The following is a 222,052-nucleotide window of genomic DNA, read 5'->3' as shown; positions in this document are numbered from 1 at the left end:
GCTGCGCGACATGGTGGCGCGCGACGACGGCAAGGTGCTGGTCACCGGATCGATCGCCGGGTTCATCCCGGGCAGCTATCAGGCGGTGTACAACGGGACGAAGGCGTTCGTGGACAGCTTCACCGACGCGATCCGGGACGAGTTGAAGGGGTCGAAGGGCGTCACGATCACGACGTTGATGCCGGGCCCGGTGGAGACCGAGTTCTTCGACCGCGCCGACATGATGGATACGTCGGTCGGCACGTCGGAGAGCAAGAGCGAGGCCGGCGACGTGGCGCGCGACGGCTGGGACGCGGTGATGGCGGGCAAGGACAGCGTCGTGTCCGGCTGGAAGAACAAGATCCAGGTCGCAATGGCGCATGTCACACCCGCGCCGATCCTGGCGCACATGCACCGCAACATGGCCGAGCCGGGCAGCGCGGAGTAAACAGGTTCGCTTGGATAGCTGGTGACGACAGGGCCCACGAGAGGAGACCGAACACTCTGCCTGGCCAGCTTTTCCGTGACATTGCAGCAAGTTGGCTTCGCGGTCCGGAGCGCGTTCACCCGTTGTTAGCTTCCGTGCGTTACCTCCATAGAATATGGAAGGACGGAACATGCAGACCGGGTGCGTAGCGTGTCGGACGGAGCGTCGGACATTCGACATCGCCATGGCGTTCCAGCCGATCGTCGATGCCGAGACGGGACTGCCGTTCGCCTACGAAGCGCTGGTGCGTGGGCCGAGTGGCGAAGGTGCGGGTGAGGTGCTGGGTAGTGTAGCACCCGAGGACCGTTATGCGTTCGACCAGCAGTGCCGGGTGGCGGCGATCGAAGATGCAGTCGCGGCCGGGATCCTCGATACGGAGGCGCGGCTGTCGATCAATTTCCTGCCCAATGCCGTCTACTCGCCCGTCGCCTGTATCCAACTGACGCTGAAGACCGCGCATGCAACGGAATTTCCGACCGACCGGCTGATCTTCGAGTTCACCGAGAGCGAGGAGATGGCGGACACCGACCATGTCGCGAACATCGTCGAGAGTTATCGAAAGATGGGGTTCGCCACCGCGATCGACGATTTCGGGGCAGGGCATGCGGGATTGCGGCTGCTCGCGAACTTCCAGACGGATTTCATCAAGCTGGACATGGACCTGATCCGCGGGATCGACGCCAGCCTGCCGCGTCGCCTAATCGTCGAGGGTGTCGTGCGGATCGCCGAGTCTCTGGATATCAGGGTGATCGCAGAGGGGATCGAAACCGTTCCGGAGTATGACGTATTGCGCGAGATCGGCGTGCGATATTTCCAAGGGTATCTGCTGGCGCGACCAGGTTTTCGGTGCCTGCCGACGATCGTGATGCCCGATCCGCCGCTGGCTGCGGTCGCCTGAGGGAGACTGTTCGGAACGAGTGCGCGACCAGACCGGGGTTGTGGGACTGTTCCCGCAACTCCGGTCTTTATGATCAGGCCAACGTCAGACCGACATCGACATTGCCGCGCGTTGCGTTGGAGTAGGGGCAGACCTCGTGCGCGGCCTTCATCAGCTTTTCGCCGTCCGCGCGATCGACGCCGGGGAGCGAGACGGTCAGGTCGGCAGTGATACCGTAGCCCCCTTCCGAGCGTGGGCCGAAGCCGATTTCGGCGGTGACGGTGGCGTCGGACGGGACCTTTACGCCCTCCTTGCCGGAGACGGCCTTCATCGCGCCCAGGAAGCAGGCGGAATAGCCCGCCGCGAACAGCTTCTCCGGATTGGCGCCGACGCCGCCGGGGCCGCCCATTTCCTTGGGCACGACAAGCTTCACGTCGACGGAGCCGTCGTCGGATTTGGCGGAGCCGTCACGGCCGCCGGTTGCGGTGGCGGTGGTCTTGTAGATCGGATCAACGGACATGGCGGTTTCCTTCGCTGGGATAAGTTCGGGACTGGAACGGCCGACCCGGTCTTGCGGCGCACGTCCAAAAGGCTGACGCGGCAGAACGGTATGGCGCGGCGGCCAGTCGAGGCCGCCCGTCAGCGTTCGCAGCGGGCGAGCGCCTCCTCGACTTGGTCGGCCCAGGCGTCGCGCGCCTCGTAGAGACCGAGCTGAGCTGCGGTGCGGGCGACGCGCTCGGCCGGGCTGGTGGGCATGGTCTGCTGGCAGAGCGGCTTGGGGCGGGCGGCGCGGAGGCGGCGGACGTCGGCGGCGGTGGGGCAGCGCGTGACTGCCGTATCCGCTGGCTTGGCGGGCTTGGACCGGGTGGTGGCCTTCGCGACGGGAGGGCCGACGAGCAGGACCGGGATGTTCGCGGCCGCGCGGACGGGCTTTGTGGCGCAACCGGTCAGGAGCCATGCCACGATCGTAGCCGGGACAAGGCGACCGGTCATTTCCAGCCGGTCCAGGCGGCGCGGCTGTCGCGTTCGATGATACGCGCGTCGCCAGCGGCGGTGCCGGTGCTTTGTGTGGCACGGAGGCGCGAGATCTCGGCCTCGGTGTTCGCAGCGGGCGTGGGGCGGGCGGGGTCGGGTCCGGACGCGCCGCTGGCGAGCGCGGTTCGGGCGATCGCGCCGTCGCGTGCGGCAACGATCCGGTCGAACGCTTCGCCGGCTTCGTTCGGGAGTAGGGCGGATGCGCCGGGTTTGGCCTCCGCCTGAGCAATCCGTTGCAGCATCGCGGTCTGCCAGTCGCGCAGGGCGGCGGCTTCGCGGCGGGCGCCCATCCAGAGTCCGGCGAACAGCAGCAGGCCGGCGACCGCAACCGCCAGCCCGATCCGATTCATGAGGCCCGACCTATGCCGGCCGGTGCGCGTCATCATGCCTGCTCCCATTATCGGCCGATCCTAGCGCACGGGGCGGCACGATGCCATGCGGATGATCCGCGGTCCGGTGACGTGGGTGGGGGAAAATCAGATGGCGAGCGGCGCGACATAGCCGGTGAGTTCGAGATAGCCGCGCCCGCCCTGGGTGCGCACCGCGCCCTCCCAATAGACCGGCAGGCCGCCGCTGCGCGCGTCGAGTTCCTGCGCATCGAACAGCGGGGTGAGGCGGTAGCGGCGGATCCCCTCGGGCAAGCGGACGGCGAGCAGTTGTTCGACCGGATAGACAGCGCCGGTGCCGGGCGAGCGCCAGCGGCGGAGCGGGGTGAGCGCCACGTCGCCGGGCGCGAACCGGACGATGCGTCCGTCCGGCCGGCGGAGCGAGCCGCCCGCCCAGAGCGTGCCGCCGGACTTGGCGCGGATGCGGAACGCCATGAGCGCGGAGCCGTCGTCGAGGTTGAGACCGGTCCAGTCCCAGCCGGCGGCGCGCGGATCGAGGTAGCTCGACGACCATTCGCGGTCGAGCCACGCCTCGCCGGTGACGCGAACGGTGCGGCCGCCGCGCAGGACGGTGCCGGCGACCTTCAGATGCGGGACCGAGTAGTAACGGCTGGCGTCGGCGGGGTTCGGACCCTTGCGGCTGTAGCCGGCCTCCCCTTGAGCGAATGGCGGTTGGGTGGGCGTCAGGCTGAGCGCGAGCGTGAAGTCCTTGGCCGGGATGCGCGTTTCGAAGCGGCCGGCGGAGGTGCGGCGGAACGTCCAGTCGCGGATCGCGACCGCGGCGTCGCCGGTCGCGGCCTGCGCCAGACCGAAGCCCGCGCGGGCGGAGCGCTGGTCGTGCAGGAGGCGGCCGGTGGCGGGGTCGGACAGGCCGGCATGGGCGAACACGATCTGGCTGGGGTTGAACGCGCTGGGGTTGCGCGGATCGACGGGCAGGCGGGAGCGGAAGAAGGTGACCTGGAATCCCAGATTTCGCCCGTCTGCGGTGCGCAGCCAGCCGGTCGCATACCACCATTCGGTGCGGTAGGCGGGGTGGGCGCCGTGGTCCGCCGGGAAGGCGAGCGGCACGCCGGGGCGGACAACCGGGAAGTCGGCCACCGGCGCCGCGGCGGCGAGCAGGAGGAGCGCAAGGAGGGTCCAGAGCCGGCGCATCACCAATCCTCTCGCACGGCACGGACCGCATCGACCGCGACCGCGCGGCGGCCGGCGAGCATCGCGGTGGCGGCGGCGGCCACGATGAGCGAGGCGGCGACACCGGCGATGAGCGGGACGGGAACGCGCGTCGTCATGGTCCAGTTGAACGACTGCGGGTTGACGACGTGGATGAGGATCTGGCTCAGCCCGAGGCCGAGCGCGATCCCCGCGACGCCGCCGACGCCCCCGAGCAGCGCGCCCTCTGCCCCGAGCATCGTGACGATCTGGCGCCGGCCCGCGCCGATGTGGCGGAGCATGCCGAATTCGCGGATGCGGGCGATGGTCTGCGCCGATACGGTGGTGGCGACACCGGCAAGGCCGACGAGCACCGCGACCGCCTCGAGCACATAGGTGATCGCGAAGCTGCGATCGAACAGGGTCAGCGCGAAGGCGCGGAGTGTTGCGGGGCTGGCGACCTCAACCTGGCCGGAGAGCGCGGGCGGGGCGGCGGTCATGAGCGCGCGGCGGACGCGGGCGGGGTCTGCGCCGGGCTTCAGAGTGACGGCGCCCTCGTCGCGGGGCGTGTCGCCGGTCAGCCGGCTGTAGGTGGCGGTGTCGATCGCGATCGCGCCCTGCTGCCGCGCATAGTCGCGCCAGATGCCGGCGACGGCGAAGCGCGTGTTGCGGCCGATCGGGAGCGCGAGCGTGTCGCCGCGCGACTTGTGCATGAGGCGGGAGGCGGGTTCGGACAGCCAGACGGGGACGGTGCCGGCCGGGACCGCGGAGGTGGGGCCGATCAGCGGGAGTGTGGCATCGATCGGGCGGGCGATCAGGATGGTGGCGGGCTGGCCGGGGTCGAGCGTGAGCGGGACCTGGCGGGTGAAGGCGATCCGCGCGACACCGGGGACGGCGCTCAGCCGCGTCTGGGCGGCGGGGTCGAAGCCGCCCGTGCTGCCGTCGACGCGGAGATAGAGGTCGGCGGAGAGGATGTCGCCGAGCCAGTCGTCGACCGCACCGCGGAAGCTGGTGACCATCACTGCCATCGCGATCATCAGCGCGGTGCTGGCGACGATGCCGCCGAGTGCGACCGCCGCCTGACCGGGCGCGCCGCGGAGGTGGCGGATCGCGAGATCGAAGGCGGGGCGGCCGGTGGCGTGCGCGTCGAACGGGGCGAGCAGGAGGCGTGCGGCCCATGGCATCGCCGCGACGCCGCCGGCCAGCACGAGCGCCATCGCGGCATAGCCGAACAGCGGCAGGCCGCCGATTGCGGGGAGCAGGGCGGCGACCACGCCTGCGCCGACGAGCGCGAGCGGCACGCGCCAGGCGACGGGGGTGCGCGGATCGACGACGTCGCCGGCATTGCGGAGTGCCACCGCAGGCGCTGCGCGGGCGGCGGCGCGGGCCGGAATGATGCTGCCCGCCAGTGCCGCGGCGAGGCCGAGGCCTGCGAACAGGAGGGCGGCACCGGGGGCGAAGGCGAGCGCGGGGGCGACGCCGCCGAAATAGCCCGCGCCGAGATCGCCGCCGAACCGGGTAAGCGCGACCGAGGCGAGCGCGTAGCCGATCGCGAGGCCGAGCGCGGTGCCGACGAGGCCGACGACGAGCCCCTCGATCGCGACCTGGACGACGATGCCGGCGCGGGGGAGGCCGAGCGTGCGGAGCAGGGCGAAGCTGCGCAATCGGCGGGTGACGGAGAGCGACTGCGCGGAATAGACTAGGAAGCCGCCGGTGAGCAGGGCCACCAGCGCGAGCATGTCGAGGTTGACGCGGTAGGCGCGGCTAAGCGCGGCACCTTGCTGGGCGTCGCTGTCGGCATCGGCGAGAGTCGCGGCGGGGGGGAGTGCGGTGGCGAGCGTGCGGCGGACCGCGGCGGCGTCGGCACCCTCGGCCAGTTTCAGGTCGATGCGGTCGATGCGGCCGATCCGTCCGAAACGCCATTGGGCGGCGGCGATGTCGATGACGCCGATCCGGCGGCCGGCCTCGACCCCCGGCAGGACGCCGGCGATGCGGAGGGGGAAGGTTCGGCCGGCGGCAGTGACCGCGACGGTCGCGCCGACACGCTGGTGGACGGCGTCGAGTGCGGCGCGCGACAGGAAGAGGGCGCCGAGATCGAACGCGCTGCCGGGGCCGCCCATCGGTTGCCCGACAAGCGCGGGGGTGACCTGTCCGGCGCGTAGGATGTCGAGGCCGAGCAGGGTGAGGTCGGCCCCTGCGGCGGTGGCCTTGAGCTGGACCACGGGGCTGGCATCCGCGACGCCGGGGTGGAGGGCGACCTCCGGGTAGAGCGCCTCGTCCATGCCGGCCGGGGTGGCGGCGCGGACCTGCAGGTCGGCCGCGCCGTTCACCGCGCGGACCGCCTGGCCGAATGCGTCGAGCGCGGAGCCGTTGATGAGGTGAACCGCGAAGCCGAGTGCGACGCCGACCGCGATGGCGAGTGCCGCGGTGATGACGCGGGCCGGATGCGCGCGCCATTCGCCGAGGATCATCCAGCGGAGCGCACGCGGCGGCGCTATGCCGCCCGACCGTGGCTCAGCCGTCATGGGGGACGAGGCCGGTGGCGGTGAGCCGCAGCGTGCGATCCGCGACGGCGGCGGCGACCAGGCTGTGCGTGACGATGACGGCGGCGGCGCCGCGGCTGCGCACCGCATCGGCGAACAGCGCGAGGATGCGGTCGGCGGTTTCGGGGTCGAGGTTGCCGGTCGGCTCGTCCGCCAGGATCAGCGCGGGATCGTGGACGAGCGCGCGGGCGATGGCGACGCGCTGCAGCTCGCCGCCCGACAGGTCGCGCGCATAGTCCGCGCCACGGGTGGGCAGGCCGACGAGCTCGAGCATCGCATCGGCGCGGGCGGTGGCGGCGCGCGCGGCGGTGCGGCCGAGCGCAAGCGGCAGCGCTACGTTCTGGCGGAGCGTGAGGTAGGGCAGGATGTGGAAGGCCTGGAACACGAAGCCGATGCGGTCGCGGCGCAGATTGGTCGCGGCGGCCTCGTCCATTTCGGACAGTGCGGCCCCTTCGACCGCGACCGTGCCGGTGTCGGGTTTGTCGAGGCCGGCGATGATGTTGAGCAGGGTGGACTTGCCGACGCCGGATTCGCCCATGATCGCGACTAACTCACCGGGGCCGACGGTGAGGTCGAGGCCCTGGAACAGCGTGCGCCCGCCGGGGACGGACTTGGCAAGGCCGGTGAGGAGGAGGCGGGGAGGCATCAGGGCGTTTAACGCGGGGTGGCGGAAAGGGGTGCTGTCATTTTGTCCTTGGGGGGTGCGCCGGTTGGATCCATGCCCTGAGCATAATGACGTCAGATGGAATCACACTAGACCCGTCCATGCCGAGCGAAGTCGAGGCACGTTTCCCCGAGCGCAGCCGAGGGGTGCTGTTGCTCGTCTCGGCTTTGCTCGACGGGTCCCTCGACTTCGCTCGGGATGGACGGGTTTTGGGTTAGTCTGGGTCAGAACGCGTCCATCGGCACGAGGTGCGCGTAGGGGACGTGCTCCGCCTCCGGCGCTTCGATCGGTTCGCTGCCGCCGGGGCGCCAGCGGCGGTGTTCGGTGTGGCGGGTCGTGGGGCGGTCCTGGCCGTGGGCGACGGGGTAGATGTCGCGTGCGGTGAGTGTGGCGACGAGGTCGGCCATGGCGGCGTCGCGGTCGCGGACGAAGCGGCTGGCGAAGCAGCGCCAGATCGTCCAGCCGGCGCGTTCGAGCATGCGTTGGCGCGCCATGTCGTCGGGCCAGCGATCCGCGCCGTGCCACATGTCGCCATCGCATTCGATCGCGAGGCGGCGGTCGTCCGCGCCCTCCACCACCATGTCGATGCGGCTGTTGCCGACCCGGACCTGCGTATCGACGCGGTAGCCGCGCTGGACGAGCAGATCGAACATTTCGCGCTCGTAGCCCGATTCGCAGCGGTCGCGCGCGGCCTCCGTCACGGCGGGGTCGGTGGCGAAGGGCGCGCGGAAATGGTCGATCAGCGCTCGGCGGAGCTGGTCGGCGGGCTTGAGGTCCTCCGGTTCGACCGAGCGGACCAGGATCATGCGGTCGCGGGCGCGGGAGGCGGCGACGTTGAACCGCTGGTCGTAGGCGGCGCCGGACAGCGCGCTGCTGCCGCGGTCCGCGACCATTGAGACGAACATGATGTCGCGTTCGTCGCCCTGGAAGGCGCTCGGTTCGCCGATGCGGATGTCGTGCGCCAGCATCGTGTCGACGCCGTGGGTGCGTTCGATCGCGGCGAAGAGTGCTGCGGCCTGTTCGTGACCGAGCAAAGTGGTGACGCCGATCGAGCGGCCGGCCATCGCCGGGTCGGCGACGATGCGGCCGATCTCCTCGACGATGCAGTCGACCTCCGCCGGGTTGGTCTTGCCGCGCCGGACGCCGTCTTCGACCAGGATGTCGATCAGCGGCGGATCGAGGCGTTGCGAGGCGGAGGGGAGGCGGAGCGGGACGAGCTGGTGGCTGTAGAATTGCGCCTTCGAGTATTCGATGATCGGCGCGACGCAGCGGAAATGCTCCTTCAGCATGATCGCACCGCCCGCGAAGACGACGGTGCCGAGGTCGTAGAGCGATTTCTCCTCGCGCAGGACGGAGCGGTAGTCCTGGACCTGGCCCGACAAATGGCGCTGGGCGAGTTCGTTCATGCGCGCCTCCGGCCGGAAGCCGGCGTCGGGCGTGACCTGGCGGTCGTCGCCGACGATCAGCACCTGTTTGGCGCGGAGCAGGGCGGGGAGCGCGGCGACGGTCGATTGCGACGCTTCGTCGACGATGACGAGATCGAACAGGCCGAGTTCGGGGGGCAGCGATTCGGACACGCGGTAGTGCGGCATGATCCAGCAGGGGAGTGCTGCCTTCGCGCGGTCGGCGGCGACGCGGGCGTCCTCGCGGTAGCGGCCGGCCTTGATGCCGGTGCCCTTGCCGATGCGGCGCATGGCCTGCGCGTAGGCGGCGAGTGCGGCGCGGACCTGGTCGCTCGCCTGTTCCGCCAGGCGGCCCCAGCTGCGCAGCTCGATCGCCTCCTCATAGGCGCGGCGGAGCTGTTGTTCGAGTTCGCCGCGGCGGTGCCCAGCCTCCGCCAGCGCGCCGTGGCGGTCGATGCGGGTGAGCCAGCTGGCGATCCGCCGCAACCGCCAGCGTTGCCGCCAGTCGCCGGGAGTGAGCGGGTCCTCGATGCCGGTCACGGGGTCGGTGCGAAGCTGTTCGGCCCAGGGGGGGCGCCGCTTTCGGCGATCAGTTCGGTGACGCGCGCGATGGTGGCGAAATGCGGGGCGAGTGCGGCGATGGCGTCGCGTTCGGCGAGCAGCGTGCGCCAGTCGGTGCGGAGGGTGGCGGCGTCCGCGTCCGGGTTGCCGACCCGTTCGGCCACGGCGCGGAGGCCGTCGCCGAGTGGGCCGATCACGGGCTTGAGGGTCACGAGGAGCGACTGGCGTTGGGTTTGGGCGCCGAGCAGGTGGATGCGCTGGCGGTGGTGGTCGAGCGTGTCGGCGATTGCGCGGATCGCGGTGTCGTCGCCGATCGTGCCACCCATGACGGTGCCGCGCCAGCCGGGGACGAGGCGGCGGAGTTTGGCGTCGACTGCGCGTTCCTGTTCGACCAGCGTTCGGAGCAAAGCGATTCGGGCGAGCTGGCGGCGCATCGGTTCGGCGACGCCGGGACCCGTGGCGGCCACCGGATCGAGCGGGCCGTGTGCGGCGGCGTGGTTCCAGGCGGCGCGGAGCCGGAGCGCGGCGTCGGATGCGGTCAGGTGGCGTTCGACCTCGGCCCAGTCCGCGGCGTTGGTTGGGGGGTGGCCGACCAGCCGGATCGCGGCGACGCGCTGGTTCAGCGCGCGGGCGAACAGGCCGGTGAGGAAGCCGGGTTCCTCGCCCTGCGCCAGTGCGGCGATGCGGTCGCGCAAGGGGCGATCGTCGAGCGCGCCGTCGGGCAGGTCGACCGGGCGGGTCAGGAAGTGGCGCGTTTCGGCGACCACGTGGGCGATGTCGTCGGCCAGCCCCTCGAGTGCGACGAGCCCGTCCGCGACCTGGTTGCGGCGCAGGTCGGCGAGGACGGCGGCGGTCCAGCCATGCGGGCCCTCGCCGATTTCGCGGTGGAGATCGGTGAGCCGGGCGAGCACGTGGGCGGCGTTGGCCAGCCGTTCGGGGGTGGCGTCGGGCGCGAGTGCAGCGGCGGCGGACGTTTCGCGGCGGATCGCCTCCGCCTCCGCCAGCGCGTCGTGCAGCGCGATCAGTGCGGTGTCGTCGGGGAGCGCGGACGGGAGGACGAGGCCGAGCGCGTTCAACCGTGGGCCGACCGACTTTCGTGCGGTGCGCAGGTCGGTGATGTCGGCATCGTCGAACGCAGCCTCGTGCGATCGGATCGTGTCGATCGGGTCGGGCAGCCAGAGCGCGAGCGCCGGATCGGCCATCTGTTCGCGCGCGGCGCTGGCGGGGTCGATCATGCTGCCGTCGATTTCGACCGTGGCGGTGGCGGTGCGGCCGATATCCTCGACCTGCCGATCGACCTGCGCGAGGCCGCGGTGGAGAAGGTCGATGCGCGCGTCGGTCTCCGCGATCTGGCGCGTGTTTTCGGCGGGGCGGATGCGTTGCAGCCGTTCGGCGATGATATCGACCGATTCCTGGAACTGGCGCAGGCCGTCGCGGTCGCTGTCGAGCAGGCTGACCGCGAGCGGGCGAACCGAGGCGGGGAGTTGCGCGCGCAGGACCTTCAGCGCGGGCGCCTTTTGCGAGGTGACCAGGACGCGTTTGCCGAGCGCCAGATAATGGCTGACGATGTTGGCGATGGTGTGCGTCTTGCCGGTGCCGGGCGGCCCTTGCACCACGACGCCGGGGCGGTGGGCGAGTTGCTGGATCACCTCCACCTGTTCGCGGTTGAACGGTTTGGGGAAGAACAGGTCCGCGCCCGATCCGTCCGAACTGGTGACGCCGGGCACGGTCGAGACGCCGCGATAGGGGGACTGCGGCGGATCGGCGCGCGTGGTGTCCGGATCGATCAGCAGTGCGCGGACCGCTGGCGGGATCTGCGCCGGATCGACCGGGTCGGCAAGTTGCGAGCGGAAGGCGCGCAAATCGTCCATCAGCATCGTGGCGCGGCGCGTCCGTTCGAACAGCATCCAGCCGCCACCGACCGACAGGACGCCGTCGCCGGGCGGCGAGACACCGTCATGATCGGGCAGATACAGCCCGTCCGCGTCGAACAGCGCGACCGCGTGGCGCAGGATCGGCGCGTAGCCGTCGGGATCGAACGGGGTCAGGCCGTCGCCGTCCTCGTCTGTCGCCAGCCGGTCGAGCGCGATGCGCGTGGCGCGCCGCCATTCGTCGACGGCGGGCAGTTCCAGCGCATCGAGCGGGTCGCTTTCGATCGCGGGCGGCGTCGCGCTGCGCGGGCGGAGGCGGATGACGTGCGTGGCGGGGTCGATGCTCAGGTCCATCGCGACGGTGAGCAGCGGATGGTGGAGCCGCCCCTGCGGCCGGGTCCAGCGCGCGGGGCCGATGCCCCAGACCAGTTCGACGGGTGCGGCCGCGGCGCCGTCGAGCGCCTGGCGCAGCGCGAACAGCGCGTTGTAGAAGGCGATCGCGCGGCGGCGCGGCCGTTCCTCCAGTGCCCAGCCGTTCCAGGTTTCGCGGACATGATCGGTCAGCCGCGCAGTGACGCGGTCGCGGTGCGGATAGTCGGCCAGCGGCGTGAGCGCCTGGCCCGCCCGGTCGTCCGAGCCGATCAGCCCGGCCTTGCGGAGCGCCTCGGTCGGGCGCGCGTCGTGGAGCGTCGGGCGGGTCTCGATCGCGTCGGGCTGATCGAGCCAGAGCGCGAGTTCGGCGTCGGCGGGGACCGGCGGCGCGTGGCGGGCGAGCCGGTCGACGCTGAGCCAGACGGGGTCGTCGTCGGTCCGCGCATCGACCACGACGCCGGGCATCCGCGCGATATCGTCCCCCGCGGCGCGCAGGCCGTGATAGTCCGCGACGTCGCTGACGATGGTGAGCCGGTCGCGCTCCGTTGCGGCGACATAGTCGATCAGCGCGACCAGCCGATCATGTTCGATAGTCATCGCGCGCGTGGACCCCCCGGTGACAAGTCCCTGCGCGGGCCTGTAGCCCCGTTACGATAGATATCCGCAAGCAACGGTCAAGCCGGTACAGAGAGTATATTACACTACATCCGTTATGGACCTTTCTCCTGTGCGAACAGCACTTCCCATCCACCGGCCGACGTGGAATTTGACTGCCGCGGCGACGATGCCGGTGCGGGGGGCGGTATGAACGGATCGGGGGGCGCCCGGCGACGGGCGGTGGCGGCGTGACGGATCTGGTCCGTGGCGGGAACGCCGCCGTGCCGGGCGACCGACTGGTGCTGGCGTTCGGGTGGAACGTGCCGACCGGGCGCGCTGTGGAGGCGGATATCTCCGCTTATCCGCTGACCGCGGCCGGGCGCGTGCGCAGCGATGCCGACATGATATTCTACAACCAGCCGTCGGGGGCGGGCGGCGCGGTGCGGTTCGATGCGGGGATCGGCGCGCGCGGCGGTTTCGCGATCGACCTGGCGCGGGTGCCGGCGGAGATCGAGCGGATCGCGCTGTGTGTGACGGTGCACGACGCCGCGGTGCGCGGGCAGACGCTGGCGATGCTGTCCGCCGCGGTGGTGAGCGCAGCGTCGGCGGCGACGCCGGGCACGCCCGCGCTGACGTTCCGGCCGGAGCTGTCGGGCGCGACCGAGAGCGCGATGACGTTTGCCGAGCTGTACCGCCGGCAGGGCGCGTGGAAGTTCCGCGCGGTGGGGCAGGGCTATAATGGCGGGCTGCCGGCGCTGGCGCGCTCGTTCGGGATCGACGTGGCGGAGGAAAGCGCGCGGCCTGCGCCGACTCCGCCGGCTCCACCACCGCCGCCGCCCGCGCCGCCGGTTTCGTTGAAGAAAGTCTCGCTGGAGAAGGCGGGGCAGAGCGTCAGCCTGGCCAAGAAGGGCGCGGATTTCGGCGAGATCGTCGTCAACCTGAACTGGTCGGCCGGGAGCAAGGGCATCTTCGGCGCGAAGACCGCGATCGACCTGGACCTGGGGTGCCTGTTCGAGCTGACCAACGGGCGGACGCATGTGGTGCAGGCGCTGGGCGATGCGTTCGGCAGCTACGACCGGGAACCGTATATCGAACTGTCGGGCGACGACCGGACGGGTGACGTTTCGGCGGGTGAGACGATCCGGATCAACGGCGCGCACTGGCCCAAGATCAAGCGGATCATGCTGTTCGCCAACATCTACGACGGCGTGCCGAACTGGCAGGCGACCGACGGCGTCGTGACGGTGACGATGCCCGACCAGCCGCCGATCGAGGTGCGCATGACCGAGGGCCGCAACGCCAAGCGGCTGTGCGGTGTGGCGATGATCGAGAACGACCGCGGCGCGCTGAAAGCCACGCGGATCGTCGAGTATTTCGCGGATCAGCAGGCGCTGGACAAGCGGTTCGGCTTCGGCCTGCGCTGGACCGCGGGGCGCAAGGACTGAACGGGCCGGATCCCCGGGGGCGGGGGTCTAGCGACACTGGGGGACTGTAAATGCTGCGTTACTACAAGGGATCGTTGCTGTTCACGGGGGTCAGCCTGGCGCTGGCCGCGTGGCTCGGCTGGGGGATGAGCGGGACGCTGGGCGGGATGCTGTCCGTCGTGTGGATCGTGCTGGTGCTGGGCGTGCTTGAGGTGTCGTTGTCGTTCGACAATGCGGTGGTGAATGCAACGGTGCTGCGCGACATGGACGCGGTGTGGCGACGGCGGTTCCTGACCTGGGGCATCGCGATCGCGGTGTTCGGGATGCGCATCCTGTTCCCGCTGATCATCGTCGGCATCGCGGCACGGCTGGGGCCGGTCGAGGCGCTGCGGCTGGCCGCGACGGAGCCGGAGACGTACGAGCGGATCATCACCGGCGCGCATGTCGGCATCGCCGGGTTCGGCGGCGCTTTCCTGGCGATGGTGGGGCTGAGCTTCTTCCTGGACGACGAGAAGGACGTCCACTGGATCGGCGGGGTCGAAAGCGGGCTGGGGCGGCTGGGCCATGTGCCGGCGATGCGGATCGGGATCGTGCTGCTGGCGCTCTACACCATGTCGCGCGTGGTGGCGCCGGCCGATGCGCTGACGTTCCTGACCGCCGGGCTGCTCGGGCTGGTCGCCTATATCGCGGTCGATGCGTTCGGCGGGCTGATGGAGGGCGCGGAGGACGCGACCGGCATGGTCGTGCGGTCCGGTTTCGCATCGTTCCTGTACCTCGAACTGCTCGACGCGTCCTTTTCGTTCGACGGGGTGATCGGGGCGTTCGCGCTGTCCAACAACCTGTTCGTGATCGCGCTCGGCCTCGGGATCGGGGCGATGTTCGTGCGGTCGATGACGGTCATGCTGGTCGATCAGGGGACGCTGTCGGAATACCGGTTCCTGGAACATGGCGCGTTCTACGCGATCCTGGCGCTGGCGATCATCATGCTGCTGTCCGCGCGGTTCGAGATCCCGGAGACGGTGACCGGCCTGATCGGCGCGGGGCTGATCGGCGTCTCGTTCCTCGCCTCCGTCGCGCACAACCGGCGTGCGCCGGTCCCCGTCGGGCCCACGGGCCATCCGCTTCAAACACTTCCTCAAGGAGAATGAACCATGTCGATCAGTCTGTCCAAGGGCGGTAATGTCAGTTTGTCGAAGGAGGAGCCGGGGCTGACCCGGATCCTGATCGGGCTGGGGTGGGACACGCGGTCCACCGACGGCAGCGCGTTCGACCTGGATGCCAGCGCGTTCCTGCTGAGCGGTACGGACCGGGTGCGGAGCGACGCGGACTTCATCTACTACAACAACCTGAAGTCCGCCGACGGTGCGGTCGAGCATACCGGCGACAACCGCACCGGTGAGGGCGACGGCGACGACGAGGCGCTGAAGGTCGACCTGAGCCGCGTGCCGGCCGACGTGCAGAAGGTGGCGATCACCGTCACGATCCACGAAGGCGAAACCAAGCGCCAGAATTTCGGGATGGTGGCCAACGCGTTCATCCGGATCGTCAACGACGCGACGGGACGCGAGATCACGCGGTTCGACCTGGCCGAGGACGCATCGACCGAGACGGCGATGATCTTCGGCGAGGTGTACCGCCACAACAGCGACTGGAAGTTCCGCGCGGTCGGGCAGGGCTATGCCGGTGGGCTTGCGCCGCTGGCGCGCAACTATGGGGTGAGCGTGGGCTAAGGCGCGGCCCGCCGCCGGGCCGCCGCGCCCATTGCACTTGTGCTGCGAAAGCCCGATTTAGGCCGAAAGCAGAGACGAGGAGCATGGGTGTGGCGGCAGGTGGCATGGGGCAGTTCGACTGGGCGGATCCGTTCCTGTTGGACGATCAGCTGAGCGACGAAGAGCGCGCGGTGCGCGATACCGCCGCGGCCTATGCTCAGGAGAAGCTGGCCCCGCGGATCGTGGCGGCGTTCCGCGACGAGCATACCGACCCGGCGATCTTTCGCGAGATGGGTGCGCTCGGCCTGCTCGGGCCCACGGTGCCGGAACAATATGGCGGGGTGGGCGCGTCCTATGTCGCCTATGGCCTCGTCGCGCGCGAGGTGGAGCGGATCGACAGCGGATACCGCTCGATGATGTCGGTGCAGTCGTCACTGGTGATGTACCCCATCCACGCGTTCGGATCGGAGGAGCAGCGGATGCGCTACCTGCCGAAGCTGGCGACGGGCGAATATATCGGCTGTTTCGGGCTGACCGAGCCGGAGGCCGGGTCCGACCCCGGCGGCATGACGACGCGCGCGGAGAAGGTAGCGGACGGGTACCGCATCACCGGGGCCAAGACCTGGATCAGCAACGCGCCGATCGCCGACGTGTTCGTGGTATGGGCGAAGTCCGATGTGCATGACGGCGCGATCCGCGGGTTCATTCTGGACAAGGGCATGGCCGGACTGTCCGCGCCGAAGATCGACGGCAAGCTGTCGCTGCGCGCGTCGGTGACCGGCGAGATCGTGATGGACGGCGTGGTGGTGGGCGAAGAGCAGCTGCTGCCCAACGTCGCCGGGTTGAAGGGGCCGTTCGGGTGCCTGAACCGCGCGCGCTACGGAATCAGCTGGGGCACGATGGGGGCGGCGGAGTATTGCTGGCACGCGGCGCGGCAATATGGGCTGGACCGCAAGCAGTTCGGCCGGCCGCTGGCGGCGACGCAGCTGTACCAGAAGAAGCTCGCCGACATGCAGACCGAGATCGCGCTGGGGCTGCAGGCCTCGCTGCGGGTCGGACGGTTGATGGACGAGGGGCGGTTCGCGCCGGAGATGGTCTCGATCGTGAAGCGCAACAATTGCGGCAAGGCGCTCGATATCGCGCGGGCGGCGCGGGACATGCACGGCGGGAACGGGATCTCCGGCGAATATGGCGTGATGCGGCATATGATGAACCTGGAGACGGTGAATACGTATGAGGGCGCGCACGATGTGCATGCGTTGATCCTGGGGCGGGCGATTACCGGGATTGCTGCTTTCTGAGTTTGGGTGGGGCTCGGCGTGATTGGAGTCGACACGGTATTAGGCTGTGATCACGTCCGACTTCTTTCCGACTTGCAGCAGAAGCGGGCGCAACAACGTTTGAACCCGACGCTCCGGATCGGACGCGTGATGATGTACAGTGTAACGCGCCCCTCGTCGTGCCCCCATGGTGCGTTTCCAGCACTGCCGTTGAAGGCCGCACCGAATGACGGGAATTGGTGGGAAGCAGTCATTAACTTCTCGTGATCCTCGAACGGAGTTTCCGGAGGGGGAGGCCGTTCAGGCGGGCACGGCGCCTTCGCGCCGGGCGTATGCGCGGATGGCGGGACCCACCGCTCGGCCCTTCCAGCCCTTCGTCAGACCGGCAAGTTCCTCGTCCCAGTCCGACCACGGCTCGCCGGTCCTCTTTTCGGCCTCGCGTGCCTGCTGGGCTTGGTGCTTGCCGGGATTGGCAGGAAAGGGATCGGGAAACATTGCCACCGCCTTTGCGATCACCGCCGCGTGGTCCGGCAAGCCGATTGTGTCGAAGGCCTCGACGGCCTGCGGCGCCAGGGTGCCGGAACTGTTGGTCATGTACTGGTGCACCCCGCCATTGGAGATCTCCGCCTCGGCATAGGCCGCGAGGAGGAGGGCGCGGTAGGGATCGGGCAGGGCCGCGACCTTCTTCGGCGTGCCCCGGCCCGAGACGAAGCGGGTCAGCAAGGTGTCGATTAGCCAGCCGAGCCGGTCCGCAGGCTTCAGAGCCCGGCACGCCTCCTCGAACCACACCGAGAGGCCGGGCGCCTCGACAAGGACAGCGGTGGCACGAACCAGCTCCTCGCGCGGACCGAGAACTTCGCCGAGTTCGGCCAGGGCGGAGGTGGCCTCGGTCGGCGGCCCCCAATACTCCCCCAGAAGCTTGTGGCGGAGGTGCTGCTGCCGGGGGAAGGGCGAACGGAACAGGGCGATGGCCTTCCGCAGCGCTTCTTCCTGCCGGGTAGCGCCGGCGGCGGCCAGGGCGTCCGCCGCTTCCGGCGCCGCATTGCCCCAGTGGCCGTAGAAAAGGTGCCGGAAAGCCTCGCGCGACGGCATGTGCGCGTACCAGCCCTGGAGCAGGAGGGAGAGGGCCAGGACATGCCTCCGCTCGGGCGGAATGGCGGCGAGCGCGGCTGCCACCTGCTTCTGCGTCCCGAAGACGGCGCTCGAGAAGGCCTCCGTCTCCAGCGTCAGAACGAAGGATAGCGGGATGCGGCGCAGGTCGCTGATGCTGATCCCCTTCCCGCCGGAGCCCAGGCCTTCGCGGAGCCAGTCGTCGCGCAGTTCCTCCACCAAGGCGATCCCTTCCAAGCTCCAGCATCCTGTCCCGAAGTCAGGTAACGCATGCCGGTTTGGGAAGAACCCTGCAAGGATTGAGGCCGATGCAACCGTCCGGTTCTGGGCGTTTGCGGACTTTCCGCTTTCGGGGTGTCCACTTTGCGGATCAAGAATGGCTGGGGATGATGGATTGATATGTTGGTGGGCGCGGGTGCGATTGCAGGCTTGTTGCCTACCGGTGACAGATCTTCACCATTACGGGATCGAAAACCGTCATCTTACGCCATTCTTGCGCCGAGGGCGGGCGGCATGACGCATGATTGGACCGACTACGGTGTCGGTGCCGTTGCGGGCGGTTCTCCACCTGCGGCCGGTGCGGATGCTCCGGGCGCGGCCGGGTCCATGCCGTTGGCGGGCTTTCCCCCGGTTTCGGGCAGCGCGCCCAATGCGAGAATACCAAGAAACGCGAGCGCCATGAAGCCAAGAACGATGAAGTTCATGGCGTGAAGAGCGATGTGGGCTTTCTCGACATTGATATGGTCCTCGTTCGTTCGGCATCTGCCGCCGCCTGTCGAGAACTGTCAACGCCGAAGGCCGTTCGTATGGTGCGGGCACGACGGAGCAGGGCCCTCACTTCGAACACAGCGAACATGCTCGAAGCGAACGGGTTGGTTAGTGTCGCCTTGGCCGAGCACTTTACCTGAATTTTCGCTTTTGGGGAGCTGTTGCACCCACCCCCAACCCAGTTGCGCGTCCTGTCAGGTCGGGATTGCCGGTGGCAATCCCGACCTGACAGGACGCGCAACTCTTGAAAGGGAGGGGGCTTTTTGTTGCGCTCTCTACAACCGCTCCGCTTGGGCGACGGCGTCGGCGGCGCGGAGGGCGGCGAGGATGCGCATGACGTGAGGGCGGTCGCGGACTTCGAGGGCGAGGTGGAAGGTGTGGAAGCTGGCGTCGCGGTGGAAGAGCGCCAGGTTGATGATGTTGGCGCCCTGTGATCCCAGGATGCTGGACATCGCGCCGAGCGAGCCGGGTTCGTTCTTGACGATGACCGACAGTCGCGCGGTGCCGCCATCCGAGCCGTCGCCCCAGGCGAGATCGACCCAGTCCGCGTCGATGCCGTCCGCCAGTTCGGGGCAGTCGATCGCGTGGACCTCGACCGCCGCGTTCGGCCGGCGCAGGCCGACGATGCGGTCGCCGGGGACGGGGTGGCAGCAGGTGGCGAGCTTGAACGCCACGCCGGGGGTCAGGCCCTTGATCGAGATCGCCTCGCGCTGCGGACGGACGACGGTGACGTCGCCGCCGCCGGCACCGGGCATCAGCGCCTCCATGACCTGTTCGTCGGTCAGGTGCTTGCGCGCGATCGCCTCCATCAGAGCGTCGCCGTCGGGTAGTTGCAGGCGCTTGACCGCGTTGCCGAGCGCCTCACTGCCGAGCTGGGCGGGGAGGCGTTTGACGATCTCCTCGTAGAATTTGCGACCGAGGGCGACCGTCTCGTCGCGTTCCTTGTGCTTGACGAAGCGGCGGATGGCGGCGCGCGCCTTGCCGGTGGTGACGAAGCTCATCCAGCCCGGCTCGGGCTCCTGCGCCTTGGACCGCAGGATCTGCACCTGGTCGCCGTTCAGGATCGGCGTGCGGAGCGGCACGACGCGGCCGTTGACCTTGGCGCCGACCGTCTGGTCGCCGAGATCGGTGTGGAGCGCGTAGGCGAAATCGACCGGGGTGGCGCCCTTGGGCAGCTGGATCAGCTCGCCGGTCGGGGTGAAGGCGAAGATCCGGTCCTGGTACATCGCCATGCGAGTATGTTCGAGGACCTCCTCCGCCGTGTCGGCATGGTCGAGGATTTCGACGAGGTCGCGGATCCAGCTGACCTGCGTGTCCGCGCTTTCCTTCTGCTTGTAGGCCCAGTGGCTGGCGAGGCCGATTTCGGCCTGGTCGTGCATGTCGGTCGAGCGGATCTGGATCTCGATCCGCGCCTTTTCCGAATGGATCACCGAAGTGTGGAGCGACTTGTAGCCGTTGCGCTTGGGCGTGGAGATATAGTCCTTGAACCGGCCGGGGACCATCGGCCAGCGCTGGTGGATCAGGCCGAGCGTGCGGTAGCATTGCTCGACATCCTTCACGACGATGCGGAACGCCATGATGTCGGACAGCTGTTCGAAGCTGATGTGGCGCTCGGCCATCTTGCGCCAGATCGAATAGGGATGTTTCTCGCGGCCGGTGACCTCGGCGACGATGCCCTGGCGGCCGAGCAGGGTAACGATGCCGGACGAGATGCGCGCGATGCGGTCGCCGCCGCCGGACTTCAGCTGCTCGAGCCGCTTGGTAATCGATTCGTAGGCTTCGGGTTCGAGTTCCCGGAAGGCGAGCGTCTGCATCTCCTTCATGAATTCGTACATGCCGATCCGCTCGGCGAGCGGCGCGTAGATCTCCATCGTCTCGCGCGCGATACGGCGGCGCTTCTCCGGCTTCGGGATGAAGTGGAGCGTGCGCATGTTGTGGAGCCGGTCGGCGAGCTTCACGAGCAGAACGCGGATATCGTCCGACATGGCGAGCAGGAACTTGCGGAGGTTCTCGGCGGCGCGCTCGTTCTCGGTCTGCGCCTCGATCCGAGACAGCTTGGTCACGCCGTCGACCAACCGCGCGACGGAGGTGCCGAAGCCCTTCTCGATCTGGTCGTAGGTGGCGACCGTATCCTCGATCGTGTCGTGCAGGATGGCGGTGACGATCGTCTCGTCGTCGAGCCGCAGGTCGGTCAGGATGCCGGCCACCTCGATCGGGTGACTGAAATACGGGTCGCCATTGGCGCGTTTCTGCGACCCGTGGGCCTGCATCGAAAAGACGTAGGCGCGGTTGAGCATCGCCTCGTCGGCTTGCGGATCGTAGTCCAGGACCCGATCGACCAGTTCATATTGTCTCAGCACCGTCACACCATGTGGCGGGGCGGGGCCGGGATGCAACGGGAAAGCGTGGGGGTGGGGAGAATGTCATACTTTGGTTGGCGACGATTCGGCATCAAGCCGCTCGTCGCCACCACCTTGCCCCCCCTCCAGAGAGAAGGGGCCTAGAAGCGATTACTCGTAGTCGCCGCCGACATTCTGGTTGCGGGGCGGTGCGGCGGCGGTGAGGCGGAGCGCCTCGGCCGACTGCGACAGCGAGCCCATTTCATCGACCGCGTCGTCATCGTCCATCCGGACGCGCTGGAGGCCCTGGATCATGCCTTCTTCCAGATCGTGCGGCACGACGGTTTCCTCGGCGATCTCGCGCAGGGCGACGACCGGGTTCTTGTCGCGATCGCGATCGATCGTCAGTTCGGCGCCGCCCGAAATCTGGCGCGCGCGCTGTGCGGCGGCCAGGACCAGGTCGAAGCGGTTGGGGATCTTGTCGACGCAATCTTCGACAGTGACGCGCGCCATGATGTCGCTCCGCTATAGTTTCGAGCATGAATGCAAGCGCGGGCGGTTAGCAGCATCGGTGCGCAAAGGCAAGGAATGCGCCATCGCCGGTTGCGTAGTCGTACCGACATGATGACGGTGCTAGGCGGTGCGGATGACCGAAGACAGACCCACCTTCACCGTGGACGGTGACCGGCTGACGCTGTTGCCCGACGGGCCGGAGCGGCTGGAGGCGTTGATCGCGCTGATCGACGGGGCGGCGCGGACGCTGCGGCTGCTCTATTATATCTATGCCGATGACCGAGCGGGGCGGGCGGTGCGAGATGCGCTGGTGCGCGCGGCGCAGCGCGGCGTGCAGGTGGACATGATCGTCGACGGGTTCGGCGATGCGGCCGGCGCAGGGTTCTTCGAGGCGCTGGTCGCGGCGGGCGGGGGCGTGTGCCGGTACGAGGCGCGGTTCGGGCGGCGGTACCTGCTGCGCAATCACCAGAAGCTGGCGCTGGCGGACGAGGCGCGCGCGCTGATCGGCGGGTTCAACGTGGAGGATGATTATTTCGGGACGGTCGCGGACGGGGCATGGCGCGACCTGGGGTTGCTGGTCGAGGGCGACGCGGCGGCGCGGCTGGCGGGTTATTACGACGCGCTGCTCGGCTGGACGCGGGCGCCGGCGGGGAAGTTTCGCGACCTGCGCACGATCCTGAAGCGGCATAGCGAGACGCATCCGGGTGGACGGCTGCGCTGGTTGTTCGGCGGCCCGACGCGGCGGCTGAGCCCGTGGGCGCTGGTGGTGAAGTGGGACATGGCGCGGGCACGGCGGCTGGACATGATCGCGGCCTATTTCGCGCCCAACCCGGCGATGCTGCGGCGGATCGAGCGGATCGTGAAGCGCGGCGGCCAGGCGACCGTCATGACCGCGGGCAAGTCCGACAACAATGCGACGATCGCAGCGACGCGGCATTGTTATCAGCGGCTGCTGAAGCGCGGCGTCGGCGTGCTGGAATATGGCGCGACCAAGCTGCACAGCAAATTGTTCGTGATCGACGATGTGGTCCACATCGGATCGGCCAATTTCGACGTGCGCAGCCTGTACCTGAACCTGGAGATGATGCTGCGGATCGAGGACCCGGCCTTCGCCGCGCATATGCGCGCGTATTTCGCGGGGGAGGCGGCGGAGAGCCATGTTGTCACGATGGCGGAGCATGACCAAGTGGGCTGGTTCCGCCGCGTGCAGTGGGGGGTGGCCTATTTCATCGTCGCGGTGATCGACGGGAACGTGACGCGGCGGCTGAACTTCGGCGTGGACGGCCGTTGATCGGCCGTCCGGCAGGTTAGGTCAGTCCTTCCAGCACCAGTATAGCTGCGCCGGTGGGATGTTGATCGGTTCGAACGCGTGGTCGATGCGGCGGAAATGCGGGACGAGGAAATCCTTCACCCGCGGGCTGAACTGATAGACCAGGAACGCGCCGCCGGGGCGGAGCGCGTCGTGCGTTTCGGCGGCGATCCGCGGGCCGATGCCGGCGGGCAGCGTGGAGAAGGGCAGGCCGGACAGGATATAGTCGGCATGGTCATGGCCGTGTTCGGCGATGATCGAGCGGACGTCCGCCGCGGAGCCGAGCACGGGGCGGAACCGCGAATCGGTAAAGCGGCGGCCGAGATAACCGACGAAGTCGCGGTTCGTATCGATCGCGATCAGCTGTGCATCGGGGGCCATGCGTTCCAGGATGGCGGGGCAGAAGGTGCCAACGCCGGGGCCATATTCCACGAACAGCTTCGTGTTCGCCCAGTCGACCGGCTTCAGCATCCGCGCGATCAGCTTGTCCGACGACGGGATGATCGACCCGACCATGACCGGATGTTTCAGGAATTCCCGGAAGAACATGCCCAGTGGACCGGGCTCGCGCCGCTTGGCCGGATCGGCGAGCACCTGGTCTGCGGACGATGAAGGCATGGAAACTCCCGAGAAACGCAGCAGAACAGTCGGCACCGTTCGCAAAAGACGTGGCCAATAGCAAGCCGCAGGCATGGCGGAAACCGTTGTCCTTCGTTACGTAACGGCAATGACAGCGATAAGTGCCGGAATGGTCGCGGTGATCTTCAGCAGCCAGCGGACCGCGGACGATCGGGCGGGCTATGCCGCGGCGGCCGCGGCGATGGACGCGGCCGCCGCGCGGATGCCGGGCTATGTCGGGATCGAGGCGACGCGCGATGCGGACGGTTTCGGCATCACGGTGAGTTACTGGCGCGACACGGCGTCGGCCGCGGCCTGGCGCGACGACCCGGCGCACGGCCTGATCCAGTGGGCGGGGCGGGCGCGGTGGTATGCGCGCTATTCGGTGGCGGTCGCCGTGGTCGACCGGGCCTATCGCTGGCAGCGCGAGTCGTCTGATCCGGAGTGATCCGCGTCGGGCAAAAAAAAGGGCCACCCCGAGGAGCAGCCCGTAAAGTTTTAGGAGAGGATGCCTGAAAGGCCCGATCCTTTTGCTGCACCGCCACATTTGTTGCAAATGCAGGATTGTGAGACACGCATGCAGGGCGTGCAATCGTGAGTTGCAGGGACCGGGAGGGGAAATATGCGTCGTCTGCCACCGCTGACTGCCGTCGAGGCGTTCGTGCAGGTCGCGCGGCTGGGGTCCGTCAAGGCAGCGGCGCAGGAACTGGCGCTGTCGTCGCCTGCGCTGAGCCGGCGGGTGCAGGCGCTGGAGCGATTCGTCGGGCAATCGCTGTTCGACCGGCGGCATCAGGCGATGTTGCCCAATGCGGCGGGCGAGCGGTTGCTCGCGCGGATCGCGCCGGCAATCGACGCGCTGGCCGAAGCGATCGATTCGACGACGGGGCAGCAGGATGCGCTGAAGCTGCGGCTGGGCGTGCTGCCGCTGTTCGCGTCGCAGAAGCTGATGGCGCGGTTGCCTGAGCTGCGCGCGGCGCATCCGGAATTCCATGTCGATATCGATACCGCGCCGCATCCGACCGCGCGGCTGGGCGAGAGCCTGGACGCGGCGATCGTGCTTGGGGCGGAGCCGGACCCGGCGCTGTACGGCCGGCGAATCGACCGGAACCGGGTGAGCGCGATCGCGCTACGCTCGCTCACCCAGGGGCCGGACGCGGTGACCGGGCCGGACGATTTGAAGCGCATGACGATCTTCGTCCACCGCGACATGCCGGAGACGTTCGCGATCTGGCGCGCGGGGATCGGGCGACCGGACCTGAAGCCCGCGGCGATCGACCATTTCGATTCGGGGCACCTGATGCTGGATGCCGCGGCGCAGGGGCTGGGCGTGGCGTTCATGCTCGATGCGCATCTCGACGGCGCGCATGACGATCGGCTGACCAACCTGTTCGGGCGCGAGGTGGAGAGCGACTACAGCTACTGGTTCGTGTGCCGGCGTTCAGCGATGTCGAACCGCGCGGTGCGGGTGTTTCACGATTGGCTGTTCAGCAGCGTCGCGACCGCGGGGGATGAGCCGGTTCGGGTGGCCAAGGCGGGTTAGGGTTCGGTGATGGTGCTCCCCGGCGCGGGCCAGGCCTAGGTGAAGCGGTAGCGTCTAGGCCCCGGCCTTCGCCAGGGAACGGTTCGCGGTGGAGTAGGGCGCGGCACCCTTCTGGTGGATGCCGCGCCGTTCGGGTCAGCCAGAGACGGTCGCCTTGACGATCTTGCCGGGGGTGCGGGGCGGTTCGCCCTTCGGCAGCGCGTCGACGAACTCCATGCCGGACGTGACGTTGCCCCAGGCGGTGTACTGATTGTCGAGAAAGCGCGAATCGTCGAAGCAGATGAAGAACTGGCTGTTGGCCGAGTTCGGGCTCTGCGAACGAGCCATCGAGCAGGTGCCGCGGACATGCGGTTCGCTGTTGAATTCGGCCTTCAGGTCGGGCTTCTTCGATCCGCCCATGCCGGTGCCGGTGGGGTCGCCGCCCTGCGCCATGAAGCCGGGGATGACGCGGTGGAACACGACGCCGTCGTAGAAGCCTTCGCTCGCCAGTTCGGTGATGCGGGCGACGTGGCCCGGCGCGATATCGTCGCGCAGCGCGATCACGACGTCGCCGCCGCTGTCGAGCGTCAGGGTCAGGGTTTTCTGGTCGGCCATCGGCAGTTCCTTCGGATCATGGTTGGTGCGCGCCTATCTAGGGAGCTTGGGCGCGGATAAGAACCCCGCGTCGCAAGGCTGACATCGGCGAAGCGAGCGCGTACGAGGACGGCGGGCGACGTCATCCGGGCGGGTTCGGATGAGACGGGAACGAACATGGCCGAGCAGCAGGATATGGAAAAGACCATCGCCGAGCCGACGCACGACGAAGACAACCGGCTGAATTCCGATTTCGTCAGTGCCGTGGTCGATGCGGTGGCGGACGGCGACGTGGAGGGTGCGCGCGCGCTGGTCGCCCCGCTGCACCCCGCCGACATCGCCGATCTGTTCGAACTGGCGCCCGGCGACAGGCGCAAGGCGATCGCGTCCGCGCTGCACGGCATGATCGACGGCGACGTGCTGGCCGAGATGAACGACTGGGTCCGCGACGAGCTGATGGAGGCGCTGGGCCCCCAGGAGGTCGCCGACATCGCGACCATGCTCGATACCGACGACGCGGTCGCGATCATCGAGGACATGGACGCGGCAGACCAGCGCGAGGTGTTGCGCGCGCTGGCCCCCGACGATCGCGCCGCGATCGAGGAGGCGCTGGGGTATCCGGAGGAGTCCGCCGGCCGCCTGATGCAGCGCGACCTGATCGCGGTGCCCGAGCATCTGAGCGTCGGCGACGTGCTGGATTATCTGCGTCGCAACGAGGACCTGACCACCGATTTCTGGGAAATCTACGTCGTCGATCCGAGCCACCGGCCGATCGGGACGTGCAAGCTGAGCTGGATCCTGCGCACGCCGCGGTCGGTGGCGATCGCCGACGTGATGGCGCGCGAACAGACGCTGATCCCGGTCGACATGGACCAGGAAGAGGTGGCGCTGCGCTTCCAGAAATACGCGCTGATTTCCGCCGCGGTGATCGATGCGGCCGGGCGGCTGGTGGGCATGATCACGGTCGATGACATCGTGCACATCATCCAGGAAGAAGCCGGCGAGGATATCCTGCGGCTGTCGGGCGCGGGCGAGGGCGATATCAACGAGCCGATCCGCTATACCGTGCGGACCCGGCTGACGTGGCTGCTGATCAACCTGCCGACCGCGATGCTGGCGGCGACGGTGGTCGGGCTGTTCGACGAGCGGATCGCGAAATATGCGGTGCTGGCGCAGCTGATGGGCATCGTCAGCGGGATGGGCGGCAATGCGGGGACGCAGACGCTGGCCGTCGTGGTGCGCGCGCTTGCTACGAACCAGCTGACCAGTTCCAATTCGGTGCGGATGATCATGCGTGAGCTGCGGATCGCGGCAGCCAACGGCGTCGCGCTGGGGCTTGTGGTCGGGGCCGGATGCTATCTGTGGTCGGGGGTGCCGGGGCTGGCGATCGTGTTCGCGCTGGCGCTGTTCATCAACAATATCGTCGCCGGACTGGCGGGCGTGCTGGTGCCGATCACGCTGGACAAGATGAACGTCGATCCGGCGGTGTCGTCTTCGGTGTTCGTGACGACCTGTACCGACAGCCTGGGGTTCCTGTCGTTCCTGGGGCTGGCGGCGATGTGGGGGCTGGGCAGTTAGGCGCGGGTTGAAGCGGCCGCGGGCGGACGCCATTTCGGGCTGATGCATGCGCTGAACATCACCAAGGTCGCGGTCGGTTGCGAGGATGTCGAGGCGCTGGCCGAGCGGACGCGCAACCGGACCGCGGACGGCGAGGCACCGATCCAGACGCGCTACCGCCCGACGCGGCATGGCGAGTTGATCGGCGGATCGTTGTTCTGGATCATCAAGCACCAGCTGGTCGTGCGGCAGCGGATCATCGGGTTCGACGAGACGCCCGAGGGGCGCTGCCTGATCCGGCTGGACCCGGTGCTGGTGACCGTGCGGGCGCGGCCGAAGCGCGCGCATCAGGGGTGGCGTTACCTGACGGCGGACGATGCGCCGGACGATCTGGACGGCGGGTCGAACGAGGGTGCTGCGATGCCGGCGGCGTTGATCCGCGAGCTGGCGGAGCTGTCTTTGCTGTAACGGCCTAGCGGGCGTTGGGGCCGTCGCAGGTGACGTCTACTGTGCCTTCGCTGGCGACGGTGCAGGCGGGGGTGCCGAGGATGGTGACCGCGCCGGCACCGGTGGCGTTGACCTTTGCGGTACGTGCGGCGGCGACGGTGATCGTGCCGCTGCCGGCGCTGACGATCGTGGCGTCCTGAGTCGCCAGGTCGGGCGCGTCGATCACGCCCGCGCCCTGCACCACGGCGCGCAGGGCGCGCGTGCGGCCGGCGAATTTCGTGTTGCCCGCGCCGGTGATCGTGACGTTGAGCAGGTCGGTGTCGAGCCCGGTGACCGCGAGCGAGCCCGCGCCCGAGACGCCGGCGTCGAACCGTGCGCCGCGGCTGGTGGCGACGGTCAGGCTGCCCGCGCCGACCACCGTCGCGCCGAGGATCGCCGGCGTGGTGAGCGCGATGCGGATGCCGCGCAAGGTGCCGCCCTGGATGGCGTCGCGGTCGCGGCGGATGACGAGCGTGCGGCCCATCATGTCGAGCCGGACGCCGCTCAGCATGCGCCCGTCGGGACCCTCCGCACGGGCGGACGAGCCGGCGCCGGTGGTGAGCGTGACGGCGAACGGCCCCTCGACCCGGATCCGGTCGAAGCTGGTGATGGTATAGCCGCGCGTCGCCGCCGGGGCCGGGGTGGGCAGCGCGGCGGCCCCGGCGATCCCTGCGAGGAGCCCGATCAGGCCGCGTTGCAACGCACGTCCCCCGATCCGACCTTGCTGACGGTGCAGCGCGCGGGGCCGCGGACGGTGACGCCGCCCGATCCCGCCATCGACACGCTGGCGGTGCCGGCGGCGCGCGCGATCATGTCGCCCGAGCCCGCGGTGGAGGTGGCGAGCGTGCGGACCCCGAGCGCGCCGGCGTCGAGACTGCCCGACCCTGCGATCGACAGTTTCGCGGCGCCCGCCTGACCGGCGGCGACCAGGTCGCCCGACCCGGCGATCGACAGCGCGACCTGGCCCGCCTCGATCCGGGCGAGCCGGAGGTTGCCTGAGCCCTCGACCGCGCCGGAGAAGCGGGGTGCGCGGAACGGGCCGACCGCCATGTTGCCCGATCCGGACAGCGACACGCCGGCCAGCGCGGGCATCGTGACGGTTATCGTGGTGGGCGGGGTCTTGTGCCAGGTCCAGCTGTTGCCGCGATGGTCGAGCCGGAGGGTGTCACCGCGGACCTCGGCCGTCAGCGTCTTCAGCGAAACGGCCGGGCCCGTCGCGACGACCGAAAAGGCCGGGCCGACGCGGATCACGACATTGTCCGACCCGCGCAGCTCGACCTGCGCGAACCCGCTTGCCGGGAAACGCCGCGTGACGAGGGCATCAGCCGCGCTGGATGGCGATGCAACGAGCAGAACGGGGACAAGGAGCAGGGCAGCGAGGCGACGCATGGCAGGAACTCCATGAGGTGTTGTGTTGTGATAATACACCCACAGGGAGGTTGGGCAAGGGATTGTTGTCGCTGCAGGTGGCCCCCGGGGTTTCGATGAATGAGGCCATCACGCTTCGGATGCGGCGTGGAAATAGGTGTTCGACCCTTCGTCGACATAGGTGTCGACGAACCGAAGCCGCGCGTTGGTCAGATATTCGCGGTAGCGCGTCTCACCCAGAGATGACGATGGTCGTCCGGTCAGCGAGTCAGTCCAGCAGCAGACCTGGCGCGGGGCGCTGAAGAGGAAATGGCCGCCGGGTTCCAGTGCGCCACCGACACGGTCGATCAGTGCGCGCTGGGCGTCTTCGGGCAACAGGAAGATCAGGCCGATCGCGACCGCGCCATCGAAGCGGCGATTGAAGAAGCGACTGGCTTCCGCAGGTTCGCACGCGACGGTTGCGTTAAGAAAATTGCGACGAAACGCGGCCAGCAGTGTCGGCGCGGGATCGATCCCGTAAACGTCGAAGCCTTTATCGACGAGTGTTCTGGCGATCGGTTCGCCGGTTCCGCAACCAATGTCCACGATGGTGCCCGCCGGCCGCACATGATCCGACCAAGCAGCGATGACGTCAGTCCCGACATTCGAGCGGATCCTGGCGAACCGGGTGGCGACCGCCTCCCAGCCGGCGGAACTGTCTTCGCTCACGCTACAACCTCCGGCGCGCCGTGCATCCCGGACGTTGGCTCGCACGAAGCGGCGGGCGAACGCAATCGGGCGATAATGAGTGAACCGAACGCGTGCAACGGACGAGGTCGAACGCCATCGCTGGTCTGTCGACGCATGGTAGATGTCAAAACGCCCGCGCAGGGGACTGCGCGGGCGTTTTGTCGCTTTGGGCCGGAGCCTTACTTGTTGTGGATCGCGGCGGCGGCGCGGAGGATGTCGAGGATCTTTTCCGATGCCTTGGGTTCGTCGACCTGTTCCATCGCGGCGAGTTCGCGGGCGAGGCGGCTGGTCGCGGCTTCGAAGATCTGGCGCTCGGAATAGCTCTGTTCCGGCTGATCGTCGGCGCGGAATAGATCGCGGACCACTTCGGCGATCGACACGAGGTCGCCCGAGTTGATCTTGGCTTCATATTCCTGCGCACGGCGCGACCACATGGTGCGCTTGACCTTGGGCTTGCCCTTCAAAGTGGCGAGTGCCTCGTCCATCGTGACGTTGGACGACAGCTTGCGCATGCCGACGCTTTCGGCCTTGTTGGTGGGCACGCGGAGCGTCATGCGCTCTTTTTCGAACCGCAGGACGTAGAGTTCGAGCTTCGTGCCGGCGATCTCCTGGCTTTGCAGTTCGATCACGCGACCGACCCCGTGCTTGGGGTATACGACGTAATCGCCGACGTCGAAGCTCAGCGCCTTTGCAGCCATGTAGAAGCCTTTCCATGCCGACGCCCGAACCGACGCGGCAGCGATTCATCCCGGACGGGACGCGCGGGCGCGGCAGCAGGCACGTCTAACTGTTTCCTCAGTCGGCGGACGAGGAACATCCGCCGGTCGAGCAGGCACATAGCCGAAATTCCGGCGAAAAGCCAGCGACCCTGCCGTTTATCGGCTGGCCGGGCGCACGTGCAGTCCGATCAGTCGCCCTGACCCGGGTTGGCCGAGAACAGCGTGTCGTACTTGTCCGGCACGTCCTTGAACGAATCCGCATCGGCCGGCGCGTCGCGCTTGCGCGTGATGTTGGGCCAGTTCGCCGACATGGTCGTGTTGAGTTCGAGCCATTTTTCGAGGCCGTTCTCGGTATCGGGCAGGATCGCCTCGGCCGGGCATTCGGGTTCGCACACGCCGCAGTCGATGCATTCGGACGGGTTGATGACGAGCATGTTCTCGCCTTCGTAGAAGCAGTCGACGGGACACACCTCGACGCAGTCCATGTACTTGCAGCGGATGCACGCGTCGGTGACGACGTAAGTCATTGGCGATTCCCGGTTGGTCGATCGCGCCCTGCTATGAGGCGCGGACAGGCGCGTCAACCGATGGCGGGCTTTGCGGTGGGCAAGCTGGCATATGGAGACATAATGTCCGGCACAGTTTCCGGTGCATCGACGGGCGCGATTTCGGGGGTGGGGTTGCCCGCGGCGACCACCGGCGGCGGCGACAGATCGGTGTAGCAGGCCCGCGCCTCCGTCGGGGAACCGCGCCGGACGGGGATCGCCTCGACCCGCAGGATGCGGACGCGGCCGTGGAGTGCGAAGCTGAGCACGTTGCCGATCCGCACGGGGGCGTGCGCGCGGGCGACGGTGCGGCCGTCGATGCGGAGATGCCCCTCCGCCGCGAGATCGGCGGCGAGCGAGCGGGTCTTCGCCATGCGGACATAGCAGAGATATTTGTCGAGGCGCAGGCCGCCGTCAGGCATGGGGCTCAGCCATTCGTGGCCTTCAACGCCGCGAGCGCGCCGAACATGTTGCCGGGGCGCGGGGGTGCGGCGGGTGCGGGCGCGGTGTCGGCGCGACGGCCGCGCCAGGCCCAACCTTCGGCCGCGGCGCGGAAGCCCAGGATGTGCATCAGCCGGTCGAACCCGTCGGGCGCGAGGCCGAGCGAGGTGGCGAGCGCGGGATCGGGGACGAACGCGGCGCGGCCACCCTTCGCGTCCGGACGGCCGTCATGCGCGATGCGGGCGAGCCGTTCGATCATGTCGACGCGTAGCATCTGGTGCCCAAGCGGGCGGTAGCCGGCGCGGTGATAGGCGGTGCGGTCGGGCTCCGCCTCCGGCAGCGTCACGGTGACGGAGCCGGCGGGCGGGCAGCCGGGCATCGTCTCCCCGCTGCGGATCGCGGCGAGTGCCAACCGCCAGCGCATCGGTTCGGGTTTGAGCAGGCCGGTGTGGAACACGTCCATCGTGCCGATCCGGACGCCCAGCGCCTGAGCGGCGCGGCGGCCGTCGCGGTCGAGTGCCGCCACGGTGGGCGCGATCGCGGCGCGTTCGATCGTGCCGCCGGCGTCGACCAGCGGCGCGAGCAGCGCGCGGAGCTGCGCGGGGCGGGCGGGATCGGTAGCGGCGGTGGCGATCGCGGACAGCGGGCGCAGGACGCGGTCGACCGTGGTCATCAGCCAGGCGATCAGCCGATCCTCGACCAGGATGCGGTCTGGCGTGCGGAGCAGATCGAGCGCGCGGTGGAGCACGATCCGCGGTGACAGGACGGTGCGCCCGCGTTCGAGCCGCGCGACGACATCGCCGCGCCAGAAGATCGCGACCGGGCGGCCGGGATCGGTGGCGAGCGTGAACTGGTCGTCCGGATCGGCGGCGAGCAGCCGGGCGCGGCCGCCGAGCGTGTCGCCCAGCCGGCGTTCGGCGGCGGCGAGCAGGCGTTTCTTGTCGAGGAGCTTCGCATCGGGATCGACGTGGAAGCGGAACCCTTCCAGCCGGCCGATCGGTTCGTCCGCGACCGACACGATGCCGGCATCGTCGATCGCGACGGGCAGCGCGTCGATCCCGCGTGCGCCAAGATCGCGCATCAGCACGGCGGTGCGGCGGTCGACGAACCGCTGTGTCAGCCGCTGGTGGAGCGCGTCGGACAGCCGTTCCTCAAGCTCGCGCGTGCGTTCCGCCCATTTCGCGGGGTCGGCCAGCCAGTCGGGGCGGTGCGCGATATAGGCCCAGGTGCGGACGCCGGCGATACGGTCCGCGATCGTTTCGACATCGCCCTGGACGTTGTCGAGCCGCGCCAGTTCCTCCGCGAACCACGGCGCGGGGAGATAGCCCTCGCCCTCGGTCAGATGGCGGTAGACGCGGCCGACGAGCCGGCTGTGCGGATCGACGCCGGTCTTGCGGAAATCGGGGAGGCCACAGGCGGACCAGAGCCGCCGGACCATCCGGTCGCCGCGCGTGCGGTCGCGGACCCACGGTTCCTCCGCCAGGCGTTTCAGGACGGCGAGGTCGATCGCCTCGGGTGCGCTGCGCAGCACGCGGTGGTCGGGCTTGCGCTCCAGGTCGGCGATCAGCGTGTCGATCGAGTCCGTGCCGGGTTGCCCGTCGCGCCAGTAGAGCTGTTCGAGCGGGGGAAAGCGATGCTCCTCGATCGCGTGGACCTCCTCCTCCTCGAACGCCGCGCCGCGCGACCCCTCCATGCTGAGCGTGCCGAACGTGCCGTCGCGCTGGTGGCGGCCCGCGCGGCCGGCGATCTGCGCCATTTCGGCGACGGTCAGCCGGCGCTGGCGCTTGCCGTCATATTTGCGGAGCGAGGCGAAGGCGACATGGGTGACGTCCATGTTGAGGCCCATGCCGATCGCGTCGGTGGCGACGAGATAGTCGACCTCGCCCGCCTGGAACATCGCGACCTGCGCATTGCGAGTGCGGGGGCTGAGCGCGCCCATCACGACGGCGGCACCGCCGCGGAACCGGCGCAGCATTTCGGCGACGGCGTAGACCTCCTCCGCCGAGAAGGCGACGATGGCGGAGCGCGGCGGCAGGCGCGAGAGCTTGGTCGAGCCGGCGAACGACAGGGTCGAGAAGCGCGGGCGGGATATGATGTCGGCGTCGGGGGTCAGCGCCTTCAGCATCGGGCGGAGCGCGTCGGAGCCGAGGATCATCGTTTCCTCGCGCCCGCGTGCGCGCAGTAGACGGTCGGTGAAGACATGGCCGCGGTTCGGATCTGCGCCGAGCTGCGCCTCGTCCAGCCCGACGAAGGCGAAATCGCGGTCGAGCGGCATCGATTCGGCGGTGGTCAGGAACCAGCGCGCCTCGGGCGGCAGGATCTTCTCTTCGCCGGTGATGAGCGCCACCGAGCGTTCGCCCTTGATCCGCACGACGCGGTCATAGACCTCGCGCGCCAGCAGGCGGAGCGGGAAGCCGATCATGCCGCTGGAATGGGCACACATCCGTTCGATCGCGAGATGCGTCTTGCCGGTGTTGGTCGGCCCCAGGACGGCGAGAAGCTTACTGTCCGACGACACCATGATCCGAATGTCGGGGCGGGGGCGACGAAACGCAAGCGGTTCTGATCGCGATGTCGGGGCGGGCCGGCGCGCGTCCACATCCTGTGTCGGATTCGCCCCGATCCGTCGCGCACGGGGCGGTGGCGCGGGCCCGTTAAATTGACTTTAACCGTGCGGGTCCAGAGACGGGCGTCGAGCCACGGGAAACCTATTTTTGTATCGGACGAGCGACAGCGAGCAGGGAAGCGGGGGCGGCATGGCGGTGCTTCGTCCGCGCGGTGCTGTGCCGCCACGGGCCGCCGAGTTCGGACGGCGTGTCGAGGAGAAGGTCGCGCGGCTGGAACTGGTCGTCGATCTCGGCGCGCGGATCGGCAGTCGCGAATGGTGGCGCGGGCTGGCGACGTGCACGGCATTGTGCGCGTCGGCGATCGCTTTCTGGCCGGACCTGCCCGTCCTGACGCCGGCCGCGCCCGCGGCGATGAGCGCGGCGCAGTGGCGGGAGGCGCGCGCGCTCGGCGTCGCGCCGCTGGCGCTGGGCGCGGATACCGGGCGGCGGCTGGCGGCGACGGCGGCGGTGCGGCCGTTGCTCGACACGCCGGAGCGGCCGTCGATCGACCTGACCGCGACGCTTGGGCGCGGCGACGGGTTTGTGCGCGTGCTGGAACGATCGGGCGTGGCGGCGGGCGAGGCGGAAGCGGTCGCGGCGATGGTGGCACAGGCGGTGCCGCTGGCCGAGATCGCGCCTGGCACGCGACTGGACGTGACGCTGGGCGAGCGCGCCGACCGTGGACAGGCGCGACCGCTGGAGGCGCTGGCGTTCCGCGCGCGGATCGACTTGAAGCTGGGCGTGACGCGGGTGGACGGGCGGTTGTGGCTGGTGCGGACGCCGATCGCGATCGACGCGACGCCGCTGCGCATCCGCGGGCGGGTCGGGTCCGGGCTGTATCTCGCGGCACGTGCGGCGGGTGCGCCGGCCAAGGCGGTCGAGGCGTATCTGCGTGCGCTGGGATCGCGGCTGTCGATTTCGCGCGACGTGCATCCGAACGACCGGTTCGACATCATCGTGGAGCGGACGCGCGCGGCGACAGGCGAGGTGCAGCTGGGCAAGCTGCTCTACGCGGGTCTCGATCAGGCGCGCGGGCGTGTGCAGTTGCTGGAATGGACGATCGACGGGCGGCGGCAATGGTATGCTGCGTCGGGCGTGGGTGAGCGGCGCGGCATGATGCGGCAGCCGGTGATCGGGCGGATCTCGTCCGGGTTCGGCTGGCGGCGGCACCCGGTGCTGGGTTTCTCCCGCCTGCACAAGGGGATGGATTTCGCGGCACCGTACGGATCGCCGATCGTGGCGGCGGCGGACGGGGTGGTGCGGTTCGCGGGCTGGCACGGCGGGCACGGCAAATATGTGTCGATCCAGCATGGCGGCGGCCTGGGCACCGGATACGGCCATATGTCGCGGATCGTGGTGCCGGCCGGGGCGAGCGTCGCGCAGGGGCAGCTGATCGGCTATGTCGGATCGACCGGCCTGTCGACCGGGCCGCATCTGCATTACGAGGTGTATCGCGGCGGGGCGGCGATCAACCCGGCGACGGTCAGTTTCGTCACGACGTCGCAACTGGCGGGTGCCGAACTCGCGCGGTTCCGGAGCGTGCTGGCCGGGTTGATGGCGGTCGGCGAGGCGGGGCCGGTGCGCACCGCGGCGGGCGATCTGCGGTCGGGTGCTTGACCCCGCTAACATGTAGGACAATAGGGGAACGGAAATGGTGCGGCGCCAAGGCGCCGGGCCGGTCGCGGCGTGGGTAGTTCTGGGGGCGGGCATTGATCGAGACGTTGATCCGCAAGCTGGAACGGCGCGATACGCTGGCCGATTTCGAGCGGCGGGCGCTGGTGGAAGCGGTGGGCGAGGTCCGCGAATATCGCGCGCACGAGATCGTGGTGCGCGAACGGACCGAACAGCATAACAGCCACCTGCTGCTGGAAGGCTATCTGTGCCGGTACAAGGACCTGCGCGACGGGCGGCGGCAGATCGTGGCGCTGCACGTGCCGGGCGATTTCGCCGACCTGCACAGTTTCCTGCTGAAGCATCTCGAGCATAATCTCGCCGCGCTGACGCCGGTGCGGATCGCGGTATTCCCGCACGAGCGGCTGCGCACGATCAGCGAACGCTGGCCGCATCTGACCCGCATGCTGTGGTTTTCGACGTTGCTGGATGCGGCGATCCACCGGCAGTGGATCCTGTCGATCGGGCGGCGGTCCGCGGTCGGGCGGATCGCGCACCTGTTCTGCGAACTGCGCGCGCGGCTGGAGGTCGTCGGGCTGGCGTCGGAGGAGCGCTATGCCCTGCCGCTGACGCAGATCGACATCGCGGATGCGACCGGGCTGACCCCGGTGCATGTCAACCGGATGCTGCGCGAACTGCGCGACCGCGGGCTGCTGGAGTTTCGCGGGGGCGAGGTGATCATCACCGACAATGCGGGGCTGGCGCGGTTGGCCGAGTTCGACCCCGGCTATCTGTACCTGCAGAAGCAGCCGCGCTAGTCTCGCCGTTCAAGCGGACCCGGACACCGGGCCGTGATCGGGAGCGGGTGATGGAGAGTTTCGCGGACTTCTGGCCTTATTATCTGCGCGAGCATGCCCGGCCGCAGACGCGGGCGCTGCATTATGCGGGGACGACCCTGGTCGTGGCGCTGGCGCTGGCGGCTTTGCTGTCCGGTGTGTCGTGGCTGTGGTGGCTGGTGCCGGTCGCGGGATACGGTTTTGCGTGGGGCGCGCATTATCTGGTCGAGCGGAACCGGCCGGCGACGTTCAAGCATCCCTTGTGGTCGTTGGCGGCGGATTTCCGGATGTGGGGGCTGTGGCTGAGCGGGCGGCTGGGCGCGGAACTGGACCGGGCGGGCGTGCCGCGGTAGCGATCGGCCATGCGGCGCGTTGGCGTGCCCGAGGAGATTGAACATGGCCGAAGCAAGCTGGAACGGACAGGTGATCGCGCGATCGGACGATATCGTGACGGTCGAGGGCAACGCCTATTTCCCGCGCGACGCGGTGGTCCCGGGCATCCTGGCGCCGAGCAACACGACGAGCGTCTGTCCTTGGAAGGGGACGGCGCACTATCATTCGGTGGTGGTGAACGGTGCCGCGAACCCGGATGCGGCGTGGTATTATCCGGAGCCCAAGGAGGCGGCGGCGGAGATCCGCGATCGGATCGCGTTCTGGCGCGGGGTGAAGGTCACGTCTTGAGCGCCGAGCTGGAGCGGTTCGTCGACGCGCAGGACGGCGTGTACGACCGCGCGCTGGGCGAGATCCGCGCGGGGGACAAGACGAGCCATTGGATGTGGTTCGTGTTCCCGCAGATCGACGGGCTGGGACACAGTGCGATGGTGCGGATGTACGCGATCGCTTCGCTGGCGGAGGCGCGGGCGTATCTCGCGCATCCGGTGCTGGGCGCGCGGTTGCGGGAGTGTGTCGAGGCGATCCCGGACGGTTCGCCGGACGCGATGTTTGGGTCGGTCGATGCGATGAAGCTGCGGTCGTCGTTGACCTTGTTTGCGGAAGCGGGCGGGGCGGACGAGCCGTTCGCGCCGGCGCTGGCGCAGCTGTTCGGGAGCGCCGATGAAGCGACGCTGCGGCTGATTGGACGGGGTATGCAGGCGTGACGCAGGATGTGGAGTGGGACTGGGAGAATGACCGGCCGATGGCGGAGGCCGCGGTTGGTGAGGGTTCCGATTTTAACGCGGTGGACACCAACGGGACTGCGCTGGCCGACGGGGACAGCGTGGTCCTGATCAAGGACCTGAAGGTGAAGGGCGCGGGGCAGACGCTGAAGCGCGGGACGGTGGTGAAGAACATTCGCCTGACCGGGCCGGACGAGTTCGATTGCCGGACGGACGGGATCAAGGGCCTCGTGCTGCGCTGCGAGTTCGTAAAGAAGCGGTAGGCTTTTCCGGAAGTGTGGCGCGGGGATGCGGTCGGTGTCTTAGCTGCGCTCGACCGGTCCCTCGACTTGGCTCGGGATGGGCGGGTTTTGCAGTCCTACTGTTCCGTTTGGTTCGAGCCTGTCGAGAACCTTGCGCGGGGTTCTCGACAGGCTCGAACCAAACGGGTTGAGGCGTGGTTCAGCTGACCGCGTCGAGGCGGGTGATGAGCGCTTCGGCGGCTTGCGGGTTGCGGACCTTGTCGCCGGCGATGAAGAAGACGTAGGCGTCTTGGCCGGCCTTTGCCGTTTCCGCCGCGCGGGTGGCCCAGCTGTCGAGGTCAGCTTCGGGGTAGCCGGTCGGTTCGGCGGTCGTGGCGCGTTCGAGGCGGGCGTAGCTGAAGTCGGCGGTGATCGCGTCGATCGGGGGTGCGTCGTCGCGATCGACATGGGCGATGGCGATATTGTGGTCGCGCATCAGATCGACGAAGCCGGCGTCTGTAAAGCTCGGGTGGCGGGCTTCGATCACGTGGTGGGCGGGGCGGTCGGCGATCTCACGCGGGAGCATCGCGAGGAAGCGGGCCAAGTCGTCATGGTCGTAGGCCTTGGTCGCGGGGAATTGCCAGAGGATCGGCCCGAGCCGGTCGCCGAGGTGAACGAGCCCCTGGTCGAGGAACATCGCGACTGATTCCGCGCCGTCGGCCAGTTTCTTGCGCGCGGTGCTGTAGCGTGAGGCCTTGACCGCGAAGCGGAACCCGTCGGGGACGGCAGCGGCCCATTTGGCGAAGGTTTCGGGTTTCTGGCGACCATAATAGGTCGCGTTGATCTCCAGCGCGGTCAGCCGGGTGGCGGCATGTTCCAGTTCGCGCGTATGGGGGAGCTTGTCGGGGAAGAAGGTGCCGCGCCACGGCGCGTAGGTCCAGCCGCCGATGCCGACGCGGATGGTGCCTGGTCGGGATTTGGGCATGGGCGGTTCCTGAAGACGGGGGTGGCATGTTGGACGCGGTGGACGGGACGGATGTCGCAAACCGGATCGGCGATGTCGAGCGGGTCCGTGCCGTGCTGGTCGAGGCGGCGCGCGCGGGGACGGCGCTGAGTTATTCCGAGATGCTGGCGGCGCTGGGCCTGCGGTTCACGCGGCCGCGGATGCGCGCGCTGTGCCGGACGATGGACCGGATCGACGAGGACGGACGCGCGGCCGGCGAGCCGGGCCTCGCGGTGCTGGTGGTGCGGGCGAGCGACGGGTTGCCGGGGCAGGGCTGGTGGACCGGCGGGCGCGCGATGATGCTGGGCCATGTCGGCGACTGGACGGGCGCGGAGGCGCGAGCGCTGGTTGCGGCGGAGCAGCGGGCGGCGTTCGACTGGTGGGGCGCGGGGGCGGCATGACGCTGGGCGATGATCCGCTGATGCGGTTCCGTGGGCGGGACGGCCGCGAGATGGTGATGGTGCCGGCCGACATCTACGACCGGTTGCGGGAGTTGGCCGCGCAGGCCCTGCAGGCGTTGCCGCCGGCGGATGTCGCGGCGGCGATCGCGGGGGGTGCGCATCCGCTGGCGGCGTGGCGGCGGCATCGTGGATTGAGCCAGCATGCGCTCGCGGCGCGGGCGGGGGTGAGCCGGGTGTGGATCAGCCGGATCGAGATGGGGGCGGGGCATGGGACGCCCGCGACGCGTTTGAAACTGGCGGCGGCGCTGGAGGTTGCGGTGGGGGCTTTGGAGGTGATTGATCTGTCGCCCCGGACTTGATCCGGGGTCTCGCTGCCTTCCGCTCGCTCGAAGGAGAAGCGGGATCCAGGATCAGGTCCGGAATGACGGTGTGGGATGGCTTGACCGGATGCGCGTCTGCCGTGCAGTCTGGCGTTTTCCGATCCAGTTAGGTCTCTCATCCGCATGATCCGCAACGGACTTTCCGCGTTCGCCCTTCTCCTGTCCGCAACCGCCGTGACGCCCGTCCTGGCGCAGACCGCCGCGCCGGTCGCCGCCGCGCCGGCCGCGACGCCGGCGGGGGCCGATGCGTTCGTCGAACAGGTGCAGAAGGAGGGGCAGGAATATTCGCTCGACGCTTCGCGGATCGCGTGGGTGAATGCGACCTACATCACCGACGATACCGATGCGCTGGCGGCGAAATCGGGTGCTGTCGGCACCGAGATGGCGGTGCGGTTCGCGCTGGGTGCCGCGAAATTCGACGGGGTGAAGGGGATTTCGCCCGACACGCGGCGCAAGCTGGACATATTGAAGAACGGCCTGACCCTGCCCGCGCCGACGACGCCGGGGGCGGCACAGACGCTGTCCGACCTGTCGACCAAGATGTCGTCGAGCTACGGCAAGGGCCGGGGCCTGAAGGACGGCAAGCCGATCAACGGATCGGACATCGAGGCGGCGATGGGGACGAGCCGCGACCCGGCCGAGCTGAAGGAGATGTGGGTCAGCTGGCACGACAATGTCGGCGCCCCGATGCGCGGCGATTATGCCAAGATGGCGGCGATCGCAAATGAGGGGTCGCGTGAACTAGGGTTCAAGGACACCGGCGCGATGTGGCGGTCGGGCTACGACATGCCGGCCGACGATTTCGCGAAGCTGACCGACCAGTTGTGGAAGGAGGTCGAGCCGCTGTACCTGTCGCTGCACACCTATGTGCGCGCCAAGCTGAACGCGAAATATGGCGATGCGGTGCAGGCCAAGACCGGGCCGATCCGCGCGGACCTGCTCGGCAATATGTGGGCGCAGGAGTGGGGCGGCATCTACGACGTTGTGGCGCCGGCCGGGGTGGGCGACCTGGGTTATGACGTCGGCGACCTGCTGAAGGCCAAGCAGTATGACCCGATCAGGATGGTGAAGACGGGCGAGGGTTTCTATTCCTCGCTGGGCTTCGCGCCGTTGCCCAAGACGTTCTGGGAACGGTCGCAGATCGTGAAGCCGGCCGACCGCGAGGTCATCTGCCACGCGTCGGCGTGGGACCTGGACAACAAGGACGACATCCGCATCAAGATGTGCACGAAGGTGAATGCGGACGACTTCACCACGATCCATCACGAGCTGGGGCATAACTATTACCAGCGCGCGTATAACAAGCAGCCTTTGCTGTACCAGAACGGCGCCAACGACGGGTTCCACGAGGCGATCGGCGATTTCGTCGCACTGTCGATCACACCCGACTATCTGGTGAAGATCGGGCTGCTCGATCCGGCGAAGGTGCCGGGGGCGGACAAGGATATCGGCCTGCTGCTGCGCCAGGCGATGGACAAGGTCGCGTTCCTGCCGTTCGGGCTGATGATGGACAAGTGGCGGTGGGGCGTGTTTTCCGGCGCGATCCCGACGAGCGGGTACCAGAAGGGCTGGGATGACCTGCGCCTGCAATATCAGGGGATCAAGCCGCCGGTCGCGCGCGACGAGACGCGGTTCGACCCGGGAGCGAAATACCATATCCCGGCGAGCACGCCCTATGCGCGCTACTTCCTGGCGCGGATCCTGCAGTTCCAGTTCTACAAGGCGGCCTGCGACCAGGCCGGGTGGAAGGGGCCGCTGCATCGCTGTTCCTTCTACGGCAACAAGCAGGTCGGCGCGCGGCTGAACACCATGCTGACGATGGGCGCATCGAAGCCATGGCCGGACGCGTTGCAGGCGTTCACGGGAACGCGGCAGATGTCGGGCAAGGCGCTGGTCGAGTATTTCGCGCCGCTGAAGGCGTGGCTCGATCAGCAGAACAAGGGCAAGCCTAGCGGTTGGTGAGGGCTTGAGGGCGCAGCGTTAGAGGTGCCCCGGCGCAGGCCGGGGCTTGGGTGAAGCGGTTGCGTCTAGGCCCCGGCCTGCGCCGGGGCACTTCGGGGTCTGCGCCGGAGAACGGTTTGCCTCAGTCGTCGAACAGCGTCTTGAAGCGGCGGGGTTGGCAGCGGAGATACTGGTCCGCGGCGTGGACGGTGGCGCCGAGCTGGGCGGCGGCGTGCCAGGGCCAGCGGGGGTCGTAGAGGAGGGTGCGGGCCAGCGCGATCATGTCGGCGTCGCCGATGGCGACGATCGCTTCGGCCTGTTCGGGTTCGGTGATGAGGCCGACCGCGACGACCGGGATGCCGACGGCCTGCTTCACGGCACGGGCGAGCGGGACCTGGTAGCTCGGGCCGGCCGGGATCTCCTGGCGCGGATCGAGGCCGCCGCTGGAGATGTGGACGGCGGCGCAACCGCGCGCTTCGAGGGCTTGCGAGAACTGCACGCTCTGCTCGACGTCCCAGCCGCCTGCGACCCAGTCGGTGCCGGACATCCGCATCGTCACCGGGCGATCCGCCGGGAAGGCGGCGCGGACCGCGTCGAAGACCTCGAGCGGGAAGCACATGCGGTTTTCGAGCGAGCCGCCGTAAGTGTCGTCGCGGTGGTTCGAGAGCGGCGAGAGGAACTGGTGGAGGAGGTAGCCGTGCGCGCCGTGGAGCTGGATCGCGTCGATCCCGAGGCGTGCGGCGCGGACCGCGGCGGCGGCGAACGCGTCGCGGATCGCGGTCAATTCGTCGATCGACAGCGCGTGGGGCGCATTCTCCTTCGCATCGAACGGATGCGCGGAGGGGGCGACGGTCTGCCACCCGTTGGTGGTATCGGGGGCGATCTGCTTGCCACCATGCCAGGGCAGCTCGGTCGATGCCTTCCGCCCGGCATGCGACAGCTGGATCGCGACCGGCATCGGCGACCAGCGGCGGATGGAGTCCAGCGTGCGGGCCATCGCGGCCTCGGTCGCGTCGTCGTAGAGCCCGACGTCGCCGTAAGTGATGCGGCCTTCAGATACGACCGCGGCGGCCTCGATGGTGAGCAGGCCCGCGCCGGACTGCGCGAGCTGGCCGAGATGCTGGGCGTGCCAGTCGGTCATGCAGCCGTCGACCGCGGAATATTGGCACATCGGGGCGATGACGATGCGGTTGGCAAGCGTCAGGCCGCCGACGGTGATCGGCTGGAAGAGAGCGGGGCCGGTCATGATGGAAACTCCAAGCGTTTTTGGGGTGTCAGTCGCTGGTGTAGCGTTGCTGCGTCCAAGGATCGCCGCGGGCGTGGTAGCCGTTCACCTCCCAGAAGCCGGGGCGGTCGTCGGCAAGGAAGTCGATCCGCTTGAGCCATTTCGGACTCTTCCAGAAATAGAGATGCGGCACGACCAGCCGTACGGGGCCGCCATGGTCGCGGGTCAGCGGCTCGCCTTCCCAGCGATCGGCGAGCAGCGCATGTTCCGATGCGAAGTCGGCGATCGGCAGGTTGGTGGTGTAGCCGTCGTAGGATTCGAACGCGACGAAGCGCGCTTCCGGCCGGGGGTCCGAGAAGGCGAGCAGGTCGCGCGAGGCGACGCCGTCCCAGCGATTGTCGTAGCGCGACCAGGTCGTGACGCAGTGGATGTCGGAGACGATCCGCGAGCGCGGCTGGCGCTGGAACACGTCCCAGTCCCAGACGCCGGGGCGATCGACTAGGCCGCCGATCTGAAGCCGCCAGCGGTCGGGCGCGATGTCGGGTTGCTGGCCGAGATCGAGCACGGGCCAGTTCTTGACGAGATGCTGGCCGGGCGGGAGGCGCGTGGCCGGATCGACAGGTGCGTTACCGTCGAGGAAACGCCCCTCCGCCGCCCAGCCGCGCTTGGTGGCGGTGAGTTTGGACGGCGGGGGCGTCTCGGTCATGTCAGGCGGCCAGGTCGCGGCGGTCGGCGGCGGCCTCCGCGATCAGTTCGTAGGAGCGCAGGCGGGCGGCGTGATCGTAGATGTCCGACACGATCATCAGTTCGTCGGCCTGTGTTTCGGCGACGAGGTCGGCGATACCGGCACGGACGGTCTCACGCGATCCGACGATCGAGCGGGACAGCATCGACATGGCCTGCGCTTTCTCCACCGGCGACCAGAAGCTGTCGATATCGTCGATCGGCGGCTGGCTGAGCCCACGGGTGCCGCGGAACATGCCGACGAAGCTCATCTGCTGCGTGGTGGCGAGGCGGCGGGCCTCCGCATCGGTATCGGCCGCGATGATGTTGACGCCGACCGCGGCGTGCGGGCGGGCGAGCTGCTCGGACGGCTTGAACCGGCTGCGGTAGATGCCGAGCGCGGACATCAGCATGCCCGGCGCGAAGTGCGACGCGAACGCGTAGGGGAGCCCCAGTTCGGCGGCGAGCTGCGCACCGTAGGTGCTGGAGCCGAGGATCCAGATTGGCACGTTGGTGCCCGCGGCGGGCACGGCCTGGACCGCCTGGTTGGGGCGGGCGGCGCGGAAATAGGCCTGGAGTTCGAGCACGTCCTGCGGGAAATCGTCGCCACCTTCCAGCGAACGGCGGAGCGCGCGGGCGGTGTGCTGGTCCGTGCCGGGCGCGCGGCCGACGCCGAGGTCGATGCGGCCGGGGAACAGCGTGGCGAGCGTGCCGAACTGTTCGGCGATCACGATCGGCGCGTGGTTGGGCAGCATGACGCCGCCGGACCCGACGCGGATCCGCTTCGTCCCGGCCGCGACATGGGCGAGCACGATGGACGTCGCAGCGCTGGCGATGCCGACCATGTTGTGGTGTTCGGCCGCCCAGAAGCGTTCGTAGCCCCAGCGTTCGGCATGGACCGCGAGGTCGCGCGCATTGTCGATCGCGCCCTTCGCATCGGTGGTTTCGGTGACGCGGACGAGATCGAGGATGGAAAGCGCGGTCATGAGTGGGGACTCCTTGATGCGGCGGCCGGGGTGGATGCGGCGAGGATGTTGGCGACGAGGCCGGGGAAGCGGCGATCGAGTTCGTCGGTCCGCACGCTGTTGAACACCGATACGCCGCGTTTTTCGGAACGGATCAGCCCGCAGTCGCGCAGGATGCGGTGGTGGTGCGAGATGGTCGAGGCGGGCAGATCACCGCAGGATTGCCCGCAGTTGAGGCCGCCCGTCGCGATCAGTTTCGCCACGATCGACCGGCGCGTGCCGTCCGACAGGGCGTGCAGGACGCCGTCGAGCGTCATGTCCGCTTCGGCGGGATGGTGGAACGGCCGGGCCATGGACAGGAGATGGTCGCTTAGTGCGATATTTCAAGATCATTGCACTATGGGGGTGTGCGCATAATCGCGATCTACCGGTGCAGGGGCGCGGCGCATGGTATGGAAAGGCAGCTTGTCGCGTGGGGGGCGCTCCGGTATCGAACTGACGCGCCTGCGCGATCCGATCCTGTCCGTTACGGCACTATCGCGGACGCCCGGGCCCGGACGCGTCGCGGGGGCGTGTCCTTCCTGCTGGGGAAGTATGCGCATGCCGTCGACCAAGATCGTCCCCGTCATCCTGTCCGGCGGGTCGGGCACGCGGTTGTGGCCGCTGTCGCGCACCGGCCGGCCGAAGCAGCTGCTCGCGCTGACCCATGCCGACACGATGTTGCAGCTGACCGCCAGGCGGACGCCGCAGGATGCGCGGTTCGGGGCGCCGATCGTGGTCGCGAACGCCGCGCATGCCGATGTGATCGCCGACCAGCTGGCGACCGCGGGCGTCGAGGGCGCGCTGCTGATCCTGGAGCCGATGGCGCGCAACACCGCGCCGGCGATCGCGCTGGCGGCCGTCGCGGCGGACCCGGACGCAGTGCTGCTGGTGATGCCGTCCGACCATGTGATCGCCGATCCTGACGCGTTCCGTGCCGCGATCGACCGTGCGCTGCCGCTGGTCAGCGACGGCGCGATGGCGACGTTCGGCATCGAACCGGACGCGCCGGACACGGGCTATGGTTATATCCAGGCGGGCGGGGCGCTGGCCGACGGCGTGTTCAGCGTCGCGCGGTTCGTGGAGAAGCCGGACCGCGCGACGGCGCAGGGTTATCTGGATGCGGGCGGGCATTACTGGAACGGCGGCATCTTCCTGTTCCGCGCCGATACCTACATGGCGGCGCTCGACACCCATGCGCCCGAGATGGCGGAGGCGGCGCGGGCCGCGGTGGCGGGTGCCGCGCGCGAAGACGACCGGCTGTTCCCCGATCCGGTGGCGTTCGCCAGTTCGCCGTCCGACTCGGTCGATTATGCGGTGATGGAGAAGGCGGACCGCGTGGTCGTGGTGCCGGTGGCGATGGGCTGGTCCGACGTGGGCAGCTGGGACGCGATCCACCAGCTGGCCGATCGCGACATCGCCGGCAATGCGCAGCACGGCGACGTGGTGGCGATCGATACGCAGCGTTGCCTGATCCGCACGGACGGGCCGCTGGTGGCGATGGTGGGGGTGTCGGACCTGATCGTCGTGGCGACGGGCGACGCGATCCTGATTATGCCGCGCGGGGAGAGCCAGGAAGTGAAGCGCGCGATCGCGGTGCTGAAGGAGCGCGGGCATATCACGCTGGATCGGCCGTTCGGGGAGTGAGTTGGGCGCGGCTTAAGCTCCGTCGCGTCTCACCACAAGATTACCTCACCCGTTTGGTTTGAGCCTGTCGAGAACTCAGCGCGGCGTTCTCGACAGGCTCGAACCGAACGGGATTGGGGGTGAGGCGGGCCTCGCGGCTCAGCCGTAGGCGCGGTTGAAGAAGACCGCCGTGGTCACAATGGTCACGAACAGCGTCCAGATGCGGACGGGCTTCGGCGGCAGGCGCTTGCCGAGGCGGGCGCCGAGCCAGCCGCCGAGGATGCCGCCGGCGAGCATCGGGACGCAGGACTGCCAGTTCACCAGGCCGCTGGCGACGAACACGATCGTCGCGGCGAAGTTCGCGATGGCGAGCATGAGGGTGCGCGGGGCGAACAGCGCGCGTGGGCTGATGTTGGCGAGCAGGCCGTAGATCGCGGTGGTCATCAGGCCGACGCCGCCGCCGAAATAGCCGCCGTAGATGCCGAGCAGCGCCTGCGCGACCATCAGCACGGGCGGGGCGATCGTGACGCGCGACTTCAGCCAGATCGCGGCGCGCGGACCCCAGGCGAGGATGACCGCGGCGAACAGCAGCAGCCAGGGGATGATGAGATCGAACGCGCGCGACGGGGTGACCGCGAGCAGGATCGCGCCGATCAGCCCGCCGACGAAGGTGATCCCGGCCAGCGTACGGATGCGGACGCCGCCGATCGGTTGCAGCTCGTCACGAAACGCCCAGGCAGACATGCCCGCACCCGGCAGTAGCGCGACATTGGAGGTAGCGTTGGCGACGTTGGCGGGCAGGCCGATCGCGATCAGCGCGGGGAGCGTGGCGAAGCTGCCGCCGCCGGCCAGCGCATTCATCGCGCCGCCGAGCACGCCCGCGCCCACCGCCAGCGCGATCGTGCCGGCCAGGTCCATCGTCATAGGGTATTATCCATCGGCCACATCATGGGCGTGGCGCATAGCGGCGCGGACCAGGTCTGGCGACCCGTGCCCGCGCCGGAGTGGGGCATCAACGCGCGGGCTTGAACGAGAAGAGTTCGGTCTTGATCGAGGCGGGCGCGCCCGGCTTGAACCAGTTGGTGTCCTGGATGTGGCTGGCGGTGACGTAGAGCGTGCCGTCCGGCCCCTCCGACATCGTGTCGGGCCAGCGCAGGCGCTTGTCCTGCACGACGGTTTCGAGCGTGGTGCCGGTCCAGCGCTTGACCGAATTGTCGGTGGGGGAGGTGACGTAGAGCACGCCCGCCTTGCTCATCCACAGGCCGTCCGCGACCGTGGTCGTGCCGACCTTGCGGAGGGCGGCGACGGTTTCGGCCTTCGGCGTGTCGCGCTTCAGCTTGGCGGTGTCGATCGCGTAGAGCGTGCGGCCGGTAAGCGCCTGGAAATAGAGCGTGCGGCCGTCGTTGGACAGCGCGATGCCGTCCGCGGAGAAGGCGGGCTGGCGGCCGTCGGGGCGGACGAGCGGCTTGCCGTCGACGGTGACGGTGACGTCCTTCTCGACCTGCGTCGCGGGGTGGCCGTCGAGCGCGCGGAACGAGGTGCCGGCTTCGAGATCGACGACGATGATCGCGCCGCGCGTGCCCGAATCGGTGATGTAACCGGTGCGGCCGTCGGGCGAGAAGCGGATGTCGTTGAGGTAGGTGCCCTGCAACGCGACGTCGCCGGGAAAGCGCACGACCTTCGTCACGCGGTTGGTGGCGAGATCGATCCGGACGAGCTTGGGTCCGCCTTCGAGGATCTTCTCGTTCCCCGGCGCGGCGGGATCGAGCACCCACAGGCCGCCGCGACCGTCCGCCACGACCGACTGGACGCAGACGAAATGTTCGCCGACCGGCATGGTCTGCGCCTTGGCATTGCGCCAGGCGTTCCAAGTCGCGTCCGGGTAGGCGGTGGTGCGGCCGCCGCGGACCTCGGCCACCGACACGGGCGCGTCGTCGGTCCAGCGCGGGAAGTTGACGAAGATGCGACCGTCGGGCGCAACGGTGACGCCGGTGACCTGATGGTCGAACGATGCGACCTGGGTCAGCTTGGGGGCGCCGTCGGCGGCGATGGCGGTGCCGGCGGCGAGCAGGCCCACGGCGGCGGTGCCGATCAGGGCGGCGTGGATCGTCTTCATGAGCGCGGGTTCCGATCTTGGGGATATGCGCGGGGTAACCGCCGGTTCGGGGCACGGGTTCCGGTGCATGGGCTGGACGGGCGGCTGCGAGGGCGGCATCTTGCTCTCGGTTAACGGGGAGCGACATGCGGACGACGGCGGCGGAGATCTCGGTGCGGCTCTATCATCTGGACGACGGCGAGGGCGGGGCGGCGGAGACGCTGATCTATGCGCCGCTGGCCGAAGCGCTGGCGCTGGCGGCGCAGCAGACGCCCGAAGTGCAGGCGGGCTTGTTCATCCAGACGCCCGACGATGTGATCGCGTATCTGGATATCGTCGAGGGTTAACGCGTCAGCGGGCGTGGGGCGCGAACAGGATGATCGCCGCACCGGCGAGGGCGACCGCGGCGCCGATCAGGTCCCAGCGGTCGGGCCGGACGCCTTCGACCAGCCAGAGCCAGCCGACCGAGGTGGCGATGTAGACGCCGCCGTAAGCCGCGAAGGCGCGACCGGCGGCGTCCGCCGGGACCTGCGTCAGGGCGAGCGCGAACAGCAGGAGTGCGGCGGTGCCGGGGATCAGCCAGAGCGGCGACCGGTCGAGCCGCAACCACGCCCAGAAGGCGAAGCAGCCGGCGATCTCGGCCGCCGCGGCAATCGGGTAGAGGAGGAGCGTGGGCATGCTCGTCATAGACGCCGTGCGCGTGGCGCTGTCGAGGGCGGCGGAGCGATCGGGGGCGTGGCGGGTTTTGGAGGGTGAGTGACGCAAGGACCGACGATATGGACGACATGATGATCGATACGCCCGAGGGGCCGATGCGCTGGGCGGACTGGAAGAAACAGAACCCGGTGCAGCTGCCGTCGCGGCGGACGAAGGGGAAGAAGCTGCCCAATGTGGTGAAGCTGCATACCGAGGTGAAGAAGTAAGGGATTTGTGGATTGGGGGTTGGGGCGTGTCGTCGCGGTGTCGCGTTTGTGGACCTGTTGCACCCACCCCCAACCCCCTCCCTTGAAAGGGAGGGGGCTTTGTCTGGGCTTGCGCGCGCACCACCCCGTTTGGTTCGAGCCTGTCGAGAACTTCGCGCAGTTCTCGACAGGCTCGAACCAAACGGGTTTTGGTAACGACGGCGGGTTAATCTAGCCCAGCACGCCCACCCAGACGATGTGGCGGGCGCCGCCGCGGGGGCCGTTGGCGCGGACGATGTGTTCGGTGACGGCAAAGCCGGCGGTGGCCATGCGGCGGACGAAGCCGGCGTCGGGGGCGGTGGACCAAACCGCCAGGACGCCGCCGGGGCGGAGTGCGGTGGCCGCGGCGCGAAGGCCGGTGGCGTCGTAGAGCGCGTCGTTGCCGGCGCGGGACAGGCCGTCGGGGCCGTTGTCGACGTCGAGCAGGATCGCGTCGTAGCCCCCGCGGGCGGCGCGGATCGGGACGAGCACGTCGCCCTCGAACAGGCGGGTGCGCGGATCGGTGAGGCCGTCGCCGTGGAGGGGCGCCAGTGGCCCGCGGGCCCAAGTGATGACGGCGGGGACCAGTTCGGCGACCTCGACCACCGCATCCATCGGCAGGACGGACAACCCGGCGCGGAGCGTGAAGCCCATGCCGAGGCCGCCGATCAGGACTCTCGGCGCGCGACGCCGAATGACGGGGTCGCAGCCGAGCGTGGCGAGTGCGACCTCGGACCCGCTCGTCCGGCTGTTCATCAGTTCGTTGTTGGCGAGCGTGATCGACCATTCGTCGCCGCGCCGGATCAGGCGGAGCGTGCCGCCGCCGGCGATTTCGGTGCTGTCGATCAGGGTGCGCGGGAGCATGGCCCCGCTGTTACCAGAAGCGGCTGCCGGGGATACCCTTGAACGGGCCGGCGACCGCGGAGGTGATCCAGCCGCCGTAGAAGCCGCCGGGTTGCGGCACGACGCGTTCGCCGTCGACATAGCAGGCATCGAAGGGTGCGGCGTAGAAGGCGACATGATCGCGGAGCATGGCGAAGGTCGATGTCGGCGCGGGGTAGGACCAGCCGACACCGACCAGCCGTTCGTCGCCGACCACGATGTCGTGATAGCGGGCGTGCCCCTTCCATTCGCAGAAGCTGGCGCCGGGCGAGGGGCGGAGTGCGCCCGCGGCGATATCGTCGGGCGGGATGTACCAGCTGGGCGGATGGCTGGTTTCCAGCGTGCGGACCGCGCGGCGCGTGTCGGCGACCACGATGCCGTGGTGGACAATGCGGATGTGCGCGGCGCTGCGTTCGGCGATCGCGGGGCGGGGATAGTCCCAGACGCTTTCCTGGTGGGGCAGCGGCGGGTCGGGCACGGGATGCGACATCGATCGGGGTCTCCAGTCCGGAGATCGCGATATGGGGTGGCGGGGTGGGGGGTGCCAGCGGCCGGATATGGCGTTGCGATGCGGCTCGACTCGGGGCCGCGGTCTGGGGCATGTCGCGGTCATGGATATCCCCGCGCTCTATACCAAGATGATCCTCGCGATCGGCGATGGGACGGGCATGGCGGACAGCCTGCTGCACGTCCATGCCGGGATGGCGGTCATGTTCCTGACGCGCGTGGTGACGCGGCGGAGCCTGTCGACGCCGTGGCCGCTGCTGGCGGTGCTGATCGCGGAGGTCGGCAACGAGGTGCTCGACCGGCTGCATTACGGATCGTGGCGCTGGGCCGATACGTCGTCGGACTTCGTCAATACGCTGTTCTGGCCGACGATGTTGTATGTCGGGCTGAAGCTGCGGCGGGCGCGGAGCCTGCGGAGCGTGTCGGGCGCGTAATATTCCTTTGATGATGCAACATCCGTTCATCCACTGACGCTACAGCAGGCCCGAACAGGCGGATGAATTCGATGATGCATGACAAGGTCCTGGGCGTACCGGGCGGGGTATTGGCGTTGCTCCTGCTAGGCGGGGCACAGGGTGCCTATGCAATGCAGGCGGTGAGTGCCGGCGGGCAGGTCGGTGCCGATGCGCCCGTCGCGACCGAGGCCGCGCCGCCGCCGCCGACCGAAACGGCGACCCCGGCACCCGCGCCGGTCGAGGGCGATGTGGCGGCGGAAGGTGAAGGCGACGAGGAAACGATCACCGTCACTGGGCAGCGCCCGCCGGGCAGCGTGGTCGGCAGCATCCCGCCGGAGGTGACGTTGTCGCCCGCCGACATCCGGTCCTACGGCGTCAGCACGGTGACCGACCTGCTGGCCGAGCTGGCCGCGCAGACCGGCAGCGGGCAGGGGCGCGACGGTGGCCAGCCGGTGACGCTGCTGAACGGCAAGCGGATTTCCGGACCGGGCGAGCTGCGCGATATTCCGACCGAGGCGATCCTGCGCGTCGACATCCTGCCGGAAGAGGTCGCCCTCAAATACGGGTACAACGCGGATCAGAAGGTCGTCAATTTCGTGCTGCGGCCGCGGTTCAACGCGGTGACGGGCGAGCTGAGCGGCGGCACGTCGACGCAGGGTGGCGGGGAAAGCGGGCGGATCCAGAGCAGCCTGCTGAAGATCACCACCGCCGGGCGGCTGAACCTGTCGGTCGACTACAGCAAGCAGGGGTCGCTGCTGGAAAGCGACCGGGACATCGTGCCGGCCGCGTCGGGGCAGCTATTCGACCGGGTCGGCAATGTCGGGCCGGCGGCGGGGCTGACCGAGATCGATCCGGCGCTGAGCGCGCTGGTCGGCAGCACGGTGACCGTGGCGGGCGTGCCGGCCGGGGTGACCGGGCGGCCGAGGCTGGGCCAGTTCGCGGGCACGGCGGGGACGGCGAACGTGACGGATGTGGGGCGGTACCGCACGCTGCGCGCGGCGAGCGACACGCTGGCGCTGAACGCGGTGCTCAACCGCACGATCTTCGGCGACGTGTCGGCGACGATTAACGCCAATTACGGTGCGACCGGCAGCGACGGGTTGCGCGGGCTGGCCGGATCGCGGCTGAACCTGCCGGCGGGGAACCCCTATTCGCCGTTCGGGCAGACGGTGTCGGTCTATCGATACCCCGATGGCGACACGGTGCTGGGCCAGAACAACCGCGGCGAGACGGCGCATGCCGGGTTCACGCTGAACAAGACGATCGACAGCTGGAACCTGACCGCGACGGGCAATTACGACCGCGCGGTGTCGCGGACGCGGAGCGACACCGGGCTGGACGGGAGTGCGGCGCAGGCGCTGCTCGATTCGGGCAGCCTGACGCTGAACCCGTTCGGGGCGCTGCCGGGCGATCTCTATACGCTCCGCACGGCGGACCGCGCGCGGTCGGTCAGCAACAGCGGCGACGTGGAGCTGGTGGCGAGCGGATCGCCGCTGCGCCTGCCGGCCGGGCCGATCAGCACGACCTTCAAGGTCGGGGGCGAGCTGAACGCGTTCGACACGCGGTCGGTGCGGTCGGGGCTCGTGCAGTCGGCGAACCTCAATCGCAGCAATGCGAACGCGCAGGGCAATATCGACATTCCGCTGACCAGCCGGCGCGCCGACGTGCTGGGCGCGATCGGCGACGTGTCGGCCAATGTGAACGCGTCGGTCGACCGGCTTTCGGATTTCGGGACGCTGACCAAGCTCGGCTACGGGCTGAACTGGCGGCCGACCGGGCGGCTGAGCCTGATCGCGTCGCAGACCCGCGAGGAGGGTGCGCCGACCGTCCAGCAGCTGGGCAATCCGCAGATTTCGACGTTCGACGTGCGGGTGTTCGATTACCGCACGGGTCAGACGGTGGGCGTGACGCAGATCAGCGGTGGTAACCCGGACCTGCTGTCCGACAACCGCCGCGTGCTGAAGCTCGGCGCGAACTGGAAGCCGTTCGCGAAGCCGGACCTGTCGCTGGTCGCCAACTATGTCAGCACGCGCATCAAGAATGCGAGTTCGGCATTGCCCGCGCCGACCGCCGCGATCGAGGCGGCGTTCCCCGACCGGTTCATCCGCAATGCGGACGGCGTGCTGCTGAGCATCGACAGCCGGCCGGTGAATTTCCAGCGTCAGAACCGCGAGCAGCTGCGCTGGGGGTTCAACCTGTCGGTGCCGCTGAAGGCGAACAACCAGGCGTTGTTCGAGGCGTATCGTGCCGATCGTGATGCGCGGATCGCGCGTGGCGAGGCGGTGCCGGCACGTGGGCCGGGTGGTCGTCCCGAGGGTGCGGTCGGCACGGCGGCGGACCGGCCGGCGGGCGGCGGGCGGCCGGACGGCGCGCGCGGTGAAGGCGGCGGCGGACGCAGGGCCGGCGGGGGTGGCGGCTTCGGCGGCGGCGGACGTGGCGGTGGCAGTGGTCGTGGCGGCGGTGGCGGGCGCGTGCAGTTCGCGGTGTACCACACCTGGCAGTTCCGCAACGATGTGGTGATCCGCGACGGGGTGCCGGTGCTCGACCTGCTGGACGGTGCCGCGAGCGGGACCGGCGGCGGCGCACCGCGTCATCAGGTGGAGGTGCAGGCCGGCGTGTTCCGCAATGGATATGGCGCGCGGCTGTCGGGCGACTGGCAGAGCAAGACCTTCGTCCGGGCGGGTGGCACCGCGGCGGGGGCGGGCGACGGCGACCTGTTCTTCTCCTCCCTCGCCACGGTCGACCTTCGGCTGTTCGCGGATTTCTCGCAGATCCCGGCGTTGGTGCCGTACCGGTTCGCGCGGGGCATGCGGGTGAGCTTCTCGGTCAACAACCTGTTCAACCAGCGGCAGGGCGTGCGCGACGTGGCGGGGGTGACGCCGCTTGGGTACCAGCCGGGCTATCTCGACCCGATCGGGCGCGAGGTGCGGCTGTCGGTGCGCAAGCTGTTCTTCTGATCGGGCTGGCGTCGGCGGGTGTGGCGTAGGATACAGCCCACATGACGTTGCATAGCCTTCCGATCCTGCTCCGGCTGTCCAGCCGCCCCGTCATCCTGCTGGGCGAAGGGGGGGCAGCCGATGCCAAGCGGCGCATCCTGACGCGCGCGGGGGCGGTGCCGGTGGGCGAGGATGCGGCGGCGGCGCTGGCGATCGTGGCGATCGAGGATGCGGACGAGGCAACCGCGGCGGTGGCGCGGTTGCGGGCCCGCGGGATCCTGGTGAACGCGGTCGATCGGCCGGCGCTGTGCGATTTCACGCTGCCGGCGATCGTGGAGCGCGGGGCCGTGCTGGTCGCGATCGGGACGGGCGGCGCGTCGGCGGGGCTGGCCAAGGCGTTGCGGCAGCGGCTGGAGATGCTGTTGCCCGCCGATCTGGGAACGCTGGCGGATGGGTTGTTCGCGGCGCGCGGGGCGGTGAAGGCGCGCTGGCCGGAGAATGACGTGCGGCGGCGTGCGATCGATGCGGCGTTGGCCCCGGGTGGGTTGCTCGATCCGTTGACCGCCGGGGGAGCGGAGCGGATCGCGGGCTGGGTCGCGGCGGGGGATGCGGGTGCGGAGTTGGGCAATGTCGCGATCCGGTTGCGGTCGGGCGATCCGGACGACCTGACGCTGCGCGAGGCGCGCTGGCTGGGCGGGGCGGACGTGGTGCGCCATGCGGCGGATGTGCCGGCGGCGATCCTGGCGCGGATCCGGGCGGATGCGGATGTGGCCGTGGGTTCGGGCGAGGATGTCGCGGCGGACGGGCTGATCGTCGACCTGCGGTTTGCGGAGGCGGCACCGGCGCAGGCCTGCTTCGGGCGGGCGTGCAAGGTCGCGGATCGGTTTGCTGCCCTCAGTGTTGGAGGCGACGAACAGGAGGTGGCTTGATGACCGACACGACAACGACGGCCGGCGACGGCGCGTTTGACGCGACGATGTTCCGGATGCCGGCGATCCGGCTGTCCGGGACGGTGGACTATGCAATGTACGAGCGGTTCCGGTCCGCGCTCGATACCGCGCCGGAGAGCGGGCCGGTGGTGATCGAACTGTCGACGCTGGGCGGCGATCCGGAGGTCGCGCGGATGATGGGCGAGGATGTGCGCTATCACAGCGACATCGCGCCGGATCAGCGTTTCGTGTTCCTGGGCAAGGCCGCGATCTACTCCGCGGGGACGACGTTCATGAGCTTCTTCCTGCCGGAGAACCGCTATCTGACGCGCGGTACGCGGTTGATGATTCACGAGCGGAAGCTGAAGAAGCAGCTGAACGTCGAGGGGCCGCTGACGACCTGCGTCGCGGCGGTGAAGGCGCTGCTGCACGAGATCGAATGTTCGATCGAGATCCAGAACGAGGGGTTCGAGAACCTCGTGCGGGGCACGAAGGTGACGATGGAAGACGTGCTCGAGCGGGCGTCGGCGAACTGGTATATCGAGGCGAACACCGCGCGGGATCTGGGGTTGATTGCTGCTGTGGTTTGATCGTTTTTGTCGTTCCCCGGTGGAGGCCGGGGCCTTGGCGCAAGCGGTTGTGTCTAGGCCCCGGCCTTCGCCGGGGAACGTTTGCGCGGTTTGGGTGGGGGATCGGTGACGTCCAGACCCGCGAACCAGTCTGCATAGGGGCCGGTGCGGGCCATGTGGCGGTTGAGGTCGGGGGTGCCGTCGTCCCACCAGACGGGGCCGCGTTCGCCGAGCGCGCGCTTGGCGATGTCGACGGCGGCGTGGGCGGCGGCCTCCGCGTCCGGGTCCTGGGCGCGGCGGGCGCGGGCGACGGCGCCGCGGGCGGTCATGAGGTCGGAGACGAGGCGGGCACGGTCCGCCTCCTTGAGCGCGGGGTTGGCGCAGCGCCAGAGCCGGCCGCGCACGACGAAGTAGCGGCCGTCGGGCGTCGTGGGGTAGCGCGGTGCGTTGGTCATGCGGAACGGACGCGAGGGAGTGGATGATGCGGCAGGCGACGGACAGGCTGGAGGTGCGGACGCAGCGCCAGGGGCTGGTCGAGATCAGCGACGCGGTGGCGGACTGGGTCGCGCGGCAGGGGATGACCGACGGGCTGCTGACGTTGTTCTGCCGTCATACGTCGGCGTCGCTGCTGATCCAGGAGAATGCGGCGCCCGCGGTGCGCGGCGATATCGAGCGATACTTCGCGCGGATCGCGCCGGAAAGCCGCGACTATGTGCATGACGACGAGGGGCCAGACGACATGCCGGCGCATCTGCGCACCGCGCTGACCGCGGTCAGCCTGTCGATCCCGGTGCTGGGCGGTCGGATGGCGCTGGGGACGTGGCAGGGGATCTACCTGTTCGAACATCGGGTGCGGCCGCACCGGCGGGAGATCGTGCTGCACCTGATCGGTGAATAGGCGACCGGAGCTCGATCGATCTGGGGAGGATACGAAGAAGGCCGCCGCCGCAAATTGCGACGACGGCCTCCTACATGGTCAGCGGCCGGAGTTCGGCCCGGGAGACCTGGGCGCAAGCCTGTTAGGCGCGCGTCCCCCGAACGGACTGAACCGACCTCGCTTCTGAACCATGAGACATCGGATCACCTCCTTTCGCTACGTTGATGGGCAGAACGGAACATGATTCATCGGACGGCATTCGGCAACCCCATCCGACCGAATTTTCTCACTTCCTGCCGAATGCCTTGCGCAACTCGTCCTTGGCCGCCTCGAGGATGCGGCGGCGTTCCGGGGACAGCGCGTCGCCCGCGCGGTTTATGTGGAAGGTGAGCATCGACATGGCCGAACGGAACGGCGAGGTGCGCAGGCCGCCGCGGGTTTCGGCGAACGCCTTGACAGCCGACGCGATGCGTTTCGGGTCGGGGCCGAGGAACAGGTCCTCGCTGGGTGCCGGGCCGGGGAGCGCGGCGGAACGCGACCAGTGACGCAGCACCATGTCAGGCCGCCCGTGCCGGTGATGCCGCGATGGTGCGCAACGATCGTCTCCCAACTTGTCCGTCGAAACCGAACGCGTCGTTCCTGTGACCGTTCCGTGACAGGCTGGGTGGGCTGATTGGTGGTCAGCCGCGGCAGTCCTCGACCGTGCGGCTGAACTCCGCCCAGGCGGGGATGATGAGCGGGGCGGCACCGGCCAGCTGGACGCGGAAGCGGCCGCGGCTGAACGCGATACGGTCGAGGAAGCCGTCGCTTGCCGACAGCGCGACGCCGGCGCGTGGGGGCGTGCCGATCGCGGTCGTCGGGAAGCTGCGCGCGCCCTCCGAAGTCTGGATGGTGAGCGCGGTGCCCGGGGTGGCGGCGGCGCTGAGCGTGACGGTGCGGCGGTCGGTGTCGCAGCGTGCGGTGAAGCTGGGGTCCTGACCGGGGACGCCGAAGGTCGCGACCGAGCCGCGCGCTTCGCGGGTCCAGCGCCAGGTGCCGGCGGTGGCTGGGCCGTCCTGCCATGCGACCGCGGGGGCGGGGGGTGGTGTGGGTGTCGGCCGTGGTGCGGGGGGCGGCGGGGGTGGCGGCGCTGGCGGCGGTGGGGCGACGCACGCGGCGAGCGAAAGGATGAGGGGGGCGAGGAGGAGGATGCGGCGCATGCGTCGCGTTGTGGCGGAGTGGGGGAGGGTTGGGAAGGGTGTGTGGGGTGGGGTGAGGGGGTTTGCGGTCGGGTGTTGTGAGCATCTTTGGCGTTGCTCCCCTCTCCCAACCCTCTCCCCGGAGGGGAGAGGGCTTTTCTGTCTCGTTTGGGGCGGCGGGGCGTCAGGCCTAAGCCCCCCACCGTACCCTCCCCCCGGTGGGGGGAGGGCTTTTTGCTTATCTCATGCCGCGCCGCGGGTGCGCTTTTGGGCTCGGGCTTCCTTGGCCTTGGCGTAGCGAGTGGTGCGGGTGCCGGGTTTGCCGGCCATGGCGTTGCCGCGGACGGGGGCCTTGTGTTCGGAGGGCGGCAAGCCGAGTTCCTCCTGTTCCAGCGCGCGGATTTCGTCGCGCAGGCGGCCGGCGGTTTCGAATTCCAGGTCGGCGGCGGCGCGGCGCATCTTGCCTTCCAGTTCCTCGATATAGCCGCGCAGATTGTGGCCGACCATGTGCCGGCGGTCCTCGATTCCGGTCTCGACCGTCACCTGGTCCTTCGACGACAGATGGCCGACGATATCGGTGATGTTGCGCTTGATCGTGGCGGGGGTGATGCCGTGTTCGGTGTTGTACGCTTCCTGCTTTTCGCGCCGGCGCGCGGTTTCCGCCATGGCGCGTTCCATCGATCCGGTGATCGTGTCGGCATAGAGGATCACGCGCCCCTCGACGTTGCGGGCGGCGCGGCCGATCGTCTGGATCAGCGAGGTTTCGGAACGCAGGAAGCCTTCCTTGTCCGCGTCCAGGATTGCGACCAGCCCGCATTCGGGGATGTCGAGCCCCTCGCGCAGCAGGTTGATGCCGACCAGCACGTCGTACACGCCGAGCCGCAGGTCGCGGATCAGTTCGATACGCTCCAGCGTCTCGACGTCGCTGTGCATGTAACGGACCTTCATCCCCGCCTCGTGGAGATATTCGGTCAGGTCCTCCGCCATCCGCTTCGTCAGTGTGGTGACGAGCGAGCGGTAGCCGAGCTTGGCCGTCGCCTGACATTCGTGGACGAGATCGTCGACCTGGCTCTCGATCGGGCGGACCTCGATCGGCGGGTCGATCAGTCCGGTCGGGCGGATGACCTGTTCGGCGAACACGCCGCCGGTCTGTTCCAGCTCCCACGGGCCGGGCGTGGCCGAGACGTAAACCGTCTGCGGGCGCATCGCGTCCCATTCGTTGAAGCGCAGCGGGCGGTTGTCGATGCAGGACGGCAGGCGGAAGCCATATTCGGCGAGCGTGATCTTGCGACGGTGATCGCCGCGCGACATGCCGTTGATCTGGCCGATCGTCTGGTGGCTCTCATCGACGAACAGCAGCGCGTTTTCCGGCAGATATTCGAACAGCGAGGGCGGCGGTTCGCCGGGCAGCCGGCCGGTGAGGAAACGGCTGTAATTCTCGATCCCGGCGCAGCTGCCGGTGGCGGCGATCATCTCGAGATCGAAATTGGTGCGCTGTTCGAGCCGTTGCGCCTCGAGCAGCTTGCCCTCGATCACCAGTTCCTTCAGCCGCTCGGTCAGTTCGTGGCGGATCGCGGCGGCGGCCTGCTGCATCGTGGGACCAGGGGTGACATAGTGCGAATTCGCATAGACCCGGATCGACGGCAGCTTGGCCGCGGTCTTGCCGGTCAGCGGGTCGAACTCCGCGATATCCTCGATCTCATCGCCGAAGAAGGAGATCCGCCAGGCGCTGTCGTCATAATGCGACGGGAACAGTTCGAGCGTGTCGCCGCGGACCCGGAACGTGCCGCGGGTGAAGCTCTGTTCGTTGCGCTTGTACTGGAGCGCGACGAGCTTGCGGATGATCTCGCGCTGATCGACGGTCTGGCCCTTCTTCAGGTCGAAGATCATCGCGGAATAGGTTTCGACCGATCCGATACCGTAGAGGCAGGAGACCGAGGCGACGATCAGCACGTCGTCGCGTTCGAGCAGCGAGCGGGTGGCGGAGTGGCGCATCCGGTCGATCGTCTCGTTGATCGACGATTCCTTTTCGATGTAGGTATCGGACCGCGCGACATAGGCTTCGGGCTGGTAATAGTCGTAATAGCTGACGAAGAATTCGACCGCGTTGTCGGGGAAGAACTGTTTGAATTCCCCGTAGAGCTGGGCCGCGAGGATCTTGTTGGGGGCAAGGATGAGCGCGGGGCGCTGCAGTTCCTCGACGACCTTGGCCATGGTGAAGGTCTTGCCGGAGCCGGTGACGCCGAGCAGCACCTGGTCGCGCTCGCCCTGCCGCGCCTGGGCCGACAGTTCGGCAATCGCGGTCGGCTGGTCGCCCGAAGGTTGATATTCCGATTCGAGCCGGAAGGCGCGGCCGCCGTCATGCTTGGGCGGGCGGGCGGGCCGGTGGGGGACGAACGTGCCGTCGGTTTCGGGTTCCGCGAGGGAGGTTCGGATCTGAATCGCCATGGGCGGAATATGGGCGGCGGTGCGGGTTTGTTCCAGTCTGGAGATGGGATTCCGGTCGGACCTTCTGGAGCCCCTCGTCTGAAGGAGAGGGGCTTACTGTAGCGCGTGTGTTGGACGACAGTCTGATCCGATACGGACGAGTAAGTCGGCAACCTGCTCCAATACGCACCGAGTTGGATGCAACCTTCGTCAGGTCCGTCTTCACGCTGCCCCGATGAGCGACTCCGCAAGCATCGACGCCTTCATCACCCGCTGGGCCAGTAACGAGGGGGGTGCCGAGCGGGCGAATTTCCCGCCGTTTCTGATCGAACTGTGCGCGCTGCTCGATCTGCCGCGGCCGGACCCGGCGGGGGCGACGCACGATCATAACGACTATGTGTTCGAGCGAGCGGTGCGGTTTCATGACGAGGCGGGGCGGACCGGGCATGGCCGGATCGACCTGTATCGCCGCGGCTGTTTCGTGCTGGAGGCCAAGCAAAGCCGCGAGCCGGGCGGGGCCAAGGCGGTGACGCTGCCCGAACAGACGGACTTGCCGGGGTTCGAGGCGGGGCGGGTGCGCGGGCGGCGGAGTGCGCATCGCGGGTGGGACGTACTGATGCGCAACGCGCGCGAACAGGCGGAACAATATGCCCGCGCGCTGCCGACCGCGCATGGCTGGCCGCCGTTCATCCTGGTGTGCGATGTGGGGCACGCGTTCGAGGTGTTCGCCGACTTTTCAGGGCAGGGGAAGAATTACCGGCAGTTTCCGGACCGTGGCGGATACCGGATCTACCTCGACGACCTGCGCGAGCCCAAGGTCCGCGACCGGTTGCGGGCGATCTGGCGTGATCCGCATAGCCTGGACCCGGCGCGGCATGCGGCGCGGGTGACGCGCGATATCGCCGTGCGGCTGGCTTCGGTCAGCCGCCTCTTGGAGGCGCGCGGGCATGCCGCGGAGCCGGTCGCGCAGTTCCTGATGCGGTGCCTGTTCACGATGTTCGCGGAGCATAGCGGGCTGCTGCACGAAGGGTGTTTCCGTGAGCTGCTGAACGATACGCGCGACGATCCGGGTACGTTCGCGCCGTTGCTGGAGGATCTGTGGCGGACGATGGACAGCGGCGGCTTGTCTCCGGTGCTGCGCCGGACGGTGCGGCGGTTCAACGGCGGGCTGTTCGCCAATAGCCGTGCGATCCCGCTGCTGCGCGAGGAGATCGGCGAGTTGTACGCGGCGTCGTGCCATGACTGGCGGGATGTCGAACCGGCGATCTTCGGGACGTTGCTCGAGCAGGCGCTGGACCCGGCGGAGCGGCGGCGGCTGGGCGCGCATTATACGCCGCGGGCCTATGTCGAGCGGCTGGTGATCGCGACGGTGATCGAACCGTTGCGGCGCGAATGGGAGACCGTCGTGCTGGGCACGGTGGAGCGCGAGCGCGGGGCGGACCGCAAGGCGGCGATCGCGGCGGTGCACGACTTTCACGTCCGGCTGGCGCGGACCCGCGTGCTGGACCCGGCGTGCGGGACGGGCAATTTCCTGTACGTGGCGCTGGAACTGATGAAGCGGCTGGAAGGCGACGTGCTGGAGGTGCTGGCCGACCTCGGCGGGCAGGAGGTGCTGGCGCTGGAGACCGAGACGGTCCACCCGCGCAATTTCCTGGGGATGGAGCTCAATCCGCGCGCGGCGGCGATTGCCGAACTGGTGCTGTGGCTGGGCTATCTGCAATGGCAGATCCGGAACGGCGGCGTGGTGTCCGATCCGGTGCTGGAGACGCTGCGCAATATCGAGGCGCGCGACGCGGTGCTGGCGCATGATCCGGCGCCGCAGGGCGATACGGGCGTGGCGCTGTATAACCCGCGGCGGCCGGTGTGGCCGGAGGCGGACTATATCGTCGGGAACCGGCCGTTCATCGGCGGCAAGGATGTGCGCGGGCGGCTGGGCGAGGCCTATGCGACCGCGTTGTGGAAGGCGCATCCCAAGATGCCGAAGTCCGCGGATTTCGTGATGTACTGGTGGGACCGTGCGGCGGAGCGGCTGACCGAGCGCGGCACGCGGCTGAAGCGGTTCGGGTTCGTCACGACCAATTCGATCACGCAGGAATTCAGCCGCCGCGTGGTCGCCGCAAGGCTGGATGCGCGCGCGCCGGTGCGGATGGTGATGGCGGTGCCGGACCACCCCTGGACCAAGGCGACGCGCGATGCCGCCGCAGTACGCATCGCGATGACGGTGGTGGAGGCCGGGAGCGGGGATGGGGTGCTGCTGGAGGTCGAGCGCGAGGCCGGGCTCGATACGGATGCGCCGGTGATCGCGTTGCGGGAGACGAACGGGCGTATTCATGCCGATCTCGCCACAGGCGTCGACGTCACGGCGATCCACAAACTCCGGTCCAACGATGCGATTTGCCATGACGGCGTGAAGCTGCACGGCAAGGGCTTCATCGTGACGCGTGGTGAAGCCGATCTGCTCGGGCGCGGTGCTACTATGCCAGTCACCCAAATTGTCCGTCCGTACCGCAACGGTCGCGACCTTGCAGCGAAATCGAAGGATCGCTTCGTGATCGATCTGTTCGGCTGGGATGAGCATGAGGCCCGGCGGTCCGTGCCCGCGGTTTACCAGCATCTGCTTCAGACCGTGCGGCCCGAGCGTATGTCGAACAACCGCTCAAGCTATCGGGACAGCTGGTGGATCTTCGGCGAGCCCCGGCGCGAGATGCGACCGGCCTTGTCCGGCTTGGAACGATTCATAGCAACGGTCGATACTGCGGCGCACCGGCTGTTCCAGTTTCTGCAAGCGGACTACATATGCGACGACAAATGCGTTGTGATTGCAGACGACCGTGCTGCAACACTCGGCATTCTGACGTCGCAGACCCATGTCGCATGGGCGACGCGAATGGGCGGATGGCTCGGCGTCGGTAACGACTCCGTTTACGTAAAGACGAAGACATTCGATCCGTTCCCCTTCCCTAATGCCAGTGCTGCGCAGTTGGCTGTGATCGCCGATCTCGCGGAGGAACTCGATGCGATGCGCAAGGAGGTGCTGGCCGCAGAGGGCGATCTGACGCTGACCGGTCTCTACAATTTGCGCGACCGCGTGCGCAGCGGCGCCGACCTCGATCTCGTCGAGCAGGATCAGCGGCGGCGGGGGCGGGTGGATATCCTGATCGAGCTGCATGACCGGATCGATCTGGCGGTGGCGGAGGCTTATGGTTGGGGGGCCGACGCGCGGGCGGGGTTGCTGGACGATGCGACGATCGCGTCGCGGCTGGTGGCGCTGAATGCGGAGCGGCATGCGGAGGAGCGGCGCGGGGTCGTGCGGTGGTTGCGGCCGGACTATCAGCTGGCGCGCGCCGGAGTGACGCAGCTGCCGGTCGCGGCGGAGGAACAGATTGCGGCGGAGCTGCGGGTGGCGCGTACCGTGAAGCCGTCGTTTCCGCGCGATGCGATCGGGCAGACGGCGGCGGTGCTGGGCGCGCTGCGTGGCGGCGCGGCGCTGGATGGGGCGGAGATCGCGCGGATGTATGCGCAGGGCTTGCGCGTGGAACGGCGGATTTCGGCGACGCTGGCCGCGCTGGAACGGCTCGGCCATGTTGCGTCGGGGGGTGGGCGATACCATCTCCGCCGCGTGGCGTGATCCGGCGGACGGAGCGGCCATGCGCGAAATTCGGCGTGCAGCTTCCTTTTTCGGCGGCAACGCGGTACGGCGCGCTTCCATTTCCACCGTTTAGAACAAGAGGCCTGTTTGGCTAAGGAAGAACTGCTCGAGATGCGCGGACAGGTGGTGGAGCTTCTGCCCAACGCCATGTTCCGCGTGAAGCTGGAGAACGACCACGAGATCCTGGGCCACACCGCCGGCAAGATGCGCAAGAACCGCATCCGCGTGCTGGTGGGGGACGAGGTGCTGTGCGAGCTCACCCCCTATGACCTGACCAAGGGCCGGATCACTTACCGGTTCAAGTGACCTTCGGCTGCCGCGGGCAGCAGAAGGTCATCCCCGCGCAGGCGGGGATCCAGGGCGTGTGGTGCTGGGGGTGGTGGTAAGCTCGGCTTAGCGCTTGTGACTTAGCTGGACCCCCGCATCCGCGGGGGAACTGTAGGCGGCCTGACAGCCTGAAATCGAGAGTGCGATGTCCAGACTGATCCTCGCATCCGCTAGCCCGCGTCGGCTGGACCTGCTCGCGCGGATCGGTGTCGTGCCGGATGCGGTGGACCCGGCCGATCTGGACGAGACGCCGCTGAAGGCGGAGCGGCCGCCCGCGCATGCCGCGCGCCTGGCGGCGGCGAAGGCGGCGCTGGTCGCGGCGCGCCACCCCGATTCTTATGTGCTGGGCGCGGACACGGTGGTGGGCGCGGGCATTCGCATCCTGCCCAAGGCGGAGGATGAGGCGACCGCGCGGCGGTGCCTGACCCTGCTCTCGGGCCGCCGTCACCGGGTGCATAGTGCCATCACGCTGGTCGCGCCGGACGGGACCGCGCGGCACCGGATTTCGACGAGCATCGTGGCGTTCAAGGTGCTGACGGCAGCGGAGATCGACGCGTATCTGGCGGGCGGCGAGTGGCACGGCAAGGCGGGCGGCTATGCCATCCAGGGTGCTGCGGAGGCCTATGTCCGCTTCCTGTCGGGCAGCCATTCGGGCGTCGTCGGGTTGCCGCTGTTCGAAACGCGGGCGTTGTTGGGATCGGCGGGCCTGCTTGGCTGAGTGGCTGTACGAGGCCGGGATCGGCGAGGCGCGGGCTGCGCTGGTCGAGGGCGGGACGATCGTCGAGGCGCGGGTCGCGCATGAGGGTGGGTTGCGTGCCGGGAGCGTGCGGCGGGCGCGGCTGGCACGGATCACCGCCCCCGGGCGGCGCGGGCTGGCGACGTTCGACGATGGCGAGGCGGTGCTGGAGCCGCTGCCCCCCGGTGTCGCCGAGGGTGGCCGCCTACTGATCCAGATCGTGCGCGAGGCGATCCCCGAGGCGGGGCGGCCCAAGCCGGCGCGGGCGCGGGCGGCGGCGGAGGGGGCGGAGGTCGGCGATGGGCCGGACCTGGCGGCGCAGCTTGCCGCGGGCGATGTACCCGTGCGCGCAGTGCCGGTGCACGGGCCGGACCTGCTCGAGGCGGCGGGCTGGTCCGAACTGATCGAGGAGGCGACCGACGGGGCGATCGATTTCGCGGGCGGGGCGCTGCGCCTGTCGGTGACGCCGGCGATGACGTTGTTCGATGTCGATGGGGTGCTGCCGCCGGCCGCGCTGGCGCTGGCGGGGGCGCAGGCGGCGGCGCGCGCGATCCGGCGGATGGAGATCGGCGGATCGATCGGCATCGACCTGCCGACCGTGTCCGACAAGGCGGTGCGACAGGCGGTGGCGGCGGTGGTCGATGCGATCCTGCCGCAGCCGTTCGAACGGACCGCGGTGAACGGGTTCGGCTTCCTTCAGATCGTGCGGCGGCGCGTGCGGGCGAGCCTGCCCGAGCTGCTGGCGGCGGACCCGGTCCTGACCGCTGCGCTCGGCCTGTTGCGGCAGGCGGAGCGGGCCGCGGGGATCGGCACGCGAACGCTGGTGGCGGCCCCCGCGGTGATCGCGCGGATCGCGGAGCGGGCTGACTGGACCGAGGCGCTGGCGCGGCGCACCGGGACGGCGGTCGCCTTGCGGGCCGACGCGGCGCGGGCCATATCGCAGTGCTATGTCCAGACCGATTACCCCCCGCCGCGCCCGTAACGGCTGTCCCGTCTGCGGTGCGGCCGTGACGCCCGCGTTCGATCCGTTCTGCAGCCAGGGCTGCCGCGACCGCGACCTGCTGCAATGGCTGGGCGATGGATATCGCGTGCCCGGACCGCCCGTCGAGGATTCCGACCAGCAGGATACATGAAGCGCTGGACAGGCGGGCGATCCGCTGTCTATAGGCCCCGCTCCGACCCTGTCCGCCCGGATAGCTCAGTTGGTAGAGCACGTGACTGAAAATCACGGTGTCGGCGGTTCGAATCCGTCTCCGGGCACCACAGGGTTGGAAAACTCCTGACATCGTTGGAAGATTTCGATCGCCGGGCGCGGTCGTTTTGCTGCGAGCTGTAGTGTTCGCGCTGGTTGACAGAGGCCGGCGCTGAACCCTCTCGAGCCTAGCTTACGCGGTACCCGGCATCATGGACCTTTGTGGGGCCGCCAGGGAGCTCCAGCGCCCGTGACAGCCGTTGTTGGTCCTTCCGGCGCCCAAGTGGGCTCCCGACCGCCAGGAGCCCACGCGACGCAGGGTTACACGGAGAGGAACGGGTCGATGTAGGCGTTCAGGTCACCGACCGAGAGATATTGGCTGTTCTGGAAATGCACCACTTCGGTGCTCGCATCGATGAAGATGTTGCCGCTGCCGTTGTCGGCCACCAGTTCGAACCCGGTAATCCGGCCACCATGACCGTCCGCCACGCCGGTCACCGTGCGAATGTTGAAGTCGTGGACGTTGCCCTGCAGATAGGCCGCGTCGACACCCTCGCCACCGTTCAGATACTGATTGCCGCCGCGTGGGGTGACGAGAATATCGTCGAGGGGCGTCCCGGTGGTGGTCGTCGCGCTGCCCTTCACGAAGGCGGACAGATCGTTGATCGACAGATACTGGCCGTCCGCGAACCGGACGGTTTCGATCGAGGTCGCGATGTCGACCGTTTCGTAGCGATAGGCCGATCCGGCGATCTCGGACGCATCAAGTGCCAGGGAGAATGTCGATCCATCCGGTCGGGACAGCGTATAGTCCGCGACATTGCCATCGAGCAGAAGCCGGTCGGCCTCCTCCGTTCCGTCGATCCGGACCGAACGGCTTTCGTCGCCGTCCACTTTGAAATGCAGGACTTCTTCCGGTGCCGCAGGCGCCGTGGCGAGCAAGCGGGTGACGTCAGTGTAGGCGATCTGCTGTCCGCCGCGGAACTCGATCGTCTCGACGCTGGCATCAACGAGCAGTTCGGCGCGGCCATCTTTCGCGACGAGTGCAAGGCCGCCGAATGAGCCGGTATAGAAGCCCGGTGCCGCGGTGGACGATGGAAGCGGGACCACGGCCGCGAACGACCGCACCGCATAGTCCGCCGCAGAGCCTGCAACGTACAGCGTATCGTTGCCATAATTGCCGTTGAACAGTTGATACCCCGTAGGGCTGGTCTGGTAGAGACGATCATCCTGGGACGCTCCGAGCGCCATCCACGGATCCCCCGCGATGTAGGCGGGCATATGCTGCAACGAGAGATACTGGCCGTTCTGGAACTGGATCGTCTCGATCGATTCGCTGAGCGTGTAGACGCCGGAGCCGTTGTTTGCCGTCAGAACGAAATCGCCAACCCGGGCGGCAGAGCGTTCCAGGCCACCGTCGTAGAGCGCGCGGCTCAGGGTATAGTCGGAAATGTTGCCGTTCAGGACGACCGTGTCGCTGCCCGCCCCACCATCGAAGCGGGCGGCACCGCTGAGCGGTGCGACATAGCGGTCGTTGCCGGTCGTATCGGTCTTCTGAATGAACGCGCCAAGATCCTGGAAGCCCAAATATTGTCCGTTCTGGAACTGGATCTGTTCGACGGACGACCGAACCGTCGCATTGTCGTTGAAGTTGTTGGAAAGGAAGACATCCCCGCCGGCTTCCTGCCGGAACGTATAGTCCGCGGCATTACCGGTCAGGACCAGTCGGTCGGTCCCGGCGCCGCCGTCGTAGACATCGTTTCCGGGGCCGTCGATGAACACGTCGTCGCCCGCGCCACCCGATACGGTATCGCGGCCGGCGCCGCCGGTCAGCAGGTCGTTCCCGTCGCCGCCGTCGAGCACATCGTCACCGTCGCCACCCGCCAGCCGGTCGTCGCCCGCACCACCGACCAGTGAATCGTCGCCACCCAGCCCGTCGAGGCTGTCGTTGCCGCCGAGACCGGAGAAATAGTTTCGGCCAGCATCGCCCGTCATCAGATCGACCGCGTCCGTCCCGATGCGATCATTGTCGACCAAGGTGAACTGGACAGTCGTTGCGTTGGTGCCGTTGCCGAAGACCTGGTTGATCGCGGTGACGTAGACCGAGACGAGCTTGTCGGCTTCCGGCACGAGATCGTCGACGACGGTCACGGCCGGCAGTCGGAAACTGCGGTCCGACGCGCGGATATAGTCGGTATCGTACTCGGGACCGACGAGATCGTCGGTGCGGCCGGAGAAGGTGTCCTGCACGACCGACACGTTCACCGTGCCCTCCTTGCCGCCGGTCAGCGCCATCGCCAGGGCGAGCGGTTGATCCCCTTCGCGGACCGACGATGGCGTGGTGATGGTGGCGGTGACCGGAAGGCTGCGGTTCGTAACGGTGAAGCCGGTCGACGCCCCCAGCTTGGCAAGATCATCCTCGTAGTAGACCGAGATGTTGCCGGCGACATCGACGACGTCGACCCGTGACACGTCATAGCGGCCGGGCGCGGTATTGGTCGCGAATGTGGTCCGTTGAGACGAGATCCCGTCATCGGCGAAATCGTCCGTCCCGGAAAACAGCATGCCGGTGGACTCTAGAGTCGGTCCTCTCAAGGAGACCGTAACCCGGGCGACCCCTGATCCGGTGTCGCTCGCCCCGACGGACTGCGTAACGTAGACGGGCCCATTGCTGAGGTCGATGTCCGGCAGCGTCAGCGACCGCAGGATCGGCGGTGTGGTGTCGACCCCGACCGCCGACGAGACAACGAATTCGGTCCCGATGCCGAGCGTCGTAAGCTGTGCCGGCGAATATTCGCTGGCGTTACCCACCTGGTCCGTCACCGTGACGCTGGTTATGCGATAGGTGCCAACGGCCGAGGCCGCACCGAAAGGCTGGGAGATCGACCCTGACCAGTTGTCGACCGGCCCTGACCCGCCGGAAAGGGTGACGGCCGAAGAGAATCCATTCGAACGCGTATCGGAGTAGAAACGATCGAAGAAGACCGAAACATATTTGATACCGCTGCTGTCGTCTGCGGCGACTGCGGAAAACACGACCGGCGTACTGGCTTGACCAAGGCTGACCCTGGTCGGAAACGACAACGACTTGAGTGTCGGTGCGATAAGATCTTGATCAGCCATGTCGGTCCCCGTTTTCATGACCTTAGGGTCGGGATGGTCGTGACGCAATCTGTGCCCCCTCCATGCGGGGTGCGCATCGCAATGCCTCGGGGGATGCGATCAGCAGAGTGTCTTGTATATGACGGCAAACGGTGGGCAGTCGCGGGGGACGTCCACCCGCCACCCTCAGGCAGCCGCGGCGGATTTCGATTCGGGGCAATAGCGGTCGAGGAAGGTCTGGTGGTGGGGGAGTTGGCTGACCGTGGCGGCGACCTGGGCACTGATGGAGGCTAGGATCTGTTGCAGCTCGCCGGGGGGCATCAGGCGGGCGACGGGGTGGTGCTGGACGGGTTCGAGGCGCTGGCCGAACATGACCTGCGTCCAGGAGGCGACGCGGAAGAGGTCGTGGCTGGCCTGGTACGCGTTGGCGCTTTGGCGGAACAGGTCGATCCGTTCGGCAAGACTGTCGGGGATGCGCATCTCGCGGCGTTCGCGCCAGAAGGGCTCGTCGCGCTCGTTCAGGTGATAGTGCAGGATGATGAAGTCGCGGACGCCTTCGATCTCCGTCCGTGACTGTTCGTTGAAGCGCGCGATGGCGGCTTCGCTTATCTTGCCGCCGGGATAGAGTTGAAGGAAGCGGATCAGCGCGATCATAATCAGGTGAATGCTGGTCGATTCGAGGGGCTCGACGAAGCCGCCGGCGAGGCTGAGCGCGATGCAGTTGCGATGCCACGCTTCCTTGCGCCGGCCGGTGCGGTAGCGGATGAGGCGCGGTTCGATCAGCTTGCGGCCCTCGACCTGCGACAACAGGCGGTCACGGGCGGCATCGTCGTCCAGATAGGCCGAGCAATAGACCAGGCCGTTGCCGACGCGGTGCTGTAGCGGGATCTTCCAGCGCCAGCCGCAATCATGCGCGATGGCGCGGGTATAGGGGACGGCCGGGCCGGTGGAGGCGGTCTGCATCGCCACCGCGCGGTCGGTCGGCAGCCAGTGCGACCAGTCTTCGTAGCCAATGCCAAGCGTTTCATCGATCAGCATCCCGCGGAACCCGGTGCAGTCGAAGAAGAGGTCGCCTTCGATCCGCGTACCGTTCTCCATGACGATCGCGGCGATGTCGCCACCCACGCCGTCGCGTTCGATCCGGCCGATGCGGCCCTCGACGCGGGTCAGGCCGTCCTGCTCGCAACGCTGGCGCAGGAAGCGCGCGTAGCGTCCGGCGTCGAAATGATAGGCGTAGCTGAGTGGCGCGTCGGGGCCGGTGGCGAAACGGTGTGCGGCGGCGGCCTGATGCTCCGGGCAATAGTCGCCGAGCGGGCCGGCGACGCCCTGCGCGCGCGCCTCAAGCCAGAAATGCTGGAACTCGCTCATCCACGTCGATTTGCCGACATCGCCGAATGAGTGGATGTAGCGGTCGCCGTCGCGCGCCCAGTTTTCGAACGAGATGCCGAGTTTGAAGCTGGCCCCGGTCGCGGCCATGAACTCCTGTTCGTCGACGCCGATCAGCGTGTGGAACGCGCGGATCGTGGGGATCGTCGATTCACCGACGCCGATGGTGCCGATCTCCTCCGATTCCACCAGCGTGATGTCGGCGAGCTGGCCAAGTTGTCGCGTCAGGATCGCGGCGGCGAGCCAGCCGGCGGTGCCGCCGCCGGCGATGACGATACGGGTGGGGCGCGGTGTGTCGGTCATCGATTGATCCGTTGCAGGAGCTTGGCACGCAGGCGGCGGGCCGAGAGCGTGTCGAGCGGGGCGAGGTCGCCACGTGCCGCCTCGGGCAGATGCGCGGCGGGGCGATCGGCGGAGCCGAAGACGTAATAGTCGAACATCGCGCGCCACGCGGCCTTCTCTGCCACAGGACGGTCGCGCAGGCTGAGCAGGCCGTGGAGCAGCGTGTTCATCGGCGTGTCCATGAAGGCGGGCGCGTCGTTCCACCAATAGTTGATCATCATGTTGAAGCCGGACAGCGCCTCGACATGATGCCACCAGAGCGCGGGGTAGACGACCGCATCGCCGGGGCCGAGTTCGGCCACCTGCGCGGTCTCGATCGCCTTGGTAAAGTCGGGGAAGCGGTCGAGATCGGGCGCGCGGAAGTCGACGAGCGAGACGACCTGGCCGCCGGGTGTGGGTTCGAGCGGGCCGGGGTAGAGGTTGGACACCTGGTCGGGCGGGAACAGCGTGAAGCGGCGCGTGCCGGCAACGACGCAGGCGATGTTGTTCGACATGTCGTGATGCGCCGACGCGGTGGTGCGGTTGCCGATCCAGATGCTGGTCAGGCCGCGGTCGAACGCCGCGCCGGGCAGCGGGTTCTGCGCGGCGAGGCCGGGGAAATAGAGGTCGAGATCGGTCGAGCCGACGTAGAAGGAGGGAGCGTCCGCGTCGTCCAGATGGGCCAGGATGCGGTGGAGATAGTCGTCGAGCCGGACGCGTTCGGCGTCGAAGTTCAGCCGGGTCAGGTCGTCGGTGTAGCCGTAGCGGCCCCCGATGTCCGGGGCGGCGGTGTAGCCCGCGCCGGGGCGGCCGCTGTAGAACGGGAGGAGATAGTCGACCGCGGCCTGCGGACTTTGGCGGCCGGCGGCGACCAGTGGCCAGTCGGCGGCGAGGCCGCGGATGATGACCGGCTCGTTCGCGGCGATCAGCGCGCGGTAGTCGGGCGGCGTCGTGCCGGCGTCGATCTCCGCCACGCGGCGGTCCGTGATCGGCAGCGAGGCGGCCGGTGCAGTCATGCGGTGGCGGCCTGGCGGTTCTTGAGGTCGATCAGCTGCTGCATCGTGCCGAGCGAGGAGGCCGCCATGATCGCGGCGCGCAGGAGCCCGCGGCGGTGGAGGTCGGTCAGCGTGTCACCCGACAGGGCGGCGAGCGCGTCCTGGTCGATGACCATCAGGTCGGGCAGCTCGTAGCCCTGCTCCTCGCTAACCGCGATCTGCAGGCTGATCGGCTGGAGCAGGCCAGCATCCTCCAACGCGGCGTAGATTTCGGGCGCGCTTTCCATGCCCTCGTAGATGACGCGCAGGACGCCCGCCATGTGATCGAGCAGCGGCGCATTGCCGCCCTGTTCGAGGAACAGCGGCAGGCCGCCGTCGCCGCCGACGCGGGGGTCGTCCATGTCGACATGGATCATCGGTTCGCCGGGCGTGTCGGTGCCCGGGGCGGGGCGCGCGACGCCGATCGAGAACGGGCCGCGGCGCTGGATCGCGGGGACATAGGCGCTGGTCCAGCGATCGCCGGACAGGAACAGGTTTTCATCGCGGTCGAGGCCGAGCAGGACGAACGCCTGCATCCCCGCGTCGCCGCGGCGGAACACGATGGGGAAGGAGCGCTGCGCTTCCTCGAACTCGGACGGGAAGATCGGCATCTGGTTGACGCTGTCGCCATATTCGGCGCCCGCGCGGATCGCGACGTGCAGGTCGGCATGGTCGATATTGTTGACGAGAACCGGGTTCATGGCGTGCGCGCATCCTCTGCCGGCGGCCTTCTTGATAGGGGTGCGCCGGTCGCTTGCAGTCTAGGGCTTCGCGGTGGGGCTGGAAAGAGAAAGGCCGCTGCGAACAGCGGCCTTTCCTTTATTTCCGAGACCGTCGAACCACCGCTTTAGAAGCGATAGCGACCACCGATCAGGATGCGCGGACGCAGTTCCTGAGCGAAGACGAGGTTCTCCTTCGTCCGGGCGTAGGTCCGGACGCTCTCGCTGGTCAGATTGATCCCTTCGAGCGATACGGCGAACTTCTCGTTGATGTCGTAGCTGATGTTCGCATCGAGCGTCCCGAACGCGGCCGTGAAGGTCGGGTTGCGACCATCGCCCACGTTGGTCGCACTCAGATACTTGGCGCGCCAGTTGTAGGAGACACGCGCCGACAGGCCGTTCTTGTCGTAGATTGCCGTGGCGTTGGCACTGTCGCCAAGACCGGTGAGTGCGAAGATGTTGACGGTCGGATCGGCGTAGGGATCAACGTTTACGTTGCCGCTGACCTTCGTGAAGGACAGGGCGTAACCGAAGCCCGAATTCCCGAAGAAGTTCGTCCAGGCCACTTCGAAGCCATGGATCTTGCCTTCACGGTTGTTGAGCGGTTGCGAGACGGCGAAGTTGAACAGTGGATCCTGCGCGTTGGCGGTGACGTCCACGCCGGTGAACAGGGCAGTGGCGAAATCTGGGTTAATCACGCCGTTATTCGAATTGGCGAGCAAGGTCGCGGTTGCTGCCGCCACGTTTCCGCCGTTCTGGGCAAGCAGCGCCGTGTAGGAGAACAGGTTGACGTCGGTTATGCCGAAATTGTTGAGCGCCAGCTGTTCACGAGCCGTACCCGAACGGGACCCGGCTGCACCGGAGCTCGGATCGCGCAGACCAAACAGGTTCTGACTGACGATGCCCGTGCCGATGAAATTCTTCACGCGCTTGTCGAAGAAGCCGACCGAGACGAAGCTGGAGGGCTTGTAATACCACTCCACCGATACGTCGAAGTTGTCGGAGATGAGCGGCTGCAGGTTCGGGTTCTGTGAAGTGCCGGTAGCAACACCACCGATCGTCGTGGGACGAGGCGGCTGTACCACAGTCGCGGACGCAAAGAGGTTGCCGAAATCGGGCCGGGCCAGCGTCTTGCTGAACGAGGCGCGAGCCTTGACGTTGCGCACGACTTCGATGTTGAAATCGACGGCGGGAAGCAGGTTGCTGTACTTGCCGCGACCGCTGACGGGCGTGGTGTCGGTACCAGCGAAATTGACGAAGAAGTCGTTGTCGCTCTGCCAGATGATGGCAGTTGGGACCGCCTGAAGCGAGTTGGCACGAACGCGGGTCTGTTCGTAGCGTGCACCCATCAGCAGGTTTGCACGATGCCCGGCAATTTCGCCGTCCCAGGTCAACTGGCCAAACACGGCCCAAGTCTTTTCACCGACCGTGTCGTTGAAGCTGCCACTGGCATTCACCGGGTTGCCGCGGCTCGCATAATAAGGCGAGAAAAGATTGTTCAGGTCGACGGCGTTGCCACGAAATGCCGTCAGGCTCGCGCCGGACGAGTTCGGGTTGAACTTGTCGAACTTGCAGGTCAGGCAATAGGTCTGAACTAGGTCGGACGCCTGCTGGCTGATAATTCCAGTGTCGCCCACGCCCCAGTCGCCGAGCGCCTGTTGCGTCTGCGAACCACGCGAGTTCATTTTCTGGTCGATGTAGTTCCCGCCGAAGTCGAACCGGCTGCCCTCGCCCAGATCCCAGCCCAACTGCACACGGCCTTCATTGATACGCTGGCGCTGCTGCGCCGTCACCGTGCGCCCGACCTGCGTGCCCAGATCGCCAAGGTCGAGAATGCCGTTTCCGTTGCCCTTGATGCTGTCGTTGATCGTGATCGACTGCTGCGGGAAGCCGCTGGTGAAGTCGACAGATTGCGACTGGCCGACTGGCGCGGCAAGCGAGACCAGCGTGGCGGAGGTGCCGTTCGGATTGTCCGGCGTGGTCTTCGACGTCGAGTGATGCCCGTCGAGCGTCAGTGTCAGGTTATCGGCGAATTCCCACTTGGCATTCGCGCCAAAGGACTTCAGCTGCGTTTCCGTCGCAAATGACTGCTGCTCGAAACCGTTGTCCTTGGTCCCGTCATCGTTCCTTTGCAGGATCAGCGCGCTGGCGAACGGCTTGCCCGTGTCGAACGTGACCTGGTCGAACGGACGGTTGAACCAGTTGGTCTGCTCCGCGCGCTGTTCGCTCAGCTTGTTCTGTGCGAACAGGCCGTCGACGGTGAATTCAAGGCGATCGGACGGCTTGAATTGAAGCACGCCCTGCGCGTTGATGCGCTCACGCCGGTTTTCGGAGAATGCGTAACGGCTGTCGTTCGGGATCAGCACATAGGGCGTGTCCGCGCCCGGACGGTTGGTAATTTGCGTCGTCGGGCTCACATAAGCGTTGTCGGAGCCGAAGAAGGTGCTGGTCGGAACGACGTTCCAGTAGTTCGGGGTCGAGCTGACCGAAGTCGAGTGACGCAGCTGGTAGCTACCGAACAAGGACGCGCCGAAGGTCTGGTCCGTGTTCGTCCAGCTCAGGACGCCGGAAACTTCCGGCGTCGCGCGCCGCTTCTTGCTTTCGGCATCTTCAACAGACGTGTCGTACAGCGCCTTGGCGCCGATCGAGCCGTTGAAGCCGCTTTCCTTGGCATCAAGCGGCTTGCGGGTGATGATGTTGATCGTGGCGCCGATGCCGCCCGACGGGATGCTCGACCGACCGGTCTTGTAGACCTCGAGCGTGCTGACGCCTTCCGAGGCGAGGTTCTGGAAGTCGAACGAACGGCCGGTGCCGCGCGCGAACGCGTTACCGCCGCTGGTGTCGACGTTCGACGCCGGGAGCTGGCGACCGTTGACGGTGACGAGGTTGAAGCCGCCGGAGAAGCCGCGGACCGCAACCTGCGAGCCTTCGCCGTTCACGCGGTTGATCGACACGCCAGTGATTCGCTGCAGCGATTCGGCGAGATTGGTGTCGGGGAACTTGCCGATGTCTTCGGCCGAGATGGCGTCGACGACGCCGGCCGAGTTACGCTTGATGTCGATCGCGCGGTTCAGCGATGCGCGGACGCCGGTGATGACGATCTCGTCACCTGTCGTGCCGGCATCGGCCGGCGTGTTGACCTGTGCGACGGCCGGTGCGTTCTCGGCACCCGGCTGTGCGTTGGTGGCCGGGGCGTTCTGATCGATCCCGCCAGGCTGTGCCAGCGCGGGCATCGCGATGACCATTGCGATCGCGCCGACCGATGTCGAGCGAACAAGCAAACTCAAGAACTTAGGACCCCGCATAACCCCTCCCGTTACGGCTCGTCGCCGTTTTTGTCATACTTAACATTGCCGATTATTTTCAGCGTTACGGCGGACTTGCTACCACTTCGGTAAGCGTTGTCAATTATGTCGTGTCGTCTTTGTGATGATGTGTGCAGTTAGAAACACACACGAGGCGGTAGCGGTAACGTCTTCGCCGGGGCGGACGGACAGTTGCGGCTGTTCAATGAGGCGAAATGTCATACTGGCGGACTAGGGACCTCGGAGGAACAACATGTTCGGGGGACATGAAAAAGCCCCCCGACAACCATCCGGGGAAGGTCGTCGGAGGGCTTTGTTGTTCAATATTAGAACTGTAATTCTGATTTAGTTTGAAATGACGGATGTTGCCGAGCTGATACGCTTAACATCTTCACGTCGGACGGGGGCCGCGGACGCGACCCCTCCCCAATGTGGCTCAACGGTGCAGGTCGAAGCGGTCGGCTTCCATCACCCTGACCCAGGCAGCGATGAAGTGGTTCACGAAACGATCCTCGCCGTCGCTGCTGCCGTAGACTTCCGCCACGGCGCGCAGTTCGGAGTTGGAACCGAACACAAGATCGGCGCGCGTGCCGGTCCACTTGGCCTCACCGTCGACGGTCGCCTGGAACGTCTCCGATTGCCGATCGAGCGGGCGCCAGGTGGTGCCGAGCGAGAGCAGGTTGACGAAGAAGTCGTTGGTAAGCGTACCGACCCGATCGGTCAGGACGCCCTGGCTGGTGCCCTTGTGCGTCACGCCGAGCACGCGGAGTCCGCCGATCAGCGCGGTCATTTCCGGCACGCTGACGTTCAGCAGGTTGGCGCGATCGATCAGCAGATATTCCGCGGGAAGCCGGCTGTCCGGGCTCTTGTAGTTGCGGAACGCATCGGCGCGCTGCTCCATCTGCGAGAAGGACTCGACGTCCGTCTGCTCCTGCGTCGCGTCGACCCGGCCGGGGGTGAAGGGCACGGTGAGGTCACGCCCCGCGGCCTTGGCGGCCTGTTCGATGCCGACGCTGCCGCCGAGCACGATCAGGTCGGCGACCGAGACGGTCTTGCCGCCGTTGGCACTGCCGTTGAAGTCGGCGGCGATCGCTTCGAGCGCGGTGATGACCGGGCCGATCGTGGCCATGTCGTTGCTCGGCCAGCTGCGCTGCGGCTCCAGACGCAGGCGTGCGCCGTTGGCCCCGCCGCGCTTGTCGCTGTGGCGGTAGGAGGAGGCCGACGCCCAGGCGGTGGTGACCAGCTGAGTGATGGTCAGGCCGCTGTCGGCGATCCGCTGTTTGAGAGCGGTCACATCGGCATCGTCGATCGCCGGGCCGGTCGCGACGGGCAACGGATCCTGCCAGAGCAGGACTTCCTCCGGCACTTCCTTGCCGACGTAACGGGTTTTCGGCCCCATGTCGCGGTGGGTCAGCTTGAACCAGGCGCGGGCGAACGCGTCGGCAAAGCCGGCATTGTCGTTCAGGAACCTGCGTGAGATGGCCTCGTATGCCGGGTCCACGCGGAGCGCGAGGTCGGTCGTGAGCATCGTCGGGCGGTGGCTCTTGGACGGATCATGCGCGTCGGGCACGTCGTGTGCGGCGTCCTTCGCCACCCACTGATGCGCGCCGGCCGGGCTTTTGGTCAGTTCCCATTCGTGGTTGAACAGGTTCTCGAAATACAGGTTGGTCCACTTGGTGGGCTCCTGCGTCCAGGTGACCTCGAGGCCGCTGGTGATCGTATCGCCGCCGTTGCCGGTGCCGAAGCTGTTGCGCCAGCCAAGGCCCATCTCCTCGAGCGTGGCGCCTTCCGGCTCCGGGGCGATATATTCGGCCGGATTGGCGGCACCGTGCGTCTTGCCGAAGGTGTGGCCGCCGGCGATCAGCGCGACGGTCTCCTCGTCGTTCATCGCCATGCGGCCGAACGTCTCGCGGATGTCGCGGGCCGACGCGGCCGGATCCGGGTTGGCGTTGGGGCCTTCCGGATTGACGTAGATGAGGCCCATCTGGACCGCGGCGAGCGGGGTTTCGAGCTCACGGTCGCCCGTGTAGCGCTCGTCGCCGAGCCAGGTGTTCTCCGGACCCCAATAGACGTCCTCGTCCGGCTCCCACACGTCGGCGCGGCCGCCCGAGAAGCCGAAGGTCTGGAGACCCATGGACTCGAGCGCGACGTTGCCGGTCAAGACGATGAGATCGGCCCACGACACGGACTGGCCGTACTTCTGCTTGATCGGCCAGAGGAGGCGGCGCGCCTTGTCGAGATTGGCGTTGTCCGGCCAGCTGTTGAGCGGTGCGAAGCGCTGCTGCCCCGCACCGGCGCCACCGCGGCCATCGGCGACACGGTAGGTGCCGGCGCTGTGCCACGCCATGCGGATCATGAACGGGCCGTAGTGACCGAAATCGGCGGGCCACCAGGGCTGCGATGTCGTCAGCATCGTGGCGATATCGGCCTTCAGTGCGTCGAGATCGACCTTCTGGAATTCCGCGACATAGTCGAAGTCGTCCGGCAGCGGGTTCGACATCGGCGGGTTCTTGGCGAGGATCTTGAGGTTGAGCTTCTTCGGCCACCATTCCTGGGTGGGCGAACCCTGCGTCGGATGTGCGACGCGGTCGTGCGCGATGGGGCATTTGATCCCGGCGGCGGCTGCGCCGTCGGTGTTCATTTCGGCTTCGACTGCGTCGTCATGCTTGACGTCGGCCATCAGGCTTCTCCTACTTCGTCGGAAACTGGGGTGGAACTGGCGGCGGCGGCGCATTGCGCACACTGGCCGCGGTAGATGACCTCGGCCTCGTCGATGACGAAGCCAGCCGAGTGACTCGGCTGGAGGCAGGGAGCGGCACCGATCGCGCAATCGACATCGACGACCAGACCGCAGTTGCGGCAGACGAGGTGATGATGATTGTCGCGGGTCCGCGTCTCGTACAGCGCAGGGCCGCCATCCATTGTCACGCGGCGCAGGAGGCCCGCGACGGTGAGGTGGCCGAGGCAGTCATAGACCGCCTGATGCGACACGTCGGGTAGCGCGAGTGTAACCGATTCGAGTACGGCGGCGGCGCTGGCGTGAGGGCGGGTGGTGACCGCGTCGAGGACCGCAACCCGTTGGCGGGTGACGCGCATGCCGGCGGCGCGGATCAGGCTTTCGGAGGGGACTTCGGGTGTTGGCAGCATGTGACGGTTATAAACCCTAATCTTGAATGGCTCAAGATTAGGGTGGCCGGGCTGATTGCCCGGGTCATTCGGGCGAATAAAAAAGGCCCGCTGCTTGCGAGCGGCGGGCCTCGGTAGTGTCAGCGTTCGCCTTCGCCGCGTTCGTTCTCGCCGCCCTCGGCTTCACCTTCGCCGCGCTGGCCGCGCTGCTGCTGGACGGCACGGGCGCGGCGCGGGTGCTTGACGATGTGGCGGGCGCGGGGCGGCGGGGTGGCACGGCGGCGGCCTTCACCTTCGCCCTCACCTTCGCCGCGTTCGTTCTCGCCGCCTTCGCCGGGCTGGTCCGCGGTGGCCGCGAACGGCGTGGCGGCGGCGGCTTCGGTCGCCATGACGGGGCCGGTCTGGGCGATCACGAAGGCACCGACGCCGACCCATAATTTGGTACGCATAAACAATACTCCTTGTTCGATCGAAGGTTGGCGGCGACTCCACCGAACCGTTAGGGCGCGTAGCCCACAGCCCATGCCGGAACCGTGAGACCCCTATGCTGATCATGATCGCCAACGTCCTGGATGCCGACAATCTCCGATGGTTGCGCAATAATCTCGAACAGACGCGGTTCGTAGACGGGCGCCAGACGGCCGGGCGCGAGGCGCGGGTGGTGAAGAACAACGAGCAGGTCGACCGCGGCGACCCGTTGCTGGAGGAGATGCAGGAGCTGGTCATCGACCGGCTGCTAACCAACGCGCTGTTCCGGATGGCGACGCGGCCGCACGTCGTGCGCCCGCCGTTGTTCAGCCGGTACGAGCCCGGGATGGAGTATGGCAGCCATGTCGACGACGCGATCATGGGGGGCATGCGGACCGACGTGTCGGTGACGATCTTTCTGTCCGAACCCGACGAATATGACGGCGGCGAACTGGTGATCGAGTCCGCGGCGGGCGAGCAGGACGTGAAGCTGTCGGCGGGATCGGCGGTCCTTTACCCAACGACGTCTTTGCACCGCGTGGCGCCGGTAAGCCGCGGCGAGCGGCGGGCGGCGGTCACCTGGGTGCGGAGCCTGGTGCGCGATGCGGGCGAGCGCGAGCTGCTGTTCGACCTGGAGACCGCGCGACACGCACTGTTCGAGCGGCTGGGCAAGACGCCGGAGCTGGACCTGCTCGCCAAGACGCAATCGAACCTGCTGCGGCGCTGGGCGGAGGACTGAGGCTTATTTCGCGGGCGCGCGCGGGCTGAGCCAGCCGCTGTCGGCGAGCCAGTCGTTCAGCCGGTCGGGCCAGTGCAGGATCGAGATGCGGTTCGATTCGTCGAGATTGAAGGCGTGATCGCTGTCGGCATACATATGGAGTTCGGCCGAGACGCCGGCCTTGCGGAGCTGTTCGTAGAGCGCAACCGTGGGCGCGGCGCAGCAGGCGTCGCGGCTGCCCGCGACCAGGAAGGCGGGCGGGGCGGTGGCGATCGCCTTTGCGGGGAGGCCGCGCGGGCCGGGGAAGACGAGGATCTGGAAGTCGGGGCGTGCGGGCTGGCGGTCGATCGCGTCCGCGGGGGCGCGCGCGGCGGGTTCGGGATTGTCGGCGATCAGGGTCACGAGTTCGCCGCCGGCCGAGAAGCCCATCGCGCCGACGCGGGTGGGATCGATACCGTAGTCGGCGGCATGGGCGCGGACCCAGCGCATCGCGCGGCGCGCGTCGGCGGCGGCGTCCTTCTCAACCGAATAGGGTGAGCCGGGCTCGTTCGCGAGGCGGTATTTGAGGACGAAGGCGGTGACGCCCATCCGGTTGAGCGCGGTGGCGACCTTCGTCCCTTCGTTGGTCCAGACGAGCAGCTTGTGCCCGCCGCCGGGCATGATGACGACGGCGGCGCCGTTGCGGTGCGCAGGGGCGGCGGGGAAGGCGATCAGCGAGGGATCGTGGATGTTGCGGACCCAATAGTCGCGCGCGACTTCGGGCTCCGCCCGGCGTGCGGCCGATCCGGGCGCACCGTTCGACCAGAGCGCGATCTTGGCGTAGCGCGGTTCGGACTGCGGGGCGGGATCCTGCGCGACGGACGGGGTGGCCGCCAGCAGGCAAGCGAGGAGGAGCAGGCGGCGCATCGGGGTCTCCCGGACTGTTCTTGTTATGTGACCGGTATCATCGCCGGCCGGGTGCGGCGGCGCAAGCCTGTCCTCACTTTGCGTCCGGCCGCACGCCGCTTTCGGCGATGACGCGGCGTGCGGCGGCGGGCCAGGCGTCGCCGGTGACCGCGATGTTGCCGTCCGCCCGGTTGTTTAGATAGTCGGTCCAGGACCCCTGCAACCGGCCACTGTTGTACCAATTGCCGGTCGCCAGATTGTCCATCGCGGTGCGTTTCGGCGCGATATGATCCTGCGAATTCAGGTTCAGCCAGACGCCGCCGACCCGGTCAATCACGTTGTTGCGGACGGTGACGTAGCGCGACCCTTCGTCCAGATAGATCGCGATGCCGCCGGACCCGGCGACGTCGGCGATGTAGTTGCCCGCGATCAGCGCGCCGGGATCGGCGGACAGATGGTAGATCGCGCCACCGTCCGGGAACCATTGTTTCACGCGTGTCACGCGGTTGCCGACGATCGCGGTGTCGCGCAGCGTGGTGGGCGTATCGTAGACGATGTTGCCGGGCGCATCGTAATAACCGCGCTGCCCGCGCCAATATTCCGCGCTGCCGCCCGGATCGTTGGTGCCCCAGCCCCAGCCGACGTCGATCCCGTCATAGGGCGTGTCCGACACGTCGTTGTTCAGGATGATCGTGCCGGACGCATAGGTGACCAGGATCGCCGACTGTTCCTTGTAGTCGTGCGAGACGCCGCTGATCCGGTTGTCACGGATCAGGATGTCGCGCAGCCCCATTTCGGGCCGCGACGGATGGTGCGCGTCGGCCTGAACCCCGCCGACCATGATGGCACCGCCCGCCAGATCGGTGAACAGGCTGCGCGTGACGGAGATCGCGCTGGTGCCGAGACCGATGCCGCTGTCGTTGGCATCGGCGTTGTTGCCGATGCCGAGCGCGACCTGGCCGAGTTGCGAGAAGCGATCGTCGTCGAACGTGATGCGGGTGGCCGCGGCGACCTGCACCGCGGCGGGTTGTTGCGCGAAGCGGTTGCGCATCGCCTCGAACGGGCGGCAGCCCCAGCTGCAGTCGCGGATCGGATCGGACGGATAATCGGTCAGTGCGCCCGCGAGGTAGGACCCGCTCTGCTGGCTGGCATAGCCTTCGGGACCGGAGGGTTGCAGCCAGCTGGTGTGGCGGAAGTCGAGCCGCCGGAATTCGAGATCGCGGACCGGGCGGTCGTAGCTGCCGGCGATCGACACCAGCCGTTCGAGCCGCGGCAGGACGACCGCGATGCGGCGCATGTCCTCACCGACGCGCGGCTTGTAGTAGAGCGCGCCGGCCTTCGGATCGGCGTACCACTGGCCGGGTTCGCGGAGGAAGGCGAGCGCGTTCACCAGAAACAGGCGCGCGACCTCCGCCGAAACGGGCCGGGCGACCGTATCGTAGCCGACCAGATTGTTGCGCCAGCCGGGCTGCTGCATGACGATGTGGTCGCCCTCGATCCGCTCCACCATCGCGTGGCGGTGGGTGAACCAGCTGGTGCCCTCCACCTCGATCCGGTCCTGGTCGGGCAGGTTGGTCAGGACGCGCCACGCCGGGTCGGTGATGGTTAGGCCCCAGGGGTGGAATGCAACCGCGCTGCGCGGGATTTCCACCGTCGCGCGCTGGGCGAGTCGGCCGCCGACGTCGAGCTGGCGCGGGTCGCTGCCCTTGGGGATCGTTGCCGACCAGATGCCGCGGGTGTGATCCGCGATGCGCCAGCCGATGACGGGCACGCCGCCGGACAGGATGGGGTGGGCGCCCTCCGCCCCCTCCCACCGCACGACGAAGCCATTCTGGCCGCCGTCGTCCGCGGTGAAGCGCAGCGGGACGGCGAGCCGGTAGGTGCCGTCCGCGATCCGGACGGTGACGTCATGATCGCGGTTGAGGCGGCGCACCGCGGCCTGCGCACGCGCGAAGCTGGCGAACGGGCGGGCGGCGGACCCGTCGCCGTCGTCCGACCCGGTGGTTGCGACATGGAGGACGACGGGGACGGGGGCGGGGCGGTTGGGGATGACGATGCGGTGCGGGCCGGCGATGGTGGTGTGCGGCGGCATGCGGGGAATGGGGGGCGGCGGCGGAAGCTGCGCGATCGACGGTGCGCCGAGGCCGAGCATGACGGCGAGCAGCCGCTCCCGGAAGTTCCGCATCGTCACCCTCTCGCTCCGCCCCGTCCTTGCCGTCAGCATCGGGCGGTTTGGACGAGCGGTCAAACGGCGCGGGTCAGAAGATCAGCAGCGCGGCGGCGAGCGAGAGCAGGAGCGCCACCAGCGAGGCGGCGACGATGACGAGGATCGGTTTCGCGCCGGTGCCGAGCAGCGCGTTCATCGGTGCGCGGATGCCGGTCGCGGCCACCGCGCAGGCGAGGAGGGCGGTCGCGACGACCTGCGCAGAGCGGCCGACGGCGGCGGGAACGGGCAGGACCGAGTTGAGCGCCGCGACCACGAAGAAGCCGGTGACGAACCACGGCACGGACAGCCGCGCCTTCGTGCCGTCCGCGCCGGGGAAGCAGGCGGCGATGAGCGCCAGGACGGGGGCGAGCAGCGCGACGCGGGTGAGTTTGACGATCGTGGCGACTGCGCCGGCCTCGTCGGAGAAGGAGTAGCCGGCGCCGATCGCCTGCGCGACGTCGTGGATAGACGCGCCAAGCATGAGGCCCGCCTGGCGGTCCGATAGGCCGATCTGGTGCGCGATCAGCGGGTAGAAAAACATCGCGGTGGCGCTGGCGGCGGAGATGCCGACCAGCACGAGCGTCAGCTGCGCCTGATTGACGCGCCGCTCGCCGAGCGTGGTGGCGAGCGCCAGCGCCGCCGACGCGCCGCAGATCGCGACCGATCCGCCCGCCAGCACGCCGAATGCGGACGACATGCCGAACGCGCGCGACGCGAGGATGCCGACGCCGAGCGTGACGAGCAGGATCAGCACGACGGCGAGCAGCGCCATGGGGCCGAGCGCCGCGATCTGCCCGCCGGTCACGCGCGCGCCGACCAGCACGATGCCCCAGCGCAGCAGCGTCCGGGATGCGAACCCGAGCCCGGGGGCCATGCGTGGATCGTTGCCGAGGAAGTTGAGCGCGAGCCCGATCAGCAGCGCCATCAGCGTCAGCGGCGCGCCGTAATGATCCGCGACGAACCCGGCGGCCATGGTGGCCAGCGCGGCGACGATCAGGCCGGGCAGCACCGCCGTCCAGCGGCGTGGCGGTTCGGGATCGAGATCGTTGAACAGGTCCGCCGCCAACGGCCGGCCGAGCGGCGGGGCGATCATGCCATGTCTCCGATCGCGGCGAAGAGGCCAGCATGCGGGCTGCCGGCGCGCCAGAAGACGGGGGGCCGGCCGGGCGGGGCGTCGACCTCGACCGTGCGGCCGCCATCATGCTGCGTGCCGGACCAGAGGTGGACCCAGGTCGCGCCGGCGGGGAGATAGGCGGTCCAGCGGTCGCGGTCGGGTTCGATCACCGGTGCCACGATCATGTCGCGGCCATAGCCATATTGCGTCTCGATGCCCCAGCAGTCGGGATCGTCCTGCCAATCGAGCATCAGCGGGCGCTGGACGGGCAGGCCGGTCTTGGCGGCTTCGTCGCACAGCGTGGCTACATAGGAGGCGAGCGCGGCGTGGACGCGGGTCATCGCGGCGAAATGGGCGAGCACAGTGGGGTCGCCGTCGAGCTGGAGATTGTCGTCGGGGCGGTTGCCTTCGTGACTGCGCATGACGGGGGTGAAGGCGCAGAGCTCGCTCCAGCGCATGAGAAGCTCGGGCGTGCGGACGTTGCCGTAGAGGCTGGTGTAGCCGCCCAGATCGCTGTGGTGATAGGCGTTGCCCATCATGCCGGACGACAAGGCGGCGCGGATGACCGTGCCGATCCCGTCATGGCGCGAGAAATCGACGCACTGGTCGCCCGCCCAGAGCAGCGGGCAGTGCGCGCCGACTCCGGTAAAGCCGGCGCGCATGAAGAACAACGCGTCGCCGGTGCGGTCGCGCGAGGCGATGGCGCGGGCGTTCACCTCCGCCCAGATTGTCGGCCAGGCATTGTGCGCGAGCATGCCGTCGGTGCCGTCGTGCAGCCGGACGTCGGTGGGGAGATACTCGCCGAAATCGGCCATCCAGCCGGACAGGCCATAGTCGAGCATCTCGCGCCCGATGACGCGGTCGGCGAACCAGTCGGCCGCCGCGGGGTTGGTGAAGTCGACGACGCCGCAGTCGAATTCGCCGAAATCGACGATATAGGGCTCGTCCGCGTCCTGGCGGAGCGCGAGGTAGCCGGCCGCGCGGGCTTCGCCGTAGAGCGACCCGTCGATGGCGAGATAGGGGTTCACATAGCCCAGGAAGCGGATGCCGCGGTCCGCCAGTGCGGCGATCCACTCGCGCAGATGGGGGTAGCGCGTTTCGTTCGCTTTCCAGTCCCAGAACAGCCGCTTGCCGAAGCTGGTGACGCGCAGTCCGACCCAGTCCTCGCACCACAGGCCCGACACGACCGCGCCGGCGGCGATCATCGCTTCCATCCGTGCGAAGCTTTCGACGCCCTGTTTCAGACCGAGGATCGCGCCTTCGTAGGACCAGGCGGGCAGGCGCGGCTGGCGGCCGAAGCGGGTCGACAGCTGGCCGACGATGGCGGCGAAGCGATCCGCGGCGAACAGCTCGATCCGCGCGGGGACCTCCCACGCCTCCAGTTCGTGGAAGGCGGGATCGCGGAAATCGAAGCAGCTATAGGCGGTGGTGTCGAGATGGAGCGCGTAGCGGCGTGAGGAGACGTAGGTCGGCTGCGGATAGTTGGTGTTCCAATAGTCGCCGCCGGAGCGGCCGTCGCGGTCGCACTGGAACGTCATCTGCGTCGACTTGTCGCGGCCGACGCCGGGTTCGGACGTCCAGAGCGGGAAACGCCGCCCGGCCATGTCGAAATAGGACAGCTGTTCGCCGCCGCCCCACAAACGCTCGCCCGGTTCGGCGACGCAGCGCAGCCAGAAGCGGTTGAGCGCGGGATCGAGCGCGGTGAGCGCGAGGCCGGCGTCGTCCACCGCGATGCGGAGCAGCGGCGGCGTGCCGGCGGATGCGGCCAGCCAGATGACCGCGCCGGCCGGCGTGGAGTCGATCGTGCTGTGGGTGAGCGGGATGCGTGCGTCGAGCCGGTCGGACAGGACATAGTTGCCGCGATAAGCATCGACATCGGCGGTGCCGGTGCCGACGAACAGCGCGGGGCTCGCCGGGCGGTGGTGGAGCAGTAGCGCATCGCCGGCCATCAGGTCGAACCCGTCGCCTGCCGGGATCAGCCGGACGACGGTCATGCGGCGATCCGCGCGCGATGGTCGCGGATCGCGGCCATCGCGACCTGGCGGCCGACGAGTGCGAGTTGGCCGGCGACGACCGGGTCGCTGCAACCGCCATGGGCATCGAACCGGCATTCCGCGCTGTTGATCGCCGCGGCGTAGGGCGTCGGCCAGCCGCGGAGCGCGTGGACGATCGCGCGGAGCGCCGCGACGGTCGATCCGGCGGCCTGCCACCCGTAGGCCGTGGCGATGACGCCCACGGACAGATCCGCGAGGTAGACCCGTTCGTCGCGGGCGGTTTCCTCGAGCAGGTCGATCGCGTTCTTCACGAGGCCCGACACGCTGCCATGATAGCCGGGACTGGCGATGACGACGCCCGAGGCGCAGCGGATCGCATCGACCAGCGCGACCTCACCCGGCAGCCGTTCGGCGCCTGGGGTGTAGAGCGGCAGGGCGGCTAGGTCGGCGCCGCCGAACAGCAGCGTTTCCGCGCCGTGATCCGCGGCTGACCGCAGCGCGATGGCGAGCGCGCGCTCGGTCGAGGAGCCGGGGACGGTGGTCCCGCCGAGACCGACAACGAGGGGGCGGGCGACGAGAGGGCGGGAGTCCATGGCGATCATCGTCGCTCCGTTCGCGGCTGGCGTGACGTCCGGGGTCGTATCAGTCGAGCGTGAGCGGGCCGTGCTGCATACGGGGCAGGACGTGGCGGGCGAACAGATCGGCCTCGGCGGCGTGCGGGTAGCCCGACAGGATGAACGCCTCGATCCCCATGTCCTGGTACATCGCCAGCTTGGCGAGGACCTGGTCCGGATCGCCGACGATCGCCGCGCCGCAGCCGGAGCGCGCGCGGCCGACGCCGGTCCAGAGATTCTCCTCGGCATAGCCGTCGTTCGCGGCATTTTCGCGCAGCGCGGCCTGTGCCGCGACGCCGGCGCTGTTCGTGTCGAGCGACTTGGCGCGGATCGCCTCGCCCTCCGCTGCGTCGAGTTTGGACAGCAGGCGGTCGGCGGCCTGGCGTGCTTCGCTCTCGGTATCGCGGACCACGACGTGCGCGCGGTAGCCGAACTTGAGCGTACGGCCGTGGCGGGCGGCGCGGGCGATCATGTCGTCCATGATCTCGCGCACGACCTCCTTCTTGTCGGGCCACAGCAGGTAGACGTCGCAGCCCTGCGCCGCGGCCTCGCGCGCGTCCGGGGAGAGCCCGCCGAAATAAAGCGGGGGGCAGGTGCCGGAGACGGTGGTGACCGCCGGCGGATCGAGCTTCAGCTGCCAGAACTCGCCCTGATGATCGAGCGGCTGGCCGTTGAGCATCGTTTTCAGAATCTGCATCGCCTCCAGCGTGCGGGCGTAGCGCGGGGCGGAGGCGAGCTTTTCGCCCGGCAGGTCGGACGAGATGATGTTGACGGTCAGCCGGCCGCCGAGGATGCGGTCGATCGTGGCGATCTGGCGCGCGAGCTGCGGCGGCCAGCTTTCGCCGATCCGGACGGCCATGAGCAGGCGGATCCGCTGGACCATCGTGGCGATCGCGGCGGCAAAGGCGGTGGTGTCGATGCCGAGCGCGTAGCCGGACGGGAGCAGAATGTTGTCGAACCCGCCGCTTTCGGCCTGGAGCACGATATCGCGGCAATGTTCCCAGCTCGACCGCAGCTTCGGATCCGGCACGCCGAGAAACTCATAGTCGTCGTCGCAGAGCGCGGAAAACCAGCTGACTTCGCAAGACCGGGTCATGGCAGTTTTTCTCCGAGGCTCGCTTCGAGGACGGCGTACCATTCGGTCCGCGTCCAGCGCGGTGTGTAGGCGTCCGGGATCGCGGCGATGCGGGCGGGGTTCTGCGTGCCGACGATCGGGATTGGGCGGGCGGGGTGCGCCATGATCCAGCTATAGGCGACGGCGGCGCGGTCGACGCCGGCCTCCGCAGCCTTCGCGTCGAGCAGCGCCACGACGGCGCGGGCGCGCGCGTCCTGCGGATCGGCGAGCCGGCCGCCGCCGAGCGGGGACCAGGCGAGCACGGCCATGCCGCGTTCCATCGCCTGGTCGATGATGCCGTCGAACAGCGGCGTCGTGGTCAGCGCGGAGAATTCCGGCTGGTGGCTGACGAGCGGCACGGGGAGGAAGGCGGCGAGCGCGGCGGTTTGCGCCGGGGTGTGGTTGGACACGCCGATCGCGACGATCTTGCCGGCGGTGCGGGCGTCGTCGAGCGTGCGCGCAACTTCCTGCGGATGAGTCAGCAGGTCCGGGCGGTGGATCTGGTACAGATCGATCCGGTCGCAGCCGAGCCGCGTGAGCGACGCGTCGATCGCGCCGGCGAGATAGGTCGGGCTCGAGTCGTAAGGCACGCCCATGCTGATCCCGCCCTTGCTGGCGAGCACCATGCGGTCGCGGAGCGCAGGCGAGTCGGCCAGCACGCGGCCGAGCAGCGCTTCGGCCGCACCGAACGGTTCGCCATTGTCGGGGCCGTAGATGTCGGCGGTGTCGAGCAGCGTGATGCCGGCGTCGAGCGCCGCCTCCACCCGGGCGCGAGCGGCGGCGACGTCGTCCCCCGCATAACGCCACATGCCCCATGCGAGGGTGCTGACGGTGAGGCCGGTGTCGCCGAGGGCGACGGTGGATTGCGGTGGGATGATGTAGGACACCGTTGTCTTATGCCGCCGGATCGGCATAAAGGAAAGACCCAAAAGGGAAAGCGGCGATCATCGGGGTTGCAGCGGCGATAGCAACGCTGCGCGGCATCCGGGCGCGGCGAACGATAAAAGGCCTTCAGGCCGGCAGTGGAGGAGGATCGATATGACGCCCAGGACGAAACGGATCGTGATGCTGCTATGTGCGGGATCGGCGATGATCGCAGGCAACGCGTCCGCGCAGGATATTGCACCCGCCGCCGGCCCCGTCCCGCCGGCCGACGCCGCCGCGACAAGCGCGCCGGGTACGGCAGCGGAAACGCCGGCCGCGGAACCGGCCCCCGCCGGACCGTCCCAAGCTGGCGATATCGTCGTCACCGCGCAGAAGCGCAGCGAGCGGTTGCAGGACGTGCCGGTTGCGGTGTCGGTCGTCAGCGGGGCTGCGTTGTCCATGATGGGGCGGCCGGGGCTGGAGGGTGCGGTCAACCTGGTGCCGGCGTTGAATTTCCAGAAGTCGGGGACCGCGCTCAACCAGTCGCTGTTCCTGCGCGGGGTCGGGACCACGACATTCTCGATCGCGGGCGAGCCGTCGGTTTCGACGGTCGTCGATGGCGTTGTGTTCGCGCGGTCGGGCGAGGCGTTCGGCGATCTGGTCGATATCGAGCGGCTGGAGGTGCTGCGCGGGCCGCAGGGGACGCTGTTCGGCAAGAACGCGTCGGCCGGCGTCGTCAACATCGTGTCGGTGCAGCCGACGCGCGACTTCGGCGGCTATGTCGACGGCGGGTTCTTCACGGGCGGGAACGAGCGGCGCGTGCGCGGGGCGCTCAACATCCCGGTCAGTGACAACCTGCTCACCCGGTTCACCGGCTTCTACGGCAAATATGACGGCAATATCCGCAACCAGGCGACCGGCGGCGGCCGGGTGAACGGCTACGAGCATTATGGCGGGCGCGCGCAGATCAAGTGGACGCCGAGCGACAGCACCACGATCGCGCTTATCGGTGACTATCACCACAACAACGACAATTGCTGCGCCGAGGTGATCGGCACCGGCGCGCTGAACGCCGCGGGCGAAGCGATCAGCAGCCCGGTCTTCTCCGTCCTGCCGACGCCGCAGGGCGACGAGACGCGGACCGTGAACCAGGATCTGGTCACCCGGACGAAGGAAGAAGGTTACGGCGTGTCGCTGCAGCTCGACACCGAACTCGGCACGCAGACCGTGACGAGCATCACCGCGTACCGCGATTACCGCAACACCGAGATTCGCGACGGCGATTTCCTGCCGCGCGCCTATGCCGGGTTCAACCAGCTGCACGATGTCGGGCCGCAGACCGGCAACACGTTCAGTCAGGAATTGCGGCTGACGTCACCCGCGCGGCAGTTCCTTTCCTATGTCGTGGGCGTCTATTATTCGCGGGCGGAATCCGAGCGGACCTATTCGCGGTCGGACGTCGTGTGCAGCGCGGCGACGCAGGCGACCACGCTGGTACCGTGCGGCGGGGCCGGGGCGAGTGCCACGACCACGCCGTTCGGCGTCGCCAACTTCGGGTCGGTGTTCAAGAACATCTCCGCGTTCGGGCAGGGTACGGCGAACTTCACCGACCGGTTCCGGTTCATCGGCGGGCTGCGCTGGACCGCGGATCAGCTCGACGTTTTCCACAGCCGCACGACGACGTTGGCTGGCCCCGGCATTCAGCCGAGTTTCCCGACGACGGCGACCGGCACGGGCACGCCGGGTAGCGTGTTCCGTGGCAAGACGACCAACACCAACCTGTCGGGCAAGGCGTCGCTGCAATATGACGTGACGCCGAACGTCACGGCCTATGGCGGTTACACGCGCGGCTATAAGGGGCCGGCATTCAACGTGTTCTTCAACCTGACCGCGACGGGCACCAACGCGATCGCGGCGGAAACGTCGGACAGTTACGAGATCGGGCTGAAGAACACGCTGTTCGGCGGCAAGCTGACGCTGAACCTCGACGCGTTCTACGCCAAGTACGACAATTTCCAGGCGAACAACCCGGATCTGGTGGCGGGTGTGGTCGTCACGCGGTTCACCAATGCGGGCAAGGTTTCGACGCGCGGGGCGGAGGCGGACATCGTGTTCCGCCCGGTCGACGACCTGTCGATGTCGGGCGGCATCGCCTACACCGATGCGAAGGTCGACCGGTTCTTCCAGGCGCCAGGTGCGGCGGTGACGGCGGTGATCCCGGCCGGCACCTCACTGCCGTTCGCGCCGAAGTGGAAGGGCTCGCTGGGCGTCGATTATCGCTGGCGGACGGGCGGGTCGTACGACCTGTTCCTGGGTGCGCAGGGCAATTACCAGTCGAAGCAGCTCGCGCTGTTCTCGCCCGATGCGGTGCAGCGGCGGCTGGGGACGATCGACGGCTATGGCCTGATCAACCTGTCCGCCGGGGTGGGCGACAGCGAGGACCGGTACCGGTTGACGTTCCAGGTGAAGAACCTGCTCGACCAGAGCTTTGCCGCGGCGATCCAGAATGGCGGGCCGGCAGGGTCGTACCGCTACCAGATCCCGCGCGATGCCGATCGCTATTTCGGGGTGAACGGGCGCGTCAACTTCTGAGGTTGATGAGCGCATGAGAAGGGCGGTCCCGGAGCGATCCGGGGCCGCCCTTTCTGCGTCAGTGGCCAGTCGGCACGGTGCGGAAGCTGCCCGGTTCGGCGAGCGTGAGGCGCGGCACGAGCAGGTGGACCAGCAGCAACGCGACCAGATAGGAGCCGCCGCACACCATGAGCAGCGGGCCGTAGCCATAGCCGTTGTCGAGCGAGAAGCCCGCCGCTTCGATCATCGCCATACCGCTGAGATTGCCGGCGAACGCGCCGATGCCGATCGCGGTGCCGATCATGCGCGCGGGAAAGATGTCCGCCGTCATGCCGAACACGTTGGTCGAGAAACCCTGATGCGCGAACAGGCCGAGACCGAGCAAGCCGGCGGCGACCCAGGCATCGTCGGTCAGCAGCACGGCGGGGACAGGCAGGATGAGGATCGCGTAGAGCAGCATCGACCCTTTTCGCGCGCGGTTCATCGGGACGCCGCGGCGGAGCAGCCAGGTCGGCAGCAGCCCGCCGCTGAGCGAACCGAGCGCCGCCAGGAAATAGATGAACGCGATCGGCAGGCCCAACTGGCCCTGCGACAGGCCGAACATGCGGTGGAACAGGTCGGGCATGAAGAAGAGGAGGAACCACCAGCACTGATCGCTGAGCGCTTTTGCCGCGACGATCGCCCATTGCCGCCGGTCGCGCAGCATGCGGCCCCACGGGACAGCATCGGCGGGGGCGTCGACAACGGCGCCGTCGGGGGTGCGGGTGGTGCGCGGCGTGACGACCAGCCAGACGACGACCCAGACCAGGCCGAGCCCGCCGGTGATGAGGAAGGCGGCGCGCCAGCCGAGCCAGAGAGCGAGCGGCGGGATGGCGAGCGGGGCGGCGACTGCGCCGAAGTTGGACGCCATGTTGCCGATGCCGAGCATGAGCGAGCGTTGTTCGGGGGGAAAGTAGGTCGCGGCGGTCTTGACCTGCGCCGGCGTGCCGATCGATTCGGCGGCACCGAGCAACGCGCGGACGCCGATGAAGCCGGACACGGTCGAGACGAACGCATGCGCCATGCCGGCGAGGCTCCACGCCGCGACGCCGATCGCGAAACCGCGGCGCAGGCCGATGCGGTCGATGAACCAGCCGGTGCCGAGGAACGAGACGGCAGCGCAGAACTGGAACGCCGAGGCCATGTGGCTGTAGTCACGATCGGACCAGCCATATTCGTCCTGCAGCATCGGTTTGAGCAACGCGATGACCTGGCGATCGACATAGTTCAGCATGATCGCGGTGAAGGCGAGGACCACGATCGCCCAGCGTCGGCCGTTAACAGGCTGCTCCATCCCCACATCTCCTTCTTATTTAGGACAACGGTGTCCTAACCTTGTGATATGGTCAAGCCGCGGGTGGCGGTGCGGTCGATTCGCGGACGATCAGGCTGTGGTCCAGCCGGCGTTCGACGGTGTCGCCGGGGGCGAGCAGCAGATCGGCCGCCGCGATGGCGAGGTTGCGCACCGGTTGTCGGATCGTGGTGAGCGGCGGCCAGACGACCTGCGCGAGCGGCGCATCGTCGAACCCGGCGACCGACAGCATGGCGGGCACCGCGATGCCGCGGCGATGCGCGGCGACGAGGACGCCGGCCGCGATGTCGTCGCTGGCCGCGAAGATCGCGGTCGGCGGATGCGGCAGATCGAGCATCGCGTCGGCGGCGGCCTTGCCCGATGCGAAGTCGAACATCCCCTGGCGGACGAGATCCGGGTCGGGTCCGATGCCGGCCTGCTCAAGCGCGCGGAGGTGACCGGAGAGCCGCTGGTCCGACGAGGCATAGCTGCGGTCGCCGACGACGAAGCCGATGCGCATGTGGCCGAGCGCGAGGAGGTGCGACGTCATGTCGAACGCGGCCTGATCGTTGTCGATCGAGGTGGCGGGGACGCCGTCGATCGGCCCGCCGGGTTGCAGCCGGACGAACGGGATGCGGCGCCGTTCGAGTTCGGCGATCACGCGCGCATCGTCGCAGGCCGGCGGGGCGAGCACGAGGCCGTCGGGATGCGCCTGATCGATCAGCGCCACGATGGCGTCGAGCAAGGCGGGCGTAGCGCGATCATAGGGTTGTGCGATCATGCGGACATTGTCGCGGCCGCAACGTTCGCGGACGCCGGCCTGCACCTCGTACACATACCACGGGTTCGGATTGTCGCAGATCAGCGCAATCTGGTGCGACCGGTGCCCGGCGAGGGCGCGCGCCGCCTGGCTCGGTTGGAACCCGATCTCCGCCATGATGGCCAGCACGCGCTCGCGTTTTTCCGCGCTGACATATTGCTGGTCGTTGATGACGCGCGAGACGGTCTTGAACGACACGCCGGCGAGGCGCGAGACATCGCGGATGGTGGGGCGGCCGGTCGATCGCGTGGGGGACGCCGAAGGCGAAGTGTCTGACATTCCTTTGCCTACGCCATGACGCGCGGGCGGGAAAAGGGGATTGTCGCTGATGACGGCCCCTCGATACTATGCTTTACTCCGGGCAGAGGATGACGGGGAGGGTGCGTGCGATACGCAGGAGGCAGGTTGGCGGCCGTGTTGTGCGCGGCGAGCATGGCGGCGGCGGCGGCGTTCGGCCAGACCGGTTCCGTTGCGTCGCGCGTGGTGCCCGGATCAAACCCCATCATCCGCGACAAGTTTACCGCCGACCCCGCGCCGCTGGTCGTGGGGGACCGACTGTATCTGTATGTCGGACATGACCAGGCGGAGCGTGACGAGATGTTCAACATGCGCGAATGGCTGGTCTATTCGACGACCGACATGCGGCACTGGCAGGATCATGGGCCGATCATGAAGGTGGCCGATTTCCGCTGGGCCAAGGCGGATGCCTGGGCGGCGCAGACGATCGCGAAGAACGGCAAATACTGGTTCTATGCCGCGGTGGAGCATGACGCGACGCATCCGGGGAAAGCGATCGCGGTGGCGGTGGCGGACACGCCGACCGGGCCGTTCGTCGATGCGAAGGGTTCCGCGCTGGTCACCAACCAGATGACGCCGAAGGGCACGCACAGCTGGGAGGATATCGACCCGACCGTCTACACCGACGAGGCGGGCACGACCTGGATCGCGTGGGGGAACCGGCAGGCGTATATCGCCAAGCTGAAGCCCAACATGATCGAGATCGACGGGCCGATCACCGAGATCACCCCGCCACATTTCGAGGAGGGGCCGTGGCTGCACAAGCGTGGCGCGCTCTGGTACCTCACCTATGCCTCGCTCGACCGGTCGAAGCACCGCGACGAGCGCGTGTCCTACGCGACCGCGGCGAGCCCGCGCGGGCCGTGGACGTATCGCGGCGAACTGACCGGATCGGGCAAGTACAGCTTCACCATCCATCCCGGCATCGTGGACTATAAGGGCAAGTCCTATCTGTTCCTACACAATGCGACGCTGGCGATCGGCGACATGAGCGGGGCGATCGGTCGGCGCGCGGTGACGGTGGAGCGGCTGCACTATAATCCGGACGGGACGATGCGGCCGGTGGTGCAGACCGATGCGGGCGTGACGGCGCCGTAAGAGCGGTTCGACCAACGACAACAAAAACGGGAGAGAGACGATGATGACGACGAGCAAGACGAGGGTAGGGCGTGCATGGTTGCGGCCGGCGATGATGGCGCTGGCGGCGACGTGTATTGCGGCGGGGCCCGCGCAGGCGCAGGCGCCCAGCGACAAGATGGTGCCGATCGCGATCCCGGCGCAGCCCGATGCGATCACGCTGAACACGGGTCCGCTGCCCGGCGCGAAGGCGCAGGAATCGTGGCACAGCCAGTACAATAGCGTGTTCGCGCGCAACGTGACGACCGCGACGCTGACGCCGTTCCTGCCCGATCCGGCGAAGGCGACCGGGGCGGCGGTGATCGTGGCGCCGGGCGGCGGGTTCCGCACGCTGTCGATGGAGAATGAGGGCTGGGATGTCGCGCGCGCGCTGGCGGCGCAGGGGGTCGCGGCGTTCGTGCTCAAGTATCGGCTGAACCAGACGCCGGCCGACATGCCGGGGTTCGAGAAGTCGATGAGCGCGATGTTCTCCGCCGTCGCGCGGCCAGCGCGGCCGACACCGGAGGCGCAGATCGCCGGGATCGCGCCGCAGATCGCCGATTCGCGGGCGGCGTTCGCACTGGTGCGGTCGCGCGCCGCGGGGTGGAAGATCGATCCGGACCGGATCGGGATGGTCGGCTTCTCGGCGGGCGCGATGCTGACGCTGGCGACCGAGCTTGCGGGGCAGGATGCGAAGCCGGCATTCATGGGGCTGATCTACGGCCCGCTGGCCGCGGTGAAGGTGCCGGCCGGTGCGCCGCCGCTGTTCGTGGCGCTGGCGGCGGACGATCCGTTCTTCGCCAATGGCGGGTTCGGGCTGATCGAAAGCTGGACCGCGGCGAAGCGGCCGGTGGAGTTCCACCTGTATGAGCAGGGTGGCCACGGGTTCGGGATGTACCAGAAGGCGACGACCAGCACCGGATGGTTCGGCGATTTCTCGCGCTGGCTGGGGATGCACGGCTATCTGAAGCCGAAGGCGGCGTAACGGGCAAAGTGGGGCGGACGCGATTGCATCCGCCCCTTCTGCGTCAGGCCTTCTTGCGGGCCCGCTTCGGTGCGGCGGCGGCCACCGTGTCCTCTTCCTCGTCGGGCTGATCTTCGCCCGCTTCGGTCAGTGCTTCGCCAAGTGCCTTCAGCTTCTCCTGCGAACCATCGGCCTTGTCGGCGATCTTCGTCGTGGCGACGCCGAGACGGTGGATCAGCGCGTGGACACGGTCCGCGTCGGGCTCGTCACGCTCGAGCTGCTTGCGCAGCGAACCGAGGTCGCGAAGGATGCCCTTTGCGCCGACGGTATCGATTTCGGCCAGCGCGGCTTCCCAATCCTCGAGCATCGTCGCGCCCTTGGCGGGCTTCGTGCCGTCGAGGCCGCGGTTGATCGCGTTCATCGTTCCTGCAAACTTCACAGCCATGGTGTTCGTCCTTTCAGGCGCCGGTTAGGTCGGCGATCTGGAACGTCGGACATGGCGGAAAGCGCCGGGTCTTGATCAGGATCAAGACGATTGCTGGGGGCGACAGGTTGCAGACATGACTGTCCCCGGCGTGGGTCGGGGCCAGACGCTGGGTTGCGTCTAGGCCCCGGCCTGCGCCGGGGAACGGTTCTGGTTGAGTCTGTTCTTTGGGGACGCCGTCCTGTTCAGGCGGCGTCCCCCGTCAGGTCAGACGCGGCGGCGGCGGGTGGCGGCGATGGCACCGGCCCCTGCAGCAGCGGCACCGACCAGCAATGCGAACACGACCATGAACGAGGTACCGGCAGCGGCCCCTGCGGCCTTGTCCGCGGTCGACTTGGCGGTGGCGATCGCCTGGTTCTTCGTCTGGACGAACTGCGCCTTGGCGCGGCTCACCTGGGCCTGGGCCTCCGGACGGCTGATCTTGCGCTGGGCGGCGACGATGTCGACGATCCGGCCTTCGGCCTGCGCGCCTTCCTCACCACCGCGGGCGAGTGCCGGCAGTTCCTTGGCGATTTCCTTCTGTGCCTGCTCCGGCGTCATCAGGGCCGGGTCGGACGGAGCGTCGGACAGATACTGCGACGCTTCGGCACGCACGTCGGTGACGTCGATGTCGGCGACGTTGGCGACCTTCGGCGCGGCGGCGCTGATGCCGGTGCCGGCGGCCGATGCGACCGAACCGACGGTGCGGAATGCGCCGCCGATGATGCCGCCGACCGCGGAGGTCAGCAGGTAGAGCGTCAGGATCAACGTGACGCCCCAGACGACGAGGCCGTGGGCGAGGCCGTCGAAGCGGTCACGCACCCCGGCCAGGCCGGCCGCGGCATAGCCGCCGACGCCGAGGGCCAAGATCGTGGTGATGAGCCAGTAGAGCCCGGCACCGATGCCGAAGCCGGCGGCGCCGGGGGTCGTGCCCTCGACCGGATCGACGAGCGTCAGGCCGATGCCGGTGCCGAGGATGCCGAGCACGAGCTGGACCGCGATGGCCAGCACGACGCCGGCAAAGATGGCGCCCCACGAAAAGCGGGTAGGCGATTTGGGCAGACGTGCTTCGTGGACCGGCGCGAAGCCGGGTTCGGTGGTGATGCTCATGATGTTCTCCTGTTGAATAAGATTCGACGGACGGGGCCCGGCAGTGTCAGCCGGCGTCGTCCGGTTCGGTGGGGTGTTTCGATGCGGCCTGCCGCGCGCCCGCCTTGCGTTCGCGGTTGCCATGCTCCTCGACCACGGCATCGCCGATGATCTTGCCGATCGCTTCCTTGACGGAACCCTTGGCCTCGCGGGCGCGACCCTCCTCCTTGTCCGCCGGGGTGGCGGGGGGAGTATCCTTTGCGCGGGTCATGCCGCGGTCTGCCGCTGGGCCGGTGCGGCGGCACGCTGGGCGAGCAGCGAATCGCCGTCGAACCCGCGGGCGCGCGCCCAGGCGGCGGCGGCATTCCGCCGATTCACGCCGATCTTGGAATAGATCCGCGCGACATGGTTGCGGACGGTGTTGCCCGACACGCCGAGCGTGCGCGCGATCGACTTGTCGTCCAGCCCGCGGCAGATGAGCGCCAGCACCTCGCGTTCGCGCGGCGTCAGTTCATCCAGCCCGACGCCGGTCGGTTCGCTCTGCGGCGCGCGGATGCGGGCGAGCTTCTCCATGATCGAGCGGCTGAGCCAGCTCGTATCCTTCATGACCGCGTCGATCGCGCTCACCAGTTCGCGCTCCGACGCCTTGCGCGTGCTGATGTCACGCATCGCCCACAGGACGCAGGCGTCGTTGCCGAGCTGGATCGGTTCGGTCGACACGATGCAGTCGATGATGTCGCCATCTTTGGGCCGCACGCGCACCTCGCGGTCGCGGATCGCGCGGCCGGCGCTGATGTCCGCCTCGATCGCATGGCGGATCGCGGGCGTTTCCCACAGGTCGACATGGCCGAGCGACCCGTCGACGATCTCGGCCGGGGTGTAGCCGGTCAAGCTGGTGAAGGCCTCGTTCACGTCGCAGAGCCGTTGACCGTCGAGCGTGCCGATCGCCAGCGCGACGGGGGCGAGCGAGAAGGTGCGCGTGAAGCGTTCCTCGCTATGGCGCAGCTCGGCCTCCGCCTTGCGGCGCGGTTCGAGGTCCGCGAAGGTGAACAGCATGCAGGGTTCTTCGGCGATCTCGATCGGTTGGCCCGCAACGATGACCAGTCGCGTGGTCCCGTCGGGGCGATCGAGTTCGGCCTCCATCTGCGGCACCGTCCGCCCCTCGGCCAGCGCACGCTTGCCGATGTCGCGCTTGTCGCCGTTCGCCAGGACATCGATGTCGTAAACGGTGGATGACAGCACCGTGTCACGGTCGTGACCGGTCATGTCGACGAACCCCTGGTTGACCCGCACGTAACGCAGATCGCGCAGGCGGCAGATCACCGCGGGGGCGGGATTAGCGTTAAATGACTGGTCGAACCGGTCCTCCGCTTCGTAGCGGGCGGACACGTCCTGGATGATCATCACCAGGCATTCCGGTTCGTCCGCATCGTTGGTCAGCACCAGGCTGCGCACCTGATGGACCCAGCGCGGGTCCTTTTCGCCGGCGACGGCCACCTCGACCACGACTTCCGAGAACGCTTCGCCCGAGACGACCCGTTCGATGGGGTAGTCCGCGCGGTCGAGCCGGTGGTTGTTGCGGTAGCGAAGCTGGAACCGGCGGCGATAATCATCGACGTTCGCGCCGAGATCCTCGACCGCGGTGACGCCGTGCATGCCGAGCGCAGCCTCGTTCGCCCACAGGATCGACTGATCCGGATCGACGAGGATCACGCCTTCGTCGAGCCCGGCGATGATCTGGCGAAGATGACGCAGATCGGCAGAGTCACGAAGCGACTTGAGGACGGGGGCCGTGCTCACCGGATCAGTCGTGCCGACCATGGAGCAGCCAGGCGAGGCCGTAACCGATCGCCGCGGCACCGAGCGCCCAGAGGAACGGTGCGTCTTCGGCCGATGCCTGGGCCGCACGCGCACCGCGGCGGGTGAGGTCACCCGCACGGTCGGCCGCATCGCGTGCCTCGTCGCCGATCCGCGCCGCAAGATCGGGCGCGCCGTCGACGGCATCCTCGATCGCCGACTTGGCACGGCCGTACAGGTTCTGGGCGCCGCCGGCGACCTGGTCGACAAGACCATCGGTCTGGAGGTGGCGGCTGCCGACGGCGTCGCCGACCGCGTTCTCGACCTTGCCGCCGAGGTAGCGGGCGCCGCCCTGGAATTCGTCCTTGTTCATGTCATTCGTCTTTCGTTCGAATTGGTTCTGGCGCGTGTCAGCCGACGACGTTGCAGCCGGCCGCCGCCTTGCCGACCTCCACCACGATCTCGGGATCGCGCAGTTCGGTCGCCACGCGGACGAGGTCCGACGGGGTCAGCACGCCCGGGGTGGTGTCACCCTGCTTGTAGGCAGCCGCCGCCTTGCCGAGCCGCTGGAGCTGACCGAGCGACAGGTTGGATTGCAGCCGCTGCCCGACGCAGTCCGCGCGGGCGGTATCGAGACCGTAGCGCTGGAGCCCCGTGGAGATGCGCGTGGCGGGCGCTGCGCATCCGGCCAGCGCCGCGAGTGCGGCCAGGGGTGCGGCGAGACCGATGATGCGCTTCATGTGGATGCTCCCAAAATGCTTTCGATCACGAAACGAGGATCGATCGGGGAGCATAAAGCCTGTCTCCGCTGCAATGTTCCTGGTATTTATGTGGTCGTTTATAGGTCAAACGTACTAGTTCGGGACTGAATGCGAGCAGCGTACAAACGCGAAAACTTTTCGTGCAATGCTCGCGTACTATCCTCTCGCGCTTCGCTCGCGCGATCTCGGTGCCATGCGGCACGTTGCTCCAGATATGCGGTTTCATCCTGGCCGTCGTCTTCGGTACCGGTGTCGTGACCTTCGTCTGTCAGCATGACAGTCTCTCCTTGATATCATTCAGGATATAGACAGGTCGATCACCGGGCGCATGATCCGCAAGCACCATGACTGCTGGTAGATTTGGCGTGCTTCGCGCGGTGGTCGGCCGGGGAGCGGACTGTCGACGGTGCCTTGCCGATCGGGGATGCGATCCCACATACCGCGTCTGCTGCACCGCAACATCGAAGTGATTCCCATGGCCGAACATACTGCTCCGCACCGCTATCCCGTCGGTCTGGTCCATTTTGCGCTGGCGCTGGGCGGCTTCGCGATCGGCACGACCGAGTTCGCGACGATGAGCCTGCTGCCGATCTTCGCCAAAGGACTGAACATCGATGCGCCGACCGCGGGGCATGTGATCAGTGCCTATGCGCTGGGCGTGGTGGTGGGGGCACCGCTGCTGGCGGTGGCGGCGGCGCGGTTCGACCGGCGGATCGTGCTGGTCGTGTTGATGGCGCTGTTCGCCGCGGGCAACGCGCTCAGCGCGCTGGCGCCGAATTTCCATAGCCTGCTGCTGTTCCGGTTTCTGGCCGGGTTGCCGCACGGCGCCTATTTCGGGATCGCGTCGCTGGTCGCGGCGTCGCTCGTCCCTGCGGACAAGCGGACGCAGGCGGTCGGCCGGATCATGCTGGGGCTGACGGTGGCGACCATCGTCGGCGTGCCGTTCGCGAACTGGCTGGGGCAGGCGCTCGGCTGGCGCTGGGGGTTCGGGGTGGTCGCGGTGCTGGCGCTGGCGACGGTGGCGATGGTGCTGGCGTTCGTGCCGCGTCAGCCGGCCGACCCGGAGGCGAGCCCGATGGGCGAGTTGCAGGCGCTGAAGCGTGGCCGGGTCTGGCTGACGCTGGCGACCGGGGCGATCGGGTTCGGCGGGCTGTTCGCGGTCTACACCTATCTCGCCTCCACGCTGACCGAGGTGACCGGTGCGTCGGCGACGATGATCCCGGTGGTGTTGGCGGTGTTCGGCGTGGGCATGACGGTCGGCAATCTGGTGATCCCGCGCTTTGCGGACCGGGCGCTGATGCCGACTGCGGGACTGTTGCTGCTGTGGAGCGCGGCAGCTTTGGCGCTTTATACAGTGTCGACCGGGCATCTCTGGTCGATCCTCATCGCGGTGTTCGCGGTCGGGCTGGGCGGGGCGCTGGGCACCGTGTTGCAGACCCGGTTGATGGACGTCGCGCAGGAGGCGCAGGGGCTGGCTGCGGCGCTGAACCATAGTGCGTTCAATACCGCCAACGCGCTGGGGCCGTGGCTGGGCGGGATGGCGATCGCGGCCGGCTATGGCTGGACGTCGACCGGCTGGGTCGGTGCGGCGCTGGCGCTGGGCGGGTTCCTGTTCTGGGCGATATCGGTCGTGACGTCGGACGGGCCGGTGTTGCGGCCGGCGGTGGCGCACTGAGCCGAAACCGGCCAGAGGGGCGCGACCCCGAACCAGCAGGTTAGCCCAAGCGATGCCCAGTCTCCCCTCCCGTTTCCGCCGGCTCGACGGGATCCTCGCCGACCTGCCGATGGACGACCCGATGCTGCTGAGCGAGCTGGACGGGTATCTGACCGCGATCGCGCTGTGCCCCGCGCCGCCGCCGCCTGCGCTGTGGATGCCGCCGATCTGGGACGGTGCGGCGGGCGAGGCGGTGCCGTTCGACGATGCTACCGACGCGCGGCTGTTCGGCGAGATGGTGATGGCGCGGTACCGCGAGATCCAGCGCGACCTGGACCGCGCCAAGCTGCAGCCGATCTTCGACATCGACGAGCGTAACGGCGAGGTGATGTGGGAGATCTGGATCGACGGGTTCGCATTCGGGATGGAGCAGCAGCCGGAGCGCTGGGACGGCGCGGCGGGTGACGACGGTGCGGCGGTGGCGGAGCTGCGTACGCTCATCGATGTGGCGCGCGATGCGAGCGACCTGGACGGGGAGGCGATCAACGCGCTGTGCGATGTGGCGCCCGTGCGGATCGTGGAGTTGCTCGGGCGGTTGCACGGGGCGCCGTCCGCCGTTGTTGCGGAGGTGCCGGCGGCGAAGGTCGGGCGCAACGATCCGTGCCCGTGCGGATCGGGGCGGAAGTCCAAGAAATGCTGCGCCGTCGGGTGAGGGTTAGAGCGCGATCCGCCAGAAGCGGGTCGGGGCGCCCTCCACGCCGAAGTCGTTGTCGTTGACGAGCAGGATCGTGCGGTCGTCGAGGAGCGCGATCCCTTCGATGTCCGCGCCGATCTCCGGATGGTCGTCGGTGGAGAACAGCAGCGTCTTGGCCAGGACTGGCAGGTCGAGTGCGTCGTCGGCGCTGAGTTGTTCTAGCGTCGGCGTCGTGGTGGGATCGCTCCAGCTCGGGTCGAGGATCGAGGCCTCGTCCAGGCTCACTGCGTAGAGTTTCGCGGAGGCGGAGACGCGTTCGAGGACGATCAGGCGGCCGTCGTTCGTGAGTGTCAGGTCGCAGAGCTTCACGTCGGCGCGGTCGACGTCGCCCTGCGCGCGGTCGCGGTCGAAGCTGCGCGGGCGGTCGAGCGGGTAGAGCCGTTCGGCGAGCAGCGCGCCGCTGGTGGCGTCGAGCGTCCAGAGCCGAACGTGCCGCGCGTGGCGGCCGGCGTCCTCGTCCGGGTGGGCGAGCGGGCTCTGGAACGCGACGTGGAGCCGCGTGCCGTCGGGCGAAAGCGCGAGCCCCTCGAACCCGCGGTTGAGCCGGCGGCGTGCGGCAAGCGCGGGCAGCGCGCCGACGATCGGGTAGCCCGCGCCGGCGAACAGCGCTTCCGTGCCGGCCGGGACCCAGCGCGTCAGGACGGTGCCGTCCGCGTCGAGGCGGAGGAGCGAGGGGCCATATTCCTCGCCCACCCAGAAGCCGCCGCCGGGGGTGATCGCGATGCTTTCGGTGTCGGCACCGCCGGGGTCGGGCGGCAGGATGCGGCCGTCGGGGTCGATCGCCGGTTCGGCGGCGCGCGCATCGGTGCCGGCGGGTGGCAGGCCGGACAGGGTGCGGCCGTCCGCGGCGCGGAGCGGAAGCGTGCGGCGGACGGTGACCTTGTGATCGCCGACGTGCAGCTCGGTGATCGCCGGGCCGATTTCGGGGCAGGGCATCAGCTTGGCACCGGGCGTGTCGGCGTGCGCGCCGAGGTCCATACCGTAGCGATCGATCGCGAGCGGCATCTTCAGGTTCGGGCCGCGATCGCCGATCGCCCAGACGCGGCCGGGCGGGTCGCCGGCGCGGCGGGTGAGGCCGGAGCCGAGCCCGCGGGTGACGCGCAGCGTGCCGTTCGGCAGGTCGAGCGTGGCGAGCGTTTCGTCGGTGTAAGCGAGTTCGGTGACTTTGGCGTGCGACATGCCGGGTCGGTAGCATGGCCGTCGCGTGGCGCAAACGGCGCCCAGGGTGGACGATTTGCCCCGCGATTGATCGGCATGGCGCGGCGCACCATCTGCTGTCGACAACGACCCTGACAGGATCAGCATGACCGACGACCGCACGAGCAAGGGACGATCCGTACCGAGCGGGAGGCTGGCGCGGCTCGGCATTTTTGGGCGGATGGCCGGCGGCGTCGCGGGCAATGTGGTGGCCGAGGGGGCGCGGCGGCTGGCCAATGGCGAGCGGCCGAAGATAAACGACCTGCTGCTGACGCCGGCCAATGCGATGAAGGTCGCCGACCAGCTGTCGCACCTGCGCGGGGCGGCGATGAAGCTGGGGCAGATGGTGTCGATGGACTCCGGCGACATGCTGCCGCCCGAACTGTCCGCGATCCTGGCGAAGCTGCGCGACGGGGCACATCATATGCCGCCGGAACAGCTCGACCGCGTACTGATCGCCGAATGGGGCAAGGACTGGCGGCGGAAGTTCGCGCATTTCCAGGCGCATCCGATCGCGGCGGCGTCGATCGGGCAGGTCCACAAGGCGCGGATGCGCGACGGCCGGACGCTGGCGATCAAGGTGCAGTATCCGGGCGTGAAGGACAGTATCGACGCGGATGTCGACAATGTCGCGACGCTGCTCCGCGTGTCGGGGATGCTGCCGCGCGAACTGGATATCGCCGGGTTGCTGGGTGAGGCGAAGCGCCAGCTGCACGAGGAGGCGGACTATATCCGCGAGGGGGCGATGCTGGCGCGGTATCGCGATCTGGTCGGCGCTGCGCCGGGGCTGGTGGTGCCGGCGCTGGTGCCGGAGCTGACCACGCCGCGCGTGCTGGCGATGGATTTCGTCGAGGGCGTCGCCGTCGAGACGCTGGAGACTGCATCGCAGGAGGTGCGCGACCAGGCGATGCAGGCGCTGATCGGGCTGGTGCTGCGCGAGCTACTGGAATGGGGGTTGATGCAGACCGACCCCAATTTCGCGAACTATCGCTGGCAGGCGGATGCAGCCACGGGCGGGGGGCGCCTGGTGCTGCTCGATTTCGGGGCGGCGCGGGCGGTGCCGGCGGATGTCGCGGCGGGGTATCGCCGGCTGTTGCAGGCCGGGCTGTCCGGGGACCGCGATGCGGTGCGCGAGGCGGCGCTGTCGGTTGGTTTCCTGGGCGAGGCGATCGTCGCGCGGCACCGGGCGACGATCGATTCGATGATCGACGTGGTGCTGGCGGAGCTGAACCGGCCGGGGCCGTTCGACTTTGGCGACCGGGCGTTCGTGGGCGCGCTGCGCGATCAGGGGATCGAGATGGTCCGTGATCGAGAGAGCTGGCATCTGCCGTCGATCGACACGCTGTTCGTGCAGCGCAAGATCAGCGGGACGGCGTTGCTGGCGGCGCGGCTGAAGGCGCGGGTCGATGTGAGGGCGATGGTGATGGCGCAAGTGGCGGGCGGGGATCAGCCGCCCGGTACGGTTGCCGCGTCGAGATAGCGGACGATCCATTTCGGATAGCCTTCCGGCGCCATCACGATGTCGGGCACCGCGACCGGATCGCTGCCGGTTTCGACCCAGCCATAGCCGTGGCAATGATCGCAGAGTTCGCGGATGCAGCGGAAGGTGACGAGGTCGATCTGCGCGTTCCATTGTCCGTGGCCGCGGCAGATCGGGCAGCGGGCGTCGAGTGCGCCGTTGCGCGGTTGGAGCGGGACATTGTCGAGCGCGTGGGGCGCATCGGGGCCGGCACAAAGGACGATGTTGCTGGCGTGCGCCATTAAGGTCTCCTGCGTTCGGCACCGGGAACGCGGCGCGGTATGCGCTGTTCCTGTCCTGCGCGCTGGAATAGCGCAACCGCATTTCCGGCAGCAGAAGGATGAGCCGCATGTTCGAGATGCCCGCGATCGCGTCGCCGGAATGGCGATCCGCGCTGGGTGCGGTGGCCGAGCCGGCGGCAATGGCGGACCTGCGCGCGTTCCTCTCCGATGAGGTCGCGGCGGGGCTGACGGTGTTTCCGGCGGCGCCCGACCTGTTCCGCGCGCTGGACCTGACCCCGCCGAGCGCGGTGCGCGTCGTGATCCTGGGGCAGGACCCGTATCATGGGGCGGGGCAGGCGCACGGCCTGTCGTTCAGCGTGCGGCCGGGGGTGCGACTGCCGCCGTCGCTGCGCAACGTCTATACCGAATTGCGCGACGACCTGGGGGTCGTGCCGGCGACGCATGGCTATCTGGAGGCCTGGGCGCGGCAGGGGGTGTTGCTGCTGAATACGGTGCTGACCGTAGTCGAGGGGCAGGCGGGCGCGCACCGGCGGCGTGGGTGGGAGGCGTTTACGGACGCGGTGATCGCGGCCGTGGATCGCGGGCCGCCGGCGGTGTTCATGCTGTGGGGGAAGCCGGCGCAGGCGAAGGCGGCGCTGGTCGACGAGGAACGGCATCTGGTGATCCGGTCGGCGCATCCGTCGGGACTATCGGCCTATCGCGGCTTCTTCGGCAGCCGTCCGTTTTCGCAGGCCAATGCGTTTCTGACCGCGCGGGGGCGGGGCGAGATCGACTGGGCCTTGCCGCCCGTGGGCGATGCGGCGGCGGGGGTTTCGGTCCGCGGTGGCGGCGTATAGGGCGGATGGTCATGAAGAAGATGATGCACCGCACGATCCTGGGTCTGGCCGCGATGCTGCTGGCGGCGGTGCAGGCCCCCGCTATGGCCAAGCCGCCGCTGGTGCTGGCCGCGGCCAGTTTGCAGGAGTCGCTGTCCGCCGCGGCCAATGCGTGGGCAGCGCGGCGACACGAGCGGCCGGTGCTGTCGTTCGCGGCCTCGTCGGCGCTGGCGCGGCAGGTGGAGGCGGGGGTGCCGGCCGACCTGTTCGTGTCGGCGGACGAGGCGTGGATGGACGATGTGCAGCGCAAGGGGATGGTCCGGGCCGGCACGCGCGTGTCGTTCCTGCGTAACCAGCTGGTGCTGATCGCACCCGCCGGGCGGGGGGCCAGGATGACCATTGGGCGCGGGTTCCCGCTGGCGCGTGCGCTGGGCAACGGGCGGCTGGCGATGGCGGACCCGGATGCGGTGCCGGCCGGGCGGTACGGGAAGGCGGCGCTGACCGCGCTCGGCGTGTGGCCGGCGGTGGCGGGCCGTGTGGTGCGAGCTGAAAGCGTGCGCGCGGCGCTGGCTCTGGTCGCGCGCGGCGAGGCGCCGTACGGGATCGTCTATGCCACCGATGCGCGGGCCGAGCGCGGCGTGCGCGTGGTCGGGACGTTCCCGGTGGGGAGCCATCCGGCGATCACTTATCCGGTCGCGTTGCTGAAGGGTGGCAGTGCGGAGGCTGAAAGGTTCCGCCGGTTCCTGATCTCGCCCGCGGGCAAGGCGATCTTCCGGCGATACGGGTTCGGCACGCGGTGATCGTGCGATGCTGACGCCTGAGGAATGGGCGATCGTTGCACTGTCGTTGCGCGTCAGTGGCGTGGCGATGGCGGTGACGTTGCCGGTTGCGTTCGGGCTGGCGTATCTGCTGTCACGTGGGCGGTTTCCGGGGCGGTCGCTGGTCGATGCGGTAGTGCACCTGCCGCTGGTCCTGCCGCCGGTCGTCACCGGGTGGCTGCTGCTGCTTGCGTTCGGGCGGAACGGGCCGGTCGGCGGCTGGCTGGAGGCGGCGTTCGGGGTGTCGGTGATCTTCCGCTGGACGGGGGCGGCGATCGCAGCGGGGATCATGGCGTTGCCGCTGATGGTGCGTGCGATCCGGTTGTCGATCGACGCGGTCGACCGGCGGCTGGAGGGTGCGGCGCGGACGCTGGGCGCCGGGCCGTGGCGGACCTTTGCGACGATCACGTTGCCGCTGTGCCTGCCGGGCGTGCTGGCGGGGCTGGTGCTAGGCTTCGCCCGGTCGATCGGGGAATTTGGCGCCACGATCACATTTGTATCGAACATCCCGGGCGAGACCCGGACGTTGCCGATCGCGATCTACAGCGCGTTGCAGATCCCGGGGAATGACGATGCGGTCTGGCGGCTGGCCGGGCTGTCGGTCGCGCTGTCGCTGGCGGCTTTGGTTGTGTCCGAATGGCTGGCGCGGCGTGGGCAGGACGATCGGGCCGGCCATGTCCTTTGACATCGCGCTGCGCCGGCGGCTGGGCGCGCGCGACATCGCGCTGACGTTCAAGGCGGACGACGGGCTGACGGTGCTGTTCGGGCCGTCGGGGGCGGGCAAGACGTCGGTGCTGAACATGGTGGCCGGGTTGCTGACGCCCGATGCCGGGCATGTGCGGGTGGGCGGCGCGACATTGTTCGATGCGGCGGCGCGGGTGGACGTGGCGCCGGAGCGGCGGCGGATCGGCTATGTGTTCCAGGACGGGCGGCTGTTCCCGCATCTGCGTGTGCGGGCGAACCTGCTGTACGGCTGGCGGCTGGCGGCGGAGGCGGACCGCTGGATCGGGCTGGACGAGGTGGTGGCGTTTCTCGGGCTCGGGGAGCTGCTCGATCGCTGGCCGCGGTCGCTTTCGGGGGGCGAGGCGCAGCGCGTCGCGATCGGGCGGGCGCTGCTGTCGGGCGCGCGGACGTTGTTGATGGACGAGCCGCTGGCCTCGCTCGATGCGTCGCGGCGCGGGGAGATCATCGCGGTGATCGAGCGGGTGCGCGACGATCTAAAGCTGCCGATCCTCTACGTGACGCATGATCCTGCCGAGGCAGAGCGGCTGGGGACGCAGCTGGTCGCGATGGGGTAGGGGGGAGGCAGCGTGCCTCCCCCCGTCGCGGTCAGTGGTTGTCGCGCGGCAGGCCCATGGTCTGGGCGATGCGCTGGTACTTCTCGGCGCCTTCCATGATCGCGCCGGTGTTGAGTTGGCCCACCGTGGCGCGCTGGATTTCCTGCCACGGGGTCTGCGAGGCGGGGTAGCGGTAGCCGCCGTCGGCCATCAGCGCGGTGCGGCGTTCGGCCAGTTCCGCGTCGGACAGCAGGACGTCGGCGGTGCCCTTGTTCAGGTCGATCCGGACGCGGTCGCCAGTGCGGAGCAGGGCCAGGCCGCCATTGGCCGCGGCCTCCGGCGAGGCGTTGAGGATCGAGGGCGAGCCCGAGGTGCCGGACTGGCGACCGTCGCCGATGCAGGGGAGCGCGTGAACCCCCTCGCGGATCAGATAGGCGGGCGGGCGCATGTTGACGACCTCGGCGGCACCCGGATAGCCGATCGGGCCGGCGCCGCGCATGAACAGCAGCGTGTCGGTGGTGATGCCGAGCGCCGGATCGTCGATCCGGTGGTGATAATCCTCCGGCCCGTCGAACACGACGACGGGGCCTTCGAACGCCTCCGGATCGTCCGGGTTGGAGAGGTAGCGGTCGCGGAATTCGGGGCCGATCACGCTGGTCTTCATGATCGCAGCGTCGAACAGATTGCCCGACAGCACGACGAAGCCGGCGTCCTGCAACAACGGCGTCGCGAACGGGCGGATGACGCGTTCGTCCTCGATCGTCGCATCGCGGCAATTGTCGCCGATCGTGCGGCCGTTGGCGGTGATCGCATCCTCGTGGATCAGGCCCTGCTTCATCAGTTCGCCCACCACGGCGGGGACGCCGCCGGCATGGTAGTAATCCTCCCCGAGATATTCGCCGGCGGGCTGGAGGTTGACCATCAGCGGCACCTTGTGGCCGTGCGTCTGCCAGTCCTTCAGTTCCAGTTCGACGCCGGTGTGGCGCGCGAGCGCGGCCAGGTGGATCGGCGCGTTGGTGGAGCCGCCGATCGCGGAGTTGACGACGATCGCGTTCAGGAACGCGTCGCGCGTCATGATGTCGGACGGCTTCAGATCCTCTGCGACCATGTCGACGATCCGCTTGCCGGTGAGATACGCGATCTCCTGACGATCGCGGTAGGGCGCCGGGATCGCGGCGGAACCGGGCAGCTGCATGCCGAGGGCCTCGGCCAGCGAGTTCATCGTCGTGGCGGTGCCCATGGTGTTGCAATAGCCGGTCGACGGCGCGGACGAAGCGACGAGCTTGATGAAGCCGGCGTCGTCGATCTCGCCGGTGGCGAGCATCTGGCGCGCCTTCCAGACGATCGTGCCGGAGCCGGTGCGCTCACCCTTGTGCCAGCCGTTGAGCATTGGGCCGACCGACAGCGCGATGGCGGGGATGTTGACGGTCGCCGCGGCCATCAGGCAGGCGGGCGTCGTCTTGTCGCAGCCGATGGTCAGCACGACGCCGTCGAGCGGGTAGCCGTACAGCACCTCCACCAGCGCCAGATAGGCGAGGTTGCGGTCGAGCCCGGCGGTCGGGCGCTTGCCGGTTTCCTGGATCGGGTGGACCGGGAATTCGAGCGCAATCCCGCCCATTTCGCGGATGCCCTCACGCAGCCGCTCAGCGAGCACGAGGTGGTGGCGGTTACAGGGCGACAGGTCCGACCCGGTCTGCGCGATGCCGATGATCGGTTTGCCCGATTGCAGTTCTTCAAGCGACAGACCGAAGTTCAGATAGCGTTCGAGATAGAGCGCCGTCATGTCGATATTGTCGGGATTGTCGAACCAGGCGCGCGAGCGCAGCGGGGGGAAGCGGGTGTCGGTCATGATGCGGGTTCCGGTCGGATCAGCGTTGTACGGAGAAGCGGTAGATCATCTGGTGATGGTAGGGTTTGCCCGGGTCGACGCGTGCGGACACGAACGTCGGTTGGTTGGGCGCATCGGGGAATTTCTGTGGTTCCAGCGCGATGCCGTCGCCCATCCGGTACAGATGGCCCGACTTGCCGACGAAGGTGCCGTCGAGGAAGTTGCCGGTGTAGAATTGCAAGCCCGGTTCGGTGGTCAGCACTTCGAGCACCCGGCCCGACGCCGGATCCATCAGGCGGGCGGCGAGGCCCGGGGTAGCGGTAACACCCTTGTCCAGCGCGAAATTATGGTCGTAGCCCTGGCCGTAGCGCAGTTGCTGGTCGCGGCCGTCGCGCAGCGAGCGGCCGATGACGCGCGGGGCGCGGAAATCGAACGCGGTGCCTTCGACGGGGCGCAGTTCGCCGGTCGGGATCAGCTTGGCATCGACGGGGGTGATCGCGCGCGCCGGGATGGTGAGCAGATGGCCCATCGCGCCGGTCGGCGACCCTTCGCCGCCGAGGTCGAAGATGCCGTGGTTGGTCATGTTGACGACGGTCGGCTTGGTGGTCTTCGCATCGAACGTGATGCCGAGGCTCCCGCTTTCGTCGAGCGTGTAGGTGGTGGTGACGTCGAGCTTGCCGGGATAGCCGGACTCGCCGTCGGGGCTGGTATAGGCAAGGACCAGCTTGGCCACAGCGCCGGGCGTGATCGACACGACGCGCCAGGCGACCTTGTCGAACCCCTTGCCGCCGCCGTGCAGCGAATTGGTCTTGTCGTTCAGCGGCAGCTGGTAGCGCTTGCCGTCGAGCGTGAAGGTGCCGCCGGCGATGCGATTGGCATAGCGGCCGACCGTGACGCCGAAGAAATTGGGGTAGTCGACAAAGGATTTCAGATCGTCATAACCCAGCACGACATCGGCCATGCGGCCGTTGCGATCCGGTGCGATGACCGCTTGCAGCGTCGCGCCGTAAGTGAGGACACGCGCAGTGAGACCGGCCTTATTGGTCAGCGTAATGGTTTCGATGACGGTGCCGTCCGCCAGTGTGCCGGCGGGCGCGCGCGATATGGTCGACGCCTGCGCGGTTCCGGCCATGCCGGCCAGCAACGCGGCCGTATGTACGATCAGACCCAGAGTTCGCATGCCGACATCCCCACGTAATTCTGGCCCAACGTGAACCGATGGCGCCGTTGACGCGCCTTGCGTCGGTATATAGTCGGACAACATCGAGTAGGGCAAGCCGCGCGCACGCGAGCACGACGTAAGCACCCGGGACGGAGAAGGTGAACAGCATGGCGATGCCAATCCAGACATCTAGGGCAGGCGGCGGGGCCACCAGCGCGGCGAGCGGCGCGCCGGCGACGAGTTATCGCGCGGCGCTGACGCTGCTTGCCAGCTTGTTCTTTATGTGGGGGTTCATCACCGTCATCAACGGCACGCTGCTGCCGCATCTGCGCAGCGTTTTCGAGCTGTCCTACACCCAGACGACGCTGATCGAGTCCGTCTGGTTCATCGCATATTTCTTCGCGTCGATCCCGTCGGCCAAGCTGATCGAGCGGATCGGGTATCAGCGGTCGATGGTCGTCGGGCTTGGCATGATGGCGGCCGGCGCGTTGATCATGGTGCCGGCGGCGCGGATGCCGTCTTATGAAGTCACGCTGTTCGCGCTGTTCGTGATCGCCAGCGGCATCACGCTGCTGCAGGTCGCGGCCAACCCCTATGTCGCGGTGGTGGGCAGTCCGGAGACGGCATCGTCGCGGCTGAACCTGGTGCAAGCGTTCAACTCCGCCGGCGCGACGCTGGCCCCGCTGTTCGGCGGCTACCTGATCCTGGGGCGGACGACGTCGGGCACCGCGGCGGCCGGTGCGGCGGCGCTGACTCCGGCGGAGCGGCTGGCCGATGCGCAGTCGGTCGTGCTGCCCTACCTGATCGTGGCGGGCGTGCTGGCGGTGCTGGCGGTCGTGATCGCGCGCTTCCCGTTGCCCGCGATGGGGGCCGCGACGCAGCGGTCGGCCAAGGCGGACCGCAAGGGCCTGTCGCTCTGGACGCATCGCAACCTGGTGTTCGGCATCCCGGCGATCTTCATCTACCTGATCGCCGAGATCGGAGTGGGCAACCTGTTCATCAACTTCGTGTCGCAGCCGGACATCGGCAACCTGACGCATCAGCAGGCGTCGAACTACCTGTTCCTGCTGTGGGGCGGGATGATGGTCGGCCGGCTGGTTGGCGCATTCGTGATGCAGAAGGTCGATGCGGCCAAGGTGCTGGCGGTGGCGAGCATCGGGGCGGCGATCGTGATGCTGATCGCGACGTTCACGACTGGCCATGTCGCGATGTGGGCACTGATTTCGGTCGGACTGTTCCACTCGATCATGTTCCCGACGATCTTCACGCTGGGCATCAAGGGGCTGGGGCCGCTGACCGAGGAAGGGTCGGGCCTCCTGATCATGGCGATCGCGGGCGGTGCGCTGGTCGTGGTTCAAGGCTGGCTGGCCGATGCGTATGGCCTGCAATGGTCGTTCCTGCTGACCGTGGCGTGCGAGGCGTACATCCTGTTCTACGCGCTGGTGGGCTCGCGGGTGACGAATGCGCTGCCGGATGCTCGGGTGGCGTGATGTCGGGGGCCGCGGTTGGTCCGCGGCCTTGCAAGCTCGGCGTGATTTGAGCCTGTCGAGAACTGCGCGGGGTTCTCGACAGGCTCGAACCAAACAGGTTGGTGCGTGGTGCATGTGCCACGCCCGTGGCGGTGTCGGCGTCTCGGCTGCGCTCGACGGCTCCCTCGACTTCGCTCGGGATGGGTGGAGTAGGTAACTAGGCCGGTTTCATCGCGGCTTTTGTGTCTTCCAGCGCCTGATCGACCAGGACGCGCATCGCTTCGCTAGCTGCTGCGGGATTGCCGGCGGCGATGGCGTCGTAGACGCGGCGATGGTCGGGGATCGGGTTGCGGGGCAAGCCCTGCGAACGCTGTTTGAACTTGGTGGTCCAGTGAACCGCGGCGCCGATGCTGGCGCTGAGCACCACGAGCGAATCGTTGCCGGTCGCGTTCAGCACGGCGTCGTGGAAATCGCGGTCCGCGGCGCGCCCCGCCTCGCTGGCGAGCGTGTGGCGCGTCATGCCGGCGAGCGCGTCCTTCATGAGTTTCAGGTCGGACCGTTCGCGGCGTTCGGCGGCGAGCGCCGCGGCGGCCGGTTCGACGATGCCGCGCAGTTCGAACAGGCCGCGAATGAACCGCATGTCGGGTTCGCCGGTGAACGCCCAGGCGAGAACGTCCGGATCGAGCACGTTCCAGCGGTTGCGCGGCAGGACGCGGGTGCCCGCCTTGGGACGGCTTTCGACCAGACCCTTGGCGCTGAGCACCTGGACCGCCTCACGGTAAGCGCTGCGCGAGACGCCGAGCGCTTCCGAGAACACGACTTCGCCCGACAGCACGTCGCCCGGCGCATATTCACCGGACAGGATCGCCACGCCGAGTTTATGCGCGATCGCGCCGTGAAGGCGCCGACCGGTGCCGCGCGACGCGGGGGCGGCCACCGCGGTCGGCGCGTCAATCACGGGGTCAGGCAGTTTGTCTTCGACAGGTGCCACGTCCGCATCGGATTTCAGGTCGTCCAACCGCCCCTCCCAGAACATATTTCAACGGCGTAACAGGGGAGGCGGTATCGTGGAACGAAAAACGCCGACAGTCGCGCGTCGCCTGACAAACTGCGGTTAGGCGACCGAGGCGTAGTAGCTCGACACGCGGCCCGCGTAGGCGCGGTCGAACACCGGTTCGGTGCTGCCGCTGAAGCTCGGCCCACCTTCGAGCAGTCTCTTGTCGATCGACACGACATAGCCCACATTTTCGGCATCGTAGGTGAGCGCCGACCACGGCACCGGATAGAAGGTCTGGCCGATGCCAAGGAGACCGCCGATGCGCAGCACGACATAGGTGACCTGGCCGGTGCGGCGATCGATCTTGAACGTCGACACCGCGCCCAGCGCCACACCGTCGCGCGTGCGGACGGGCGTGCCGTCCACCTTGTGCGAGGAGATCAGGAAATCGACGTCTTCGGCGGGAAGGTCGAGGGGCTGGGTCATGCGCGGTCTCCTGGGTTTCGGGGCGTCAACCCTTTCGGGGTTGGGGTGTTCCCCCCGACCCCGATCCTGCACGACCCGCCGCGAAGAAACCAGCGATCGACGGGCCGCCCGGTATCCCCGATCAGTCGCGATAGTCGAAGCTGCGCGCCTGCTGCCCGATCAACGTCACTTCGACGCGGCGGTTGAGCTGACGGCCCGCGGCGGTGGCGTTGGTTGCAACCGGCGTGGTTTCGCCGAAGCCCTGGACTCGGAAGCGATCGCGTTCGACGCCCATCGTGCCGAGCGCCTGGCGAACCGTGCTGGCGCGGCGTTCCGACAACTGCTGGTTCGCGGCGGCGGCGCCGACCGAATCGGTGTGGCCGTCGATCCGGACCCGGACGTTGCGGTTCGCGCGCAGATAGCCGGCGAGCGGACGGAGCCGCGCCTCGGCACCGGGGCGCAGTTCGGCGCTGCCGGTGCGGAACAGCACGTCCTGCAGCACGAGCGTGGCGCCATAGCGGGTCTGCTTCATGCGGTAGTCGCGCATGCCGCGGCGATCCCAGCCGCCGCCCTGCGGTGCGACCGGCACGGCGACCACGACGTCGCGGGAATCCCAGTCGAAGCGGCGGCGGTTCTGACCGGCGATGCGCGCGAAGGCGGCGTTGGCGTCGTCCGCCTCGCGCCGGTTGATGCGGCCGTCGTCGTTGCGGTCGAAATTGCGGAGGACGAAGGCGCGGCCGCGGTTGGTCTCGCTGAGTTCGGGGTAGAGGATCGGCACGCCGTTGCCCTGGAGCAGGATGTCGCGTTCGCCGCGCCGGCCGCCGCCGAAGTCGAAACGGTCCTGCGCGGATGCCGACGCAGGGACCGCGGCCAGCGTCAGGGCGGCGAGGGTGGTGGTCAATATCGTGCGCGTGAAGGTCATGATCGGTCTTGCTCCTGTTCGAATATGCGGCTCCTTTCGGCCGGGTGCGTTGAACCCGCGATGAGTGATGATGTTACCTGCCGTTCATGCGGCGGGTGGAGCGATTTGCCGTTCCGGGTTAGGCTGATGATCAACAGGAGAGCCGCGATGCAGAACGAAGACACGGTGTTGCAGACGCTGCTGCCCGTCACGCACGATCTGGGCGGGTTCAAGGTCCATCGCACATTGCCGCACAAGGAGCGGACGATGGTCGGGCCGTTCGTGTTCTTCGACCAGATGGGGCCGGCGCACCTGCCGCAGGGCGAGGGGATCGACGTGCGGCCGCACCCGCATATCGCGCTGAGCACGGTCACCTATCTGTTCGACGGGGCGATCGATCATCGCGATTCGCTGGGCACCGTGCAGACGATCGGGGTGGGTGCGGTGAACCTGATGACCGCGGGGACGGGCATCGTCCATTCCGAACGGTCGCCGATCCTGGAGCGTGCCAAGGGGCCGCCGCTGTCGGGGATCCAGACGTGGCTGGCGCTGCCCGACGGGCGGGAGGAGATCGACCCGGCGTTCCAGCATATCGCGGCCGACGCGCTGCCGGTGTTCGGCGACAGTGGCGCGCGCGCGACGGTGATCATGGGGACGCTGTGGGGGCAGACATCGCCGGTCACCGCGCATGCGCCGACCATCTATGCCGACATCGCGTTGGAGCCGGGCGGGCAGGTACCGATCGATGCCGACGCCGACGAGCGCGGGCTGTACCTGGTCGAGGGGGAGGCGACGATCGACGGGCGGCCGCTGGCCAAGATGGCGCTGATCGTGCTGCGCCCGGGGATCACCGCGACGTTGAAGTCGAGCGGCGGCGCGCGCGTGATGCTGGCCGGTGGCGGGGCGTTTGCGACGCCGCGCCATGTGTGGTGGAATTTCGTGTCGTCGTCGCAGGAGCGGATCCGCCAGGCGCGGGCTGACTGGACCGCCGGCAAGTTCGCGACCGTGCCGGGTGATCCGGAATATATCCCGATCCCGCCGGTGCCGAATACGGTCAGCTATCCGTGAGCGCGTTGCGGCGGATCGCGCTGTCGACCGGGGTGTCGCTCGACGTCGCGGTTGAGGGCGATCCGGGGGCGCCGGCGATCCTGTTCCTGCATGGGTTTCCGGAGTCGCATCGGACGTGGCGGCACCAGATCGCGGCGTTGTCGGCGGACCATTACTGCGTGGCGCCGGACCAGCGGGGCTATGCGGGATCTTCGAAGCCGGAGGCGGTGGCGGACTATGGCATCGACCGGCTGGTGGCGGATGTCGTTGCGTTGGCCGATGCGCTGGGGATCGGGCGGTTCACGCTGGCGGCGCATGACTGGGGCGGGGCGGTCGGCTGGGCGACGGCGTTGCGCCATCCCGACCGGGTCGAACGGCTGGTGATCGCCAATGCACCGCATCCGCTGCTGTTCCAGCGCGCGCTGATCGACGATCCGGCGCAGCGCGCGGCAAGCCAGTATATCCGCGCGTTCCGCGATCCGGGGATCGAGGCGCGGGTCGCGGAGATGGGGCTGGACGGGTTCTTCGACCGGAGTTTCGCGCCACACGTCGATCCGGCGCGGGTGACGGCGGCGGACCGGGCGGACTATCTGGCAGAGTGGGGCCAGCCGGGGGCGCTGACGGGCATGCTGAACTGGTACCGCGCGGCGCCGATCGTGGTGCCGGCGATGGACGAGGTTCTCGCCCGGCCGGCTTGGGTGGATGCGGCTTTTCCGGCGCTGGAGATGCCGGTGCTGGTGGTGTGGGGGATGCGGGACCGGGCGTTGCTGGCGGCGCAGCTCGACGGGCTGGATGCGGTGGTGCGCGACCTGACGGTGGCGCGGATCGATGCGGGGCATTTCGTGCCGTGGGAGGCGCCGGACGCGGTGACTGGGGTGATGCGGGAGTGGTTTGGGCGGGGACAGCGTTCCGTTCGTGCCGAGTAGAGACCGAGTAGCGCTCCTGCGCGTAGCGAAGGCTCGTATCGAAGCATGGCTTCGCGGGCGGGACTGATCCTTCGATACGGGCCTTCGACTTCGTTCAGTCCCTACTCAGGATGAACGGTTTGGAATGGGTTCCGAGCATCGTCCTTGGGGCGCTGTCGGCTTCTCGGCTTCGCTCGAAAGGGCCTCAACTTCGCTCGGGATGGGCGGGGTTGGGGGGGTAGCGCGAGTTCTCGACAGGCTCGAACCGAACGGATCTGGGTGATGCACCACTCTCGCACACGCCGTCGGACCCGGAGGCGTGTCGGGTCGTTGTGCGGGGATGCGGGCGTTTTCTCAGCTTCTCGACAGTCTGGTTTATACGCGGTCGCGTAATGCGAAGCTGAAGCTGATCGCGGATTATCTGCGGGCGACGCCGGACCCGGATCGCGGGTGGGCGATGGCGGCGCTGACGGGCGATCTCGATATTCCGGCGGTGAAGTCGGCGGCGATCCGGGCGCTGGTGGAGGAGCGGGTCGATCCGGTCCTGTTCCGGATGAGCCGTGACTATGTGGGCGATACAGCCGAGACGGTGGCGCTGTTGTGGCCCGCGCCGGCGGGGGAGCCGGCGGAAATCGACGACGGATCGCTTGGCCTCGCGGCGGTGATCGAGCGGTTGCGGAGCCTGAACCGGGTGGAGGGACCGCGCGCGATCGCGGGGATGCTCGACCATCTCGATTCGTCGGGGCGTTACGCCCTGCTGAAACTGGCGACCGGCGGCCTGCGGGTCGGCGTGTCGGCGCGGCTGGCCAAGACCGCACTGGCGAACGGGTTCGGGCTGGATGTCGATGCGGTCGAGGAGATCTGGCACGGGATCGACCCGCCTTACGCCGCGCTGTTCGCGTGGGCGGAGGGGCGCGGGGAGCAGCCGACGCCGGCCGACGTGCCGGTGTTCCGGCCGTTCATGCTCGCCCATCCGCTGGAGGACGCGATCGTCGACATGGCGGACTATGTCGCGGAGTGGAAGTGGGACGGCATCCGCGTGCAGATCGTGCGGACCGCGGGGCAGACGCGGCTGTACAGCCGGGCGGGCGATGACATCACCGGCAGTTTCCCGGACGTGGCGGCGGCGGTGCGGCATGACGGCGCGCTGGACGGCGAGCTGCTGGTCAAGGGTGCGCATCAGGGCGGGACGCTGGAGGATGGCGGCGGGGCGGCCAGTTTCAATGCATTGCAGCAACGGCTGGGGCGCAAGCTGGTGTCGGCCAAGATGCAGGCGGATTATCCGGCGTTCGTGCGGGTGTACGACATCCTGCTCGACGGGACGGAAGATGTCCGCGCGCTGCCGTGGACCGAGCGGCGTGCGCGGCTGGAGGCGTTTGCGGGGGCGCTCGACCCGGACCGGTTCGACCTGTCGGCGGTAATCGATGCGGCGGACTTCACCGCGCTGGAGGAGATCCGCGCGACGTCGCGCGATGCGGCGATCGAGGGGGTGATGCTGAAGCGTCGCGACAGTCCGTATGTCGGCGGGCGGCGCGCGGGCATGTGGTACAAGTGGAAGCGCGATCCGCTGAGCTGCGACTGCGTGATGATGTATGCGCAGCGTGGGTCGGGCAAGCGATCGAGCTTCTATTCCGACTATACGTTCGGATGCTGGACCGAGGAGGGCGAGTTGCTGCCGGTCGGCAAGGCGTATTCCGGGTTCACAGACGAAGAGCTGAAGTGGCTCGACAAGTTCGTGCGGACCAACACGACGGGGCGGTTCGGGCCGGTGCGCGAAGTGGAGAAGACGCTGGTGCTGGAGGTCGCGTTCGATTCGATCCACGAGTCGAAGCGGCACAAGTCGGGGCTGGCGATGCGGTTTCCGCGGATCAGCCGGATCCGGCGCGATAAACCGGCGGCGGAGGCGGACCGGATCGACACGCTGCGCCGGATGATCGGCTAGCAGCGCCCTGGGGGCCGCTCAGCTGTTCCGGTCGATGACGGATTGCAGGACGGACGGGTGCATCGGCGTCGTGAATTCCGCGCCGATGCGGAACCCGGTGGCCCAGGCAACGCGCGCCATCATGGGGGCGAGGCCGGGGAGCGTGAGCCAGAGCGTGGTGCCGACGCGCGGCGGATCATCGACCTCCGTACAGAAGCCGCCGGGCGACAGGTCGACCAGCCGGACCGAGAAGCGTTGCAGACCTTGGCGGCGCAACGAAACCGGGAAGTCCGCCGGGGTGCGTTCGGTGCGGCGTGGCGTGTGCGATTCGTCGGTGGATGGCACGGCGCTGGCGGCGTCAACGGCGGCGGATTCGGTCATCGGCATAGTCCTTTCGTACTCCGGACTACACCGCGAAACATCGCCATAGCGTTAACATAGAGTTGCGATCCGGGGTTTAACGCCGGAGACGCGGTCAATTCGGAATGCGAATCTCGAACAGCGACGGCCAGTATTTGCCGGTGACGAACAGCCGGTCCTTTGTCGCGTCATAGGCAATCCCGTTCAGCACCGCGTCGGGATCGGTGACCGGCACCTGCGCGACGAGGCTGCGCAGGTCGAGCCAGCCCTTCACGCGGCCGGTGGAGGGATCGATCCGCGCGATCATCGCGGTCTGCCAGACATTGGCGAGGATCTCGCCCTTCACATATTCCAGTTCGTTGAGGTTGAGGACCGGCCGGCCGTTGGCGGTGACGCGGATGCGGCCCTGTTCGGCGAACGTCACGGGATCGAGGAAGCGCAGTTCGGATGTGCCGTCGGACAGGATCAGGCGGCGGCCGTCCTGCGTCAGGCCCCAGCCTTCGCCGAGGTAGCGAAATTCGGACTTCTGACGCAGCGTCGCGCGGTCCCAGCGCCAGCCGGTGCCGTTCTGCCAGCTGAGGCTGACGAGGTCGTTCTTCCAGAGCGCCATGCCTTCGCCGAACACGTCGGCGCGCACGGCCGCGCTTTGCAGCACCTTGCCGTCGGCCAGCCGGACGTGGCGGATCTGGGATTGGCCAACCTGACCGGTGCTCTCGTAGAACGACCCGTTATGCCAGAGCAGCCCTTGCGTGAAGGCACCGGTGTCGTGCGGGTAGCGTGCGACGACCGTGGGGACGACGATCGGTGCGGGCGCCGCGTCGGATGGGAGGGCGGTATCGACGGGCCGGTCCTCCAGAGCGGGTGCGGGTGGGGTCGCCGAGCAGGCCAGCGAGGCGCCCAGCAGGGGGAGCAGGCAGAACAGCAGACGCATGCGGCGGGTTCCGTGACCGGGAAAGAGGGCGCGTTATCGGCGCGGTAGAGGCGGGAGGGAAGTGTTTGTTGTGGGGGTCGGGATGCGGGGTGTGATGAGGGGGAGCATCCAGGTCCCGGCCCGCGCCAGGGAGCTGTTCGCTTGGCTCGTCGTCATCCCTGCCCGGGGTGGGCGTCCGGGACGGCCAACAGCAAAAACCCGGCCCTCCGTGGGGAGGACCGGGCTTTGTTCGGCACCGCGGATGCGGGCCAGGGTTAGGCGAGCGAGGTGAGGTTCACCGCGGCGTACTTGCCGCGACGGTCGACCTCCAACTCGAATTCGAGCCGGTCGCCTTCGTTGAGGTTGGTCATGCCGGCACGTTCGACGGCCGAAATGTGGACGAATGCGTCCGGCTGTCCATCGTCGCGCTGAATGAAGCCGAAGCCCTTCATCGCGTTGAAGAACTTGACCGTGCCGCTGGCCTTTTCGCCCGTCAGCTGACGCTGCGGGCCACCGGCACCGGCACCACCGGCGGGCGCGCCGCGGGGGGCGCCCATGCCACCGGCATCGCGATCGCGCGGCGGGCCGCGGTCCTCGGTCACCGGCATCGGCTCGCCGTCGATCTTCAGGTCGGTCGCGGAGACGCGGCCGCCGCGGTCGACGAGCGTGAACTCGAGCGGCTGACCTTCGGCCAGACCGGTGAGGCCTGCCTGCTCGACCGCCGAGATGTGCACGAACACGTCTTCGCCGCCATCATCACGGACGACGAAGCCGAAGCCCTTCTGACCATTGAAGAACTTAACGACGCCCTTGCCTTCGCCGATCACCTGGGCGGGCATGCCGCCACGGGCACCGCCGCCGCCGCCGGCACCGCCGCGGAAACCACCGCCGCCGCCGCCGAAGCGATCACCGCCGCCACCGCCGCCGTAACCGCCGCCGCCGCCGCTGTTGCCACCGCCGAAACGATCGCCGCCGCCACCGTAGGAGCTGCCGCCGCCGCCGAAGCGATCACCGCCACCGCCACCGCCGTAGCCGCCACCGCCGCCGCCGCCGCCGTAACCGCCGCCGCCGCCGTAGGAACTGCCGCCGCCGTAGCTGCTGCTATCGTCGCCGCCGAAGTTACCCTTGCCTTTGTCGCCGCGCTGCCCGCGCCGTCCTCGATCGAAACTCATGCCTAGTAAATCTTTCCCGGTCGCCCCTGCAGTGAATAGCATGCACGCCGGGCGAGGCGTACGCACTGTCCAGCACGAGCCAAGGCCGTGCCAAAGAATCGCCATAAAGTATTTCGGTGCCCACGGCGAGTCGTTTCGCCGGAGTGGTGCGGTGCCGGGGTGGATCGATTTTGCCCTGTAGCTCGGTTGCCATCCCGTCCGGCATCGCGCCGTGCCCGCGCTTTGCGATTGAGCCCGCGTCCGGCACCGCCTATGCGCTGATCTATGACAGTCCATTTCCATGAAGAAGATCTTCCGGCCGGCGTGCTCGCCCCCGGGCCCGTTGCGGTCGATACCGAGACGATGGGGTTGATGACGCCGCGCGACCGGTTGTGCCTGCTCCAGATCTCCGACGGGGGCGGCGACGAGCATCTGGTGCGGTTCGCCCCGGACAGCGACTATGCGGCGCCCAACCTTCGCGCGGTGCTGGCCGATCCGGAACGGCTGAAGCTGTATCATTTCGCGCGGTTCGACGTGGCGGCGATCCGCTACTATCTCGAGGTGACGGCGGCGCCGATCTACTGCACCAAGATCGCGTCGAAGCTGATCCGCACCTATACCGACCGGCACGGGCTGAAGGAGTTGGTGCGCGAGCTTCTGGGGCAGGACATCAGCAAGCAGCAGCAGTCGTCCGACTGGGGCGCACCCGACCTGAGCGATGCGCAGAAGGATTATGCCGCGTCCGACGTGCGGTTCCTGCACGCGATGAAGGCGAAGCTGGACGTTCGGCTGGAACGCGAGGGGCGGATGGGCCTGGCGCAGGCGTGCTTCGACTTCTTGCCGACGCGTGCCGCGCTGGACATCGCCGGCTGGGCGGAGGTCGATATCTTCGCCCATGTCTGAAGCAGGCGCCCAGGCACGGAGCAAGCGCCAGCAATGGGCGGCGCGCGGCGGCAGCCACGACCGGCTGATCGGCCTGCTGCGCATCGCGTTGCCGATTGCGATCGCGGCGCTGTTCGTGCTGCTGGCGGTGGCGCCGCTGCTGGGCGGGCGGGACGTGAGCTTCGTGTTGGCCAAGGACCGCGTCGATGTGGCGCGCGAGCGGATGCGTGTGACCGAGGCGAACTACCGCGGGCAGGACGCGAAGGGCCAGCCGTTCCAGCTGCGCGCGGCGTCCGCTGTGCAGCAGACGTCGCGAGATCCGGTGGTGCGGATGGACGACCTGTCGGCGCGGATCGCGCTGGACGACGGCCCCGCGACGATCGTGGCGCGCAAAGGGCGCTACGACATGGATACGGAACGGGTCGCGATCGACGGGCAGGTGCTGTTCAGCGGGGCCAACGGATACCGGATGCAGACGCGCGACGTGACGGTGGACCTGAAGACGCGCAAGATTGCATCGGGCGGTGCGGTGGACGGCAAGGGCGAGCTGGGCACGTTCCAGGGCGGGCACATGACCGGCGACCTGAATACGCGCGTCGTGACGTTGACCCAAGGTGTCCGGTTGCAAATCCCCCGGCGTGAGGCCAAGTGACGGCCATGATCCGCATCCTCGCCCCCGTCCTGATCCTGTTCGGCACGGCCGCGCTGGCGCAGACCTCTACCGGACTGGCCGGGCTCGATACGAGCGGGCCGATCGACGTGACGTCCGACTCGGGGACGCTGGCCAGCCGCGACGGGCGCGCCGTGCTGAACGGGAATGTCCGCGTGGTGCAGGGGAACCTGAAACTGACGTCGGACCGCGCGACGATCACGTATCTGACGGTGGCCGGCAATCCGCAGATCCAGCGGCTGGATGCGAGCGGCGGCGTGACGGTGACCGCACCGACCGAAACCGCGCGCAGCCAGTTCGCGATCTACGACCTGAACAAGCGCGTGATCACGATGCTGGGCGGCGTCGTGCTGACCCGGCAGGGCGGCAATCAGGTCCGCAGCCAGCGGCTGGTGTACGACCTGACCTCCGGCCGCGCCAACGTCGACGGCGGCGCGCAGGGCGGGCGAGTGACCGGGCGCTTTACGGTGCCGGACCGGAAGTAGCGTCTTCCGTCGGGTTTTGAACAGCTGTCACTCTAGCGCTACATTCCGCCGCGTTCTGTGGAGTTATTCACTCTTGGACCCGTTTGGTCAGGATTTGTTAGGAAACGGGCACATCGTCTTCGACGGGTGCGAACAAACGGCGCCAGCGAGGCTGATCCGTTGGGCCTACGCCAGGTGAACGCACTGGTGTTGTGCATCACCAACCCGGCCCGATTTCCGTCGTTGTTTACATAATGCAAAGCTTCCGGATGCTGCCCGGCGAACAGGGCGCGGTAACGCCCGTCGGCTGGATTGCTCGGCGGGATCGCTTTCGATCGGGGTTCGCGGCGGACGGGGAGCTTCGTGCGAGTAGCGTGTCGCTATCGCGCTCCTGATATGCCCGGCGATGCCGGCTACAGCGGCTCGCCGGTGTCGGGATCGATCGGTGGCGCCGCGTCGCGCGCCATCACGTCCGCGATATCCGGTTCGGTCGGCAGGTCGGGTGATTGGTGTCGGTAACCACCGAGATCCGGGGTCGCCGCCAGATCGTCAACGCGCCCGATGGAAAGCACGGGTGTCTTGAGCAGAGCGCTGTTGCGTATAGCGAGGACGGGAGGCGCGATCGGCGGCGAGCTTTTCAGCCGAGCGTCGCGCTCCGTTTGCGCTTGATCGATCAGGGGCGCTGTTCGCTCGACCGGGGCCATTTTCTCGGCGAAAAAGGTCAGCGCAGTCATCGACCTCAGCAGTGGCACACTCGTCCGGATCGTATCGCCGGTCGTCACGCACCCTTGAAGCCTTTCACCCAGCGCCATGGCCGCGGACCGCTCCTGACGCGAATAGGGCTGTGACCGGAGGAACGTCGCCGCTTGGACGCGTCCGGTTCGCATGACACAGTGGAGCAGCGTGTCCGACGGCAGGATCGCAGACGATGCGGGCGCTTCTCCGCCCTGGCCCTTGGCCAAACGCGACAGCATCGGTCGGTCGAGCAATGCCTCGGCAAACGCGCCGGCAAGTAGAGCGGCCGTAACCCGCAGGCCACGAGCAGATGAGCATGCCCAGTTCGACGCGAAAACGGACCGGAACCGCGCCATGTCTCCGGTACGGATATAGGCAGTGACGGCGGCGCTGCTGGACACTCCCTGATTCTTTATGATGCAGACGACCAGTTGGTGAAGGCGAAGCACGTCTTCCCGCTCGATGCGCGACCCGCAGACGCGAATGTCGTCGCCCTCGCTCACCTCGCAGACTACGTCGGGCAGGATCCGGACGGACGTCGTTGCCGCGAGTGCAGGCTGCCCAAAGATCATGCCGATGAAGAGCAGGATCGAGCTGAACCACTTGTGGCGATGCGACGATACCATGGGTTCTTCTCATGCTGCGTTACATAGGCTTTTGAGGCCTGTGGCCTGGGGACGCAATAATAACCGGTTGATTCCTTGCGGTTGTCTACGGCTGCCCACAAGATGCGAATCTCCAGGTCGTGTATCTAGCACGCCCGGTCCTGCGTCCACGTTCCAGACCGACCGGCCGTGGGGACACACCAAGCGATTGTCGGCGCGCTTCGCCTCCGCTAGGCAGCGGGGATGAGCGAGACACTGATCCTGGCGGATGCGAGCAGCGATGGCCATGCGGTGGCGCGCGGGTTGTCGATCGTGTCGATCGCCAAGTCGTACGACCGGCGGCAGGTGTTGTCGGACGTGTCGCTGGACGTGGCGCGTGGCGAGGTGGTCGGGCTGCTCGGGCCGAACGGTGCGGGCAAGACGACGTGCTTCTATTCCGTCATGGGGCTGGTGAAGCCGGACGCGGGACGCATCCTGCTGGACGGCGAGGATATCACCGGGCTGCCGATGTACCGCCGCGCGATCCTGGGGCTTGGGTATCTGCCGCAGGAGACGTCGATCTTCCGCGGGCTGACCGTGGCGCAGAACATCATGGCGGTGCTGGAACTGGCCGAGCCGGACAAGGCGGCGCGCGCGGCGAAGCTGGAGACGCTGCTGGAGGAATTCCACATCGGGCGGCTGCGCGATTCGCCGGCGATGGCGTTGTCGGGCGGCGAGCGGCGGCGGTGCGAGATCGCGCGCGCGCTGGCGGCGGACCCGTCGATCATGCTGCTGGACGAACCGTTCGCGGGCATCGACCCGATCTCGATTGCCGACATCCGCGATCTGGTAAAGGACCTGAAGCGGCGCGACATCGGCGTGCTGATCACCGACCACAATGTCCGCGAGACGCTCGACATCGTCGACCGCGCCTGCATCATCTATGACGGCAAGGTGCTGTTCCAGGGCAGTCCGCAGGCGCTGGTGGCGGACGAGAATGTGCGCCGGCTGTATCTCGGCGAGAGCTTCGCGCTCTAGCGGGATGGCTGGGGGGCCCGCCACGTCATGAGCCTGGCGCCGCGACTGGACCTGCGCCAGTCGCACTCGCTGGTGATGACGCCGCAGTTGCAGCAGGCGATCAAGCTGCTCGCGCTGTCGAACCTGGAGATCGAAGGGTTCATCGCCGAGGAACTGGAGAAGAATCCGCTGCTGGAGGCTGGGCCCGAGGAGGGCGATGCGCCCGAGCGTGAGGCGGTGGCCGTCGAGAGCACGGAGCCGGCGACCGCGGACCAGTTGATCGCGGCGGGCGAGGGGGCCGCGGACCAGCCGCTCGACGTCGATTACGATGCCGAGACCTTCATCCACGACGGGCCGACCGATGCAGGTCCGGGCATGGACGGTGCGCTGGGGATGGACGGCACGCGGTCGGGCGCGGGGCTGGCGGCGGATGGCGATGGGTATGAGGCGACGCTGGTTGCGGACCTGTCGCTGCACGATCACCTGATGGCGCAGGCCGGGATGGTGCTGGCGGGGACGGAGCTGATCGTCGCGGGGCACCTGATCGACCTGATCGACGAGGCGGGATATCTGACCGGGCGGATCGAGGAGGTGGCCGAGCAGCTCGGGCTGCCGGTCGCGGCGGTCGAGCGCGTGCTGGGCGTGTTGCAGGGGCTTGAGCCGACCGGGGTCGCGGCGCGCGGGCTGGCGGAGTGCCTGGCGTTGCAGGCGCGCGAGGCGGATCGGTACGACCCGTGCATGGCCGCGCTGATCGCGAACCTGGACCTGGTCGCGCGCGGATCGATGGCGCAGTTGAGGCGGCTGTGCTGCGTCGACGACGAGGATCTGGCGGACATGATCCGCGAGCTGCGGCGCTACGATCCGAAGCCGGGGCTGCGGTTTGGCGGGGGACGGATCGAGGCGGTGTCGCCGGACATCTTCGTCGCGCGGCGCGGGGCCGGCTGGGCGATCGAGCTGAACAGCGCGACGTTGCCGCGCGTGCTGCTGAACCGCAGCTACTATGTCGAGCTGTCGGGGGGCGTGCAGGACAAGGCGTCGAAGGCGTGGCTGGCGGAATGCGTGGCGAGCGCGAACTGGCTGGTGAAGGCGCTCGACCAGCGCGCGCGGACGATCGTGAAGGTGGCGACCGAACTGGTGCAGCAGCAGGAGGCGTTCTTCCGCCACGGGGTGACGCATCTACGCCCGTTGACGCTGCGCACCGTGGCGGATGCGATCGGGATGCACGAATCGACGATCAGCCGAGTGACGTCGAACAAGTATCTAAGCTGCGAACGCGGGCTGTTCGAGCTGAAATACTTCTTCACCAGCGGCATCCAGTCGGCGGACGGCGGCGAGGCGGCGTCGGCGGAGGCGGTGAAGGACGCGATCGGCCGGCTGATCGCCGCGGAGGGCGCAGCGGTGCTGTCCGACGACGCACTGGTCGACCTGCTGAAGGCCCGCGGATTCGACATCGCGCGGCGCACGGTGGCCAAATATCGCGAGGCGATCGGGCTGGGGTCGAGCGTGCAGCGGCGGCGGCAGAAGGCTTTGGGTGGGTAGCGCTCCGGTGGCGTTTGCCGGAGACGACGGGACTTTCGTTTGGGTAACCTGTAATCAATCAGGTTGCGCGCGCCGCCAGATCCGCTCCACCCGGTTGCGGTTCACCGCCCGGCCTGCCGCGTGAGGAGGCTCGCATGATCCGGATACACCGCTGGCCGATGTCCGCCAATCCGGGTCGTAACGCATCACTCTCGTTGCTTGCTTGGCTTGAGTAAGAATGACAGCGCTCCGCCCGGAGAGTTGGCCGATCAGCTCTTGTGGGTTGTCGTCGATAATTCAGGCCGTTCAGACGGCAGCGACACCACCGTCGACGAAGAGTTCGTGGCCGGCAACGAAGCTGCTGTCACGGGATGCCAGGAACAGTACGGCGCGTGCGACCTCATCGGTCTGGCCCAATCGCCCGAGCGGAACAGCTTGATTGAGCATATCCTCCGCACCGGGCCGCTCATCGAGATAGTTGCGGATCATCCGTGTTTCCGTGCCGCCGGGCGAGACGACGTTGACCCGGATGCCACGGTCCTTGAGATCGGTCGTCCAACTGCGCGCGAACGATCGGACTGCCGCCTTGCTGGCGTTGTAAAGCGATTGACCGGGCAGGCCCTTGCTGCCAGCGATCGAGCCGGTCAGGACGATGGTGCTGCCCTCCGTCATGAGCGGCAGCGCCTCTTGAACGGTCAGGATCATGCCTTTGACGTTCACGTTGAACATGAGATCGAAATGGGCTTCGTCGATGTCATCGAGCCCGACGATCTCGTGAATACCGGCATTCGCGAAGACGACATCGACCCGGCCGTGATCGGCTCGGATCCGCTCGTACAGCCGATTGATATCCCCTCGATCGGCAACGTTTCCGGGCACGCCGATGGCGCCATTACCGATTTCGGCCACCGCTGCATCGAGCGGTTCCTGCCGACGGCCCGTGATGTACACGAACGCGCCTTCCCCGGCGAAAAGCTTTGCGGTCGCCAGCCCGATCCCGTCGCTACCGCCGGTGATCACGACAACCTTGTTCTCGAATCGCTTCGTCATTGGTTACCTTCTCGCTTAAGTGGAGGATTGCTCCACTTTCTTTATGGAGGCACTCTCCACTTAACAAGCGAAGACAGGAAAAAACTTGGCCGACAAATCCGTGCTGCGCCTGGATGCGAGGCAGAACCGGGAGCGTATCCTGGCCGCCGCCGAGCAGGCTTTCCGCGAGCGGGGAGCGGGCGTTCCGCTGGAAGATGTGGCCAAGCGTGCAGGCGTCGGGATCGGCACATTGTACCGCCGATTTCCGACACGCGAAGCTCTGCTGGCGGAAACCAGCAACGCGCGGTTCCTGGCACTCGCCGAAGCTAGTCGTGCGCGGGACGCGACGCTCAGTCCGGAACAAGCCATCCGCGCCTTTCTTGAAGAACTGGTTCTGAACACGAGCATCTATCAAAGCCTTGCGGCCTCGCTCGGGACTGTCCTTCAGTGCGGTACTCCGGGTTGCAATGCGATAAAAGAGGAAGGCCAGCGCTTGCTCGGCCGCGGGCAGGACGTCGCCGCTATCCGTCACGACATCACGTTCGACGATTTGATTTGTGTTGTGATTGCCATTTCGCTGGCCGTCGAACAGGACGTGTCGTCACGAACGCGGGTCGTTCACCTGGTCGACCTGCTATTCGGCGGGATTACGAGCCGCTGAACGTTCGAGACTGCGATTGCCGGACGACGATTTCCACGGAGTCCGGGCTTGTCACTGGCCTCGTTCATCGAACGGAAAACGATCGAACAGGAGCGGACGCTTGCGAACGGGATCGATCGCTAAGATGACGGGGCGTAATCATGGCGAAGCGGAAGCAGTATCTGACGGCGACGTTGCCGGATGGGACGGTCAAGACGATCGGGCCGACGGGGATGCCGTTCACACATTATTGGCGGATCGTGGCGGTGCTGGAGGGGGACAAGACGGAAGTGTTCTGGGGGCATGCCAAGTCGCTGGCAGAGGCGAAAGGCAAGCGCGCCGCGGCGGCGGATGCGGCGAAGATGCGCGGGTGGCGGAGCTACGCGTTCGAGGTCGTGGAGGTGGTGGCGACGCCCGCCTGAGTTGTCAGGCGGCGTCGTCGAACTGGAGGCGGGCGAGGCGGGCGTAGAGGCCGCCGCCGCCGATCAGTTCGCTGTGCGTCCCCTGTTCGACGATGCGGCCGCCGTCCATCACGACGATGCGGTCGGCCATGCGGATCGTGGCGAGGCGGTGCGCGATGACGAGCGTGGTGCGGTTGGCCATCAGCCGTTCGAGCGCCTGCTGCACATGGCGTTCGGATTCGGCGTCGAGCGCGGAGGTCGCCTCGTCGAGCAGCAGCAGCGGGGCGTCGCGCAGGACGGCGCGGGCGATGGCGAGCCGCTGGCGCTGGCCGCCGGACAGCCGCGCGCCGCCCTCGCCGAGATAAGTATCGAGCCCGTCGGGCAGCGCGCGGAGGAATTCGGCGGCGTTCGCGGTTTCGGCGGCGGACCAGAGTGCCGCGTCGTCCGCATCCCAATGGCCGTAGCGGAGATTGTCGCGGGCGGAAGCGGCGAAGATCACCGTTTCCTGCGGCACCATGGCGATGCGGTCGCGGATCATGGCGGGGTCGGTGGCGGGGAGCGCGACGCCGTCGATCGACACGGTGCCCTCGCCCGGATCGTAGAAACGCTGCGCCAGTTGGAAGATGGTCGACTTGCCGGCACCCGAGGGACCGACCAGCGCGACCATTTCGCCGGGGCGGATCGCGAGCGTGAAGTCGTCGAGCGCCTTCACCTCCGGCCGGGTCGGGTAGCGGAACGAGACGCGGTCGAACGCGAGCCGGCCCTGCGACGGGGTGGGGAGCGGCACGGGGTTCGCCGGCGCGCGGATCTCGGGCACTTCGGACAGCAGTTCGGCGATGCGGCCGGCGGCACCCGCGCCGCGCAGCAGGTCGCCGTACACCTCGGTCAGCGCGCCGAATGCTCCGGCGACGAGGCCACCGGTGAAGACGAACGCGGCGATCGTGCCGCTGGAAATGCGGCCGGCGGCGACATCGAGCGCACCCTGCCACATGATGAGCACGATCGACCCGAAGATGACGAGGATGACGATCGCGGTCATGATCGCGCGCAGCCGGATGCGGCGGCGCGACACCTCGAACGCGTCCTCCACCGCGGTGGCGAAGCGGTCGCCCTCGCGCTTTTCCTGGCCGAATGCCTGGACGATCTTCATCGCGCCCAGGGTTTCGGCGACGATCGTGCCGACGGTGGCGATCCGGTCCTGCGTCGAGCGCGACAGGATGCGGACGCGGCGGCCCATGAACACGATCGGCAGGATCGCGAACGGGATGCCCAGCAGCAGCATGGCGGTGAGTTTCGGCGCGAGCGTGAGGAGGTAGATGATGCCGCCGATGCCGACGACGATGTTGCGGAGCGCGACCGAAACGGTGGTGCCGACGACCTGTTCGATGATCGAGGTGTCCGCGGTGAGCCGCGAGGCGATTTCGGATGGGCGGTTCTCCTCGAAGAAGCGCGGGGCGAGCGCGAGCAGGTTGCGCTGCGTCGCGGTGCGGACGTCGGCGACGACCCGTTCGCCGAGCCAGGAGACGAAGTAGAAGCGCAGCGCGGTGGCGGCGGCGAGCACCGCGACGATCAGCAGGAGATACTGGAAATAGCGGCCGATATCGCCGGTGCCGGCGGAGAAGCCGCGGTCGATGACGAGCTTGAACCCGCTCGGGATCGCGAGCGTCGCGGCGGCGGCCACGATGAGCGCGAGGATCGCGGCGGCAAGGTGCCCCTTGTAGACGGTGGCGAACCGCCAGACCAGCAGCAGCGAGCCGATCTTGCGGGCGGGGGCGACGTCGGGCTTGTCCATGCCGCCGCCTAGCATGAAGCCGACAGGGCGGTAAGCGCGACGTTCGAGACTGGGACAATCGGACAGAGGTGCCCGGGGGCCGTCTGTGGTGCGGTGCATCAAATGCGTGTATCCGGCGTTGATGTGTTGATCGTCCGGACGGGCGACCGCCGATGTGAGGATGCCTGATGCTTTACGCCGCCTACGAGATGCAGCGGACGATGATGGCCGGAGCCAGTGCGCTGGCCACGCTGGGTGCCGAATGGATGGCCAATCCGGTCAACCCGATGGCCCATACGAAGTTCGGGCCGGTGGTGGCGTCGGGCTTCGACGTGTTCGCGCATGCGTCGGCGACCTACGGCAAGCCGGCATTCGGGCTCGACAAGACGGTGGTCGACGGGCGCGAGGTCGCGGTGACCGAGGAGATCGTGCTGCGCCTGCCGTTCGGGCAGCTGAAGCGGTTCCGGCGCGAGGGCGTGGAGGGTGCGCCCAAGCTGCTGATCGTCGCGCCGATGTCGGGCCATTATGCGACGTTGCTGCGCGGGACGGTGGAGCGGATGTTGCCGGGGCACGACGTGCACATCACCGACTGGCGCGATGCGAAGCTGGTGCCGCTGAGCGACGGGACGTTCGATCTGGACGATTATGTCGATTATCTGGTGCAGTTCCTCGAGACGATGAGCGCCGACGGGTCGGGGCGTGCGCACGTGCTGGCGGTCTGCCAGCCGTCCGTGCCGGCCTATGCGGCAGCCGCGCTGATGTCCGCCGACCAGCATCCGGCGCGGCCGGCGACGCTGACCATGATGGGCGGGCCGGTCGACACGCGCGAGGCGCCGACGAGCGTCAACACGGTCGCGACGCAGCGGCCGCATGCGTGGTTCGAACAGAATGTGATCGCCACGGTGCCTTATTATTATCCGGGCGGCGGACGGCGCGTGTATCCGGGCTTCCTGCAGCTGACCGGGTTCATGGCGATGAACCTGGGCAACCACCTCGTCAGCCATTTTGACATGTTCAAGCATCTGGTCGCGGGCGACGGCGACAGCGCGGATGCGAGCAAGGCGTTCTACGACGAATATCGCTCGGTCTGCGACATGAGCGCGGAATTCTACCTCCAGACGATCGACCTGGTGTTTCAGCAGCACGCCCTGCCGAAGGGCGAGTACTTTCACCGCGGGCGGCGCGTGGACCCGGGTGCGATCACCGACATTGGTCTGCTGGCGATCGAGGGGGAGCGCGACGACATCTCCGGCATCGGGCAGACCAAGGCGGCGCTGACGCTGGCGACCGCATTGCCGGAGGAGCATCGCAAATATCTGATGGCCGAGGGGGTCGGGCATTACGGGATCTTCAACGGGCGGCGGTGGCGCGACGTCATCGCACCGGTGGTCGAGGGATGGATCGTCGCGCATGATGCGCGCTGACCGGGCGGCGTTCCTGGCGCTGATCCTGTGCGGGACGGCGGCGGGGGCGGTTCCGGTGCCGGTGCCGCAGGCGGGGGTGGCGAAGCCGGCTGGCGACGTGCGGACCGCGATCACGGAGGCCTATGCGCTGGGCCAGAAGGGTGACTGCGCCGGGTTGCTGGCGCGGCTCGATCCGGTCGTGCCGGGGCTTGCGCCGGGTGCGGACCGGAACGCGGTCCAGTTGCTGCGGCTGAATTGTCTCGCGCCGGCGGGGCGCGGTGGCGAGCTGGCCGCGGTGCAGGCCGAGCTGGTGAAGGCGGACCCGACGAACCCGATCGTGCGCGGGTTCGGCATCCTGATCGCGGCGGACGCGGGCGACATGAAGGGCGCGGGCGAACAGCTCGCGGTGCTGGCGGAGAAGACGCCGGACGGGCTGAGCGGCATTTCCGGGCGGTTGTGGCGCGCGATCAACCAGACATTGTCGGAGTCGAAAGACATCGCGTTGCGCGACCGGATCGCGGTGGCACTGGCGCGCGCGGACTGGCAGCCGACCGACCTTCCCGAATTGCGCGGCGACGTGGCCGAGGCCGCGGTTTCGGTGCTGGTGCGGCGCGGCGAGGTGGTCGAGGCAGGGCAGATCCTGCCGCGCGTGACATCGCCGGAGTCGCTGTTCGAGCTGGCGATCCTGCGCGACCACGCGCCGATCTGGCCGCAGCTTGAGGAGCAGATGGGGCCGCAGTCGGGGCGCGCGATCGATGCGTTCGCGGCTGACCGGCTGGCGGCGTTCGCGGCGCAACCCGACGATCTGCAGACGCGGCTGGGCGCGGTGCGCGCGTTCGTGCTGCTCGGCCGGTACCGCGAGGCGTCCGAGACGGCGGCGAGCGTCGCGGTGGCGAACGGGATGGGCGAGGATGCGGTGTCGACCGTGCGGCTCGATGCGCAGGCGCTGGGCATGACCGGCGGGCGGGCGGCGGCGATCGCCCGGTTGCAGCCGTTCGCGACGTTGGACTTCGCACGGACGCCGGTCGCGGTGTCGGGGATGATCGCGCTGGCCGAGACGCTGGACGAGGCGGACCGCGCGGCCGACGCGCTGACCGCCGCGCGGGCCGGGCTGACGCTGGGCGGGCCGGCGCTGAGCCCGTGGGGTGCGGCATGGCTGCGCCGGACCGAGGCGTGTTCGCTGGCGGCGCTGGGTCGGGCGGGCGAGGCGAAGGTCGTGACCGCGGCGCTGCGGGCAAAGCCGGACGACAATCCGGCGGCGGCGATCGAGGCGTCGTTGTGCGCGAAGGAGGATGGTGACGCGGAGAAGGTCGCGGTTGCGACGCTGGCGACGGCGGACGGGGCGGCGATGATCGCGGACCAGTTCCAGCCGGACGATGCGTTGTGGGTGCGCAACGGGTCGCGGTTGCGCGCGCTGTGGACAGCGTTCCTGAAGCGGCCGGCGGTGGCCGCAGCGTTCGAGAAGCGGGCGCGGATCCTGCCGCAGGCGTTGCGGCCGGCAGCGGAGCCGCGGGCGATCCCGCGGGCGGGCGGCTCGGGCGTGCCGACCGCTTGATCGTCCGGTCGATCGGATAAGGAAACGCCCGCCCCGCGGTGATGCGGGGCGGGCGCTTTTGCTTAGCGACGGTCGGGAAGGACGATCAGAGCGTCACTTCGGCGACATTGTCCTTGTAGCTGTCCTTCGGATCCTTGCCGACCAGCCGTTCGATCGCGGCGCCGAACGAGGAGCCGCCGAGCCAGAGCCGGGCCCGCTCGGTATCGAGACGGAGCAGCGCGAGGTTGGGATCGGCCTTGCCGCCCTTGTACCAGGCCTCGACCTGCGGGCTCCACAGGCGGTCGACGTTCTCGCGGTCGGTGTCGACCGACAGCGTTCCATGGATGCTGGCGAACAGGTCGTGACCCTTGCCGGTGTAGGTTGCGATCGCGCGGTTCGATTCGGACAGCGCCTTGGTCAGACCGTTGTCCTTGGTCGCGAAGAACCAGATCGGGCCGGACTCGCCTTCGAACTGCGCGGTCATCGGCTGGGTATGGCCGTCGCGGGTGCCCTCGACGCCGAGCATGACGAACGGGCTGGCCTTCAGGTCTTTCCAGAAACGGGCTTCGATGCTTGCGTCGTCGGCCATGGTGGCTCTCCTTGCTGGGTTTGGAGGGAGAACCGCAATGGGTGGGGTCGGGTTCCCGTTTGTCTCTGGGGGAGTGCCTGGGCGGCTGCTTGGACGTCGCTCTGCCGAACGCCTGGGGCGTTTGGGGAGCTGTTGCACCCACCCCCAACCCCCTCCCTTAAAAGGGAGGGGGCTTTTCTGCACCGCTTGGTTCGCGGTTACAGGACTTCGAACAACCCCGCTGCGCCCATGCCGCCGCCGACGCACATGGTGACGACGACGTGCTTGGCGCCGCGGCGCTTGCCTTCGATCAGGGCGTGGCCGACCATGCGGGCGCCGGACATGCCGTAGGGGTGACCGATCGAGATCGCGCCGCCGTCGACGTTGAGCAGTTCGTCGGGGATGCCGAGCACGTCCTGGCAGTAGAGCACCTGGACCGCGAACGCCTCGTTCAGTTCCCACAGGCCGATGTCGCCGACGGTGAGGCCGAAGCGTTCGAGCAGCTTGGGCACGGCATAGACTGGGCCGATGCCCATTTCGTCCGGCTTGGTGCCGGCGACGGCCATGCCGACATAGCGGCCGAGCGGCGCCTTGCCGGCTTTCTCCGCAGCGGCGCGTTCCATCACGACGCAGGCGGAGGCACCGTCGGACAGCTGCGACGCGTTGCCGGCGGTGATGTTGGCGTCGGGGCCCATGACGGGGCCGAGCGTGTTCAGGCCCTCGATCGTGGTCTCGGGACGATTGCCCTCGTCCTTGGTGAGCGTGACTTCCTTCTGCGAGACCTGCTTGGTCGCCTTGTCGACGACGTTCATCGTGGCAGTGACGGGAATAATCTCCGCATCGAGGCGGCCGGCGGCCTGTGCGGCGGCGGTGCGCTGCTGCGATTGGAGCGCGTAGGCGTCCTGCCGGGCGCGCGAGATGCCGTAGCGGCTGGCGACGATCTCCGCGGTCTGGAGCATCGGCATGTAGACGTCGGGGTGCATCGCGATCAGCTCGTGATCGGGGCCGAGCCGCATTTCGGGGGTCTGGACCATCGAGATCGATTCGACGCCGCCGGCGACGACGATCTCCGCACGGTCGACGATGACCTGCGACGCGGCGATGGCGATCGCCTGCAGCCCGGAGGCGCATTGCCGGTCGACCGACATGCCGGAGACGGTGACGGGCAGGCCGGCGCGGAGTGCGGCGGTGCGGCCGATCGTGGCCTGGACGCCCTGCTGCATCGCAGCGCCGATCACGACGTCCTGGATCTGGTCGGGCGAGACGCCCGAGCGTTCGACCGCAGCGCGGATGGCGTGCGCGGCGAGCGTGGGGGAGGGGGTGGCGTTGAACGCGCCGCGATAGGCGCGGCCGATGGGGGTGCGGGCGGTGGCGACGATGACGGCTTCACGCATGGTGGGATCCTCGTTCGGACGAGCGGTGCCCCGGCGCGGGCCGGGGTCGCGTGTTGGCTTGATGTTCAGCGGTGGTCGAACCGGCTCAGATGAAGAACTGCGCGATCCATTCGGCGATCAGCGCGGGCTTCTTCTGGTCTTCGATCTCGACCGTGACTTCCTGGGTCTGCTGCCACTGGCCGGGGCGCTTTTCCTCCAGGCTGAGGAGCTTGAACGTGCCGCGGATGCGGACGCCGGCGGGGACCGGGGTGAGGAAGCGGACTTTGTCGAAGCCGTAGTTGATGCCCATCTTCACGCCCTCGATCCGGCTGTCGGGCAGCCGTTCGGCCAGCGCGGTGAGCATCGACAGCGTCAGGAAGCCGTGCGCGATGGTGCCGCCGAACGGGGTCATCTTGGCGCGTTCGGGATCGACATGGATGAACTGGTGATCGTCGGTCGCGTCGGCAAAGGCCTGGATGCGGGGCTGGTCGATCTGGATCCAGTCGGATGTGCCGACGACCTCCCCGACCTTGGCTTGCAGATCCTGCACGGTGGGCATTCGGTCTCACTCCTGTTCGGTGCCGCCATCTTCCGGGCGGCGATCCTTGGGGCTATGGCTTGACTGTCTCTAGGCGTAGCTTGACGTTTACGTCAACTGCATCGATCCGTCGCAAGGTACACCGCGCCCATGTTTTCCGCGTCCCCCGCCGTCCTGTCCTCGCTGCGCGCACTGCACCGTGCGCCGGAGCCGGACGTGCTCGACACGTTGTTGCCGACCGCGGCGCTCGACACGTCGAGTCGCGAGCGGGTGGTGGCGCACAGCATGGGGTTGCTCGGCGACCTGCGCACCGCGCAGCGCGAGGGCTGGGTGAACCAGTTCCTGCAGCAATATCGGCTGAATTCGTCCGAGGGCGTCGCGTTGCTGAGCCTGGCGGAGGCGTTCCTGCGCGTGCCCGATCCGGAGACGGCGGACCGCTTGATCGCCGACAAGCTGGGCGATGCGGACTGGCGCGCGCACACCGGCAAGTCGCATTCGTCGCTGGTCAATTCGGCGACCTGGGGGCTGGTGATCGGCCGTGCGCTGGTAAGCGATGCCGGGCAGGGCGGCGCGCTGAAGCGGCTGGTGTCGCGCGCGGGCGAACCGTTCGTGCGGCAGGCGGTGGGTGCCGCGATGAAGATGATGGGCGAGATCTTCGTGATGGGGCGGACCATCGACGAGGCGCTTAAGCGGATGCGCACGAAGGACAATCGCGGGTTCACCGCCAGTTTCGACATGCTGGGCGAGGCGGCGCGGACCTATCCGGATGCGGAGCGCTATTTCCGGTCCTACCAGGATGCGATCGCCGAGGTCGGGCGCGCGGCGAAGGAGGGCCATTCGATTTCGGTCAAACTGTCCGCGCTGCACCCGCGGTACGAGGTCGGGCAGTGGGACAAGTGCGTGCCCGCGCTGATCGAAAAGCTCGAGGCGCTGGCGGTGCAGGCGGCGGATGCGGGCATCGGCCTGACCGTCGATGCCGAGGAGTCGGAGCGGCTGGAGATGAGCTTCGCGATCATCTCCGCGGTGGCGGGGCTGCCGAAGCTGAAAGGCTGGGACGGGTTCGGCATGGCGATCCAGGCGTACAGCAAGCGCGCGCGGCCGGCGGTGGCGTGGGCGAACGAGCTGGGTGCGGCGACCAACCGACGCATCGCGGTGCGGCTGGTGAAGGGCGCGTATTGGGACAGCGAGGTGAAGCGGACGCAGGAGGCGGGGCTGAGCGACTATCCGCTGTTCACGCGCAAGGCGGCGACCGACGTGTCGTACATGGCGTGTTCGCGCGACATGCTGGACGCGACCAACATCTATCCGGCGTTCGCCAGCCACAATGCGCTGACGGTGGCGAGCATAATGGAATGGGCGGGCAACGCGCGCGATTTCGAGTTCCAGCGCCTGCACGGGATGGGTGAGGGGCTGTACGAGACGCTGGTGCGCGAGCGCGGGTACAAGACGCGGATCTATGCGCCGGTGGGTGGGCATCGCGATCTGCTCGCCTATCTGGTTCGGCGGTTGCTGGAGAATGGGGCGAATTCGAGCTTCGTGCATCAGCTGGCCGACGAGGGGCTGAGCGATGCGGAGCTGCTGGCCGATCCGGTCGACAAGATCCGGGCGGTGGGCGGGACGCGGCATCCGTCGATCCCGTTGCCGATCGATCTGTTCGGGGTGCGGCGCAACAGTGCGGGGCTGGATCTGCAGGACCGGACGGTGTTGGCGGAGGTGGCGGCGGTCGTTGCCAAGACACCAGCGCCCCGCACCGATGCGGTTCCGGCCGGGCGCGGGGGGACGGAGACGTCCGCGAAGGCGGCGGTCGATCGGGCCGTGCGGGGCTTTGCGGCCTGGTCGCGGACGCCGCTGGAGCAGCGGGCGGCGACGCTGGAGCGGCTGGCGGATCTGCTCGAAAAGCACCGTGGCGACCTGATGGCGGTGGCGGTGCAGGAGGCGGGCAAGACGATCGGCGATGCGCTGGGCGAGGTGCGCGAGGCGGTCGATTTCTGTCGTTATTATGCGTTGCAGGCGCGCGGCGTGCTCGCGCCGCAGGAGCTGCCCGGGCCGACGGGCGAGCGCAATGTCCTGCGCCACGAGGGGCGCGGCGTGTGGGCGTGCATTGCGCCGTGGAATTTCCCGCTGGCGATTTTCCTGGGGCAGGTGGCCGCAGCGCTGGTCGCGGGCAATGCGGTGGTGGCCAAGCCCGCGCCGCAGACGCCGGCGATCGCGGGCTGGGCGGTCGCGCTGGCGCATGAGGCGGGCGTGCCGGCCGATGCGCTGGTGCTGTTGCCGGGCGGGCCGGAGGAGGGTGCCGCGCTGATCGCCGACGTGCGCGTGGCGGGCGTGGCGTTCACCGGATCGACGGGCACGGCGCGGCGGATCGCGCGCGGGCTGCTGGAGGACGATGCGCGGCCGCTGGTGCCGCTGATCGCCGAGACGGGCGGGATCAACGCGATGATCGTCGATTCGACGGCGCTACCCGAACAGGTGGTGGCCGACGTGGTGGCGTCCGCATTCCGGTCCGCCGGGCAGCGTTGTTCCGCGCTGCGGCTGCTGTTGTTGCAGGAGGAGATCGCCGATCGGACGCTGGAGATGCTGGCCGGCGCCATGGACACGCTGGTGATCGGCGACCCGGCGGACCCGGCGACCGACGTCGGCCCGGTGATCGATCAAGCGTCGTACGACCGGCTGATGGCGCGGCGGGCGGCGATGGCGGCGCGGACCGTGCATACCGTGCCGGTGCCGACGGACGGGCTGTATGTGCCGCCGACGGTCATCCGGATCGATGCGATCGAGCAGCTGACCGAGGAGTGGTTCGGGCCGGTGATCCATGTCGCGACGTGGAAGGCGGGGGCGCTGGCCGAGACGGTGGAGCGCGTGAATGCCGGGCGGTTCGGGCTGACGATGGGGCTGCACAGCCGCATCGCGCGCGGCGCGGAGACGGTGGAGGCGCTGGCCAAGGTCGGCAACCTGTACGTCAACCGATCGATGATCGGCGCGATCGTCGGGTCGCAACCGTTCGGCGGGGAGGGTCTGTCCGGGACCGGCCCGAAGGCGGGTGGGCCGCATTACCTGCCGCGGTTTGCGGCGGAGCGGGTTACGTCGACCGATACGACTTCGGCTGGGGGGAATGCGACGTTGTTGTCGTTGGAAGAGGTCGGGATCTGATCGCGTTTTCGACTTGGTACTGACGGGGTTGGTAATCAGGTCGGGAACACCGCCCGGCCGTCGGGGCCGCCGGTGAAGTTGAGTTGGGTCGGGTAGGCGAATTCGATGCCTTCGCGGGTGAAGGTGTCGAGGATGGCGATGCAGACCGCGTGGCGGGCGGCGTAGACGACGTCCCACACCTCCGACCGGACATCGAATTGCAGTTCATAGTCGAGGCTGGAGGCGCCGAACGCGGTCATCCCGGTGCGGACCACGACGCATTTGTCGACGCTCTCGGTCGCGGTGCGGAGCAGGTTTGGGATGGCACGGCAGACATCGACCGGGGTCTGGTAGATGACGCCGATCGCGAGTGTCATGCGGCGGCGGTCGAGCCGGGCGAGGTTGCGCAGTTCCTTGTCGAGCAGGTTCTTGTTCGACACGATGATCTGTTCGCCGGTGATTGACCGGATGCGCGTGGATTTGAGGCCGATCCGTTCGACCGAGCCGGACGTGCTGTCCCAGCTGACCGCGTCGCCGCGGCGGAACGGCTTGTCGAAGATGATCGCGAGTGCGGCGAACAGATCGGCGAAAATGCCCTGCGCGGCCAAGCCGATCGCGATGCCGCCGATGCCGAGGCCGGCGATCAGCCCGGTGACGTTGACGCCGAGATTGTCGAGGATGAGCACGCCGGCGATCGCGAACAGGGCGAAGGTGACGAGCAGCCGGATGATACCGAGCGCGGAGCCGATCGCGCCTTTCTCGGTGTCACCCGCCGCGCGATGTTCGACGAAGCCGAGAATGATCTCGCGCGCCCAGAGGGCTGCCTGGAGTGCGGCGGCGATCGTGAAGACGGCGGTGATGACCGCGGTGACGCCGGCCGGTGTGTTGGCGCCGCCCTCGACCAGTCGGGCGGCGAGCGCCACCATGAACCACATGCGGGTGCGGGTGATCGCGCGGCCGACGATGGTCCGCCACTGGACGCTCTCGTCATGCCCGCGGCAGAGCCGACCGCCGAGCGAGCGGAGGCCGAGCAGCGCGAGCACGATCGCCGCGCCGATCGCGAGTGCGATCGCGACCTGGAGCCAGTTGCCGGCGAGCCAGGTCGTAATCTCCCGCGTCAAGCGGTTCATGTCGGCTGCGAAGTCATGGACGGCGGCAGTGGGTCGGACCGCGACGGCGGCGGTGTTGGCAATCGTCATGCGCAGGCGGCCTTACTGCAATGTTCCGCACCCAGCGTGTCGAGGAACGCGATCAGCCCGCGTTCGGTGGGCGTCGCATAGCGCGTGGCGCGCGGGAGCCGGACGCGGCCGACCGGAACGCCGCTGCGCGCCAGTTCGATCAGCGCGGGGTGGACATAGGATTTGCGCGCGATGGCGGGCGTGTTGCCCAGCGCGTCGGCGACGGGCTGCAGCAGCTGTTTCAGCGTGATCGCGGTGTCGCCCGCCTCGACCAGCGTGCGGTAGGCGATGACGCTGGCACCCCAGGTACGGAAGCTTTTCGCGGTGAAGCTGCCGCCGGTGGCGTCCTTGATATACGCGTTGATGTCCGCCGACCCAACCGGATGCGCGCTGCCGTCGGGGCATTGATATTGGAACAGATGCTGGCCGGGCAGGTCCTGGCAGCGGCGCGCGATCCGCGAGAGGCGCTGGTCCTCGATCGTCAGGCGCTGGAGCTTGCCGGACTTGCCGACATATTCGAGTTTCAGCTTGGAGCCGCGGACCTTGGCATGGTCGGCGCGCAGCGTGGTGGCGCCGAAACTGTTGTTCGATTTCGCGTAAGTCTCGTTGCCGACCCGGACGCGGCCGAGATCGAGCAGCCGGACGATCGCGGCGACGACGGCGTCCTTGTCGAGCGCGCGGTGGGTGAGGTCCTCCTCCACACGCGCACGAAGCAAAGGCAGCGCGCGGCCGAAATCGGCACAGGCGTCGTATTTCGCGGCTTCCTGCGTCGCGCGGAAATCGGCGTGGTAGCGGTACTGCTTGCGGCCCTTGTCGTCCCAGCCGACCGCCTGGATATGGCCGTCCGGGCTGGGGCAGAACCAGCAGTCAACATAGGCCGGCGGCATCGCGGTGGCGTTGAGCCGGTCGATCTCCACGCGGTCGCGGACCCGTTCGCCGTGCGGGTCGAAATAGGCCCAGTGGCCGCGCAATTTGCGGCGGGTGATGCCGGGCAGGGCATCGTCGACATAGCTTAACATAGGTGGCGGTTCGGTCCGGTCATGGGGGGATAACGGCATGCCCCCCGCGATCGTTCCGGCTGGCGCATCGGGCGGCTTCGCGCCGGAACAGGCGGCGGCGGCACCCGTTCAGGCCCAGACCCCCAAGACATCCCCCAAGACATTCGAGGATATCCCCATGCCAGCTATCACCGACGCCAAGATCCTGATCATCGCCACGGACGGGTTCGAGCAGGCCGAACTGTTCGGGCCGCGCGACCGCCTGATCGCTGCGGGGGCGACCGTCGTGCTCGCATCGCCCGCAATGGACCCGATCCAGGGCATGGAGAAGGACGAGAAGGGCGACACGATCACGCCGGACATGACGCTGGATGCGGTCGAGACCGACGATTACGACGCGCTGATCATTCCGGGCGGCGTCGCCAATCCGGACACGTTGCGCACGATCGATGTGGCCGTCGAGATCGTGCAGGCATTCGACGATGCGGGCAAGCCAATCGCCGCGATCTGCCACGGGCCGTGGTTGCTGGTCGAGGCGGACATCGTCGAGGACCGGACGGTGACGAGCTGGCCGTCGCTGCGCACCGACCTGGAGAATGCCGGCGCGACGACGGTGGACGAGGAAGTCGTGGTCGACGACAACCTGATCACCAGCCGCAAGCCGGACGACGTGCCGGCGTTCACCGACGCGCTGATCGCGATGATCGAAGGCATGGACGACGCCGACGAGGCCTGACGGGCGGAGCCTGTCGGGAACTCGGCGTTCTCGACAGGCTCGAACCGAACGGCGTTTGGGGTAAGGTGGCGGCCGTTGGTCAGACCGGTTGCGGTTTACGGACCTTCGGGGCCGGCCTTGCGAACCCGACCTTCGCCGGCGAACGGGTGCGGCGCAGGAAGGCGTCGAAGCCAATCTCCAGCCCGACGAGCATGTAGATGAACGGCTGGAACGCGATGCCGACGAACAGCGCGCCGATCAGGTAGATCAGGTGCGCGTGCTGGAGCGCGGTGGCGAGCGGGGCGATCCAGCCGTCCTCGTCCGGCGCGCGGGCATATTTGCGGCGCAGGACCTCCATCCGGATCAGGCCGAGCGCGTGGAGCGTGAGCCACAGGATTAGGCCGGGATAGCCCTGTTCCCCCAGCATTTCGAAATAGCTGCTGTGATAGGCGCGGCCGGCGTCGAACGCCTGGGTGGTGGACGTGCTCGTGCCGTCGGCGGTGGCGGTCGTCTTGACCTCGTCGATCACCAGGCGGTTCTGGCGGTAGGCCTCGAACCCGCCGCCGAACGGATGCTGGCCGACATAGCCGAGCGTCCATTTCCAGACCGCGATGCGGGTGGAGGCGCTGTTGTCCGCCTTGTACCCCTGGATCGTGTCCATCCGCTGCGTGTAGCTTTCGGGCAGGAACGGCACGGCGATGCTGAGCGCGACGGCGATCCCGGCGACGTACAGCACGCGGCGCTGGACCGAGCGGAGCATCAGGACCGCGAGCGCCGCGATGCAGATGATGCCGGTGCGGGCCTGCGTTCCGACCGGGATTAACAGGCAGGCGAAGATGAGTGCCGCGGCATAGGCGGTGACCAGTTTGCCGCGCGGGTAGATCGTGCCGTAGCGCGCCAGCCAGAGGATGAGCGGGATGATCGCGACCGCGACGGCGGAGATCGTGCTGCTTTCGTACAGGCCGCTATTGTTGTCGATCATGAGGTTCAGCACGCCGTAGCCGCCGCCGGACACGACCGTCTTGATCCCGCCCACCACGATGATCGACGAGGCGGACAGCACGAGGAACAGCGCCATCGATTCGATCCGCAACCGGGTGCGCAACGTGAGCGGCAGGAAGATCGCGAAGGCCATCGCCTTCCACACCCAGCCCCATTTGGTGAGCGCCTCCACCGGGAAATCGGCGGTCAGTGTCGTCCAGAAACAGTAGAGCAGGAGCGTGAGCATCAGCGATTGTCGGATGCCGAACCGCGCGCCGCTCTTGTCGTCCGCCACCGCCCAGCCGAGCACCGCGAGCGCCACGCAGATGAGCGAGACGGGCACGGAATTCAGCAGATAATAAGCCAGCCGCTGCGGCGAGACGATGTCGACATAGGCATAGGCGAGCACGAACAGGAACGGGCGCCGAAACCCGAACAGGATGAGCGCGGTCAGGAAGCCGATAAGGCCAAGGTCACGCATCTGGCGTACCCGGGCGTTCGGGCTCGCGGTCCAGATCCGGCCGCCGCACGAGCCGCCATGCCGCGAACAGCAGCAGCCCGTGGCTGAGCGCGAGCGAGAACAGGTCGATCATGGCCTGTTCCCCTTTCCGGATCGGCTGCGTGGTCGGATCGACGATATCGTCCAGCGGTTGACACGTCGTTAAGCGCCGTCATGGCACAGAGTTGGCCATGCGTATTCTCCATATCCTCGATCATAGCCTGCCGATGCACAGCGGCTACACGTTCCGGACCCGCGCGATCCTGAAGGCGCAGGTCGCGCGCGGGTGGGACGTGATGGCGGTGACCGGGTCGCGCCACGTGGCGGCCGGGCCGGCGGAGGAGGTGGTCGACGGGCTGCGTTTCCACCGCGCGGGCAGCGGATCGCGCGCGCCGTCGCCGATCGCGGAATGGCGCGATATCGCGGCGCTGGAACGCAAGGTCGATGCGCTGGCGACGACGTGGAAGCCCGATATTCTGCATGCCCATTCGCCGGTGATGACGGCGATGGCCGCCGGGCGGGTGGCGCGACGGCGGGGATTGCCGTTGCTGTACGAGATCCGCGCATTCTGGGAGGATGCGGCGGTCGGCAACGGGGCGGGCACCGAGGGGTCGCTGAAATATCGGGCGATCCGCTGGCTGGAGACGCGCGCTGTCGCCCAGGCTGACGCGGTGGCGGTGATTTGCGAAGGATTGCGCAGCGATCTGGTGGCGCGCGGCATCGCGGCGGACAAAATCATGGTGTCGCCCAACGGGGTGGACCTGGGCCTGTTCGGATCGCCGCCGCCGCCGGACCGGGGGCTTGCCGCGGAACTGGGGCTCGATGGGGCCGAGGTGATTGGCTTCGTTGGGTCGTTCTATGATTATGAGGGGCTGGACGACCTGATCGCGGCGATGCCGGCGCTGGTCGCGGCGCGGCCAGCGGCGATGCTGCTGATGGTCGGCGGCGGGCCGATGGAGGCGGCGTTGCGGGCGCAGGCGACGGCATCGCCGGTGGCGGACCGCATCCGCTTCGTCGGGCGCGTGCCGCATGACCGGGTGGAGGCCTATTACGGGTTGATCGACATCCTGGCCTATCCGCGCAAGCGGATGCGGCTGACTGATCTGGTGACGCCGCTGAAACCGCTGGAGGCGATGGCGCAGGGCCGGCTGGTGGCGGCGTCGGACGTCGGCGGGCACCGCGAGCTGATCGAGGACGGGGTGACGGGGACGCTGTTCCCGCCCGACGATCCGGCCGCGCTGGCGGCGGCGCTGTCCGCGTTGCTGGCCGATCGCAGCGGATGGGACGCGCGGCGCGCGACGGCGCGGGCATTTGTTGAACGGGATCGTAACTGGTCGGAAAATATATCACGCTATGATCCCGTTTACCAAAGGTTGGCGAGTCGCGGACGGATATGAGGACAGGCGAATGACCAGGCCGAATGCGCGTCGCATGATCGATGCGATCGAACGGACCCCGCTGGCGGTGCCGATGGCGCTGCTGACCGCTGCGGCAGCGGCGTTCCTGGCGTTCGCGGTGCCGGCCGCGGTCATGGTGCGCGCGGTGGGGATGACCGGGGTCGCGCCGCTGATCGCGCGGGTCGGGTCGTTCGGGACGGCGCCGCGCGCGGTGCTGATGCTGGCAGTGGCGCTGATCGCCGGCGGGGCGGTGTGGTGGGTGTTCCACCGGCTGGAGAATCCGCGGCAGCCGGTGGAGGCGGAGCTGCAGATCGACCTGTTCGCGCCGGAAGAGGCGGAGGCGCCTGCGCCCGCGCCGCAGCTGCGTCGGGCCGATGCGCATCCCGATGCGCCCGCGCGACGGCCGCTGTTCGCGGCATCCGACCTGGGCACGCCGATGGACGACATCGATCCGGAGCCGCTGCCGTTCGGGCGGCCGCCGTTGTTCGTCGCGCCCGTCGCGCCCGTGGCGGAGGAGGTCGTGGACGACCCCGACACGCTGTTGCTGGACGAGAGTTATGCGAGCATCGCGCCGGATGTGGTCGACGACGGTGCGGTGATCGATCCGCAGCACGACCTGGTGCCGGAGAAGGAAACGATCGCGGCGTTGATGGCACGGCTTGAGCGTGGGCTGGAACGGCGCGGCGGCGGTGCGATGGCGCGGCAGGCGGCGGCCGATGGCGGGTTGCGCGATGCGTTGGACGAACTGCGGCGGATGACGGCGGGGCGCTGAGCGCCGCGCGTCGTCAGGCCTCGATCAGGGTCAGCGCCTCCACCAGCAGTGTGTCGGCGTCCGCATCGGCGGTGATGCCGGCGAGCAGGTGACCGCGCAACGCGAAGTCGTCCTCCGCGACGGTCGCGGCGAACGCGTCCGCCGCGGGGCGGTCGGGACAGCTGAACAGCAGGCGGTGGCGCGTGCCGACGAACGTCGCGCTGGCCCAGGGGGTGCGATCCTGTTCCAGCAGTGCCGTGCCGGTGGGAAGCCGTGCGAGCAGGGCGGCGACGAGCAAACGGCCGGGCTCGGGACCGCGTAGGGGGGCCATCATCATCGGCCGGCGTCCTGAGCGGCGAGATAGGCGACGACGCGCGCGATGGTGCGCGGGCGCGGTTCGCGACCGCGGCGCAGGTCCGTCACGAAGCGCGGATCGCCGACCGCCTCCCGCCCGAATCGCGTCGGGGGCAGGCCGGTGCGGCGGAGATGGCGTTCGATCGTCGACAACAGATGCACGGTGCTCGCTCCTAGCGTCCCGGTGATTATGTTCGCGCTTTGTTCTCAATCAATTCCTACTTGTCTAGGAAAAATCCTAGCGGTAGGAGAATCCGTGGATAACGAAGACCCCCGCGCCGCGATCGAACGGCTGTGTCGCGAGCGCGGCGAGGACTTTGCCGGGCTGTCGCGGTTGCTGGGGCGTAACCCGGCTTATGTGCAGCAATTCGTGCGGCGCGGGAGCCCGCGGAAGCTGGACGAGGCGGACCGCGCGACGCTGGCGCGCTATTTCGGCGTGTCGCAGGCGGCGTTCGGTGGGCCGCCCGTGCCGGAGCGGGTGGCGCCGGCTGCGTTGCGTCAGGTGCCGATACTGAACGTGGGTGCCTCGGCCGGGCCGGGCGCGGTGGCGGGCGACGAGGCCGCGGCGGGCGGGATCGCGTTTGACGAACGGACGCTGCGTGCGCTGGCCGGGGGCGATCCGGCGGCACTGTCGATGATCCGGGTGGTGGGCGATTCGATGGCGCCGACGCTGGCGGACGGCGACCGGATCATGGTGGATCGTGGTGCGGCGGACCGGCCGCTGCGCGACGGGATCCATGTGGTGCGACTCGACGACGCGCTGGTCGTGAAGCGGATCGCGGTGACGGGCGATGCGGGGCGGGTTGTGCTGACCAGCGATAACCCGGCGGCGGTCGATCCGGGTGAGCGGGCGTTGGCGGATGTCACGGTCGTCGGGCGGGTCGTGTGGGTGGGGCGGCGCTTGGGGTAAGGTTGGCCGTCTCGGCTGCGCTCGGGATGGACGGGTTTGGGCGTCGGTCAGCCGCGGCGCTGGATCAGCCACTGGATTAGCGCAATCGATAGTCCGGCGCCGAAGCCGATCAGCAGGCCGGCGGTCGTCTGGCCCATCGCCATGCCGGCCACCGCGCCGACGATCGCACCGAGCGCGAGGAAGACGCCGCCGCCGGAGCGGGGTGGGCTGGCTGGGGGTGTCATGGCCATGTTCATGCCAGCATGTGCCGGGCGGCGCCAGTCATGCGGTGTTCGGGAAGGGGTCGCGGTGGCCGGGGGGCTTGGCGCGCCGGGTCGAACCGGGTGGGCGTAGAAGCCGCTGGCGGGGCGCGGTTTGCGTCGCTAGGCAGGGGGCATCATGGTTCCCGTCAGCCCGCGGCGCAAGCACGCCTGTTTCGCGATGGCCGCCCTGCTGGCACAACCGGCGGCGCTGGCCGCGCAAGCGCCGTCACCCGCTCAGAAACCCGCGTCGACGGGCGTTCCGGAGCCGGTTGCGCCCGCGCCCGTCGAGCTGCTCGATCCCAATTCGCCCTTGGCGCCGATGGCGGACCTGGGGGTCGCATGGCCCGATCTCGCGGTGTCGGACCCGGCCGAAGCCGGGGCGGCCGCGACGACGGGGCGCGGGGCGGGTGTCGTCGATGCGGCGGCGGAGCAGCGCTACCGGATCGTGCTGGACGGGCTGAACGGGGTCGGCGATGCGCGGTTGCGGCCGCGGTTCGATATCGCGTCCGCGCTGGTCCAGGGATCGGGATCGCCGGCCAACGTCGCGCAGATTGAGCGGCGTGCGCGCGAGGACGAGGGCGTGCTGGCCGAACTGCTGCGCTCCTACGGATATTACGACGCCGAAGTCGATGCGCGGGTGGAGGCCGACCCGGCGACGCGCCGCGTGGTCGTGACGCTGACCGCCGACCCGGGGGCGCTGTACCGGTTTGCGGATGTCACGCTGCCGGGGCTGTCGGCGGCGGCGGGCAAGGCGCCTGCGCTGGCCGATGCGTACGGCGTGACCAAGAACCAGCCGGTCGATGCGGAGAAGGTGCTGGCGGCGGGCGATGCGTTGAAGACCGCGCTGGGGCGGCAGGGGTTCGCGTTCGGGACGGTGGCGGAGCCGGAGGTCGTGATCAATCACGACACGCGCACCGCGACGCTGGCGATCGCGGTGAACCCTGGTGTCGCGCAGCGGTTCGGCATGATCCGGGTCGAGGGATCGCCGCTGTTCAGTGCGAAGCATCTCGGCCGGATCGCACGGTTCAGGCCGGGGCAGCCCTATGACGCGGCGCTGCTGGAGGATTATCGCCGCGCGCTGATCCAGACCGGGCTGGTGTCCACACTGAAGGCCGTGCCGGTCGCGGGCGCGGATGTCGGGACGGTCGATATCGCCACCACGCTGGAGCCGGCGCCGCCGCGGACGATCGCCGGGACAGCGGGCTACGGCACGGGCGAGGGCATTTCGACCGAGGTCAGCTGGACGCACCGCAACCTGATCGCGCCCGAGGGGGCGGTGACGGTGCGCGGCGTGCTGGGAACGCGCGAGCAGCAGGCGGGCGTGTCGCTGCGCCGCAACAACTTCAAGGCGCGCGACCGCGTGCTGACCGCGAATGTGACCGCGGCGAACATCAACCGCAACGCGTATGACGCGCGGACCTTCCAGCTGTCCGGCGGGCTGGAGCGGCAGAGCAACATCATCTGGCAGAAGACCTGGACCTGGAGCGTGGGTGCGGAACTGCTCGCGTCGGACGAGCGCGACACGATCGTGGCGACCGGCCAGGCGCGACGCCGGACGTTCCTTATCGCGGCCCTGCCGGGAACGCTCGGCTATGATGGGTCGGACGACCTGCTGAACCCGACGCGCGGGTTCCGGCTGTCGGGGCGGCTGTCGCCCGAACTGTCGTTGCAGTCGGGGACGTTCAGCTATGCCCGGACGCAGATGGACGGCAGCGCGTATCTGCCGGTCACCAAGGCGGTGACGATCGCCGGGCGGACCCGGCTGGGCACGATCGTGGGGGCGGAACGCGACAGTATCGCGCCGTCGCGGCGTTTCTATGCGGGCGGCGGCGCGTCGATCCGCGGCTATGGTTATCAGGCAGTCGGCCCGGTCGATATCGACGGCGATCCGATCGGTGGGCGGAGCCTGACCGAGTTTTCAATCGAGGCGCGGGTGCGGGTCGGCGATTTCGGGATCGTGCCGTTCCTCGACGCGGGCAACCTCTATACGTCGCCGCTGCCGCGCTTCACGGCGCTGCGCTTCGGGACCGGGATCGGCGCGCGTTACTATACGAATTTCGGGCCGATCCGGGTCGATGTCGGCACGCCGCTCAATCGCCGGCGCGGCGATGCGCGGGTCGCGGTCTATGTCTCGCTGGGGCAGGCGTTTTGAGCGACGAGGTCGCGCGCAAGCCGCGGTTCCGGCCGTTGCGCTGGTTGGGCGGGCTGTTGCTGGCGCTCGCCGCACTGGCGCTGGTGACTGTGTGGGCGATCGATACCGGGCCGGGGCACCGGTTCCTGACCGACCGGATCGCGGCGTTGCCGATCAAGTCCGGGCTGCGCGTGCGGATCGGGCGGATCGATGGATCGATCTGGAACCGCGCGACGATCCGCGACCTGCGGCTCTACGATCTGAAGGGGCAGTTTCTGGAGGCGCCGGAGGTGCGGCTCGACTGGAACCCGGCGGCGTGGATGCGCAACGTGCTGGACGTTAACATCCTGTCCGCGCCGCTGGTGACGCTCGACCGGTTGCCCGTGCTGCGGCCGAGTGCGGAGCCGGCGGTGCTGCCGTCGTTCGACCTGCGCGTCGGGCGGCTGGCGATAACGCGGTTGGAACTGGGCGCGGGGATCACCGGCGGACGGGTGCGCGCCGGGCGGATGACGGGATCTGCCGATATTCGCGACGGGCGGGCGATGGTGATGCTCGACGCCGCGGTGACGCGGGCGGGCAAGGCCGGTGGCGATAGCTTGCGCGTAAGGCTGGATGCGCGGCCGGACAGCGACCGGTTCGATGTCGATGTCGCGCTGGATGCGCCGGCCGGGTCGGTGGCGGGGCGCTGGCTCGGCACGCCGCGGCCGGTGACGCTGCGCATCGACGGGGACGGGCGCTGGACCGACTGGCGCGGGCGGGCGCAGGCGACATTGTCCGGGCGATCGATCGGCCAGCTGGCGTTGCGCGCGACGGCGGGGCGTTATGCGCTGGACGGTCGGGTGGCGCCCGCGCCGTTCCTGTCGGGAAAGCTGCAGCGGTTGTCGTCGCCGTCGGTGACGGTGCGCGGGTCGGGGACGCTGGTCGACCGGCGGCTGGCGGGTGAGATCAAGCTGCGCAGCCGGGCACTGATGCTGGATGCGAAGGGCGCGGTCGACTTGGCGCGCAGTCGGTTCGGGGCGATGGCGGTGCGCGCCGACCTGTTGCAGCCGGCCGCACTGTTCCCGAACATGACGGGGCAGAAAATCAGCCTGAAACTGACGCTGGACGGGCCGTTCAAGACCGCGGCGTTCGATTATATGGCGACCGCGCCGCGGCTGGCGTTCGATGCGACCGGGTTCGAGGATGTGCGTGCGGCGGGGCGCGGGCGGCTGTCGCCGAATGGGCCGGTGGTGGTGCCGATCCGGCTGACCGCGCGGCGCGTGATCGGGGTGGGCGATGTGGCGGGCGGGATCCTGGCGAACCTGTCGGTCGCGGGACAGCTGCAGGCGACGGCGCGGACGCTGACCGGCACCGGGCTGGCATTCGATTCGGACAAGCTGAAGGGCAAGCTGGCGCTGCGCGTCGACCTGGTTACCGGGCGTTACGACGTGACGATATCGGGGCAGCTGCGGCGGTACCTGATCCCCGGCCTCGGGATCGTCGAGGTGACGAGCGACCTGAGCGTGGTGCCGGACCCGAGCGGGCGCGGGACGCGGGTCGAGGGGCGCGGGCAGGGGCGCGTGCTGCGGCTCGACAATGCGTTCCTGGCCGGGCTGGCCGGCGGGTTGCCGCGGATCGACACGCGGCTGGTGCGCGACCGGGACGGGGTGCTGCGGTTCAGCGACCTGGTGCTGACCGCGCCGACGATCACGATCCGCGGGACGGGGATGCGGCGGCGGGACGGGACGTTCCAGTTTGCCGGCAGCGGGCGGCAGGCGCGCTACGGGGCGTTCGATATCGGGCTGGACGGCGATATCTCTCGGCCGCGGGTGGAGTTGCTGCTGGCGGCGCCGGCGGATCCGCTGGGGTTGGCGGCGGTGCGGGCGACGTTGTTGCCGGATGCGGGCGGGTATCAGTGGCAGGCGGCGGGTGGGTCGACGCTGGGGCCGTTTGCGGGTCGTGGGCGGATCGACCTGCCGAGCGGGGCGCCGGCGGTGGTGCGGGTGGCGGCGTTGAACGTGTCGGGGACGACCGCGAGCGGCGCGCTGCGGTCCGATCCGGGTGGGTTTACAGGCGTGCTGACGACGGCGGGCGGCGGGATCGACGGGCGGTTGCTGTTCAGCCCGGTGGGCGATGTGCAGCGGATCGAGATGCATCTGGGCTTCGTCACGGCGCGGCTGGCGATGGCGGTGCCGGTCGAGCTGCGGCGCGGGAAGCTGGACGCGGTGCTGCTGCTCGATCCGGCGGGGACGTCTGTCGAGGCGACCGCGACGGCGGCGGGCGCCCGGCGCGGCGACGTGTCGATCGCGCGGATCGCGGGCAATGCGCAGCTGCGCGGCGGGCGCGGGACGGTGCGTGCGTCGGTTGCGGGTTCGCGCGGGCGGGCGTTCGAATTCCAGACGGTGGCGCAGGTCGCACCGGACCGGATCGAACTGATCGGATCGGGGACGCTTGACCGTAAGGCGATCCGGCTGAGCCGGCCGGCGGTGCTGACGCGCGAGGGCGATGGCTGGCGGGTGGCGCCGACCGCTTTAACCTATGACGGCGGTACCGCGACAGTCGGCGGACGGTTCGGCGCGGGGGACGCCACGGTCGATGCGACGCTGGCACGGATGCCGATGTCGCTGCTCGATCTGGCGTTTCCGCAGCTGGGCGTCAGCGGGCTGGCGAGCGGGCAGCTGACGTACCGGCTGCCCGGCGGGGGGCAGGTGCCGACCGGACGCGCGGACCTGCGGATCCGCGGGCTGACGCGGTCGGGGCTGGTGTTGTCGTCGCGGCCGATCGATGTCGGGCTGGCGATGGTGCTGGACGGGCGCGGGCTGGCGGCGCGATCGGTGGTGGCGAGCGGCGGGGCTATCATCGGCCGGGCGCAGGGGCGGATCGGGCCGCTTGGTGGCGGCGCTGCGCTGGCCGAGCGGTTGCGCGCCGCGCCGATCTTTGCGCAGCTGCGGTACACGGGGCCAGCCGATACGCTGTGGCGGCTGACGGGGGTGGAGACGATCGATCTGTCCGGGCCGGTGGCGGTGGGGGCCGATATCGGCGGGCGGGTGTCGAGCCCGGTGATCCGCGGGTCGATCCGGACGAGCGGCGCGCGGCTGGAGAGTGCGGTGACCGGCACGGTGATCCAGGCGATCGTCGCGGCCGGGCGGTTCGACGGATCGCGGCTGGTGATGGACAGTTTCCGCGGGGCCACGCCGCGCGGCGGGACGGTGACCGGGCGGGCGACGTTCGACTTGGCGGCGGCGCGCGGGTTCGGGATGGATATCGCGCTGGATGCGAACAAGGCGGTGCTGCTGGCGCGCGACGATATCGGCGCGACGGTGACGGGGCCGCTGCGCATCCAGTCCGACGGGGTGGGCGGCACGATTTCGGGGACGGTGAAGCTGGACCAGTCGCGGTACCGGCTGGGCCGCGCCGCGGCGGCGTCGATCCCGCGGCTGAACGTGCGGGAGATCAACCGGCCGGACGATGTGTCCGACCTGCCCGCGGCGACCGCGCCGTGGAAGCTGGACCTGAAGGCCGACGCGCGGACGCGGATGATCGTGAGCGGGCTGGGGCTGGACAGCGAATGGCGGGCGCAGCTGGGCATCGCCGGGACGGTGGACAGCCCGCAGATCACCGGGCGGGCGGACCTGCTGCGCGGCAATTACGAATTTGCGGGGCGGCGGTTCGACATCGATCGCGGGTCGATCCGGTTCCAGGGTGAGACGCCGGTCGATCCGGTGCTCGACATCGTGGCGAACGCGAACATCCAGGGGCTGAGCGCGAGCATCCGCGTGTCGGGCACCGGGCTCCGTCCGCAGGTCGATTTTTCGAGCGTGCCGGCGTTGCCGGAGGACGAGCTGCTGTCGCGGCTGCTGTTTGGGTCGTCGATCACGACGCTGTCCGCGCCCGAGGCGTTGCAGCTGGCGGCGGCGGTGGCGTCGCTGCGCGCAGATGGCGGGGGGGGCATGAACCTGAACCCGATCAACGCGATCCGCCGGGCGGCGGGGTTGGACCGGCTGCGCATCCTGCCGGCCGATGTGGCGACGGGGCAGGGGACGTCGGTTGCCGCAGGGAAATATATCGGGCGGCGGACCTATTTGGAGGTCATCTCGGACGGGCAGGGGTATAGCGCGACGCGGCTGGAGTATCGGATCACGCGGTGGCTTTCGCTGCTGTCGACGATTTCTACGGTGGGGCGGCAGAGTGCCAATGTGCGGGTTTCTAAGGATTATTGAGGGGGTCGGGCGCTGCCCCTCCATCCTAGGGCAATAGCCGTAGAAAGTAGCGCGTGTGACCCTGGGTCCCGGATCAAGTCCCGGACACTGTGGCGTTTGGATTGGCGGTGTGTGGCGGCCTTGAGCGTCGGCTTCTCGGCTTCGCTCGAAGGGTCCCTCGACTTCGCTCGGGATGGACGGACCACAAAACCCCGTTTGGTTCGAGCTTGTCGAGAACTCAGCACTGAGTTCTCGACAGGCTCGAACCAAACGGGGTGGGCGATGTGAGTTTGGAGAGACTCTGAGATGAGGTTCTCGACAAGCTCGAACCGAACGGAGGTGGGCGACTTACGCCAGTTCGGCGATTGCGCGTTCCACGGTCGCCAGGCCTTCGGGGCTGGCGACGGCGAGGTCGATGGGGCGTCCGCCAAGGTCCGCGTCTTCGGTGTTGAGGAAGGCGACGACCTTGGCCGAGTCGCGGAGCGCCTCGAACGCGAGGCGCGTGACGCGGCCCTGGCGTTCGGCGGCTTCGGGGCTGAGTCGGACGCCGTCGAACCGCTTGCGGAACGGGCGGTTCAAAGCGGGGAGCCCCCGCGGGCGGCCTTTTCGGTGGCCAGCGTGTCGCGCATTTCCTCGCCCTGCGCGATGCGACCGGCCATGGTCAGCCAGGCGGCCTCCGAACGGCGGCAGCGGTCACGGACATTGTCGAGCGTGGCGGCTTCGGCATCGCGGGCGGCTTCGGCGGCGCGGGCCATGTAATATTCGCTGGTGACCGACATGGGCGGGGGTCCTTTCGATACGGCAGAAACTGTCGTGGGGTCAGCCAAAAACCTCCGCCACGATATGGCGTAATTCGGATCGCGACAATGTCGGCCGGAGGGCCGGGACGGTGCGTTTCAACCGCGCGGGGCGGCTGTTCCAGGGTAGGTACGTCGTTCGGTCGGTCGTCGTGTTGTGCATAAAGTCCTTCGGCGCGCGCGATGGGCGGCCGGTATCAAGATATAAGAATAAGTTGCGACACTTTAGCGTGTGCCGCGACGCTGTCCGGGGCCGACGCCCGGCGTTCGTTCGCGATAGACGAGCCGACCTTTTTCAAGATCGTAGGGCGTCATTTCGACTTGAACGCGGTCGCCGACCACCGAACGGATGCGGTAACGCCGCATCTTTCCGGCCGTGTAGGCAATGATCTTGTGATCATTGTCCAACACGACACGGAAGCGTCCATCCGGCAGGATCTCGTCGATCAGGCCATCGAGGGTCACTGACTCCTCTTTGGCCATGACGAAATCAGGCCGACTGGAGGTTGACGGCGGACTGCTTGCCGCGACGATCCGTTTCCAGTTCGTAGCTGACGCGCTGATCCTTGTTGAGGGTCGGCATACCGGCGCGCTCGACGGCGGTGATGTGGACGAAGCTGTCGCCCGAACCGTCTTCGGCCGCGATGAAGCCATAGCCCTTGTCGGAATTGAAGAATTTGACGGTGCCGATTGGCATGAGTGTTTCCTTTCAAAGAAACGAGGAAACCCCGGACACTGTGCCCGAGGAGCCAGGAAGCAAGAAAAGGAAAGGTCCGCCCGCGGGCATCAAATTCCGTCGCAGGCGACGTGTGCAATCTTCATATAGTAGAATGGTCGTGATTAATCAATCGATTGCCGTGGTGGCGGCAACGGACCGGCCAGCGCGGCGACCAGTTCGTCGGCGATCCGATCGTAGAATCGGCAGATCGCGCGAAGGTCTTCGGGGGTGACCGCGAGATGCGATCCGGGGGGCAGTGGCGCGGGTTCTCCGTTGCGGGCAGCGGACTCCGGCGCGGCCCAGCCGAGCGTCGGGACGGAGCCGGGCAGGCCTGCGCGGACGATGCCGCCGGTGTGGAACAGGCAATTGCGCGACCGGCCGATGGCGCGCAGCGCGGCGTCGTCCGGGCTGGCCAGTGCCATGGTGGTGCGCAGCATCGCGAGCTTGCGGGCGGTGTTGTCGAGCCGGGCGAGTGCGGCGCGGTCCTCCGGAGTCGCGACCCCCGATGCGACGGCGTCGATCAGCAGGCTGAGGAAGCGGTCGACCTCACGCAGGCCGTTGCCGATCACCTTTGTACGGCCGTGGCCGGTGATCGCGGTGGCGGTCGCGTCGGCCGGGCCGGACCGCAGCCCGCTTCCGAGGAAACGGGTCCCGCGGCGGAGCGTGACGAGGGCGAGCGCGAGATCGGGTGCGGGCGAGATGGGCTGTTCCGGACGGGGTGGCGAACCGTCGCAATGGACGATCCGGGGCGTCCGGTCCATCCGGGGCGGCGGCGGACTGTAACGGAACTGTAGCGGACGGGCGGCGGTTGGAGCCAACATCATATTCATCAGGAGGTCCGCCATGGCGACCGATACGCCGAACGACACCAACGTCCACAAGCTCGACACGTCAAAGCTGAAGCCGGCCAAGCCGCCGAAGCCGGTGAAGGAGAAAACCAAGGCCGCCAAACCGCCGAAGCCGCCGAAGGGCGAGGGCAAGGCCGGGAAGCATCCGAAGGCGAAGGGGCCGGCAAAGGTCGGCGCCGTGGTGGCGGACGCGGTCGATCAGGTTCGGCATGCGGCGGGCAAGGCGGTGAAGGCCGTGTCGAAGCCGCGCGGCGCCGCGATCGGTGCGGCGGCCGCGACAGTCGGTCTCATCGCCGGCTTCGTGGCGGTCTCCGGTGCGCGTCGCGCGAAGCAGCCCGCGCGTCTGCCGGCACCGCGCAAGACGGTGACCGTGGTTCCCGCCGGCGAAACGCCGGCGCCGACCGTCGGCGAGATGATGGCGGCCGCGCGGGACGACGTGGTCTGATCGGCCTGCGGCACCGTCCCGTCGTGGGACAGTGCCGTAACCCCGCCATTTTACGCGGGACAGGAAGGTTAGCGGCTTGTTAACCCGTCGACATGATCGACGCAGCGACCATCCTATCCCGTGAGCCGGCCGAGCGTCCCGAGACGATGTCCGTTCCGACGTTGTCGGACCTGCGCTTCTTCTTGCGCGTTTATGCCGGTGGGTTCGCGATTTTCTTGACGATCCTAAGCTGATCTAGTCGCGCAGCGCCGCGGCGCGCAGGTCGGCGGCGTGGCGGTCGCAGGCCAGATGCAGCCGATAGGCGAGCAGCGCTGCGCCGATGCTCATGACCGCAACGAGCAGCAGCGTGCCAGCGATCGACACCCCGAAATGGACCAGTCCTGCGAGCATGACGGTGGCGAACACCATCGCGCCGGCGTTAACGATGTTGTTCGCGGCGACGGTGCGCGCGGTCTGCGCCTTGGGCACGGTGGTGGTGAGGAAGGCGTAGAGCGGCACGACGAACATGCCGCCCGCCACCGCGACGCCGAACAGGTCGATCAGCACGCGGTCCGCATGCGGCAACGCCACGAACGAGCGGAGGTCGAGCAGCGTGCCGTCCGTCGGCGGCCAGTGTGCGACCGTCCAGTAGAGGTCGCAGACGAACAGGCCCATCAGGATGGCGGCGGCGGGTGCGAACCGGGCGGAGACGGCGCCCTTCAGCAGGCGGTTGATGATGATCGACCCGACCGCGACGCCGATCGAGAAGATCGACAGGAAGAGCGTGGCGACCGACTGGTTCGCGGACAGCGCGTTCTTGACCAGCGGGGGGAACTGCGCCGCCAGGATCGCGCCCTGCATCCAGAAGAAGCTGATCGCGGTGATCGCCAGGAACAGCCGCCGGATATGCATCGTGTCGCGTACCAGCCGGATCGAGGCGCGCAGGATGTGAAAATCGATCCGCACATCGGGATTTTCCGACGGCGCGGCCGGCACCTTCTGACCCGCGATGCGGCCAAGCACCGCGACGATCAGCACGAGGACCGCGGCAATATGGGCGGGCACGATGCCGCCGACGATCGTGCCGAGCAGGATCGCCCCATAGCTGCCGGCTTCGACCAGCCCGGTGCCGCCGAGCACCTCGTCCGATTCTAGATGTTGCGGCAGGATCGCGTATTTGATCGGGCCGAAGAAGGTGGAATGAACGCCCATCGCGAACAACGCGGCGAGCATCAACGGGATGTTGGCGAGCAGCAGGCCGGCCGCGCCGAACACCATGATCGCGATTTCGACCGATTTGACGAGCCGGACGATCTTCGCCTTGTCGCGCCCGTCCGCCAGTTGCCCGGACAGCGCGGACAGCAGGAAGAAGGGCAGGATGAACAGCCCGCCCGCCACCGCGGAGAAGGAGGCCTCCGCCGTGGGGTCCTTCAACACCTCGAACGTCACGAGCATGATCATCGCGGTGCGGAACAGATTGTCGTTGAACGCCCCCAGGAACTGGGTGACGAACAGCGGCAGGAACCGGCGTTCGGCGAGGAGCCGGAAGGAAGGTGTCATGCGGATTTATGGAGTCACATCGTTCCGGGGAAGCCGCGACATAGCGCATCCTTGGGCCCCATGCCAAACCGGATGCGGGCGCGGTGACTGAGCCGGGCGTGGGGCCGGTGCTGACGACCGCGCGGACGCGGCTGCGCCCCTACGGCGTGGCCGATTTCGCGGCGCGGGCGGCCTTGGGGGCGATGCCCGACTTCTACCGGTTCACCAGTGGCGCCGCGGCGAGCGAGGAGGAAAGCTGGCACCGGGTGCTGCGTTACATCGGGCACTGGGCAGTATTCGGATTCGGGTTCTTCGTGGTCGAGGATCGGGTGAGCGGACGGTTTCTGGGCGAGGCGGGGGCGATGGATTTCCGCCGTGGCATCGGTGGCGGGTTCGGCAGCCTGCCGGAGTTGGGCTGGGGGTTCGTCCCGGACGTCCACGGGACGGGGATCGCGGGGGAGGCGGTGCATGCCGTGCTCGCTTGGCTGGACGGTGGGGCGGGCCGGGCGGGGACGGTGTGCATGATCGGCCTCGAGAATCATGCGTCGCACCGGTTGGCGACCCGGGTCGGCTATGTCGGGTCGGGCAGCGAGGAGTATCATGGCCGGCCGGTGGCGACCTATGCCCGCGCGGCCGGTGCAACTTTCGCATCGCCGCCCGGTTGAACGCGGATGGATATGGACAGACAGGCGCACCAGTCGCAGGCCCAGCAGGCGACCGTCGGGCGCACCGCCGTGGAACGGGCGGATGCGCAGGTGAACGCCAGCGTGGCGCCGTTGCGCGATACGATGGTGGTGCGCGCGACGTCCGCCTTTTCCGAGATACTGGATCAGCCGCCGCTGGTCGCGATCTCCGCGCTGACCGCGGGGGCCGGGCTCGTGACGCGCAATCCGCGGCTGGCGCGGGCGGGGCTGCGGATGCTGGCGTCGCATGCGCTGGCGACGTTGGTGAAGGGCGTGATCAAGAACCGGGTCGACCGGTCGCGGCCGAAGAAGCTTGTCGACGACGGCGACTACGTCATGGAGTCGGGCGAGAGCGACGAGGGCGACATGCGGTCCTTCCCGTCCGGTCATACCGCCGGCGGGGTGGCCGTGGTGCGGGCCCTGGCGCGTGAATATCCGGGGTCGACATGGCCGACCGGCGTCGGGCTGACCGCGACCGCCGCGGCGCTAATTCCCAAGCAGGCGCATTACCCGAGCGATATCGCGGCCGGGGCCGTGGTGGGCTGGGTATCGGAGTATCTGGTCGACCTGACATGGCATCGGATGGAACGGTACTTCCCCAAGGCGCTTGCGACGCGCTAGAAGCAACCGATGCTGAGCCTTCCGAACATCCTCACCCTGTCGCGCATCTTCGCGATGCCGATCCTGGTGTTCCTGTTGTGGCTGCCCAGCCGCACCGACTATGCGCTGGCCTTCGGGCTGTACTGCCTGATGGGTATTACGGACTATTTCGACGGGTATCTCGCGCGTGCGCAGGGGACCGTGTCGAAGCTGGGCGTGTTCCTCGATCCGATCGCGGACAAGATCATGGTGGCGGCGGTGATCGTCATGCTGATCTTCACGCGCGATATCGACGGGTGGCATGTGATCGCCGCGCTGGTGATCTTGCTGCGCGAGATTGCGGTGTCGGGGCTGCGCGAGTTTCTGGCCGAACTGCGCGTGTCGGTGCCGGTGTCGAAGCTGGCCAAGTGGAAGACGACGTTCCAGCTGGTGTCGCTGGGCGGGATCATCCTGGCCGGGGCGTTGCCGGAGCAGCACTGGATCCTGCTGGTCGGGCTGTTCAGCCTGTGGGCCGCGGCGGCGCTGACCCTGCTGACGGGCTGGGACTATCTGCGCGTCGGCCTGAAGCACATGGACTGACGACGATGGCGATCGAGATGCTGTATTTCGCCTGGGTGCGCGAACGGGTGGGCATGGGGGCCGAGCGTGTCGATCCGCCGGCCGATATCGCGACGGTGGCGGACCTGATCGGTTGGCTGGCCGGGCAGTCGGGCGGGCATGCCGCCGCGTTCGAGGATGCGGGGCGGATCCGTGCGGCGATCGACGACCGGTTCGTGGGGCTCGACGCGGCGATCGGCGGAGCGCGCGAGATCGCGTTGTTTCCGCCGGTGACGGGCGGCTGATCGTGGCGGCGATCGATCCGGTCATCGACGTGCGGGTGCAGGCGGACGATTTCGACGTCGGCGTGGAACTTGGCCGGCTCGAAGCGCTGGGCGGCGGGGCGGTCGGCAGTTTCACCGGGATCGTGCGCGGGGGGGACGGGCTGATCGCGCTGGTGCTTGAACATCATCCGGTGATGACGGCCAAGACGCTGCGCCAGATTGCGGAGGAGGCAGCGGCGCGGTGGCCGCTGCTGGGCGTGACGTTGATCCATCGGCACGGCCGGCTGGAGCCGGGCGCGCGGATCGTGCTGGTCGGCACGGCATCGCCGCACCGCGCCGCGGCGCTCGAGGCGACGATGTTCCTGATCGACTGGTTGAAGACACGGGCGCCGTTCTGGAAACAGGAATGTTTCGCGGACGGCGGCAAGACATGGGTGGAGGCCCGTTCGGCAGACAATGCCGCGGCGGAGAAATGGGGTGCGGCACATGGATGATCTCGAACAGCTGCTGCACCGTGTCGGGCAGCAGGACCGCGCCGCGTTTGCTTTGCTGTATGAGCGGACGTCCGCGAAACTGAACGGGATCGTGCGCCGTATCTTGCCCGAGATGACACTGGCAGACGATGTTCTTCAGGATGTTTACGTCCGAATCTGGCGCAGTGCGGCCGGTTACGAAGCATCGCGCGGGCGGCCGGTGACGTGGATGGCGGCGATCGCGCGTAACTTGGCGATCGACGTGCGGCGGCGCGAGGCATCGCGTGGACTGGGCCGACAGGTGGTGTATGAACCCGATTTGGGAGGTGCCGCGCCGGGGATAGACGCGGAACTGGCGCTTGCGCTCAGGCGATGCCTGGAGGTGCTGGAGCCGGTCCAGCGCGAGATGATCGTCGCGGCATATTGCGAGGGGATGAGCCGGGAGGAACTGGCGGACCGCCATACGCGGCCGGTGGGAACCGTGAAGTCCTGGCTGCATCGTGGCCTGGCGGCCCTGAAGGCGTGTCTGAGTGATGACTGATCCGATGGATATGACCGCAGCCGAATATGTGCTCGGCACGTTGGACGCGGACGAGCGCGCGGCGTTCGAACGCATCCTGATGGACGACGCGCAGGCGGTGGCCGAAGTGGCGGCGTGGCAGCGGCGGCTAGCGCTGCTCGATGCGATCGCGCCCGATGTGACGCCGTCCCCCGAATTGTGGGCGCGGATTGAGGCGGCGACGCGGCCGGAGGCGGCGAACGACAATCGCGTGGCCAGTGGCTGGCGCGGTGCGGCGGTCGCAGCAGCGCTGTTGGCATGCGTGAGTTCCGGGCTGGCCGTGATGGGCTGGCAGAAGCCGGCCGAGACGCGGGTCGTGACCCGGACGGTCGCGTCGAAGATGGACGCGGTGGCGACGCTGACTCCCGAGGGCGCGACGCCCGCGGTGCTGGTCGGCTGGCACGAAGCCAGCGGTCGCTATGAGGTGCGGCCGGTAACGATGGACGTCGATCCGGTCCACGCGCATCAGCTCTGGCTGATCGTCGAGGGCGAGGGGCCGCGCTCGTTGGGCCTGATCGGCAACGAGGCACGCTGGATCGATGGGCGCGCGCTGCGTCCAGGCCAATCGGCGACGATCGCGGTGTCGGTCGAACCGCTGGGCGGATCGAAGACGGGTTCGCCGACCGGGCCGGTCATCTATTCGGGCAAGCTGATCCGGTTGCCTGAGCGGAGCTGAAGTCGAGGGTCGGGACGCTGGCCGCTCAGCGATCGATGGGGTGGGCCGACCGTCCTGGCGGTTGATCGCGCTCTGGCCCGGCGGACGTTGCGCTGGGGTTACGGCATCAGCACGGTGTCGACGACGTGGATGACGCCGTTGGACTGCATGACGTCGCCCTGCGTGACGTGGGACATGCCGCCCTTCGCGTCGGTCAGCATGATGCGCTTGCCCGACATGGTGGCGGTCAGCGTGCCGCCTGCGACGGTGGTCAGCGTTGCCCTGCCACCGCCGGCCTTGATAGCCTTGGTGAGGTCCTTGGCGGTCATGCGGCCGGAGACGACGTGGTAGGTCAGGATCGAGGTGAGCGTCGCCTTGTTCGCGGGCTGCAACAGCGTGTCGACCGTGCCGGCCGGCAGCTTGGCGAACGCGGCGTTGGTCGGCGCGAACACGGTGAACGGGCCGGGGCCGGACAGCGTATCGACCAGGCCGGCGGCCTTGACCGCGGCGACCAGCGTCGTGTGGTCCTTCGAGTTGACGGCGTTTTCGACGATCGTCTTGTTCGGGTACATCGGCGCGCCGCCGACGGTGGGGACCTTTGCCGAAACCGCCATCGGGGCGGTCGCGATGGTCAGGGCGGTGGCGAGCATCAGTCGGTTCATTATGGACATCGGGCATCTCCGCTAAGCGTCGCCGACGAGCCGGGCGACTAGTGCGAAATACGCATATCGGCGTGCCGCGGTTGCGCGCAAAGCGGGCGAATCAGTCGGACATTCCGTCCAAGGCAGCGGCCCCGATCAACGATTCACCCATCAGCTGAAACTCCCGTTCGCGCGGCGATCCGCGGCGCCAGACGAGCGAAATCTGGCGCGCCGGGTGATTCGCGTCGAGTGGGACCGCAACGACCGAGGTGTGCCGCAGGATGCCCGCACGGATCGCCATGGCGGGCAGCAGCGTGACGCCCAGGCCGTTGTCGACCATCTGGACCAGCGTGTGGAGCGAGGTGCCGAGCATCGATGCCTCCGAGCGCAGCTCGGGCCGGTTGCAGGCCGCCAGCGCATGATCCTTCAGGCAGTGCCCGTCCTCCAGCAGCAGCAGCTGGGTCTCGTCGATCGCCTCGGGCGCGATGCGCGGCGGCGGGTCGATCGCCTGCCCGCCGGGAAAGGCGACATAGAGCCGGTCGTCGAACAGCTTCAGGCTTTCGACGTCGCCGCATTGATAGGGGAGCGCCAGCAGCACGCAGTCGAGATGCCCGCGGTGGAGCGAGTCGCAGGCGGCGCCGGTCGTCTCCTCGCGCAGATACAGTTTCAGGTCGGGCCATTCGGCGCGCAGCCGGGGGAGAATGCGCGGCAGCAGGAAGGGCGCGATCGTGGGGATGACTCCCATGCGCAGGTCGCCGGACAACGGCTTGCCCGCGGCGCGCGCCATGTCGGCCAGCTCCTCCGCCTCGCGCAGCACGCGGCGCGCCTTGGTCGCGATGCGGCTGCCGAGCGGGGTGAAGCGCACGACGCGTCGCGTGCGTTCGACGAGCATCGTGCCGAGCAGCGATTCGAGTTCGCGCAGGCCCGCCGACAGCGTCGATTGCGTGACGAAACAGGTTTCGGCGGCGCGTCCGAAATGGCCCTGTTCCTCAAGCGCGACGAGATATTGCAGCTGTTTCAACGTGGGTAGATAGGTCGCCATCGATCGTCTCCGTCGATCATGCGTCGTTGGAATAATCGATTTGCTACATCTGGTGCAAACGTTATTGCACTGCAGCAAGCCGCTGGGGACAGGCGGCGCATCCCATTCAATAAATTAGGAAAATCGCCATGCTGACCGTTGGTGACAAGCTTCCCGAATTCGTTCTGCCCGTCCAGCAGGGGGTCTCCGCGCTGCCCGCGGACGAAACGATCGACCTGGGCAAGAAGGACGGCAAGTGGAAGATCCTGTTCTTCTGGCCGAAGGACTTCACGTTCGTCTGCCCGACCGAGATCGTCGGTTATGCCGACCTGAAGTCCGATTTCGCGGATCGAGACGCCGTGCTGATCGGTGCATCGACCGACACGACGCACGTCCACTTCGCATGGCGCAAGTCGGACGAGCGGCTGGCCGCGGCGGACTTCCCGTGGATCGCCGACAACGGCAAGAAGCTGGCGACCGCACTCGGCATCGTCCACCCGGAAGAGGGCGTTGCGTACCGCGCGACGTTCATCATCGATCCGGACAACATCATCCAGCACGTGACGGTCAACGGCCTGAACGTCGGCCGCAACCCGCAGGAGGCGCTGCGCGTGCTCGACGCGTTGCAGACCGACGAACTGTGCCCGTGCAACTGGACGCCCGAGGACGAGGTCCTGCGCCCGGCCGCCTGACCCCAACATGATGCGGACGCCGGGGCCGACCCGGCCGGGCGTCCGCCAAGCGGGGCGCGGGGGGCATGACCTCCGCGCCTTTCTTTTTGCCCGACGAACAAGGAACATCCCATGTCGCTCAAGGCCTTTGCCGATACGCTGCCCGATTATGCCAAGGACATCCGCCTGAACGCGGGGTCGCTGGTCAACGACCAGACGCTGGGCGACCAGCGCAAGTGGGGCCTGCTGCTCGCCTGCGCGCACGGTTCCGGTTACCGCCCGCTGGTGGAGGCCGTGGAGGCCGACGCGGCCGGCAAGCTGACCCCCGAAGCCGCCAACGGCGCGCGTGCGGCGGCCGCGGTGATGGCGATGAACAATGTCTATTACCGGTTCGTCCACCTCGCATCGAACGCGGAATATGGCCAGATGCCCGCCAAGCTGCGCATGAACGTGATCGCCAACCCCGGCATCGACAAGGCCGATTTCGAGCTGTTCAGCCTGGCGGTGTCCGCGCAGAACGGTTGCGGCATGTGCATCGACAGCCATGAAAAGGTGCTGAAGCAGCACGGCGTGAACGCGGAGATCATCCAGGCCGCAGCGCGCATCGGTGCGGTGATGACCGCGCTGGCCACCGTGCACGCCACGATGGCGTGACGGCTGCAGCCTGAAGCGACTCGTAAATGCCGGGGCGGGGCATATATTGCCCATCATGACCCGTCCCGGAGACCGCCGATGCTGACCCGGCTTGCCGACTATCTACAGTCGATCAAGGCGCGCGATCCGGCGCCCCGGTCGCAGTGGGAGATCCTGCTGTACCCGGGGACGCTGGCGGTCGGGCTGCACCGCGTGGCGCACTGGCTGTACGAAGGCGAGATGTGGTTCGCAGCGCGGTTCGTGAACCATGTCGCGCGGTTCCTGACCGCGATCGACATCCATCCGGGTGCCAAGATCGGGCGCAACCTGTTCATCGATCACGGTTTCGTGGTGATCGGCGAGACCGCGGAGATCGGCGACGACGTCACGATCTATCAAGGGGCGACCCTGGGGGGCACGAACCCAACCAACGGGATGGCCGGCAAGCGGCACCCGACGCTGGAGGACGGCGTGATCGTCAGCTTGGGTGCGGCGATCCTGGGGCCGATCACGGTGGGCACGCGCGCGCGGATCGGCGCGAATGCGGTGGTGACCAAGACGGTCGCGCCGGGGGCGGTGATGGTCGGGATTCCTGCGAAGCCGATGCCGATGGACGCGACCGAGAAGGCGCGCGGCTTCACCCCCTATGGCACGCCGTGCACCGAGCAATATGACCAGGCGACGCAGAAGCTGGAGATCATGCGCTGCGAACTCGAGCGGATGCGGGCGACCGTCGGCGATCTGCTGGCCGAGCGCGATGCGCGGCAGCCGCAGGAGCGCGACGTCGGATGATGCATGATGTGGGACGGGCCCTCTGATGGGGGTCGTGACGCCCTTTCCCGAACGCCGCGTGACGCAGGTCGCGTTCGAACGGGCCGAGATGATGCGGATCCTCGACCTGTACGGGCGGATGGTGTCGGCGGGGAACTGGCGCGACTATGCGATCGAGATGGGGTCCGAGGTGGCGGCCTTCTCCGCATTTCGGCGCGCGACCGAGCGGCCGGAATATCGGATCGAGAAGCGCCCGGCCCTGCGCGGGCGGCAGGGCATGTATGCGCTGATCGGCGAGGGCGGGACGGTGCTGAAGCGCGGGCATGAGCTTGCCCCGATCCTGGCGCCGATCGAGCGGAAGCTGCTGAAGCTGGTCGCGGAGTAGGTCGCTGTCGGCCCGGACCGGGTCCGGGACGACGGGTTTCTCAGACCAGCGCAGGCTTTCGGCCCGACACCGCGGGCAGGCGGCGGCGCAGGCTTTCCGACAGTCGGTTGACGATCGCGGCGCGGGCGCCGTGCCAGAAGGCGGAGAGCAGCAGCAGCGCGGAGCCGATCACGAGGCCGGTGAGCGCCAGGTTCAGGCTGATCGCGCCGAACTCCCGGAATAGCGTCGCGAGCGCGTAGAGCACGTAGAACAGCGCGGAGACCATCAGCGCGCGGCGGTCGACCGCGAGTGCGACGATGCCGAGCAGGATGTAGAGCACGATCACCACGACCGCCTCGCCCGCGGTCGCGCCGCCATCGAGCAGGCCCAGAAGCTTGAAGATGGGATGGACGATCAGCGGGGCGGCGAGCAGGTGGAGCCAGAAGGCGACATCGGCGCGGCGCGTGCTGCGGGTGGTGTCCGACATGTCCCAGCGCATCGCGAACGCGAACACGATGAGCCCGGCGACGAGTGCCACGACGGCGAGATAGGATTCGAGTGCGGGGACGAGGGCGAGCGCGACGCCCATCGCTACCGCGACGGTACCGGCCGCGATCGCCGCGACGGTGATCGGGACGTGAAAGCGGCGCCAGTGTGCGAAAGCCGCGGCGGCCGCGCTGAGCCCGCAGAGGGCGATCAAGACGCCCTGCGCCTGCTCGCTCGACGTGGGGAGGAACCAGGCGGCGGTATCACCGACGGTCTTGGCGACGCCGCCGACGAAGGCGAGCAACAGCAGGATGCTGGGCAGTGCCATGCGGCGGCGGCGAGTGAAATATTCGGCGAGGCCCCAGGCGGCGATGGCGACGAAAAGCCCGCCGAGCGGTGCAAAGGTCCGGGTCAGCGGATAATAAGTGCCGGTGTCCTCGCCCACCGTAGCGGTTGCCAGCACGATGCTCGACCCGATCCAGGCGAGCGCGGAGAGCAGCAGGATCGTGGCGATCGCGACGAAGATGTCGTTGAAGCCGGTGAGGAGGCGGAACTGCTCCTCGTCCGCGGCACCGTCGCCGGCGGTGCCGGTGAGGTAGCGACGGAAGGCGAGCGCGGCCTCGGGGGTCAGCACACCTGCGGCGACGGCGCCGTCCAGGTCTGTGTCGGTGTACATGTGGTCGGCCCCCGCTTGTTCGGCTTACGGGGTAGGCGCACTGTGTTGGTTTGGCAATACGGTTGTGGGTTTTTGGGGCGGGACAGAGGCGATGTCGTCTCCAGCCAAAGCCCCCCACCCCGACCCTCCCCCCGGTGGGGGGAGGGGGTTCGGTTCGGCTTGTGGGCTGCTTAGCCCTCCCCCCACCGGGGAGGGTACGGTGGGGGGCTTGGCCTGGGGCGACGTAGCCTCAAGCCAAACGGCCTTTACCCCTGCAGCGACTGCAGGATCGTCATCGACTGATCGGCGCCCGACTTCGGCACGGTCTCGCCCTCGCGGTCGGAGATTTCGGCCCAGTGCGCGGCGACGCCCTCGGGGGTGCGGTCTTCAGCGGACAGCATCTTGCCCTTGGTCATCGTGACGTGCGCGGTGTGGAAGAAGCCCGCACCGGCGCCGACGATCTGGTTGGTGGGGGCGTCCTCCGACACGAGGAAGAGTGCGGCGGGGACGACGTTTTCCGGGGCGAACGCCTTGAACGCTTCCGGCGGGAAGATGTCCTCGGTCATGCGCGTGCCGGCGACCGGGGCGATCGTGTTGACCTTGACGTTGTACTTGGCGCCTTCGAGGTAGAGCGTCTTGGTGAAACCGGCGAGGCCGAGCTTGGCCGCGCCGTAGTTCGCCTGGCCGAAATTGCCGTAGAGCCCGGTCGACGACGCGGTCATCAGGATGCGCCCGTAATTCTGTTCGCGCATCATGTCCCACACCGCCTTGGTCGCGGTGGCGGAGCCGGTGAGGTGGACGTCGACGACCAGCCGCCAGTCGTCCATCGTCATCTTGGTGAACGACTTGTCGCGCAGGATGCCGGCATTGTTGATCAGGACGTGGACGGCGCCCCAGGCTTCCTTGGCCTTGGCGACCATCTCGACCATCTGGCCTTCGTCGGTGACGGAGCCGCCATTGGCCATCGCGGTGCCGCCGGCCTGCTCGATCTCCTCGACCACCTTCAGCGCGGCGTCGCTCTGCCCCGTGCCGTCGCGTGCGGCGCCGAGATCGTTCACGACGACCTTCGCCCCGCGCCGTGCGAGTTCGAGCGCATAGGCCCGGCCGAGGCCACCGCCCGCCCCCGTGACGATCGCGACGCGCCCTTCGAAACTGATGGTCATCCCGGACTCTCCTGCTGGTTACGTGTCTGACGCTTTACGTGAACGTCAAGTAGCGGGCGGAAGCGGGCTTGGGAAGAGGTAACGGTCGAGCAGGCGGCCGCTGGTTGGTTGTAAATCAAGGATGGCTATTCGGACGGTTTGCGGCTCAATACACTCTCTGGCCGTAGACGTTGCCGCCTTCGGCATAGCGGCACACGAAATACTCGTCGCCGCCACCGCGCGCCAACGCGCAACCCACCGTACGTGTCGAGCCCCAGATCATCTGCGTGTAATGGCCGACGTCCTCCAACTGGCCGGTCCGGCTCACGTCCGGAAACACGCCGTTTCGATAATTGCGTTTCTCGACCGACCAGGCGTCTATCATCGAACCGAGGCTATATGCACCGGCGGTGCCCGCCCAAAGATTCTCACCCTGCGGTGATGGATCGTCGGGATCGTTCTCGGAATGCTGAAGGTAACCGGCGCGGGCGAGATGTTCGGCCCATGATAGTGCATCGCGGGCAAGGCCTGGGTCCCATTTCAAAGACTGCAGATGGAGCATCGCGCGTTGGCGATTATGTTCCGCCAGGGTGCGTTGCTCCAGGTTTCCGATCCTCGACTCGACCCCACCAGTGAGCGGCAAGAAGGCGGCAATCATGAGGAGTATGAGCGTCATGAGATTTCAGACCGATCGGGTCGAAATACGACATGCCGACGCCGTCGAGTCCCGGGCGCGGACATGAGCCTCACCATGATGGCATCCGGCTCATGCGATCGGGGTGGGGCCTCATAAGGCGAATCCTTACATGTGAGTCTATTGCAGGATCGTTAATTTCTTGGTGAGAGGCCCGTTGTTCTTCGAACGTCATGATGAGTTTCGTCCGAACCCGCGTTATGCGTCAGGTGATGGCGGGGCGGGCGGGATCCGGATGGGCATCACCCCACCGCCCGCGGTCGCTGCGCGCGGGCGATGGGCGACCGCTCACGCCTCCGTGCCATGATGGATGCCCACACGGGCGGGGCGCGCGGTGCTGCGGGTGCGGAGGCCGAGGCTTTCGGCGCGGGTGCTGCACGCCATCTGCGTGCGGTCGAGCGCGCGGGCGATGACGGGGAGGAGTTCGCCGGCCTCGACGCGGTTGCGCAGGTCGGTGTCTTCCTCGTCCGTCCAGCGGCGGCGGACACGCTTGGTCATTAAATAGGTCATTGGTCTGTTTCTCCTGTTGAAAAGAGAAATAGACCCGAGCTGCTGAACGAAATTACAACGGGCTCGTCAGCATTCCGACAGTATTGACTGCCCGCTATATTACGGTGAACGCCGCCTTAACGATCCGGATAGTCAGACCGCGCCTTCGCTGTCGAGCGCGTAGCCGGCCGAGCGGACGGTGCGGATGATGTCGGGCAGGTTCTCGCCGTTGATCGCCTTCCGCAGGCGGCGGATGTGGACGTCAACGGTGCGTGGTTCGATGTCGCTTTCGCGGCCCCACACGCTGTCGAGCAGTCGTTCGCGCGAGAAGACGCGGCCGGGATGTTCGAGGAAATGCTTCAGCAGCCGGAATTCCGTCGGCCCGAGTGGCACGGTAGCGCCGTCGCGGCGGACCTTGTGGCTGACCGTGTCCATTTCGATATCGGAATAGATCAGCCGTTCGCCGGCAAGCGCCGGCCGCACGCGGCGCAGTACGGCCTGGACGCGGGCGACGAGTTCGCGGGGGGAGAAAGGCTTGGTCACATAATCATCCGCGCCGGTCTCGAGCCCACGAACGCGGTCCTCTTCCTCGCCGCGCGCGGTCAGCATGATGATCGGCACGTTGGCGGTGTCGGGCATGCGGCGCAGGCGGCGGCAGACCTCGATCCCGGACAGGCTTTCGAGCATCCAGTCGAGCAGCACCAGATCGGGCGGGGTTTCGCGCGCCAGGAGCAACGCTTCCTCGCCGTCCGGCGTATGTTCGACCTCGAATTCCTCGCGCTTGAAATGCCAGATCAGCAGTTCGGCAAGGGCGGCATCGTCTTCGACCAGCAGGAGGCGGGCGCGGGCCATGATGTTATTCCTTCACCGGGATGAGGGTGTCGTCGCCCTTGGCGCGTTCGACCATCTGTCGGCCGGTCGCGGCGAAATAGACCATTTCGGCGACGTTGGTGGCATGATCGCCGATCCGTTCCAGGTTCTTGGCGATGAACAGCAGATGCGTCGCCGAGGTGATGGTGTGCGGATTTTCGAGCATGTAGGTGAGCAGCGTGCGGAACAGGCTGTTGTAGAAATCGTCGACCGCGCGGTCGCTTTCGCAGACCGCGAGCGCCGCTTTCGGATCGCGTGCCACGAATGCGTCGAGCACGTTGTGGACCATTTCGGACACGAGCCGCGCCATCGACGGCAGGATCGACAGCGGTTCGAGGCCGCGGGCGTCCTGGAGCAGCGGCACGCGTTTCGCGATGTTCTTGGCGTAGTCGCCGATCCGTTCGATGACGCTGCTGATCTTCATCGCGGCCAGGATCTCGCGCAGATCGTCGGCCATCGGGGCACGCAGCGCGATCATCCGGACGACCTCGCGCTCGATCTGTGCCTCGATCTCGTCGATCCGGCGATCCTGATCGACGACGCGCGCCGCACCGCCCAGGTCACGCCGAACGAGCGACTGGATCGCCTCCGATATGGCGGCCTCGGCCAGGCCGCCCATTTCGGACACCAGCGCGCGAAGCTGCCCGAGTTCGTCGTCGAATGCCTTGACCGTATGCCCCGTGACCATGTCGTCGCTCCTCAGCCGTAGCGGCCGGTGATGTAATCCTTGGTCCGCGTTTGGCGGGGATTTGTGAAAATATCGGACGTGTCGCCATATTCCACGAGCGTTCCCAGGTGGAAAAAGGCCGTCTTTTGGCTAACTCGTGCCGCCTGCTGCATGTTGTGCGTGACGATGACGATCGCGTAGCGGCCGCGCAGTTCGTGGATCAGTTCCTCGATCTTGGCGGTGGCGATCGGATCGAGTGCCGAGCAGGGTTCGTCCATCAGGATGACCTCCGGATCGACGGCGATCGCGCGCGCGATGCAGAGCCGCTGCTGCTGGCCGCCGGACAGGGCCGTGCCGCTGTCGGTCAGGCGGTCCTTGACCTCCTCCCACAGGCCGGCGCGGCGGAGCGATTTCTCGACGATCGCGTCCATGTCGGGCTTTGCGCTGGCGAGGCCGTGGATGCGCGGGCCGTAGGCGACGTTTTCGTAGATCGATTTGGGGAAGGGGTTCGGCTTCTGGAACACCATGCCGACGCGGGCGCGGAGCTGCACCACGTCCATGTCGGCGCCGTAGATGTCCTTGCCGTCGAGTGTGATATCGCCGGTGACTCGGGCCGAGGCCACGGTGTCGTTCATGCGGTTCAGCGTGCGCAGGAAGGTGGACTTGCCGCAGCCCGACGGGCCGATGAAGGCCGTCACATTCTCCTGCGTCACGTCGATCGAGACGTTCTTGATCGCCTGTTTCGTACCGTAGAACACGTCGACATCGCGCGCCGTCATCTTCAGCGTGCCGCCATGGGCGGCCTGCTGTTTATCGGCGCGGTCGTTGAGGGAAGTCTCTGTCATCACCAGCGCCGTTCGAATCTGTTGCGGAGATAGATGGCGATCCCGTTCATCGCGAGCAGGAACACCAGGAGGACGATGATCGCCGCCGAGGTCTTTTCGACGAACCCGCGGCTAACCTCGTCCGACCAGAGGAAGATCTGGACGGGGAGGACGGTCGCGGGGTCAGCAAGGCCGCCGGGGGGCGATGCGATGAAGGCGCGCATGCCGATCATCAGCAGCGGCGCGGTCTCGCCCAGCGCGCGCGCCATGCCGATGATCGTGCCGGTCAGGATGCCGGGCAGCGCGAGCGGCAGGACGTGGTGGAACACGACCTGGACCTTGGACGCGCCGATGCCGAGGGCGGCGTCGCGGATCGACGGGGGGACCGACTTGATCGCGTTGCGCCCGGCGATGACGATGACCGGCATCGTCATGAGCGCGAGCGTGAGCCCGCCGACGATCGGGGCCGAACGTGGGAAATCGAGGAAGTTGAGGAACACCGCCAAGCCGAGCAGGCCGAAGATGATCGACGGGACCGCCGCGAGATTGTTGATCGAGACCTCGATCAGGTCGGTCCAGCGGTTCCGCGCGGCATATTCCTCCAGATACAGCGCGGACAGCACGCCGATCGGGAAGGCGAGGATCAGCGTGACGAACATCGTCAGCAGCGAGCCCTTGAGCGCCCCCCAGATGCCGACCAGCGTCGGATCGGTCGAGTCCGAGCCGGTCAGGAACGCCATGCTGAACGAGGTGCGGACCGCCTTGCGCGCGTCGAGCAACCGGTAGCCGGCCTCCGCTTCGGCGTCGGCATCGCCCTTTGCGGCGAGATCGATGACGGTCGAGGTCGGGACCCAGATGTCCGCGCGGCGGGTCAGGATCTGCGGATCGGCCTGGATTGCGGAACGGACCGAGAGCCACGCGCCGTCGGACAGCAATTTGTAGCCGCCGGTGCCGTAGGCGCGGTCCGCGGCGCGGGCGGTGGCACCTTCGAGATCGACCGCGGCGAGTGCGGCGCGCGCGTTCGGGCCGGCCAGTGTGGCCGGATCGAGCGCGAGGCGGGCGGCGGGGAAGTCCATTGGCAGGCGCAACTCCGTCTGCGTGAAGCCGCGCAGTCCCTGGCCGAGCATCGAGATCAGCAGGAAGACGAGGAACGCAAAGGACAGCAGCACCGCGCCCGCGCCGAGCAGGCGGAAGCGCCGTTCCGAACGGTAGCGGCGGCGGATGCGACCCTGCATCGACGTGGTCGTCCAGTCGGTCGGCACGCGTGCCGGCTGCGGCTTCGGCGGCGGTTGCAGCGCGGGGGCGATCGTACTCATTCGTAAGCCTCGCGATATTTCTTCACGACCCGCAGCGCCACGATGTTGAGCAACAGCGTGACGATGAACAGGACGAGGCCGAGCGCGAAGGCGGCGAGCGTCTTGGCGCTGTCGAATTCCTGGTCGCCGGTCAGCAATTGGACGATCTGCGTCGTCACGGTGGTGACGCTGGAGAACGGGTTGGCGGTGAGGTTCGCGGCGAGGCCGGCGGCCATCACGACGATCATCGTCTCACCGATCGCGCGGCTGACCGCGAGCAGGACGCCGCCGACGACGCCGGGGAGTGCGGCGGGGACGAGCACCTTGCGGATCGTTTCCGACGTGGTGGCGCCCATGGCGAGCGAGCCGTCGCGCATCGATTGCGGCACGGCGGCGATGCTGTCGTCCGCCATCGAGGAGACGAACGGGATGATCATCACCCCCATGACGAGCCCGGCGGCCAGCGCGCTTTCGGACGAGGCGCCGGGGATGCCGACGAATGCGGCGAAGTCACGGATCGCAGGCGCGACGGTGAGCGCGGCGAAATAACCGTAGACCACGGTGGGCACGCCGGCGAGCACCTCCAGGATCGGTTTCATCCAGCGGCGGGTGGCGGGCGCGGCATATTGGGTCAGGTAGATCGCGCTCATCAGGCCGAGCGGGATCGCGACGATCATCGCGATGATCGCGCCGATGAAGATCGTGCCCCAGAACAGTGGCACCGCGCCGAACGTGCCGCTGTCCCCGGTCTGCGGCGACCAGAGCGTGCCGAACAGGAACTCGATCGGCGACACGCGGGCGAAGAACCGCATCGATTCGAACAGCAGCGACAGGACGATGCCGAGCGTGGTCAGTACTGCGATGAGCGATGCGCCGAGCAGCGCGGCCATGACCAACTGTTCGACGCGGGTGCGGGCGCGGAAATCGGGTTTCACGCGGGTGTAGGCGAACGCACCGCCCGCGAAGGCGAGCAGCAGTGCGACGACGCCGCCGATGACGTCATAATGGGTTTGGACGCGCTGGAACACCGGGACGAGCGGCACGACTTCCGGATGGAACGCGGTGGTGAGCGCGCCGGTGCCGAGTGCGCGAACCTCTGCGGTCAGATCGGCCGGATCGAGCCGGATCGCGGCGGATTGCGGCGTCGCGGTAACCGTCGCGTCAACCAGACCGGGCGAGACGAACCCCCAGACCGCGAGGAAGAGGAGGGCGGGGGCCAACGCCCAGAGTGCCACGTACCAGCCATGATAGCCGGGCAGGCTGTGTGGCCGGTTGGCGCCCGTGCCGGTAAAGCGGGCGGCGCGGGCGCGGCCGGTGATCCAGCCGATGAAGGCGAGCCCGGCGACGAGCAGGAGGAAGAGCGCAGGCGACATGGCTTATTTCACCGTGGCCGGATCGAGCGGCGTGAAGTTCAGCGCGATCTGGCGGTTGCGTTCCGACACGTCGGCAGGCGCCACGATCAGCCCGCGGCGCGACAGATAACCGCCGCGGCCCCAGTCATTGGCATATTCGGCGACCAGTTCGCGCAGGCCCGGCACGACGTTTAGATGTTGCCCCTTCACATAGATGTAGAGTGGGCGGGAGCCGGGATAACTGTAGTCCGCGATCGTCTCGTAGGTCGGCACGATGCCGTTCATCGGGATGCCGCGGACCCGGTCCTTATTCTCTTCGAGGAAGCTGTAGCCGAACACGCCGACCGCGTCGGGATTGGCCGACAGTTTCTGCACGATCAGGTTGTCGTTCTCGCCGGATTCAACATAGGCACCGTCTTCGCGGACCTTGGTGCAGACCGACGTGTGGCGCTTGGCATCCGCCTTTTTCAGCGCGTCCATGGCCGGGTCGGCGTCGCAGCCCTTTTGCAGGATCAGTTCGGCGAAGGCATCGCGCGTGCCGGACGTCGGCGGCGGGCCGTAGACGACGATCGGGATGGCGGGGAGCGCCGGGTCCACGTCGCGCCACAACTTAGCGGTCTGCGGCTTGCCGTAGGGATCGGCGGCGAGTGCGCGGTAGACGTCGGCGGGCGTCAGGCGCATCGCCTCGCCCTTCAGACTTTCGGCCATGACGATGCCGTCGATGCCGATCTGAATCTCGACGATGTTGCGCACGCCGTTCTTCGTGCAGTCGTCCATCTCGGATTTCTTGATGGCGCGCGAGGCGTTCTCGATGTCGGGGAAGCGTGCGCCGACGCCCGCGCAGAACAGCTTCATCCCCGCACCGGTGCCGGTCGATTCCACGATCGGCGCCTTGAACTGCGTCTGGCGGCGTGCGAATTGTTCGGTGACGGCGGTGGTGAACGGATAGACGGTCGACGACCCGACAGCGCGGATCTGATCGCGGGAGGCGTTCGTCCCGCCGTTCGAGCAGGCCGACAGCGCCAGCGCCGCCCATGCCACACCCATCGTCCTGCTGATCATCGATGGCTCCATGGGGCTCACGCCGCGTCCCGTGACGCCGCGCTAGGTCCCTTCGGCTCTTCCCCTGTGACGCTTTCGTGACGGATTGATGACAGTGGCGGCGTGCTCTCCAGCTCCGCCACGACGGGCAGCATGATGGTTACCGTCGTTCCGGTGCCCACCACGCTGTCGATCGCCAGCCGGCCGCGGTGGCGCTCGACGATATGCTTGACGATCGCGAGACCCAGGCCAGTGCCGCCGAGCGCGCGGCTGCGGCCGGGATCGACGCGGTAGAAGCGTTCGGTGATGCGCGGCAGATGTTCGGGCGGGATGCCCTCGCCCTGGTCCGCGACGGTCAGCCGGATCATGCCCGCGCCCGACCCGCTGAGGTCGACCGAGACGGGCGTGCCGGCGCGGCCATATTTCAACGCGTTGCCGATGATGTTGTGGAGCAGTTGCGACAACTGCGCCCGGTCGCCCGCCACGGCGCAGGACGTGCCGTCATGCGTCACGACGATGCGCGTTTCGTCCAGTTCGAGCCCCGCGATGAGTGCGCGGCGGACGTCGGCGAGCAGCCGGTCGAGCGCGACCGCGTCCTGCGGCAGGCTGTACTTGTCCGCCTCGATCCGGCTGAGCGACATGAGGTCGTCGACGAGGCGCTGCATGCGCTTCGCCTCGCCGAACATGATCTTCAGGAAGCGCGCGCGGGTGGGGCCGTCCTCCGCCGCGTTGCGATCCTCCAGCGTTTCGATGAAGCCGAGCAGCGTCGCCAGCGGGGTGCGTAGTTCGTGGCTGGCGTTGGCGACGAAATCGACGCGCGACCGTTCAGCGGCGTGGATTGCGGTGCGATCGACCAGCCGGGCCAGCCGCGCGTCGGCGGTGAGCGGGTGGACGGTGAGCGCGAAACGACGCGCGTGATCGCCGAGGCCGACCAGTTCGACGGGGCTTTCGTCACCCGAACGGCGGCCGGACAGCCGGTCGGCCGCGGCGGGGTGGCGGATGGCGAGGCGGACATCCTCCCCCACGATATGATCGCCGAGCAAGGCGCGGGCGGCGCGGTTAGCGTGGCGGACATGCTGTCGTTCGATCACCAGCAGCGGATCGCGGATCGCATCGAGCACCGGATCGATGCAGATTTCGTCGACGACCGGATCGTCCGGTACGACCGCACTCACCGTCGTCGGCCAGGGTGCCGACGCGATGAACGCCATCGCCGCGACGATGCCGCCGCAGAACAGCAGGGCCGCCAGCGGACTGCCGAGCAGCCAGGCGATGAACCCGGCAACGACACCGGCGAGTAGGGCGAGAGTTATGCGCATCGGGCCCACATTAGGGCCGATTTTGTGACAATCCTATGATCGTCCCATAATCGTCCTTAACCCGACCAACGGCGGCTCGCTTTCACCGGTGTTCGTTGGTAGGCACCAAGTGGAAGACTGCGCAGGAATGGCGATGAGCGAAGACAGGACCGACGGCGCCGCCGACCGGGCGGCACAGGACGCAGCGGGCAGCGATGCACCGACTGACGCCGTCCAGGGCGCCGGTGCCGGTGCGTCCACGCGGCGGATGCTGATGCTGGGTGCGGCGGGCGCGTCGATGGTCGTGACGATCCGGCCGGCGTTGGCGCAGACCGCGACGTCGGTGCTGACGTGCCAGATCCCCGTGCCGCAACCGCGCCAGTCGGGCGGCTGGCTGATGGCCGACGGCACCGTCGTGCCGCCGTACACGCGCAACGCGGTGCGCCCGCCCTCGCAACCGTTGAAGGGTCAGGAGATCCGCGAGGCGTTGCTGCAGGGCAGGCTCTACCCCGGCACGACGCGCGAGCAGACGCAGGCCTATACCGCCTACATGTTGCGGTTGCAGAATGGGCAAAGCGGTTTCACCTGCTTCGTTTCGATCAGGGCCAAGTAGCGGCCGGGCGCATGGCCGCGCGCCGTCATATTGCCGACGCGGCGATGCCGTCGGTGACGATGGAAGGTTTTGCCGTCGTGTTCCATGCCGCATCGGGCGCGACGCACCTGCTGGCGTCGCCGGTGCCGGAGATCCTGGCGGCGATCGGCCCCGACCGTGGGGCGGCGACGCCGGACGAGATCGTGACGCGGCTGCGCGCCGATTACGACATGGACGGCGAGGCCGATGACGACGTTGCGGCGGTCGTGGCCGAGCGGATCGCGGAGCTGACCGCGAGCGGGCTGGTCCGCGCGGCATGAGGCATGCGATCGGGCTGAAGATCGGGCCGGTCGCGTTCCGGGTGGGATCGGACTGGGCCGCGCCGATCGCGGCGTTGCAATCGCTGTACCGGGACTATCCGGCGCCGGTCGGGGTGCCGGACTATACCGTCAGGCTGGAGGCGGAGCGGCCGTGGCGGCGCTGGGTGCGGCCGTCGGTGGCGGTGCGCGGCGACTACATCTTGCCGGAGGCGCTGCCGCTCGACCTGGCGCACGGCGTGCTGGCGGCCGAGATCGGGATGAACCTGCAACTGGCGCTGGGCGAGCGGCGCTGGCTGCTGCTTCATGCGTCGAGCGTGGAGCGTGACGGGCGCGCGCTGATCATGTCGGGCGAGTCCGGGTCGGGGAAGTCGACGCTGGCGGCGGTGCTGGCGACGCGTGGATGGCGTTTGATGGGCGACGAGTTCGCGCTGATCGACCTGGCGACGGGCGCGGCGCGGGCGTTTCCACGCGCGACGAGCCTGAAGAACGCGGCGATCGACGAGATGCTGCGTCACGCGCCGGAAGCGCGGTTCGGCGCGGAGCTGACGGGGACGCCGAAGGGGCGGTTGCGGCATCTGCGCCCCGACGCGACGGCGATCGCACGGATGGACGAACCCGCGATGCCGGCGCTGATCCTGTTTCCGCAATATGGCGGGGCGGAGGCGGCCGAGGGGATGGGATCGGCCGAGGCGTTCGTGCGGCTGACGCAGGCGTCGACCAATTACGGGCCGCTGGGGCGGGCGGGTTACGACACGCTGACCCGGCTGGTGACGACGGTGCCGACGGTGGCGGTCGACTATCCCGACACGGCGACCGCGGTGGCGCTGGTCGAGCAGTTGTGGGACGCGCTGTGAGCCGGGCGGCGGATGACCTGACGGAGGTGCTGGCGGTGCCGGGGCGGGCGGTCGGGTTCGACGACGCGCGCTGGACGGCGATGCTGTGCGCGGCGCTGGCGGAGCGGCTGGCCGGCACGCTGGCGGAGCGGCTGGCCGGGGTGGCGCTGCCGGATACGGTCGCGACATGGTGCGACAACGCGCTGGTGCAGGCGGCGCAGGAGCGGCGGTCGGCCTTATGGGAGGCGGAGATGGCACGGCGCGCGCTGGCGGCGCTGGGGGTGCCGGTCGTGCTGCTGAAGGGGACGGCCTATGCCGCCGGCGGGCTGTCAGCGGGGTTGGGGCGGTCGATCGGGGATCTCGATATATTGGTGCCACGCGACGCGCTGGATGCGGTCGAGGCCGCGTTGCTCGCGGCGGGGTGGGAGTGGGTGAAGCCCGACCCGTATGACGATGCTTATTACCGGCGCTGGATGCACGAGTTGCCGCCGCTGATCCACACGTCACGCGACCGGATGATCGACGTGCATCACACGATCCTGCCGCTGACCGCGCGGCCGACGCCGGATGCGGCGCTGATGCTGGCGGACAGCATTGTGTTGCCGGACGGGTTGCGGATGCTGTGCGCGCATGACCGGATCGTCCATGCGGCGGCGCATCTGTTCGCGGATGGCGACCTGGCCGGGGGGCTGCGCAATCTGTGGGATATTCACTGCCTGATCGGGGAGAGTGGGACGGACGGGCTGGCGGCGCGGGCGGCAATGCATGGGCTCGAGCCAGCGGTGGCGCGGGCTGGGCGGTTGGCGCATGCGTTGTACGGGACTGTGGTGCCTGAGGGATGGCAGCGGTTGACGGTGGTGGACCGGCTTTTCCGGCGGCGGATGCTGGCGGTGGACGGGTGGGGCCGCGACGTGCGGCGCGGCACGCGGCTGGCGTTCTACGTGCGGTCGCACTGGCTGCGGATGCCGCCGGCGATGCTGGCGCGGCATTTGTGGACGAAGTGGCGGCGGTAAGCAGATGTTCCCCGGCCGAGGCCGGGGTCCAGGTGGACCGGTTGCATCTAGGCCCCTGCTTGCGCCGGGGAACGGTTCAGACCTGGGGTGATTGCAGTTTCGTCAGGGCCGGGATCAGTTCGTCGAAATGGTCGATGAGGGCGGTGGCGCCGAGCTCTTCGGCGGGGCGGTCGCGGAAGCCGAAGGTGACGGCGATGCAAGGGAGTGCGGCGGCGCGGGCGGTGTCGGTGTCGGTGATCGAATCACCGACGAACGCGGCGGGGCCGCCGCCGGCGTGGGCGATGGCGGCGAAGAGCGGGGTGGGGTCGGGCTTGCGGACCGGCAACGTGTCGCCGCCGACGATCGCGGCGAAGCGGTCCTGCCAGCCGAGTGCCTCCACCAGTCTGAGCGCCAGCGATTCGGCTTTGTTGGTGCAGATTGCCAGTTTGACGCCGAGCGTGTCGAGCCGGTCGAGTGCCTCGGCGACGCCGGGATAGGGGCGGCTCGTGTCGGCGATGTGAGCCGTATAGTGGTCGATGAAGACCGGAAAGCCGCGGTCGATCAGCGTTTCGTCGCAGGTGCCGGTCGCCTGCAACCCCTGGCGCAGGAGCGCGCGGGCGCCGTGGCCGACCATGTGGCGGACCGACTCCGGATCGATCGCGGGGCGGCCGAGCGACCCCAGCGCATTGTTGAGCGCGGCGGTGAGATCGGGCGCGGTATCGACGAGCGTGCCGTCCAGATCGAAGGCGACGACGGTGAAGGGAAAGCGAGACGTTTGCATGACGCCGCTGTCACCCGGCCGTTATGGAATATGCAAGCGTAACATGGCAGAACGCCCCCCATGTCGACCGATCAGACCGCCTCCGCCGCTCTCCGCCCGCTCGCGGCCGTCATCCTGGCCGCCGGGCGGGGCACCCGGATGAAATCGGACCTGCACAAGGTGCTCCACCCGATCGCCGGGCGGCCGATGCTGGCGCATCTGCTGGCGAGCGTGGACGCGATCGGGGCTGCGGCGCGGGTCGTGGTGGTCGGGTCGGGGCGCGAACAGGTCGAGGCGGCGGTCGCTGGGCAGGGCGTGATGGTGGCGGTGCAGGACCCACAGCTGGGCACGGGCCATGCGGTGCAGCAGGCGGAGGCGGCGCTGGCCGGGTTCGAAGGCGACGTGCTGATCCTGTACGGTGACGTGCCGCTCGTGTCGGCCGACACGATGCAGGCGATGGTCGCGCGGCTGCATGCGGCGGATGCGCCGGCGGTGGTGGTGCTGGGGTTCCGGCCTGACGACGCGGCGCATTATGGCCGGGTGATCGCGGCGGACGGGGTCGTCTACCGCATCGTCGAGTATAAGGATGCGGACGAGGCCGAGCGCATGGTCGACCTTTGCAACAGCGGGTTGATGGCGGTGCGGTCCGATGCGTTGTGGCACCTGCTGGCGCGGGTCGGCAATCACAATGCGGCGGGCGAATACTATCTGACCGATATCGTGGCGCTGTCGGGCCATGCCTCGGTGGTCGAGACCGACCCGGCGGAGGTGGCCGGGATCAACAGCCGCGGCGAGCTGGCCGCGGTCGAGGCCGGGTGGCAGGCGCGGCGCCGGGTGCAGGCGATGGCGGACGGCGCGACGCTGATCGCGCCCGACACGGTCTGGTTCGCGCATGATACGGTGGTGGGGCGCGACGTCACGATCGAGCCGAACGTGGTGTTCGGGCCGGGCGCGGTGGTCGCGGACGGGGTCACGATCCATGCGTTCAGCCATATCGCGGGGGCGACGATCGCGTCGGGCGCGGACGTGGGCCCGTATGCGCGGCTGCGGCCGGGGGCGGAGATCGGCGCGGGGGCGAAGGTCGGCAATTTCGTCGAGATCAAGAAGGCCGTGCTGGGCGCGGGGGCGAAGGTGAACCACCTGTCCTACATCGGCGATGCGGATGTGGGGGCGAAGGCGAATGTCGGCGCGGGGACGATCACTTGCAATTACGACGGGTACAACAAGGCGCGGACGGTGATCGGCGCGGGGGCGTTCGTCGGATCGAACAGCGCGCTGGTGGCGCCGGTCGTGATCGGCCACGGGGCGATCGTGGGGGCCGGGTCGGTGGTGACGCGCGATGTCGAGGCCGATGCGCTGGTCGTGGCGCGCGGGCGGCAGGAGGCGCATCCCGGCTGGGCGGCGCGGTTCCGGGCGCGGATGGCGAAGCGGTGATGTTGTGATGCTATGACCTCTTCCTAGGACCCGTTCGGTTCGAGCTTGTCGAGAACTGCGCAAGTTCTCGACAAGCTCGAACCGAACGGAGTGGTGAAGGGTTCTCGACAGGCTCGAACCGAACGGGTTTGGTGGGCCGCAATGACGATGACGACTCTCCACGCGTGCGGGAGGTCATGAAAGGACGATATCATGTGCGGCATCATCGGGATCGTGGGCGCGGGCGACGTGACGGGGCGGCTGGTCGAGGGGCTGCGGCGGCTGGAATATCGCGGGTATGATTCCGCGGGGGTCTGCACGATCCATGACGGGCAGCTGGATCGGCGACGGGCGGAGGGGAAGCTGGACAATCTGGCGCGGGTGCTGGACGCGGAGCCGCTGAGCGGGGCGATCGGGATCGCCCATACGCGCTGGGCGACGCATGGCGGGCCGACGACGAGCAACGCGCATCCGCATGCGACGGACCGGGTGGCGATCGTCCACAACGGGATCATCGAGAATTTCAAGGCACTGCGCGACGAGCTGACCGCGCGGGGGCGGGTATTCGAGAGCCAGACCGACAGCGAGGTGGTGGCGCACCTGATCTCCGAACAGGTCGAGGCGGGCGCGACGCCGGAGGCCGCGACGGTGGCGGCGCTGAAGCGGTTGCATGGCGCGTTCGCGCTGGCGATCCTGTTCCGCGACCAGCCGGACATGCTGATCGGCGCGCGGCTCGGTTCGCCGCTGGTGGTCGGGTACGGCGACGGCGAGACCTTCCTCGGGTCCGACGCGCTGGCGCTGGCGCCACTGACGCAGCGGATCGCGTATCTGGAGGAGGGCGACTGGGTCGTCGTGACGCGCGAGGGGGCCGCGATCCACGACCGCGACGGCAATCCGGTGGAGCGCGAGATCACGCTGTCGGGCGTGTCCGGCGCGCAGATCGACAAGGGCAACCACCGCCATTTTATGCTGAAGGAGATTTACGAGCAGCCGATCGTGGTGGCGCAGACGCTGCGCAGCTACCTCAGGCCGCTCGACGGGCAGGTCGCGCTGCCGATCCCGGATTTCGACTTCGCCGACATCCGCCGCGTGACGGTGGTGGCGTGCGGGACGAGCTATTATGCCGGGATGGTCGCGAAATACTGGTTCGAACGGTTCGCGCGGCTGCCGGTCGAAATCGATGTAGCATCCGAGTACCGCTATCGCGATCCAGTGATGGAGGAAGGCGGGCTGGCGCTGTTCATCAGCCAGTCCGGCGAGACCGCCGATACGCTCGCGGCACTGCGTCATGCGCGGGCCGGGGGCCAGAAGATCGCGGTGGTCGTCAACGTGCCGACCAGCACGATGGCGCGCGAGGCGGACCTGCTGCTGCCGACGCATGCCGGGCCGGAGATCGGCGTGGCGTCGACCAAGGCGTTCACGTGCCAGCTGGCGGTGCTGGCGGCGCTCGCGGCGAACCTGGCGCGGGCGCGCGGCAAGCTGAGCCCCAAGGAGGAGCGCGAGATCGTGCGCCACCTGGAGGAGGCACCGGCGGCGATCAACGCGGCGCTGGCCTATGACGAGGCGATCGCGGTGGTGGCCGGGCAGATCGCGGGCGCGCGCGACGTGCTGTATCTGGGGCGCGGGCCGGATTATCCGCTGGCGCTGGAGGGGGCGCTGAAGCTGAAGGAGATCAGCTATATCCATGCCGAGGGCTATGCCGCGGGCGAGATGAAGCATGGGCCGATCGCACTGATCGACGATCATGTGCCGGTGATCGTGCTGGCGCCGTCCGGCCCGCTGTTCGAGAAGACGATGTCGAACATGCAGGAGGTGCAGGCGCGCGGCGGCAAGGTGGTTCTGATCTCCGACTATGACGGGATCCAGGCGGCGGGCGAGGATTGCCTGGCGACGATCACGATGCCCAAGGTCCACCCGCTGATCGCGCCGATCGTCTATGCGATCCCGGTGCAGCTGCTGGCGTACCATGTCGCGGTGCTGAAGGGCACGGACGTCGACCAGCCGCGCAACCTGGCCAAGTCGGTGACGGTGGAGTGAACGCGGCGGCGGTCTGCTGCGTTCAACCGTCGGTAGGACGACGGAGACGAGCATGGCACGGACCGGAAGCGAAGACCTGAACGGCATCGACGATGCGGAGAAGCCGGGGATCGAAGACACGGCCAAGCCGGGCGGCGTGACGAAGCGGCCCGGCACCTGGGACGAGACCGAGACGAACGCCGCCGGTGATCTCGTCCCGCGCGAACCCGACGACGTCTGACCGGCGTGTGCAACCGCGCGCGGATGGCCGGCGAGCCCGACACGATCCGGACGCGGTTCGGGGCGGGATGGGTTGTCGATCGTCCGATGGACAATCGCTTTCAACCGCAGGAACTTGTTCCGCGGGGTCGTGCCTGGATCCTGCGTCATGATGGGCGCGGTTTGGGGCTCGACGTCATGGCCTGGGACGTGCTCGGCGGTCAGGCGAAGTTCCCGATGACCAATGTCCGGCAGCTCGCGCTGCCGCAGTGGCGGCGGCTGGCGGAGAGGCCGGAGAGCCGCTGCCTCATCCCGCTGACTGAATTCTGCGAATGGACGCCCGGCACCCATGATGTCGGCGGTGGCAAACCCATCAAGGGCGAGATGTGGTTCAGCGTTATCGACCAGCCGATCTTTGCGGTCGCCGGCTTCTGGCAGGGCACTGCCTCGGGCGCCGGCTTCACGATGGTGACCTGCGATCCGAACGACCTTGTCGCGCCGATTCATCCCAAGGCAATGATCACCGTACTTGAAGAAGCGGACTGGGACCGGTGGCTGACGGGCCGCTACGACGATGTCGTGGCGTTGCAGCAGCCCTACGATGCCAGCCGGATGACCGTCCGCGGACCGGAGTTTCCGACGCGTGCCGCGCGGCTTCTGTGAACGGATGCCGGCGAGTCGTCGAGACTGACTGATATGCGCCGCCTTGTTGTTGGGACCGGCCGGAACGACGTGCCATGTCGCGCCGGCCGGCCGGTTGCCTGTCAGAACTTCGCGCGGACGCCGAGGTTGACCGTGCGGCCGAAGGTATGGATCTCCGATACCTCGTCACGTGTCCCCGCGTAGGATACCTGGCGCTGGTCGAGGATGTTCACCGCCTGGGCGAACAGTTCGACATTCGGCCGCAGCTGATAGCTCGCGCCGAGATCGACGATCCCGTAACCGTCCTGGTAATAAGCAACGACATCATCGGTTGTCGGCAGCGATGTCACGACTGCGCCGGAGTCCGTCATATAGGCGCTGCGATAGGTGTAGCTGACGTTGAATTCGAAGGGACCACTTTCGAAGAACGGGGTGATCGAATAGCTGGTGTCTGAAACGCCCATGACCCCGGCGGACCGTGTGCCCGCGCTCGACGAGTTCAGTTTCAGATCCGACGTTGTGAAGGTGGCGGTGGCGGTAATGCCGAAACCGAACGGCAGCCGGTTGGTGTAGCCGAATTCGATCCCCGAAATGGTGGCATCGCCGACGTTGGTCGGGGTGGACACCAGCACGTCCACCGGCAGCGTGGAGCCGTCGCTGACCGAGAAAGCGAGCGACCGAGTTTCGAAATCGGACGCGATATAGTCACTGATATCCTTGTGGAACGCAGCCGCGGTGAACGCCCCGAAGCGTTTGAAATACCATTCGAACGACAGGTCGTAATTCCACGAGGTGTAGGGGCGCAGGTTCGGGTTGCCGGCCGATGCGGTCAGGTTGATCGTCGGGTCCGCCAGCGCGGCGGCGCCCAGATTGTAGATGTTGGTGACGGTCACGCTGTTCGTGTTGATGGAATTGCGCAGTTCAGACAGCGACGGACGGGTCATCGTCCGTGATGCCGCCAGTCGCAGCTTGATCTCGTCAGTCAGTCCGAAACTCGCGTTGAAGCTGGGCAGCCAGGTGGAATAGCTGGCCTTCGTCCGGTTCGGCGTCGCCGCGGTCGATACCTTGCCTGCGGCGTCGACCACCGGCGATACCGTCGTGCCCAGCACGTCGGTGGCGGTGTATACGTAGCGCAGACCGAGATTGCCGCTTAACGGCACGCGGCCAAGATCGGCCGCGAAATCGACGCGGCCATAGCCCGCGGCGATTTCCTCGCCGATGCGGTAGGAATTCTGAAGGTCCGCCGCGGTCGCGACCAGATCGTCGGTGCTGGGGTTCACGCCGTCAAATTCGTCTTTCAGCACGTAGGACTTGTTGAACAGGTCCCAATCGACGTTGGTCCACGACTGGAACGTGTCGATCGATTGATCGAAGGCGTTGCTGGGTGTTGGATAGTCGAGAAACGCGTCGGTCCGCGTCACCCCGTCACGCAACACCGTCGTGCTGCGATCGCGGCGCTGATAGTCGCGATAACGATCGGAATATTGGCCGCCGAACGCCAGCTTGGTGAACCGCAGCGCGCCAAGCCCGAAATCGAGATTGCGCGAGATGTTGAGGACACCCGTCTTGTCCTCGTCCCGCGAATTGATCGGCCGCACCGCGAAACTTTCATAGATCATCTTCGACGGATCGGTCAGGTCGAGGCTGGTATACAGCGCGTTGATCGACCCGGTATCCAGCGGATCGCCGCGGAAATCGAAGGTCAGATCGCCGCCCTGGCCGTTCGCCGTGCGGTACTGGACACGCTGGATCGGCGTGTCGAGATCGCTGTCGGCGCGCGCATAGCTGAACCGCGGCTCGATGTGCCAGTCGCCCAGATCGAGCTTCATCGTCGCGTTCAGTTGCGAATTGCGATGCGACTGGTCGAGATACTCGGCATAGTTGCGGATACGGGCGCCGCGGATGGTGCCCGCGACCAGCCGGCCGTCCTCGACGACCGCACTCGACACGTCGAGCCGCGAAATCTGGCTGGGGATGTAATAGGTTAGGCGGCGTTCGGTCGTTTCGTTGTTGAACTGCGACACGAGCCCGTCGACGCTGAATTCCAGATTGGGGGCCGGCCGCCATTGAACGCCCAAGACACCGCTGATGCGTTCGCGATTTTCGAGTTCGAGATAGGTCTGGGCGTCGGACGGTATGCGGATGGAACCGAGCCCTGCGACAACGGCCGTTTCCCAGCCCGTGCGCAACCGGTCGAACTGCACTTCCCGCTTGGAATAGGAGACGCCGCCGAACACGCCGAACGTTTCGTCCGCGTTGCGCCAGCCGGCCGACAGTGAACCGTTGGGATTGACGGTATCGGTCCGCTCCTCATAGCCGGCAAAGGCCGAGGCCGCGATGAAGGGTTTGCGATCAAGGGGGTCGATCAGCCGGATGTCGACCGTCGATCCGATTCCGCCTTCGACCAGATCGGCGGTCGGCGACTTGATGACGACGACGCTGTCGATCAGCGTGGCGGGCAGCACCTGGAGCCGGAACTGGCGACCGGACTGGCCGGAATTGCGGATATTCTCGTTATAGGCGAGCGGCATGCCGTCGAAAGTGACGGCCTGAAAATTGGGGCCCAGGCCGCGCACGCTGATGAACTGGCCTTCGCCCGCTTCGCGTACGATCGTGACGCCAGGCACGCGTTGCAGCGCTTCGGCGACGTTGAACGCCGGCAGCTTGCCGATGTCGGCGGCGACGACCGCGTCCGAAATCGAGTCCGCGTTACGCTTGACGTCCAGCGCCGCTTCTACGCCGTCCGAAAACTTGCCGGTGACGACGATGTCGGATTCACTGGCCGCGACGGCGCTTGCGGTGGGGGCGGTCAGGGGCGTTTGCTGGGCCGCCGCCAGCAGAGGGCGGACGATCAACGCGCCCGCAGCGTCCCGCGTCACGGTCAACGACGTACCGGCGATCAGCTGGCGAACGGCCGTCTCGGCCGCGAATGCACCGTTCAGCGCCGGCGCCTGGACGCCCGCGACCGTCGCGCGGGTGAACAGGATGTCGTTCCCGCTCTGCCGGGCAACCTGTTCCAGCGCACGGTCCAACGACTGCGCGGCGATGGTCAGCCGGACCCGCCGCTGCGCAGTCTGCGCGCTTGCGGCATCGGCCATGGCCACCGTGGAGAGCGCAAGCGCAAGCGCCGCCGAACGGCATAGCCGCTGCTTCAAGTTCGTCATTTAAGGTCCCCGTCCCACGCCCCCCAGCGGGCGCCGCATCCCCGACGAACGGGGGTGGATTTACCTCAGCCGGATCCGTGAAATAATTTTCAGCCGGTCGCCGAGATGCGGATGACGCCGGCGTCCGCATCGACCCGTACTGGCAGCAAGACGGCCAGCGACCGCGCGAACGCCTCCGGATCGCCCACACGGTACAGGCCGGTGAACCGCATGGCCGCGGCCCGCGGATCGACCACGACCAGCGTCCGATCCGTGTAGCGGTTCATTTCCGCCGTCGCCTGCGCCAGTGTCTCGTCGCGGAACGCCAGCCGCCCAGTCTGCCAGGCGACCAGATCGTCCAGTTCGGGACGATCCACCCGGTCGGGGCGGCCATCGGCCATGGCGATGCGCTGACCCGGTCGCAGCGGGACGGACGATCCCGACGTCTCGATCCGGGCGGTCCCGTCGAGGGCGGTCACCGCCGCCTGTCCGGCGTCGTAGCGGATGTCCAGACGACCGGTTTGCATCAGCACGCGGCGGCCGCCGGCCTGCACAGCGAACGGGCGGCGATCGGCAGCGACATCGAGGTCGATCCGCCCCGCGGACAGGGAGAGTGTGCGCAGGTCCGTGGCCGCGCGGAAACGAATGCGGGTGTCGGTATCGAGCATGACCCGCGTGCCGTCGTCCAGAACCAAACGACGCTGTTCGCCGACATCGGTTCGGTAGACGCCCGCATTCGCCGCGCGCCAGCCAACGGAGGACGCCCCGGCGACCAGCAGCGCTGCGCCACCGGCCATGACCGCGCGGCGGGATGGCAGGGACGGGCGAGCCGCCGGCATTGGAGCAGTCAGGCCGCCGGCAGAGTCCCAAATCGCCGATGCGCGTTCGAACGCGTCGGCATGACATGGATCGGCGTCCAGCCAGGCGCGGAACGCCGTCTTGTCGTGATCCGTGCGGTCGTCCGCATGCAGCCGCGCAATCCAGTCCGCCGCCTGCCGGTTGAATGTCGCCGGCTCGCCGCGGAAGGTCACGTCACCAATTCTCCATCCAATCGGTCAGATGCGACATCGCACGCGCCACATGTTTTTCCACAGCGCTCTGGCTGATGTCGAGTTCCTCGGCAATCTCCCGGTATTTACGACCGCCGAGCCGGTGCATCAAGAAGATCTCGCGGGTCCGCGGGCTGAGTTGCTCGACGCCGCGACGCAGCCGTTCCAGACGGTGACGGGCGATGAGAACCTCGTCCTGCAAGGGACGCTGATCGGGGAGGACATCGGCCGCTAGATCGATTGCGGGGCCGGTGTTGATGCGCCGTTCGCGCCGCCATGCGTCATAACCGCGATTGGTGGCGGCACGGGCGAGAAGCGCGGCGGCATTGTCGGCGACGACCTTTCGTTCCGCCAGCCCGATCCAGGCATCGTGCAGCAGATCCTCGGCATCGTCCCGCTTCGTCCGCCGCGCGATCTGGTCACGCAACCTGGTCCAGCCAAGCATCAGTCCGCTGGCGCGTATTGAAGCTTCACGTGCATTCATGCCGCTGCGGCTAGGGAACCGGCGAGACGGTTCCGTGACAGCTGTGCGTCAAGGGAATGACTTACCGGCCGGTGGAACATGCCTGAACGTCCCGAGGGGCGACGGTCCGCTATCGACAGCCATGCCGCCGCATCACCTGCCGCGCGGTTGCGCGGAAAGGGCGGCGCGCGCTACGGCCGTCCTGTCCGGAGATTTGCACATGAAGACTGCGCCAGTCGCCATTCTGTATCAAGCGCTGCCACCGCCATCGATCGACGGGTTGCGGAAGGATGCGAAGCCCGGCGGTTACTCCGACGGCGGGGCGGACATAGCATTCGCGCTGCGGAACACAGGAGTCGACGTCGTCACGCCGACCTCTTCGCCAGATCCGCACAGTCCGCTCGAGTGGGTTTTCCCCGACACCCTCGAGGGAATCCGACAGGCAAAGAACGCCGGGGCCTCTGTGCTTTGGGCGAACACCATCCTGTTCGAAGGACATCCGCTCGAGACCGTACTCGCCGACGTCCACATCGTCGGCCAGGTTCCGGCCGCCATGCAGGCGTTCGACGACAAGTTCGCGACCAATCGGATGTTGGCAGACGCGGGCTTGCCGGTGGCGCAGTCCTTTCTGATATCCGTTACAGCCCGCGCGGGCGTGTGCGCACTGGCTGACGTCGGGCAGGCTTGCGCCGCGCGCGGCATGACCTTTCCCCTGATCGTCAAGCCAGTCCGGGGGCGGGGGAGCCAGGGTGTGACTCTCGTGGAGACCATGACCGAACTGCGAACCGCTTCTGCGACGTTGATCGCCGCCGCGACCTTTGGCGAGACGCTGATGGTCGAGGAGTATCTCGCCGGCGACGAGATGACCGTTACGGTGATGCCACCGGCCTCGCCCCGTCCGGACGGATCCCGAGCGCAGACGCATTGGACCTTGAGGCCCGTCTACCGCTTCGATCAGCGCGGTGGTGTGGCCCCCTATAATGGCGACGTACCTGTGACGGCCAACAGTGTCGCGATCGATGCCGAGCGTCTGAGCGACCCGGCAATCGCAGCGATGACGGGAAGCTGTGTCGCGGCGGCCGCGCTTGTCGACGCGCGTGCCGTGATCCGGATCGATTGCCGTGCCGACCGGCAGGGAGTTTTCAAACTGTTCGACCTCAACATGAAACCGAACATGACTGGTCCAGGGCGGCCGGGGCGTGACGACCAGGATTGCCTGTCCGCGATCGCCGCGCGTGCAGATGGCTGGCGCTATGTCGACCTGTTGTGTTCGATGCTTGCCGCCCAATGGAAGCAGGTGTGAATGCTGCGTAGCGGAGCGGACCGGTCAACCGGCAGGAACCGGCGTTAGCGGCGGGTCGACGGGCTACCGGGTGAATGGCCGTGCCAGGCCCATGAATTCGTGACCGTAGGCGAGAAATATGCTGGACACGTGTTGTCCGTACAACACCCTCATGACGAATTGGTCGGCAAAAGTCTGCGCCCGCCGCATTGCGAGCAATCCGTCATGTGACAGAAAAGGTGTTCGCGATGTTCATTTCCGCTAAGGCGTCCTTTCCTCGACCGGAACCCGAGGCGCAACCCTACCCGGCTCTGATCGACAATCCGTTCTCGCCAGAGTTGTTCGCGACCGGCGTTGCCGGCTTCTGTAACATGGGCGGCGCCGTCCAACTGACCTTGGATAGCCTGCGCTGCGATCATGCACGGGCAAATCCGGTTCTGGAACGCGTGGTCGTTGGTCGCGTGACGCTTCCCATCCCGGTCGCGCAGGCGCTGGTCACTGCGCTCAATGCCTTTCTCGAGCAACAGGGGTTCAGTCCGACCAAAGCCATGGCCGCAGGAGCATCGTTCCAATGAAAGCATCACCTTTCGCCGCCGACCGCGGCACCGAAGCGTCGCTGCGTCCGCTTCTAAGTCCGCTTCCGCTTTGCGCCGACCTCAGTCCGAACTATGGACCGATCCGCGTTTTCTTCCGGATCGCATTTCCGTCAGGCGACATCAGCGGCTAGCCCGCGCGGACCGGCGACCACGTCGCTTTGGCCTGACGGATGCCGTTTCGGAACTCTCCGTTATTCCGAGTTCCGCCTCACCGCCCCGATGCCGTCGGCTTCGCAAATGTCTGTTGTGATCGGCCGTCGGTTCGATGCGCATGTTACGGCATCCGAAGGGTATCAACTCGCCTACGAAGTTCATAACGGCTGCAATGTCGCAGCAGGCCGGAGGGCAGGCGGATATCAAGTGCCCTTGCTGCACGTCACGCGACTGGGCGTGCCGTCGCGCATCGCCGCTGGTCGCCGGTGACAGAGCACGCCCAGCGTTTCGCCGTCCGCAGGGCGGCGCATGAACCAAGTCTAGCGCTGTGGAGAAGATGACTTTATCCGGTGCCGACGGGCGCCGTGCCGGTGTCTGGGCGGTCCCGTGAGCCGTGTCGAGCCGCCGGCCCAGGGCGCGGGGTCGATGGTGGCGACGGCGACTCGGATTGCGGCGATGCCGGGGACGGGCCGGGGCCGCGCGTCATCCCGTGTCGAGGGAAGGTGAGGAAATACAAATGTTGGTCGAAGGTGGATGCCATTGCGGGCTGGTGCGGTTCGAGGCGTCGGTGCCGGACGCGGTCGAGGTGCTCGACTGCAACTGCTCGATCTGCGCGATGACCGGGTATCTCCACCTGATCGTGCCGGAGAACAAGTTCCGGCTGGTCGATGGGCAGCGCGATACGACGACGTACCGGTTCGGTTCGGGCAAGGCCCGTCACATTTTTTGCACGCAATGCGGGATCAAGAGCTTCTACCGCCCACGGTCGCACCCGGACGCGATCAGCGTGAACCTGCGCTGCCTGGACGAGGATCATGGGCTGTCCGTCACAACGGTGCCGTTTGACGGGCGCAACTGGGACAAGGCACGGGCGGCGCTGGGATAGGGCGGGTCGTCGACAGACGGCGATCGGCGCCGGTTGGCCGATCGGACCCCGCGAGTTGTTCACGTTCGTCCATCGGACGGGTTGCGGATACGATGAACGTCTGTCAGCTTTACTTCCGTGGCCTGATCCAAGGAAGTCGAGTTCATGACCGAGACAATCGTCGGCGACGGGCAATCTGCGCCGAGCTCATTGATCTTGAACAACGGAGACATCCTGCGGCTGATCGGGCCGGACCAGAGCCTCAACAACGGTCCGTATGCCAGTTTCGTCACCGTCAACAGCGGTGGGGTCATGACGGTCGATTATGGTCGGGTCGACGGCAACTCGATCAACGTCGGCGGCGAATATTTCCTCAACGCGGGCAGTACGGATTTCGGGACCATCATCAGGGGTGGGATCGAGCATATCGCCGCGGGCGCGAGCGCGACCAACGGGTTCATCCAGGACGGCGGCATTCAATATGTTTCGGGGTCGGTCCGCGACATGTTCGTCGCATCCGGTGGAAAGATGGTCATCACCGAAGCGGGATATGACGGCGCCAGCCCCGTGGCCGGCGCCGCTCCGGACACCACATATATGCAGGCGATCACGGTCGGGTTCGGCGGTGACCTGCGTCTCGTTTCCGGTCGCCCCGACTCGATCACCCTGCAGCAGGGCGGCACGATCACCATCCCGTCGATCCGGTATGACGCGTCGGTCACGCTGAGCAACGATGTCGATAAAGGCCTGTTGCAGGTTCAGGGCAGCAGTACCTATCCCATCCAAGTCAGCCTGGTGAACGCCAACACCACCCGTTTCATCGTGTACGGTAATGCAGCCGGGGAGACGGTGGTGTCCGCGGAAGCCGTGCCGGTCTGCTTCTGTCGCGGGACCGCGATCTCGACGCCGGACGGGCTCCGTTCCGTCGAGGACATCGCGATCGGCGACCTGGTGACGACCGCCGCCGGCGATGCGAAGCCGGTGGTCTGGATAGGCGGTGGATCGGCACCCGCCCGGGGCGATGCCCGCCCCGTCATCGTCCGGCGCGACGCGTTCGCGATGGGCGTGCCGATGCGCGACCTGCGCGTCACCCGCGGGCACTCGTTCCTGTTCGGTCGGGTCCTAATTCCCATCGGCGAATTGATCAACGGACGGTCGATCCTGTGGGACGAAGACGCCGATCGGGTGGATTATCATCATCTGGAACTGGCCGACCACGACATCCTGCTGGCGGAAGGGGCACCGGCGGAAAGCTACCGAAACGACGGGAACCGTGACGCGTTTTGCTTCGCGGACGGATGCTTGAACGAGACCGTCGCGATGCCGCCCTGTGCGCCGATCGTGTCGGAAGGACCGGCCGTCGATGCGGTCTGGCGGTCGCTTGCGGACCGCGCCGGGGCGGACGACCGCGTCGTCACGGACGATCCGGACCTCCATCTCATGGTGGACGACGTGCGGGTGGACCCATGCATGATCGACGGCAATTTTTACGGGTTCCGCGTCGGTGCCGGGACCGGCGATATCCGCATCGGGTCGCGCCACGCGGTTCCGGCCTTCACCCGTTCGGCACGCGACTTTCGGCAACTGGGCGTGGCGCTCCGCGGCTTTCTGGTGCGGGACGCGTCCGGCGAAACCCAGGTCGCTGCGGCGACCCCCGACTGGGGGTCCGGGTTTCACGCGGTCGAGGAGGGCGCATTCCGCTGGACGAACGGCGCGGCGATGCTGCCGAAACGGCATCACGCCCGGCATGGTGAAATGGAAGTGGTATTGAACGTGCACTGTTTCGCGCAATATCCCGCCTGATCAATCAATAGCCCGCAGTCCGGGCCGGGTAGCAAACCGCTTGCCCATCCGCACACTCCGCCGCTATCAGCGGAACGAATGAGTGCGCGGGCAATCGGTGTGGCGGGGATCGCCTTCTTCGCTTCGGTCGGGCGGCTGGTGATGGCGTTGTTCGCGGGTGTCGGCCGGGTGGCCCGGTTCGGGTTCGAAACCGTCGTCCGCGGGCTGACCCCGCCCTATTACCCCGGTCGCCTGCTTGAGCAGATGCTGCATCTCGGCTGGTTCTCGCTGCCGGTCGTAGGGCTGACCGCGATCTTCACCGGTGCGGCGCTGGCGCAGCAGATCTACACCGCCGGTTCGCGGTTCAGTGCGCAGTCGACCGTGCCGGCCGTCGTGGTGATCGGCATGGTGCGCGAACTGGGTCCGGTGCTGGTCGGCCTGATGGTTGCCGGGCGGGTGTCATCGTCGATGGCGGCCGAACTTGGCACGATGCGTGTGACCGAGCAGATGGACGCGATGACGACGCTGCGGACCGATCCGTACCGCTATCTGCTTGCTCCGCGGTTGTTCGCGGCGGTGATCACGATGCCGCTGCTGGTGCTGGTCGCCAACGCGATCGGGATCATGGGCGGCTATCTGCTGGCGGTGCACAAGCTGGGGTTCAACGCGGCGAACTACCTGTCGATGACGCGCAAGTTCATCAGCGCGGACGATTTCCAGATGGCGCTGGCCAAGGCGGCGGTGTTCGGTTTCTTCATCGCGCTGATGGGCTGCTATCACGGGTTCCGGACCGAGGGCGGGGCGGCCGGCGTGGGGCGCGCGACGACCGATGCGGTCGTGTCTGCGTTCATCCTGATCCTGTCGTCCAACCTGATCATCACCGTGATGGCATTCGGATGAGCGCCGGCCCGAAGATCGTCCTGGACCGCGTGACCAAGCGGTTCGGTGAGCGCGCCATCCTGAACGGTGTCGACCTGTCGATAGAGGCGGGCGAGTCGCTGGCGATCATCGGCCAGTCGGGCAGCGGCAAATCGGTGACGCTGAAGTGCATCCTGGGGCTGATCCAGCCCGATGCCGGATCGATCCTGGTCGACGGCGAGTCCGTGATCGGCCTGCGCGGCAAAGATCAGGAGCGGGTGCGTGCTAAGTTCGGCATGCTGTTCCAGGGATCGGCGCTGTTCGATTCACTGCCGGTGTGGCGCAACGTGACGTTCGGGCTAACGCAGGGCCGGTCGCGCGACACGGCGCACATGAAGAAGGTGGCCGAGGAGAATTTGGAGCGCGTCGGGCTGGACGGGAAAATCCTGAATCTGCGGCCGAACGAATTGTCAGGCGGCATGCAGAAGCGCGTCGCGCTGGCCCGCGCGATCGCGCCGCGCCCGGAGATCATCTTCTTTGACGAACCGACCACGGGGCTCGACCCGATCCGCGCCGACGTGATCAATGACCTGATCGTCAGCCTGGTCGAGGATCTGGGCGTGACGGCGCTGACCATCACGCACGACATGGCATCCGCGCGCAAGATCGCGCACCGCGTGGCAATGCTGTACGACGGGCGGATCATCTGGGAAGGGCCGCAGGATCGCTTGTACGATTCCGGCAACCCCTATGTGGACCAGTTCGTGCAGGGTAGGGCGGACGGCCCGATTCGGTAACAACGGCGACCAGTTTCGCGTTGATCCAAGTGAATCAACGGAACATGCGTGCCGTTCAACCGCTCATCGTCTATATTCGACCGATTGGATGATGAAAATGGCCTCCAGACCTCTGGTGGACGGCGCACCGCGTGCGTCCCAATTCCTGACCGATAGTTTCCAGCGCGGGCTCGCGCACTGGAACCGCGAACGGCTCGAGCCCGCAATGCCGTCTGTCGACTGGCAGGAGACGCTCGACCGAGATACGCGGATGCTACGCCTTGAAGGCGGGTTCATCGAGGAACTGCGCGCCGAGGTGACGGCGGAAGCGGCGGCGGTGCCGACCGATGTCGAGGGTTTCATCGCGTGGTTCGAGGGTCTCGAGGCGATCGGGCCAGGGCAGCATGACCCGCTGTTCGACTGGCTGGCCGAGACCGCGACGCGCGATGAACTACGCTGGTTCTTCGAGCAGGAAGCGGCGGGCGAGGCCGGGTTCGACGATCTCGTTGCGTATACGCAGGTGAAGCTGCCGGCGCGGGCCAAGCTGGAACTGGCGCGGAACTATTGGGACGAGATGGGCCGCGGTAACTTGAAGGGCATGCACGGCCCGATGCTCGATGCGCTGGTCGAGACGCTGGCGGTGAACCCGGTGATCGAGACGACGATCTGGGAAAGCCTCGCACTTGCGAACGCGATGACGGCGATGGCGACGACGCGGCGTTATGCGTGGCATAGCGTTGGCGCGCTGGGCGTGATCGAACTGACGGCGCCGGCGCGCTCGGGCCTGACCGCGAAGGGTCTGCGCCGGATCGGGTTGAACGACCGCGAGCGGCGGTATTTCGACCTGCATGCGGTGCTCGACATCAAGCATAGCGCGGACTGGAACCGCGAGGCGGTGCGCCCGCTGGTCAGCGAAGACCCACGCCGTGCGACGGCGATGGCAGAAGGTGCACTGATGCGGCTGCGGTGCGGAGCGCGTTGCTTTGCCCGCTATCGCGAAACCCTCTGGGGGTAGAACTGCGCTGCCCGGTGGTGCGTTCGAGGAAATGACAAAGGCCGTTCCGGTTGTCCGGAACGGCCGTCTTTATGTGCGAGTAGCTCGGCTCTTACAGCTTGTGCTGGAACGACACCGCGAACCGGCGACCGAGGAAGTCGTAGGCACCGAATGCGAGCGTGCCGAGCGGAAAGGGCGGCATTTTGTCGGTCAGGTTCGAGATCGTGAACCGGAACACTGAGCTCTCTGCGATGCGCAGCGAGGTGCTGAGGTTGAAGTTCCAGTAGTCGCCGAGCTTCAGGATATCCTGCGTTTCGACCGTATTGGAGCGGAGGTAGACGACGCCGCTCTGGTAGTTCGCCTGGAAATCGATCCCGAACACGTCGCGCGTGAAGCCCACATTGCCCTGCGCCGTATATTTCGGATTGTTGATGGCGCCGGCCTGCCGCGTGACGGTGACCCCGTTGTTCGAATTCGTCAGGCTCTGCAGGTAGAAGAAATTCCCCGCCAGATCGATGCGGCTGTCCGCCATGCCGATCCCGTCGAGCGGGAAATTATACTCCATGTCGGCCGTCAGACCTTTCATGGTCTGATAAGCGCCGTTGACGAAGGTCGTGCGAAGCGCAGGCGCGGCGGCGTCGTTGCTGAGCTGACCGTTTCGGGCGGCATCGGCGCTGCGGACGCGCGTGATCAGCGAGCAGAACTGGTTCGCGTTGTCGACGTCGGACGTGTCGAAGTCCGGGTTGTCGTAGCAACCCTCGGCGACGTTAATGTTCGACAGCTGGACGATATTGCCCTTGATCCGGATTCGGTTCCAGTCGACCGCCACCCGAAAGCGAGGAATGAAGCGCGGCTGGAGCACCACACCGTAGGTGTAGGACCGGGCGGCTTCGTTATCGAGATCCGGGTTGCCGCCGGTCAGGGTCGGCACCGTCGCGAGGCGTGCCGCCGAGATGAACGTCGCGCCGTTCAGGCCGTAGGATTCGTAGAAGGCGGCGCAATTTCGTTGCCGGACGGCCGGGTTGGTACCGCTGGCGATCTGCGTCGAATCGCATGGATCGTTGAAGGTGTTGAACGCCGGCGACTGGGGTGTGAAGGCCTCCGTCACGACGGGTGCGCGAAGCGAGCGCGTGTAGTTGCCGCGGAACTGGATACCGCGGACCGGGCTGTAGCGGCCGCCGAACGTGTAGGTCGTGAAACCGCCGTTGATCGAATTCTGAACGTAGCGCGCCTTCGCCTCGAGATCGATCGAATCGACCAACGGGATGTTGTTGAGCGGGCCGACGACGGGAATCAGGAGCTCGCCGAACAGCTCGTCCGTGTTGAACTCGCCGGAAGTGCCGCCGATCGGCACCGAACGGCCGAGACCGGCAAGCTGGAACGCGTCGGGATTGAAGCTCGCCTTCTCGTTGCGATGTTCATAGCCGACGTTGAAGCCGACCGGACCGGCGCCATAGGGATTGATCAGGTCCGAGGTGCCGAAGTTGATGTTATAGACCTGCTGTTCCAGCGTGGATCGCGCCTTCGTGACGCCGGTGACGTAGGCACGGGCGGCTGCCGACGACTGGTTCTGGCCGAACACGTTCAGCGGGACGCAGGCGGCGTCCACCACCGGCAGCAGAGCGTCGGGATTGACCTTCGTCGCGGCGGTCGCGGGCTGGCAGTTGTTGATCGCGTTCACGAAACGCTGCTGGTTCAGGACGTTGGCGAAGAAGGTGCCTTCGCTGCGGCCGTAGTTGGCGGACGCTTCGAAATTGAACGCCTTGCCGAACAGATCGAAGTCGCTCTGGATCCCGGCGACGCCGCGATAGACCTCGGTCCGGGAACTGGCGTTGTTGTTCACCAGATCCGTCGACGCACGCGACAGGCGGAAGCTGGTGGCGCCCAGCGCGGCCAGCTGGGCACGAGCCTGCGCGGAGAGCCGCGGATCGTTCGACTGGAAGGTAAGCGGTGCGGAGACGCCGCCGAACAGCGTCGCGTTGTAGATCGACTGGTCAGCCAGTTCGCGTGCGTTCGCACGGTAATAAGTGCCCTCGAAGAAGGCGCGGACGTTATCGGTCAGTTCGTAGTTGGCGAGGATATTGCCCGTGATCCGTTCGAGTCCGGACGTCAGCTGGGTCGTATCGTTCAGCAGGAAACCGTCGCCGCCGCTGGCATTCTGGCCGCCGAAGGTGATGCCGGGATTGAACGGGACGATGTTGCCGCTGGGATCGAACTGCACCAGCGTGTTGGCGGCGCCGAACCCGCGCGGCAGCCCGTTGGCGAGCGTCGTCGTTCCGGTGGACGGCAGCAACAGGCCGCCTGCGGTTAGCGAGAAGATGCGTCCGTCACGGATGAAGACCGAGTTGGGGATGCCGTCTGCGTTGCCGGTGTTGAACGGCACGTTCGGGTTCAGGCGACCGTCGGTGGCGGGCGTCCGCCCGTTCAGGTTGGCAACCGCCGATCCGGCCAGCGGGTTCGTGCCGGTCAGGATGCTTTCGCGCAGACGGCGGCGGGCGTTGCCGAGTACGCCGTTGGACTTATCGTAGCTGCCAGCGACGGTGATGTTGCCGCGGCCCTCGGCGAAGTTATGCCCGGCGACGACCGCGAGATTGTAGCGGCCATTGTCGCCGCGGCTGGTGAGGCCACCCAGGCCGGAGATGTTCACGCCTTCGTAATTGCGCTTCAGGATCACGTTGACGGTGCCAGCGATCGCATCCGAACCGTAGGTCGGGGCGCCGCCGATGGCGACATTTTCGATCCGGTCGATCAGCTGGGCAGGGACGACGTTCAGATCGACCTGGAGCCCGGGGGTGTTCCCGAAGATCGACGGAGCGTTGGTTGACACGAAGCGGCGGCCATTGACCAGCGTCAGCGTGCGGGCGGACCCAAGACCGAAGCGGCTGACGAAATTCTGGCCCACGCCGAAGCCGGACTGGCCGCCTTCCGGGGACACGCCGACGCCGAAGCCGGGGAGCTCGTTCAGCGCGTCGGCAACGTTGGTCAGGCCGCGCGCCTGGAGATACTCGCTGGAAACGACAGTTGCGGGCTCGAGCGTGTCGAAACCGGCGCGACGGATGCGCGACCCGGTAACGACGACCGAGTCACCGTCGGCCGCCGCGTCTTCTTCCGTCGCGATCGATCCGGTCACAGGGCGCGACGGATCAATGTCGTTCGTTCCGGTGGTCGCCCGTTCGTTGGACGTCTGCGCCAGCGACGGCGTCGCCAGGAGCAGGAAGGTACCGGCGAGCGCGCTCGCAGCCAGAAAGCGTGGCTTCAACATGATGTCCCCTGTTCATGATGCGTACATGCATCGAAGAGGGGCCATCATGTCGCACCGGCATAAGCCGGCAAGCCGTTAATCGGGCATTCAGGCGCCAATATTGCAGATTGTTGCGCTGTGTCTCAAACTTGCAACAGGACTGTCAGTAAGGCGTCATAAGTTAAGCAATCACAATGAAGCGCCTAACGCTCGACGCACACCGCGATGCCCATGCCGCCGCCGATGCAGAGCGTGGCAAGGCCCTTCTTCGCGTCGCGGCGGCCCATTTCGTGGAGCAGCGTGGTAAGGACACGGGCACCGGATGCGCCGATCGGGTGGCCGAGCGCGATCGCGCCGCCGTTGACGTTGACGCGTTCCGGATCCCAGCCGAGTTCGCGGCCGACGGCGAGCGCCTGTGCCGCGAACGCTTCGTTCGCCTCGATCAGGTCGAGGTCGGCGATCTGCCAGCCGGCCTTTTCCAGGGCGCGGCGGGTGGCGGGGACGGGGCCGATGCCCATGATCGACGGATCGACGCCGGCCGACGCCCAGCTGGCGAGGCGGGCGAGGATCGGCGCGCCGCGGCGTTCGGCCTCCTCGCGCGACATCAGGACGAGGGCCGCGGCACCGTCGTTCAGGCCGGATGCGTTGGCGGCGGTGACGGTGCCGTCCTTGCGGAAGGCGGGGCGGAGGCCGGCAATGCCCTCGATCGTGGCACCGGCGCGGATATATTCGTCCTGATCGACGACGGTGTCGCCCTTGCGGCCCTTGATCGTGACGGGCGCGATTTCGTCGGCGAAGCGGCCGGCGCTGCGCGCGGCCTCGGCCAGGTTCTGCGAGCGGACGGCGAAGCGGTCCTGCTCCTCGCGCCCGAGCTGATACTGTTCGGCCAGGTTCTCGGCGGTGATGCCCATGTGATAATGGTTGAAAGCGTCGGTCAGGCCGTCCTTGATCATGGTGTCGACCAGTTCGACCGCGCCCATCTTCGTGCCGGCACGCAGCGCCTGCGCATGGTTGGCGAGCGACATGCTTTCCTGCCCACCCGCGACGACGATGCGGCTGTCACCGCAGGCGATCGCCTGTGCGGCGAGCGCCACGGCGCGGAGGCCCGAACCGCAGACTTGGTTGACGCCCCACGCGGGGACTTCCTTCGGGCAGCCGGCGGCCATCGAAGCCTGGCGCGCGGGGTTCTGACCCTGCGCGGCGGTCAGGACCTGACCGAGGATGACCTCGGAGACTTCATCCGGCGCGACGCCGGCGGATTCGAGCGCGGCGACGATCGCGGTGCGGCCGAGTTCGTGCGCGGGGACCGCGGCGAAGGCGCCGAGGAAGCTGCCGACCGCGGTGCGGCGCGCGGCGGTGATCACGATATCGGACATGCATCTCTCCGTTCAGATTATCCGACACCGTCTATCAGCCGGCGGCCGGGTGTAAAAGCCAGTCGCGCAGCGGTTTCCAAAGCCGTTCGGGACCCTGGCGGCCGACGACCATGCCGACATGGCCGAGATCGAGCGACAGCCGGGCGGCGTGGGGGAGCCGGTTCGACAGCGCCGAGGCGGCGGGGACGATCCGGTCGCTGGTCGAGACGATGTCGAGGATCGGGCAGGCGATCGCTGCCGGATCGACCGGGCCGCCGGCGACGGTCCAGAGGCCGCGGCCGGGCAGGTCGTCGCGGAACAGCCCTTCGAACAGCTCTTGCCCGGCGGCGAGTGCGATGGGTGGGCCGTCATTGGCCCAGTCCTCCAGCCCGACATGCGCGGCGATGTCGGGGCGGGTGGCGAAATCGACGAAGCGCGCGACGGTGCGGGCGGGGTCGAGCTGCCAGAACACCGCCTGCAACAGCTCCATCGGCAACAGGCCGAGCTGGCGGGTGGCGGGGGCGGCATCGGTCCAGAGCTTCGCCAGGCCGGCGCGTGAGTCGTCCGGGAAGCCGGCGAACGACCAGGGGGCGGCGAGCAGCGCAAGTGCCGCCACCGGGCGCGCGGCGGCGGCGGCGATCGCCATCGTGCCGCCCAGGCAGTAGCCGACGAGTGCGGGCGGGGTGTTTCGGCTGTCCAGCGCTTGGGCGGCATCGAGCAGCGGGAGGAGCATCTGTTCGACATGGGCGGCGATGTTCTGGTTCGCGTCCGCCGGGGTGGGCCCGCCCCAGTCGACGAGCATCGGGCGGAGGCCCTGCGTTGCCAGCCAGCGGAGGAGAGAGCGGTCGGGCGTGAGATCGAGCACCGAGGGCGGGTTGATGAGCGAGGGCACGAACACGACCGTGGGCGCGTCGGCGGGACCGCCATAGTCGCGCAGCACGGCACGGCCGGCCCGCGCGAGGATGGGGGCGGGCGGCGGTGGCGTGGGGCGTGCTGCCTGCTGGTAACGGCGCAGACCGGCGAGGGCCGCGGTCAGCCGTTCGGGCGCGTCGGTCGTCTCGCGGCGCACCATTTCGAGGAACAGCGGCAGGGGGCGGGGCCTGTGTTGCGACGCCGCATCTTTCGGTGCTACCGATGGGTTTTCGGGGGCGAAGGAAACGGGCATGGGCAAGTCTTCGGGTGGTTCGGGCGTCGTCATTATCAAGAAATACGCGAACCGGCGTCTCTATGACACCGACTCTTCCAGCTACATCACGCTGGAACATCTGGCGGTGATGACCCGGGCCGGTCGCGAGTTCAAGGTCATCGACGCCAAGTCCGAAGAAGACATCACGCACAACGTGCTGACCCAGATCATCATGGAGGAAGAGACCCGCGGGCAGACGATGCTGCCGGTCGGGTTCCTGCGCCAGTTGATCGGTCTGTACGGCGACAACATGCAGTCGATGGTGCCACAATATCTGGAAGCGTCGATGGACGCGTTCAAGCGCAACCAGTTGCAGTTCCGGTCCGCAATGGAGGGGGCGTTCTCCGGTGGCCCGTTCGCGGAGATCGCCAAGCGCAACCTGGAGATGTTCGAGGCGGCGGCGAGCGCGTTCAAGCCGCCGCTGGTGCCGGGCGGGCCGCTGGATCCGGAGACAAAGGACGCCAATGGCGAGGCGGTGCCGGCGGTGGTGAACGACGAGATCGCGGCGTTGAAGGAACAGGTGGCGGCGTTGCAGGCACGGATCGACACGCACCGGAGCTGATGCCGGCCCGGGGGGGCGATATCGCACGCGGCGGATTTGGAAGATCGGCGTCGAGCGCCTATATCTAGTGCCGGATGCGATCTGCGTATCCGACAGAGCGTTCGGAGGCTCGGTGGAAACGATCATTATTCTGGCACTGGTCTTCTTCTTCGTCGGGTTGCGGCTATACAGCGTGCTCGGCAAACGGACCGGGCATGAGCAGCCGATCGTGAAGCCGGTCGAGACCAAAGCGGCGACCGCTGCCTTGCCGCGCACCGTGGTCGACGCGAAGCCGGAGGCCACCACCGAACCGATGATCGAACCGCAGGCGCATAACGGCCTGCGCGCGTTGATCGCCGCGGACCCGCAGTTCGACCCCGCGATGTTCCTCGAGGGCGCGCGGTCCGCGTATCGCATGATCCTGGAGGCCTATTGGGCCGGGGACGAGGACGCGCTGGGTCGGCTGGTCGATGCCGACGTGCGTGATGCTTTCCTGGAGGCGATCGCCGATCGGCGTGAGGCCGGGCATGTGCTCGACAATCGACTCGTGTCAATCGAGCGGGCGATGATCGATGCGGTGCGCGTCGATGGTCAGACCGCGTCGATCGTGGTGCGGTTCGATGCAGACATCGCCGCGGTGACGCGCGATGCTGAGGGTGTCGTGATTGCCGGTTCGGTAAGCGATGCGGTCGCCACGCACGACGTTTGGACGTTTGCGCGCACCATCCGCGCGAGCGATCCCAACTGGATCCTGATCGAAACAGACGAAGCGGCGTGATCTGGCAACTTCGCGTCGGCGCAGCGGCGCTGGTTCTAGCGCTGGCCGGATGCGCCGCGCCGCAGTCGGGCGGCGTGCAGACTGCGCCGGTCGCGCCTGAGGCTACGCCGGCCCCGTCGTCTTCTGCTCCGTTGGCGACGCCGACGAGCTTGACGCCCGGTCCCAAGCGGATCGTGCCGCGCGCCGTCGTGCCGCCGGTGATGCCGCCTTATCTGGCGCCTCAGGCCGACACTGCCGTTGCGTCCGGCGTGCGAGCCGGTCCGGCCTTTGCCGCGCTGGGTGCGACCGAGGCGGAGGCGCTGGCGGCGCTGGCGGCGTTCCGGACGAGTTGTCCGTCGCTGATCAAGCGGACCGATCGGAGTGGTTTGACGCGTGGGGCGGACTGGGTGCCGGCCTGTACCGCGGCGGCGGGATGGGGGCGGGCGAATGCGCTCGACTTCTTCGCGCGCTATCTGGAGCCTGTCGTGGTGGGCAGCGGACAGGCGTTCGCGACCGGATACTATGAGCCGGAGATCGCCGGGTCGCGCGTCCGTCGCTCGGGCTATGACGTGCCGATCTACGGGCGTCCTAGCGACCTAGTCGATGTCGACCTGGGGCAGTTCGCGGCGGACCTGAAGGGTCGCAAGATCCGTGGGCAGGTGAAGGGCACGACGCTTGGGCTGTATCCCGACCGCGCGGCGATCGAGAGCGGCGCGATCGGCTACCGCGCGCCGGTGGTGGCGTGGGGGAAGGATCCGATCGAGGTGTTCTTCCTGCAGGTCCAGGGGTCGGGCCTGCTGCGCCTGCCGGACGGCGGGATCATGCGGGTCGGCTATGCGACGCAGAACGGCCGCGAATACACCGGTATCGGCAAGTACATGAAGGACCGCGGGCTGTTCGCGCCGGGCCAGTCGACGTCGATGCAGGGCATCATCGCGCGGTTGCGGCAGGAGCCGGACGGCGGCGCGGCGATCATGAACGCGAACAAGAGCTATGTGTTCTTCCGCGAACTGGGCGGCGCGGGGCCGCTCGGCGCGATGGGCTATCCGGTGATGGGGCGCACGACGGTGGCGGCGGACCCGGCGTTCACGCCGCTCGGTGCGCCGCTGTTCCTGTCGATGGACCACGGCGAGGCGAGTGGCCTGTGGGTGGCGCAGGATACCGGCGGCGCGATCAAGGGCGCGAACCGGTTCGACACCTATTGGGGGTCGGGCGCGGAGGCGCGGACGGTGGCGGGCGGCATGTCGGCGCGCGGGCAGGCGTGGCTGTTGCTGCCGATCGGGACCGCGGCGCGGCTGAACGGCGGGGCGGGCGGTGCGGCGGCGGCTCGGCCCTGACGAACAGGCGCTGTGGCGGCGGGTGACCGCCGATGTGCGCCCGCTCGATCCGTCCGTTCCGTTGCTGCCGGAGGCGGATGTGCTGGAAGCGGTCGCCGCGCCGCCGCCGGCTTCACCTGGCAAGGTTACGAAGCGACTGGCGCCACAGGTTCGCGTGGCGGCTCCGGTGCGTCCTCCCGTCGCGCGGCCGGCCGGGCCGGGCGAGACGCTGGACGGCGGCTGGGACCGGCGGTTGCGGCGTGGGATGGCGAGCCCGGACGTGACGATCGATCTGCACGGCTACACGCTGGTCCAGGCGCATGGTGTGCTGGAGATGGGGTTGCAGCGCGCGCTGGCCGACGGTGCGCGGCTGATGCTGCTGGTGACGGGCAAACCGCCGAAGGTCCGCGGCAGCGCGCTCGACCGGCCGGGGCGCGGCGCGATCCGCGCGGTCATCGGCGACTGGCTGATGGGGTCGTCGCATGCCTCCCGCATCGCGTCGGTCCGTAACGCGCACCCGCGGCATGGTGGCGCGGGGGCGCTGTACGTGATCCTGCGGCGGGTGCGGGAGTAGCAGCGGTTGGGGCTGCCGGCGGATCCGGGGGGGCGAACCGGCCGGTGGCGGGCCGTGCTATCCGATCGTCACGCCCACGACGCGCCAGCGCCCATCCTCGCGATCGAGCGTGACGGTTTCGATCGCCTCGGCCTGGTTGGCGAAGCGCGTGCGAAACTTCATCACTTCATAGCCGGCGGGGGGCGCGGGCAGATTTTCCTGGCTGAGGAAGGTGCGGGTGAGCATCTTTCCCAACGGCAGCCGCGCTTTCTCGGATGCCGCCGCCCACGCCCCGACAGTGTTCAGTTTCTGGAAGGCGGCCCCGGTCGCGCGGTAACTCTCCACCCAATTGGCCTGATCGAGCAAGCCGAGCCATTGGCGCGCGGTCTCCACCGCTTGCGCATCGGGGGCCTCGGCCAACGCGGGCTGCGTCGATGTCGGGGTGGATCCGCTCTGGGGTGTGACGGCAAGTAGCAACAGGCCGAGTGCGAACGTCATGAGAAAGCCTCCGATGATGATCCAGGGCCGGCGAAAGCGCCGACCCGCGCCGTCTGTCGGCGTGCTTTCCTGCTCGGCCGGGGGGTGGGGGATGTCTTCCCCGATTTCCGTGTTTCCCGATAAATCGGGGATCGGTCCGGTCGCGTCGACGCCGTCGGCTTGAAACAGGATGCGTGCGGCCTCGCGACTGCTCGACACCGCCAGCTTGCGCCGCGCATCCCGAAGCCGTTCGTTGATGGTGTGGACCGACAGCCCGAGGCTGCGCGCAGTCGATTTCGCGTCATGACCGCGAACGATGAGACGAAGGGTCTGTTTCTCCTTCTCCGTGAGCGCCGAGAGGCCTTCTTTTGCCGGCATGTTCATGAGGCCCGGGGTATGGTCCGTCGTTCGTGGTGGCTACCCCCAAAAAATTGGGTGGGCAGAACCGGACGGCCGACCATGTTGTCGGATCGGTCGGAGACGTAGCGATATCCGCAGTGCCGCCGGCGACGGATTTCACGCTGTTCATAGGCTGGGCAAGGCAACGGGACGGGCGGAACTGGTGCCGGTCGCGGTTCCACCGGGCGGAGGGTCAGACTAGCGTCGTCCGCAGGATTTCGGCGTAGATGTCGGTCAGGGCGTGGAGGCCGGCGGTGGCGACGGCTTCGTCCTGTTTGTGCATCGTGGCGTTGAGCAGGCCGAACTCGACGACCGGGCAGAGCCGCGACAGGAAGCGCGCGTCGGACGTGCCACCGCCGGTCGACAGGACCGGATCGATACCGACGACCGTGCGGATCGCCGCGGCGACGCTGTCGACGAGCGGGCCAGGTTCGGTGAGGAATGCCTCGCCCGAGACCTTTGCGGTGAGCGTGCCGCCATGCGCGGTGACGATGTCGGTGACGCGGGCGACGAGCGCGTCGCCGCGGTGGAGGTCGTTGAAGCGGATGTTGAGGCGGGCGGACGCGTGGGCCGGGATAACGTTCGAGGCGGGGTTGCCGACGGTGATGTCGGTGACCTCCAGATTCGACGGCTGGAACCAGTCGGTCCCGTCGTCGAGCGCGAGCGCCTGGACCGCGGTTAGGATCGCGGTCAGGCGCGGGATCGGGTTGTCGGCGAGGTGCGGGTAGGCGACGTGGCCCTGCGTGCCGGCGACATCGATCCACATGTTGACCGAGCCGCGGCGGCCGATCTTGATGGTGTCGCCGAGTTGCCGTTCGGACGTAGGCTCGCCGACGAGGCAGAGGTCCGGGCGGATCCCGCGTGCCGCCATCCAGTCGATCAGCGCGACGGTGCCGTGGGTGGCGGGGCCTTCCTCGTCGCCGGTGATGATCAGGCTGATCGTGCCGCGGTGGTCGGGCGTGCGCGCGGCGGCGGCCGCGAAGGCGGCGATCGCACCCTTCATATCAACCGCGCCGCGGCCGTGGAGCAGGGCGCCGTTGATCGTGGGGACGAACGCTTCGGGTGAGGCGGGGACGACGTCGGTGTGGCCGGCGAAGGCGAAGTGTGGCGCCCCGGTGCCGCGCGTGGCGAAGAGATTGCGGACCGGGCCGTCGGGGGCTTCGCCGGCCCAGAAGGTTTCGACCGCGAAGCCGATCGATTCGAGTGCGATGGTGAGAATGTCGAGCGCGCCGGCGTCGCGCGGTGTGACGCTGGGGCAGGCGATCAGGTCTGCGGTGAGGGTGACGGGGTCGAGCATCTCGGGTTCCTGCTGGCGCACGCTGGGGGAGCGGTTGCGTCTAGGCCCCGGCCAGCGCCGGGGAACGGCTGGGTCAGCGTTCGTAGCGGTCGAGGACCCAGGGCTCTTCGTGCGCGGCGGCGATCCATTCGGCGACGTGGGGGTGGGCGAGGATCGCTTCGACGTAGCGCGCGGCGATGTCGGGGAGCGGGATGGTGTAAGTGCGGAAGCGTGTGGCGACCGGTGCAAACATCAGGTCGGCGGCGCCGTAGTCGCCGAACAGATAGTCGCCGGTGCCGCCGAAACGCGTGCGGGCGAGCGTCCAGAGGGCGACGATGCGGTCGACGTCGGCCTGCGTCGCGGGGGTGAGCGGGGCGGGGGCGTAGGTGCGGCGGACGTTCATGCCGCAATCGCGGCGCAGGTCTGGATAGCCGCTGTGCATTTCGGCGGTGATCGAGCGGGCGAGCGCGCGGGCGGAGGGGGCGGTCGGCCAGAAACGGTCGCGGCCGGTCTGCTCGGCGAGATGCTCGACGATCGCCAGGCTGTCCCAGAGCGTCACGTCGCCGTCGACCAGTGTCGGGACCTTGCCGGACAGAGCGAGCGGGCCGGTGGCGCGCGCCAAGTCCCATTCGGGCGACCACATCGGCAGGAGCGTTTCGGTGAAGGGCAGGCCGGAGAGCCGGACGGCGAGCCAGCCGCGCATAGACCAGCTGCTATAGGCGCGGTTGCCGATGATGATGTCGAGCATGGCGTAAGGTCCCCCCGGGTTCGGCCGGCTTCTGCCCCGCGACGCCGCGCAGGGCAAGGTCCGCCGACGGGCGGTCGCTCAGCCGATCGCTTCGAGGACCGCAGCGCGCAGTTCGGGGATGCCGAGGCCGGTCTCGCTGGAGGTGACCAGAATGTCGGGGTGTGCGGCGACATGCTTGCGCGCCTCCGCGATCGTAGCGGTGGTGACGGTCGCGAGGTGGCTCGCCTTGATCTTGTCAGCCTTGGTCAGGACGAGGCGGTAGGAGACGGCGGCCTTGTCGAGCATCGTCATGATCTCGCGGTCGACGTCCTTGGTGCCGTGGCGGCTGTCGATCAGCACGAGCGCGCGTTTCAGCACGACGCGGCCGCGCAGATAGTCGTTCACGAGGAAGCGCCATTTGCGGACCATGTCCTTGGGCGCCTTGGCGAAGCCGTAGCCGGGCATGTCGACCAGCCGGAAGACGAGCGGGTCGCCGACGTCGAAGAAGTTCAGTTCCTGCGTCCGGCCCGGCGTGTTGGACGTGCGGGCCAGCGCATTGCGGCCGGCAAGCGCGTTCAGGAGCGACGACTTGCCGACGTTGGAGCGGCCGGCGAAGGTCACCTCCGGCACGTCGGGGCTGGGCAGATGTTCAAGCCCGGGGGCGGACTTGAGGAAGCCGATCGGACCCGCGAACAGCTTGCGTGCAGGTTCGATCAGATGTTCGGCGGGGTTAAATTCTTCGTCGGTCATGGCGCGTCCTGGCGGGTCTGTGGCGGTTCTCGACAGGCTCGAACCGAACGGGCGAGAGGATGCCATGGTCGTCATACCGGCGCTGGGCCGGCATGACGGGGTTGGATTACTTCTTCGGCGTGCGGGCCTGCTTGATCGGGGTGGCCGGGGTCGGGGTCGGCGCGGGGGTCGCCATCGCGGCCTTCATGCCGGGGTAGCGGCTGTAGAACCAGGTCTGCTGCGCGATCGTGATCAGGTTCTGCGTGATCCAGTAGAGCAGCAGGCCGACCGCGTAGGGCGCCATGATGAACATGAACACCCAGGGCATGATCGCGAAGATCTGCGCCTGCGTCGGATCGGCGGGGGCCGGGTTGAGCTTGAACTGAAAATACTGCGTAACGCCGAGCAGGATCGGAACAATGCCGATCGCGATCAGGTGCGGCGGCGTGAAATCGAGCAGGCCGAACAGGTTGACCGGGGTCAGCGGATCGGGCGCGGCAAGATCCTTGATCCAGAGCGCGAACGGCTGGTGCCGCATCTCGATCGTCAGCATCAGCACCTTGTAGAGCGCGTAGCCGATCGGGATCTGGATCAGGATCGGCAGGCAGCCGGACAGCGGGCTGACCTTCTCGGTCTTGTACAGTTCGAGCATCTCGGACTGGAGTTTGGCCTTGTCGTCCTTGTAGCGTTCCTGAAGAATCTTCATCTTCGGCTGGATGACGCGCATGCCGGCCATCGACTTGAACTGCTTCTGCGCGATCGGGAACATCAAGATCTTGACCAGCACGGTCAGCAGGATGATCGCGACGCCGAAATTGCCGATCGCCTCGAACAGCCAGTGCAGCACGTAGAAGACCGGCTTTTCGAGGACCTCGAACCAGCCCCAGTCGATCGCGCGGCCGAAATGCGGGATGCCGAGCGACGATTCATAGCCGTCGAGCGTGCTCACTTCCTTGGCGCCCGCGAAGAAATGCTGGACGGCGCTGGTCTGCTGACCGACCGGCACGATGCGCGAGCGGTTGGTGAGCTGCGCCTGGTAACGCTGCCCCTCACCCGCGCGGAACGCAGCGTCGATCGGCGCGCGCTGGTCGGGTGCAAGCGCGGTCAGCCAGTATTTGTCGCCGAAGCCGAGCCAGCCGCCGGTCGACTGGTAGCTGACCCCGGTGGCACCAGCCTTGTCGAGTTCCGAGAAGTTCGGACCATAGTTGGTGCTGCCGTTGAACGTCGAGATCGGGCCGGTGTGCATCGTCCAGCCGTCCGGATCTTTCGATACGCCGTTGCGGCTGACCAACGCATAGGGTTGCACCGCAACGGGGCCGGCGCCGGCATTGGCGACGGTCTGCGTCACCGTGAACATGTAGTTGGGATCGACAGCGAACCGAAGCCGGTAGATCTGGCCCTGACCGTTCGCCCAGCTGAGCGTGACCGGGCTGTTCGGCGCGAGCAGCGTGCGGTCTGCGGTCCAGACGGTGTCGGCGCTCGGGATGGCGGCACCCTCGCCCGTCCAGCCGAAGCCCGCGAAATAGGCGTCGGCGGTACCGGCGGGCGACAGCAGGCGGACGGGCGGTGCGTTCTTCGCGATGGTTTCGCCGTAGGCGGTAAGCGTCAGATCGTCGATCCGGCCGCCGCGCAGGTTGATCGAGCCGTTGAGCTTCGGCGTTTTGATTTGAACGCGAGGAGCCTCGCCCAGCACGACGGCGCGGTCGCGGATCGCGACGGGCGTGTCGGGGGCGGCCTCGGGCTTGGGCAGCGCGACCTGCTTGCCGTCGACGATCTGCGTCGAGGGCGGGGCCGCCGTCGGCAGGAAGCGGTTGGAGATCGCGCTCCAGCCGAACAGCACGAGCGCGGACAGCACGATCGCGAGGATCAGGTTGCGATTATCGCTATTCAACGGAAATCACCCCAAAATCTCATGGAACGGGATCGGCACCGCACCCACCCCAGGGGTGGCAGCGCAGCAATCGACGGGCAGCCAGCCAGCCACCCTTCGCCGCCCCATAGCGCGACAATGCCTCGATCGCATAGGACGAACAGCTGGGCGAGTAGCGACAGGTTGGCGGAATGAGGCGGGAGGGGCCGATCTGCCACAGGCGAGCCACCAGGATCAGCCCGCGGGCGATCATTTCTGCGCTGCTCGGGTGACCTTGGTGAGGGCCTTTTCCAGGTCGCGCGTCATGTCGGCGAACGATCGTTCGATCCCGCCGCCGCGGCCGATCAGGACATGGTCCGCCCCCGCCACACCCGATTCGGGCAAGGCGGCACGCGCCAAGGCGCGCAATCGCCGTTTCATGCGGTTGCGGACGACGGCGTTGCCGACTTTCTTGGTGACGGTGTAACCCACACGAATCGCCGGATCGGCGTCACCGCGCTGACGGAGCTGGAGGATGAAGCCGGGCATCGGAGCCCGGATCCCGCCATTTGCCGCGACGAAATCCGCGCGGCGGGTGAGCGTGGCGACCACCGGCCGCCCCGCCTTGTCCGTCGTTAGGCCGACAGGACCTTGCGACCGCGGGCGCGACGCGCCGCCAGGATCTTGCGGCCGCCCGGCGTCGCCGACCGCGTGCGGAAGCCGTGACGGCGGGCACGAACGAGGTTCGACGGCTGGAAAGTGCGCTTCATCGGTCATTCCTTGGGGCTTTAACGGCAAAAGGCCGCACGACGGGCGTGCGACCGGAATGGCGGTGCGATTAGGCAAAGGCCGCCGCGGAGTCAAGGATGCCGCCGCGGTGCCCCGCCAGCGCGGATCATTTCCGCTACGTCATCCTTCGCTGAAGTCCAGCAATGAACGAGACATAATCGGATGCGATATGGCCGGTCATGACCATGAACACCAAGACGCCATCCGAAACCAGGGAGCCAGCAGGCATGCGCGACACCGGATATGCATGGCTGGATGCGGGGCTGCGGATCGTCGCGTTCCTCATGATCGCGGGCGCGGGCCTGATGCAGGCCAAGACCGAAGGCGGGTCGCGTCGGTGAGGCGGTGCCGCAGCTGGCGCAGATCGGCAGCGGGTTGAAGGCGGTGATCGCTACTCTGGTGAGCTAAACCCGGGAAATCGCTCGACTTCCCCGCGCGGCCCCCCGATAGCCCGGGACGGGGGAGAAGTGCATGGTCGCGCATGTTTCGACGGTTGCGTATCTCGGGCTGGAGGCGCGCGCGGTCGAGGTGCAGGTGCAGCTGGCACCGGGCCTGCCCGCCTTTGCCGTCGTGGGGCTCGCCGACAAGGCCGTGGCGGAAAGCCGCGAGCGGGTGCGCGCCGCGCTGACCGCGATCGGGCTGGCGTTGCCGCCCAAGCGGATCACGGTGAACCTGTCGCCCGCCGACCTGCCCAAGGAAGGATCGCATTACGACCTGCCGATCGCGCTGGGGCTGCTCGGCGCGATGGGGGTGATCGATGCCGAGACGTTGGCCTCCTATGTGGTGGTCGGAGAACTGGGGCTGGACGGGCGCGTGTCGGGGACACCGGGCGTGCTGCTGGCGGCGCTGCATGCGTCGGAGCGTGGGCTGGGGCTGGTGTGTCCCGCGTCGCAGGGGCCCGAGGCGGCGTGGGCCGGGTCGATCGAGGTGGTCGGTGCGCCGGGGCTGCTCGCGCTGCTCAATCATTTCAAAGGCACCGCGCCGTTGCCCGCGCCGCTGCCCGGTGCGGTCGAGAGCGGCCATGACGGCCCCGACCTGCGCCAGGTGAAGGGACAGGAGACCGCCAAGCGCGCGCTGGAGATTGCGGCGGCGGGTGGTCACAACATGATCATGGCGGGGCCGCCGGGGGCGGGAAAGTCGCTGATGGCGGCGTGTCTTCCGGGCATCCTGCCGGACCTGACGCCGTCGGAGGCGCTGGAGGTGTCGATGGTGGCTTCGGTCGCCGGGCTGCTGCAGGACGGGCGGTTGATCCGGCGGCGGCCGTACCGTGCGCCGCATCATAGTGCGTCGATGGCGGCGCTGGTCGGCGGCGGGCTGAAGGTGCGGCCGGGCGAGGTGTCGCTGGCGCATCTCGGCGTACTGTTCCTCGACGAGCTGCCCGAGTTCCAGCGCGCGGTGCTCGATTCGTTGAGGCAGCCGCTGGAGACGGGGAAGGTGTCCGTCGCGCGGGCCAATGCGCATGTGACGTTTCCGGCGCGGGTGCAGCTGGTCGCGGCGATGAATCCGTGCCGGTGCGGGCATCTGGGCGACCCGGCGCTGGCGTGTGCGCGGGCGCCGCGGTGTGCTGCGGACTATCAGTCGAAGCTTTCGGGACCGCTGCTGGATCGGATCGATCTGCATGTCGAGGTCGGCGCGGTGACCGCGGCGGACCTCGTGCTGCCACCGCCGGCCGAGGGGTCCGTGCAGGTCGCGGCGCGCGTGGCGGCGGCGCGCGATGTGCAGACCGCGCGCTACGCGGGTGAGGGCGTGCGGACCAATGCGGAGGCGGACGGCGCGCTGCTCGACCGCGTGGCGACGCCCGACGAGGCGGGGCGGCAGCTGCTGGCCAAGGCGGCGGAGGCGATGCGGCTGTCGGCGCGCGGCTATCACCGTGTGCTGCGCGTGGCGCGGACGATCGCTGATCTGGGCGGACATGACGGGATCAGCCGGGTGCATGTGGCGGAGGCGCTGAGCTATCGCCGCAGGACGCCGACGAACTAGATGGTCAGGTGCGACCGCGGACGATCGGCCATGCCGAGCATGAGCGCCGAAATCGGTCGGGCTGACCGGAAGCGTCGCATGATCGGTGCGTGCCTGGCGGTTGCCGTCGTCCTGCTGATCGTCGTCGGGTTGTGGCAGATCGGCAAGGCGCGGTGCTTCGTCCTGGTGGGCGATGTCGTGTGCCATGTCGCCACGGAGAGGCCGTATGTCGCGCTGACGTTCGACGACGGTCCGACGACCTATGGCGTCGACGCGATCCTGCCGGTGCTGGCCGAGCATCGTGCGCGGGCAACATTCTTTCTGATCGGGGCCGAGATGGAGAAGCGCCTGGCGCTTGTCCGGCGTATCGTCCGATCCGGGCACGAGATCGGCAACCACAGTTTCGATCATCGCCTGATGATCCGCCGTTCGATGGGTTATTATCGCGATCAGATCACGCGGACGGACGATCTGATCCGCCGGGCCGGCGGAACACCGGGGCTATTCAGGCCGCCCAACGGCAAGAAGCTGATCGGACTGCCGCTGGTCCTGCGAGAGCAGCATCACGAGCTGATTATGTGGAATGTCGAGGACCCGCGGACGAACGATCCCGCGGTCTTCACCCGTCAGATCGTGAACGAGGCGAGGCCCGGTTCGATCATCCTCGTCCATGCGATGTACCGCGCCAACGGGACGGCGCGGGCCGCGCTGCCGGCGATCCTAGATGGTCTGGAGGCAAAGGGCCTTCGCGTCGTGACGGTAAGCGAGTTGATTGCGGCACGAGAAGTGGGCGAACGCTAGCCCGCCCGGGTGGAGGGTTTCGATCCGCTCAGGTGCAAATCACCCGGCATGCGGTAGTTGCGATCCGAGGGCGGCTTTGTTAGGCAGCGGTCGCGTGCCCCTGTGGTGAAATTGGTAGACGCGCTCGACTCAAAATCGAGTTCCGCAAGGAGTGCTGGTTCGACCCCGGCCAGGGGCACCAATTTCCATGATGATCCCGGGCCGGAGCGGACCGCGTAGTCAGCGGCTGCCGTGGTTGGCCGGGTCGCCGTCCTTGAACTTGTCGGGCGCGTGGCGCTGTTCCAGATTCTGGCTGCCGTTGACGCTGTCGTCATCGGGGTCCCGCGGCATGTGCGCCTCGCCGGTGATCGATGCGCCGCCGTCGGCGCCCTTGGTGGCCGGTTCCTTGAGCGGATCCGGGGTCGGCTGGAGCGGGGTGGTCATGTTGCGTCTCCTATTTGATACATTGGGAACGCGGGGGAGGGCGGTTCGGTCCGCCCGCGTGCCCTAGGGGCGCGCTCTGCAGCGCCGTGCGCTCCCCCGGGGCGAAGGGACGAACCGTTCGGCGCATCGGCGCGTGACAGCCGGGCCTGCGTCCGCATAGGAGCGGATGGTCGGTGGAGACGAAGTTCGCATGAAGACGTGGCAGCTACTGGCGGATCGAACGGCGGTGCTGTTCCTGGGTGTGGCGGCAGGGACCGCGATCGGGTTCGCCTTTGCCGGCGGCCGCGAGCCTGCCCCCGTCGTGCCGCCGCTGGTGCCGCAGGCGCTGGCCCCGCCGCCGCCGGTCACGCCGGCCGGGCCGCAGCCGGAGACGGTCGAGGCCGATCCGGCGGCGCCGGGGACGGAGCCTGTCTCGATTTCACCGGACGCGCCGTCCGTGCCGGGTGCGCCCGAGGTGCCGCCGGCGGTCGCGTCCGTCCCCGACAGCGCGATCGCGCTGCCGCCGTCGCTGGCGCGGACGGTGGCGGAGGGGCGGCCGGTGCGGGTCGGTGTGTATGGCGACAGTTTCGGCGACGGTGTCTGGTCCGGCCTGGCGCGCGAACTGCCGAAGAAGCGCGGCTACATCGTCACGAAATACAGCCGGCAGGCGACGGGCTTCACGCGGTATAAGAGCCTGAACCTGGAGAGCCACACCGCGCAGCAGGTGGCGAGCGACCCGGTCGATATCGCGGTCGTGAGTTATGGCGCGAACGATACGCAGGGCGTGATCGCCGACGGGCATCTTGCGAAGTACATGTCGCCGGCGTGGCAGGGGCTGATCGCCCGGCGTGCGGCGGGGCTGGTCCGCGAGCTGCGCAACAGTGGTGCGACGGTGTACTGGGTCGGCCTGCCGCGGATGCGCAAGCCGGCGTTCGATGCGGACATCACTGCGATGAACGCATTCTATGCGCGGCTGATGTCGGAGCTGGGCGTGCCGTTCATCGATACGCGGCCGATGTCGAGCGGGCCGGACGGGTTCTCGGCCTATCTGCCGGATTCAAGCGGGAAGCCGGTGCTGATGCGGGCGGACGACGGGGTGCATATGTCGATGAACGGTTATGTCCGCATCACGCGCGGACTGGCGCAGCGGATCGATGCGCTGGTCGCGGCGGCGCGGGCGCGGGCGGGCCTGCCCCTGGCCGGGAGCGGTGTGCCGCCGCGTCCCGTGGAACCGGCGCGGTTCGACATGGGGGCGCCGCGATGAGGGTGCGGATCGCGATCGCCGTGGCCGGGATGCTGGTGTCGGCACCCGCCCTGGCGGCACCGTGCAACGGTAATCTGTGCAACGCGGACGAGCTGGCCCCGGTGTTCGCCAAACTGGCCGCGGCCAAGACACGCGGCACGCGGCCGGTGCATATCCTGCAGATCGGCGACAGCCATACGGCGGGCGATGCGATCACCGGCGCGTGGCGCGACCTGTTGCAGGCGCGGTACGGCGGCGGCGGGCGCGGCGTGCTCGCGGCGGGGCGGCCCTATGCCGGGTATCTGACGCGCGGGGTGACCGCGACGATGTCGTCCGGCTGGCGCGTGAACGGGACGTTCGGGTCGGGATCCGCGCAGCCGCGGCCGGCGATCGGCGTGGCGGGGTTCAGCATGACGAGCACGACGCCGGGCGCGTCGATGTCGCTGACGTCGGACGGCGCGCAGAGTTTCGACCGGTTCGTGCTGTGCGCGATCGCGCGGCCGGGGGCGGGCGCGCTGATGGTGCGGATCGGGGCGGCGGAGAGCCGGTTCGATCTCGATTCCAATACCGAGCGGCCGCAGTGCCGGACCTTCGCGCTCGATCGTCCGAACCCGTCCGTCACGGTGACCGCGGACGGCGCGCCGGTGACGATCACGTCGTGGGGCACGTTCCGCGACAATGGCGGCGTGGTGCTGTCCAACGTCGGCGTGGTGGGATCGCAGCTGATCCATTTCTCGCGCACCGACGATGCGGTGCTGAAGGAGGAATTCCGCAGTTATCGGCCGGACATGATCGTGCTGGCCTACGGCACCAACGAGGGGTTTTCGCCGAGCGTGAGCGCGTTCGGATATGAGACGACGTTGCGCAGCGCGATCGGGCGGTTGCGGCGGCTGGCGGGGAATGTGCCCATTCTGATGCTGGGTGCGCCCGATGCGGCCAGTCGCCAGCCGGCGCTGCTGAACAATGCGCCGGGCGGGGCGGTGTCGTGCAGCGTGCCGGCGGTGCGGGTGACGACCGCGGTTCCCGTCGTGGTGCCGGCGGTGGTGGCGCCGTCGGCGGCGGGGCAGGACATGGATGCGACGATCGCGGCGCTGGCCGCGCAGTCGGGCAGTAGCGCGCCGGTGGTGGTGCCGGTGGCGGCGACCACGACGACGACGGTGAAGCCGGCGGTGTCCGGGCTGTTCGTGCCGCCGGGGATGCGCGCGGTGCGCGATATCCAGCGGCGGATTGCGGGTGAGCTGGGACTGGCATTCTGGGACTGGGGCGCGCGGATGGGCGGGCCGTGTTCGTCGACGCAGTGGGTGCGTGGCACGCCGTCGCGGATGCGCGGGGATTATGTCCATTTCAATTCGCTCGGCGGGCGGGACATTGCCGGGCGGTTGCAGGCGGATCTGGATGCGGCTGGGATGCCGCGGTGAGTCTGGTCTTCGTGAGTGATCTTGCGGTTTGGCTTGAGGTTGCACCCGCCCCCCAGCCCCCTCCCTTGAAAGGGAGGGGGGGCGCTTAGTCATGCTGTTTCCCACGCTCACATTCGGGTTGTTCTTCCTCGTCACCTTTTGCGTGGTGTGGGTGGCGTCGCGGTCGAACGAGTGGCGCAAGATCCTGCTGCTGCTGGCGAGCTGGGTGTTCTACGGCGCGTGGGACTGGCGGTTCGTCGCGCTGCTGATCCTGTCGGCGGTGCTGAACTGGGGTGCGGCACGGCTGATATCGGACAGCGCGGATGCGGTGATGCGCAAGCGCGTGATGATCGCGGGGGTGGTCGGCAACCTGGCGATCCTGGGGTTCTTCAAATATTACGGGTTCTTCCTGGAACAGGTGGGCGACGTGCTGGCCGCGGCGGGGTTCGCGCGCGACCTGCCGCTGGTGCAGATCATCCTGCCGGTCGGCGTGTCGTTTTTCACGTTCCAGGGGATGAGTTACCTGATCGACGTGTACAAGCGGCGCGTGCCGGCGGCGTCGCTGCTCGACATCACGTTCCTCATGTCGTTCTTCCCGCACCTGGTGGCCGGACCCATCGTGCGCGCGGCGGACCTGGTGCCGCAGTTGCAGACGACGCCGCGGCTGAACCGCGGGATGGTGGCGTCGGCGCTGCTGCTGATCGTGTGGGGGCTGTTCAAGAAAGCGGTGATCGCGTCCGAACTGGCGACGCAGTTCGTCGACCCGGTGTTCGCCGATATCGCGGGCCATTCCGGCATCGACCTGATGCTGGCGGCGTACGGCTATGCGGTGCAGATCTATTGCGATTTTTCGGCCTATTCCGACATGGCGATCGGGATCGCGGCGCTGTTCGGATACCGTTTTCCACGCAATTTCGACCAGCCGTACCGTGCGGCGTCGTTGCAGGAATTCTGGCGGCGCTGGCACATCAGCCTGTCGAGCTGGCTGCGCGACTATCTCTATATCGACGCGCTGGGCGGCAATCGCGGGGGTGTCTGGTACATCTGCCGCAATCTGATGATCACGATGCTGCTCGGCGGGTTGTGGCACGGCGCCAAGTGGACGTTCCTGATCTGGGGCGGGCTGCACGGCGGCGTGCTGGCGATCGAGCGGTTGTGGCGCGAGTTCCGCCCCGCGGGCTGGCCGGTGCTACCGCGCTGGATGGGGGTGCTGATCACCTTCCATATTGTCGTGCTCGGCTGGATCTTCTTCCGTGCGCCGAGTTTCGGCGATGCGATCGCGTATCTGCACGGGATCGGCGCGAACGGGCTGGGTGGTTTCACCGCGACGCCTTTGCAGCTGGCGCTGATCCTGTTCGGGCTGGCGATCCATGCAGCACCGCCGCGGCTGCTGCCGGGGATTGCGCTGCGCATCCGGGCGTGGCCGGCGCCGGTGCTGGGCGTCGCGACCGGGGTGGCGATCCTGCTGATCGATGCGATGCGTTTCGAAGGGGTCGCGCCCTTCATCTATTACCAGTTCTGACGGGAGCGGCGCGGTGAGCGAACGGAGCGGGAGCACGCGGGCGGAGGCGCCGTCGCCGGTCGACCTGGCCAGCGATGCGGAGGACGATGCGCGGCCGGCACTGGGCTGGGCGGCGGGATCGATCCTGGTGGCGAGCGTGTTCCTGCTGCTGACCAATGCGCAGGCGCTGAACGGCTGGGCCGCCGAACAAGAGCCGAGCGAGACGATGGTACGGGTGACGGGTGCCACCGAGGGCTGGCTGGCCGCGACCGAGCGGACGCGGAGTGCGGCGCCGCGGGCCTGGTTGCACGGGGTGTGGAAGCGGGCGCAGGCGGCGCGGTTTGCCGGGCCGGCGCCGGCCGAGGGGGATTGAATTGGGGGCTGGCCGCGTGGCCGTCGCGGTTGCGCGGGTGGTGCTGTTGCCCCCACCCCAACCCCTGAACGGGAGGGGCTTAGTTCGAGATTACCGGTAGAAGACGTGGTCGCCGAGCGAAGCGACGCGGGTGCGGCTCCTGAAGAAATTGGTGGGGGCGGCGTAGGCGGCGCGGAAGAAGAGCGCGCCGGGGACGACGTCCTGTGCCTTGCCCGACATCGCTTCGTAGGCGACCGAGACGGCGGCTTCCCACTGCGCGGTGCCGCGGTTGGGGTGGTAGCGGGTCGTGTCGAAATACTGGTTCCGCTGATGCACCACGCCGCAGACGGTGCGGGCGAAGCGACCGGAGTCCTTGCGGTTCAGGATGGTCTGCGCGACGGCGAGCTGACCTTCGCGCGACTGGTTGCCGGCTTCGTGATGCACGACCTTGGCCATGCAGAGCGTTTCGGCGTCGAGGGTGGCGGTTTCTTCCGGCGTGTCCTGATCGGCATTGTCATCGCTGGCGTGGTCGGCGGCCAGGGTGCGGATCGGTTCGGCGAAGGTCTTTGCGGCAATCTGGCGGAAGCGGAGGACGTTCATCTGCGCCTGGGTGGGTGCGGCAGGGGCGAGCAGCATGGCGACCGCTGGCTGAGCCCAGGATGCCGGTGTTTCCGCCGCGGACGTCATCGACGCGGGGATCAACACGGCGGCGGACATCAGCACGAGGCTGGAAACCGCAAACACCTGGGATCGACGAACAGAAACCACTCAACACTCCGGCAAATGCGCAAACGCTGCCCCGGACCCGAAACAAAAACGGGGGGTCCGATTGACGTTCACGTCTTGTCGTTGGAAACCGGAAGCGCGCCCGCGCAGCAATCCGGTACGACCGTTGAAATCCCCATTCCCGTTCGGAACCTTTTCGTCAAAGGTGCAACGACGAGTTGTGGGCTGGACAGGCCAACCGGATTCGTCGTGAAACCCGCGTGGAACCTTTGCGAGGCTGGATTCTTGGCCTTCCGTGCCGGGTTTGCGAACATTTTGTGACGGTTTCGACAGGGTGCGCAAAAGGGAGACGGCAGATGGACGCAAACGACGGACATGGGCCAGACGGCGATGCGCAGCCCGTGTCGCTGGCAGGTGATTCGGTCGTCGCCGGGTCCGCTCCAGCGGTGCCGCCGCTCCCCGATGTCGTGCCGGTAACGGACGGCGACGACACGCCGATGTCGGATGCCGCGGTCGATTTCGTGGCGGAGGCATTCCGCCGCGACCGGTTGCTCGCCGCACTGACGCTGATCGCCGGGGCCGGGTTCGTGCTGGCGGTGCCGTTCGCGCTGATGGCGGGGGCGGAGTTCTTCCTGCCGATCACCGGCGCGCTGGTCATCGCGATCGCGCTGGTGCCGAGTCTCGAATGGCTGGAACGGCGCGGCGTGCCGTCGGCGGCGGCCGCGCTGACGTGCGTGCTGATGTTCCTGATCGTCGCCAACGTGGCGATCGCGTCGATCGTGGTGCCGGCGACGGGCTGGTTCTCGCTGCTGCCCGACCGGATCGGGCGGATCCGCCAGAATTTGAAACCGGTGATCGAGCTGTATGCCAGCCTGGACAAGTTCATCGCGCAGACGATGAAGCTGGTGCAGCGTACGCCCACGACCGGCGGATCGCGGACGGTGGTGGCGCAGTCGCCGCCCAATTCGCTGCTCGACCTGCTGACGTCGTCGGCGCCGCACGCGTTGATCCAGATGTTCTTCGCAATCCTGGTGATCTTCTTCTTCCTGTCGGGCTGGACCAACCTGCGCCGCCGGACGATCAGCAACCGCGGCAGTTTTTCGAGCGCGATGGCGACCGCGCGCGTGATCCAGGACATGGTGAACGCGACGTCGGCCTATCTCGGCACGATCACGATCATCAACGTGACGCTGGGCGCGGCGGTGGCGATCGGCCTGTCGATCATCAGCATGCCGACTCCGCTGATGTGGGGCGGGCTGGTCGCGCTGTTGAACTACATTCCGTATCTCGGGCCGATCCTGGCGGCGCTGTTGCTGGCGGTGGGCGGGCTGATGACGTTTTCGGACGCGTGGTACGCGCTGCTGCCCGCGGCGATCTTCGTCGGCATGCATGTGGTGGAGGCCAATGCGATCACGCCGATGCTGGTCGGGCGCAAGCTGACGATCAATCCGCTGCTGATCCTGGTGGCGCTCAGTTTCTGGGGCTGGGTGTGGGGAACGGTGGGCGCGCTGCTGGCCGTGCCGCTGCTGATCATCCTCAAGACGATCCTGGATGCGGCGGGGAAACCGGACATCGCCGGTTTCCTGTTCGAGGAGGGGACGTTGACCGGCACGGCGCCCGAGTGAGGGGCTTGTCACGATAACGTCATTACCGGAGCGAATTGCGGTTGACGCATCCTGCGACCGCCGGTAGTTGCCCCCCCACGCTTCAAGCGGGTGTAGCTCAGTTGGTTAGAGTGCCGGCCTGTCACGCCGGAGGTCGCGGGTTCGAGCCCCGTCACTCGCGCCATTCCCTGACGGGAATGGCGCGTATCCCTTCCCCGGGTAGGGGGTCATCTTACATCGTCAGGGTGTCGCTGTTGCGGATGTGTGCTCGCCGCACGTGCGTCGTCGTGTGGCACGTTTGGACGTCAGTCTGGCTCAGGCTGGGCGATGATTCCTCGCCTTCACCCCAGCGTCAGCGCCAGCGCGTCGTCTGCATCCAGCGGAGGATCGGCTTCACCGGGGTGAGCCAGATCCAGGCAAGGCCGGCGAGCGCGTAGTAGACCAGTTGCAGCGTCCAGTGGAGCGTCGCGACCGAATCGGAGAAGCTCGCGAACAGCACCGTCCAGAGCAGGACGACGACGAGGATCAGCAGCGCGCCGACCGGTTTGCGCCAGCTGGGCTCGTTCATGCGGCGATCCAGCCGCGTTCG

The 222,052-nt window shown here is 68.0% G+C and carries 220 protein-coding genes and 3 tRNA genes (2 of these 223 only partly in view); 105 read left to right on the top strand and 118 right to left on the bottom strand.

Annotated elements, in window-relative coordinates; translation table 11 throughout:
* Both IEX50_RS13585 and IEX50_RS13580 read left to right on the top strand, forming a co-directional pair.
* Positions 1-427 carry the 3' portion of an SDR family NAD(P)-dependent oxidoreductase gene (locus tag IEX50_RS13585; RefSeq protein ID WP_157176260.1) on the top strand. The gene continues 359 nt to the left of window position 1, outside the view, so the window shows 427 of its 786 coding nt (coding positions 360-786); the start codon falls outside the window, past its left edge; its stop codon occupies positions 425-427.
* 169 nt (positions 428-596) lie between these two features.
* Positions 597-1,364, top strand: a complete 768-nt coding sequence (locus tag IEX50_RS13580; RefSeq protein WP_184075282.1) for an EAL domain-containing protein — start codon at positions 597-599, stop codon at positions 1,362-1,364.
* A 73-nt stretch (positions 1,365-1,437) separates the two neighbouring features.
* Here IEX50_RS13580 and IEX50_RS13575 read toward each other — a convergent pair whose 3' ends face one another.
* The 8 genes from IEX50_RS13575 to IEX50_RS17505 form a co-directional block, all read right to left on the bottom strand.
* Positions 1,438-1,863: an organic hydroperoxide resistance protein gene (locus tag IEX50_RS13575; protein ID WP_076070347.1), complete on the bottom strand. Its 426-nt coding sequence runs from the start codon at positions 1,861-1,863 to the stop codon at positions 1,438-1,440.
* A 119-nt stretch (positions 1,864-1,982) separates the two neighbouring features.
* Complete coding sequence (locus IEX50_RS13570; protein WP_157176261.1) at positions 1,983-2,336, bottom strand: hypothetical protein; 354 nt, start codon at positions 2,334-2,336, stop codon at positions 1,983-1,985.
* Positions 2,333-2,728 (bottom strand): hypothetical protein, encoded by a 396-nt coding sequence (locus IEX50_RS13565; RefSeq protein ID WP_188699484.1) that lies wholly within the window; start codon positions 2,726-2,728, stop codon positions 2,333-2,335. The genes IEX50_RS13570 and IEX50_RS13565 overlap by 4 nt, the downstream gene beginning before the upstream one ends.
* 126 nt (positions 2,729-2,854) lie before the next feature.
* On the bottom strand, positions 2,855-3,916 hold the full coding sequence (locus tag IEX50_RS13560) for a lipocalin-like domain-containing protein (RefSeq protein ID WP_157176263.1): 1,062 nt from the start codon (positions 3,914-3,916) through the stop codon (positions 2,855-2,857).
* Entirely contained in the window at positions 3,916-6,438 is a 2,523-nt protein-coding gene (locus IEX50_RS13555; protein WP_157176264.1) for an FtsX-like permease family protein, read from the bottom strand. Before IEX50_RS13555 ends, IEX50_RS13560 begins: the two co-directional genes overlap by 1 nt.
* The gene (locus IEX50_RS13550) at positions 6,428-7,102 is read right to left on the bottom strand and encodes an ABC transporter ATP-binding protein (RefSeq protein ID WP_157176265.1); all 675 of its coding nucleotides are present in this window, start codon (positions 7,100-7,102) and stop codon (positions 6,428-6,430) included. Before IEX50_RS13550 ends, IEX50_RS13555 begins: the two co-directional genes overlap by 11 nt.
* Before the next feature lie 242 nt (positions 7,103-7,344).
* Positions 7,345-9,063 carry a PDDEXK-like endonuclease domain-containing protein gene (locus IEX50_RS17510; protein ID WP_229674015.1) on the bottom strand — a complete coding sequence of 573 codons (1,719 nt, stop codon included), beginning with the start codon at positions 9,061-9,063 and terminating at the stop codon, positions 7,345-7,347.
* The gene (locus tag IEX50_RS17505) at positions 9,060-11,924 is read right to left on the bottom strand and encodes an AAA family ATPase (protein WP_229674013.1); all 2,865 of its coding nucleotides are present in this window, start codon (positions 11,922-11,924) and stop codon (positions 9,060-9,062) included. Before IEX50_RS17505 ends, IEX50_RS17510 begins: the two co-directional genes overlap by 4 nt.
* Positions 11,925-12,172: 248 nt before the next feature.
* Between IEX50_RS17505 and IEX50_RS13540 the strand changes: the two genes are divergently transcribed.
* The 4 genes from IEX50_RS13540 (at position 12,173) to IEX50_RS13525 (ending at position 16,358) form a co-directional block, all read left to right on the top strand.
* Positions 12,173-13,369: a TerD family protein gene (locus tag IEX50_RS13540; RefSeq protein WP_157176266.1), complete on the top strand. Its 1,197-nt coding sequence runs from the start codon at positions 12,173-12,175 to the stop codon at positions 13,367-13,369.
* Between the two features lie 50 nt (positions 13,370-13,419).
* Entirely contained in the window at positions 13,420-14,496 is a 1,077-nt protein-coding gene (locus tag IEX50_RS13535; RefSeq protein WP_157176267.1) for a DUF475 domain-containing protein, read from the top strand.
* A 3-nt stretch (positions 14,497-14,499) separates the two neighbouring features.
* Entirely contained in the window at positions 14,500-15,078 is a 579-nt protein-coding gene (locus IEX50_RS13530; RefSeq protein WP_157176268.1) for a TerD family protein, read from the top strand.
* An 83-nt stretch (positions 15,079-15,161) separates the two neighbouring features.
* Entirely contained in the window at positions 15,162-16,358 is a 1,197-nt protein-coding gene (locus tag IEX50_RS13525) for an acyl-CoA dehydrogenase (protein WP_229674011.1), read from the top strand.
* 279 nt (positions 16,359-16,637) lie between these two features.
* On the opposite strand, the gene IEX50_RS13520 is transcribed toward IEX50_RS13525, so the two are convergent.
* The 4 genes from IEX50_RS13520 to rpoZ form a co-directional block, all read right to left on the bottom strand.
* Positions 16,638-17,684, bottom strand: coding sequence for a DMP19 family protein (locus IEX50_RS13520; protein WP_157176269.1), 1,047 nt, complete (start codon positions 17,682-17,684; stop codon positions 16,638-16,640).
* 296 nt (positions 17,685-17,980) lie between these two features.
* Positions 17,981-18,151 (bottom strand): hypothetical protein, encoded by a 171-nt coding sequence (locus tag IEX50_RS13515; protein ID WP_157176270.1) that lies wholly within the window; start codon positions 18,149-18,151, stop codon positions 17,981-17,983.
* Between the two features lie 339 nt (positions 18,152-18,490).
* Positions 18,491-20,575, bottom strand: coding sequence for a RelA/SpoT family protein (locus tag IEX50_RS13510; RefSeq protein ID WP_157176271.1), 2,085 nt, complete (start codon positions 20,573-20,575; stop codon positions 18,491-18,493).
* Positions 20,576-20,725: 150 nt separating this feature from the next.
* Positions 20,726-21,067 carry a DNA-directed RNA polymerase subunit omega gene (gene rpoZ / locus IEX50_RS13505; protein ID WP_157176272.1) on the bottom strand — a complete coding sequence of 114 codons (342 nt, stop codon included), beginning with the start codon at positions 21,065-21,067 and terminating at the stop codon, positions 20,726-20,728.
* 133 nt (positions 21,068-21,200) lie between these two features.
* Here rpoZ and IEX50_RS13500 point away from each other — a divergent pair, with 133 nt between their 5' ends.
* On the top strand, positions 21,201-22,358 hold the full coding sequence (locus IEX50_RS13500; RefSeq protein WP_157176273.1) for a phospholipase D-like domain-containing protein: 1,158 nt from the start codon (positions 21,201-21,203) through the stop codon (positions 22,356-22,358).
* 21 nt (positions 22,359-22,379) lie between these two features.
* Here the strand turns inward: IEX50_RS13500 and IEX50_RS13495 are convergent, their stop codons facing one another.
* On the bottom strand, positions 22,380-22,994 hold the full coding sequence (locus IEX50_RS13495) for a class I SAM-dependent methyltransferase (protein WP_157176274.1): 615 nt from the start codon (positions 22,992-22,994) through the stop codon (positions 22,380-22,382).
* 109 nt (positions 22,995-23,103) lie between these two features.
* On the opposite strand from IEX50_RS13495, the gene IEX50_RS13490 reads away from it, so the two are divergent.
* Together IEX50_RS13490 and IEX50_RS13485 are read left to right on the top strand one after the other, a co-directional pair.
* Complete coding sequence (locus IEX50_RS13490) at positions 23,104-23,442, top strand: antibiotic biosynthesis monooxygenase family protein (protein WP_157176275.1); 339 nt, start codon at positions 23,104-23,106, stop codon at positions 23,440-23,442.
* Positions 23,443-23,616: 174 nt separating this feature from the next.
* Positions 23,617-24,534: a LysR substrate-binding domain-containing protein gene (locus tag IEX50_RS13485; RefSeq protein ID WP_184075280.1), complete on the top strand. Its 918-nt coding sequence runs from the start codon at positions 23,617-23,619 to the stop codon at positions 24,532-24,534.
* A gap of 135 nt (positions 24,535-24,669) precedes the next feature.
* Here the strand turns inward: IEX50_RS13485 and IEX50_RS13480 are convergent, their stop codons facing one another.
* Positions 24,670-25,128 (bottom strand): peptidylprolyl isomerase, encoded by a 459-nt coding sequence (locus IEX50_RS13480; protein ID WP_157176276.1) that lies wholly within the window; start codon positions 25,126-25,128, stop codon positions 24,670-24,672.
* Between the two features lie 156 nt (positions 25,129-25,284).
* On the opposite strand from IEX50_RS13480, the gene mgtE reads away from it, so the two are divergent.
* Positions 25,285-26,685 carry a magnesium transporter gene (gene mgtE, locus IEX50_RS13475; RefSeq protein ID WP_157176277.1) on the top strand — a complete coding sequence of 467 codons (1,401 nt, stop codon included), beginning with the start codon at positions 25,285-25,287 and terminating at the stop codon, positions 26,683-26,685.
* 42 nt (positions 26,686-26,727) lie between these two features.
* Positions 26,728-27,132, top strand: coding sequence for a DUF1489 family protein (locus IEX50_RS13470; RefSeq protein ID WP_157176278.1), 405 nt, complete (start codon positions 26,728-26,730; stop codon positions 27,130-27,132).
* Positions 27,133-27,136: 4 nt separating this feature from the next.
* Here the strand turns inward: IEX50_RS13470 and IEX50_RS13465 are convergent, their stop codons facing one another.
* From IEX50_RS13465 to IEX50_RS13435, 7 genes are all read right to left on the bottom strand, one after another.
* Positions 27,137-27,850 (bottom strand): GIN domain-containing protein, encoded by a 714-nt coding sequence (locus IEX50_RS13465; protein WP_157176279.1) that lies wholly within the window; start codon positions 27,848-27,850, stop codon positions 27,137-27,139.
* On the bottom strand, positions 27,835-28,539 hold the full coding sequence (locus tag IEX50_RS13460; protein WP_157176280.1) for a head GIN domain-containing protein: 705 nt from the start codon (positions 28,537-28,539) through the stop codon (positions 27,835-27,837). The genes IEX50_RS13465 and IEX50_RS13460 overlap by 16 nt, the downstream gene beginning before the upstream one ends.
* Before the next feature lie 108 nt (positions 28,540-28,647).
* A complete protein-coding gene (locus IEX50_RS13455) occupies positions 28,648-29,226 on the bottom strand; it encodes a class I SAM-dependent methyltransferase (protein WP_157176281.1) in 579 nt (192 codons plus the stop codon).
* A 200-nt stretch (positions 29,227-29,426) separates the two neighbouring features.
* The gene (locus IEX50_RS13450) at positions 29,427-29,945 is read right to left on the bottom strand and encodes a CarD family transcriptional regulator (RefSeq protein ID WP_157176282.1); all 519 of its coding nucleotides are present in this window, start codon (positions 29,943-29,945) and stop codon (positions 29,427-29,429) included.
* 209 nt (positions 29,946-30,154) lie between these two features.
* Complete coding sequence (gene fdxA / locus IEX50_RS13445) at positions 30,155-30,493, bottom strand: ferredoxin FdxA (RefSeq protein ID WP_157176283.1); 339 nt, start codon at positions 30,491-30,493, stop codon at positions 30,155-30,157.
* A gap of 53 nt (positions 30,494-30,546) precedes the next feature.
* Positions 30,547-30,933, bottom strand: a complete 387-nt coding sequence (locus IEX50_RS13440; RefSeq protein ID WP_184075277.1) for an RNA-binding S4 domain-containing protein — start codon at positions 30,931-30,933, stop codon at positions 30,547-30,549.
* A gap of 5 nt (positions 30,934-30,938) precedes the next feature.
* Complete coding sequence (locus IEX50_RS13435; RefSeq protein WP_157176284.1) at positions 30,939-33,473, bottom strand: helicase-related protein; 2,535 nt, start codon at positions 33,471-33,473, stop codon at positions 30,939-30,941.
* Between the two features lie 235 nt (positions 33,474-33,708).
* On the opposite strand from IEX50_RS13435, the gene IEX50_RS13430 reads away from it, so the two are divergent.
* The 6 genes from IEX50_RS13430 to IEX50_RS13405 all read left to right on the top strand — a co-directional run bounded on the left by IEX50_RS13430 (position 33,709) and on the right by IEX50_RS13405 (position 37,383).
* On the top strand, positions 33,709-35,175 hold the full coding sequence (locus IEX50_RS13430; protein ID WP_229674009.1) for a M23 family metallopeptidase: 1,467 nt from the start codon (positions 33,709-33,711) through the stop codon (positions 35,173-35,175).
* Between the two features lie 92 nt (positions 35,176-35,267).
* On the top strand, positions 35,268-35,987 hold the full coding sequence (locus tag IEX50_RS13425) for a Crp/Fnr family transcriptional regulator (RefSeq protein WP_157176286.1): 720 nt from the start codon (positions 35,268-35,270) through the stop codon (positions 35,985-35,987).
* Between the two features lie 50 nt (positions 35,988-36,037).
* Entirely contained in the window at positions 36,038-36,358 is a 321-nt protein-coding gene (locus IEX50_RS13420; RefSeq protein WP_157176287.1) for an Mpo1-like protein, read from the top strand.
* A gap of 43 nt (positions 36,359-36,401) precedes the next feature.
* On the top strand, positions 36,402-36,686 hold the full coding sequence (locus tag IEX50_RS13415) for a DUF427 domain-containing protein (RefSeq protein WP_184075275.1): 285 nt from the start codon (positions 36,402-36,404) through the stop codon (positions 36,684-36,686).
* Positions 36,683-37,102, top strand: coding sequence for a DUF1810 domain-containing protein (locus tag IEX50_RS13410; RefSeq protein ID WP_184075273.1), 420 nt, complete (start codon positions 36,683-36,685; stop codon positions 37,100-37,102). The genes IEX50_RS13415 and IEX50_RS13410 overlap by 4 nt, the downstream gene beginning before the upstream one ends.
* Before the next feature lie 38 nt (positions 37,103-37,140).
* The gene (locus tag IEX50_RS13405) at positions 37,141-37,383 is read left to right on the top strand and encodes an alkylphosphonate utilization protein (RefSeq protein ID WP_157176510.1); all 243 of its coding nucleotides are present in this window, start codon (positions 37,141-37,143) and stop codon (positions 37,381-37,383) included.
* Between the two features lie 178 nt (positions 37,384-37,561).
* On the opposite strand, the gene IEX50_RS13400 is transcribed toward IEX50_RS13405, so the two are convergent.
* Positions 37,562-38,326 carry a DUF72 domain-containing protein gene (locus IEX50_RS13400; RefSeq protein WP_157176289.1) on the bottom strand — a complete coding sequence of 255 codons (765 nt, stop codon included), beginning with the start codon at positions 38,324-38,326 and terminating at the stop codon, positions 37,562-37,564.
* A gap of 26 nt (positions 38,327-38,352) precedes the next feature.
* Here IEX50_RS13400 and IEX50_RS13395 point away from each other — a divergent pair, with 26 nt between their 5' ends.
* The 3 genes from IEX50_RS13395 to IEX50_RS13385 all read left to right on the top strand — a co-directional run bounded on the left by IEX50_RS13395 (position 38,353) and on the right by IEX50_RS13385 (position 41,087).
* Positions 38,353-38,745 carry a ribose-phosphate pyrophosphokinase gene (locus tag IEX50_RS13395; protein WP_157176290.1) on the top strand — a complete coding sequence of 131 codons (393 nt, stop codon included), beginning with the start codon at positions 38,353-38,355 and terminating at the stop codon, positions 38,743-38,745.
* Positions 38,742-39,104: a helix-turn-helix domain-containing protein gene (locus IEX50_RS13390; protein WP_157176291.1), complete on the top strand. Its 363-nt coding sequence runs from the start codon at positions 38,742-38,744 to the stop codon at positions 39,102-39,104. The genes IEX50_RS13395 and IEX50_RS13390 overlap by 4 nt, the downstream gene beginning before the upstream one ends.
* Positions 39,105-39,248: 144 nt before the next feature.
* Positions 39,249-41,087: a M2 family metallopeptidase gene (locus IEX50_RS13385; RefSeq protein WP_157176292.1), complete on the top strand. Its 1,839-nt coding sequence runs from the start codon at positions 39,249-39,251 to the stop codon at positions 41,085-41,087.
* 121 nt (positions 41,088-41,208) lie between these two features.
* On the opposite strand, the gene IEX50_RS13380 is transcribed toward IEX50_RS13385, so the two are convergent.
* Genes IEX50_RS13380 through IEX50_RS13365 form a run of 4 tightly spaced genes read right to left on the bottom strand, consistent with a single transcriptional unit; the run spans position 41,209 to position 44,332 of the window.
* Positions 41,209-42,312, bottom strand: coding sequence for an NADH:flavin oxidoreductase/NADH oxidase (locus IEX50_RS13380; RefSeq protein ID WP_157176293.1), 1,104 nt, complete (start codon positions 42,310-42,312; stop codon positions 41,209-41,211).
* Positions 42,313-42,340: 28 nt separating this feature from the next.
* Positions 42,341-42,997 carry a sulfite oxidase-like oxidoreductase gene (locus tag IEX50_RS13375; RefSeq protein ID WP_157176294.1) on the bottom strand — a complete coding sequence of 219 codons (657 nt, stop codon included), beginning with the start codon at positions 42,995-42,997 and terminating at the stop codon, positions 42,341-42,343.
* Position 42,998: 1 nt separating this feature from the next.
* The gene (locus IEX50_RS13370) at positions 42,999-44,000 is read right to left on the bottom strand and encodes an LLM class flavin-dependent oxidoreductase (RefSeq protein WP_157176295.1); all 1,002 of its coding nucleotides are present in this window, start codon (positions 43,998-44,000) and stop codon (positions 42,999-43,001) included.
* Entirely contained in the window at positions 43,997-44,332 is a 336-nt protein-coding gene (locus IEX50_RS13365; RefSeq protein ID WP_157176296.1) for an ArsR/SmtB family transcription factor, read from the bottom strand. Before IEX50_RS13365 ends, IEX50_RS13370 begins: the two co-directional genes overlap by 4 nt.
* A gap of 241 nt (positions 44,333-44,573) precedes the next feature.
* On the opposite strand from IEX50_RS13365, the gene IEX50_RS13360 reads away from it, so the two are divergent.
* Complete coding sequence (locus tag IEX50_RS13360; RefSeq protein WP_157176297.1) at positions 44,574-45,665, top strand: mannose-1-phosphate guanylyltransferase/mannose-6-phosphate isomerase; 1,092 nt, start codon at positions 44,574-44,576, stop codon at positions 45,663-45,665.
* Positions 45,666-45,803: 138 nt separating this feature from the next.
* Here IEX50_RS13360 and IEX50_RS13355 read toward each other — a convergent pair whose 3' ends face one another.
* Both IEX50_RS13355 and IEX50_RS13350 read right to left on the bottom strand, forming a co-directional pair.
* On the bottom strand, positions 45,804-46,568 hold the full coding sequence (locus tag IEX50_RS13355) for a sulfite exporter TauE/SafE family protein (RefSeq protein ID WP_229674007.1): 765 nt from the start codon (positions 46,566-46,568) through the stop codon (positions 45,804-45,806).
* 88 nt (positions 46,569-46,656) lie between these two features.
* On the bottom strand, positions 46,657-47,760 hold the full coding sequence (locus tag IEX50_RS13350) for an L-dopachrome tautomerase-related protein (protein ID WP_229674004.1): 1,104 nt from the start codon (positions 47,758-47,760) through the stop codon (positions 46,657-46,659).
* Positions 47,761-47,885: 125 nt separating this feature from the next.
* On the opposite strand from IEX50_RS13350, the gene IEX50_RS13345 reads away from it, so the two are divergent.
* On the top strand, positions 47,886-48,086 hold the full coding sequence (locus tag IEX50_RS13345) for a hypothetical protein (protein ID WP_157176299.1): 201 nt from the start codon (positions 47,886-47,888) through the stop codon (positions 48,084-48,086).
* 4 nt (positions 48,087-48,090) lie between these two features.
* On the opposite strand, the gene IEX50_RS13340 is transcribed toward IEX50_RS13345, so the two are convergent.
* Positions 48,091-48,417 carry a YnfA family protein gene (locus IEX50_RS13340; RefSeq protein ID WP_157176512.1) on the bottom strand — a complete coding sequence of 109 codons (327 nt, stop codon included), beginning with the start codon at positions 48,415-48,417 and terminating at the stop codon, positions 48,091-48,093.
* A gap of 98 nt (positions 48,418-48,515) precedes the next feature.
* On the opposite strand from IEX50_RS13340, the gene IEX50_RS13335 reads away from it, so the two are divergent.
* On the top strand, positions 48,516-48,662 hold the full coding sequence (locus IEX50_RS13335; RefSeq protein ID WP_184075271.1) for a hypothetical protein: 147 nt from the start codon (positions 48,516-48,518) through the stop codon (positions 48,660-48,662).
* A 210-nt stretch (positions 48,663-48,872) separates the two neighbouring features.
* Here the strand turns inward: IEX50_RS13335 and IEX50_RS13330 are convergent, their stop codons facing one another.
* Together IEX50_RS13330 and IEX50_RS13325 are read right to left on the bottom strand one after the other, a co-directional pair.
* Complete coding sequence (locus IEX50_RS13330) at positions 48,873-49,544, bottom strand: spermidine synthase (RefSeq protein ID WP_157176300.1); 672 nt, start codon at positions 49,542-49,544, stop codon at positions 48,873-48,875.
* Positions 49,545-49,554: 10 nt separating this feature from the next.
* Entirely contained in the window at positions 49,555-50,052 is a 498-nt protein-coding gene (locus IEX50_RS13325) for a DUF427 domain-containing protein (protein WP_157176301.1), read from the bottom strand.
* 121 nt (positions 50,053-50,173) lie between these two features.
* On the opposite strand from IEX50_RS13325, the gene IEX50_RS13320 reads away from it, so the two are divergent.
* The 4 genes from IEX50_RS13320 to IEX50_RS13305 all read left to right on the top strand — a co-directional run bounded on the left by IEX50_RS13320 (position 50,174) and on the right by IEX50_RS13305 (position 54,979).
* Complete coding sequence (locus tag IEX50_RS13320) at positions 50,174-50,503, top strand: hypothetical protein (RefSeq protein ID WP_157176302.1); 330 nt, start codon at positions 50,174-50,176, stop codon at positions 50,501-50,503.
* 71 nt (positions 50,504-50,574) lie between these two features.
* Positions 50,575-53,481 (top strand): TonB-dependent receptor, encoded by a 2,907-nt coding sequence (locus tag IEX50_RS13315; protein ID WP_157176303.1) that lies wholly within the window; start codon positions 50,575-50,577, stop codon positions 53,479-53,481.
* A gap of 47 nt (positions 53,482-53,528) precedes the next feature.
* Entirely contained in the window at positions 53,529-54,389 is an 861-nt protein-coding gene (locus IEX50_RS13310; protein WP_157176513.1) for a precorrin-2 dehydrogenase/sirohydrochlorin ferrochelatase family protein, read from the top strand.
* Positions 54,389-54,979, top strand: coding sequence for a Clp protease/crotonase-like domain-containing protein (locus IEX50_RS13305; RefSeq protein WP_229674002.1), 591 nt, complete (start codon positions 54,389-54,391; stop codon positions 54,977-54,979). The genes IEX50_RS13310 and IEX50_RS13305 overlap by 1 nt, the downstream gene beginning before the upstream one ends.
* Positions 54,980-55,032: 53 nt before the next feature.
* Here the strand turns inward: IEX50_RS13305 and IEX50_RS13300 are convergent, their stop codons facing one another.
* Positions 55,033-55,413: a hypothetical protein gene (locus IEX50_RS13300; RefSeq protein WP_157176304.1), complete on the bottom strand. Its 381-nt coding sequence runs from the start codon at positions 55,411-55,413 to the stop codon at positions 55,033-55,035.
* A gap of 26 nt (positions 55,414-55,439) precedes the next feature.
* Between IEX50_RS13300 and IEX50_RS13295 the strand changes: the two genes are divergently transcribed.
* Positions 55,440-55,856, top strand: coding sequence for a secondary thiamine-phosphate synthase enzyme YjbQ (locus tag IEX50_RS13295; RefSeq protein WP_157176305.1), 417 nt, complete (start codon positions 55,440-55,442; stop codon positions 55,854-55,856).
* 265 nt (positions 55,857-56,121) lie between these two features.
* On the opposite strand, the gene IEX50_RS13290 is transcribed toward IEX50_RS13295, so the two are convergent.
* The 3 genes from IEX50_RS13290 to uvrB all read right to left on the bottom strand — a co-directional run bounded on the left by IEX50_RS13290 (position 56,122) and on the right by uvrB (position 59,461).
* Positions 56,122-56,391 (bottom strand): DUF3175 domain-containing protein, encoded by a 270-nt coding sequence (locus tag IEX50_RS13290; protein WP_157176306.1) that lies wholly within the window; start codon positions 56,389-56,391, stop codon positions 56,122-56,124.
* A 124-nt stretch (positions 56,392-56,515) separates the two neighbouring features.
* Positions 56,516-57,034 carry a hypothetical protein gene (locus IEX50_RS13285; protein WP_157176307.1) on the bottom strand — a complete coding sequence of 173 codons (519 nt, stop codon included), beginning with the start codon at positions 57,032-57,034 and terminating at the stop codon, positions 56,516-56,518.
* Between the two features lie 222 nt (positions 57,035-57,256).
* Positions 57,257-59,461 (bottom strand): excinuclease ABC subunit UvrB, encoded by a 2,205-nt coding sequence (gene uvrB, locus IEX50_RS13280; RefSeq protein WP_157176308.1) that lies wholly within the window; start codon positions 59,459-59,461, stop codon positions 57,257-57,259.
* Positions 59,462-59,675: 214 nt separating this feature from the next.
* On the opposite strand from uvrB, the gene IEX50_RS13275 reads away from it, so the two are divergent.
* The 6 genes from IEX50_RS13275 (at position 59,676) to IEX50_RS13250 (ending at position 65,415) form a co-directional block, all read left to right on the top strand.
* Positions 59,676-63,068 carry a class I SAM-dependent DNA methyltransferase gene (locus IEX50_RS13275; protein ID WP_157176309.1) on the top strand — a complete coding sequence of 1,131 codons (3,393 nt, stop codon included), beginning with the start codon at positions 59,676-59,678 and terminating at the stop codon, positions 63,066-63,068.
* Between the two features lie 108 nt (positions 63,069-63,176).
* The gene (infA, locus tag IEX50_RS13270; RefSeq protein WP_076068064.1) at positions 63,177-63,395 is read left to right on the top strand and encodes a translation initiation factor IF-1; all 219 of its coding nucleotides are present in this window, start codon (positions 63,177-63,179) and stop codon (positions 63,393-63,395) included.
* A 166-nt stretch (positions 63,396-63,561) separates the two neighbouring features.
* Complete coding sequence (locus tag IEX50_RS13265; RefSeq protein WP_157176310.1) at positions 63,562-64,134, top strand: Maf family protein; 573 nt, start codon at positions 63,562-63,564, stop codon at positions 64,132-64,134.
* Positions 64,127-65,134, top strand: a complete 1,008-nt coding sequence (locus IEX50_RS13260; RefSeq protein ID WP_157176311.1) for a ribonuclease — start codon at positions 64,127-64,129, stop codon at positions 65,132-65,134. Before IEX50_RS13265 ends, IEX50_RS13260 begins: the two co-directional genes overlap by 8 nt.
* A complete protein-coding gene (locus tag IEX50_RS13255; RefSeq protein ID WP_157176312.1) occupies positions 65,100-65,285 on the top strand; it encodes a DNA gyrase inhibitor YacG in 186 nt (61 codons plus the stop codon). Before IEX50_RS13260 ends, IEX50_RS13255 begins: the two co-directional genes overlap by 35 nt.
* Before the next feature lie 54 nt (positions 65,286-65,339).
* Positions 65,340-65,415 (top strand) — tRNA-Phe (locus IEX50_RS13250).
* A 250-nt stretch (positions 65,416-65,665) separates the two neighbouring features.
* On the opposite strand, the gene IEX50_RS13245 is transcribed toward IEX50_RS13250, so the two are convergent.
* From IEX50_RS13245 to IEX50_RS13210, 8 genes are all read right to left on the bottom strand, one after another.
* On the bottom strand, positions 65,666-68,167 hold the full coding sequence (locus IEX50_RS13245; RefSeq protein ID WP_157176313.1) for a calcium-binding protein: 2,502 nt from the start codon (positions 68,165-68,167) through the stop codon (positions 65,666-65,668).
* A gap of 465 nt (positions 68,168-68,632) precedes the next feature.
* Entirely contained in the window at positions 68,633-70,135 is a 1,503-nt protein-coding gene (locus IEX50_RS13240; protein ID WP_157176314.1) for a tryptophan halogenase family protein, read from the bottom strand.
* Entirely contained in the window at positions 70,132-71,169 is a 1,038-nt protein-coding gene (locus IEX50_RS13235; protein ID WP_157176315.1) for a cupin-like domain-containing protein, read from the bottom strand. Before IEX50_RS13235 ends, IEX50_RS13240 begins: the two co-directional genes overlap by 4 nt.
* Positions 71,166-71,888, bottom strand: coding sequence for a SapC family protein (locus IEX50_RS13230; RefSeq protein WP_157176316.1), 723 nt, complete (start codon positions 71,886-71,888; stop codon positions 71,166-71,168). The genes IEX50_RS13235 and IEX50_RS13230 overlap by 4 nt, the downstream gene beginning before the upstream one ends.
* 146 nt (positions 71,889-72,034) lie before the next feature.
* Entirely contained in the window at positions 72,035-75,139 is a 3,105-nt protein-coding gene (locus IEX50_RS13225) for a TonB-dependent receptor (RefSeq protein WP_308419292.1), read from the bottom strand.
* Positions 75,140-75,647: 508 nt separating this feature from the next.
* Entirely contained in the window at positions 75,648-77,852 is a 2,205-nt protein-coding gene (gene katG, locus IEX50_RS13220; protein ID WP_198350652.1) for a catalase/peroxidase HPI, read from the bottom strand.
* A gap of 38 nt (positions 77,853-77,890) precedes the next feature.
* A complete protein-coding gene (locus IEX50_RS13215; protein WP_157176319.1) occupies positions 77,891-78,358 on the bottom strand; it encodes a Fur family transcriptional regulator in 468 nt (155 codons plus the stop codon).
* A 119-nt stretch (positions 78,359-78,477) separates the two neighbouring features.
* The gene (locus tag IEX50_RS13210; protein WP_188699481.1) at positions 78,478-78,786 is read right to left on the bottom strand and encodes a hypothetical protein; all 309 of its coding nucleotides are present in this window, start codon (positions 78,784-78,786) and stop codon (positions 78,478-78,480) included.
* A 95-nt stretch (positions 78,787-78,881) separates the two neighbouring features.
* Here IEX50_RS13210 and IEX50_RS13205 point away from each other — a divergent pair, with 95 nt between their 5' ends.
* Positions 78,882-79,544 carry a Fe2+-dependent dioxygenase gene (locus IEX50_RS13205; protein WP_157176321.1) on the top strand — a complete coding sequence of 221 codons (663 nt, stop codon included), beginning with the start codon at positions 78,882-78,884 and terminating at the stop codon, positions 79,542-79,544.
* 3 nt (positions 79,545-79,547) lie between these two features.
* On the opposite strand, the gene IEX50_RS13200 is transcribed toward IEX50_RS13205, so the two are convergent.
* The 7 genes from IEX50_RS13200 to IEX50_RS13170 all read right to left on the bottom strand — a co-directional run bounded on the left by IEX50_RS13200 (position 79,548) and on the right by IEX50_RS13170 (position 88,337).
* The gene (locus IEX50_RS13200; RefSeq protein ID WP_157176322.1) at positions 79,548-80,429 is read right to left on the bottom strand and encodes an alpha/beta hydrolase; all 882 of its coding nucleotides are present in this window, start codon (positions 80,427-80,429) and stop codon (positions 79,548-79,550) included.
* A 73-nt stretch (positions 80,430-80,502) separates the two neighbouring features.
* Positions 80,503-82,593, bottom strand: a complete 2,091-nt coding sequence (locus tag IEX50_RS13195) for a right-handed parallel beta-helix repeat-containing protein (RefSeq protein ID WP_157176515.1) — start codon at positions 82,591-82,593, stop codon at positions 80,503-80,505.
* A gap of 73 nt (positions 82,594-82,666) precedes the next feature.
* Positions 82,667-83,707 (bottom strand): YeiH family protein, encoded by a 1,041-nt coding sequence (locus IEX50_RS13190; RefSeq protein WP_157176323.1) that lies wholly within the window; start codon positions 83,705-83,707, stop codon positions 82,667-82,669.
* The gene (locus tag IEX50_RS13185; RefSeq protein WP_157176324.1) at positions 83,704-85,722 is read right to left on the bottom strand and encodes an alpha-glucosidase; all 2,019 of its coding nucleotides are present in this window, start codon (positions 85,720-85,722) and stop codon (positions 83,704-83,706) included. Before IEX50_RS13185 ends, IEX50_RS13190 begins: the two co-directional genes overlap by 4 nt.
* Entirely contained in the window at positions 85,719-86,324 is a 606-nt protein-coding gene (locus tag IEX50_RS13180; protein ID WP_373285317.1) for an NADPH-dependent FMN reductase, read from the bottom strand. Before IEX50_RS13180 ends, IEX50_RS13185 begins: the two co-directional genes overlap by 4 nt.
* 40 nt (positions 86,325-86,364) lie before the next feature.
* Entirely contained in the window at positions 86,365-87,432 is a 1,068-nt protein-coding gene (locus IEX50_RS13175; RefSeq protein ID WP_157176326.1) for an LLM class flavin-dependent oxidoreductase, read from the bottom strand.
* The gene (locus tag IEX50_RS13170; protein ID WP_373285316.1) at positions 87,429-88,337 is read right to left on the bottom strand and encodes an aldo/keto reductase; all 909 of its coding nucleotides are present in this window, start codon (positions 88,335-88,337) and stop codon (positions 87,429-87,431) included. Before IEX50_RS13170 ends, IEX50_RS13175 begins: the two co-directional genes overlap by 4 nt.
* Positions 88,338-88,488: 151 nt before the next feature.
* Here IEX50_RS13170 and IEX50_RS13165 point away from each other — a divergent pair, with 151 nt between their 5' ends.
* A complete protein-coding gene (locus IEX50_RS13165) occupies positions 88,489-90,906 on the top strand; it encodes a TonB-dependent receptor (protein WP_229674000.1) in 2,418 nt (805 codons plus the stop codon).
* A 58-nt stretch (positions 90,907-90,964) separates the two neighbouring features.
* Here IEX50_RS13165 and IEX50_RS13160 read toward each other — a convergent pair whose 3' ends face one another.
* Positions 90,965-92,218 carry an MFS transporter gene (locus tag IEX50_RS13160; protein WP_157176327.1) on the bottom strand — a complete coding sequence of 418 codons (1,254 nt, stop codon included), beginning with the start codon at positions 92,216-92,218 and terminating at the stop codon, positions 90,965-90,967.
* A gap of 52 nt (positions 92,219-92,270) precedes the next feature.
* Positions 92,271-93,314 carry a LacI family DNA-binding transcriptional regulator gene (locus IEX50_RS13155; protein WP_157176328.1) on the bottom strand — a complete coding sequence of 348 codons (1,044 nt, stop codon included), beginning with the start codon at positions 93,312-93,314 and terminating at the stop codon, positions 92,271-92,273.
* 135 nt (positions 93,315-93,449) lie between these two features.
* On the opposite strand from IEX50_RS13155, the gene IEX50_RS13150 reads away from it, so the two are divergent.
* Positions 93,450-94,430, top strand: coding sequence for a glycoside hydrolase family 43 protein (locus tag IEX50_RS13150; protein ID WP_229674042.1), 981 nt, complete (start codon positions 93,450-93,452; stop codon positions 94,428-94,430).
* A gap of 91 nt (positions 94,431-94,521) precedes the next feature.
* Positions 94,522-95,433: an alpha/beta hydrolase gene (locus IEX50_RS13145; RefSeq protein WP_373285321.1), complete on the top strand. Its 912-nt coding sequence runs from the start codon at positions 94,522-94,524 to the stop codon at positions 95,431-95,433.
* Positions 95,434-95,476: 43 nt separating this feature from the next.
* Here IEX50_RS13145 and IEX50_RS13140 read toward each other — a convergent pair whose 3' ends face one another.
* From IEX50_RS13140 to IEX50_RS13115, 6 genes are all read right to left on the bottom strand, one after another.
* Positions 95,477-95,857, bottom strand: coding sequence for a hypothetical protein (locus IEX50_RS13140; RefSeq protein WP_229673998.1), 381 nt, complete (start codon positions 95,855-95,857; stop codon positions 95,477-95,479).
* A 246-nt stretch (positions 95,858-96,103) separates the two neighbouring features.
* Positions 96,104-96,985 (bottom strand): ATP synthase subunit B family protein, encoded by an 882-nt coding sequence (locus IEX50_RS13135; protein WP_157176330.1) that lies wholly within the window; start codon positions 96,983-96,985, stop codon positions 96,104-96,106.
* 46 nt (positions 96,986-97,031) lie between these two features.
* Entirely contained in the window at positions 97,032-97,235 is a 204-nt protein-coding gene (locus IEX50_RS13130) for a CsbD family protein (protein ID WP_157176331.1), read from the bottom strand.
* Positions 97,232-98,764, bottom strand: a complete 1,533-nt coding sequence (locus IEX50_RS13125) for a PAS domain S-box protein (RefSeq protein WP_229673996.1) — start codon at positions 98,762-98,764, stop codon at positions 97,232-97,234. Before IEX50_RS13125 ends, IEX50_RS13130 begins: the two co-directional genes overlap by 4 nt.
* 4 nt (positions 98,765-98,768) lie before the next feature.
* On the bottom strand, positions 98,769-99,134 hold the full coding sequence (locus IEX50_RS13120; RefSeq protein WP_157176333.1) for a CsbD family protein: 366 nt from the start codon (positions 99,132-99,134) through the stop codon (positions 98,769-98,771).
* Positions 99,135-99,171: 37 nt separating this feature from the next.
* Positions 99,172-99,501: a hypothetical protein gene (locus IEX50_RS13115; protein WP_157176334.1), complete on the bottom strand. Its 330-nt coding sequence runs from the start codon at positions 99,499-99,501 to the stop codon at positions 99,172-99,174.
* A gap of 496 nt (positions 99,502-99,997) precedes the next feature.
* Between IEX50_RS13115 and IEX50_RS13110 the strand changes: the two genes are divergently transcribed.
* Both IEX50_RS13110 and IEX50_RS13105 read left to right on the top strand, forming a co-directional pair.
* Positions 99,998-101,197 carry an MFS transporter gene (locus tag IEX50_RS13110; RefSeq protein WP_157176335.1) on the top strand — a complete coding sequence of 400 codons (1,200 nt, stop codon included), beginning with the start codon at positions 99,998-100,000 and terminating at the stop codon, positions 101,195-101,197.
* Positions 101,198-101,249: 52 nt separating this feature from the next.
* Positions 101,250-101,888, top strand: a complete 639-nt coding sequence (locus tag IEX50_RS13105) for a YecA/YgfB family protein (RefSeq protein WP_157176336.1) — start codon at positions 101,250-101,252, stop codon at positions 101,886-101,888.
* A 3-nt stretch (positions 101,889-101,891) separates the two neighbouring features.
* Here the strand turns inward: IEX50_RS13105 and IEX50_RS13100 are convergent, their stop codons facing one another.
* Positions 101,892-103,109, bottom strand: coding sequence for an esterase-like activity of phytase family protein (locus IEX50_RS13100; RefSeq protein ID WP_157176337.1), 1,218 nt, complete (start codon positions 103,107-103,109; stop codon positions 101,892-101,894).
* A 124-nt stretch (positions 103,110-103,233) separates the two neighbouring features.
* On the opposite strand from IEX50_RS13100, the gene IEX50_RS13095 reads away from it, so the two are divergent.
* Positions 103,234-104,607, top strand: a complete 1,374-nt coding sequence (locus tag IEX50_RS13095) for an ABC1 kinase family protein (RefSeq protein ID WP_157176338.1) — start codon at positions 103,234-103,236, stop codon at positions 104,605-104,607.
* On the opposite strand, the gene IEX50_RS13090 is transcribed toward IEX50_RS13095, so the two are convergent.
* On the bottom strand, positions 104,574-104,888 hold the full coding sequence (locus IEX50_RS13090) for a hypothetical protein (protein WP_157176339.1): 315 nt from the start codon (positions 104,886-104,888) through the stop codon (positions 104,574-104,576). The genes IEX50_RS13095 and IEX50_RS13090 overlap by 34 nt on opposite strands.
* Positions 104,889-105,004: 116 nt before the next feature.
* Between IEX50_RS13090 and ung the strand changes: the two genes are divergently transcribed.
* The 4 genes from ung to IEX50_RS13070 are packed head-to-tail and all read left to right on the top strand — an operon-like array spanning position 105,005 to position 107,819.
* Positions 105,005-105,724 (top strand): uracil-DNA glycosylase, encoded by a 720-nt coding sequence (ung, locus tag IEX50_RS13085; protein ID WP_157176520.1) that lies wholly within the window; start codon positions 105,005-105,007, stop codon positions 105,722-105,724.
* 11 nt (positions 105,725-105,735) lie between these two features.
* Positions 105,736-106,503: a molybdate ABC transporter substrate-binding protein gene (gene modA / locus IEX50_RS13080; RefSeq protein ID WP_157176340.1), complete on the top strand. Its 768-nt coding sequence runs from the start codon at positions 105,736-105,738 to the stop codon at positions 106,501-106,503.
* Between the two features lie 7 nt (positions 106,504-106,510).
* Positions 106,511-107,206, top strand: a complete 696-nt coding sequence (gene modB / locus IEX50_RS13075; RefSeq protein ID WP_157176341.1) for a molybdate ABC transporter permease subunit — start codon at positions 106,511-106,513, stop codon at positions 107,204-107,206.
* Positions 107,196-107,819 (top strand): ATP-binding cassette domain-containing protein, encoded by a 624-nt coding sequence (locus IEX50_RS13070; protein ID WP_157176342.1) that lies wholly within the window; start codon positions 107,196-107,198, stop codon positions 107,817-107,819. Before modB ends, IEX50_RS13070 begins: the two co-directional genes overlap by 11 nt.
* A 31-nt stretch (positions 107,820-107,850) precedes the next feature.
* On the opposite strand, the gene IEX50_RS13065 is transcribed toward IEX50_RS13070, so the two are convergent.
* On the bottom strand, positions 107,851-109,647 hold the full coding sequence (locus IEX50_RS13065) for an IlvD/Edd family dehydratase (protein WP_157176343.1): 1,797 nt from the start codon (positions 109,645-109,647) through the stop codon (positions 107,851-107,853).
* 19 nt (positions 109,648-109,666) lie between these two features.
* Positions 109,667-110,806, bottom strand: a complete 1,140-nt coding sequence (locus IEX50_RS13060; protein WP_157176344.1) for an aldose epimerase family protein — start codon at positions 110,804-110,806, stop codon at positions 109,667-109,669.
* A gap of 149 nt (positions 110,807-110,955) precedes the next feature.
* Between IEX50_RS13060 and IEX50_RS13055 the strand changes: the two genes are divergently transcribed.
* Positions 110,956-112,278, top strand: a complete 1,323-nt coding sequence (locus IEX50_RS13055) for a sugar MFS transporter (RefSeq protein WP_184075267.1) — start codon at positions 110,956-110,958, stop codon at positions 112,276-112,278.
* A 196-nt stretch (positions 112,279-112,474) separates the two neighbouring features.
* Here IEX50_RS13055 and IEX50_RS13050 read toward each other — a convergent pair whose 3' ends face one another.
* The 3 genes from IEX50_RS13050 to IEX50_RS13040 form a co-directional block, all read right to left on the bottom strand.
* Positions 112,475-113,215 (bottom strand): FadR/GntR family transcriptional regulator, encoded by a 741-nt coding sequence (locus IEX50_RS13050; protein ID WP_373285320.1) that lies wholly within the window; start codon positions 113,213-113,215, stop codon positions 112,475-112,477.
* 156 nt (positions 113,216-113,371) lie between these two features.
* Positions 113,372-113,740, bottom strand: a complete 369-nt coding sequence (locus IEX50_RS13045) for a PRC-barrel domain-containing protein (protein ID WP_157176346.1) — start codon at positions 113,738-113,740, stop codon at positions 113,372-113,374.
* A 121-nt stretch (positions 113,741-113,861) separates the two neighbouring features.
* Positions 113,862-114,641, bottom strand: coding sequence for an OmpA family protein (locus IEX50_RS13040; protein ID WP_157176347.1), 780 nt, complete (start codon positions 114,639-114,641; stop codon positions 113,862-113,864).
* A gap of 147 nt (positions 114,642-114,788) precedes the next feature.
* Between IEX50_RS13040 and IEX50_RS13035 the strand changes: the two genes are divergently transcribed.
* The 3 genes from IEX50_RS13035 (at position 114,789) to IEX50_RS13025 (ending at position 118,514) form a co-directional block, all read left to right on the top strand.
* The gene (locus IEX50_RS13035) at positions 114,789-115,688 is read left to right on the top strand and encodes a pirin family protein (RefSeq protein WP_157176348.1); all 900 of its coding nucleotides are present in this window, start codon (positions 114,789-114,791) and stop codon (positions 115,686-115,688) included.
* On the top strand, positions 115,685-116,593 hold the full coding sequence (locus IEX50_RS13030) for an alpha/beta fold hydrolase (protein ID WP_157176349.1): 909 nt from the start codon (positions 115,685-115,687) through the stop codon (positions 116,591-116,593). The genes IEX50_RS13035 and IEX50_RS13030 overlap by 4 nt, the downstream gene beginning before the upstream one ends.
* 319 nt (positions 116,594-116,912) lie before the next feature.
* Positions 116,913-118,514, top strand: coding sequence for a cisplatin damage response ATP-dependent DNA ligase (locus IEX50_RS13025; protein ID WP_157176350.1), 1,602 nt, complete (start codon positions 116,913-116,915; stop codon positions 118,512-118,514).
* An 18-nt stretch (positions 118,515-118,532) separates the two neighbouring features.
* Here the strand turns inward: IEX50_RS13025 and IEX50_RS13020 are convergent, their stop codons facing one another.
* The 3 genes from IEX50_RS13020 to IEX50_RS17750 form a co-directional block, all read right to left on the bottom strand.
* The gene (locus IEX50_RS13020) at positions 118,533-118,874 is read right to left on the bottom strand and encodes a PilZ domain-containing protein (protein WP_157176351.1); all 342 of its coding nucleotides are present in this window, start codon (positions 118,872-118,874) and stop codon (positions 118,533-118,535) included.
* A 94-nt stretch (positions 118,875-118,968) separates the two neighbouring features.
* Complete coding sequence (locus IEX50_RS13015) at positions 118,969-119,784, bottom strand: glutaminyl-peptide cyclotransferase (protein WP_157176352.1); 816 nt, start codon at positions 119,782-119,784, stop codon at positions 118,969-118,971.
* 254 nt (positions 119,785-120,038) lie between these two features.
* Positions 120,039-120,935, bottom strand: coding sequence for a cold-shock protein (locus IEX50_RS17750; RefSeq protein ID WP_157176353.1), 897 nt, complete (start codon positions 120,933-120,935; stop codon positions 120,039-120,041).
* 264 nt (positions 120,936-121,199) lie between these two features.
* Here IEX50_RS17750 and IEX50_RS13005 point away from each other — a divergent pair, with 264 nt between their 5' ends.
* The 3 genes from IEX50_RS13005 to IEX50_RS12995 are packed head-to-tail and all read left to right on the top strand — an operon-like array spanning position 121,200 to position 122,951.
* Positions 121,200-121,817 carry a ribonuclease D gene (locus tag IEX50_RS13005; protein WP_157176354.1) on the top strand — a complete coding sequence of 206 codons (618 nt, stop codon included), beginning with the start codon at positions 121,200-121,202 and terminating at the stop codon, positions 121,815-121,817.
* The gene (lptC, locus tag IEX50_RS13000; RefSeq protein WP_157176355.1) at positions 121,810-122,448 is read left to right on the top strand and encodes an LPS export ABC transporter periplasmic protein LptC; all 639 of its coding nucleotides are present in this window, start codon (positions 121,810-121,812) and stop codon (positions 122,446-122,448) included. The genes IEX50_RS13005 and lptC overlap by 8 nt, the downstream gene beginning before the upstream one ends.
* A 5-nt stretch (positions 122,449-122,453) precedes the next feature.
* Positions 122,454-122,951 carry an LptA/OstA family protein gene (locus tag IEX50_RS12995; RefSeq protein WP_157176356.1) on the top strand — a complete coding sequence of 166 codons (498 nt, stop codon included), beginning with the start codon at positions 122,454-122,456 and terminating at the stop codon, positions 122,949-122,951.
* Between the two features lie 392 nt (positions 122,952-123,343).
* Here the strand turns inward: IEX50_RS12995 and IEX50_RS12990 are convergent, their stop codons facing one another.
* Entirely contained in the window at positions 123,344-124,291 is a 948-nt protein-coding gene (locus IEX50_RS12990) for a hypothetical protein (protein WP_157176357.1), read from the bottom strand.
* 222 nt (positions 124,292-124,513) lie between these two features.
* Between IEX50_RS12990 and lptB the strand changes: the two genes are divergently transcribed.
* Positions 124,514-125,287, top strand: a complete 774-nt coding sequence (lptB, locus tag IEX50_RS12985; RefSeq protein ID WP_157176358.1) for an LPS export ABC transporter ATP-binding protein — start codon at positions 124,514-124,516, stop codon at positions 125,285-125,287.
* Between the two features lie 27 nt (positions 125,288-125,314).
* On the top strand, positions 125,315-126,805 hold the full coding sequence (gene rpoN, locus IEX50_RS12980) for an RNA polymerase factor sigma-54 (protein ID WP_157176359.1): 1,491 nt from the start codon (positions 125,315-125,317) through the stop codon (positions 126,803-126,805).
* A 285-nt stretch (positions 126,806-127,090) separates the two neighbouring features.
* On the opposite strand, the gene IEX50_RS12975 is transcribed toward rpoN, so the two are convergent.
* Positions 127,091-127,834 (bottom strand): SDR family NAD(P)-dependent oxidoreductase, encoded by a 744-nt coding sequence (locus tag IEX50_RS12975; protein WP_157176360.1) that lies wholly within the window; start codon positions 127,832-127,834, stop codon positions 127,091-127,093.
* An 85-nt stretch (positions 127,835-127,919) separates the two neighbouring features.
* Here IEX50_RS12975 and IEX50_RS12970 point away from each other — a divergent pair, with 85 nt between their 5' ends.
* A complete protein-coding gene (locus IEX50_RS12970) occupies positions 127,920-128,474 on the top strand; it encodes a TetR/AcrR family transcriptional regulator (protein ID WP_157176361.1) in 555 nt (184 codons plus the stop codon).
* A 140-nt stretch (positions 128,475-128,614) separates the two neighbouring features.
* Positions 128,615-128,875 carry a hypothetical protein gene (locus IEX50_RS12965; RefSeq protein ID WP_157176362.1) on the top strand — a complete coding sequence of 87 codons (261 nt, stop codon included), beginning with the start codon at positions 128,615-128,617 and terminating at the stop codon, positions 128,873-128,875.
* A gap of 4 nt (positions 128,876-128,879) precedes the next feature.
* Here the strand turns inward: IEX50_RS12965 and IEX50_RS12960 are convergent, their stop codons facing one another.
* Positions 128,880-130,646 (bottom strand): ABC transporter transmembrane domain-containing protein, encoded by a 1,767-nt coding sequence (locus IEX50_RS12960; protein ID WP_157176363.1) that lies wholly within the window; start codon positions 130,644-130,646, stop codon positions 128,880-128,882.
* 167 nt (positions 130,647-130,813) lie between these two features.
* On the opposite strand from IEX50_RS12960, the gene IEX50_RS12955 reads away from it, so the two are divergent.
* Both IEX50_RS12955 and IEX50_RS12950 read left to right on the top strand, forming a co-directional pair.
* Positions 130,814-132,049, top strand: a complete 1,236-nt coding sequence (locus IEX50_RS12955; RefSeq protein WP_157176364.1) for a polyhydroxyalkanoate depolymerase — start codon at positions 130,814-130,816, stop codon at positions 132,047-132,049.
* Positions 132,036-133,583, top strand: a complete 1,548-nt coding sequence (locus IEX50_RS12950) for a hypothetical protein (protein ID WP_157176365.1) — start codon at positions 132,036-132,038, stop codon at positions 133,581-133,583. Before IEX50_RS12955 ends, IEX50_RS12950 begins: the two co-directional genes overlap by 14 nt.
* A gap of 85 nt (positions 133,584-133,668) precedes the next feature.
* Here the strand turns inward: IEX50_RS12950 and IEX50_RS12945 are convergent, their stop codons facing one another.
* The 3 genes from IEX50_RS12945 to IEX50_RS12935 form a co-directional block, all read right to left on the bottom strand.
* Complete coding sequence (locus IEX50_RS12945) at positions 133,669-134,151, bottom strand: pyridoxamine 5'-phosphate oxidase family protein (RefSeq protein ID WP_157176366.1); 483 nt, start codon at positions 134,149-134,151, stop codon at positions 133,669-133,671.
* Positions 134,152-134,348: 197 nt separating this feature from the next.
* Positions 134,349-135,524: an acetyl-CoA C-acyltransferase gene (locus IEX50_RS12940; protein ID WP_157176367.1), complete on the bottom strand. Its 1,176-nt coding sequence runs from the start codon at positions 135,522-135,524 to the stop codon at positions 134,349-134,351.
* 85 nt (positions 135,525-135,609) lie between these two features.
* Positions 135,610-136,062, bottom strand: coding sequence for a MaoC family dehydratase (locus tag IEX50_RS12935; RefSeq protein WP_157176368.1), 453 nt, complete (start codon positions 136,060-136,062; stop codon positions 135,610-135,612).
* A 129-nt stretch (positions 136,063-136,191) separates the two neighbouring features.
* Here IEX50_RS12935 and putA point away from each other — a divergent pair, with 129 nt between their 5' ends.
* The gene (gene putA, locus IEX50_RS12930; RefSeq protein ID WP_157176369.1) at positions 136,192-139,191 is read left to right on the top strand and encodes a bifunctional proline dehydrogenase/L-glutamate gamma-semialdehyde dehydrogenase PutA; all 3,000 of its coding nucleotides are present in this window, start codon (positions 136,192-136,194) and stop codon (positions 139,189-139,191) included.
* A gap of 35 nt (positions 139,192-139,226) precedes the next feature.
* On the opposite strand, the gene IEX50_RS12925 is transcribed toward putA, so the two are convergent.
* Both IEX50_RS12925 and IEX50_RS12920 read right to left on the bottom strand, forming a co-directional pair.
* Positions 139,227-140,369 (bottom strand): mechanosensitive ion channel family protein, encoded by a 1,143-nt coding sequence (locus IEX50_RS12925; RefSeq protein ID WP_229673993.1) that lies wholly within the window; start codon positions 140,367-140,369, stop codon positions 139,227-139,229.
* Positions 140,366-141,367 carry a DNA topoisomerase IB gene (locus IEX50_RS12920; protein WP_157176370.1) on the bottom strand — a complete coding sequence of 334 codons (1,002 nt, stop codon included), beginning with the start codon at positions 141,365-141,367 and terminating at the stop codon, positions 140,366-140,368. The genes IEX50_RS12925 and IEX50_RS12920 overlap by 4 nt, the downstream gene beginning before the upstream one ends.
* A gap of 157 nt (positions 141,368-141,524) precedes the next feature.
* Between IEX50_RS12920 and IEX50_RS12915 the strand changes: the two genes are divergently transcribed.
* Positions 141,525-142,082, top strand: coding sequence for a type 1 glutamine amidotransferase domain-containing protein (locus tag IEX50_RS12915; protein ID WP_157176523.1), 558 nt, complete (start codon positions 141,525-141,527; stop codon positions 142,080-142,082).
* 79 nt (positions 142,083-142,161) lie between these two features.
* On the opposite strand, the gene IEX50_RS12910 is transcribed toward IEX50_RS12915, so the two are convergent.
* Positions 142,162-143,523, bottom strand: a complete 1,362-nt coding sequence (locus IEX50_RS12910) for a putative O-glycosylation ligase, exosortase A system-associated (RefSeq protein WP_157176371.1) — start codon at positions 143,521-143,523, stop codon at positions 142,162-142,164.
* Positions 143,524-143,732: 209 nt separating this feature from the next.
* On the opposite strand from IEX50_RS12910, the gene IEX50_RS12905 reads away from it, so the two are divergent.
* Entirely contained in the window at positions 143,733-144,938 is a 1,206-nt protein-coding gene (locus IEX50_RS12905; RefSeq protein WP_157176372.1) for a TIGR04063 family PEP-CTERM/XrtA system glycosyltransferase, read from the top strand.
* 10 nt (positions 144,939-144,948) lie between these two features.
* Entirely contained in the window at positions 144,949-145,710 is a 762-nt protein-coding gene (locus IEX50_RS12900; RefSeq protein WP_157176373.1) for a hypothetical protein, read from the top strand.
* A 13-nt stretch (positions 145,711-145,723) separates the two neighbouring features.
* Here the strand turns inward: IEX50_RS12900 and IEX50_RS12895 are convergent, their stop codons facing one another.
* Both IEX50_RS12895 and IEX50_RS12890 read right to left on the bottom strand, forming a co-directional pair.
* Positions 145,724-146,026, bottom strand: a complete 303-nt coding sequence (locus IEX50_RS12895) for a hypothetical protein (RefSeq protein ID WP_157176374.1) — start codon at positions 146,024-146,026, stop codon at positions 145,724-145,726.
* Positions 146,023-146,205 carry a hypothetical protein gene (locus tag IEX50_RS12890; protein WP_157176375.1) on the bottom strand — a complete coding sequence of 61 codons (183 nt, stop codon included), beginning with the start codon at positions 146,203-146,205 and terminating at the stop codon, positions 146,023-146,025. Before IEX50_RS12890 ends, IEX50_RS12895 begins: the two co-directional genes overlap by 4 nt.
* Positions 146,206-146,299: 94 nt before the next feature.
* On the opposite strand from IEX50_RS12890, the gene IEX50_RS12885 reads away from it, so the two are divergent.
* Positions 146,300-146,953: a S24 family peptidase gene (locus tag IEX50_RS12885; RefSeq protein ID WP_229673991.1), complete on the top strand. Its 654-nt coding sequence runs from the start codon at positions 146,300-146,302 to the stop codon at positions 146,951-146,953.
* A 47-nt stretch (positions 146,954-147,000) separates the two neighbouring features.
* Here IEX50_RS12885 and IEX50_RS12880 read toward each other — a convergent pair whose 3' ends face one another.
* A complete protein-coding gene (locus IEX50_RS12880; protein WP_188699486.1) occupies positions 147,001-147,183 on the bottom strand; it encodes a hypothetical protein in 183 nt (60 codons plus the stop codon).
* Positions 147,184-147,331: 148 nt separating this feature from the next.
* Between IEX50_RS12880 and IEX50_RS12875 the strand changes: the two genes are divergently transcribed.
* Both IEX50_RS12875 and IEX50_RS12870 read left to right on the top strand, forming a co-directional pair.
* A complete protein-coding gene (locus IEX50_RS12875) occupies positions 147,332-149,347 on the top strand; it encodes an autotransporter assembly complex protein TamA (RefSeq protein ID WP_157176376.1) in 2,016 nt (671 codons plus the stop codon).
* Positions 149,344-153,525: a translocation/assembly module TamB domain-containing protein gene (locus IEX50_RS12870; RefSeq protein WP_229673988.1), complete on the top strand. Its 4,182-nt coding sequence runs from the start codon at positions 149,344-149,346 to the stop codon at positions 153,523-153,525. Before IEX50_RS12875 ends, IEX50_RS12870 begins: the two co-directional genes overlap by 4 nt.
* 327 nt (positions 153,526-153,852) lie before the next feature.
* On the opposite strand, the gene IEX50_RS12865 is transcribed toward IEX50_RS12870, so the two are convergent.
* From IEX50_RS12865 to IEX50_RS12845, 5 genes are all read right to left on the bottom strand, one after another.
* Positions 153,853-154,083, bottom strand: a complete 231-nt coding sequence (locus IEX50_RS12865; RefSeq protein WP_157176377.1) for a hypothetical protein — start codon at positions 154,081-154,083, stop codon at positions 153,853-153,855.
* A complete protein-coding gene (locus tag IEX50_RS12860) occupies positions 154,080-154,283 on the bottom strand; it encodes a hypothetical protein (RefSeq protein WP_157176378.1) in 204 nt (67 codons plus the stop codon). Before IEX50_RS12860 ends, IEX50_RS12865 begins: the two co-directional genes overlap by 4 nt.
* 243 nt (positions 154,284-154,526) lie before the next feature.
* Positions 154,527-154,784 (bottom strand): translation initiation factor IF-1, encoded by a 258-nt coding sequence (gene infA / locus IEX50_RS12855; RefSeq protein ID WP_157176379.1) that lies wholly within the window; start codon positions 154,782-154,784, stop codon positions 154,527-154,529.
* Positions 154,785-154,791: 7 nt separating this feature from the next.
* Complete coding sequence (locus IEX50_RS12850; protein ID WP_076071220.1) at positions 154,792-154,998, bottom strand: cold-shock protein; 207 nt, start codon at positions 154,996-154,998, stop codon at positions 154,792-154,794.
* Between the two features lie 143 nt (positions 154,999-155,141).
* Positions 155,142-155,780 (bottom strand): hypothetical protein, encoded by a 639-nt coding sequence (locus IEX50_RS12845; RefSeq protein ID WP_188699480.1) that lies wholly within the window; start codon positions 155,778-155,780, stop codon positions 155,142-155,144.
* Between the two features lie 82 nt (positions 155,781-155,862).
* Here IEX50_RS12845 and IEX50_RS12840 point away from each other — a divergent pair, with 82 nt between their 5' ends.
* On the top strand, positions 155,863-156,312 hold the full coding sequence (locus tag IEX50_RS12840; protein WP_157176381.1) for a hypothetical protein: 450 nt from the start codon (positions 155,863-155,865) through the stop codon (positions 156,310-156,312).
* 234 nt (positions 156,313-156,546) lie between these two features.
* Here the strand turns inward: IEX50_RS12840 and IEX50_RS12835 are convergent, their stop codons facing one another.
* Positions 156,547-157,851 carry an MFS transporter gene (locus tag IEX50_RS12835; protein WP_157176382.1) on the bottom strand — a complete coding sequence of 435 codons (1,305 nt, stop codon included), beginning with the start codon at positions 157,849-157,851 and terminating at the stop codon, positions 156,547-156,549.
* A gap of 83 nt (positions 157,852-157,934) precedes the next feature.
* Here IEX50_RS12835 and IEX50_RS12830 point away from each other — a divergent pair, with 83 nt between their 5' ends.
* From IEX50_RS12830 to IEX50_RS12800, 7 genes are read left to right on the top strand one after another with little or no spacing between them, the layout of a single operon-like run.
* Positions 157,935-158,495: a GNAT family N-acetyltransferase gene (locus IEX50_RS12830; protein ID WP_157176383.1), complete on the top strand. Its 561-nt coding sequence runs from the start codon at positions 157,935-157,937 to the stop codon at positions 158,493-158,495.
* A 6-nt stretch (positions 158,496-158,501) separates the two neighbouring features.
* A complete protein-coding gene (locus IEX50_RS12825; RefSeq protein WP_157176384.1) occupies positions 158,502-159,134 on the top strand; it encodes a phosphatase PAP2 family protein in 633 nt (210 codons plus the stop codon).
* Positions 159,135-159,143: 9 nt separating this feature from the next.
* Positions 159,144-159,692, top strand: coding sequence for a CDP-diacylglycerol--glycerol-3-phosphate 3-phosphatidyltransferase (gene pgsA, locus IEX50_RS12820; RefSeq protein WP_157176385.1), 549 nt, complete (start codon positions 159,144-159,146; stop codon positions 159,690-159,692).
* A 5-nt stretch (positions 159,693-159,697) separates the two neighbouring features.
* Positions 159,698-159,955, top strand: coding sequence for a MoaD/ThiS family protein (locus IEX50_RS12815; RefSeq protein ID WP_157176386.1), 258 nt, complete (start codon positions 159,698-159,700; stop codon positions 159,953-159,955).
* A 2-nt stretch (positions 159,956-159,957) separates the two neighbouring features.
* A complete protein-coding gene (locus IEX50_RS12810; RefSeq protein ID WP_373285314.1) occupies positions 159,958-160,428 on the top strand; it encodes a molybdenum cofactor biosynthesis protein MoaE in 471 nt (156 codons plus the stop codon).
* Positions 160,421-160,948 (top strand): sigma-70 family RNA polymerase sigma factor, encoded by a 528-nt coding sequence (locus IEX50_RS12805; protein ID WP_157176387.1) that lies wholly within the window; start codon positions 160,421-160,423, stop codon positions 160,946-160,948. Before IEX50_RS12810 ends, IEX50_RS12805 begins: the two co-directional genes overlap by 8 nt.
* 4 nt (positions 160,949-160,952) lie before the next feature.
* Positions 160,953-161,642 (top strand): anti-sigma factor, encoded by a 690-nt coding sequence (locus IEX50_RS12800; protein ID WP_157176388.1) that lies wholly within the window; start codon positions 160,953-160,955, stop codon positions 161,640-161,642.
* 98 nt (positions 161,643-161,740) lie between these two features.
* Here IEX50_RS12800 and IEX50_RS12795 read toward each other — a convergent pair whose 3' ends face one another.
* Entirely contained in the window at positions 161,741-162,283 is a 543-nt protein-coding gene (locus tag IEX50_RS12795) for a fasciclin domain-containing protein (RefSeq protein WP_198350653.1), read from the bottom strand.
* 100 nt (positions 162,284-162,383) lie between these two features.
* Entirely contained in the window at positions 162,384-163,304 is a 921-nt protein-coding gene (locus IEX50_RS12790; RefSeq protein WP_157176390.1) for a hydrogen peroxide-inducible genes activator, read from the bottom strand.
* Positions 163,305-163,432: 128 nt separating this feature from the next.
* Between IEX50_RS12790 and IEX50_RS12785 the strand changes: the two genes are divergently transcribed.
* From IEX50_RS12785 to IEX50_RS12770, 4 genes are all read left to right on the top strand, one after another.
* A complete protein-coding gene (locus IEX50_RS12785; protein WP_157176391.1) occupies positions 163,433-163,975 on the top strand; it encodes a peroxiredoxin in 543 nt (180 codons plus the stop codon).
* Positions 163,976-164,086: 111 nt separating this feature from the next.
* Complete coding sequence (gene ahpD, locus IEX50_RS12780; protein WP_157176392.1) at positions 164,087-164,608, top strand: alkylhydroperoxidase, AhpD family; 522 nt, start codon at positions 164,087-164,089, stop codon at positions 164,606-164,608.
* A gap of 78 nt (positions 164,609-164,686) precedes the next feature.
* Positions 164,687-165,379 carry a serine O-acetyltransferase EpsC gene (gene epsC, locus IEX50_RS12775; RefSeq protein WP_157176393.1) on the top strand — a complete coding sequence of 231 codons (693 nt, stop codon included), beginning with the start codon at positions 164,687-164,689 and terminating at the stop codon, positions 165,377-165,379.
* 25 nt (positions 165,380-165,404) lie between these two features.
* Positions 165,405-165,743 carry a DUF2794 domain-containing protein gene (locus IEX50_RS12770; protein WP_157176394.1) on the top strand — a complete coding sequence of 113 codons (339 nt, stop codon included), beginning with the start codon at positions 165,405-165,407 and terminating at the stop codon, positions 165,741-165,743.
* 40 nt (positions 165,744-165,783) lie between these two features.
* Here IEX50_RS12770 and IEX50_RS12765 read toward each other — a convergent pair whose 3' ends face one another.
* From IEX50_RS12765 to IEX50_RS12715, 11 genes are all read right to left on the bottom strand, one after another.
* Entirely contained in the window at positions 165,784-166,884 is a 1,101-nt protein-coding gene (locus IEX50_RS12765) for a hypothetical protein (protein ID WP_157176395.1), read from the bottom strand.
* A gap of 245 nt (positions 166,885-167,129) precedes the next feature.
* Positions 167,130-168,026 carry an SDR family NAD(P)-dependent oxidoreductase gene (locus IEX50_RS12760; RefSeq protein ID WP_157176396.1) on the bottom strand — a complete coding sequence of 299 codons (897 nt, stop codon included), beginning with the start codon at positions 168,024-168,026 and terminating at the stop codon, positions 167,130-167,132.
* A 145-nt stretch (positions 168,027-168,171) separates the two neighbouring features.
* Positions 168,172-168,681, bottom strand: a complete 510-nt coding sequence (locus tag IEX50_RS12755) for a CAP domain-containing protein (RefSeq protein WP_157176397.1) — start codon at positions 168,679-168,681, stop codon at positions 168,172-168,174.
* Between the two features lie 306 nt (positions 168,682-168,987).
* On the bottom strand, positions 168,988-169,197 hold the full coding sequence (locus IEX50_RS12750) for a hypothetical protein (RefSeq protein ID WP_157176398.1): 210 nt from the start codon (positions 169,195-169,197) through the stop codon (positions 168,988-168,990).
* A 144-nt stretch (positions 169,198-169,341) separates the two neighbouring features.
* Positions 169,342-170,040 (bottom strand): phosphate regulon transcriptional regulator PhoB, encoded by a 699-nt coding sequence (gene phoB, locus IEX50_RS12745; RefSeq protein ID WP_076071189.1) that lies wholly within the window; start codon positions 170,038-170,040, stop codon positions 169,342-169,344.
* A 4-nt stretch (positions 170,041-170,044) separates the two neighbouring features.
* A complete protein-coding gene (gene phoU, locus IEX50_RS12740) occupies positions 170,045-170,746 on the bottom strand; it encodes a phosphate signaling complex protein PhoU (protein ID WP_157176399.1) in 702 nt (233 codons plus the stop codon).
* Positions 170,747-170,757: 11 nt separating this feature from the next.
* A complete protein-coding gene (gene pstB / locus IEX50_RS12735; RefSeq protein WP_221237634.1) occupies positions 170,758-171,504 on the bottom strand; it encodes a phosphate ABC transporter ATP-binding protein PstB in 747 nt (248 codons plus the stop codon).
* A 65-nt stretch (positions 171,505-171,569) separates the two neighbouring features.
* Complete coding sequence (pstA, locus tag IEX50_RS12730) at positions 171,570-172,865, bottom strand: phosphate ABC transporter permease PstA (RefSeq protein WP_157176401.1); 1,296 nt, start codon at positions 172,863-172,865, stop codon at positions 171,570-171,572.
* Positions 172,862-174,217, bottom strand: a complete 1,356-nt coding sequence (gene pstC, locus IEX50_RS12725) for a phosphate ABC transporter permease subunit PstC (RefSeq protein ID WP_157176402.1) — start codon at positions 174,215-174,217, stop codon at positions 172,862-172,864. The genes pstA and pstC overlap by 4 nt, the downstream gene beginning before the upstream one ends.
* A gap of 3 nt (positions 174,218-174,220) precedes the next feature.
* Positions 174,221-175,258 (bottom strand): substrate-binding domain-containing protein, encoded by a 1,038-nt coding sequence (locus IEX50_RS12720; RefSeq protein ID WP_157176403.1) that lies wholly within the window; start codon positions 175,256-175,258, stop codon positions 174,221-174,223.
* 17 nt (positions 175,259-175,275) lie between these two features.
* On the bottom strand, positions 175,276-176,556 hold the full coding sequence (locus IEX50_RS12715; protein WP_157176404.1) for an ATP-binding protein: 1,281 nt from the start codon (positions 176,554-176,556) through the stop codon (positions 175,276-175,278).
* Between the two features lie 133 nt (positions 176,557-176,689).
* Here IEX50_RS12715 and IEX50_RS12710 point away from each other — a divergent pair, with 133 nt between their 5' ends.
* From IEX50_RS12710 to IEX50_RS12695, 4 genes are read left to right on the top strand one after another with little or no spacing between them, the layout of a single operon-like run.
* Positions 176,690-177,148, top strand: a complete 459-nt coding sequence (locus tag IEX50_RS12710; RefSeq protein ID WP_229673986.1) for a hypothetical protein — start codon at positions 176,690-176,692, stop codon at positions 177,146-177,148.
* An 11-nt stretch (positions 177,149-177,159) separates the two neighbouring features.
* Positions 177,160-177,447: an HPr-rel-A system PqqD family peptide chaperone gene (locus IEX50_RS12705; RefSeq protein WP_157176405.1), complete on the top strand. Its 288-nt coding sequence runs from the start codon at positions 177,160-177,162 to the stop codon at positions 177,445-177,447.
* Entirely contained in the window at positions 177,444-178,301 is an 858-nt protein-coding gene (locus IEX50_RS12700; protein ID WP_157176406.1) for an HprK-related kinase A, read from the top strand. The genes IEX50_RS12705 and IEX50_RS12700 overlap by 4 nt, the downstream gene beginning before the upstream one ends.
* On the top strand, positions 178,298-179,293 hold the full coding sequence (locus tag IEX50_RS12695) for a nucleotidyltransferase domain-containing protein (protein ID WP_373285313.1): 996 nt from the start codon (positions 178,298-178,300) through the stop codon (positions 179,291-179,293). The genes IEX50_RS12700 and IEX50_RS12695 overlap by 4 nt, the downstream gene beginning before the upstream one ends.
* A gap of 76 nt (positions 179,294-179,369) precedes the next feature.
* Here the strand turns inward: IEX50_RS12695 and gph are convergent, their stop codons facing one another.
* Positions 179,370-180,053: a phosphoglycolate phosphatase gene (gph, locus tag IEX50_RS12690; RefSeq protein WP_157176407.1), complete on the bottom strand. Its 684-nt coding sequence runs from the start codon at positions 180,051-180,053 to the stop codon at positions 179,370-179,372.
* Positions 180,054-180,113: 60 nt separating this feature from the next.
* Here gph and glmU point away from each other — a divergent pair, with 60 nt between their 5' ends.
* The 4 genes from glmU to IEX50_RS12670 all read left to right on the top strand — a co-directional run bounded on the left by glmU (position 180,114) and on the right by IEX50_RS12670 (position 184,343).
* Positions 180,114-181,466, top strand: coding sequence for a bifunctional UDP-N-acetylglucosamine diphosphorylase/glucosamine-1-phosphate N-acetyltransferase GlmU (glmU, locus tag IEX50_RS12685; protein ID WP_157176408.1), 1,353 nt, complete (start codon positions 180,114-180,116; stop codon positions 181,464-181,466).
* A gap of 192 nt (positions 181,467-181,658) precedes the next feature.
* Positions 181,659-183,482, top strand: coding sequence for a glutamine--fructose-6-phosphate transaminase (isomerizing) (gene glmS / locus IEX50_RS12680; protein WP_157176409.1), 1,824 nt, complete (start codon positions 181,659-181,661; stop codon positions 183,480-183,482).
* 52 nt (positions 183,483-183,534) lie between these two features.
* The gene (locus tag IEX50_RS12675; RefSeq protein WP_157176410.1) at positions 183,535-183,702 is read left to right on the top strand and encodes a hypothetical protein; all 168 of its coding nucleotides are present in this window, start codon (positions 183,535-183,537) and stop codon (positions 183,700-183,702) included.
* Positions 183,703-183,707: 5 nt separating this feature from the next.
* Positions 183,708-184,343 (top strand): SOS response-associated peptidase family protein, encoded by a 636-nt coding sequence (locus IEX50_RS12670; RefSeq protein ID WP_157176411.1) that lies wholly within the window; start codon positions 183,708-183,710, stop codon positions 184,341-184,343.
* A gap of 101 nt (positions 184,344-184,444) precedes the next feature.
* Here IEX50_RS12670 and IEX50_RS12665 read toward each other — a convergent pair whose 3' ends face one another.
* The 3 genes from IEX50_RS12665 to IEX50_RS12655 all read right to left on the bottom strand — a co-directional run bounded on the left by IEX50_RS12665 (position 184,445) and on the right by IEX50_RS12655 (position 188,998).
* Entirely contained in the window at positions 184,445-187,486 is a 3,042-nt protein-coding gene (locus IEX50_RS12665) for a TonB-dependent receptor (RefSeq protein ID WP_157176412.1), read from the bottom strand.
* 89 nt (positions 187,487-187,575) lie between these two features.
* Entirely contained in the window at positions 187,576-188,496 is a 921-nt protein-coding gene (locus tag IEX50_RS12660; protein WP_157176413.1) for a FecR family protein, read from the bottom strand.
* A gap of 1 nt (position 188,497) precedes the next feature.
* Entirely contained in the window at positions 188,498-188,998 is a 501-nt protein-coding gene (locus IEX50_RS12655) for an RNA polymerase sigma factor (RefSeq protein WP_157176414.1), read from the bottom strand.
* Positions 188,999-189,197: 199 nt separating this feature from the next.
* Here IEX50_RS12655 and IEX50_RS12650 point away from each other — a divergent pair, with 199 nt between their 5' ends.
* From IEX50_RS12650 to IEX50_RS12620, 7 genes are all read left to right on the top strand, one after another.
* Positions 189,198-190,280 (top strand): ATP-binding protein, encoded by a 1,083-nt coding sequence (locus tag IEX50_RS12650; RefSeq protein WP_157176415.1) that lies wholly within the window; start codon positions 189,198-189,200, stop codon positions 190,278-190,280.
* 206 nt (positions 190,281-190,486) lie between these two features.
* Positions 190,487-190,834, top strand: a complete 348-nt coding sequence (locus tag IEX50_RS12645) for a hypothetical protein (protein WP_229673984.1) — start codon at positions 190,487-190,489, stop codon at positions 190,832-190,834.
* Between the two features lie 691 nt (positions 190,835-191,525).
* Entirely contained in the window at positions 191,526-191,894 is a 369-nt protein-coding gene (locus tag IEX50_RS12640; protein WP_157176416.1) for a GFA family protein, read from the top strand.
* 144 nt (positions 191,895-192,038) lie between these two features.
* Entirely contained in the window at positions 192,039-193,676 is a 1,638-nt protein-coding gene (locus tag IEX50_RS12635; RefSeq protein ID WP_157176417.1) for a Hint domain-containing protein, read from the top strand.
* A gap of 78 nt (positions 193,677-193,754) precedes the next feature.
* Complete coding sequence (locus tag IEX50_RS12630; protein ID WP_157176418.1) at positions 193,755-194,555, top strand: MlaE family ABC transporter permease; 801 nt, start codon at positions 193,755-193,757, stop codon at positions 194,553-194,555.
* Positions 194,552-195,310, top strand: coding sequence for an ABC transporter ATP-binding protein (locus IEX50_RS12625; RefSeq protein ID WP_157176419.1), 759 nt, complete (start codon positions 194,552-194,554; stop codon positions 195,308-195,310). The genes IEX50_RS12630 and IEX50_RS12625 overlap by 4 nt, the downstream gene beginning before the upstream one ends.
* A 97-nt stretch (positions 195,311-195,407) precedes the next feature.
* Positions 195,408-196,304 carry an iron-containing redox enzyme family protein gene (locus IEX50_RS12620; protein ID WP_373285312.1) on the top strand — a complete coding sequence of 299 codons (897 nt, stop codon included), beginning with the start codon at positions 195,408-195,410 and terminating at the stop codon, positions 196,302-196,304.
* A gap of 91 nt (positions 196,305-196,395) precedes the next feature.
* Here IEX50_RS12620 and IEX50_RS12615 read toward each other — a convergent pair whose 3' ends face one another.
* From IEX50_RS12615 to IEX50_RS12605, 3 genes are all read right to left on the bottom strand, one after another.
* Positions 196,396-199,545 (bottom strand): TonB-dependent receptor domain-containing protein, encoded by a 3,150-nt coding sequence (locus IEX50_RS12615; RefSeq protein ID WP_157176421.1) that lies wholly within the window; start codon positions 199,543-199,545, stop codon positions 196,396-196,398.
* Positions 199,546-199,727: 182 nt separating this feature from the next.
* The gene (locus tag IEX50_RS12610; protein ID WP_157176422.1) at positions 199,728-200,900 is read right to left on the bottom strand and encodes an acetyl-CoA C-acetyltransferase; all 1,173 of its coding nucleotides are present in this window, start codon (positions 200,898-200,900) and stop codon (positions 199,728-199,730) included.
* 34 nt (positions 200,901-200,934) lie between these two features.
* Entirely contained in the window at positions 200,935-202,044 is a 1,110-nt protein-coding gene (locus IEX50_RS12605) for a polyhydroxyalkanoate synthase family protein (RefSeq protein WP_157176423.1), read from the bottom strand.
* Between IEX50_RS12605 and phaR the strand changes: the two genes are divergently transcribed.
* The 4 genes from phaR (at position 202,043) to IEX50_RS12585 (ending at position 205,253) form a co-directional block, all read left to right on the top strand.
* Positions 202,043-202,627: a polyhydroxyalkanoate synthesis repressor PhaR gene (gene phaR / locus IEX50_RS12600; RefSeq protein WP_157176424.1), complete on the top strand. Its 585-nt coding sequence runs from the start codon at positions 202,043-202,045 to the stop codon at positions 202,625-202,627. The genes IEX50_RS12605 and phaR overlap by 2 nt on opposite strands.
* Positions 202,628-202,739: 112 nt before the next feature.
* Positions 202,740-203,384: a Tim44/TimA family putative adaptor protein gene (locus IEX50_RS12595; protein WP_157176425.1), complete on the top strand. Its 645-nt coding sequence runs from the start codon at positions 202,740-202,742 to the stop codon at positions 203,382-203,384.
* Positions 203,381-204,700 carry a murein transglycosylase A gene (gene mltA, locus IEX50_RS12590; protein ID WP_373285311.1) on the top strand — a complete coding sequence of 440 codons (1,320 nt, stop codon included), beginning with the start codon at positions 203,381-203,383 and terminating at the stop codon, positions 204,698-204,700. The genes IEX50_RS12595 and mltA overlap by 4 nt, the downstream gene beginning before the upstream one ends.
* Positions 204,678-205,253: a Smr/MutS family protein gene (locus IEX50_RS12585; RefSeq protein WP_157176426.1), complete on the top strand. Its 576-nt coding sequence runs from the start codon at positions 204,678-204,680 to the stop codon at positions 205,251-205,253. The genes mltA and IEX50_RS12585 overlap by 23 nt, the downstream gene beginning before the upstream one ends.
* A gap of 57 nt (positions 205,254-205,310) precedes the next feature.
* Here IEX50_RS12585 and IEX50_RS12580 read toward each other — a convergent pair whose 3' ends face one another.
* The 8 genes from IEX50_RS12580 to rpmH form a co-directional block, all read right to left on the bottom strand.
* Positions 205,311-206,093: a helix-turn-helix domain-containing protein gene (locus IEX50_RS12580; protein ID WP_157176427.1), complete on the bottom strand. Its 783-nt coding sequence runs from the start codon at positions 206,091-206,093 to the stop codon at positions 205,311-205,313.
* 208 nt (positions 206,094-206,301) lie between these two features.
* A complete protein-coding gene (dapE, locus tag IEX50_RS12575) occupies positions 206,302-207,405 on the bottom strand; it encodes a succinyl-diaminopimelate desuccinylase (RefSeq protein WP_157176428.1) in 1,104 nt (367 codons plus the stop codon).
* Between the two features lie 73 nt (positions 207,406-207,478).
* Positions 207,479-208,132 carry a glutathione S-transferase gene (locus tag IEX50_RS12570; RefSeq protein ID WP_157176429.1) on the bottom strand — a complete coding sequence of 218 codons (654 nt, stop codon included), beginning with the start codon at positions 208,130-208,132 and terminating at the stop codon, positions 207,479-207,481.
* 78 nt (positions 208,133-208,210) lie between these two features.
* Positions 208,211-208,861 (bottom strand): ribosome biogenesis GTP-binding protein YihA/YsxC, encoded by a 651-nt coding sequence (yihA, locus tag IEX50_RS12565; RefSeq protein WP_157176430.1) that lies wholly within the window; start codon positions 208,859-208,861, stop codon positions 208,211-208,213.
* A gap of 106 nt (positions 208,862-208,967) precedes the next feature.
* The gene (yidC, locus tag IEX50_RS12560) at positions 208,968-210,731 is read right to left on the bottom strand and encodes a membrane protein insertase YidC (protein WP_157176431.1); all 1,764 of its coding nucleotides are present in this window, start codon (positions 210,729-210,731) and stop codon (positions 208,968-208,970) included.
* Positions 210,732-210,750: 19 nt separating this feature from the next.
* Positions 210,751-210,963, bottom strand: coding sequence for a membrane protein insertion efficiency factor YidD (gene yidD, locus IEX50_RS12555; protein WP_157176432.1), 213 nt, complete (start codon positions 210,961-210,963; stop codon positions 210,751-210,753).
* Positions 210,960-211,301, bottom strand: a complete 342-nt coding sequence (rnpA, locus tag IEX50_RS12550; protein WP_157176433.1) for a ribonuclease P protein component — start codon at positions 211,299-211,301, stop codon at positions 210,960-210,962. Before rnpA ends, yidD begins: the two co-directional genes overlap by 4 nt.
* A gap of 23 nt (positions 211,302-211,324) precedes the next feature.
* Positions 211,325-211,459: a 50S ribosomal protein L34 gene (rpmH, locus tag IEX50_RS12545; protein WP_076071284.1), complete on the bottom strand. Its 135-nt coding sequence runs from the start codon at positions 211,457-211,459 to the stop codon at positions 211,325-211,327.
* 490 nt (positions 211,460-211,949) lie between these two features.
* Here rpmH and IEX50_RS12540 point away from each other — a divergent pair, with 490 nt between their 5' ends.
* From IEX50_RS12540 to IEX50_RS12530, 3 genes are all read left to right on the top strand, one after another.
* Entirely contained in the window at positions 211,950-213,458 is a 1,509-nt protein-coding gene (locus IEX50_RS12540; protein ID WP_157176434.1) for a YifB family Mg chelatase-like AAA ATPase, read from the top strand.
* A 78-nt stretch (positions 213,459-213,536) separates the two neighbouring features.
* On the top strand, positions 213,537-214,238 hold the full coding sequence (locus tag IEX50_RS12535) for a polysaccharide deacetylase family protein (RefSeq protein WP_157176435.1): 702 nt from the start codon (positions 213,537-213,539) through the stop codon (positions 214,236-214,238).
* Between the two features lie 96 nt (positions 214,239-214,334).
* Positions 214,335-214,419, top strand: a tRNA-Leu gene (locus IEX50_RS12530).
* A gap of 38 nt (positions 214,420-214,457) precedes the next feature.
* Here IEX50_RS12530 and IEX50_RS12525 read toward each other — a convergent pair.
* Entirely contained in the window at positions 214,458-214,661 is a 204-nt protein-coding gene (locus tag IEX50_RS12525) for a hypothetical protein (protein ID WP_157176436.1), read from the bottom strand.
* Between the two features lie 190 nt (positions 214,662-214,851).
* Here IEX50_RS12525 and IEX50_RS12520 point away from each other — a divergent pair, with 190 nt between their 5' ends.
* The 4 genes from IEX50_RS12520 (at position 214,852) to IEX50_RS12505 (ending at position 219,154) form a co-directional block, all read left to right on the top strand.
* Positions 214,852-215,904, top strand: coding sequence for an SGNH/GDSL hydrolase family protein (locus tag IEX50_RS12520; protein ID WP_157176437.1), 1,053 nt, complete (start codon positions 214,852-214,854; stop codon positions 215,902-215,904).
* Positions 215,901-217,301 (top strand): SGNH/GDSL hydrolase family protein, encoded by a 1,401-nt coding sequence (locus IEX50_RS12515; RefSeq protein WP_184075263.1) that lies wholly within the window; start codon positions 215,901-215,903, stop codon positions 217,299-217,301. The genes IEX50_RS12520 and IEX50_RS12515 overlap by 4 nt, the downstream gene beginning before the upstream one ends.
* A gap of 91 nt (positions 217,302-217,392) precedes the next feature.
* A complete protein-coding gene (locus IEX50_RS12510) occupies positions 217,393-218,802 on the top strand; it encodes an MBOAT family O-acyltransferase (protein WP_157176438.1) in 1,410 nt (469 codons plus the stop codon).
* Between the two features lie 13 nt (positions 218,803-218,815).
* Positions 218,816-219,154 (top strand): hypothetical protein, encoded by a 339-nt coding sequence (locus tag IEX50_RS12505; RefSeq protein WP_157176439.1) that lies wholly within the window; start codon positions 218,816-218,818, stop codon positions 219,152-219,154.
* Between the two features lie 90 nt (positions 219,155-219,244).
* Here the strand turns inward: IEX50_RS12505 and IEX50_RS12500 are convergent, their stop codons facing one another.
* Complete coding sequence (locus IEX50_RS12500) at positions 219,245-219,877, bottom strand: cell wall hydrolase (RefSeq protein ID WP_229673982.1); 633 nt, start codon at positions 219,875-219,877, stop codon at positions 219,245-219,247.
* 479 nt (positions 219,878-220,356) lie between these two features.
* Between IEX50_RS12500 and IEX50_RS12495 the strand changes: the two genes are divergently transcribed.
* Positions 220,357-221,484 carry an AI-2E family transporter gene (locus IEX50_RS12495; RefSeq protein ID WP_157176532.1) on the top strand — a complete coding sequence of 376 codons (1,128 nt, stop codon included), beginning with the start codon at positions 220,357-220,359 and terminating at the stop codon, positions 221,482-221,484.
* A gap of 86 nt (positions 221,485-221,570) precedes the next feature.
* Positions 221,571-221,647 (top strand) — tRNA-Asp (locus IEX50_RS12490).
* Between the two features lie 168 nt (positions 221,648-221,815).
* Here the strand turns inward: IEX50_RS12490 and IEX50_RS12485 are convergent.
* Both IEX50_RS12485 and IEX50_RS12480 read right to left on the bottom strand, forming a co-directional pair.
* A complete protein-coding gene (locus IEX50_RS12485; RefSeq protein ID WP_157176441.1) occupies positions 221,816-222,031 on the bottom strand; it encodes a DUF2842 domain-containing protein in 216 nt (71 codons plus the stop codon).
* Positions 222,028-222,052, bottom strand: the end of a protein-coding gene (locus IEX50_RS12480; protein ID WP_157176442.1) for a 5-formyltetrahydrofolate cyclo-ligase. The gene runs 536 nt beyond the window's last position; only the last 25 of its 561 coding nucleotides appear in the window; its start codon lies off the right edge, out of view; the stop codon is at positions 222,028-222,030. The genes IEX50_RS12485 and IEX50_RS12480 overlap by 4 nt, the downstream gene beginning before the upstream one ends.

The organism is Sphingomonas prati (assembly GCF_014643515.1).
GTDB classification, from domain to species: Bacteria; Pseudomonadota; Alphaproteobacteria; order Sphingomonadales; family Sphingomonadaceae; genus Sphingomonas_R; species Sphingomonas_R prati.
This window is presented reverse-complemented; position numbering and strand designations above follow the sequence as displayed.

Excerpts from the sequence above, each read along its gene's own strand:
- IEX50_RS13580 (WP_184075282.1), top strand. The coding sequence starts at position 597 with ATGCAGACCGGGTGCGTAGCGTGTCGGACGGAGCGTCGGACATTCGAC.
- IEX50_RS13575 (WP_076070347.1), bottom strand. The coding sequence starts at position 1,863 with ATGTCCGTTGATCCGATCTACAAGACCACCGCCACCGCAACCGGCGGC.
- IEX50_RS13570 (WP_157176261.1), bottom strand. The coding sequence starts at position 2,336 with ATGACCGGTCGCCTTGTCCCGGCTACGATCGTGGCATGGCTCCTGACC.
- IEX50_RS13565 (WP_188699484.1), bottom strand. The coding sequence starts at position 2,728 with ATGAATCGGATCGGGCTGGCGGTTGCGGTCGCCGGCCTGCTGCTGTTC.
- IEX50_RS13560 (WP_157176263.1), bottom strand. The coding sequence starts at position 3,916 with ATGCGCCGGCTCTGGACCCTCCTTGCGCTCCTCCTGCTCGCCGCCGCG.
- IEX50_RS13555 (WP_157176264.1), bottom strand. The coding sequence starts at position 6,438 with ATGACGGCTGAGCCACGGTCGGGCGGCATAGCGCCGCCGCGTGCGCTC.
- IEX50_RS13550 (WP_157176265.1), bottom strand. The coding sequence starts at position 7,102 with ATGCCTCCCCGCCTCCTCCTCACCGGCCTTGCCAAGTCCGTCCCCGGC.
- IEX50_RS17505 (WP_229674013.1), bottom strand. The coding sequence starts at position 11,924 with ATGACTATCGAACATGATCGGCTGGTCGCGCTGATCGACTATGTCGCC.
- IEX50_RS13535 (WP_157176267.1), top strand. The coding sequence starts at position 13,420 with ATGCTGCGTTACTACAAGGGATCGTTGCTGTTCACGGGGGTCAGCCTG.
- IEX50_RS13530 (WP_157176268.1), top strand. The coding sequence starts at position 14,500 with ATGTCGATCAGTCTGTCCAAGGGCGGTAATGTCAGTTTGTCGAAGGAG.
- IEX50_RS13525 (WP_229674011.1), top strand. The coding sequence starts at position 15,162 with ATGGGTGTGGCGGCAGGTGGCATGGGGCAGTTCGACTGGGCGGATCCG.
- IEX50_RS13515 (WP_157176270.1), bottom strand. The coding sequence starts at position 18,151 with ATGAACTTCATCGTTCTTGGCTTCATGGCGCTCGCGTTTCTTGGTATT.
- rpoZ (WP_157176272.1), bottom strand. The coding sequence starts at position 21,067 with ATGGCGCGCGTCACTGTCGAAGATTGCGTCGACAAGATCCCCAACCGC.
- IEX50_RS13500 (WP_157176273.1), top strand. The coding sequence starts at position 21,201 with ATGACCGAAGACAGACCCACCTTCACCGTGGACGGTGACCGGCTGACG.
- IEX50_RS13495 (WP_157176274.1), bottom strand. The coding sequence starts at position 22,994 with ATGCCTTCATCGTCCGCAGACCAGGTGCTCGCCGATCCGGCCAAGCGG.
- IEX50_RS13490 (WP_157176275.1), top strand. The coding sequence starts at position 23,104 with ATGACAGCGATAAGTGCCGGAATGGTCGCGGTGATCTTCAGCAGCCAG.
- IEX50_RS13485 (WP_184075280.1), top strand. The coding sequence starts at position 23,617 with ATGCGTCGTCTGCCACCGCTGACTGCCGTCGAGGCGTTCGTGCAGGTC.
- IEX50_RS13480 (WP_157176276.1), bottom strand. The coding sequence starts at position 25,128 with ATGGCCGACCAGAAAACCCTGACCCTGACGCTCGACAGCGGCGGCGAC.
- mgtE (WP_157176277.1), top strand. The coding sequence starts at position 25,285 with ATGGCCGAGCAGCAGGATATGGAAAAGACCATCGCCGAGCCGACGCAC.
- IEX50_RS13470 (WP_157176278.1), top strand. The coding sequence starts at position 26,728 with ATGCATGCGCTGAACATCACCAAGGTCGCGGTCGGTTGCGAGGATGTC.
- IEX50_RS13460 (WP_157176280.1), bottom strand. The coding sequence starts at position 28,539 with ATGCGTCGCCTCGCTGCCCTGCTCCTTGTCCCCGTTCTGCTCGTTGCA.
- IEX50_RS13450 (WP_157176282.1), bottom strand. The coding sequence starts at position 29,945 with ATGGCTGCAAAGGCGCTGAGCTTCGACGTCGGCGATTACGTCGTATAC.
- fdxA (WP_157176283.1), bottom strand. The coding sequence starts at position 30,493 with ATGACTTACGTCGTCACCGACGCGTGCATCCGCTGCAAGTACATGGAC.
- IEX50_RS13440 (WP_184075277.1), bottom strand. The coding sequence starts at position 30,933 with ATGCCTGACGGCGGCCTGCGCCTCGACAAATATCTCTGCTATGTCCGC.
- IEX50_RS13435 (WP_157176284.1), bottom strand. The coding sequence starts at position 33,473 with ATGGTGTCGTCGGACAGTAAGCTTCTCGCCGTCCTGGGGCCGACCAAC.
- IEX50_RS13430 (WP_229674009.1), top strand. The coding sequence starts at position 33,709 with ATGGCGGTGCTTCGTCCGCGCGGTGCTGTGCCGCCACGGGCCGCCGAG.
- IEX50_RS13420 (WP_157176287.1), top strand. The coding sequence starts at position 36,038 with ATGGAGAGTTTCGCGGACTTCTGGCCTTATTATCTGCGCGAGCATGCC.
- IEX50_RS13415 (WP_184075275.1), top strand. The coding sequence starts at position 36,402 with ATGGCCGAAGCAAGCTGGAACGGACAGGTGATCGCGCGATCGGACGAT.
- IEX50_RS13405 (WP_157176510.1), top strand. The coding sequence starts at position 37,141 with ATGGCGGAGGCCGCGGTTGGTGAGGGTTCCGATTTTAACGCGGTGGAC.
- IEX50_RS13400 (WP_157176289.1), bottom strand. The coding sequence starts at position 38,326 with ATGCCCAAATCCCGACCAGGCACCATCCGCGTCGGCATCGGCGGCTGG.
- IEX50_RS13395 (WP_157176290.1), top strand. The coding sequence starts at position 38,353 with ATGTTGGACGCGGTGGACGGGACGGATGTCGCAAACCGGATCGGCGAT.
- IEX50_RS13390 (WP_157176291.1), top strand. The coding sequence starts at position 38,742 with ATGACGCTGGGCGATGATCCGCTGATGCGGTTCCGTGGGCGGGACGGC.
- IEX50_RS13385 (WP_157176292.1), top strand. The coding sequence starts at position 39,249 with ATGATCCGCAACGGACTTTCCGCGTTCGCCCTTCTCCTGTCCGCAACC.
- IEX50_RS13380 (WP_157176293.1), bottom strand. The coding sequence starts at position 42,312 with ATGACCGGCCCCGCTCTCTTCCAGCCGATCACCGTCGGCGGCCTGACG.
- IEX50_RS13375 (WP_157176294.1), bottom strand. The coding sequence starts at position 42,997 with ATGACCGAGACGCCCCCGCCGTCCAAACTCACCGCCACCAAGCGCGGC.
- IEX50_RS13370 (WP_157176295.1), bottom strand. The coding sequence starts at position 44,000 with ATGACCGCGCTTTCCATCCTCGATCTCGTCCGCGTCACCGAAACCACC.
- IEX50_RS13365 (WP_157176296.1), bottom strand. The coding sequence starts at position 44,332 with ATGGCCCGGCCGTTCCACCATCCCGCCGAAGCGGACATGACGCTCGAC.
- IEX50_RS13360 (WP_157176297.1), top strand. The coding sequence starts at position 44,574 with ATGCGCATGCCGTCGACCAAGATCGTCCCCGTCATCCTGTCCGGCGGG.
- IEX50_RS13355 (WP_229674007.1), bottom strand. The coding sequence starts at position 46,568 with ATGACGATGGACCTGGCCGGCACGATCGCGCTGGCGGTGGGCGCGGGC.
- IEX50_RS13350 (WP_229674004.1), bottom strand. The coding sequence starts at position 47,760 with ATGAAGACGATCCACGCCGCCCTGATCGGCACCGCCGCCGTGGGCCTG.
- IEX50_RS13345 (WP_157176299.1), top strand. The coding sequence starts at position 47,886 with ATGCGGACGACGGCGGCGGAGATCTCGGTGCGGCTCTATCATCTGGAC.
- IEX50_RS13340 (WP_157176512.1), bottom strand. The coding sequence starts at position 48,417 with ATGCCCACGCTCCTCCTCTACCCGATTGCCGCGGCGGCCGAGATCGCC.
- IEX50_RS13335 (WP_184075271.1), top strand. The coding sequence starts at position 48,516 with ATGGACGACATGATGATCGATACGCCCGAGGGGCCGATGCGCTGGGCG.
- IEX50_RS13330 (WP_157176300.1), bottom strand. The coding sequence starts at position 49,544 with ATGCTCCCGCGCACCCTGATCGACAGCACCGAAATCGCCGGCGGCGGC.
- IEX50_RS13325 (WP_157176301.1), bottom strand. The coding sequence starts at position 50,052 with ATGTCGCATCCCGTGCCCGACCCGCCGCTGCCCCACCAGGAAAGCGTC.
- IEX50_RS13320 (WP_157176302.1), top strand. The coding sequence starts at position 50,174 with ATGGATATCCCCGCGCTCTATACCAAGATGATCCTCGCGATCGGCGAT.
- IEX50_RS13315 (WP_157176303.1), top strand. The coding sequence starts at position 50,575 with ATGATGCATGACAAGGTCCTGGGCGTACCGGGCGGGGTATTGGCGTTG.
- IEX50_RS13305 (WP_229674002.1), top strand. The coding sequence starts at position 54,389 with ATGACCGACACGACAACGACGGCCGGCGACGGCGCGTTTGACGCGACG.
- IEX50_RS13300 (WP_157176304.1), bottom strand. The coding sequence starts at position 55,413 with ATGACCAACGCACCGCGCTACCCCACGACGCCCGACGGCCGCTACTTC.
- IEX50_RS13295 (WP_157176305.1), top strand. The coding sequence starts at position 55,440 with ATGCGGCAGGCGACGGACAGGCTGGAGGTGCGGACGCAGCGCCAGGGG.
- IEX50_RS13290 (WP_157176306.1), bottom strand. The coding sequence starts at position 56,391 with ATGGTGCTGCGTCACTGGTCGCGTTCCGCCGCGCTCCCCGGCCCGGCA.
- IEX50_RS13285 (WP_157176307.1), bottom strand. The coding sequence starts at position 57,034 with ATGCGCCGCATCCTCCTCCTCGCCCCCCTCATCCTTTCGCTCGCCGCG.
- uvrB (WP_157176308.1), bottom strand. The coding sequence starts at position 59,461 with ATGGCGATTCAGATCCGAACCTCCCTCGCGGAACCCGAAACCGACGGC.
- IEX50_RS13275 (WP_157176309.1), top strand. The coding sequence starts at position 59,676 with ATGAGCGACTCCGCAAGCATCGACGCCTTCATCACCCGCTGGGCCAGT.
- IEX50_RS13265 (WP_157176310.1), top strand. The coding sequence starts at position 63,562 with ATGTCCAGACTGATCCTCGCATCCGCTAGCCCGCGTCGGCTGGACCTG.
- IEX50_RS13255 (WP_157176312.1), top strand. The coding sequence starts at position 65,100 with ATGTCCAGACCGATTACCCCCCGCCGCGCCCGTAACGGCTGTCCCGTC.
- IEX50_RS13240 (WP_157176314.1), bottom strand. The coding sequence starts at position 70,135 with ATGACCGACACACCGCGCCCCACCCGTATCGTCATCGCCGGCGGCGGC.
- IEX50_RS13235 (WP_157176315.1), bottom strand. The coding sequence starts at position 71,169 with ATGACTGCACCGGCCGCCTCGCTGCCGATCACGGACCGCCGCGTGGCG.
- IEX50_RS13230 (WP_157176316.1), bottom strand. The coding sequence starts at position 71,888 with ATGAACCCGGTTCTCGTCAACAATATCGACCATGCCGACCTGCACGTC.
- IEX50_RS13225 (WP_308419292.1), bottom strand. The coding sequence starts at position 75,139 with ATGCCCGCGCTGGCACAGCCTGGCGGGATCGATCAGAACGCCCCGGCC.
- katG (WP_198350652.1), bottom strand. The coding sequence starts at position 77,852 with ATGAACACCGACGGCGCAGCCGCCGCCGGGATCAAATGCCCCATCGCG.
- IEX50_RS13215 (WP_157176319.1), bottom strand. The coding sequence starts at position 78,358 with ATGCTGCCAACACCCGAAGTCCCCTCCGAAAGCCTGATCCGCGCCGCC.
- IEX50_RS13210 (WP_188699481.1), bottom strand. The coding sequence starts at position 78,786 with ATGCGTACCAAATTATGGGTCGGCGTCGGTGCCTTCGTGATCGCCCAG.
- IEX50_RS13205 (WP_157176321.1), top strand. The coding sequence starts at position 78,882 with ATGCTGATCATGATCGCCAACGTCCTGGATGCCGACAATCTCCGATGG.
- IEX50_RS13200 (WP_157176322.1), bottom strand. The coding sequence starts at position 80,429 with ATGCGCCGCCTGCTCCTCCTCGCTTGCCTGCTGGCGGCCACCCCGTCC.
- IEX50_RS13195 (WP_157176515.1), bottom strand. The coding sequence starts at position 82,593 with ATGCGGAACTTCCGGGAGCGGCTGCTCGCCGTCATGCTCGGCCTCGGC.
- IEX50_RS13190 (WP_157176323.1), bottom strand. The coding sequence starts at position 83,707 with ATGATCGCCCCGCCGCTCGGCCGGCCGTTGGCGGCGGACCTGTTCAAC.
- IEX50_RS13185 (WP_157176324.1), bottom strand. The coding sequence starts at position 85,722 with ATGACCGTCGTCCGGCTGATCCCGGCAGGCGACGGGTTCGACCTGATG.
- IEX50_RS13180 (WP_373285317.1), bottom strand. The coding sequence starts at position 86,324 with ATGATCGCCATGGACTCCCGCCCTCTCGTCGCCCGCCCCCTCGTTGTC.
- IEX50_RS13175 (WP_157176326.1), bottom strand. The coding sequence starts at position 87,432 with ATGACCCGGTCTTGCGAAGTCAGCTGGTTTTCCGCGCTCTGCGACGAC.
- IEX50_RS13165 (WP_229674000.1), top strand. The coding sequence starts at position 88,489 with ATGACGCCCAGGACGAAACGGATCGTGATGCTGCTATGTGCGGGATCG.
- IEX50_RS13160 (WP_157176327.1), bottom strand. The coding sequence starts at position 92,218 with ATGGAGCAGCCTGTTAACGGCCGACGCTGGGCGATCGTGGTCCTCGCC.
- IEX50_RS13155 (WP_157176328.1), bottom strand. The coding sequence starts at position 93,314 with ATGTCAGACACTTCGCCTTCGGCGTCCCCCACGCGATCGACCGGCCGC.
- IEX50_RS13145 (WP_373285321.1), top strand. The coding sequence starts at position 94,522 with ATGATGGCGCTGGCGGCGACGTGTATTGCGGCGGGGCCCGCGCAGGCG.
- IEX50_RS13140 (WP_229673998.1), bottom strand. The coding sequence starts at position 95,857 with ATGGCTGTGAAGTTTGCAGGAACGATGAACGCGATCAACCGCGGCCTC.
- IEX50_RS13135 (WP_157176330.1), bottom strand. The coding sequence starts at position 96,985 with ATGAGCATCACCACCGAACCCGGCTTCGCGCCGGTCCACGAAGCACGT.
- IEX50_RS13130 (WP_157176331.1), bottom strand. The coding sequence starts at position 97,235 with ATGACCCGCGCAAAGGATACTCCCCCCGCCACCCCGGCGGACAAGGAG.
- IEX50_RS13120 (WP_157176333.1), bottom strand. The coding sequence starts at position 99,134 with ATGAACAAGGACGAATTCCAGGGCGGCGCCCGCTACCTCGGCGGCAAG.
- IEX50_RS13115 (WP_157176334.1), bottom strand. The coding sequence starts at position 99,501 with ATGAAGCGCATCATCGGTCTCGCCGCACCCCTGGCCGCACTCGCGGCG.
- IEX50_RS13110 (WP_157176335.1), top strand. The coding sequence starts at position 99,998 with ATGGCCGAACATACTGCTCCGCACCGCTATCCCGTCGGTCTGGTCCAT.
- IEX50_RS13105 (WP_157176336.1), top strand. The coding sequence starts at position 101,250 with ATGCCCAGTCTCCCCTCCCGTTTCCGCCGGCTCGACGGGATCCTCGCC.
- IEX50_RS13100 (WP_157176337.1), bottom strand. The coding sequence starts at position 103,109 with ATGTCGCACGCCAAAGTCACCGAACTCGCTTACACCGACGAAACGCTC.
- IEX50_RS13095 (WP_157176338.1), top strand. The coding sequence starts at position 103,234 with ATGACCGACGACCGCACGAGCAAGGGACGATCCGTACCGAGCGGGAGG.
- IEX50_RS13090 (WP_157176339.1), bottom strand. The coding sequence starts at position 104,888 with ATGGCGCACGCCAGCAACATCGTCCTTTGTGCCGGCCCCGATGCGCCC.
- ung (WP_157176520.1), top strand. The coding sequence starts at position 105,005 with ATGCCCGCGATCGCGTCGCCGGAATGGCGATCCGCGCTGGGTGCGGTG.
- modA (WP_157176340.1), top strand. The coding sequence starts at position 105,736 with ATGAAGAAGATGATGCACCGCACGATCCTGGGTCTGGCCGCGATGCTG.
- modB (WP_157176341.1), top strand. The coding sequence starts at position 106,511 with ATGCTGACGCCTGAGGAATGGGCGATCGTTGCACTGTCGTTGCGCGTC.
- IEX50_RS13070 (WP_157176342.1), top strand. The coding sequence starts at position 107,196 with ATGTCCTTTGACATCGCGCTGCGCCGGCGGCTGGGCGCGCGCGACATC.
- IEX50_RS13065 (WP_157176343.1), bottom strand. The coding sequence starts at position 109,647 with ATGACCGACACCCGCTTCCCCCCGCTGCGCTCGCGCGCCTGGTTCGAC.
- IEX50_RS13060 (WP_157176344.1), bottom strand. The coding sequence starts at position 110,806 with ATGCGAACTCTGGGTCTGATCGTACATACGGCCGCGTTGCTGGCCGGC.
- IEX50_RS13055 (WP_184075267.1), top strand. The coding sequence starts at position 110,956 with ATGGCGATGCCAATCCAGACATCTAGGGCAGGCGGCGGGGCCACCAGC.
- IEX50_RS13045 (WP_157176346.1), bottom strand. The coding sequence starts at position 113,740 with ATGACCCAGCCCCTCGACCTTCCCGCCGAAGACGTCGATTTCCTGATC.
- IEX50_RS13040 (WP_157176347.1), bottom strand. The coding sequence starts at position 114,641 with ATGACCTTCACGCGCACGATATTGACCACCACCCTCGCCGCCCTGACG.
- IEX50_RS13035 (WP_157176348.1), top strand. The coding sequence starts at position 114,789 with ATGCAGAACGAAGACACGGTGTTGCAGACGCTGCTGCCCGTCACGCAC.
- IEX50_RS13025 (WP_157176350.1), top strand. The coding sequence starts at position 116,913 with ATGCGGGCGTTTTCTCAGCTTCTCGACAGTCTGGTTTATACGCGGTCG.
- IEX50_RS13020 (WP_157176351.1), bottom strand. The coding sequence starts at position 118,874 with ATGACCGAATCCGCCGCCGTTGACGCCGCCAGCGCCGTGCCATCCACC.
- IEX50_RS13015 (WP_157176352.1), bottom strand. The coding sequence starts at position 119,784 with ATGCGTCTGCTGTTCTGCCTGCTCCCCCTGCTGGGCGCCTCGCTGGCC.
- IEX50_RS17750 (WP_157176353.1), bottom strand. The coding sequence starts at position 120,935 with ATGAGTTTCGATCGAGGACGGCGCGGGCAGCGCGGCGACAAAGGCAAG.
- IEX50_RS13005 (WP_157176354.1), top strand. The coding sequence starts at position 121,200 with ATGACAGTCCATTTCCATGAAGAAGATCTTCCGGCCGGCGTGCTCGCC.
- lptC (WP_157176355.1), top strand. The coding sequence starts at position 121,810 with ATGTCTGAAGCAGGCGCCCAGGCACGGAGCAAGCGCCAGCAATGGGCG.
- IEX50_RS12995 (WP_157176356.1), top strand. The coding sequence starts at position 122,454 with ATGATCCGCATCCTCGCCCCCGTCCTGATCCTGTTCGGCACGGCCGCG.
- IEX50_RS12990 (WP_157176357.1), bottom strand. The coding sequence starts at position 124,291 with ATGGTATCGTCGCATCGCCACAAGTGGTTCAGCTCGATCCTGCTCTTC.
- lptB (WP_157176358.1), top strand. The coding sequence starts at position 124,514 with ATGAGCGAGACACTGATCCTGGCGGATGCGAGCAGCGATGGCCATGCG.
- rpoN (WP_157176359.1), top strand. The coding sequence starts at position 125,315 with ATGAGCCTGGCGCCGCGACTGGACCTGCGCCAGTCGCACTCGCTGGTG.
- IEX50_RS12975 (WP_157176360.1), bottom strand. The coding sequence starts at position 127,834 with ATGACGAAGCGATTCGAGAACAAGGTTGTCGTGATCACCGGCGGTAGC.
- IEX50_RS12965 (WP_157176362.1), top strand. The coding sequence starts at position 128,615 with ATGGCGAAGCGGAAGCAGTATCTGACGGCGACGTTGCCGGATGGGACG.
- IEX50_RS12960 (WP_157176363.1), bottom strand. The coding sequence starts at position 130,646 with ATGGACAAGCCCGACGTCGCCCCCGCCCGCAAGATCGGCTCGCTGCTG.
- IEX50_RS12955 (WP_157176364.1), top strand. The coding sequence starts at position 130,814 with ATGCTTTACGCCGCCTACGAGATGCAGCGGACGATGATGGCCGGAGCC.
- IEX50_RS12950 (WP_157176365.1), top strand. The coding sequence starts at position 132,036 with ATGATGCGCGCTGACCGGGCGGCGTTCCTGGCGCTGATCCTGTGCGGG.
- IEX50_RS12945 (WP_157176366.1), bottom strand. The coding sequence starts at position 134,151 with ATGGCCGACGACGCAAGCATCGAAGCCCGTTTCTGGAAAGACCTGAAG.
- IEX50_RS12940 (WP_157176367.1), bottom strand. The coding sequence starts at position 135,524 with ATGCGTGAAGCCGTCATCGTCGCCACCGCCCGCACCCCCATCGGCCGC.
- IEX50_RS12935 (WP_157176368.1), bottom strand. The coding sequence starts at position 136,062 with ATGCCCACCGTGCAGGATCTGCAAGCCAAGGTCGGGGAGGTCGTCGGC.
- putA (WP_157176369.1), top strand. The coding sequence starts at position 136,192 with ATGTTTTCCGCGTCCCCCGCCGTCCTGTCCTCGCTGCGCGCACTGCAC.
- IEX50_RS12925 (WP_229673993.1), bottom strand. The coding sequence starts at position 140,369 with ATGACGATTGCCAACACCGCCGCCGTCGCGGTCCGACCCACTGCCGCC.
- IEX50_RS12920 (WP_157176370.1), bottom strand. The coding sequence starts at position 141,367 with ATGTTAAGCTATGTCGACGATGCCCTGCCCGGCATCACCCGCCGCAAA.
- IEX50_RS12915 (WP_157176523.1), top strand. The coding sequence starts at position 141,525 with ATGCCAGCTATCACCGACGCCAAGATCCTGATCATCGCCACGGACGGG.
- IEX50_RS12910 (WP_157176371.1), bottom strand. The coding sequence starts at position 143,523 with ATGCGTGACCTTGGCCTTATCGGCTTCCTGACCGCGCTCATCCTGTTC.
- IEX50_RS12905 (WP_157176372.1), top strand. The coding sequence starts at position 143,733 with ATGCGTATTCTCCATATCCTCGATCATAGCCTGCCGATGCACAGCGGC.
- IEX50_RS12900 (WP_157176373.1), top strand. The coding sequence starts at position 144,949 with ATGACCAGGCCGAATGCGCGTCGCATGATCGATGCGATCGAACGGACC.
- IEX50_RS12895 (WP_157176374.1), bottom strand. The coding sequence starts at position 146,026 with ATGATGATGGCCCCCCTACGCGGTCCCGAGCCCGGCCGTTTGCTCGTC.
- IEX50_RS12880 (WP_188699486.1), bottom strand. The coding sequence starts at position 147,183 with ATGGCCATGACACCCCCAGCCAGCCCACCCCGCTCCGGCGGCGGCGTC.
- IEX50_RS12875 (WP_157176376.1), top strand. The coding sequence starts at position 147,332 with ATGGTTCCCGTCAGCCCGCGGCGCAAGCACGCCTGTTTCGCGATGGCC.
- IEX50_RS12860 (WP_157176378.1), bottom strand. The coding sequence starts at position 154,283 with ATGTCGGTCACCAGCGAATATTACATGGCCCGCGCCGCCGAAGCCGCC.
- infA (WP_157176379.1), bottom strand. The coding sequence starts at position 154,784 with ATGGCCAAAGAGGAGTCAGTGACCCTCGATGGCCTGATCGACGAGATC.
- IEX50_RS12850 (WP_076071220.1), bottom strand. The coding sequence starts at position 154,998 with ATGCCAATCGGCACCGTCAAATTCTTCAATTCCGACAAGGGCTATGGC.
- IEX50_RS12845 (WP_188699480.1), bottom strand. The coding sequence starts at position 155,780 with ATGGACCGGACGCCCCGGATCGTCCATTGCGACGGTTCGCCACCCCGT.
- IEX50_RS12840 (WP_157176381.1), top strand. The coding sequence starts at position 155,863 with ATGGCGACCGATACGCCGAACGACACCAACGTCCACAAGCTCGACACG.
- IEX50_RS12835 (WP_157176382.1), bottom strand. The coding sequence starts at position 157,851 with ATGACACCTTCCTTCCGGCTCCTCGCCGAACGCCGGTTCCTGCCGCTG.
- IEX50_RS12825 (WP_157176384.1), top strand. The coding sequence starts at position 158,502 with ATGGATATGGACAGACAGGCGCACCAGTCGCAGGCCCAGCAGGCGACC.
- pgsA (WP_157176385.1), top strand. The coding sequence starts at position 159,144 with ATGCTGAGCCTTCCGAACATCCTCACCCTGTCGCGCATCTTCGCGATG.
- IEX50_RS12815 (WP_157176386.1), top strand. The coding sequence starts at position 159,698 with ATGGCGATCGAGATGCTGTATTTCGCCTGGGTGCGCGAACGGGTGGGC.
- IEX50_RS12805 (WP_157176387.1), top strand. The coding sequence starts at position 160,421 with ATGGATGATCTCGAACAGCTGCTGCACCGTGTCGGGCAGCAGGACCGC.
- IEX50_RS12800 (WP_157176388.1), top strand. The coding sequence starts at position 160,953 with ATGGATATGACCGCAGCCGAATATGTGCTCGGCACGTTGGACGCGGAC.
- IEX50_RS12795 (WP_198350653.1), bottom strand. The coding sequence starts at position 162,283 with ATGAACCGACTGATGCTCGCCACCGCCCTGACCATCGCGACCGCCCCG.
- IEX50_RS12790 (WP_157176390.1), bottom strand. The coding sequence starts at position 163,304 with ATGGCGACCTATCTACCCACGTTGAAACAGCTGCAATATCTCGTCGCG.
- IEX50_RS12785 (WP_157176391.1), top strand. The coding sequence starts at position 163,433 with ATGCTGACCGTTGGTGACAAGCTTCCCGAATTCGTTCTGCCCGTCCAG.
- ahpD (WP_157176392.1), top strand. The coding sequence starts at position 164,087 with ATGTCGCTCAAGGCCTTTGCCGATACGCTGCCCGATTATGCCAAGGAC.
- epsC (WP_157176393.1), top strand. The coding sequence starts at position 164,687 with ATGCTGACCCGGCTTGCCGACTATCTACAGTCGATCAAGGCGCGCGAT.
- IEX50_RS12770 (WP_157176394.1), top strand. The coding sequence starts at position 165,405 with ATGGGGGTCGTGACGCCCTTTCCCGAACGCCGCGTGACGCAGGTCGCG.
- IEX50_RS12765 (WP_157176395.1), bottom strand. The coding sequence starts at position 166,884 with ATGTACACCGACACAGACCTGGACGGCGCCGTCGCCGCAGGTGTGCTG.
- IEX50_RS12760 (WP_157176396.1), bottom strand. The coding sequence starts at position 168,026 with ATGACCATCAGTTTCGAAGGGCGCGTCGCGATCGTCACGGGGGCGGGC.
- IEX50_RS12755 (WP_157176397.1), bottom strand. The coding sequence starts at position 168,681 with ATGACGCTCATACTCCTCATGATTGCCGCCTTCTTGCCGCTCACTGGT.
- IEX50_RS12750 (WP_157176398.1), bottom strand. The coding sequence starts at position 169,197 with ATGACCAAGCGTGTCCGCCGCCGCTGGACGGACGAGGAAGACACCGAC.
- phoB (WP_076071189.1), bottom strand. The coding sequence starts at position 170,040 with ATGGCCCGCGCCCGCCTCCTGCTGGTCGAAGACGATGCCGCCCTTGCC.
- phoU (WP_157176399.1), bottom strand. The coding sequence starts at position 170,746 with ATGGTCACGGGGCATACGGTCAAGGCATTCGACGACGAACTCGGGCAG.
- pstB (WP_221237634.1), bottom strand. The coding sequence starts at position 171,504 with ATGACGGCGCGCGATGTCGACGTGTTCTACGGTACGAAACAGGCGATC.
- pstA (WP_157176401.1), bottom strand. The coding sequence starts at position 172,865 with ATGAGTACGATCGCCCCCGCGCTGCAACCGCCGCCGAAGCCGCAGCCG.
- pstC (WP_157176402.1), bottom strand. The coding sequence starts at position 174,217 with ATGTCGCCTGCGCTCTTCCTCCTGCTCGTCGCCGGGCTCGCCTTCATC.
- IEX50_RS12720 (WP_157176403.1), bottom strand. The coding sequence starts at position 175,258 with ATGATCAGCAGGACGATGGGTGTGGCATGGGCGGCGCTGGCGCTGTCG.
- IEX50_RS12715 (WP_157176404.1), bottom strand. The coding sequence starts at position 176,556 with ATGCGCATAACTCTCGCCCTACTCGCCGGTGTCGTTGCCGGGTTCATC.
- IEX50_RS12710 (WP_229673986.1), top strand. The coding sequence starts at position 176,690 with ATGAGCGAAGACAGGACCGACGGCGCCGCCGACCGGGCGGCACAGGAC.
- IEX50_RS12705 (WP_157176405.1), top strand. The coding sequence starts at position 177,160 with ATGGCCGCGCGCCGTCATATTGCCGACGCGGCGATGCCGTCGGTGACG.
- IEX50_RS12700 (WP_157176406.1), top strand. The coding sequence starts at position 177,444 with ATGAGGCATGCGATCGGGCTGAAGATCGGGCCGGTCGCGTTCCGGGTG.
- gph (WP_157176407.1), bottom strand. The coding sequence starts at position 180,053 with ATGCAAACGTCTCGCTTTCCCTTCACCGTCGTCGCCTTCGATCTGGAC.
- glmU (WP_157176408.1), top strand. The coding sequence starts at position 180,114 with ATGTCGACCGATCAGACCGCCTCCGCCGCTCTCCGCCCGCTCGCGGCC.
- glmS (WP_157176409.1), top strand. The coding sequence starts at position 181,659 with ATGTGCGGCATCATCGGGATCGTGGGCGCGGGCGACGTGACGGGGCGG.
- IEX50_RS12675 (WP_157176410.1), top strand. The coding sequence starts at position 183,535 with ATGGCACGGACCGGAAGCGAAGACCTGAACGGCATCGACGATGCGGAG.
- IEX50_RS12665 (WP_157176412.1), bottom strand. The coding sequence starts at position 187,486 with ATGACGAACTTGAAGCAGCGGCTATGCCGTTCGGCGGCGCTTGCGCTT.
- IEX50_RS12655 (WP_157176414.1), bottom strand. The coding sequence starts at position 188,998 with ATGAATGCACGTGAAGCTTCAATACGCGCCAGCGGACTGATGCTTGGC.
- IEX50_RS12650 (WP_157176415.1), top strand. The coding sequence starts at position 189,198 with ATGAAGACTGCGCCAGTCGCCATTCTGTATCAAGCGCTGCCACCGCCA.
- IEX50_RS12640 (WP_157176416.1), top strand. The coding sequence starts at position 191,526 with ATGTTGGTCGAAGGTGGATGCCATTGCGGGCTGGTGCGGTTCGAGGCG.
- IEX50_RS12635 (WP_157176417.1), top strand. The coding sequence starts at position 192,039 with ATGACCGAGACAATCGTCGGCGACGGGCAATCTGCGCCGAGCTCATTG.
- IEX50_RS12630 (WP_157176418.1), top strand. The coding sequence starts at position 193,755 with ATGAGTGCGCGGGCAATCGGTGTGGCGGGGATCGCCTTCTTCGCTTCG.
- IEX50_RS12625 (WP_157176419.1), top strand. The coding sequence starts at position 194,552 with ATGAGCGCCGGCCCGAAGATCGTCCTGGACCGCGTGACCAAGCGGTTC.
- IEX50_RS12620 (WP_373285312.1), top strand. The coding sequence starts at position 195,408 with ATGGCCTCCAGACCTCTGGTGGACGGCGCACCGCGTGCGTCCCAATTC.
- IEX50_RS12615 (WP_157176421.1), bottom strand. The coding sequence starts at position 199,545 with ATGTTGAAGCCACGCTTTCTGGCTGCGAGCGCGCTCGCCGGTACCTTC.
- IEX50_RS12610 (WP_157176422.1), bottom strand. The coding sequence starts at position 200,900 with ATGTCCGATATCGTGATCACCGCCGCGCGCCGCACCGCGGTCGGCAGC.
- phaR (WP_157176424.1), top strand. The coding sequence starts at position 202,043 with ATGGGCAAGTCTTCGGGTGGTTCGGGCGTCGTCATTATCAAGAAATAC.
- IEX50_RS12605 (WP_157176423.1), bottom strand. The coding sequence starts at position 202,044 with ATGCCCGTTTCCTTCGCCCCCGAAAACCCATCGGTAGCACCGAAAGAT.
- IEX50_RS12580 (WP_157176427.1), bottom strand. The coding sequence starts at position 206,093 with ATGAACATGCCGGCAAAAGAAGGCCTCTCGGCGCTCACGGAGAAGGAG.
- dapE (WP_157176428.1), bottom strand. The coding sequence starts at position 207,405 with ATGCTCGACCCCGTCACCCTCACCGCAGACCTGATCGCCTGCCCCAGC.
- IEX50_RS12570 (WP_157176429.1), bottom strand. The coding sequence starts at position 208,132 with ATGCTCGACATCATCATCGGCAACCGCGCCTATAGCAGCTGGTCTATG.
- yihA (WP_157176430.1), bottom strand. The coding sequence starts at position 208,861 with ATGACCGACGAAGAATTTAACCCCGCCGAACATCTGATCGAACCTGCA.
- yidD (WP_157176432.1), bottom strand. The coding sequence starts at position 210,963 with ATGATCGCCCGCGGGCTGATCCTGGTGGCTCGCCTGTGGCAGATCGGC.
- rpmH (WP_076071284.1), bottom strand. The coding sequence starts at position 211,459 with ATGAAGCGCACTTTCCAGCCGTCGAACCTCGTTCGTGCCCGCCGTCAC.
- IEX50_RS12540 (WP_157176434.1), top strand. The coding sequence starts at position 211,950 with ATGGTCGCGCATGTTTCGACGGTTGCGTATCTCGGGCTGGAGGCGCGC.
- IEX50_RS12535 (WP_157176435.1), top strand. The coding sequence starts at position 213,537 with ATGATCGGTGCGTGCCTGGCGGTTGCCGTCGTCCTGCTGATCGTCGTC.
- IEX50_RS12525 (WP_157176436.1), bottom strand. The coding sequence starts at position 214,661 with ATGACCACCCCGCTCCAGCCGACCCCGGATCCGCTCAAGGAACCGGCC.
- IEX50_RS12520 (WP_157176437.1), top strand. The coding sequence starts at position 214,852 with ATGAAGACGTGGCAGCTACTGGCGGATCGAACGGCGGTGCTGTTCCTG.
- IEX50_RS12515 (WP_184075263.1), top strand. The coding sequence starts at position 215,901 with ATGAGGGTGCGGATCGCGATCGCCGTGGCCGGGATGCTGGTGTCGGCA.
- IEX50_RS12510 (WP_157176438.1), top strand. The coding sequence starts at position 217,393 with ATGCTGTTTCCCACGCTCACATTCGGGTTGTTCTTCCTCGTCACCTTT.
- IEX50_RS12495 (WP_157176532.1), top strand. The coding sequence starts at position 220,357 with ATGTCGGATGCCGCGGTCGATTTCGTGGCGGAGGCATTCCGCCGCGAC.
- IEX50_RS12485 (WP_157176441.1), bottom strand. The coding sequence starts at position 222,031 with ATGAACGAGCCCAGCTGGCGCAAACCGGTCGGCGCGCTGCTGATCCTC.